The organism is Serratia sp. TSA_105.2 (assembly GCF_052692115.1).
The window spans coordinates 283,379-513,460 of the sequence record NZ_JBQZFT010000003.1 but is presented as its reverse complement, the minus strand read 5'-3'; the positions used below and the strand labels follow the sequence as shown (position 1 = coordinate 513,460).

The following is a 230,082-nucleotide window of genomic DNA, read 5'->3' as shown; positions in this document are numbered from 1 at the left end:
ACTATATTCCGGTCATCGACCGCATCGCCGCCGCCATGAACGGCGTCAGCGGCAAGATCCTGGTCACCGGCTACAGCGACAACGTGCCGATCCGCAGTGCCCGTTTCGCCTCCAACTGGGAGCTGTCGCTGGCGCGCGCCGAAGCGGTCAGCGCCCGTTTGCAAAAGCACCTCGCCAACCCGCAGCGGGTCAAGGCCGAGGGCCGTGGCGAAAGCAACCCCGTCGCGCCGAACGATAACAAAGTGAACCGCGCGTTGAACCGCCGGGTAGAAATTACGCTGTTGGTCGCCCCGGAAAATACCCAGGCGGAAATCAACGGCTTGCCGCAAGGAACCGGAAAGTAATGCTCAGTACGTTATTCTCCATCATCACCAGCCGCCTGCTGTGGGGCTTTGTCGGCATCACCGCGCTGGCGTTCATCATCTGGATGATCGGCCCGCTGGTGGCCATCGGCGACTATCGCCCGCTGGAGCCGGAACTCAACCGCCAGATCGCCATCGGCGTTATCTACCTGATCTGGTTCCTGTGCCGCCTGATCCCGCGCCTTTACAGCGCCTGGTTCAACAGCCGCCTGTTGAGCAACCTGCGCGCCGCCGAAGCGGTGCCGGCTGAAGACGGCAAGCCCGAAGTTAAACAAGACGAACAGCTGGCGCAGCGCTTCGACGAAGCGGCGCAGCTGCTGAAGAAGGCGCGCTTCGCACCGGGCCAGGAGGGCGGCAAGCACCGCTGGATGACCCGCTTCAGCCGCCAATACCTGTACCAATTGCCGTGGTATGTGATCATCGGCGCGCCCGGCGCCGGTAAAACGACTGCGCTGGTCAACTCCGGCCTGCACTTCCCGCTGGCGGATCGCTTCGGCAAAGCCGCGCTGCGCGGCGTGGGCGGCACCCGCAACTGCGACTGGTGGTTTACCAACGACGCCGTGCTGCTCGACACCGCCGGCCGCTACACCACCCAGGAAAGCCAGCGCGAAGAAGACGCCGGCGAGTGGCAAAGCTTCGTCGCGCTGCTGAAAAAATACCGCACCCGTCAGCCGATCAACGGCGTGATGGTGACCATCAGCGTGGCCGATCTGCTGAGCGACAGCGCCGAAGCGCGCGCCGCCCAGGCCAGCGCGCTGCGCAAACGCCTGATCGAACTGCACGAGCAGCTGGGCATTCACTTCCCGGTCTATGTGCTGGTGACCAAAACCGACCTGCTCAACGGCTTTATGGCCTACTTCGGCAACTTCGACAAAGCACAGCGCGACCAGATCTGGGGGTTCACCTTCCCTTACGAGCGCTCGCGGCAGCCGGACTTCAATCTGAACGCCGCCTTCGAACAGCAATACGCCCTGCTGCAACAGCGGCTGGACGCGGCGCTGCCGGATACGCTGCTGATGGAGCACGACGCGCGCCAGCGCGCCGAAAGTTACCTGTTCCCGCAGGAGTTCGCCGCCCTGCGCCCGCTGCTGAGCCAATACCTGGAACAGGTGTTCGCCACCTCCAGTTTTGAAACCCGCTTTACCCCGCGCGGCATCTATTTCACCAGCGGCACGCAGGAAGGCCTGCCGTTCGACCGGGTGATGGGCGAGCTGAACCGCTACCTGCAGCTGCCGACGGCAAACTCAGGGGTGCAAGCCAACGCGGCCTGGGACAGCGTGGGCCAGGAAGCGCCGATACCGGCGGCCAAAGGCCAAAGCTTCTTCCTGAAAGAGACGCTGGAATCGGTGGTCTTCCAGGAATCCGGGCTGGCGGGCAGCAACCGCTGGTGGGAATACCGCAATCGCGCCCTGCACTGGGCAGGTTACATCGCGCTGGCGGCGATCCTGGCGGTGCTGGCGATGCTCTGGTTCACCAGCTACGGCAACAACAAGGCCTATCTGGCGGAAGTGGCCGCCAAGGTGCCCGGCGTCGAGCGCCAGGGGCAAAACCTGACGCAGTTGGGCAACGGCGACATGTTCTCGCTGCTGCCGTTCCTCAATAGCCTGCTGCACCTGCCGGACAGCCAGAACTTTTCGCTGGACGATCCGCCGTTCACCTACCGCATGGGGCTGTTCCGCGGCGATCAGGTGGGTGATGCCGGCAATGCGCTGTACCAAAAAGCGCTGAAAGAGCTACTGCTGCCGCAGGTGGCGCAACAGATCGCCACCACGCTGCGCAACGACAACCACGGCGACGCGGACTTCAGCTACGAAGCGCTGAAGGCCTATCAGATGCTGTATCTGCCGAAGCAGTACGACGGCAAATTCCTGCGCGCCTGGGTGATGCTCAACCTGCAGCGCAACCTGCCGCAGGGCAGCACGCAGAAACAGCTGCAGCAGATCGAATGGCACCTGAGTCAGCTGCTGGATACGCAGATCCAGGCCTCGCCTTACGCCAAAGACGAACAGCTGATGGCGCAGGCGCAGGCCGCCATCAATCGGGCGCCGCTGTCGCAGCGCGTCTATGGCCGCCTCAAGCGCCTGCTGCTGAAACAGACCGACATCAAGCCGGTCAGCCTGGTCGATTTGGCCGGCCCGCAGACCGAGCTGGCGTTCAGCCGCAAAAGCGGCAAACCGGTGACCGACGGCGTGCCGGGTCTGTTCACCCCGCAGGGGTACTGGAAAGCGTTCAATGAAAACATCGACCCGGTGACCGACACCCTGCGCAAGGAAGACGTCTGGGTGTTGAACAGCCAGACGCCGGAGCAGAAAAGCGCCGATCTGACCAAGACCATCCGCCAGCTGTACATGCAGGATTTCATCAGCGCCTGGGATGCGCTGCTGGGGGATATCCAACTGGCCAACATCGGCAACCTGACCCAGCGCATCAGCAGCGCGCGGCTGCTCTCCGGCAACCCGTCACCGATGCGCAACCTGCTGGTCAACGTCAGCAAAAACGTCACCCTGCGCGACGAGAAAAGCGACGCCGACTCCCGTTCGCTGCTGGCCAAAACCGAAGACAGGCTGAATCAAAACGCCAACCGCACGCTGGAAGCGCTGTTCACCAACCGGCCGGCCAACGCCGACGGCGACGTGTCGGTCCAGCCGGAACAGCTGGTGATGGCGCACTTCGCGCCGCTGCTGGAGCTGGCGCAAAGCCAGGGCGAAGGCAATAAGGCGATCCCTTTCGACAGCGTGCTGAAGCAGGTCGATGAGCTGTACAGCTATCTGACGGCGGTACAGGGCGCGGCCAACAGCGGCATGTCGGCGCCGCCGAGCGATATCATCTCGCGTCTGCAGGCCGAATCCGGCCGCTTGCCGGTGCCGTTCAAACAGATGCTGCTGTCGCTGGCGATCGGCGCCAGCAGCGACACCCAGCGCAAAGAGATGGAGAACGTGAAAAAGCGCATCAGCTTCGAGGTCGGCAGCTTCTGCCGCCAGGCGATCGCCGGCCGTTATCCGCTGGTGGCCCGGGCGCGCCAGGACGTGACGCCGGACGATCTGGCGCGCATGTTCGCGCCGAACAGCGGGCTGATGGACAGCTTCTTCCGCGATAATCTGCAGGGCAAGGTCGACACCACCCGCGCCAACTGGCGCTTTACCCCCGGCGTGGACGGCAAGACGCTGCCCGGCGGCGAAGGCATCCTGCGTTCCTTCCAGCAGGCGCAGCGCATCCGCGACGCCTTCTTCGCCAACGGTACCGCGACGCCCTCCTACCGCGTGACCGTGCGGCCGGTGCGGATGGATAACGATATCCTCAACCTGACGCTGGATATCGACGGCCAGCTGTTCAAATACAGCCACGGCCCACAGGTGCCGCTGGTGGTCAGTTGGCCGGGCACCCGCAATACCAACCAGGTGCATTTGCAGCTGGCGCTGGCCAACGGCACCACCGCCAGCCTGGTGACCAGCGGGCCGTGGGCGCTGAACCGCCTGGTGGACATGGCGCAATCTTCGGGCACCGGCGGTCTCGGCCGCCAAGCGACGTTCAATCTCGACGGCCATCGCGTCACGCTGGAGTTCACGCCCAACAGCATCCGTAATCCGTTCCAACTGCCGGCCTTCTCGTGCCCGTAGCCCCGAAAGGACATGATCATGAGCACTGATTCAAGCGCCCCGACGAGCCTCGGCTGGTACGGCAAACTTCCTTCCGCCGGCGACTTCCTGCAGCGCCGCCTGCCCGATCCGGTGGTCAACAACTGGGCCCACTGGTTCCATAACGGGCTGGTGAATTTGCAGCGCGATGTGCAGGGGCCGAACGGCCACCCGTTCAGCAATGCACCGGTGTGGAACTTCGTGATCCCCGCCACGCTCGGCAGCCCGTACGTGCAGATGGGTTGCCTGTTGCCGGCGCGCGATCGCGTCGGGCGACGCTACCCGATCTGCGCGCTGCGCCTGTTCAGCCAACAGGATTGGCGGCCGCAACAGCTGAACATGGCGGCGAGCTGGTACCAGCAGCTCGGCCATACCCTGCTGAACGGCGTGCGCAACGGTTTCTCCGCCGAGCAGATCGACCGCACGTTGCAGGCTATTCCGGCGCTGCCCAGCCCGCCGGCGGAAGCGGATTCAGAGATATTGTCGATTATCGGTTTTCAGCATCCGGACGTGCCGGGCCTCGGCTGGCAACAGGCGGCCGACTGTTTCGACCCGGCGCAGTACACCAGCTTCTGGTGGACCAATCAGGCCGACGGACACCCGCTCTACACTCACGTGCACAGCGGCAACCTCACCGTGCAGCTGTTTTCACTGCTGTTCGAGCCCAACGGCTGGGCACGCCCCGGCCGCGGCGGCCAGTACCCGCAAATGTTTGATTAACATCGTTCGTTGAAGGAAATTCTATGGCTATCGACACCGATACCCTGCTGGCCCCGGTCGACGCGGACAATCCCTGCGGCGACAACCTGGAATACGACGCCGACTTTCTGGCCATGGCGCGCGCCGCCACCGGCAAGGCCGAACAACAGTTCGGCAGCACGATCATTCCGGAAGAAGCACCGGATTGGGTGCAGGTCGAACGCCTCGCGACCTCGCTGCTGGCGCGCACCAAAGACCTGCGCGTCATGCTGTATCTCACCCGCGCCTGGACCCAGCTGCGCGGGTTGCCGGGCTACGCCGACGGGCTGACGCTGATCCACCAGTCGATACTCCGTTACTGGGATGCTCTGCAACCGGCATTGGAGTTCGACGGCGAAGCCGACCCGCTGTTTCGCATCAACGCGCTGGCCGACCTTGGCGACAAAGCCGCGCTGGCCGCCAGCGTGCGCACCGCGCCGCTGCTGAAAAGCGCCGCCGGTGAAATCTCGCTGCGCGATGCCGGTGCCCTGCTCGACGGCAGCAAGCAGGAGTGCCCCAACTTTCCCGGCGGCCGCGCACGGCTGCAGGATGAGCTGGCGCAGCAGGGCCGCCCCGAAGGCGCACTGGTGACGCACATTGCCAACACCCTGGGCGCCATTCGCAGTGAAGTGACCCGCCATCTGGGGGAAAGCGCCCTGCCGGAAATGAGCGCGCTGACCAAGGTCTTTTCCCTGGTGGCGCTCGCCGGCCAGAGCGATGCCCCGGCCGCCGCCGAACCCGACGCCCCGCCGGACACCGCCGCCGTGCAACCACCCGCTGCCGTGCAGAGCGCCACCACCCCGCTCAACTGGCGCAGCGCGCAGATTCAGTCGCGCGACGACGCCCAATTGATGCTGGACAAGGTGAAAAACTATTTTCGTCTTCATGAGCCGAGCCACCCGGCGCCGCTGATGATCGATCGGGTCCAGCGGCTGATTACGCTGGACTTTATGCAAATCGTCCGCGATTTGGCGCCCGATGGGCTTAACCAACTGGAGACCATTCTCGGTCGCCCCGACCACGAGGAGAACAGCTAGCCGCCGACCTTTGTTCTCTTGACGCATCCGATACCGTCTGCCCCGGCGCAGACCCGAATCAGAACCTGACTCTCCCAGCCGGACGAGGCGCGTTCCCAATCGCCATTAGATGGAGTAAATCATGTCAAACTCGAAATCCCGCAGCGGGCAGAAATTCATCGCCCGCAACCGCGCGCCGCGCGTACAGATTGAATACGATGTCGAAATTTATGGCGCAGAGCGCAAAATCCAGCTGCCGTTCGTGATGGGCGTGATGGCGGATCTGGTGGGGAAAGCGGTCGATCCGCAAGCCAGCGTGGAAGAACGCAAGTTCATGGAGATCGACGTCGACAACTTCGACGAGCGCATGAAATCGCTGAAGCCGCGCGTCGCTTACCAGGTCGACAACACCCTGACCGGCGAAGGCAAGCTGAACATCGATCTGACCTTCGAAAGCATGGAAGACTTCTCCCCTGCCGCTATCGCCCGCAAGGTCGACTCGCTGGGCAATCTGCTGGACGCCCGCACCCAGCTTTCCAACCTGCTGTCTTATATGGACGGCAAGAACGGCGCCGAAGAGCTGATCTCCAAGATCCTGCAAAACCCGGCGCTGCTGCAATCCCTGACCGACGCGCCGAAGCCGGCGGTTAACGACGACAACAACGAGCGTGAGGATTAATCGATGAGCAACTCGCCTCAGCAACAAAATGCGTTGCAGACCACCGAGACTTTTTCCAGCGATGAATTCAGCGCGCTGCTGAACAAAGAGTTCCGGCCGAAGACCGATCAGGCCAAAGAAGCGGTCGAGAACGCGGTAAAAACCCTGGCGCAACAGGCGCTGGAAAACACCGTCACCGTCTCTTCCGACGCCTACCGCACCATCCAGGCGCTGATCGCGGAAATCGACGAAAAGCTGTCGCAGCAGATCAACCAGATCATTCACCACGACGACTTCCAGAAGCTGGAAGGCGCCTGGCACGGCCTGCATTATCTGGTCAACAACTCCGAAACCGACGAGATGCTGAAGATCCGCTTTATGAGCATTTCCAAGCAGGAGCTGGGCCGCACGCTGAAGCGCTATAAAGGCGTGGGCTGGGACCAGAGCCCGATCTTCAAGAAAGTCTATGAAGAAGAGTATGGCCAGTTCGGCGGCGAGCCGTTCGGCTGCCTGGTGGGCGACTACTACTTCGATCACAGCCCGCAGGACGTGGAGCTGCTGGGCGAAATGGCCAAGATCGGCGCCGCCTCACACTGCCCGTTCATCGCCGGCACCGCGCCGAGCGTGATGCAGATGGAGTCCTGGCAGGAGCTGTCCAACCCGCGCGATCTGACCAAGATTTTCCAGAACACCGAGTACGCCGCCTGGCGCAGCCTGCGCGAGTCGGAAGACGCGCGCTACCTGGGCCTGGTGATGCCGCGTTTCCTGGCGCGCCTGCCCTACGGCATCCGCACCAACCCGGTGGACGAGTTTGACTTCGAAGAAGAAACCGACGGCGCGACCCACGGCAATTACACCTGGACCAACGCCGCCTACGCCATGGCCGCCAACATCAACCGTTCGTTCAAAGAGTTCGGCTGGTGCACCGCCATTCGCGGGGTGGAATCCGGCGGCGCGGTGGAAAACCTGCCGTGCCACACCTTCCCGAGCGACGACGGCGGCGTAGACATGAAGTGCCCGACCGAGATCGCCATCAGCGATCGCCGCGAAGCCGAGCTGGCTAAAAACGGCTTTATGCCGCTGGTGCACCGCAAAAACTCCGACTTCGCCGCCTTTATCGGCGCGCAGTCGCTGCAGAAGCCGGCGGAATACTACGATGCCGATGCCTCCGCCAACGCCCAGCTTTCCGCGCGCCTGCCGTACCTGTTCGCCTGCTGCCGCTTCGCGCACTACCTGAAGTGCATCGTGCGCGACAAAATTGGCTCCTTCCGCGAGCGCGACGACATGGAACGCTGGCTGAACGACTGGATCATGAACTACGTGGACGGCGATCCGGCCAACTCCTCGCAGGAAACCAAGTCGCGCAAACCGCTGGCCGCGGCGGAAGTGCAGGTGGAAGAGATCGAAGACAACCCGGGCTATTACAGCGCCAAGTTCTTCCTGCGCCCGCACTACCAGCTGGAAGGCCTGACCGTCTCCCTGCGCCTGGTGTCGAAGCTGCCTTCGCTGAAGCAAAACGACGCGTCCTGATGGACTGAAGTCAGGCCGCGATAATGCGGCCTGGCTGATACATCAACCTCATCACAGGGAAAGAAAGATGAAGACAAAACGGTTTTATCTGGCATCGCTGTTGGCTGTCGTCTGCTCGCTCTCCGCCGCGCCGCCAGCTTTCGCAGAGCAGACATCGATAGCGCATTTGACGTCCGATGATGTCAATCTGCCAGGCAGCGACTTTTTCCGTTTCTATCGCAGTGCAGATAAACAGGAAAAAGAGAAAGCGCGGATTTATTTGCTGGGCGTGCTGGACGCGACGGAAGGAAAAAGCTGGTGCCAATACAGCCAGCTACAAACCGTCACTCTGCAGGAGTTTGTGTTCGAATTCTTTAATAAACTTCCCGCTGCGCGCCTGCACGAAAGGGCTGCCTCCCTGATTGAAGAGGCTCTGGCGACTCGCTTCCCCTGCAAAGGAGGCAAAGCATGAAACCTTTATATCGTCAGCTTATCGTAGGCAATCCAGATCACACGTGGAATCAAGATAACGCGAAATAATTAAGCATTGAGCCATTAGCACTTAATAGTGGCTCGGTAACCCGTACCGATAGTTTTCGGTATTTAATAAGGTGCATGGCACAAGGATATAAATTGGTAATGCATTACCACACTTGCAATTCCTGCTGCTATTACCTGAGTTTTTCAACGTAACGTTAATACTACTGTTAACCCTTAATAAAGAGTGAAGAAACTATGGCTATTGATATGTTCCTGAAAGTTGAAGGTGCCAGCGGCGAATCTAAAGATTCGAATCACAAAGGCTGGACCGACATTACTTCTTTCTCCTGGGGCGCTTCTCAACCGGGCAATATGGGCGTTGGCGGCGGCGGTGGCGCCGGTAAAGTGTGCTTCAACGATCTGCACGTTAACGCGCTGGTCGACAAGTCAACCCCGGCGCTGCTGAAGCACTGCTCCAGCGGTAAGCACCTGACCAAGGTTGAGTTGTCTGTCTGCAAGGCGGGCGGTACTCAGATTGAGTACGTTAAAATCACCCTGGACGACGTGCTGGTCACCGCCGTGCAGTACACCGGCGCAGGCGGCGAAGACACCGTGGGCGTCACTTACTCCTTCCAGGCGGCGAAAGTGAAACAGCAATACTGGGAGCAGAGCGACAAAGGCGGCAAAGGCGCCGAAAGCAGCGCAGGTTGGAACATCAAAGAAAACCGCGAAGCTTAATCTGCATGCCCCCCCGGTTACGGCCGGGGGTTCATAACATGGATACAATGGAGAGTCAGGATGAAAAAACCTCTATTTGGGCCCGCATGGATTCGTTTTTCTGAAGTCAATATCAATGTAAAAAAAGTGGGTGCATTGATTGGTGGAAAAGTAGAAAGCAATATTGAGAACGGTATTTTTGAAAATGCTTGTCCTATTCGAATGAGTTATGTACTCAACTATACAGGCATACCAATTCCCTCTAACTCCGGTTATGCGACTGTGTCTGGTAAAGATAAAAAATGGTATCTTTATCGTGTTAACGATATGATTCTCTTTTTAGAAAAGAACTTCGGCAAGCCTGATATCACGGTGAAATCCCCTACACCAGTTAAATTTTCAGGTAAAAAAGGGATAATGGTTATACAAGGAAATGGCTGGCGAAATGCCAGAGGACATGTCACATTATGGAACGGTGACATTTGCTCTGACTCTTGTCATTTCATGGGGGATCCTGAGAATGGATCTTTTGTTCCTGAAGTCGCATCACTTTGGATATTAAAATGAAGACTACCCACATAGCCCTTGCTCTTCTTCTCGTTTCCCCTATGCTGCTTGCGGAAGATATAAAAATAGAAAACTTACCTCAAAGCGAAATTTATGAAAATTGGCTGGTTAGCCGCTGTATTGGGAAGTCTACTGACTCAGAAAAAACCAAGCAAGATGCTTTCCGTTCCGCTTCCGCCTATTTAGAATTCAGTAAACTCCCCATGGATGCATTCGAACAAGGCGAAAAACTGGCTGAACAGTACGCAAATAAAAATAGTCAAGGCTCAGTTAAAGGAAGTTATCATACTTTAGATTGCCTTTCGCTTCAGAGTTCCAGTGAGGCTAAAGCCATCTTCAAACGTTACTCTAATTAATAATTAATATTGTAGGTTGCAATTTTATAAAATCATCAACTTAAGCAAATTAGAGTTTTATTAATTATTTTCACTGGGTATTAGCCATCAAGCATTGAGATACTCATGCGCTGGTTATCTATTACTCTGCACAAACCATACGGATTTTGGAGTGTTGAGATGAAAAGAATCCTTATCTCCTTTTTTTGTCTATATGCCACTTGCGCTATAGCGCAGAAAAATCAAGAAGAGTCGATTGAAAAGTGGCCGCCGCAAGCGGCATACAGAAGCTATTTGCAAAACTACAAGGATATTGCTCTAACCTACTGCATTTCCGTCGCTTATAAGACATCACCAGAAGCCAGCAAAGATGCAATTGCCTCATCGAATGGAATCGATGCTTGGTCATACTATGCAATTCGTGATGAAGAATCCCCTATAATTGCACTGACAAAGCAGTACTTGCAAAAGAATTACAATGCTAAGGACGGAAAAAGCCGCTTAGACTTAATGAAGTGCATGGATATGTACCATAGTGAAGATCTTGACAAACTCGCGAAAGACTATGTACAGAGCCCTAATGATAATTGGGTGAAAGACAATCCGGTTAGAGTGAATGAAAAACCGTCTCGGAAATAACCAGTGAAAAGAATCTTACTGGCTGTGGCCATAGCCGTAACGTTGAACGCTAATGCAGCAACAAAAATTGACTACTCCCCTGCCGAGTACCTCAAAAACTACGCGCTTAGCGTTTGTATCGCCGAGGGGTACTCAGCAAAAGAAGTCAAAAACGATGCCGCCGCCACCGCCAGGGGTTACATGGAGTTCGGCGATTATTCTCTGGAAACGCATACCGCTGTCAGGGCGCTGACAAAAGAATTTCTGGCAAAGCCCTATGACAGCATGTCTGGAGAGCCGATGACGATGGCAAAGTGCATCGATCTTGTACATAGCCAAGCGTTGCAAGTCATCATCAAGAAGTACCAAGGGAAAGACGACAACTGATATCAGAATTAGTTATGAGAGAGCCGTTACCCTTGAGATGTTCAACGGAATTTTATTTCACCCCCTATTCCATAATTCTTTCAATTAATAATAAAAACATTTCGTAAAATTAAGACTACAACAAGACTTAGTGAACGAGTTAAGAAACCACTTAACGGTTTGCCAAAATACCCGCCAATTTCGGCAAGCCATAGATCGAATCATTAATTATTGCACTACCTCCTAATCAGCAGGAATGCCCTATGCGATTTTCCATTGTAAAAAATAAAAGCGGCCAGGTTCCGCCGCAGAGCAGTTGCGATTTTCTGCCGCCGGGCGGCACCATCGGCCGCAGCGTGGACAACAACCTGGTGCTGCCGGACGAAGAGCGCGCCATTTCCCGCCTGCAGGCGATCGTGCATATTTCCGCTGACGGCGAATGCCGCATCACCAACCGCGGCAACGTTACCCGCGTGCTGCTGAACGACATTCCGCTGGAACGTGGCCGCCAGGTTGAACTGCAGGACGGCGACGTGCTCGGCATCGACGATTACCAGATTGAAGTCAGCGCGCTGCACCAGCACGCCGCGCCACAGGCTCAACCGGTGGCCAAGGCCGCCGCCGTTGCCGCTGCTGCGGCCCCAACAGCCGCCGCCAAAGAAAAATCCGCCGCGCCAATCCCCAACGAAATCTGGGACAGCCTGGTGGAAGAATTTACCCCGAATGCGCCGGCCGCCGTCACGCCGCCGCCGGTCGCCAATCCTGGCAACCACCCGCTGCTGGATACCCCCGCTCGCGAGCTGAACCCCGCCGATCCGCTGGCACAGCTGGCGGGCGATGTCGATCTGCGCCAGCTGCAGCAGCAGCAAACCGATCCGGCGGCGCTGTTCAACACCGACACCACCTTTGAGCGCGAACACATCCTGGCCGATACCACTCCCAGCGCGCTGCTGGCGGAACAGGCTGCGCCAGCGCGGCCGGCAACCCCGGCTCAGAATGCGCAGCAACCTGAGCAAGAGCTGGATCCGCTGGCGCTGTTCGGCGGTTCATCCGCTCCCGCGTCGCCCGAGACGCTAAACAGCAACGATCCGCTGGGGCTGCTGATGGGCGGCGCCGTGCCGCTGGCTCAGCCGGACGAGCCGGTACAGCCGCCCGCGCCGTCGTCTCCGCCGCCGATCGCCGCACAACCGCAAGCGCCACGCCCAGAGCCGACGCCGCCACCCGTGCAAACGCCTGAGCCACAGCCACAACCCGTGCCGCAGTTCAACCAGCAGGAACCGCCTGCGCAGCCGCCGCGCCCGCGCCAGGGCAACCGCCTGGGCATCGATCCGGTCGCCTACCAGTCCGCTCAGCGGCAGCACGCCGCCGCGCCGAATGGCGACACCTTAGAGGGGCCACTGCTGACGGCGCTGTTGCAAGGCATCGGTCTCGACGATCTGCAGCCGCAGCCGCACTTCGACGAACGGCAGATCCGCCAGGCCGGCCGCCTGCTGAGCCTGTTCTCGCAGGGCACCGTCGCCCTGCTTTCATCCCGCTCGATCCTCAAGCGCGGCGTGAAGGCCGAGATGACCATGATCCTCGACGAGGCCAACAACCCGTTCAAGCTGCTGCCTTCGGGCAAAACGGTGCTGATGCAGATGTTCGGCAGCCAGATGCCGGGCTTTATGCCACCGGAGCAGGCGGTGCGCGACGCGCTGATCGACCTGCAGGCGCACCAGCTGGGGATGATCGCCGGCATCCGCGCCATCATCGCCGCCATGCTGCAGTCGTTCAACCCGGAGCGCCTCGAAGAGGAAGCGCGCAAGGAAGGCGTGGCGCCGCGTCTGTCGCTGCCCGCCAACCGCAAGGCTGCGCTGTGGGACTACTTCGTGAAGAACTATCAGCAAACCTCCGGCGAGATCGAGGACGATTTCCACACCCTGTTCGGCGAAGCCTTCCTGCACGCCTATGACGTTGAAGTGAATCAATACAAAGACTCACAGACCAAACCGGACGCGTAATGAATATCACCATAGCCTCTACCTCCAACCAGGGCGGCCGCGCCTCCAACCAGGATCAGACCGGCGAGGTGCTCGGCAACCGCGCCGCCTGCTTCGTGGTGTGCGACGGCATCGCCGGCTTTCCGGGCGGCGATATCGCCGCCAAACTGGCGCGCGACACCATTTTGCAAAACTTCGACGGCGAAAAGCACCTGAACGCCCAGAGCATTCGTCAGCACATCACGCGCGCCAACGCCGCCATCCACCAGCAGCAGCGGCAGTCGGACGAATACAGCAAGATGGGCACCACGCTGGTCAGCCTGTTTATCGATCGCGATTACCAGTTGGCCTACTGGGCGCACGCCGGCGACAGCCGCCTGTACCTGTTCCGCCGCGGCTACCTACATGCCGTCACCACCGACCACAGCCTGATCCAGCAGATGCAGGACGCCGGCTATCAGACCAACGGCATCAACAGCAACCTGCTGTATTTCGCGCTGGGGCTGAACGAAGAGCGCGACGCCACCTACAGCGACGTGCTGCAGCTGGAAGACGGCGACGTTTTCCTGCTATGCACCGACGGCTTCTGGCACAGCTTCAGCCAGGCCGAGCTGGAACAGTCGCTGCACATGGTCAACTCCCCCAGCGAGTGGATCGCCCTGATGCAGCAGGCATGGAAGAAAAACAATAACAGCGATAACTACAGCGCTATCGCCGTCTGGATTGGCTCACCGCAGGAAACCACCCTGCTGCATTCGCTGGCGGATGCGGAACGGTTTCTGACTCGCGACTGAGTCGGCGCACATTCACAGCAAGGTTCACTATGAAATACTGGATGCCGGGGCTCGTCGCCCTGATGGCGGTACCGACCGCGCAGGCGATGAACTATCGCCTGGTTTACTCCCCCAGCCAGAAGCTGGAAGTGTTTATCGATGACGTCAAAAACAGCAATCCGGCAAGCTGGTGCAGCAAGAGCATCCCGCTGCGCATCGTCTCGGCGCAAAGCCAAGATCCGGCGGTGCTGAACGACTTTCTGCCGCGCGTCGGCAATCTGTTGGAAAAGCAGTGCCCGAAAGCCGGCCACCTGCCCTGGACGCTGACCGACAAGCGCGGTGAAAAGCTGGCCAGCGGCGAAGCCGCCAAAGCGCGCGGCTGGAAACCGGTGGTCAAACAGGAGGCCGTCGAGCAGCCGGAGACCCCGCCGCCGCCGGCGATCCCTGCGGCGGTAGCCGTGACCTCTCCGCAGGCGGACACCGCGCCGCCTCAGCGTTTCAGCCTGCCGCAGGGCTGCCACTTCCGCACCTTCTGGCATGACGACGCCAACGGCGGCGCGCTGTTCATTCCCGCCGGCGACGCGCTGCGCTGCGGCGAGGACGGCTGGCTGCAGGGCAGCGGCACGGTCACGCTGCAACAGGGCGGCCAAACCCTCTCGCCGACATTGTGGTTCCTGCAGGGCTATCCGCTGGCGCAGATTAACGGCGGCGATCGCGCGCTGACCGTCGTCAGCGCCAACGCCCAACGGCTGGTTCTGGGCGGTAACCCGCAGGCGCCGGGCAGCTTCCTGCTGCTGAGCTTCGAACCGAAGCTGCACGCCTGGGCGTTCAACGGCGAAGCGATCGTTGAAATACCGCGCGTCGATGCCGCCGACGAGAACAAGGTCAAACAGCGCCTGCAGCAGGCGCAAACCGCCTGGCAACCGCTGCTGAGCGCCCCCGCTCCGCTGACCTTCAAGCTGGTGGAAAAGCTGGCCGCAGACCGGGTCGATCCCGCCAGCGGCAGCTACCTGTCGGTTAACGGCGCCACTCACTGATCATAAGGAAAGCCTGTGAAATCATTAGCAAGCATGCTGCAAGGCCAGTCGATCGGCGCGGCCATCACCGCCGTCGAAAACGAGATCAAGGGAAAACCGGCGGATGCCGACCTGCGCGCCGCGCTGGTGCAACTGCTGTGCCTGAGCGGCAACTGGACGCGCGCCAACGCGCAGCTGAAATCCTGGCAGGCGCTGAAACCAATCGCCCAACCGACCACGCTGCTGCTGATGCAGTCGGTCAACGCCGAGCTGCAACGCCAGGCGGTGTTCGCCGGCACGGCCGCGCCGGCGCTGCTGCGGCAGGATCAGCCCTGGCTGAAACTGATGGTGCAGGCGCTGCATCAGGATGCGCAAGGCGCAGCCGAACAGGCCCAGGCGCTGCGTGACGAAGCGCTGGAGGCCGCCCCGGCCGGCGCCGGGCGGTTAACGCTGGCCGAAGGCGACCAAGAACGGCAACTGAGTTTCGACTGGCTGACCGACGGTGACGGCCGCCTCGGGCCGGTGTGCGAGCTGGCGCTGAACGGTGTTTACTACTGGCTGCCGTTTGCCGACATCGCCGCGATCCAGTTCCAGGCGCCGCAGAGCGCCATCGATCTGGTGTGGAGCCACGCGCTGGTGCGCCTCACCGACGGCCGCGAACAGGTGTGCCAACTGCCCGCCCGTTATCCGCTGGCCGAAGGCAGCGACGACGCGCTGCTGCTCGGCAAACGCACCGAATGGCAACCGCTGGGCGACGGCACCCACTATGCGGGGCTGGGCCTGAAAACCTGGCTCAGCGAAAGCGACGAATTCCCGCTGCACAGCCTGCGGCAGCTGAGCTTCGACGCGAGCGCCTGAACATGAACGATAAGCGCCCACCCCACTACGACGGCGGCGATCTGCGCCGCCAGGGCTATCGCTATCGTCAGGACAGCGAGCGCCTGACGTCGCGCGACAAAATGCAGCCGGTGCTGCTCGACATGCTGACCGACGACGAACCGCAGAAAAAGCAGGAAGCACAGGTGCGCAACCTGGTGTCACACAGCGAGCTGCGCCGCCGGGTGCTGCGCGATCTGCAGTGGCTGTTCAACTGCGTCAACAGCGAATCCAATCTGGATCTCGGCGATTTTCCGCAGGTGCGGCGCTCCACCCTGAATTACGGCATCGCCTCGCTGGCGGGCAAGCGCATGTCGGACATCGAATGGCTCGACATTCAGCGCGCGCTGACCGAATCCATTCTCCATTTCGAACCGCGCATTTTGCCCGAGGGGCTGCAGGTGCGCTGCATCTCGGACACCGGCTCGCTGGAGCTGCACAACGTGCTGTCGATCGAAATCAAGGGCCGCCTGTGGTGCGTGCCCTATCCGCTGGAGTTTCTGTTCCGTACCGACGTGGATCTGGAAAACGGCCACTTCGATCTGAAAGACATAGGGTAAGGCGATGGACAGTAAACTTTTAGATTATTACAACCGCGAACTGGCCTATCTGCGTGAGATGGGCGCCGAGTTCGCCGAACAGTACCCGAAGGTCGCGGGCCGTCTCGGCATGCGCGGCATCGACGTGGCGGATCCCTATATCGAGCGCCTGATGGAGGGCTTCGCCTTCCTCACCTCGCGCGTGCAACTGAAAATGGACGCCGAGTTCCCGCGCTTTTCTCAGCGCTTGCTGGAGATCATCTACCCCAACTACCTGTCGCCGACGCCGTCGATGGCGATCGCCGAGCTGCAGCCGGACAGCAGCAAAGGCGACATCAGCAACGGCTTCGTGGTGCCGCGCGGCACCATGATGGACAGCCAGACGCTGAAGAAAAGCGGCATCACCTGCAGCTACACCACCGCCCATGACGTCACGCTGCAGCCGGTGCGCATCGCCGGCGTCGAGCTGGGCGGCATTCCGGCCGATATTCCGCTGGCCTCGCTGGGGCTGCAGCACAGCGGCTGCGTCAGCGCACTGCGCATTCGCCTCGAGTGCTACGAAAGCGTGACGCTCAACAACCTGCAGCTGGACCAACTGATGTTTTATCTGGCCGGGCCGGACATGCAGGCGCAGCAGCTGCTGGAACTGCTGATGCAGCACAGCGTCGGGCTTGTCTGCCAAACGGTGGAGGCGCAGCCGCAGCGGCGCGCGCTGGCGCTGGACGGGCTGCGGCAGGAGGGCTTCGCCGCCGAACAGGCGCTGCTGCCCAACGACCTGCGCAACTTCGAAGGCTACCGGCTGCTGCAGGAGTACTTCGCCTTCCCGGCGCGCTTCCAGTTCTTCAGCGTCAACGGCCTGCGCCCGCTGCTGCAAAGCGTGCGCGAAGGGAAAAAGGCGCTGCGCCAGTTCGAGATCGTGGTGCTGCTGGATCGGCACGACGCCGCGCTGGAACGGGTGGTCGACGCCGCCCATTTGGCGCTGCACTGCACGCCGGTGATCAACCTGTTTCCGAAGGTCGCCGAACGCATCGCGATCAACGAAAAAAACCACGAATACCATCTGGTGGTCGACAATATCCGGCCGCTGGATTACGAAGTGTTCTCGGTGCAGCGGCTCGGCGGCAGCGCCAGCGAAAAACGCTACGAGCAAGAGTTTCGGCCGTTTTATAGCACCCTGAGCGCGGACGACGGCAACTATGGCGCCTACTTCTCGCTGCGGCGCGAACAGCGTACGCTGTCGGAGCACGCCCGCCGCTACGGCACCCGCACCGGCTATGCCGGTTCGGAAGTGTTCGTGTCGTTGGTGGACGAGCGGCAATCGCCGTGGCACAGCGATCTGAAATACCTCACCGCCGACGTATTGTGCACCAGCCGCGACCTGCCGTTGATGCTGTTGCAACAGGATCAGGGCAACTTCGTGATGCCCGACTCTATCCCGATCAAACAGGTCTCGCTGCGCAAAGGCCCCACTCCGCCGCGCCCGGCGCTGGCCGAAGGGATGATCACCTGGCGGCTGATCAGCCAGCTGCAGCTGAACTACCTCAGCATGATGGACGGCGATCCGGAACAGGGCGCCGCCAGCCTGCGCCAACTGATGGGGTTGTACGGCAACCTGAGCGAACCGGCGATCGCCAAACAAATTCAGGGCGTGCGCCACTGCAACCTGCGACCGGTCTATCGACGAGTGCCGGAGCCGGGCCCCATCGTGTTCGCGCGCGGCATCGCCATCGATCTGACGGTCGATGAGCAGGCGTTCTCCGGCAACAGCCCCTATCTGCTCGGCAGCGTGCTGGAGCGCCTGTTCTCGCGCCTGGTGGCGATGAACACCTTCACCGAGATGACGCTCTCCAGCCAGCAGCGCGGCGAAATCGCCCACTGGCAGGCGCGCATGGGCAAAAGGACGCTGATATGAGCGCGGAGATGATTGCCACCGAACTGGCGCCGCCGCAGATCAACGCGCTGTATCGCCTGCCGGACGACTTCTGGCCGCGGCTGCGCAGCGCGCCTTACAAGCACGATCTGTTTCAGCTGCTGCGCCGCATCGATGCCCAGGGCGGTCAACCCTACCTGCTGGGGCGCGCGCCGCTGCCGCGCCACGAAATGCTGCGCCTGGGCCAGGAGCCGTCGCTGTCGTTCGCGCCCTCCACGCTGGCGCAGGTGGCGCCCCGCGCCAACAGCCCGCTGCACGACGTCTCGATCTTCAGCTTCGGCCTGTTCGGCCCCAACGGGCCGCTGCCGCTGCACCTGACCGAATACGTACGCGAACGGGTGTACCACCATCAGGACACCACCCTGCTGGCGTTCACCAACCTGTTCCATCACCGGCTGACGCTGCTGTTTTACCGCGCCTGGGCCGACGCGCAGCCGACGGTATCGCTGGATCGCCCGGACAACCGGCGCTTCGACGAGTACCTGTCGAGCCTGATCGGCATCGGCCAGCCGGCGCAGCAGGAACGCGACAGCATCAACGCCCACGCCAAACATTTTATGGCCGGTCATCTGATTCGCCACAGCCGCGATCCGGAAGGCCTGAGCAAGATTTTGCAGCAGTATTTCAAGGTGCCGGTGCGCATCGTCGAGAACGTGCCGCACTGGCTGCGGGTGGAGCCGCGCGAGCAGGCGCGGCTCAAGGCCGGGCGCGGTGCGCCGCGGCTCGGCGAGTCGGCCTTTCTCGGCATCGCGGTGCGCGATATTCAGCACAAATTCCGTATCGAGCTGGGGCCAATGCCGCAGCGGGACTATGACCGCTTCCTTCCGGGCGCCGATCTGTGCCGGCAGCTGCGCGACTGGGTGCGCCAATACCTGGGCATCGAGTTCGTCTGGGAAGTCCGTCTGATCCTGGCGAAGGAACAGGCGCACGGCCTCCAGCTCGGCGGCGCGCAGCGATTGGGCCTGAGCAGCTGGCTGGCCGACGATCGGCGGCAACGCGATCTCGACGATCTGATCTTCAGCCCTGAACCGCTGGAAAATCCGTTCTGACCCTATTTCGGCCGGCGCCCTGCGGCGCCAGGCCACTCTAAGACCTGAGGAAAACCATGTCTGAAATCAGCCGCTCGGTATTATTTGGCAAACTGAATAGCCTGTTATTCACCTCTCTGGAAAGTGCGACGGCGTTTTGCAAGCTGCGCGGTAACCCCTACGTCGAACTGGCGCACTGGCTGCATCAGCTGATGCAATCGCCGGACGGCGATCTGCAGCAGATCGTCCGCCACTTCGCGCTGGACGAGGCGCAGCTGGCGCGCGACATCGTCGAGGCGCTCGATCGCCTGCCGCGCGGCGCCAGCGCCATCTCCGATCTGTCCGAGCACATCGACAGCGCGGTAGAACGTGCCTGGGTCTATGGCTCATTGAAATTCGGCGCGGCGCGCATTCGCGGCGGCCACCTGCTGCTCGGCATCCTGAAAACCTACAGCCTGCGCCATCTGCTGAAGGCCATTTCCCCGCAGTTCGAGCGCATCAACGCCGATCTGTTGATGGAACAGTTCGCCGCCATCACCGCTCACTCGGCGGAAAACGCCCAGGATGCGCCGGCGGAAAGCAGCGCCGAGAACGTATCCGGCGCGCCGCGCAGCGGTGAAAGCGTGCTGGCGCAGTATGCCCAGGACCTGACCGCCAAAGCGCGCAACGGCGAGATCGATCCGGTGGCCGGCCGCGACGAAGAGATCCGGCAAATCATCGATATCCTGATGCGCCGCCGCCAGAACAACCCGCTGCTGACCGGCGAGGCCGGCGTCGGGAAAACTGCGGTGGTGGAAGGCCTGGCGCTGCGCATCGTGGCCGGCGACGTGCCGCCGCAGCTGCGCGACGTGAAGCTGTGCCTGCTGGACATCGGCATGCTGCAGGCCGGCGCCGGCGTCAAAGGCGAGTTTGAAAAACGGCTGCAGGCGGTGATCGACGAAGTGCAGTCCAGCCCGACGCCGATCATCCTGTTTATCGACGAAATTCACACCCTGATCGGCGCCGGTGGCGCCCAGGGCACCGGCGACGCCGCCAACCTGCTGAAACCGGCGCTGGCGCGCGGCCAGCTGCGCACCCTCGGCGCCACCACCTGGTCGGAATACAAGAAATACATCGAGAAGGATCCGGCGCTCACCCGCCGTTTCCAGGTAGTCCAGGTACACGAGCCGAGCGAAGACAAAGCGCTGCTGATGCTGCGCAGCACCGTCAGCCCGCTGGAGCAACACCACCGCGTGCTGCTGCTGGATGAAGCGGTAGACGCCGCGGTGCGGCTGTCGCATCGCTATATTCCTGCCCGCCAGCTGCCGGACAAGGCGGTGGCGCTGCTGGATACCGCCTGCGCGCGCGTGGCGGTCAGCCAACACGCCGAGCCTGCCCAGGTCGAAGACTGCCGCCACCGCATCGATGCGCTGCAGATAGAGTGGGATATCGCCCGCCGCGAGGCCAAGGTGGGCATCGGCGATCCCCTGCGCCCGCAGGAGATTGAAGCCCAACTGGTCGCGCTGCGCCAGGAGTTGGAACAGTTGACCGACCGCTGGCAGCAGGAGCTGGCGCTGATCCAAGAGATCATCACACTGCGCGCCCAGCTGCACCGGCAGGAAGAAGTGTCTACTGAAGAAGAGACGCAGGCGCGCCCTGACGCCGACGCGCTGCGCGCCCAGCTGGGCGAACTGCAGCAGCAGTTGAGCGCGCTGCAGGGTGAAGCGCCGCTGATCTTCGCCGCCGTCGACGCCAACATCGTGGCGGCGGTAGTGGCCGACTGGACCGGCATCCCGCTGGGCCGCATGGTGAAAAACGAGATTGAGGCGGTGCTGCAACTCTCCGACACCCTGAACCAGCGCGTGATCGGCCAACGCCATGCGCTGGATCTGATCGCCCGCCGGGTGCGCACCTCACGGGCGCGGCTGGACGATCCGAACAAGCCGGTCGGGGTGTTCCTGCTGGCCGGGCCATCCGGCGTCGGCAAGACCGAAACCGCGCTGGCGCTGGCGGAAACCCTGTACGGCGGCGAGCAGAACGTCATCACCATCAACATGAGCGAATTCCAGGAGTCGCACACCGTTTCGACGCTGAAAGGCGCCCCCCCGGGCTATGTCGGCTACGGCGAAGGCGGCGTGCTGACCGAGGCGGTGCGCCGCCGACCTTACAGCGTGGTGCTGCTGGACGAAATCGAGAAGGCGCACCCGGACGTGCATGAAATCTTCTTCCAGGTGTTCGACAAGGGCTGGATGGAGGACGGCGAAGGCCGCCATATCGATTTCCGCAACACCATCATCATCTTGACCTCCAACGTCGGCACCGATCTGATCGCCGGGCTGTGCAGCGATCCGGAACTGCTGCCGGAGCCGGAGGCGCTGAGCGGCGCGCTGCGCCAGCCGCTGCTGTCGGTGTTCCCGGCAGCCTTGCTCGGCCGCCTGCTGGTGGTGCCGTATTACCCGCTGACCGACGCCACGCTGGGCAACATCGTGCGCCTGCAGCTGGGGCGCATCCAGCGTCGCCTGGCGGAGAATCACGACATCGTCTGCACCTTCGACGACGCGGTCATCGAGCAGATCGTCAGCCGCTGCACCGAGGTGGAGTCCGGCGGCCGCATGGTTGACGCCATCCTGACCAACACCCTGCTGCCGCAGATCAGCCACACCCTGCTGACCGGCAGCGCCAACGACCAGCGCTATCGCCAACTGCATATCGCGCTGCAGAACCACGAATTCATTTGTCAATTTCAGGCATAACGCCGCGGCCGCCGAAACGGCGGCCCTTTGAACACAGAGAGTCATCACTATGTCGGGAACCGGGATAACCAAACCGAATTCGAACAGCCTGCCGAGCGGCTATCGGTTTAACGAATTCGAGATCCAAGAAGCGATCGGCGAAGGCGGCTTCGGCATCGTCTACCGCGCCTACGATCACCAACTGGAACGCACCATCGCCATCAAAGAATACATGCCGACCTCGCTGGCGAAACGCAACGACGATCTCAGCATCGGGCTGCGCGGCGAGCGTTTCGGCAAAACCTTCCAGGCCGGGCTGAACAGCTTTATTCAAGAGGCGCGCCTGCTGGCCCGCTTCTCGCACCCCGGCCTGCTGCACGTGCTGCGCTTCTGGGAAGAGAACGGCACCGCCTACATGGGCACCCAGTTTTACAGCGGCACCACGCTGAAGAACCTGCAGGCGCAGCAGCCGGAGAAGATCGACGAGGCGTGGATCCGTCGGCTGCTGCCGCCGCTGTTCAGCGCCATCAACACCATCCATCAGGAAGGCTACCTGCACCGCGACATCTCGCTGGACAACATCCAAATCCAGGAGAGCCAGCTGCCGGTGCTGCTGGACTTCGGGTCGGCACGCAAAGAGATCGGTAACCTGTCGGACGAAACGGAGATCATGCTGAAGCCGGGCTTCGCGCCGATCGAGCAGTACACCGAAAACAGCGACGGCGAACAGGGCCCCTGGACCGATATCTACGCGCTGGGCGCCGTGCTGCACACGCTGATCGTCGGTTCGCCGCCGCCGGTCAGCGTGGTGCGCAGCATCGAAGACAGCTATCAGCCGCTGGCCGAGCGCCGCCCCGCCGGTTACTCCCCGGAGCTGCTGCGCACCGTCGACCGCGCGCTGGCGCTGAAGCCGGAAGACCGCCCGCAGACCATCGATGAAATGGCCGAACTGCTGCATCTGCCGATCGCCGATGAGAACGAAATCATCAGCACTCCGGCCGCCGCGCCGGAGAACCTGCTGGTCGCCGCCAATCCGGCTGCCGCAGCCGCAGCCGCCGGCGCCGTTACCGCGCGCAGCACCCAATTCTCGCGGCCGATGATGGCCGGCGCCGGCGTCGCGGCGCTGCTGGTGATCGGCGCCGTCGCCTGGCTGAGCGGCGGCAAGGACGATACCCAGGCCGTAGCGCAAAATACCGAGGCGTCACCGGCGCAGAAAACCCTGGCAGAGCAGCCGAGCGCGCCGCAAACCGCGCCATCTGCGCCGGTGGAACCAGAAAAGGCGGCGCCGCCACCGCAGCCGGTGGCGCTGGTGTACTTCAAACTGCAGCCGGGCGAACAGGTCAGCCTCGACGGCAAGCCGCAGCAGGTAACGCCGGGTGAAAACGGCTTCGCCAGCCTGAATCTGGCGCCGGGACGTTATCAGCTGGAGATCCGCCACAACGATCGGCTCCGCCGGCAGCAACTCAGCATCGACACCGCCGGCACCTGGCTGGTCAATCCGGCCACCGCCGGTTAATTCCGTTCTGAAGCCCCGCCGCGGCGGGGTTTCCCCTATTTCATGAGACTGACGCACCGCTGCCCACCCTCATTGGCCTCGCGGCAAGGCCGCTGCAACGCTGGGGTAAGCAGAACACGACGTCAATCACAGAGGACGTTCTCATGTTGGATCGCATTATTGCGCACACGCCGCTGGGCCAGGAGCAGCTGCTGTTCCGCTCACTGGACGGCATCGAAGCGCTTTCCACCCCTTTCGACTTCTCTATTGAATTACTGAGCACCGACGCGCGGCTCGATCGCAAAGCGTTGCTCGGCCAACCGCTGACGCTGGAGATCCCGACTCAGGGCTTTCTCAGCGCCCCGCGCTACCTGAACGGCAAGATCACCGCCATCGCCGTCAGCAGCGAAGAGATCGGCGGCACCCGTTACGCGGTGTATAACCTGCACGTGCAGCCGGATCTGTGGCCGATGACCAAGGACCGCAATTTCCGCATCTTTCAGGAACAGACGGTGCCGCAGATCGTCAAGACCCTGCTGGCGGAGCACAACGTGCAGTTGGAAGATCAGCTGACCGGCGACTATCGCCTGTGGGGCTACTGCGTGCAGTACAACGAAAGCAGCTTCAACTTCATCAGCCGCCTGATGGAGCTGGAGGGCATCTATTACTATTTCAAACACGAGATGGGCAAACACACGCTGGTGCTCGGGGATGCGCCCCACCACCACCAGCCCTATCCCGGCTATGAGATGATCCCCTATCACCTGACGCCGTCCGGCGGTAGCACCAGCGAGGAAGGCATCAGCCAGTGGACGTTGTCCGATCGCGTCACGCCGGGCATCTACAGCCTGGACGACTACGATTTCCGCAAGCCGAACGCCTGGCTGTTCCAGGCGCGGCAAAACCCGGTCTCGCCGACGCCGGGGCAGATTGACGTCTACGACTGGCCGGGCCGCTACACCGAGCATCAGCAGGGGGAGTTCTACGCCCGCGTGCGCCAGGAAGCCTGGCAGGCCGAGCATCAGCAGATCCGGGGCACCGCCACCGCGCTGGGCATCGCTCCCGGCAGCACTTTTACGCTGTATAACGCCCCGCACGCCGATGACAACCGCGAGTACCTGACGCTACAGGCCAACTACCATTTGAAAGAGAACCGCTATGCCAGCGGCGACGATCAAAGCAGCGAACACCGTATCGACTTCATCGTGCTGCCGGCGGACGTGCCCTGGCACCCGCCGCAGCAGGCCACCTGGCCGAAAACCCACGGGCCGCAGACCGCCCGGGTGGTCGGCCCGGCCGGCGAATCGATTTGGACCGACAAATACGGCCGCATCAAGGTGAAATTCCACTGGGACCGCTTCGGGCCGAAGGACGACGGCAGCTCCTGCTGGGTGCGCGTCTCCAGCGCCTGGGCCGGTCAGGGCTACGGCGGCGTGCAGATCCCGCGCGTCAACGACGAAGTGGTGGTGGACTTTATCAACGGCGATCCGGATCGGCCAATCGTTACCGGGCGCGTTTATAACGAAGCCAGCATGCCGCCGTGGGCGCTGCCGGCCGCCGCCACCCAGATGGGCTTTATGAGCCGCACCAAGGACGGCACCGCCGAAAACGCCAACGCCCTGCGCTTCGAAGACAAGGCCGGCGCCGAACAGGTGTGGATCCAGGCGGAACGCAACATGGACACCCAGGTCAAAAACGATGAGAGCCACACCATCGATAACGACCACACCCACCTGGTGGGCGGCAACCAGATCAAACGGGTGGTGCTCAATCAGGCCACCGGCGTCAAAGGCGATGCCTCCGCGCTGACCGGCAAAACCCGCAGCGACGCCGTGGTTAACGCCTTTACCCTCGGCTCCGGCGAATCGCTGCGGCTGGAATGCGGCGAAAGCGTGATCGAGCTGCTGGCGAACGGCCAAATCAACATCACCGGCACCAGCTTCAATATCACGGTGAAAGAGGACGGAGAGATCAATACCGGCGGCCAGTTGGATCTCAACCAGCCCGGCGGCGCCGCTCGCACCGCCGCACCGGGCGGCGGCCATCAGGCGGCGATCCAGAGCGCCGTCGATCAGCTGTTCCCTAAAGAGTAGCCAAGTGGTACGCCGGGAAAGCCGGTTAACGCAGCCTCTCGGGCGGCGGCAGCGGCAGCGGCGCCGGCTAAACCGGCTGCCGCTGTAACCCCTTTTGGCAACGAGGTGAATGAGCTGGCGGCAAAGTCACCGACGTTGAGTCAAAACAACGGGCTGAATCTGTACCGTTCATCGATTCAGCCTTCCCTCGCATTAACCCACCCTCACCACTTCTTCACCGTCTGGTAAATATCAAGGTCGAAATAGCCGTCGGCTTCGCAGTCGTTGAGATAGTGTTCGTAGCTCACCCCCTCAACAGGCTGGTAACCGCTGGCCGGCAGCAGCTTCTGGTAGAACTCGCCCCACACCCGCTCGAAGTCGCCATCGCTGATGCGCACGTGGTAGACCGCATACTGCCCGGCGGGCAGCGTCTGCACGGTAACGCCCTCGCTGCCCGCCGGCAGCGTAAAATCGTCCGCGACGCTCATCACCACGTCGGCACGCAGCTTTTCCGGCGCCACTTCCGCCGGATCGTCCCAATACAGCACCAGCCATTTGCCGAACGGCACGCCGTGGCGCTGCCGCCATGCCAGCAGTTGCTGCGAGCCCTGTGGGATCGTCTGCGGATACGGCCCCACGACTCTGACCCCCACCACCTTCTCCGCCGCTTTATCGATAATCCTCACGCTCATCGCCCTTATCCTCCCACGTTATTTCAGGCGCCAATTTCGGTGCGCACGTCCAGCAGCTCGGGGAAAAAGGTCAGGTCCAACGCCTTTTTCAGGAAGCTGACGCCGCTGGAACCGCCGGTGCCCGACTTAAAGCCGATGATCCGCTCCACCGTTTTCATATGGCGGAAGCGCCACAGATGGAAACTCTCCTCGATATCCACCAGCTTCTCCGCCATTTCATAGGCTTCCCAGTAAGTTTGCGGGTTGTCGTAGATCACTTTGAACGCCGGCAGCAGATCCGGGTTGCGCTGGTAGGGCTGCGTCCAGTCGCGCTCGAGGCATTCCTGCGGGATCGGCAGGCCGTGGCGCGCCAGGTACAGCAAGTATTCGTCGTACAGGCTCGGCGCTTCGAGGATCGCCTTCAGCGCGGCGTGTTTTTCCGCATCGCTGCTGAACACCGCCAGCATCGCCGCATTCTTGTTGCCGAGCAGGAACTCGATCGAGCGGTATTGGTGCGACTGGAAGCCCGACGAGCTGCCCAGCACGTCGCGAAACTCGACGTATTCCGACGGCGTCAGCGTTTCCAGTACCGCCCACTGTTCGAACAGCAGCCGCTGGATCTGTTTGACGCGCGCAAGGATTTTGAAGCAGTGGCTGAGTTTGTCCTGCTGCACCAGCCGCACCGCCGCCCGCAGCTCGTGCAGCATCAGCTTCATCCACAGTTCGGAGGTTTGGTGCTGTATCACGAACAGCATTTCGTCATGATGCGGCGGGTTGGAGAGCGGGTGCTGGCAGTCCAGCAGCGAGTCCAGGCACAGGTAGTCGCCGTAGCTCATGCGTTTGGAAAAATCGGTGACAATCGCGCTTTCTAATTCCCGTTTGTTCATCTGTGATCTCCGTTGCGCCCAGCGCCCCATCGGCCTGGAACGTGCCGCAAAGAGAAAACAATAGTACAGAACCCGCCGCCCCGAAGGGCGATAAACGAGAGGTGCTTCGCAGATCTCACTCATCTGCGCCGCCCCTCTCGCCCCGCTTTACCCTATCAACCCAAACAGATCGTTGAGCGACTCGCTCATGGTCGGATGGGTGAACAGCTGATCGCGCAGCCGGGTAAAGGGCAGCCCGGCGTCCATCGCCGTTTTGACGATGTTGATCATCTCGTGGGCATCGCGGCACAGCAGCGCCACGCCGAGGATCTGGCCGGTCTGCGCATCGACCACCGCCTTCAGCAGGCCGCGCGTGTCGCCCAGCACACGGGCGCGCGGGATCGCCGCCGCCGGCAGCGTGGCGACCTTAATGTCGCGCCCCTGCTGCCGGGCCTGATCTTCGCTGAGGCCGATGCGCGAGAAGCTGGGTGTGATGAACACCGAGTAAGGCACTGCGCCGCGATCGGCCGTGCTGCGTTTACCCGCGCCGAACAGGCTGTCGCGCACAATGCGGAAATCGTCCAGCGAGATATAGGTAAACTGCGGCCCGCCGTTGACGTCCCCCAGCGCCCAGATATGCGGCACGCTGCTGCGCAGCTGCGCGTCCACCCGCACGGCGCCGCGCTCATCCGTCTCAACCCCGGCGCGCGCCAGCTGCAAGCCGGCGGTGTTCGGCGCGCGCCCGGCCGCCACCAGCAGCGCATCGAACGACTGCACGCCGCCCTGATGCACCACCTCAACGCCCCCTTCCACATCGCGCACCTGCTTCACGCCGGCGTTAAACGTGAAGCTGACCCCGGCGTCGCTCAGGATTTGCTGTATCGCCTGCGCCATATCGCGGTCTTCCCGGCCGAGCAACGCGCCCGCCTCTTCGAATACCGTCACGGCGCTGCCGAACTGCGCGAACATCGAAGCGAACTCCAGCCCGATATAACCGCCGCCGATAATGCCCAACCGCGCGGGCCGCTGCGTCAACTGCAGCAGGCCGGTGCTGTCGTAACTCCGCTGCGAACGATCCAACCCGTCGATCGTCGGCCGGCGGCTGACGGCCCCGGTGTTGATGAAGATGCGCTCGCCGCTCAGCACCTGCGTTCCCGCGGCGCCCTGCACGCTGATGCGGTGCGGATCGATAAACTCCGCCTGTCCGTCGATCACCGTGACCTGTTCAAGCCCCGCCAGGTTTTGATAGTTTTTCTCCCGCAGCAGGCCGGTCACCTGCCGCTTGCGCGCCATCGCCTGGTTGAACGCCTGTTCGCCCGGCCCGTGAAGCTCGGCATCGTGCACCAGCGTTTTGGTCGGGATGCAGCCGATGTTGATGCAGGTGCCGCCATACATCTGCGCCGACGCCTCCACCATCGCCACGCGCCATCCCTGCCCGGCCAGAAAGGCTGCCAACGTTTTGCCGGCCTTGCCAAAACCGATGATAATCGCTTGATAATCGTACATTGTGTCGCCTCGTCTCGTGATGTTCATCGCCGGTCAATCAGCGTATTGCGGCCTCAACTAACCGCTCCAGCGGCCTCAGCGCCGCGATCTGTCGTTCGTCGGCCCCGGCGCTCCGCTTCAGACTTTCCGCCGGGTGGTAGCTGACCTGCGTTTTGCCCCGTTCGTCTTGCGCAATCAGCACCCTGAACGGCAGATCCAGCGCCAACGCCGGCCGCGCCAGCATCAGCGGCGTGCCCGCCAGCGGGTTGCCCAGCACCAGCACCGTGGTGGGCGGCATCGTCAGATTATGCTCACGCGCCGCTCTGGCGTGATCGAACTCGGCAAACAGCGTCACGCCCTTCTGCTCGGCCGTGCTGATAATGCGCTGACGCGTTTCCTGATAAGCGTAGGCGCTCTCTACCGTTCGGGTTTCTTGCCCCATCGTCCCCTCCGCCACTGCAGAACAGGCCAGCATCATCAGGCTGCCGGCCACGGCCCGGTTCATGACGCTCATGCGACCTTCCCCCGCCACTGTTTCTCGAGCACACTGCGCGCCGAATCCGCCATGATCATCACCGCGCCCGCCAGCATCAGCGTGTCCTTCAGCACCAGGCGCCCGGCGCCGGAGAGATAAGGGAAGCCGTGATGCGCATCGCCCAGCGCCGGCACCCAGGCCTCCGGGGTGGTGATCAAAAAGGTCAGCGTCACCAGCGGCGTGCAAAAGGAGAGCATGCCGCCCAACAGCCCCAGCCATTTGGAGAACGGGTTGGCCAGCACCAGCAGCGCGATCGCCACCTCCACCACGCCCAGGCCGTTGGAGAAGCCATAGGTATTGTTGGTCTGCTGCCAGGCGCGGGCGTCGAGGTTCAGTTCGCCTTCGTGCGTCAGGTGCGCCTGATAGTCCTGCGGCATGTCATAGAAAAACGACATCAGCGGGCTGTTGGCGACGAACGGCGTGATGCTGTCCGCTTCGTAAGGGATGAATTTGAGCAGGCCAATCCATAAGAAAACGATGGCGATGCTGAGGCGAATCAGCGTTAATCCCAGCTTGTCGCCCTTGCTCAGAAAGAATAGTATTTTCATTACCGGCTCCATGTCATTGATAACTCATGCATCGCAGCGGCGCCCTCCGCACCGCTGCACTATCGAACCGATCTTAGTGCTTCGTATTACGCCGGCCCATTGCCGAAACAATCAGCTTCTTAGCCAGGAGTCTCAAAATGGATCCGCTCAGCCAACTGTTGATGCTTAACGACATGCGCGGTTACGTGGCGCGCGATTGCCATTTCAGCGGCGAATGGCGCTCGCCGCATGCCGCCGGGGAGTGGAGCCAGATCCGCTGGCACATGGTGCTGGCGGGCAGCTGTCGGCTGGAGATCCCCGGCGGCTGCCCGGTACCGCTGGAGCAAGGCAGCCTGCTGTTCTTGCCGCACAACTCCGCCCACCGCCTGCTGCCGGAGGGGGCCGACAGCGCCACACACCTGCTGTGCGGCGTGCAAATCTTGCCGCACAGCGCATCGCCGCTGCTGGCGAGCCTGCCGGAATGTTTGCTGTTCAACAGCCGCCAACAGGGGCAGCTGGCGCTGCTGCAGGCGGCCGGCCAACTGCTGAGCGATGAGTTCAGCCAACAGGGCCAGGGGTACAACGCCATTGTCAGCCAGACCATGGCGCTGCTGTTCGCGCTGGCGATCCGCGCCTGGCTGGCCCAGCCGAATCAGAGCGGCAATCTGGTCGCCGCGTTGCTGCATCCGCAGTTGGGCAATGTGGTTGAACAGATGCTGCGCCGCCCGCAACACCCCTGGACGCTGGTGGAACTGAGCGAACGGGCCCATATGTCGCGCGCCAACTTCGCCCGCGTCTTTCGTCAAGTCACGCAGCAAACGCCGCTGCAGGCCCTCACCGCCATCCGCATGCAGCTGGCGGCCCGGCTGCTGGCGCGCCAGGCGTTGCCGCTGAGCCGTATCGCCGAACAGGCCGGCTACTCGTCGGAGGTGGCGCTGCATAAAGCCTTCACCCGCCACTTCGGCCTGACGCCGGGAAAATTCCGCCAGCAGGCCGCTGAGACACCGCCGGACATTTGCCCCATCTCGGCATAACCTCCCGCCCCGCCTTACTGTTTAGTAAACAACGCGGCCGTCGCCTGACGACTCTCACAAATGCGCAATCCCATGCGTGCGGCGCCCCGGTTGAGGCTTGCCTGCGGCCGGCTTCCCTTATAGATTGCAGGCTAACGGCAGGCAGCAAGGTATCGGCAAATGGCAAATATTCGTGATGTCGCGCGGTTGGCCGGCGTCTCCATCAGCAGCGTGTCGAACCTGCTGAACAACCGCAGCCACCAGATGAGCGCGCAGACCCGTGAACGCATCGAACAAGCGATGGCGACCCTGGGGTATCGGCCGGCCCGGGCGGCGGCGGTGCCCGCACCGCAGGCCAAGATCATCGGCCTGCTGCTGCCGTCGATCGTCAACCCGAGCTTTTCGGCGCTGGCGCATGCGATCGACGGTGCGGCGCGGGCTCACCGCTACCGCGTCTTGCTCGGCAACGCCTACCGCCAGGAACAGGAAGAGGCCGCGTTTATCGACGATATGTTCCTACATGGCGTGCGCGGCATCATCGTGGCGGCGAGCGACATTCGCCAGACTCATTTTGTCCGGGCCGCCGAGCGGGGCATGAAGATCGTCAGCTACGACAATCCGTTTCCCGAACGGGCAGCCATCGATACCCCGCTGTTCGACAGCGTATCGATGGACAATGTCGCCGCCGGGCGCCTGGCCGCGCAGCACCTGCTCGAACGCGGTTGCCGACACATCGTGTTCGCCACCGAAGCGACGCTCACCGTCGGGCGCAGCCACAAAATCGACGGTTTTCTGAGTGCGCTGGGGCACAGCCTTAGCGAACGCCAACGGGTGATCGAAGGCAAAGCCAACAGCGCCTACGGCGACACGGAAATGTTTGAATTGGGGCTGACGCTGGCGCCGCGCGTGCTCGCGCTGACGCCGCGCCCGGACGGTATCGTGGCGATTAACGATGCGCTGGGCATCGGGCTGATGGTGGGGGTGCGCGCCGCCGGCGTCCAGGTACCCGCAGACATCTCGGTGATCGGCATCGATAATATCGCGCTGGCCGGCCTGGCCGAACCGGGGCTGACGTCCGTCAGGCCGCCGCTGGCGGAGATGGCGCAGCTGATGGTCGAGCGCCTGATCGGCCGCATCAACAGTGATTCACAACCGCCCGGCGAGTTTCTCTTCCCGCCGACGGTCATCAGCCGGCGCTCGGTCAAAGCCGCCGGCTAACTGAAATAACAGCGTCTTCCCAGGCGATGCGCAGCGGCATCGTCCGGATCGGTGTCAGCCAAAAACAAAGGAAAAGGCCGTCGCGCTTAAGGGATGCCCGCGCCTCAATGAATCAGCGTCGTGCCGTTATTTAACGTTCAGCTCAGGGTTATGGGCCGGGCCTCTATTATTCCGATTAACCACATTGGAAATATCAAAATGAAAATAAGCAAGCCGCAGGATATTGAGCGCAGCGCTATCAGGAAATTGACGCTGCATATTGTCCCCCTCATGATTTTATTGTATTTCCTGGCCTTTCTCGATCGCAATAACATGGCCTACGCCGCCAAGGCGTTGGAGGATAACCTGGGCCTGACCGCCTCGGCCTTCGGCTTCGCCTCCGGGATTTTCTTTATCGGCTATTTTCTGTTTGAAATACCCAGCAATGCCGGCACCATTAAATTCGGCCCGCGCATCTGGTTCGCCAGAATATTAATTTCCTGGGGCATCTTCGCGACCCTGCTCGGTTTTGTACGCACGCCGCTGGAGCTGTATATCTGCCGTTTTATGCTGGGCGTGTGCGAAGCCGGATTCTTTCCCTCGGTGGTGTATTACTTCACGGTATTTTTCCCGGAAAAATACCGCACCAAAATTCTCGGCATGTTCATCATCGTCCAGCCGCTGTCCAACGCCGTCGGCTCGCCGATTTCCGGCTTTATTCTCAATATTCAGCATGACTGGTTCGGGTTCGCCCCCTGGCAGCTGCTGTTTATCCTCGAAGGGCTGCCGCCGATCGTCATCGGCCTGCTGATCCCGTTCCTGATCAAGAACTCGCCCAAGGACGTCGGCTATCTGAACGTGGAGGAAAAGGCCTGGCTGATGAGCAACGCCGGCCGCTCCAAATCCGGCTCTAAAATCACGCTGGGCGACTTCCTGAAAGGGATTAAAAACAAGAAATACCTGCTCTACGCGCTGCTCAACTTCGGCATGGTGTGCGGCATTTATGGCTTCGGCACCTGGCTGCCGTCGATCATTACCGCCCTTTCCGGCAGCGATATCTTCCGCGTTAGCCTGCTGGCGCTCATTCCCTACGGCCTGGCCGCGCTGCTGGTGTACCCGTGGAGCCTGTGGGCCAGCAAAACCAAAAAGCTTGGCGTGTTCGCCGGCCTCAGCATGGTGGTCGCCGCTATCGGCCTGATGGGGGCGGTGACATTTTTTAAATACGATCCGCTCGTCGCGCTGTCGTTCCTGTGCATCGCCGCCATCGGCATCTACACCGCCGTACCGCCGTTTTTATCCATGCCCGCCAACATTTCCACCGGCGCGGCCGCGGCCGCCGGGCTGGCGGTGGTCAGCTGCATCGGCAATATCGGCGGCTTCGTCGCGCCTTATGCGGTGGGCGTATTGAACGATCTGACCGGCAGCAGCGCACCAGGGCTGTTTTTCCTGGCCTCGTGCCTGCTGGCCACCGGGTTGATCTGCATTTTCTACTGCGCGAAACAGCGTGAAGGCGTCATCAATGCTTAACGAACAATAAGGAGTCAATCATGGGCGATCTTGCGGGCAAAAAGGTCTTTATCACCGGGGCGGAACAGGGCATCGGCCGCGCCACCGCAGAGCGGCTGATCAAGGCCGGTTGCGACATCTATTTTCACTATCACAGCGACGAAAGCGGCCCCAAAGCGCTGGTGGCGCTGGCCCATTCATTGGGGCAAAAGGCCGCTTACGGCTACGCCGATCTCATCGATACCGACGAAACGCTGCGCTGCGTCTCGGCCGGCGCCGAGTTTCTCGGCGGCATCGACATTCTGGTCAATAACGTCGGCGGCATCGTCGGGCGCAAATGGTTGGGCGAGATCGACCGCGCCTTTTGGCAAACCGTGATCGACGTGAACATGACCACCATGCTGAACGTGACCCAGAGCGCTCTGCCGTTCCTGAAGGCGGCAAACGGCGCCAGCATCGTCAACCTGGCCTCGCAGGCCGGCCGCGCCGGCGGGCACTCCGGCTCGCTGGTCTATTCCGCCACCAAGGGCGCGGTGCTCACCTGGACGCGCTCGCTGGCAGCGGAGCTGGGCGAATACGGCATCCGGGTGAATGCGGTGGCACCCGGCCTGATCCTCGGCACCCGCTTCCATAATCGCCACACCACCCAAGCATCGGCGGAGGAAACCGTTCGCGCTATTCCGCTGGGCCGCGCAGGCACGCCGGACGACGTGGCGCGCGCCATCGCCTTCCTGGCGGCGGAGTACGACGGCTTCATCTCCGGCGCCACCCTCGACATCAACGGCGGCATCTACCGCATGTAGTTCAACCGCGGGCGGCAAGGCTGCCGCCCCCTATTCAGGTATCGCCTTATGATTAAATCCGCCATCACCCACCCGCCGCTGCTCGCCGCGCTGGCGCAATGCGGGCATAAAACTCAGGTGCTGATCGCCGACGGCAACTACGCCTGCGTGACCCACGCGCCGAAAGACGCCACCGTGGTCTATCTGAACCTGGCGCCCGGCACGCTCGCCGCCCCGCCGATCCTGGAAAAGCTGCTGGCCTGCATCAACGTGGAAAGCGCCACGCTGATGGCCTGCCCGCCGGACTTCACCAACACCATCGAAGCCGAATACCGGCAACTGCTGCCGGCGCAGTGCCCGGTAGAACACCTGCCGCGTGAGGCGTTTTACGCCGCGGTCAAATCAGATCGGACGCTGCTGGTGATCGCCTCCGGCGAACAGCGCCGCTTCGCCAATCTGCTGCTGACGGTGGCGCCTGTGGTGTGACACGCGAGTTATTTTCCATCTGAAAACGCCCCCAACCGCACCACCGGGATGTCCGCCAGCCGGGTGGTGTAGGCCGGCGACAGCATTTCGCGCTTCATTTGCCACGGTTTGACGATCCCCTGCCCGGCGAACCACACGCGCCCGCGCCCCTCTTGATTCAGGCGGTCGAGGGTCGCCATCAGCTGCTCGCTGTTGCGGCGCGGCGGGCAGTCGTCGAACAGGTCGATCTGCGCCATGGCGGCGGCGCTGAAATCCCCCAGCACCACGCCGCCCTTCAGGTAACGCCGCCCCTCCTGCCAGATGCTCTCCAGCGCCCGCACCGCCATGGCGATGATGTCGCGGCTGTCGTTGCTCGGCGTTTGCAGCCGGGCGGTGCCCATATTGCTGTAATACCCTTCGCCCGCCGAATGCGGGCTGGTTTTGATAAACACCGACACGTTGCGGCAATAGCGCTTTTCCTGCCGCAGCTTTTCGGCGGCGCGTTCGGCGTAGCTGCAGATCGCCTCGCGCATGTGCGGGTAGTGCGTCAGCCGCTGGCCGAACGAGCGGGAGCAGATGATCTGCTCTTTGGCGGCCGCCTCATCTTCCCACTGCAGGCACGATTCGCCGCGCAGCTCGCGTATCGTGCGCTCCAGCACCACGCTGAAGGTTTTACGCGCCAGCCGGGTATCGCAGTCCGCCAGCTGCAGCGCGGTGTGAATGCCCATCGCCTGCAGCTGGCGAGTCAGGCGGCGCCCCACGCCCCACACCTCTTCCACCGGGATCAACGCCAGCAGCCTGCGCTGGCGCGCCGGATCGGATAAATCCACCACGCCGCCGGTGCCGCGCCATTTCTTGGCGGCGAAGTTGGCCAGTTTGGCCAGCGTTTTGCTCGGCGCAATGCCGACCCCGACCGTCAAATGCAGCTCGCGCCGGATGCGATCGCGCACCCGTTGGCCGAACGGCTCCAGCGCTTCGCAGTGCGCCACGCCGTCCAGACGCAGAAAGGCTTCGTCCAGCGAGTAGATCTCCACCGCCGGCGCCATCTCTTCCAGCGTGTCCATCACCCGGCGGGACATGTCGGCGTACAGCGCGTAGTTGGAGGAGAACACCGCAACGTTGCGGCGGCGCATCTCCTCTTTGATTTTGAAATAAGGCGCGCCCATCGGCACGCCCAGCGCCTTCGCCTCGGTGCTGCGGGCGATCACACAGCCGTCGTTGTTGGACAGCACGATCACCGGCCGCCCGCGCAGATCGGGCCGAAAGATGGTCTCGCAGGAGGCATAGAAGCTGTTGACGTCTACCAGGGCGAACATGGTTGCCGACCTTTCATCATCAGTGGGTTGTTATTCATAATGACACCAAATCACTGTTCATACATACAGTATTTGTATTTTTCTGGCGACGATCAAGTAGAAACCGCCACATCGCTGCTATCCGTTTGATGCGCTTTGGCTTTTAACTCAGCCTCCGTTTACCTGGAGCCGAGTTTTTCATTAACGGCGAACTTCACGCAGATCGAAACGAATCGGAATGGTCACGCTGAATTCCGCCTGCCCCGCTGCGATCTCGTTGCCGGGCGCGGGCAGTGGAGAAGCGCGCTGCGGTAACTGAAGCGCCTCCCGATCCAGCGAAGCAACCCCACTCGATCGCAATAGCTTCACGCCCAGCACGTTCCCCTGCCGATCCAACGTCACGGCAACCTGAACAACCCCCTGGCGCTGCTGGCGTACCGCCAGGGCCGGGTAGCGTTTGAAACGGCTCAAATGCGCCAACAGCAGGCCGCTCCAGACCGAGGCATCCTGGCTCGGCTGCGACGCCACGCTGGTTTGCGGCGCGGCAACACGCTTTCCGTCCAGAGACGGCGGCGCGCTGGTGCTTGATGCTCTTGAGCTTGCAGAGGCTATTTTTTCCTGTTCCTCCTGCCTTGGGCGCGGCGGTTCCGTTTTCGGTTTGATGGGGTCGTTCCGTTGCCCTTTAGCCTTGCTCTGCCGCTCCGTCGCACGCGGTGCATGAATCAGCGGAGGCATCGCCGCCTCCGGTTCCCGATTGGCCTGCCGTTGCGCCACCGCCTGCACCTGACGCACGCCGGTCGGCATCGGCTCCGCGTTGGGGGTCGATTCAGCCTGCTCGGCAAACATCATCAACACCATCGGTTGCGCCGCGGGCAGCAGCGGTGGCATCAGGTGATAACCGAGCCCAAGCCACAACGCACCATGCAGACCCAACGCCAACACATTGGCGGTAACCCAGCGCCATCGCCCGCCTGTCGGTGGTAAAGAGAAATCGCCAGATAATACGTTGTGATTGAACATAGGAAACGGTACTCAGGTTAAGCGTAAAACCGACCAACGTACGCAGCGGTCAACGGCAGTCGGGGTATGTCAGAAAGGTCGTTTAGGCACGCGGCACCGGGCAGGGAACGAGAAAGAACAGGTCAATCGAAAAGGAAACACCCTAATGGCAGAGTAAAAAACTTTAGGATACGGTAATGAAGTATTTTGACAGCATATTTACCCTAACCGGCAGCGCGCCGGGCAGTGCCGCAATGACGCGCTCGGGATCAGCCAGCGGGAACGCGCCGGAGAGCCGCAGGCCGGCGACCTCCGGCCGGCAGCGAATAATGCCCTGGCGATAACGCCCCAGCTCCATCAGGAAGTCGTCCAGCCGCATGTTGTCGGCCAGCAACATGCCTTGCCGCCAACCGGGCTCTTGCGTCACGCGATACGGTTCGCCAATGCCTTGCCGGCTTAATCTGCCGCCCTGACCGGCGTTGAGCACCGCGTTCCGATGCGCCGGTGAAAGGATCGTGACCCGACCAAGATAAACGGCGATCTCACTGTAGGTTTCCCACAGGCGAACGCTGAAGCGTGCAGCCTGCGCCATGATCTCACCCTGCGGTAGCCTCACCGTCAACGCGCCGCTTTCCGGCGGCAGATTCACCATCATTTCGCCTTCCAGCAATGCGGCCTGCTGACGGCTGACGTTGACCGCCGTTTGCGTGTTCAGCATCAACTGCGCGCCATCCGCCAACGCGACGGTTTGCTGCTCCCCCACCGCCGTGCGGTAATCCGCCAGCCAGGGGCGCCAGGGCAGCGCGCCAGAACCGATGCCAACCGTCCCCACCACGCCGATGGCCGCCAGGCTTCTCAGCAACCGGCGGCGCTGTGGGTTTGGCAACTGCGACAGACTACGCTGCGCCGCCGCCCCGTTAAGCAGAGAAAAACGGGATGAAAACGCGGCGATATGTCGCCAGGCGCGTTCATTTTCCGGTTTCGCCTGATACCAACGCCGCCAGCTTTCCCTATCCGCGTCGCTTGCCTCTTCCGACATCAGCTGCGTTAACCAGGCGGCGGCCTCACGCGCGCTCTGCCGATCGATATCCGATTCCATCATGGGTTCCGCACCTGCCGTTACGCCGCCAATGCAAAGAAACAGTGCAAATTGGCGCGCTGCAGATATTGTTTCACCGAGCTGCTCGACACCCGCAAACGTTCAGCGATGTCGCAATAACGCATGCCCTGCAGGTGCGCCAACAGGAAAGCCTCGCGGACGTGCGCCGGCAATCCGTCCAACGCCTGATCCAACTGTTCGAGCATTTCGAGGGTTTGTTGACGAACTTCCGGCGAGGGCACCTCGATCGCCGGCAGCTCGCTCAAGGCCTGCAGATAGCTCTCTTCGATTGTTTTACGCCGGTAATAATTCGCCACCAGCCGGCGCGCCACGGTCGCCAGGAAGGGGCGTGGTTGCCGAATGGCGAGCAACTGCGGGCTCAGTAAAATACTGATGAACGTATCCTGCGCCAGGTCTTCGGCGTGATGCGCGCACCCGACCTTCTGTCTCAGCCAATGGCATAGCCAACTGTGGTGCTCAAGGTAAAGCTGTTGAGCAAACCCGTTGGCTGCCGCGGCCTCTTTCCTTGCCATTCGGTGACACCAATTGATAATGAGATTGAAAATGATAATTATTATTATTTTAAAATTGTAACTTCTGTGTCAAGCGATTGCTGATGATTTATAAACGGCGAAAAAGTAGGGAAATACGGGAGAGAAAACGTGAAAAGGGGCCGAAATGGCCCCTGTCAGCAGGATATTCAGAAACGTTGACTGACGCTAAACTTGATGTTGCGCCCTACGCCGGACACCGATTCGCCCAGGTAAGGGTAATAATCGCGGTTGAACAGGTTGTCCACCGCGACGCGAGCTTCGAAGCCCTGCAAACCGCTGGGCTGCCACGAGGCGAACAGGCCGTGCAATGCATAACCCGACGTTTTCGGCAGCGCCCAGACAACGGCCATCGGATCGCCGTCGGCCGGTGAACGATCCTGTTTACGCACAAAATCGCCGGTCCAGCCGAAGGCCATGTCCCACTGCGGTACTTTCATGCCCAGCATCGCGTGTGCCGTAACGGGTGGAATTTCGGCAATCCAGGTTTCGTTGCCCCACGGATCGCGCGGTGAAGCGTCGCGTTTGCCGCGAATCGAGGAGAACGACAGGCTGCCGAACAGGCTTTCGCTGTCATAAAACGATTCGAGCTCCACGCCCTCAATGGTATAGCCCGGCAAGTTGCGATAGTTCGACAACGGTTGCCCACATTGGCCCCCGTGCCGTGCGGCGTCGCACACTACGCCGCGACGATAGAAAATCTCGTCCTTGCCGCGATTGCGGAACAGCGTAGTGCGGATCTGCAGACTGTCTCGCGCCATCAACACATCGTTGAAGTCCAGCACCGCGCCGAGACGAACGCCCGTCATGCGTTCCACCTGCAGGCCGCGGCTGGTGCCGGGCACGCTGGAAGCGGCGTATTGCACTTCGTACTGTTCGTCGATCACCGGGGCGCGCCAGGTGCGGCTAACGTCGGCAAACAGGGACAGATTCGACGTCGCTTTCCACATCACGCCCAAATGCGGCGACCAGCCGGTATAGGTCACGCTGCTGTAATCATGGCCCACGAGCGGATCGCTGTCGTTATAGCGCGGCGCCCGGTTCGGTTGCCCGGTATTGGTCACATGATCGTAACGCACGCCCGGCGTCACGGTCAGGCTGCCGAAACTGACCGCATCCTGCAGATAAACGCTGCGGGTTTCCTGTTCGCCCGCCGGCATGTAATACGGCTGGAAATAGCCGTAGTTGTAACTGGCGTTTTTCACCTGCGAGGGGTAATACATCAGGGTATCGCGCTGATGTTTATGCCAACGCGCGCCGAGCAACAGCTTGTGCTCCAGCGGCCCGCTGGCGAAACGGCTTTCATTGCTGACGTCAAACTGCCGATCGGTATAGTTCACCCAGCTTTCATTGCCCAGCGTACCGAGATAGCTGAACTTTGACGCGGAATCCGGCCGCTTGTCATGCTGCTCTGTCTTCGAATAGGCGTAAGACAGCGTCAGATTCAGCAACGGCTGCGCTTCCGGCGCCAGATTCCATTTCACCGAGTAATTGGTGTCCGTCTGGTCGCGATACACCAGAATGCGGCGCCACGCTTCTTCCCGGCCATATTTATCGATATCCGCCTGGCTGGGCGCGGCGATATCGTCCCGCTTGGCGGCGAAAGGCTGCCAGCCATCGGAATCGGAGCGCATCGCCGACAGCGTCAGCGTTTGCGCCTCGCTCAGATAAATATTGGTTTTTAACAGGTAGGAAGCCTGATCGTTGGCGGAATAGGCAAAGCGCGTGCCGCCCGGCCGCTTCAGGTTGCCGCCGTCACGCTTGCTCATGTAGATCAAACCGTCGGCGGATCCTTCCGGCGTACGGCCGTACAACGCACCGCTGTAAATGCTCTGGCGATCGTTGGTGTGGTAGCTGTACTTCAGCAAGCCGCCAAAATCTTCGCCCGGCAGCAGCATATCCCCAGCATCTTTGGTCTCCAGCGTAATGGTTCCGCCAAAGCCGCCATTGCCGTTCAACAGATTGTGCGGCCCCTTATCGACCTCAACCTTTTTCAGCAGTTCGGGTTCGATGAATACCGAACCCTGCCGATATTTCTCAAATCCCTTCGGCGCCCCGTCCAGCACCACCTTCACATCTTCCATGTCGCCCATGCCCCAAATATTCAGGCTTTGGCCGCCCGGGCGCGGCGATCCCGCCATCCCTACGCCGGGCAAGCGATCAAGCAAACTGGCGATATTGTCTGCCTGCACGCGTTCGATGTCTTCTTTATCCAGCACCGAACGGCCGGCGGCGACGCTGTCGGACAAACCGCCGACCACCGACAGTTCCGGTATCGTCAACGGCTGAACCGGCCCGGCGTCGACCAACCGATATCCCTGTGCAGTTTGCTGAGCGCGCAATCCGCTGCCCGCCAACAGCGTATTGAACGCGTCGGTGAGGCGATAATGTCCCTGCAGGCCCGCGGTGCTTTTTCCACGCGTCTGTTCGGGCGTGAAAATCACTATCACGCCGGCCTTAGCGGCCGCCGTCTGCAAGGCGGGCGCCAGATCACCGGCGGGAATAGCGAAGGAAAGGATAGCGGGCTGTTCGGCCGCCGAGGGTGGTGCCGACGCACCGGGCGCCGCCATCGCGGAGGTGAGCATGCCCGATAATGCGCATCCTATCCCGATAGCGACACGTTTCCCGGTCATGCGTTTGGCTGATGTGAACGTACGCCCTGCGCCGTTCTTGTTTTTTATGGCCATGAAGGATTCCCCTGAGTGTATTGAACTGAAAACTCAGTAGAGAGGTCACGCCAACGAAAAGATCGGGCAGAAAAAAATGAAAAAAAGGGCCGAAGTCACCGCGCCGCGTAGACGATAAAGGTCACCACGCCGAAGATCTCCAGTTGCGCTTCGTCGTCGAACACGATCGGCGCGTAGGCAGGATTCATCGGCAACAGCCGCACGTCGGGGTGGCGCTGCAGCTTTTTGACGGTGAATTCGCCGTCCACCGCGGCGATCACGATATTGCCGTGCTCCGGCGTCAGGGCGCTGTCGACGATCAGCAGATCGCCATCCTGGATATTGCCGTCGATCATCGACTCGCCGCTGGCGCGCACGAAGTAGGTGGCGTTGGGGTGCCGCACCAGCAGCTTGCCGATGTCCAGCCTGCTCTCGACATAGTCCTGCGCCGGGGAAGGAAAGCCGCAGGCCACGCGATCGGCAAACAGCGGTAACGTCAGGGGTTCACCTGGTGAAAAAGCATACAACCTTGAATTGCTCAGCATAATCATAACCAAACTGTATATTTATACAGTAAAGCATAAACAAAATGCGAACGCGTGCAACCCCCTATCCCCCTGCGGATCGCGCTTTCCCGCGTAATATAATAATTTTCTGAGTGATTTTTCCTGCAGCTTTTGGCATTCTTCGCGTGTGTTTACACACATGATACCCACCAAAACTGTGGATAATGCGGCACTCAGACCGTTGGCGTATCGATGGGCAGGATGAGTGAGGGATTGTCATTGCGAACGGCGCCGACGGCGGGCGATACCGGTTGCCAGACGAAATCCTCTGCCTGCAGGCTGTACACGTCAGCCTGCATTTGACCAGAGGGCGGGACTAAGCGGGTGTCGAGCCAGTCGCGCGCGGCCGTCGGTCTCTGCTGCGTACAGCGCCGCAAAGAACAGCGGCAGGCCTTGCCTCACGGGAGGAACGGCGGACGGCCTTACAAAATGACGCCAATAAAATTGCGACTGGCAATGGCATCAATGGGACGGCCAGAGACGAAAGTCAGTACGTTATGCCAGGAGCTTGGGATAACCCGACAAACGCTGTACCGCCACATTTCCCTGATGGTCCACTGCGAGCTGACGGTATAAAGCTGCTCAACCGAGGATAATTTTAGCGAACGGAAAAATCTGGAGTTCCGGCGTAGAACCCCGAATAAGGAATAATCCTTAATTCATTTCAGGATTATTAATTCCATCTAAAACCTCTCGGCAATATTCTTTTTTATAGGCTTCATCATTACTTAATGACTTAACCAAAAAATCAGCATTTTTCCAACCATTATCCCAATGCATATCGAATCCTGACTGTTCATACTTTAATGTTCTAGTTAATGAGTCTTTTATTTGTTTTTTATATTTATCAATTTTCTCATTGGTTGCCCCACAAACATCATGTGCAACACGAGCATTTGAGCCAGAAAAACCTATTGCTGAAATTGCCATCGCTTCGTTTGATTTGTCGAAATCATTCGCATATGCCACAGCATTAGATAAAGCGAATATGACAAGAGTAGGTATGGTTTTTTTGTATGAAATCATCTTTTACCTCTAACTCATTGATTGTTCATGGGGTCAGTTTAGATATCGAAAATTATTGTACATTAAGGCTGCTTTTTAATCAGTCTCAACTTCTTTATAGAAGGCCTGAATGCGACAAACTTGGGAAGTACTGTAGCCTGTCGCGTCTGCTGTTTCTCGGATGCTCAGTTTCTTAATCTGTCGGTAGTGCCTGATCCATCCTGCACGCTCCATCTCGCCGCTGGCGCGCACGAAGTAGGTGGCGTTGGGGGCCGCACCAGCAGCTTGCCGATATCCAGCCTGCTCTCGACATAGTCTTGCGCCGGGGAAGGAAAACCGCAGGCCACGCGATCGGCAAACAGCGGTAACGTCAGGGGTTCGCCTGGTGAAAAAGCATACAACCTTGAATTGCTCAGCATAATCATAACTAAACTGTATATTTATACAGTAAAGAATAAACAAAACGCGAATGCGTGCAACCCCCAATCCCCCTGCAGATCGCGCTTTCCCGCGTAATATAATAATTTTCTGAACGATTTTTTTTTACGCCTGCTAAGCGTTTCACCGCCCCTTGCACACACGTTATCCACCAAAACTGTGGATAACCTGGTGGGGTCGCCGGCAGGGTGTCATTCCCTACACGAGCGGGATCAGGATCCTGTATAATCCCCACACCTGCTAATAAGAATTCACTCCCGTCGGCGCCTCGTCACCGACGGTCACGAGAACGTTATGAACAAGCACCTGCTCCTCGCAGAAACCGACGATATCAAACAGGAATGCCTGTCGCGCCACGCGGTCTGGCAGCGCAACAATCTGGCTCAGGCGCAGCAGGATTGGCTGGCGGAAGAAGTGCCGGTCGCTCTGGTGTACAACGGCATTTCCCACGTGGTGATGATGGCGACGCCGAAAGATCTGGCGGCCTTCGCCATCGGTTTTTCACTGTCCGAAGGCATCATCGCCTCCCCCGACGATATCTACGACATCCGCCAGCAACCGGCCTGCAACGGCATTGAAGTGCATGTGGAACTCTCGAGCCGCCGCTTTATGCAGCTGAAAGAGAAGCGCCGCAGCCTGGCCGGCCGCACCGGCTGCGGCGTCTGCGGGGTGGAGCAGCTGCAGGAGGTCGCCCAACCCATCGCGCCGCTGCCCTTCACGCAACGCTTCGATTTGGCCCTGCTCGACCGGGCGTTGGCGCAGCTGCAGGAGGTGCAAACGGTGGGGAAATTGACCGGCTGCACCCACGCGGCGGCCTGGATCCAGCCGGACGGCGCGCTCAGCGGCGGGTGTGAAGACGTTGGGCGCCACGTGGCGCTCGACAAACTGCTGGGTTACCGCAGCCAACAGGCTTGGTCACAAGGGGCAGCGCTGGTGTCGAGCCGCGCCAGCTATGAAATGGTGCAAAAATCCGCCATGTGCGGCGTCGAAATCCTGTTCGCCGTTTCCGCCGCCACCCGCCTGGCGGTGGAAGTAGCCGAACGCAGCAACCTGACGCTGGTGGGCTTCAGCAAGCCGGGGCGCGCCACCGTCTATACGCACCCGCAGCGGCTCTGGCCATCGACGACGGCGGCCTAACGCCGCCGGATAAGAATCGACTATTCTCAATAGCAGGACACCAGGAAGCCCCCACGTCATGATCATTCGCCCGAATCAGAACTGGTTTTTTCGCCTGTTCGCCTGGCACGGTTCCGTGCTGTCAAAGATCACCTTTCGCCTGTCGCTGAACGTGCTGATGTCGATAGTGGCGGTGATCAGCTATCAATGGTACGAACAGCTCGGCGTGCATTTAACCATCGCGCCGTTCAGCCTGCTGGGTATCGCCATCGCCATTTTTCTCGGCTTTCGCAATAACGCCGGCTACAGCCGCTTTGTCGAAGCGCGCAACCTGTGGGGCTCGCTGCTGATTACCGAGCGCTCCCTGCTGCGCCAGATCAAAAGCCTGCTGCCGGACGAACCGGCGGTGCATCAGAAGGTCGCCAAGCTGCTGATCGCCTTCAGCTGGAGCCTGAAGCATCAGCTGCGCGCCACCGACCCGACCGCCGATCTGTACCACAACCTCACCAGTAAAGAGCTGGCGGAGGTGATCGCCAGCCCGATGCCGACCAACCGCATCCTGCTGATGTTGGGCCAGGAGATCGGCAAGCTGCGCCGCCAGGGGCAGCTGAGCGACATCACCTTCGAGCTGCTCGACAACAAGCTGAGCGAACTGTCCCATGCCCTCGGCGGCTGCGAACGGCTCGCCAGCACGCCGGTGCCGTTCGCCTATACCCTGATCCTGCAGCGCACCGTTTACCTGTTCTGCAGCCTGCTGCCTTTTGCCCTGGTGACCGACCTGCATTACATGACACCGTTTGTTTCGGTGTTCATTTCCTATACCTTCTTATCCTGGGACTCACTGGCCGAAGAGCTGGAAGATCCATTCGGCGTGTCGGCCAACCATCTGCCGTTAAACGCCATGTGCAACACCATCGAGCGCAACCTGCTGGAAATGAACGACTAAAGCCCGCTGCCGCCGCCGATGAAACCCGACGAGCACTTTAATTTGATCTGATCGATTTCACCCGAACACACTGGAGCCGAATGCAATGAATGCAAATAACCACCCGCCGCAAGCCGTATTCACGCCGGTGACACGCCATGCCATCTTCATCGTCGCCACCCTGTCGCCCGTTCCCGCCCATCTGGCGGCGGTGCGCGCCTGGTGCGGCGATATCGCCGCCGTGGTGCGATCGGTCGGCAAACGCGCGCCGGCGGGCAACCTCACCTGCGTCTGCGGCTTCGGCTCCGAAGCCTGGGATACGCTGTTTGGCGCGCCGCGCCCTCGCCAGCTGCATCCGTTCAGCCCAATCGGCAGCGGGGAACGCGTCGCCGTCGCCACGCCCGGCGATATCCTGCTGCATATCCGCGCTGATGAAATGGATCTGTGTTTTGAACTGGCCTCTCAGTTGACCGCCAAGCTCGGCGACGCCGTGACGGTGGTCGAAGAGGTGCACGGCTTCCGTTACTTCGATCAGCGCGCCATGATCGGCTTCGTCGACGGCACGGAGAACCCGGAGGGGCACGAAGCCTTCGACTATACGGTGATCGGCGACGAAGACACGGCGTTCAGCGGCGGCAGCTATGTGCTGGTGCAAAAATACCTGCACGATATGCAGGGCTGGAATTCGCTCAGCGTGGAAACGCAGGAGAAGATCATCGGCCGCCATAAGCAGTCCAACATCGAGCTGGATGAAGCGGTCAAACCGTCGTCATCGCACAGTTCGCTGACCACCATCACCGACGAGCAAGGCAACGAGGTGAAAATTCTGCGCGACAACATGCCGTTCGGCCGCCCCGGCCTGCGCGAATTCGGCACCTACTTTATCGGCTATGCGCGCTCCCCGCAGCCGATCGAGCAGATGCTGGAAAACATGTTCATCGGCCGCCCGGCCGGCAACTACGATCGGCTGCTCGATTTCAGCCACGCGGTGAGCGGCACCCTGTTCTTCGTGCCTTCCGCCCCGCTGCTGGAAGCGCTGGCCGACCGCAGCGGCGCTGAACTGCATTAACCCTCCCTTCTGCGGCAAAGCCTCCCCCCGCGACTTATACTGAATTAACGTTGCGTATTGAGGGGAGGCACCATGCTGCTCACATTCAAACGTTCGCAAAGGCTCTCCATCGGCACCGAAATAGAGCTGCAGCTGGTCGATGACGAGCACTACGATCTTACGGATCGGGCCGATCGGGTGGTCAGCGCAGTCGGCGACCGCCGGCGCGTCAAACATGAGCTCACCAAATCGATGGTGGAGCTGAACAGCTCGGTGCACCGCGATCTCGGTGAGCTGCACGCCGAACTGCGCGCCCTGACCCATACCGTCCGGCGCAGCGCGCAGCGCCTGGGCTGTGACGTCTGCGGTGGTGGCCGCCACCTGAGCAACGACTGGCGCAAGCAAGTCATCAGCGACAGCGCGCGCTACAGGCAGTTAGCCAGCCGCTTTGGCTATCTTTCCAAGCTGGCCTGCGTGTTCGGCCAACATATCCACCTCGGCGTCAACGACGGGGACGAGGCAATGTACCTGTGCCATGCGCTGACGCCCTATTTTCCGCAGCTGATCGCGCTCAGCGCTTCGTCGCCGCTGTATCAGGGCGTCGACACGCACTTTGCCAGCTCCCGTTTCAGCGCCCAGAATTCCTTCCCCAACTACGGGTGCCTGGAACACATCTACAGCTGGCGCGAATTCAACGCCTACTACGAACGGCTGAACGCCGCCGGCGTGATTGAAAGCGTCAAGGATATTTACTGGGATGCGCGGCCGAAACCGGAGCTGGGTACGGTGGAGATCCGCATCTGCGATACGCCGCTGCACCTCGCTCACGCCGTGCTGCTGGTCGGTTACTGCAGTCTGCTGGCTGATTTTCTGTTGCGGCGCCGGACGCCGATCGTGCCGGAATACGATGCCTTCACCCATTACAACAAGATCAACGCCTATCGCAGCGGTTTCGCCGCCGAATACGTCGATCCCGCGACGCTGCGCCGCAGCAGCCTGACCGCCCACATCCTGCACACGCTCGAAGCGCTGAGCGGTTGCGCCGAACGGCAGGAGGATCGGGCCGTGCTGCAGGCGGTCGAGCGCCATGTCCGCCAGGGCATCAGCGATTCGGAGCGTATTCGCCAGATGTTGCACAACGGCCTGCCGCAGGCTCAGGTGATCAAGCGCCTGTGCGACGAGCTGTTGCAACCGGCAAGTTAAGTTTCAGCTATCGATTCCATACGCTAAAGCCACTGTTCATTATGTGCTCTTTCGCTACAATCGTGAGCACAGACATTCACCGTATCGAGGACACCATGTACAACTTCTCCCGCTATCAGGCAAAAGAACTGGCGCTGGCTTACATGAGCGGCAAAAAACACGATCTGTCGCCGCAGGAATTTTTGCAGCAGCTGAAAAGCAGCGAACGTTCGTTTGAGCACCTGTTGAAACACGGCAGCGAAATGCCGCGTGACGTGCTGGTTAAAAGTTTCTGAACGGCCGGTTGCCGGCCATTTTCCCTCTACGCCGCCGGTGGCGAGCCTGACAGGCCCGCGCATTCCCGGCCATTAATCCCCCACTGCTCGCCCAGCCTCGTTTCGCCCCCACAGGCGAAAACCTGATAAATTCGCATCCACAGGCGAATTATTGACATATTCGTATCCAGGTGCGAATTTATAGTTATCCCTCTGCAAACAACGGAACACGCCATGCCGACGCCAATCAGCGTTATCAGCGGCGATCTGGTCGATTCTCGCCGGTCAGACACCGTCAACTACCTCAATGGGCTGCATAGCCTGCTCGATCGGCTGCGGCGCGACGGGCGGCTGCATCAGGTGGAAATCTTTCGCGGCGATGCCTTCCAGGCGCAGGCCGCTCCGGAGGACGGGCTGCTGCTGGCGGTGTACATTCGCCTTGCGCTGCGGGCGATGGGTGCCGCGCACTGGGATGCGCGCATCGCCATCGGGCTGGGCAGCCAACGGCCCGACGCCGCCGGTTACGGCAGTGCCTTTATCAACTCCGGCAGCGCGCTGGACGCCATGGCAAAAAATTGCCGGCTGGCTCTGAAAACCGACAACGATCGGACAAACGCCATTGTCAGCGATCTGCTACCGATGTTAGATCATGTGATTGGTCGCCTGTCACAGGCCGAAGCGCGCATCGTTCAGGCGAGAATGTTCGCCGACAGCGGCGCCGCCGTGGCGGACCAACTGCAGAAAGCCGCCTCCACGGTTTCCGCCGCGCTAAAACGCGCGGCCTACGAGGAAATCATGCGGTTTATTCACGCCATTAACAGGATCGTCTGACTATGGATCTGACCTATGCACCTTTGCTGGCCTGGCTGTTGCTCGTCCATCTGCTGGCGGATTTTCCGCTGCAGCCGCTGAGTTGGGTGGAAGATAAAATCCAGCATCGCGCACGTTCACGTTTTCTGGTGTTGCACGCGTTGCTGCACGGGGTGCTGGCCGCCTGGGTGGTGGCCGGTTTCGGCCTGCTGCACGGCGGGCTTTCTTCATTTCAGGTGCTGGCCAGCCTGCTGGTCATCGCCGTCAGCCACTACCTGATCGATTTGCTGAAAGTCACCGCGACGAACCGCCTGAGCCCGGCCCGCAGTTTCCTGCTCGATCAGGGATTGCATCTGGCAGTGATCGCCTTGCTGTGGCTGGGGCTGACGCCGAATGCCGGTGAACTGCTCGCCGCGCTGGGGCGGCAACTGGGGCGTTGGCAAACCGGCCTGGTGCTGGTGGCCTACAGCCTGATTTATCTGCCGATGAGCCTGCTGATCGGGCAACTGCTGGCGCACTGGACGCCGCAAATGCCGCCTTCGGCCAAGGCCGACAACGACTCGCTGCTGCGCGCGGGCAAACAGATTGGCTATCTGGAGAGAACGCTGATCCTGACCTTTGTGCTGCTGGGGCAAATCCCGGCGATCGGCTTTTTGCTGGCGGCCAAATCTATCTTCCGTTTCGGCGATCTGCGCCAGAGCGACGATAAGATGCGCACCGAGTATGTGTTGCTCGGCACGCTGTTTTCCTTCACGCTGACCATCATGCTCGGCCTGCTGGTCAACAAACTGCTGTAACGGTGCGGGGGCGAAGAATTTCGCCCCCGAAGTGAATGCCGAGGCGGTTAGAGCCACTCGCCGAAGCGGCGGATGTAGAAACGCTTCATCAACTGCGCGACCACGCAGTAGCTGACCAACGTAGCGGCCAACCACGGGAAGTATTCCCACGGCAGCGGCTGCAGGCCAACCAGGGCGCCGAGCGGCGAGAACGGAATGTAGATGCCGAGCGCCATCACCAACCCGGTGGTCAGCAATACCGGCAGCGCCGCGGTGCTCTGAATGAACGGGATCTTCTGGGTGCGCAGCATATGCACCACCAGCGTTTGCGACAGCAACCCCTCAATAAACCAGCCGGACTGGAACAGCGCCTGGTGTTCCACGCTGTTGGCGGCGAACACGTACCACATCAGCGCATACGTCGTGATATCGAAGATTGACGAGGTCGGCCCAATCCACAGCATAAAGCGCCCGATGTTTTTGGAGTCCCACTTGCGCGGCTTGCGCAGGAACTCTTTGTCCATCTTGTCCCACGGCAGCGACAGCTGGGAAATATCGTACATCAGGTTTTGAATCAACAGGTGGATCGCCAGCATCGGCAGGAACGGGATGAAGGCGCTGGCCACCAGCACCGAGAACACGTTGCCGAAGTTGGAGCTGGCGGTCATGTTCAGGTACTTGATGATATTGCCAAAGGTCTCACGCCCTTTGATCACCCCTTCTTCCAGCACCATCAGGTTCTTTTCCAACAGGATGATGTCCGCCGACTCCTTTGCGATGTCGGTGCCGGTGTCGACCGAAATGCCGACGTCGGCATCGCGCAGCGCCGGCGCATCGTTGATGCCGTCGCCGAGGAAGCCGACGGTATGGCCGTTGGCCTGCAGCATTTTCAGCACCCGCGATTTTTGCAGCGGCGTCAGTTTGGTGAAGACCGTGCGCTGTTCCACTTCGCGCGCCAACTCTTCATCATCCATCTGTTCAATCTGCAGCCCGGAGAGCGGTTCACCCGGCTCCAGCCCGACGTCGCGGCAAATCTTGCAGGTGATCACCGGGTTGTCGCCGGTCAGCACCTTCACCGTCACGCCGTTTTCCTGCAGCGCGGCGATCGCCTGCTGCGCGCTCTCCTTCGGCGGATCGAGGAAGGTCAGCAGCCCTTGCACCACCATGTCGCGCTCGTCGGCCACGCTCAGCGGGTCGGCCGGGCGTTGCGCGTCCAGCTCACGCGTCGCCAGCACCAGCACGCGGAAACCGTCTTCGTTATACTCGCGGGCCAGCGCCTGCAGCGCCGCACGGCGCGCGTCGTCCAGTTCCAGCGTCTTGTCGCCTTCACGCACGTGAGTGGCGATCTCCAGCATCTCCTCTACCGCGCCCTTACAGATCAACTGCTCCTTGCCATTTTCGTCCGCCACCACGATCGACAGACGGCGGCGCACGAAGTCGAACGGCAGCTCATCCACTTTGCTGAAACGGCCCAGGGCTTCGATCCCCGGTTTGCCGCGCCCGAAGCGGATCACCGCCTGGTCCATCAGGTTCTTCATGCCGCTCTGATGGAAGCTGTTCAGCCAGGCCAGGTGCAGCACCTCGTTATCCCTGGCGCCAGTGACGTCGATGTGGTGCTCGAGAATGATGCGATCCTGGGTCAGGGTGCCGGTCTTGTCGGTGCAGAGCACGTCCATGGCGCCGAAGTTCTGAATGGCGTTCAGGCGCTTCACCACCACCTTGCGGCGCGACATGGCGATCGCCCCTTTCGCCAGGTTGGAGCTGACGATCATCGGCAGCATTTCCGGCGTCAGGCCGACCGCCACCGCCAATGCGAACAGCGCCGCCTCGCTCCAGTCGCCTTTGGTGAAGCCGTTGATCAGCAACACCACCGGCACCATCACCAGCATGAAGCGAATCAGCAGCCAGCTGACGCTGTTCACCCCGCGATCGAACGCGGTTTGCGCCCGCGAACCGACGATCGACTTGGCCAGCGAGCCGAAGTAAGTGCGCCCGCCGGTCGCCACCACCACCGCCGTGGCGGTGCCGCTGGCGACGTTGGTGCCCATCAGGCAGATATTGGACAGCTCAAGCAGCGCGTTCTCGCTGGATACCTCTCCGTCGCTCGACTTCTGCGCCACGTTGCCCATCGCATCGTATTTCTCGATGGGGATCGCTTCGCCGGTCAAAATCGCCTGACTGATGAACAGATCGCGCGAGGCGATAAGACGCACGTCGGCCGGCACCATGTCACCGGCGGAGAGCTGAATGATGTCCCCCGGCACCAGTTCGCGGATCGGCACTTCCAGCGTCAGCGGATGCGCGCTGTAGCTGCTGCGGCGCAGCACCGTGGCGGTGGTGCGCACCATCGACTTCAACGCTTCCGCCGCTTTATTGGTGCGGTATTCCTGCCAAAAACGCAGCAGCCCGCTCAACGCAACCATAGTCAGAATGATAATAACGCCGGTGAGTTCAGTTTCTTCACCGCTCTGGCGCGGCAGCCAATAATCGGTAAAGAAACTGATCGCAGCCAGCACCATCAGCACGAAGATAAACGGGTTGTTGAAAGCCTTGATCAGCTGAATCAAGGCATGCGGCGCCTTGTCGTGGGCGACCTGGTTGGCGCCGAACTGCTCCAACCGTTCATCGGCGTCGTCCTGGGTCAAGCCGTTGCGGTTGCACTTCAGGTTCGCCAGCGTTTGGGCGATGCTGTTGGTCGCCTCTTGCGCAATGGCGTAGGTCACCGCGTCTTTATCACGGCGACGCGTTCTTTCATTAATCTGAGTCATAACGCTATTCTCTTATTTTCGTTCTGCGCACAGGGAGATCCCGCCCGATAAACAGGTGACTCTGCGCAGAGTGGAATTTTTTAATTAGCGTGACTGAATAGCGTGATTACCCTGTCAGCCACGCAGAAATCATTTCCCTTCCGGGGTCATCGTCCATAACGCCTCCTTAATGCTCCGCGTTATTCAGGCGTGCCTGAATAAACCTGAACATATAATCAAGTTAGTAAATATTTATATCATTACTCAGACCGGTAATTCGGACGCGACGCGCCAGCGAACGGCACTCACGCTTTTTTCCAGACTGATGCGGCAGACAATACCTTCAATTTCTTTTTGCGCAGCCGGCGTGGCGGTAATTTCAGCGCACACTTCCAATTGCCCCGGGCTGGAAATATCGGCGCTGCGCAAGGATTGCAACCGCAAGGCGACGCCGTTCAGCGCCTGCAGAATCAGGGTGCGCACCAGAATTTCATCCTGTTCGCCGCAGGTCACCTGAATGCGATAGCACAGTTCCAGATCGGTCGCCTGTTGGTGCGGCTGCAGGTTGATGCGCTGCGCGGCTTCGCGCAGCAGGATATTGGCGCACAGGATCACCAGCGTGGCGACCACCGCATCCCAATGCTGGCCCAGGCCGCACAGGACGCCGATCCCCGCCGAACACCACAGCGTGGCGGCGGTGTTGAGGCCGCGAATGTTCAGCCCTTCACGCATGATAACGCCGGCGCCGAGGAAGCCGATACCGGAGACGATCTGCGCAGCCACGCGGCCGGCGCTGGCCGGATCGTTGGACATGGAGCTGAGAATAAAGACTGCCGCGCCGGTCGCCACCAGCGCATTGGTGCGCAGGCCGGCCATACGTTGGCGCCACTGGCGCTCGGCGCCAATTACCGCGCCCAGGCACATTGCCAGCAATAAATTTAAAACGAAAGGAGTCATAGCCATGACTGTCCCCTTAATTAACCGCAGGAGATAAAATCATGTGCTGTTTAGCACACGCAAAATCGCGCCGAAAATAAATCAGCGAATCAGCGTGCTGTGCCTGGAGGGAAAAGGCTGTGGCTGCAGAATACCATAATAACGTCCAACTCAATTCACCTGAAACCATCAGGCCTCAGGAAACGTTTTTATTCGGGTATGCACAGCTCAGGAATAACTGGAGAGGGGTGCTGCCCGCCGATAACGGCAAGCAACAAATCAGAAGAGAATTGGTCAGCTTGCCTTATTTGTTTTATTACAACTACAACTGTCCAATTGGGTTTCTCCACCGAAATTTTGGTTGAGTATAGTGACGTCGGGTAATGAAGTAAAGGCTAATTTATTAAACGAAAAATAAACTGAAATACCGCAATGATATTCCGATGTCACAAATAGAAGACGGCAACATTGGGCGGCAGTGCGCTTATCGGTAAACTGCTTTCCTTCATCTTTCAAGGACGCCCCCGATGAAACACCGACTTTCCCCGCTCGCGCTCGCGCTGCTCGTCAGCTTTCCCGCCGATGCCCTGCTGCTGCAGCAAGGTGACGCGCAGTTCGAACTCGATCCCGCCACGCTGCGCATTGCCGCCGGCGCTGTGCCGGTCAATCTGGCGCAGCCCGCGCAACCGGTGACGGATCTCACCGCGTCGCCACAACGCGCCAGCTGGCGCTGGCCGCAGAGTGCAGTCAAGGTTAGCGCCAGGCTGGAGGACGGCGATCTGCGCCTGAGCTTCAGCAGCGAGCGACCACAGCTTCTGAACTGGTATCGCCTGCCGCCGCAGGCGGAAACGCTGTTGCTGCCGATCGGCGAAGGCAGCCGCATTCCGCTCGACAACGCGGTCTGGCGCCATTACCTGACGACGGAAATGACGCCGCTGGATACCAACTGGGATCTGAAGCTGCCGCTGTGGAGCCAGCAATACCAGGGCAAGGTCTACAGCTGGCTGATGTTGACGCCGTTCAGCAACCGGGTCACCTTCACCGCCGCGCAGGAAAAGCTGGAGATGCGCGCCGGGCATCAGTTCAACCGCTTCAATCAACAGCAGGCATTCGAGGTGCTGCTGCACGTCGGCGGCACGCCGCTGTCCGGCGCGCGCCGCTACCGCGACTATTTGCAACAAAACGGCCAGTTCAGCAGCCTGCGCGAGAAGATAAAGCAGGCGCCCGAAGGCGAAAAGCTGATCGGCGCCACCCATGTCTACCTGTGGGGCGATAAATTGCTGGCGGCGGAAGACGTCAAAGATTGGCCGGGGTTGCTGCACTACCTCGCCTCTCCCGCCGCCGAAAGGCTGCGGCAGAAGATGGATGCCGAGAGCAGAAAGCGCCTGCTGCAGCTGGCGGGCAAAACACCGGAGGGCTGGCAGCAACAGCCCCTGATCGACGGCATCAACCAGGCGTTGACGGCGCAAATCCCGCTGGGCGCCACGCCGGATGACGCCGATTTTCTGCAGGCGCAGCAGCGCCAGGCCGCTGCGGTTCAGGAGCGGGCGCAACAGGAACTGGGGCGCTGGTTAACCCCGGCGGACCGTTGGGGGCAAGGGCTGGCCAAACCGGTGATCGACGCGCTGCGCCAGGCCGGCTTGCCGCGCCTGTGGTTGGGCACCGATAACTGGACCGCCGCCTTCCTGCACCCGCAGGCGGTGGCCGCCGCCAAGGCGGCCGGCTATCTGATCGCCAGCTACGACTCCTACGATACCGCCATTCCACGCGGCGTGAACGACAGCTGGCTCACCGCGCAACTGCCGACGGCGCTGCGGGAAAGTTGCGCCATCGTGCTCGCCAACGGCAGCAAGAAACCCGGCTTCGGCAAGCAGGGTTACTACCTCAATCCGGGCTGCGTCCTGCCCTATTCTCAACAGCGCATGCGCGAGCTGGTGCAACTGGCCGGGTTGAACAGCCTGTTTCTCGACGTGGACGGCACCGGCATGGTCTCCGACGACTATCAGCCCGACCACCCGACCGGCGCGGCCCAGATGGTCGAAGCGCGCAACGCCCGGCTGGCCTGGTTCAGCACTACTCTTAAGCTGCCGCTCGGCTCGGAGGACGGCAATGCGGTGACCGCCCGCAGCCTGATGTTCGCCCACGGCATGGAAACCTGGGGATTCGGCTGGGGCGATAAACAGATGAATCAGGCTAAATCCTCGCCCTATTATCTCGGCGCCTGGTGGCCCAACGCCCAACCGGCGTTTTTCTTCCGCCCCGCCAAGGTGAAGCAGCCTTACCGCACCGTCGAATTCGATCCGCGTTACCGCCTGCCGCTGTACCAGGCCGTTTTCCACGATGCGATCGTCAGCAGCCACCACTGGAATTACGACAACCTGAAGTTCAGCGACGTTCAGACCACCCGCAGTCTGCTCAGCCAGCTGTACAACACTGCGCCGATGTTCCACCTGAGCCGCGCCACCCTGGCGGCCCGCCTGCCGGCAATCAAACGCGCCGACGCCGCCTTCCGGCCGCTGCATCAGGCCCTGTGGGACAAAGCGCTGACCGACTTCCGCTGGCTCGACCGGGACGGCTGGGTACAACAGACGACGTTCAGCGACGGGTCGACGCTGACCGCCAACTTCAGCGCGCAACCGTTCGCCGGCGTAGCGGCCCACAGCCTGCGCGCCAAACTGGCCGATGGCCGCACGTTCGACGTTGCGCCTTAGCAAGGTCGCCGGCGGTGGGCTACGCTAGGCTATATTTCCGACGACCCGCAAGGAGTGGCCGATGACGCCTCTGATCCACACTCTGCTCGACGAGATTTGGCAAAGCCTCGGGCAACGGCCCGCCCCCGCCGACCGGTTAACCGTAAGCGGCGTCGGCGCATTGCCTTCGGCTTTTCCCGTCACCGAATTGGCGACCGCCGCCTGGGGCGCCGCCGGTTTGGCCTGCGCCGAGTTGCTTCGCCGCGAAGCAACCGAGGCACCGCAGGTCTGGATCGATCAACGCCTGGCCTCGCTCTGGTTCGGCTGGACGCTGCGTCCGCTGGGTTGGACGCTGCCTGCGGCCTGGGACGCGCTGGCCGGCGACTACGAGACGGCGGATGGCTGGATACGCCTGCATACCAATGCGCCGCACCATCAGCGAGCGGTGGAACAGGTGATGGGCCCGGCATCGGATAAAGGCACGTTGGCGACACGCGTGCTGAGCTGGAAAAAAAGCGAGCTGGAGCAGGCAGTGATCGAGGCCGGCGGTTGCGCGGCCCAAATGCGCTCGGCGGCCGCGTGGCGGCAACATATTCAGGGCAAGAGCGTGGCGCTCGAACCCTTGATCCACACCTCGCTGCAGCCGGAAGCGCCGCCGCCGGGCTGGGCGCTGCCCGTCGCCCGGCCGCTGCGCGGCGTGCGGGTGCTGGATCTGACGCGCATTCTCGCCGGGCCGATCGCCACCCGTTTTCTCGCCGGTTTGGGCGCCGACGTGCTGCGCATCGATCCTTACGGTTGGGATGAGCCCGGCGTCGAGCACGAGGTGATGCTGGGCAAGCGCAGCGCGCGCCTCAACCTGACCAATGCGCACGATCGCCATACGTTTGAACATCTGCTGAGAAACACCGACGTGATCGTGCATGGCTACCGTGCCGGTGCGCTGGAGAAGTTGGGCTATGGCGCGGAGGAAAGGCGCGCGCTGGCGCCGGGCCTGATCGACGTCTGCCTGAATGCCTACGGCTGGAGCGGGCCGTGGCGCACCCGGCGCGGTTTCGACAGCCTGGTACAGATGAGCTGCGGGTTGGCGGAGGCGGGCATGGTTTGGCGCAGCGCCAGTTTGCCGGTGCCGCTGCCGGTACAGGCTCTGGATCACGCCACCGGCTATTTGATGGCGGCGGCGGTGCTGACCGGTATGGCGCAGCGCCTGAGCCGCGGCACCGGCTACCACGCAAGGCTGTCGCTGGCGCGCACGGCGCAACTGCTGCTGGCGCATCCCTATCCGGCGCATTATCGGCCACAAGCCCTGGCGCCGGCCGGCCCCGCCGACGAGAACCCGGAAACGGAACTGACTGACTGGGGGGCCGCGCAACGCCTGCGCGTCCCGTTAAGCCTGCAGGGCACGGCGCTGCAATGGGCGCTGCCGGCGACCGCGCTCGGCACCTCGCAACCGGAATGGCTGCGCCGTTAAATAGCCGCCAACTGTTGCTGCAGCCACTGCAGCAACCGCAAGACCGCCGGCGTCAACCCGGCGGTCTGCGGCCACACCAGATAAACGTCGTCATCGCTCAGGCGACAGGGCGCGGCCAGCGCCACCAGCCTCCCGGCGGCGATCGCATCCTGCACCAGCAGCTTTTTCGCCAGCGCGATGCCAAACCCCTGCTCGGCCGCGCGAATCAACAATCCGGCATCGTTGAACACCGCCTGTTGCCGCCCGCACAGCGAGCGCCCTTGCGCATTGAACCAGTCGCGCCAGGGGCTGACGTCGTGCTCCAGCAAGGGAACATCGCCACCGTTCTCGAATGCCGTTCCCCACTGCCGCGCCATATCCGGCGAGGCGACCGGCAGCACGTCACCCGACGCGATGCGCTGGGCCTGCAGCCCCGCCCACTGGCCGTTGCCGATGCGGATCGCCGCATCGAACCCGCGCTGCGACAGGTCCTGCAGCGCCAGCGACGCATCGATATCCAGCGCAATATCGGCGCAGGCTTCATGGAAGGCCGGCAAACGCGGCAGCAGCCAATAATGAGCAAAAGACGGCAGCACGCTGATACGCAGCGTCTGGCTTGCCGCAGCGCGCCGGGCGCGGGCAACGCCCTGCTGCAGCGCCTGCAGCGCCGGCTCTACCGCCGCCAGCATCTCTTTCCCGGCCGCATTCAGACGTACACCGCGCCCGCGCCGTTCAAACAGCGGGTAGCCGACCGCCTGCTCCAGCAGCTGAATTTGCTGGCTGACCGCGCCGTGCGTTAAATGCACCTGCTGCGCCGTGGCGCGCAAATTCTCCAACCTGGCGGCGATAACGAAGGTCGGCAAGACATGCAGGGGAAGGCGTTCACTTATCACTGGTTAACCATGCTATCCAAAACGGTTATTTTTCATCGATTTTGACCCGCAGGCAACTGTTCTATGTTTATGCCATCTATCCCTGATGCTTTCGGAGCCGCTATGCACCCACGTTTACAACAGGATCTTACACAGTTTCCGCAGATCCTCGACCATACCCGCCAGTTGGCGGAAGATTTTCTGGCGGGGCTGCGTGCGCGCTCGGTCTGCCCACCGCTCACGCAACAGCAGCTGCAACCCGGTGACGATCGGCTGGCGGAAAACGGTGAAGGCGCCCTGGCGGCGCTGGATGATTTTTGGCAACGTTATCAGGCGGGCATTTCCGCCAGCGCCGGCCCCCGTTATTTCGGCTTCGTCACCGGCGGCGGTACCCCGGCGGCGGTCGCGGCGGACTGGCTGGTTAGCGTGACAGACCAAAATAGCCAGCTCAGCCATGATACGATCGCTGCGGCGATCGAGCTGGCCGCCGTGACGCAGTTGAAATCCCTGCTGGGCCTGCCGGAAGCGTTCAGCGGCAGCCTGGTCAGCGGTGCCACCATGGCCAATTTCGCCGGACTGGCCATTGGCCGGCAGTGGCTGGGGCAACAGCACGGCGTGGATATCGCCCAACGGGGCCTGGCGGCGCTGGGCCCCATCCGGGTGCTGGCGGCCAACCCGCATTCCAGCAGCGTGAAGGCGCTCAGCATGCTCGGCATCGGCCGCGACGCGCTGACGACCGTCGCCAGCCTGCCGGACTCGGAAGCCATGGATATGGCAGCGCTGGAGCGACAGCTCGCCGCCGGTGAAGGCCGCCCCACGTTGGTGCTGGCCAGCGCCGGCACGGTCAACACCGTCGCCTTCGACGATCTGCCGCGTCTGCTGGCGCTGCGGGAGCGCTATCCGTTCTGGCTGCATGTCGATGCGGCTTTCGGCGGCGTGGCGGCCTGCTCGCCGCTGTACGCCCCAAGGCTCGCGGGCTGGCAGCATGCCGATTCCATCACCGTCGATGCGCACAAATGGCTGAACGTGCCTTATGACAGCGCGATCCAATTTACCCGCCACCTGAATCTGCAGATGCAGGTATTTCAGAACCATTCGGCCTACCTGGAAGCGCCGACGCCGCGGCCGGACAACTATCTGCACCTGACACCGGAAAATTCGCGCCGCTTTCGCGCCCTGCCGCTCTGGCTGACGTTGAAAGCCTATGGCCGCAGCGGCATACGGGATATCGTCGAGCGCAACGTCCGATTGGCTCAGGCGCTGGGTGCGGCGCTGGCAGCCGACGACGGTTTCCAGCTGCTGGCGCCGGTGAATTTGAACGTGGTGTGCTTCGCGCTCAGCCACCCGCAGGGCGACAGCGAAGCGGCGCGCGATCGCTTTCTCGAGCGCCTTAACCGGCACGGCGTGGTACGTTGCACCCCAACGACCTATAACCATCAGCCGGGGATCCGCGCCGCGCTGGTCAACTGGATGACGGAGGAACGGGACATCCGGCTGGCGCTGGACTCGCTGCGCCATTGCCTGCCAGAGACGGCCTAAGGAGCGCGGCGCTACCCGAGTTGGAAAGCCTGCAAACGCCGCTCTTGCCGCCCGTCATCGCTGATGTTATCCGGCGACAGCCAGGCGGCGAAGGCGGCGTGTCGCGCCGGCCATTCCGCGTCGACGATCGACAGCCAATCGGTGTCGCGCGTGCGTCCTTTGACGACAACCGCCTGGCGGAACGTGCCTTCATAGCGGAAACCCAAGCGCTCAGCGGCCTGGCGCGAAGGCAAATTGAGGCTATCGCACTTCCATTCGCAGCGCCGGTAGCCAAGATCGTCAAACAGATGCCGCAGCATCAGGAAAATCGCCTCGCTGCCCAGCGCGCTGCGCTTCATCAGCGGCGACCAGTTGATGGTGCCCAATTCGGCCACGCCGTTGCCAGGATCGATGCGCAAAAAGGCGCAGGTTCCTACCGCGCGCCCATTCGCCTGATCGAGCACCACCATCGTGTATCTGTCTGCGCTGGACGCCTGCGCCTGGAGATAACGCTGGAAATCTGCGCGCGACTGCGGCCGTTCCCAAAACAAATAGGTCCAGTCGCGATCGTCCTCGGCGGTTTGATAAGCCTGATAAAGCGCATCCCCCCAGCGCTCGAGGTTAAGTGGTTCGAGGCGGCAAAACCGCCCTTGCAACGATGTGTGCCCGGGCATGCCTGCCGGCTGCCAATGAGGGAGGGCTTCACCTATCGGCTGCCCATACTGATTCCGTCTCACCGCGGCATCCTGTTTTTTGAAAGGTGGAGAGGCAAGTTAAAACCAACGCGGGCCAGAGACAACTCCGACCTGCCATTCCTTCCCCGCGGATCGGGCAGCAGGATGATAGTTTAGAAAAATCACTCAATCACCGTTAAACATTCACGAAAACTATTTCATGTGAAATAAATATCCAGATAACTCATTGTAAAACGGTGATTTATAGCAACAATTAAGCTACACATTCCGGCCATAATGTTAACTTTTGTTTGTTGTTATGATAAAAAAAGAAATGCTTATCATTAGCCTGAGAAGGGGGAAACACCGCAACATAATGATTTTTATATGTAAAAAACAAAGACCTTTGGGGGAGACGTTTTTTGACCACTCAAAAACTGCACTGAAATACTTCAAAAAAACGACACATGAATTTTTTTTAAGACTTTTCCTAGCAAACTAAAATTTTGTTTCGTGACATGATGAACAGATTCGCGGCAAACAATGCAGACAGGCACGGGCGCCAAGCGCAAATCAGGCTCAACATGCCGAAGCTGGACGAGCAGCAGATCGTTCTGACTTAAGCCAAACTTATAGATTCATGCAATTAATAAGTTTAGTATGAAAATATCATTGAGTGACGCCGTGTTTATTGATAGAACACTCGCTACACTGAATTATTGCTCCATTTTGCCTTTCGGCTTTTTAGGCTTTTTCTCATATTACCGCAGTAAAACGGATTTAAGTGGGGGTGCGATATGCCAACGATTATCATGGATTCATGTAGCTATACCAGATTGGGTTTAACCGACTATCTGACTTCGCATGGCGTGAAGAAACGCCATATTAATGCCATCGAGGACATTGACAGCCTGCACGAAAAATGCAGTAAGTTGAATCCCAGCCTGGTGTTTATTAACGAGGACTGCTTCATCCACGAAGCGAACGCCACCGAGCGAATAAAACGGGTGATTTCACTGCACCCGGATACGTTATTCTTCATCTTCATGGCCATTACCAACGTACATTTCGACGATTATTTATATGTTCGCAAGAACGTCATCATATCGTCAAAATCCATCAAACCAGAGACTATGAATCAGCTACTTAGTCACTATCTCGAGAGAACGTCCCTCCGTACGGAGAAATCTTCTCTGGATCAAACGCCGGTAACGCTGAGCCAGACTGAATCGAACATGTTACGCATGTGGATGTCCGGTCAAGGCACCATCCAGATATCAGACCAGATGCAAATAAAAGCCAAAACGGTCTCTTCCCACAAAGGAAACATCAAGCGGAAAATAAAAACGCACAACAAGCAGATCATTTACCACGTTGTTCGTTTGACCGATACCTTGACCAGTGGAATATTTGTCAATAGCCGTTGAACCACAGAGAACGCCCCCACTCTGTTTTGCCGGCCGTTAAATACCCGGTGATAATGTCATCTGGATATCAGACGCTGGGACCCTTAAAAGAATACCTGCTGCGTTATCCCCCGCTAGCGCAGCGGGTATTTTTTTGCCGTCGATAAAAATAATCTTACCGCCATGAAATAATCTCAAAATGGACAATTTCATTAGCAAATTAATGAGATTAGCCGAAGTTACTGCCCATCGTGCTCGCGACAAAGCTCCACAAACGTGCCGTCACGGCTGTCGATTTCATTAAAAAACCATACGCCCGCCGGGTAGTCGTCAAGAGAAACCAGATACATGGTGCCTTCGTTGAACACCTCTACGGCCAGAATGACGCCTTCACGCCGCGGGCCGCCGTCTGTTTTTACCGTCACTCGATCGTTAACCTGCATACCGTTCCCCATTATTTGCGATTGCCGTCAGTGTATTACAAAAGCGAGGGCGATGGACACCGCTCTAGCCCCGCCGGCCTCTGCTATCAGCGTAGCAGCCGCCTGGATTTTCACTTTCTTAACGGTTTGGCCGCAGAATCTTAAGCCGGTCTCGCGTAGCCTGTCTTCAGGCGTTTCCCCCCCAGAGAAGCGCTCGCAAATGAAGAAGTAACAAGGAACTTTTGCCCGCAGACTTGCGGGCTTTTTTTTGCGCGCTGCCAAATTGCAGGCATAAAAAAACCCGCCGCGGCGGGTTTTTTTTAATCAGCGCTAGACGCCAATTAGATAGCGGTAACGTTAGCCGCAGATGGGCCTTTCGCACCGTTCTCGATAGAGAACTGTACGTTCTGGCCTTCAGCCAGGGTCTTGAAGCCTTGATCCTGGATAGCAGAGAAGTGTACGAATACGTCTTTGCTGCCGTCTGCTGGGGTGATGAAACCAAAACCTTTAGCTTCGTTGAACCACTTCACTTGACCTTTGATCATGTTAGACATGTCTAATTTCCTTCAATAATAAATGTAAGCCGCCATGGGCGAGGTAGCCGGTCATCAGTTACTTATGGAGGCACTGGAAAGGAAATTCGTCAGAGAAGGGCTATCCGGGATAACGCTTTAAATTTGAACTACTTTACTCAAAATGTCGTGCATAAATAGGTCTGTACCACAGGCCGACATCATTAACTCATGAGCGAGCGGCAATAGCAACCTTTTTCGCCGTGACGGGATGCTAATCTCGGCTAAACGCACAGGATTTGACCCTGTCTGCCGATCGAGACGCCGCCTGGCTCGCCCGTAACGCCCAAGGCAAATGATAGTAATTCTCGTTCTGCTGTTTTATAGTTGCCTGACGAAATCATTCAGGGAGATTCACCATGCCGAGATGGCTTACATTACCGACTGCCAGTGCCGCCGCCCTGCTGGCCTTTGCCGCTTACAGCGCTCCCCAGAGTGCACTGGAACTCAATTATCAAGCCCCCGAGCCCAGCGTGGCTCCCGCGCCCAAGCCGCCTGCCCCCTCAGGGCCGGCCCCCAAAGCGGAAAAACCGCCGATTGCCTGGACAGAGGCGAGGGATAAAAGCGGTTTTCGCGTCGATATCGAGTGCGATCATCCAGGCTGCAGCAAACCGCGCGCCAAACCTTATCCTGCGTATGAAGGCCCGGTGAAGAAAACCGATCGCCGCCGCCAGTCTGATCCTTATTCCACCAATCAGGATCCCGATTACAACATTCAGCTGGGCTATGAGTGGTAGTGGCGCTTTCGGAGTAATACCTATATCAGCCTCCTTTGCCGCTGCATAGAATATGCCTTAGTTCACCACTCCTCCTGGTGTTGAACACAACAAGCTGTGTTGCAAATTTTTATGCGCCTCCCTATAGGCGCTTTTTTTTGTCCCTCCCTCAACGCGTCTTCCGATTACAGATTGCTCTCATTGCCCCACAAAGTGATGAATGTCACAAATACGCCTCCTTGCCATTCTTATTCGGAGGTAACGTTCATGGCCACAGGATCCCTTGCCCTCCTGGCCGTCTTGGCCGGCATTGCGGGTTTCGCCCTCTACAAACATTTAAAATCTCAGAAAAAAAGCACACTCGTCCGCCCGTACGATCGGTAACCGACAACGCGCTTTCACCGCGAGGGCCCGGCACATCGCACGCCGCGCCTTTGCGGACTGTCATGCTTTCATCACAAAATTGTCACATTATGGCCATATGATAATTCGCGTTTATCCGCTCTGGCTTAACACCAAGGATTTCGCCCATGACCATAATTAAAGCTGCAAACCATCAGGAAGCAGAAAAACTCATCCGCGCCGGCACCGCCAAGAAAATCGAACTGGCCTACGATATCGGCAGCGACGACTTCTTCCAGCTTGCCAGCCTGTGGTGCGATAAAGGCGCCAAGATCTCCAAAGGAAAAGAACACTTCATCGTCTCGTTGAAAGGGTTCCGCATCCCGCCTAACGATTGATACCCTGCCGCCCATCGCGGCGGCTTCGCCCCTTCCTTGCAAAACCGCTCTATTCGACCACGCGCGCCTCATTCGATTTCGCTAAGCTAACAGCAGACTTTATTGCGGACGTTTTGCCTGATCGCCACGTCCGCCACGATGAGGAGAGTAACCATGTCAACAAATGCAGCGCTGCCCGGTACGATGAAAGCGATTGAAATCAGCCAGCCGGGTGCACCCGAGGTTCTGGTCGTTACCGAACGTCCGGTACCCGTGCCACAGGCAGGCGAACTGCTGGTGAAAATCGCCGCCGCCGGCGTTAACCGCCCCGACGTGCTGCAGCGCCAGGGAAACTATGCGCCGCCGCCCGGCGCCTCGGATATCCCCGGCCTGGAAATCGCCGGCGAAGTAGTGGCTATCGGTGAAGGGGTGACCCACTTCGCGCCCGGCGATCGAGTTTGTGCCCTCATCGCCGGCGGTGGTTATGCGCAATACTGCACTGTGCATGAAAGCAATGCGCTGCCGGTACCGGCGGGTCTGAGCCTGACCGAGGCCGCCGCGCTGCCGGAAACCTTCTTTACCGTCTGGGTCAACGTGTTCCAGCGCGGTCACCTCAAAGCCGGCGAGACCGTGTTGATCCACGGTGGCACCTCCGGTATCGGCACGGTCGCCACCATGCTGGCGAAGGCCTTCTGCGCCCAGGTGATCACCACCGTCGGATCCGAAGAGAAACGCCAGGCCAGCCTGGCGCTGGGCGCCGACGTGGCGATTAATTACCGCAGCGAAGACTTTGTCGCACGCACCAAAGACGCCACCAACGGCAAAGGTGCCGACGTGATCGTCGACCTGATCGCCGGCGATTATGTAGCCAAAAACTATCAGGCTGCGGCGATGGAAGGCCGCATCGTGCAAATCGGCACGCAAAACGGCGTGGTGAAAGAGCTCAATCTGATGCCGCTGCTGTTGAAACGCCTGACCCATACCGGTTCGACGCTACGTTCGCGCAGCGTGGCAGACAAAGCCCAGATTGCCGCCGAGCTGCGCGAGAAGGTTTGGCCGTTGCTGGAACGCGGCGTGCTGAAACCGCAAATTTTTAAAACCTTCCCGCTTGAGCAGGCCGCCGCCGCACATACGCTGATGGAGTCCAGCGAGCACATCGGCAAGATCATGCTGACGTTCTGAGGCCATTCCCCGCGGTCTGCGCTGCGGGGAAACCGATATCACGCTCAGGGGATGATGCCGCGACGGCGGAACTCATCAAACAGCGAGAAAAACATGGCTTCGGTTTCGACGAACTGATGGAAACCGAAGCGCCGCGCCTTGCTGCCGTCCGCGAACATGTCATAGTCCCAGGAAAAGACGAAATCGGCGAAACGCCAGCCGGTCACCGCGTGGTAATCCGGCTCGGCCAATTGGTGCCGTTGCACCAGCTCACGCCACAGCAGCGCTTTGTCCGCCATCATGCTCTCCAGCGGCATCGGCAGCGGCGGTGCACATTCCAACCCAAAGTAAGCGGCGATTTTCGGCCACATCTCGCTCCAGCGAAACAGATCGCCGTTATTGATATTAAACGCCTGATTGGCTGCCGCTGGTTCGGTCGCCGCCCACAGAGTCGCACGCGCCAACAGCCCGGCGTCGGTCATTTCCAGCAGGCTGTGATAAGCGCCCGGCTTGCCGGGGAAACGCAACGGCAGCCCCAGCGCTTTACTGATCGACGCATAAACCGCGATACTTAACGCCAGATTCATCGGATTGCCGAGGGAGAAGCCTCCCACCACGCTCGGGCGAATGGCGCTCCAACGCCAACGTTTACCGGCCTGCCGCTGCGCCAGATACTGCTGCTGCGCCACGTTAAACTCCGGTGGCATATGCCCGGCGTCGCTTTCGCGCGCCGGCGTTTTAAACGGCCCCAAATGCGCGCCATACACCTTATAGCCCTGCATCAAACTGATGTGCTCCAATGCCGGTGCGGTCGGCTCCAACCCCTCGACGACGTGCTGCAACATCTGTAGATTCGGCGCCACCAGCCCCGCCCAGTCCGGCGCATCCTGATAGGCGGCATAGAAAACGTGACTCATCGCGCTCAGCGGCCGCAGCGCGTCGCGCGTCGCCGCAGCATCCAGCAGATCAACCTGAAGGTGGCGCACTCCCGGCGCCGGTTGCCCACCCCGACGTGAGACGCCCACCACTTGCCAGCCATGGCCGGTCAGCTCCTCAATCAATCGGCGCCCAATCACGCCATTGGCACCGATCACTAATGCCTGTCGCTTTGTATTCATCTTGCCACTCCTCAGGTTGTCGATACCCGGAGTGTTATTGATTAGTGATACTTGCGGTAGAAGAGGCTTTCCACTAACACTTATAAGAAAAATCTATAGGCAAGATCGACATGGATAAGCTGAACGCAATGAAAACCTTTATGCGGGTGGCGGAACTGGGCAGCCTGTCGGCCGCCGCTCGCGATCTGCGTTTGACGCAGCCGGCGGTCAGTCAGCAAATCGCCGGCCTGGAGCAGCAACTGGGGGCCCAACTGCTGTTTCGCAGCACACGGGCGGTCACCCTGACCGATGCCGGCAGCGGTTATTATCAGCGCCTCAAACCGATTCTGGCGGCGGTCGACGAAGCGGAAGATGCACTGCACGGCCAGCACCACCAGTTGCAGGGCAATCTGCGCATTCACGCCCCGACCGGGTTCGGGCAGTTGCACGTCACACCGCTGGCCATCGCTTTCCAGCAACGTCATCCGAACCTCGTCATCGAGCTGCTGCTGGACGATCGGCGCGCCGACGTGATCGGCGAAGGCATCGACGTGGCGCTGCGCTTCGGTGAACTGAATGCGCCCGGCATGGTGGCGAAACGTTTGGGCGAGCTGCAACGCCTGCTGGTGGCGTCTCCGGCCTATCTGGCCAAGCATGGTGCGCCACGTTCACCTGTGGAGCTGGCTAAACATGCGCACATTCGTTACAGCGGTTTGAACGACGGCGATACGCTTACCCTGTTCGGCCCACACGGCCCTGAGGTGGTGGCGCTGCAGCCCACGTTCCGCGCCAACAATACGCTATCGCTGCTGGCCGCCATTGAGGCTGGGGCCGGTATCGGCGGCGCTCAACGGCCTTTAATCGCCGAGCAGCTGGCGACGGGGGCGCTGGTGCCCGTCTTGCCGGAATACCGCTACCCGCCCATGGCGCTGCACGCGGTCTATCCCGCGTTACGATTTATTCCGGAGAAAGTGCGCGCCTGGGTGGCGCATCTGCAGCAGGCGTTAACGGCGATCGAGGGAATTAGCGGAGTGAGTGCCCCCGGCCAGACGCCGGGAGCATGATCGTTATTTAAACAGTTTACCGACCATATCGCCCAGCTCGTTGCTGTCTTGCTGCACTTCACCGTTTGGCGAGGCGGCATCCGCGACCGTTGGCAAGAACTGTGCAATGGTGCTGGACGCCTGCGCAGGATCGATGCCCAGTTTTTCAGCCAGTTGATTGATCGCGTCGCTACCCAACGCCTGCTGCACATGATCGCCGGTAATCGGCTGATTTTCGCCATTGCCGAGCCAGGAACCGACGATATCGCCGAACTGCCCCTGACGGAATTTGTCCAAAATGGCCTGCAGGCCGCCTTGTTGCTCGACCCACTGCATAATCGCGATGTAGTCGATGCCTTTACCATTGGCGCCGCCGCCCAGAATGTTACCCAATACGCTATCGAACAGACCCATGATATTCCCCTTTCAACAGGTACGGCCTGCGCCGCACCGCCGGATTGATTTCACGAAAAAGGGCCGCCGCGGCGACCCTGTTGAGCAACGGCTGCTTAGCCTTTGATCTTCCTGTAGACAAAAAGCACCACCAGGGCACCGATTACCGCCACCACAAAGCTGCCCAGGTTAAAACCGTCAACGCGGCCCATACCGAAGAAGGTACTGATATAGCCGCCGACGACGGCGCCCACGATCCCCAATATAGCGGTCACAATAAAGCCGCCGCCGTCTTTGCCCGGCATAATCCACTTGGCCAGGATACCGGCGATTAAACCAAAAATGATCCAGGAAATGATGCCCATCTTTACTCTCCCTATTACCTTTTGCCTAACAGAAATCCTATTACCAGGCCCACGACGGCGCCGGCGCCTATCCCCGCCCAAGGGTGAGCCTTGAGGCAGGCACATGATTGCTCGAGCGCTGCTTTTACACCGCTGCTCACTTCGCAGGCGGTGGTTTTCACGTAGTCGCTCGGTTGCTCAACACCGTTTAGATCGTCATTTTCATATGACATGTCAAATCCTTACAGACCAACCCTCTGAGAATCTCGTCACATGTTTCGCGCCAGGCGTCGTCCGCTCCGCGATCTTGCTCTGGGCAATCTGCCCGCTGCCGCTCAATGCGGAGGCGTCCGGCGGCAAACGCACAACTTCACACTATGACTATAGTAAAAAATCAGCGGTTTACCCATTTCCGTCCGTCTGAATTTCACCGTGCAAAAAATGATCTGATTTCATCGCGCTGTCATCTCACAAGGCTAAACTTTAAACATATCCTCCTGGAGGAAACGCCGATGTTCAATGCACCTTTTGTCTTGATTCTCGCGCTACTGTACGCACTGGCCGCCGTTTGGGACGGTTCCGCTGCGTTACTGTTTCATTAAGGTTACATAGCAGTTGTCACTTTTGCGATGTGCTTAATTGTGTCTTTATTTTTCAATTTCGCCAGCCGGTTGAAATAGCGGAAAATATCCTTCCTTTTCTCGGTAAAAATCCTATCCCACTTCGTTTTTCGCCTGCGCTTAAATAAAGTATAAAAAAAGCATTAATGGAAAATCCTATTTAGCACAAAATGCTTTATCATTCGCCTTATAACAACTTGGGTTAAGGTCCCATTGGGAAAGAAAAGGAATCACAGGAAAAATGCTTTCTAACCAACGCTTTGAGCGCGAATTCTTGCGCCCTCGTTATTGGTTGCTGTGGATAGGGCTGGGAATACTCTATCTCTTGGTATTACTGCCCTACCCGCTCATTTATCGACTCGGACACGGCCTTGGCAGAATAGCCATGCGCCTGATGAAACGCCGAGTAAAAATAGCGCGCCGCAATTTAACACTCTGCTTCCCCGCAATGCCCACCGCCGAGCGCGAGGCGCTGATCGTCAAAAATTTTGAGTCCGTCGGCATGGGCCTGTTCGAAGTCGGCATGGCCTGGTTCTGGCCCGACTGGCGCATCGCCCGCTGGTTCGAGGTGAGCGGCATGGAAAACATGCGGCTGGCGCGCCAGGACGGCAAAGGCGTTCTGCTGATCGGTCTGCATTTCCTGACGCTGGAACTGGGCGCGCGCATTTTCGGCATGCAAAACCCCGGCATCGGCGTGCATCGCCCGCACAACAACAGGCTGATGGAGTGGGTACAGACCCGCGGCCGGCTGCGCTCGAATAAATTCATGCTCGATCGTAAAGATATCAAAGGCATGATCCGCAACCTGAAACAGGGCGAAATCCTGTGGTACGCGCCGGATCACGATTATGGGCCGCAAAGCAGCGTGTTCGCACCGTTCTTCGCGGTGGAAAACGCGGCCACGACCACCGGAACCTTTACCCTGGCGCGCCTGGGGCGGCCGTCGATCGTGCCTTTCGTGCCGCGCCGCCAGCCAAATGCGCAGGGCTATGAGCTGATCGTGCAGCCGCCGCTGACGGACTTCCCGCTGGATGATGAAACGCGCGCGGCGGCCAAGATGAACCGCGTGGTGGAAGAACAGGTGCTGCTGGCCCCCGACCAATACATGTGGCTGCACCGCCGCTTTAAAACCCGCCCACCCGGCGAACCTTCGCTGTATTGACCGCCTTCGCGCCTTTGCCCGTCACGCCCTGGCGTAGGCGCGCTCGCCTCGCACAAGCATTCTGCGCCAGGGGAACTACACTAATAAGTCACCGACGGCAATTATTGCCGCCAGCAACCATTTCTTCCTGCCCGAGGGCCGGTCGTTGCCTGTCGGGCCACAACCGAGGTCAATGTCATGCTGGTACAACCCTATCTGTTTTTCAGCGGTAACTGTGAGCAAGCGATTAACTTCTACGTACAGCAGTTGAATGCCAAAATTGAAATGGTCATGCGTTATAAAGACATGCCCGAAGAGGCCCGGCAAGGCGGGCCGCAGGACGCCAATCCGGAAGCGATCATGCATGCGCGCCTGCTGATCGGCGACGGCGTACTGATGGCCTCCGACGGCTGTCCGCAAGATGACAGCGGCGGCGCTTCTCACAAAGGTTTCTCGCTGTCGCTGAACCCCAGCGATGCGGAACAAGGACGCAGACTGTTCGACAATCTGGCACAGGGCGGCCAGGTGACGATGCCTTACCAAGCCACCTTCTGGGCCAAAGGCTTTGGCATGCTGACCGACAAATTCGGCGTCAACTGGATGATCAACGTGGAATAGCCCGCTATGGCGCCGCTAGCCATAGCGGTGCCAGTCATACGCCGCCTTGGCGAACAGCAGGAACAGCAGCGCCAACAGCGCCAATCCCAATCGCCAATAGGGCGATCGGCGCCGCCGCCAGGCGAAGTACATCATCATCGCCAGCGTTCCCAGCGTAAGGGGGTAATACACCGCCAGCGTCAGTAAAGCGATAATGATGTAATCCGACATGGCTCTTTCACTCCAACGTGTTCACACCGCCGCTGATGCGGGTTGCGATCGACCTTTCGCCCTATCGCCTCGTTAAAGGCTAGAGGTCTGGCGCATTTATGCATAAAATATAAGATTGCTCTTAACTCAAATTGAATAGTAATCAAACAACAAGGGTGACATGACTCAGCAGCAACCCATACAGGATGCCGTGCCGGCGCGCAGCGTTAAAAGCTCCCCATTATTATTTCAGGCCGGCGTGTTTGTCATCATCGTTGCCGCCACGCTGATCCTCTTTAACAGCTGGCAAATCTGGAACGCGCACCAGCGCGATCTGCGCAGCGCCGAACATGAATCCGCCAACCTCGCCCGCTCGCTGGCGCAGCATGCCGACGATACTTTCTTGCAGGTGGACGGCAACCTGCTCGATCTGACCGAACGTCTCCAAACCGACGGGTTGGGCCCATCGCAGCTGACGCGGCTGCAGCGCGTCATGCAGACGCAGGTCGGCAACCTGCCGCAGCTGCACGGGCTGTTTCTCTACGATGCGCGCGGCCGCTGGCTGGCGACCTCCTCGGGCAAATTCATCAAGAACGCCAACAACGCCGATCGCGATTACTTCAAATACCATCAAAACCGCGACGGCGGCGGCCTGTACATCGGCAAGGTGATCCGCAGCCGCACCACCGGCGATCTGATCATTCCCGTTTCGCGGCGTTTCAACAATCCGGACGGCAGCTTTGGCGGCGTGGTACTGGCGACGCTGTACGTCGATTATTTCCGCCAGTTTTACGACAGCTTCGCCCTCAACACCGACGCCTCACTGAATCTGCTGCTGGCGGACGGCACCATCCTTTATCGCCGCCCTTACTCGGCGGCGTCGATCGGTAAAAACATCGCCAAGGGCGTGCTGTTCAGCGAAATTTTGCCGCATTCGGAATTCGGTAACGCCACCATCACCTCGCTGTACGACAAAGTGGAGCGTATCTACGGCTATTCGCGGGTCAACCGCTTTCCGTTGGTGATCGCCGCCGGGTTGTCGAAACGCGACGCGCTGGCGGACTGGCGCACCGACGCCGGTCTGTTCGCCGCCGGCGGCCTCTCACTGCTGATGATCCTGTTGGCGATGGGCATGGTGCTGCTGCGGCAAATCAAGCACAGCATGCAAACCGAAGCCGAGCTGATGCGCACCCGCGATCAGTTGACCAGCATCAACCAGATGCTCGAAGAGCTGGCGCTGCTGGACGGCCTGACCGGGCTGGCCAACCGCCGCCAGTTTGATATCGCGCTGAAGAACGAGCTGGCGCGGGCTTCGCGCAACTACCGCAGCGTGGCGCTGCTGATGCTGGATATCGACTACTTCAAGCAGTACAACGACAGCTATGGCCACGTCGCCGGTGACCAGTGCCTGCAGCAGCTTGGCCAAACGCTCAAAGGGTTGGCGTGCCGAAGCAACGACGTTCTGGCGCGCTACGGCGGCGAAGAGATGGGGATTATCCTGCCGGATACCGACGTTCAGGGCGCGCTGATTTTCGCCGAACGCGTCATCCAGGCGGTGCGCGATCTGAAAATTACGCATCAGGGCAACCCGCACGGCATCGTCACTATCAGCATCGGCATCTGCGCCAAAGTGCCACATATGTATAACGATACGCCGATCAGCTTTATCAATGAGGCGGACAGTGCGTTGTATCAGGCCAAGAAAAAAGGCAAAAACTGCATTTACGGCGCTTAATCATTACTCGGGTCACCAAAATTTGGCGGCCCGATTTATTCAATCGAAAAAATGAAATAATTCCCCTCCGCAACATTATTTCCCCGGTTTACCCTGCACGTTGAATAGAATAACGCCAATAATAAGCAGAATATTTATTTTCATTACAATTCAATAAGATAAAAAACTCGCCATTCCGCAGACAATTCGTGCCATTTTTGATTATTCGTGCCTACACGCAGCCCCGTTTAGCCCTCGTTTACTTTTCATTGGTATTGCCGGTGATACCCTTATCGGGACTATTCTATATATCAGGAAGCCATCGCACGCTTCGGCGCACTGCGCCCTGCTGATACAGCCATAATAGAACCCACAAATTTCACGTTGCAATTGAGCGGCCTGTTGACGCCGCTCCAGCCAGCCACTGCGCAAGCCAGTGCAGCCAATCACGCAGCAACCTGAAAGGCGGGAATAAAGCGATATAGATTTGCGAGGAGATCTCATGCCTACTGGCAATATTATGCGTGAACAGGCCGTCCTGACGCTGCCGTTGCGACAATGGGCGGCAGCGGAAGCATCCAGCGCGGTCAGCGATCTGGAACAGGGGAAGGTGCTGTTTCTGCCCGAACTGGCCTTCACCCTGTCTGAACAGGAAATGCCGCTGCTGGATCCGACGTTGGTCGATCCGAAGCGCAAAAACATCAGCTATCAACCGCTGTCCGGCAAGCTGACCGGCGTCGCCGTCGCGGAACGTCGCCAGCAGGTTCAACAACTGCTGGAGCGCTATTACCAATCCTGCCGCCAGCTGATCGCCGGGCTGTTGCCTGAGTATCAGGAGGCGCTGCACCATCCGACCGGCAGCCTGCGCTTGCATCCGGTCTCCGCCTGGCGGGCGACCAGTTCCTGGCGCAAAGACGATAGCCGGCTGCACGTCGACGCTTTCCCGTCGCGCCCGAACTACGGCGAACGCATTCTGCGCATTTTCACCAACATCAATCCGCACGGTGAGCATCGCCAATGGCGGGTCGGCGAGCCGTTTCCTGAGCTGGCAACACGCTTTATGCCGCGTCTGGCCCGCTATTCTGCGTTAAGCAGCTGGCTGCAACACCAGGTGCGCATCACCAAAACCCGTCGCAGCCATTATGACCACCTGATGCTGCAGTTGCATGACGCCATGAAGGCCGACGGCGATTATCAGCAACAGGGGCCGCAGCTGGCGCTGGCGTTCCCGCCCGGCAGCAGCTGGATTTGCTTCTCGGACCAAACGCCACACGCCGCGATGGGCGGCCAGTTTATGCTGGAACAGACCTTCCTGCTGCCGGTGAATAAAATGCAGGATCCGCAGCGTTCACCGTTGAAAGTGTTGGAACAGCTGCGCGGCCAGCCGTTGATCTGACTGATTCGCCGCCGTCGGTGTTACCGGCGGCGGCAAACGCGCATCACGCCTCGAAGTCCCCCTGTTGGCGCGCCACCAGCGTCAGAATGCTGTACAGCGCCACCAGCTGCTGTTCCTGATTCAACACCTGCACATCCCACACCACCACGCCGTGCGGGCGATCTTCGGCGGTTTTCTGCGGCTTGCGGATTTTCTTTTTGCAGGTCAACCGCACCTGAATGGTGTCGCCGATTTTCACCGGTTCGATAAAGCGCAGATTCTCCATGCCGTAATTGGCGATCACCGGCCCCACGGCGGCGTCGACAAACAGCCCGGCCGCGGCGGACACCACAAAGTAACCGTGCGCCACCCGCTCGCCGAACAGCGAGTCGGCGGCGCCGATCTTGTCCATGTGCGCATAGAAATGGTCGCCGCTCAGGCAGGCGAAGTTGACGATATCCGCTTCGGTTACGGTGCGGCGCGCGGTCAACAGGCTGTCGCCCAGCTGCAGCTGCTCGAAGTATTTCCGGAACGGATGCACCGGATGCTCGGCGACCGGCGCGCCGCGCACCCATTCGCCGCCGATAGCCGCCAGCATCGCCGGGCTGCCCTGGATCGCCGTGCGCTGCATATAGTGCTTCACCGCGCGCAGCCCGCCCAGCTCTTCACCACCGCCGGCGCGCCCCGGGCCGCCGTGCACCAGCATCGGCAGCGGCGAACCGTGGCCGGTGGACTCCGCCGCCGCCTGCTCATCCAAAATCAACATGCGGCCGTGGGCGCAGGCCGCCGCGCGAATGAAGCGCTTGGCCAATGTCGGATCGGCGGTCACCAGCGATCCCGCCAGGCTGCCCTGCCCCAGCAACGCCAACGCGATCGCCTGCTCGGTATCCGCATACGGCATCAGCGTCGCCACCGGGCCGAAGGCCTCGGTGCCGTGCACCGCCTGATGGGTCAACGGATCGGCGCAATACAGCAGGGTCGGCGGATAAAACGCCCCGCCGCGCGCGGCGTCGCCCAGAACTTCCAGCTTATCCAGCGCCGCGCCACAGAGCGGTTCGCAGCCGTTGCGCAGCAGGAACTCCACCTTGCTTTGCACATCTTCACGCTGCTCGTGGCTGACCAATGCCCCCATGCGCACCTGCTCCAGCTGCGGGTCGCCCACCGTCACCCCCGCCAGACGCTGCAACAAGGCCTGACTCACCGCCGCCACCTGCGCCGCCGGCACGATGATGCGGCGGATCGCGGTGCATTTCTGCCCCGCCTTGGCGGTCATTTCACGGCACACTTCTTTGATGAACAGCGCAAACTCCGGCATCTCCGGCGTCACGTCTTCCGCCAGCACGCAGCAGTTGAGCGAATCCGCCTCCATGGTGAACGCGATTGATTTTTCCAGCAGGCGCGGATGCGCACGCAGCCGCTGCCCGGTCTGCGCCGAACCGGTGAAAGTCACCGCATCCTGATAATCCAGGTGCGCAAACATGTCGCCGACGCCGCCGCAAACCAGCTGCAGCGCCCCTTCCGGCACCAGCCCGCTGTCGACGATCAGCCTGACCATCGCCTGCGTCAGCTGCGCGGTAGCGGTGGCCGGCTTGATAATGGCCGGCATGCCCGCCAGCCAGGTCGGCGCCAGTTTTTCCAGCATGCCCCAGCACGGGAAGTTGAAGGCGTTGATGTGCAGCGCCACGCCGGGGCGCGAGGTCAGCACGTGGCGGGCGGCGAACTGCGCCTGTTTCGACAATGGGATCAGCTCGTCTTCCGGCCACAGGGTATCGTCCGGCAGATCGCGGCCGGCCATGCCGGCATAGGCGAACAGCGTGGCGATGCCGCCCTCGATATCGACCCAGCCGTCGCTGCGCGTCGCGCCGGTTTGATAGGAAATCTGATACAGCGCCTCTTTGTGCGCCAGCAGGTGTTTCGCCACCGCTTTCAGCATCTGGGCGCGCTGCTGGAATGTCATGTTCGCCAGCGCCGGGCCGCCGTGGCTGCGCGCATAGCTCAGGCTCGCCGCCAACGGCAGGCCGTCGGAGCAGACCTGGTACAGCGCTTCGCCGGTCACGGCGTGGCGGATCTCGCGCCCCTCTCCCTGCCCGTACACCCAGGTGCCAGAAAGATAACTGTGTAACTGCTGCATGTGCCCTCCGAAATTCATAAATTTTCACCCTATAGCTTAATTACGTATCACATAAATGCCAGCCCACAACAAACCAAATTTTAACAAAAAGAAAACAAATGGCGCTTCCAGGGCATTTAATCTGCCATAAACAAGGAATTAATCAGTTTATTTATCAAATAAAATCAATAAAATAACAAATAACCTTGTGAGTCGCCTCGCAAAACCACATGAATTACGTTTGATCTTTTTGTTATCAGTTTGTAGCCTTATGGTTAGTTAAAGTGATTCACATTTTTATATTTAATGTGAAAAATACGAATCACCAAGAGGCAAGCATGACAACTGACGCACAGTATCAGCAGCATTTCGACGACAAGATCGCGGCGGACATCGCCATTGAAGCCAAAGACTGGATGCCGGACGCCTACCGTCAGAACCTGATTCGGCAGATTGGCCAACACGCCCACTCGGAAGTCATCGGCATGCTGCCGGAAGCCAACTGGCTGACGCGCGCCCCCACGCTGCGCCGCAAGGCGGTGCTGCTGGCCAAGGTGCAGGACGAAGCCGGCCACGGTCTGTACCTCTACAGCGCCGCCGAAACCCTCGGCTGTTCGCGCCAGGACATCTACCAAAAGATGCTCGACGGCAAGATGAAGTACTCCTCTATCTTCAATTACCCCACGCTCAACTGGGCGGATATCGGCGTGATCGGCTGGCTGGTCGACGGCGCCGCCATCGTCAACCAGGTGGCGCTGTGCCGCGCGTCCTACGGCCCCTATGCGCGGGCGATGGTGAAAATCTGCAAAGAGGAAAGCTTCCACCAGCGCCAGGGCTACGAGGCGGTGATGGCGATGGCCAACGGCAGCGACACGCAGCGCGCCATGTTGCAGGACGCTATCGATCGCTTCTGGTGGCCGGTGCTGATGATGTTCGGCCCGAGCGACGCCGACTCCCCCCACAGCGCCCAGAGCATGGCGTGGAAAATCAAACGCCACAGCAACGATGAGCTGCGGCAGAAATTCGTCGACAACACCGTGCCGCAGCTTGAGGCGCTGGGCATGACGGCGCCGGACCCGAGCCTTACCTGGGACGAGGCCGCCGGCCACTATCGCTTCGGCGAGATCGACTGGAGCGAACTGCATGAGGTGATCAAAGGGCGCGGTCAATGCAACCACGAACGCCTGCAGGCCAAACGCCGCGCCTGGGAAGACGGCGCCTGGGTACGCGACGGCGCCATGGCCCACGCCGCGAAAAACGCCGCCTCCGCCGCATAGCCAACATAAGGAAACGAGATCATGAGCCACGTTGAATGGCCGCTGTATGAAGTGTTTATCCGCAGCAAACAAGGGCTGGCGCATCGCCACGTCGGCAGCCTGCACGCCGCCGACGACCAAATGGCGCTGGAAAATGCCCGCGACGCCTATACGCGCCGCAACGAAGGCTGCTCGATCTGGGTGGTGCAGTCGCGCCATCTGATCGCCTCGCAGCCGGAAGATCGCGGCGCGTTCTTCGATCCGTCCGAAGACAAGATCTATCGTCATCCGACGTTTTACACCATTCCCGACGGCATCAAGAACATGTAGAGGCGACCATGACGGTTAACGATCCGCGCATCAGCTATTTGCTCCGCCAGGGTGACACGCCTCTGATCCTCGCCCAGCGCCTGTGCGCCTGGTGCGGCCACGCGCCCGAGCTGGAAATCGATCTGGCGTTGGCCAACATCGGGCTCGATCTGCTCGGCCAGGCGCGCAACTTTCTGGGTTACGCCGCCGAACTGGCCGGCCCGCCCTGCAGCGAAGACAGCCTGGCCTTCGGCCGCGACGAGCGCCAGTTTCATAACCTGCTGTTGGCTGAGCAGCCGAACGGCGGTTTCAACGACACGCTGGTGCGTCAGTTCCTGCTCGATGCCTACCACGTACAGCTGCACCAGGCGCTGAGCCGCAGCCGCGATGCGCAGATCGCCGCCATCGCCGCCAAGTCATTGAAGGAGGCCGATTATCACCTGCGCTTCAGCCACGGCTGGATGATCCGCCTGGGCGACGGCAACGACGTCAGCCACCGCAAGATCCAGCAATCGCTGGATAACCTGTGGCGGTTCACCGCCGAGCTGTTCCACGCCGACGCGCTGGAGCTGGAGCTGGCAGAACAAGGCATCGCCGTCGATCCGCGCGAACTGCAGGCCCCCTGGCAAGCGCAGGTGGAAGAGACGCTGCGCCAGGCGACGCTGGCGCTGCCTGCCGAGCAGGCGTTCCGGCACGGCGGCAAGCAAGGCCGGCACAGCGAACACCTCGGCCCACTGCTGGCGGAAATGCAGTTCCTGCAGCGCGCCTATCCAAACGGTCAATGGTAGGAGGCCACGATGAACGTCACCCGTTTGCAACCCGCCGAAATCCCGCAGATTTGGCACTGCCTGCAGCAGATCAGCGATCCCGAACTGCCGGTGCTGTCGATCACCGATTTGGGCATGGTGCGCGACGTAGCGCGCGACGGCGCGGGCTGGCGCGTGACCTTCACCCCGACGTACTCCGGCTGCCCAGCCACCGAATTTCTGCTCAACGCCATCGAGCAGCGGCTGGCGGCCGCCGGCTTCAGCCCGGTGCAGGTGGACATTCGCCTCAGCCCGGCCTGGACCACCGACTGGATGAACGCCGACGCCCGCGAGCGGCTGCGGCAATACGGCGTAGCACCCCCGCAGGGCCACACCTGCGATCGGCCGCACGCCCACGGCCCGGTAGCCTGCCCGCGCTGCGGCAGCACCCACAGCGAGAAGATCAGCGAGTTCGGCTCCACCGCCTGTAAAGCGCTGTACCGCTGCTGCGACTGCCGGGAACCGTTCGATTATTTCAAATGCATATAGGAGCGCTGACACCATGACGGTCTTTCATCGCCTGAACGTCGCCGCCATCGAGCGCGAAACGTCGGACGCCGTAGCCATCACCCTGCGGGTGCCCGAAGAGCTGCAAAACCAATACCGCTATACCCCCGGCCAGCACCTGACGCTCAAGGCGTTGGTCAACGGCGAAGAGCTGCGGCGTTGCTACTCCATCTGCAGTTCGCCGCAGGAAGGCCTGCTGCAGATCGGCGTGAAGGCGATTGACCAGGGGCGCTTCTCCGGCTTCGTCAACCGCATGCTGAAGGTCGGCGACGCGCTGGAGGTGATGGTGCCTCAGGGGCGCTTCGGCTACCAGCCGCAGGCAGAGCGCCACGGCAACTACCTGGCGATCGCCGCCGGCTCCGGCATCACGCCGATGCTGTCGATCATCAAGGCGACGCTGCTGCTCGAACCGGGCAGCAGCTTCACCCTGATCTACGGCAACCGCAACAGCCGTTCGATGATGTTCAAAGAGGCGCTGTCGGATCTGAAAAACCGCTACCCGCAGCGTTTTCAGCAGCTGTATCTGTTCAGCCAGGAAAGTCTCGACAGCCCGCTGCTCAGCGGCCGCATCGACCGTGAACGTCTGACGGCGATCGGCGGCGCGCTGCTGGATTTCCGCGACTATGACCACGCCTTTATCTGCGGGCCGGAATCGATGATGGACGACGCGCAAACCGTGCTGGAACAGGCCGGCGTCCCGGCCAACCACATCCACAGCGAACGCTTCAACACCAGCGGCCTGGTCGCCCGCCCGCGAAGCAGCGGCGATCGCAACGCCACCCGGGTGGCGATCCTGCTCGACGGCCGCCGGTTGGATATCGAGGTCGGCGAACAGGACGACAGCATTCTCGACGCCGCGCTGCGCCAGGGCGCCGACCTGCCCTACGCCTGCAAAGGCGGCGTATGCGCCACCTGCAAATGCCGTCTGAAGGCCGGCCAGGTGGAGATGGGCGTCAACTACAGCCTGGAGCCGGATCAGTTGGCGGCAGGCTACGTATTGAGCTGCCAGTCGTGGCCGAAAGGCGACGGTGTGGTATTGGACTTCGACGTCTAGGAGCCGTGATGGACACCCCCTTTATTTTGCATCAGCAGCAGCACCGCGTGGTCACGCTGACGCTGCATCGCCCGGAGGCGCGCAACGCCCTGAGCACGCCGTGCCTGGAACAGCTGGTTGCTCGCCTGGAGCAGGCCGACGCCGACAGCGGCGTGGGCGCCGTGGTGATCGCCGGTGCGGCGCGCTTCTTCGCCGCCGGTGCCGATCTGCGCGAACTGCAACAGCAGGATCTGCCGGCCGCGCTGGCGGATCGCCGTCCGCTGCTGTGGCAGCGTCTGGCGCAGTTCAGCAAGCCGCTGCTGGCGGCGGTGAACGGTTATGCCCTGGGCGCCGGCTGTGAGCTGGCGCTGGCCTGCGACATCGTCATCGGTGGCGAAAGCGCCCGCTTCGGCCTGCCGGAGATCACCCTCGGCCTGATGCCGGGCGCCGGAGGCACCCAGCGCCTGATCCGCTGCGTCGGCAAATCGCGCGCCAGCCAGATGGTGCTGACCGGTGAGCCCATCGATGCCCGCACCGCGCTGCAAGCCGGCCTGATCAGCGAAGTGTGCGTCGATGCCCTGACGCTGGAACGCACGCAGCAGATGGCCGATCGCATCAGCCGTCAGGCGCCGCTGGCACTGCGCGCCGCCAAACAGGCGCTGAAAGAGGCCGAGGAAACCGGCCTTAGCCAGGGGCTGGCGATGGAGCGTCAGCAGTTCGTCACCCTGGCCGCCACCGACGATCGCCGCGAAGGCATCGCCGCCTTTTTCGAAAAACGTACGCCAAACTATCAGGGGCGCTGATTTATGGATAACGCATTGATTCTCAGCCATCTCGACGCCGGGGTGTTGACGCTGACCCTCAACCGGCCGGATCGGCTCAACAGCTTTAATGATGAGATGCATCGCCAGCTGAGCGAAGCGCTGACGCAAGCCGAACGCGACGACAGCGTACGCTGCCTGCTGATCGCCGGTGCCGGGCGCGGTTTCTGCGCCGGGCAGGATCTCAACGATCGCAACGTCAGCGCCGATCAGCAGGCGCCGGATCTCGGCCTGTCGGTCGAACGTTTTTACAACCCCCTGATCCGTCGCCTGACCGCCCTGCCGAAGCCGGTGGTATGCGCAGTCAACGGCGTGGCGGCCGGCGCCGGCGCCGCGCTGGCCCTGGCGTGCGATATCGTCATCGCCGCCGACAATGCCAGCTTCATTCAGTCATTCTGCCGTCTGGGATTAGTCCCTGATTCCGGCGGCAGCTGGTTCCTGCCGCGGCTGGCCGGCCACGCTCGCGCGATGGGCATGGCCTTACTGGGTGACAAAATCAGCGCCCAACAGGCGCTGGCGTGGGGCATGATCTGGCAGGTGGTGCCGGCGGATGAATTGGCCGATCGCACGCAAACGCTGGCGCGCCATCTGGCCACCCAGCCGACCTACGGCCTGGGGCTGATCAAAAAAGCCCTCTACAGCTCGGCCACCAACAGCCTCAATCAGCAGCTCGATCTGGAGCGCGATCTGCAACGATTGGGCGGCCGCAGCGACGACTATCGCGAAGGCGTCAGCGCGTTCTTTGCCAAACGCACGCCAAACTTCAGCGGGAAATAGCCATGAACGCGCCCCTTCTTAACGGCCAGGTGGCGGTGATCGGCGCCGGCACCATGGGCATCGGCATCGCCCAGCTGGCCGCCGCCGCCGGCCACCCGGTGCGGCTGTTCGACATCGCGCCCGCCGCCGCCCAGCGCGCGATCGACGATCTCGCTCGCCGCCTGCGCCAGCGGGTAGACGGCGGCAAGGCCGACGCCGCGACCACCGAAGCCCTGCTGGCGCGCCTCGAGCGCGCCGACTCGCTCGATCAACTGGCCGACTGCACGCTGGTGATTGAAGCGGTGGCGGAAAATCTGGCGATCAAACAGGGCCTGTTCCGCGATCTGGAGGCGATCTGCTCGCCCACGGCGCTGTTCGCCAGCAATACCTCCTCGCTGTCAATCACCGCCATCGCCGGGGCACTGCAACACCCGGCACGCATGGCCGGGCTGCACTTCTTCAACCCGGCGCCGCTGATGAAGCTGGTGGAGATCGTCAGCGGTCTGGAGACCGGCGCCGAGACCCTCGCCGCGCTGCAGGCCCTGGCGCAGCGCTGGGGTAAGCAAAGCGTCGTGTGCCGCTCGACGCCGGGATTTATCGTCAACCGCGTGGCGCGGCCGTTCTATGCCGAAACCCTGCGCGCGCTGGAGGAACGGGTGGCCGACGCCGCCACGCTGGACGCGGTATTGCGCGACGCCGGCGGTTTCGCCATGGGCCCGCTGCAGTTGACCGATCTGATCGGCCAGGACGTCAATTACGCCGTGACCGACTCGGTGTATCAGGCCTTCTATCAGGATCCGCGCTTCACTCCCTCACTGGTGCAGCAGGAGCTGGTGGCCGCCGGGCGCCTCGGCCGCAAGTCCGGCCGCGGTTTCTACCGCTACGACGCACCGCAATCCGCCGACGCGATCGCCTTTGCGCCACCGGCGCAGGCCGCAGTGCCGCAACGCGTTACGCTGCACGGCGACTGGTCTTCGCTGGCCGATTTGGCGCAGTTGTTAAGCGAAAATGCGGGGGCGATCAAACAACCCGGCCAGACCAGCCCACACGTCACGATCGACGACGTTACACTGATGTTAACCAATGGTAAAACCGCCGGCCAACTGGCCGACGAACGGGGAACGCCCGTGGTGCTGTTCGATCTCTGTGCCGACTATGCGCACGCCTCCGCCATCGCCATCAGCTGCGCGGCGCAAAACGATGCGCAACACAATGCCAACGCGATTCGCCTGCTGCAGTCCCTCGGTAAGCAGGTCATTCCGTTGCCGGATTACCCTGGCCTGCTGACGATGCGCACCCTGGCCATGCTGGCCAACGAAGCGCTCGACGTGGTGAACAAAGGCGTCGCCAGCGCCGAAGATACCGATCTGGCGATGCTGCGCGGCGTCAACTATCCGCGCGGGCCGCTAGCCTGGGGCGCCGCGCTCGGCTGGCGCCACATTCTGACGACGCTGGAAAACCTGCAACGCTATTACGGCGAAGCGCGCTATCGCCCGATGCCGCTGCTGCGCCGCTACGCTTCCCCCGCCTCTTTCCCAGGAGCCGAACGATGAACGCCAATACGCCGCGCGCGCTGGCTCAGCGCTGCGCCGAACAGATGTTTCAGCAAGATACCTGCGCTCAGGCGATGGGAATGCACATCGACGCCGTCGACGCCGGATACGCACAGGTCAGCATGACCGTCGGCCCGCAGATGCTCAACGGCCACCAGACCTGCCACGGCGGCCAGTTGTTCAGCCTGGCGGACACCGCCTTCGCCTACGCCTGCAACAGCCAGGGGCTGGCGGCGGTGGCCTCCGGCTGCAGCATCGACTTCGTCCGCCCGGCGCTGGCCGGCGACCGCCTCACCGCCAGCGCGGAGATGCGCCATCAGGGCAAAGCCACCGGGCTGTATGACGTCGAGATCGTTAACCAACTGGGCAAAACCGTCGCCTGGTTCCGCGGCCGCGCGCACCGCCTCGGCCACAGCATTTTAGGAGATCAGGCATGAATCAGGCCTTTATCTGCGACGGCGTGCGCACCCCGATCGGCCGCTATGGCGGCGCGCTGGCTCAGGTGCGCGCCGACGACCTCGCCGCCCTGCCGCTGCGCGTGCTGTTGGAACGCCATCCGCAGGTGGATTGGGCGCAGTTGGACGACGTGATCCTCGGCTGCGCCAACCAGGCCGGGGAAGACAACCGCAACCTGGCGCGTATGGCGCTGCTGCTGGCCGGCGTGCCGGTCGGCGTTTCCGGCACCACGGTGAACCGCCTGTGCGGTTCAGGCCTGGATGCGCTGGCGATGGCGGCGCGCAGCATCAAAGCCGGTGACGCCGGGCTGCTGCTGGCGGGCGGCGCGGAATCGATGACCCGCGCGCCGCTGGTGATGGGCAAGGCCGACAGCGCCTTCAGCCGCCAGGCGCAGCTGTACGACACCACCCTCGGCTGGCGCTTCGTCAATCCGCGGATGCAGGCCGAGTTCGGCACCGATTCGATGCCGGAGACCGCCGAAAACGTCGCGGCGCAGTTCAACATCAGCCGCGCCGATCAGGATGCCTTTGCGCTGCGCAGCCAGCAGCGCGCCGCCCGGGCGCAGGCGCTGGGCCACCTGGCGCAGGAGATAGCGCCCGTCAGCCTCACCGGTAAAAAAGGCGCGGGGACGCTGTTTAGCCAGGATGAACACCCGCGTGCCGACACCACCTTCGAGCAGCTGCAGGCGCTGAAAACCCCGTTCCGTCAGCCCGGCAGCGTCACCGCCGGCAACGCCTCGGGCCTGAACGACGGTGCGGCGGCCCTGATCGTCGCCTCCGAAGCGATGGCAGCGCGCCAGGGGCTGACGCCGCGCGCGCGCATCGTTGCCACCGCCACCTGCGGCGTGGAGCCGCGGCTGATGGGCATCGGCCCGCTGCCGGCCACCCGCAAGGTGCTGGAAATCGCCGGGCTGAGCCTGACGCAAATGGACGTTATCGAACTGAACGAAGCGTTCGCCGCCCAGGCGTTGGCGGTGATGCGCCAGCTTGGCCTGCCGGACGATGCCCCGCAGGTCAACCCCAACGGCGGCGCGATCGCTCTGGGGCATCCGCTGGGCATGAGCGGCGCGCGCCTGGCGCTGGCCGCCCTGTTTGAACTGGAACGGCGAGCCGGCCGCTACGCGCTTTGCACCATGTGCATCGGCGTCGGCCAAGGCATCGCCATGATCATTGAGCGTGTCTGACCCCTGAGGCTAACCATGACAATAAATCCACAGCCCCTCGAAACGATCGAGTTCGCCTCGCGCGATGAGATTGAAGCGTTGCAGCTGACGCGTCTGAAGTGGACGCTGCACCACGCCTACGACAATGTGCCGATGTACAAACGCAAGTTCGACCAGGCCGGCGTGCATCCCGACGATCTCAAACAGCTGAGCGATCTGGCGCGCTTCCCTTACACCACCAAGCAGGATCTGCGCGACAACTACCCGTTCGACACCTTCGCGGTGCCGATGGAACAGGTGGTGCGCATCCACGCCTCCTCGGGCACCACCGGCCGCCCGACGGTGGTGGGTTACACCCAGCGCGACATCGATAACTGGGCCGATATCGTCGCCCGCTGTCTGCGCGCCGGCGGCGCCACCGCCAAAGACAAGGTGCACGTCGCCTACGGTTACGGCCTGTTCACCGGCGGCCTGGGCGCGCACTACGGCGCGGAGCGGCTCGGCGCGACGGTGATCCCGATGTCCGGCGGCCAGACGGAACGCCAGGCGCAGCTGATCCTCGATTTCAAACCCGACATCATCATGGTGACGCCGTCCTATTGCCTGACGCTGATCGACGAGCTGGAACGCAAGATGGGCGGCGACGCACGCGGCTGTTCGCTGCGGCTCGGCGTGTTCGGCGCCGAACCCTGGACCGAAGCCCTGCGCCACGAAATCGAAACCCGCATGGGCATCAAGGCGCTGGATATTTACGGCCTGTCGGAAGTGATGGGGCCGGGCGTGGCGATGGAGTGTCTGGAGAGCGGCGGCGGCCCGACCATTTGGGAAGACCACTTCCTGCCGGAGATCATCTGCCCGGAAACCGGCATCGCCCTGCCGGACGGCGAGCACGGCGAACTGGTGTTCACCACCCTGACCAAAGAGGCGCTGCCGGTGATCCGCTACCGCACCCGCGATCTCACCCGGCTGCTGCCGGGCGACGCGCGCCAGATGCGCCGCATGGGCAAGATCACCGGCCGCTCCGACGACATGCTGATCATCCGCGGCGTCAACGTCTTCCCGTCGCAGGTGGAAGAGCAGATCATGCAGTTCGAGCAGCTGTCGCCGCACTACCAGCTGCAGGTCAGCCGCAGCGGGCACCTGGACACGCTGGCGGTGCGCGTCGAGCTCAAGGAGTCGGCGCTCAGCCTCAGCCACCAGCAGCGTTGCGACATCTGCCACCAGCTGCGCCACCACATCAAATCGATCGTGGGCGTCAGCACCGACGTCAGCATCGCCAACTGCGGCGATATTCCGCGCTCGGAAGGCAAAGCGCAGCGCGTGGTCGATCTGCGGCCACGCTGAGGCGCACGGCGTCACGGATGACGCCGCCCTAAATTAGGCGTAATGTTATGGCTCATCGAAGGCTAACCCATGGAAAAATATGGAACATAAACTGGATGAGTTCATTCGCCATGCCGTCGACGCGCAGCCGATCAGCGGCACCTCGCTGATCATTTCGCTGTACGGCGACGCACTCAGCCACCGCGGCGGCGAAGTGTGGCTCGGCAGCCTGAGCGCGCTGCTGGAGGCCTTCGGCTTCGGCGATCGCTTCGTGCGCACCTCGGTGTTCCGCCTGCAAAAAGAGGGGTGGCTGGCGGTGGAGAAAATAGGCCGCCGCAGCTTCTACCGCGTGACCGAGCAGGGAATGCGCCAGTTCCGCCACGCCGAATCGAAAATATATCTGCGCGAGCAGCCCGCCTGGGACGGCAAGTGGGAGCTGTTGCTACTGGAAAGCGCGGAAAAAAACGCGCGCGCGCGGCTGAAAAAAGAGCTGGGCTGGCTCGGATTCGGGCAAATCGCCAGCAACCTGATGGCCGCCCCCACCCATGCGCAAACCGACGTGACGGCGCTGCTCGGCGAGCTGAACGCCAGCGAGCAGGTGATTTACTTCCGCGCCGATTATCCCTACAACCGCTCCGAGCAAACCCTGCAGAAATTGGTGGCCGACTGCTGGTCGCTGAGCGAGGTAGCGGCCGGCTATCACGAGTTTATCGTCTCCTTCCGGCCGCTGATGGCGCTGCTGCGCGAAGTCGACCCGGCGGCGCTGACGCCGCTGCGCTGTTTCCAGATTAAGCTATTATTGATTCACTTCTTCCGTCGCGTAGTGTTGAAAGATCCGCTGCTGCCGGACGCGCTGCTGCCCACGCAGTGGGAGGGCCAGATCGCCCGCAACCTGTGCATCAATCTTTATCAGCAGGTCGATCGCGCCGCGACGGAATACGTCAGCGCGCTGGCGGAGACCACCATCGGCGCCCTGCCCGCGCCGGCCGCCGGCTACTATCGGCGCTTCGGCGGCCTGCCGCGCGACCCTACATTTTAAGGAACTCACGCTATGCCTGTGTATCAGATTGACGGCCTGACGCCGGTCGTTGACCCCAGCAGTTACGTGCACCCGACGGCGGTGCTGATCGGCGACGTGATCGTCGGCAAGCACGTGTACATCGGCCCAAATGCCAGCCTGCGCGGCGATTTTGGCCGCCTGGTGATCTGCGACGGCGCCAACATTCAGGACAACTGCGTGATGCACGGCTTCCCGCAGCAGGACACGGTGGTGGAAGAAGACGGCCATATCGGGCATGGCGCCATCCTGCACGGCTGCCGTATTCGCCGCAATGCGATGGTGGGCATGAATGCGGTGGTGATGGACGGCGCGGAGATCGGCGAGAACACCATCGTTGGCGCGATGGCGTTCGTCAAAGCCGCGGCGGTGATCGAGGCCAACAAGCTGGTGGTCGGCAGCCCGGCGCGCGTGCTGCGCGATCTGACCGAACAGGAGCTGGCCTGGAAGATCGCCGGCACCCGCGAGTATCAGGATCTGGTACAGCGCTGCAAATCCTCGCTGCACGAAGTGGCGCCGCTGACCGAAATCGAACCGGGCCGCCAGCGCCTGAGCTTCGGCGACCACCTGATCCCGAAAAGCCAGCTGTAATCTCAGGAAATGACGCGGGCCTTCCGACCGCTAACTTGATTCAGATAGCCTGAAACAGGCTATCTGATCTGCTCAACTTTCAAGACCCCCGATTCACGGTATAACCGGAATGACGAGCTAAAGTTCCGTCCACCTGATTGACCTTCCCCTTTAAAGAAAGTCTCAGTCAGGAACCCGTAGGTATGTCCTTCCTTGAACGGATAACCGAAATCAGGCACGCACAAGTCTTGTGATAAAAGGAGAGGTTGGCTTTCATTTACATCAAAATATTTTCTAAACGCTTCATTCTCTTTATCCGCTTCTACGATCTGGATCCCATTTAGATACTCATGACTTTTCGCGGGCACCTGCAGGCATACCTTATCATCGACCACACTCACCTTTGCGGCCTGAATATCGAGAATCCTTGACTCACACGCTGACAACATCAGAATTGAACAAAGCGTCGCCAGGTATTTCCTCTTTTCCATTATCATTTCACTCCTTGCAGAAAGCGGAACAGCGTTTTGCGATACCTTGTCGCTAACGTATTTTGATCTGAAACACCTTGATAAGTGACCACCGGCCAAGCCTTACGCCGCTGGATATTCCATTCACGGTAGCCATAGGCCTGCAAAACATAGTAGTCAGCAATAATCTGAGCCTGCTGCTCAAGCCCATAGTCCAATAACGCTCTGTCATCCAATCGATAGGTATAATCAGCTGCCCAACTGAACATTCCCCGAGCTCTTACCCACATACCTTTCTGATGCTGCCATACGTGCATCATTTCATGAATAAATAGATGCCTGATATCAACGGTTGATTCAGCGCCAAAATCCGGGGAATACAGCTCTTTTCTGAAAAACAATTCGCCATTAGGCGTCATAGCCGTTCCACGCCTTTGTAAGCCAAAAGGAAGATAGCTAGCGCAATGTATCCACACACGTGGATAAGCTATCTCCCCACCAAAAACCGTTCTTGCTAAAGCAATCTCTTTCAACGTTAGCTGTCTGAGCGATCCTTCTTCCTTCTGCATGCGCTATCCTTTATCCCTGTACGCTAAAACCACAAACCTCATGTTAAAAAACCGCCTTTTCAGACTAACAGTACATTACCCCTCCGTTTTGAGCACGCCATAACCGTATCAGCCTATCGATTACTCCACCTCAGGCGCTTTGAACGGCGACGGCGCAGCCGCACGGCGGCTCTGGAAGTGATAAGCAACCACCAGCAGTAAAGTGAACGGAATACCGAACCACAGCGTCATGCGGAAGAATTCGGTAAACGCCGTCGAGATCATCAGCGCCGCCATCAGCCCGGCGCCCAGCAAGGTGGTACAGGGGAACCCCCACATACGGAACTTCAGGTGGGTCTGCCGATGCCGGCGGCGGAAGAACAGATGGGTGACGAAAATCATCAGCCAGGTAAAGCAGGCGCCATACACCGAAATAGACATCATGGCGGCGAACGACGTTTCCGGCGCCACCAGGCTCAGCACGATAGACACCACGATGCCGATGCACGACATCGCCAGCGCATTGACCGGAATGCCGCGCCGGCTGACGCGCCCCAATGCCGCCGGCGCCTGCCCGGCACGCGACAGCGAGAACATCATGCGGGTAGTGATATACAGCTGGCTGTTCATCGCCGACAGCGCCGCCACCAGCACGATAAAGTTGAAAATACCGGCAGCGGCGGGCAGATGGATCACGTTCATCGCCATCAGGAACGGGCTTTCGCCGGTGCCTGACTGGCGCCAGGGCACAATGGCCAACATCAGGGCAATCGACAGCATGTAGAAGATGAACAGCCGCACGATGGTGCCCTTGAACGCCGCCTTTACCGCTATCACCGGGTTTTTCGCCTCGCCGGCGGCCACCGCGATCATTTCAATGCTCAGGTAGCTGAAGATAGACACGATCACCGCGAACCACATGCCCTTGACGCCAAACGGCATGAAGCCGCCGGCGGTCAGGTTGCGCAGGCCGTAGGCCGGGTTGCCCGAGAACGCCAGAATGCCGATGCCGATCAGAATGAACGCCACGATCGCCGTCACTTTGACGGTGGACAGCGCGTATTCCACCTGGCCGAACGACTTCACGCCGATCACGTTGACGACGATCACCGCCGCCGAGAACAGCAGCACCCACGGCCAGGTCGGCGTCGCCGGGAACCAAAACTGCATGTACATGCCGATGGCGGTAACTTCGGTGCCCACCGCCAGCACCACGCAGGACCAGTAGGAGTAACGCACCAGAAAACCGAACAGCGGGCCGAGATAGAATTCGGCGTAGTCGCCGAACGAGCCGGGCGTCGGGTGTTCAGAGGTCATTTCCGCCAGACTGCCCATCAACAACAGCGCAATAACGCCGCCGATCAGATAGCTCAGCAATACCGACGGCCCCGCCATCTGAATGGCGTAGGCGCTGCCGAGAAACAGCCCGGTGCCGATGGCACCGCCGATCGCCAGCATCGACATCTGCCCGGCGGTAAGATGCTTGTTCAACCCGCCCTGGCGGCGGGCGATATGCTCAAAATCATTCATCTGTGGCATGGCTGTGTTCCCGAGCGAAGTTAGGCAGTACGGGTGACGTCGAGAATGGCGGCGGTCACGTAGTCGATATTACCGGGGTTGAGCCCCGGCAGGCACATGCGGCCGGGCGAGACCAGATAGATGGCGTAGCGCTCTCGCAGGGTCTGCAGCTGCGCTTCGTTCAGGCCGGTATAGCTGAACATGCCGCGCTGATCACGTATGCGCCGGTGATCCAGCGAAGAGCCGCCCTGCGCCAGGCCGGCGGCCAGCTGCTCACGCATCTGCTTGATGCGCACGCGCATTTCCGCCAGCTCACCGCGCCAAAGCTCACCGAGTTCGGCATCGCCGAGCAGGGTTTCCACGATCTGGCTACCGTGCGTCGGCGGGCAGGAGTAGCTGCGGCGGATCAGCGTTTTTAACGCGCCTTTGACGTTGGCGGCGTTTTGCGCATCGGCGCAGCGCACCGACAGCGCGCCCAGCCGCTGGCCGTACAGCGCCACGTTTTTGGAAAACGAGTTGCAGACCAAAAACGGCAGATCGGTTTTCAGCGCTTCGCGCAACGCAAAGCAATCCTCCTCCAGCCCGTCGCCGAAGCCCTGATAGGCGATATCGAACAGCGGCAGCAGCTTACGCCGCTGCAGCACGGCGAGCGTGGCGCGCCACTGCTCCGCCGTCAGATCGGTGCCGGTCGGGTTATGGCAGCAAGGATGCAACAGGACGACGCTGCCGGGCGGCAGGCTGTCCAGCGCGTCGAGCATGGCGGCGAAACGCAGGCCTCCCGCCGCTTCGTCAAAGTAGGGATAGGTATTCACCCGCAGCCCGGCGCCTTCAAATATCGCCCAGTGATTGGCCCAGGTGGGATCGGACACCCAAATGTCACCGCGCGCCAGAAAGTGGCGCAAAAAATCCGCCGCCAGCTTTAGCGCACCGGAGCCGCCGACGGTCTGCACCGTGGCGATCTCGGCCGCCTGTTGCTCGCCGAACAGCAGCGCCTGCACCTGGCGAGCGAACTGCGGCGAACCTTCGATCGGCGGATAGCCGTGCGGGCGTCGCAACGCCAGCAACCGCTGCTCGGCGGCCTCCACCGCCTGCATCAGCGGAATATTCCCCTGCCGGTCGTAATAGAGTCCAATGCCTAAATTCACTTTTTTCGGATTGGGGTCCTGCAAATAGGCTTCCATCAGCGACATAATAGGATCGGCTGCAGAAGGTGCAATCTGTTTAAACATGACGCATCCTTAACTCGTTATTGAATTAATATGAAGACAGACTTAATAAAAATTAAATCAGGCGATGGCGCTGACGGTGATTTCTATTTTCATTCCCGGCACCACCAGTTTTTCGACAATAACCGTGGAACGATTGGGATAAGGATAATTAAAGTATTTCCGGTAAATATCATCGAGCAATTTAACGTCGTTGACGTCGGTGAGATAAACGATCACCTGCAGTACCTTATCGCTGTGGCTGCCCGCCGCCTTCAACGTCTGCGCCAGGTTATCGAAGGTTAACGCAATCTGTTGCTCCGGCGCGCCGGTCTCGATGCTGCCGTCCGCCCGCACCGGGCCATGGGCGGTAAACAACATGCCGCCGCCCCGGGTGGCCCAGGAAAAAGGCTGGCCGATGTCCGGCAGCCCGGTCTCTACGATCTCGCGCATATCAGTGGTTCCCGTGGTGGTCAAGTTGGCGAAGCAGCGCGCCGTCGGCGGCGAACAACGCATCCAGAATGGTGAAATGATTGGCGCCAGGCACCGCGACCAGTTCGGCCGGCAACCCGCGTTGGCGCAGCGCCGCGTGATAGTGTTGCGACTGACCGATCAACTCCGGCAGCTCAGCTGCGCCGTAATACAGCGTGAGCGGCTTACTGCGCGCCGGCGGGTGGCGCGCCGGGCTTAGCGTTTCAATCTGCCGCTCGGTCAGCTGCAGCGCCCGATTGACATAGCTCTCTTGCAGCGGCGCCAGTTCGAACAGGCCGCTGATGGGAAAGACCGCCTCCACCAACGCATGCTGCTGCCAAAACGCCGCCAGATGCCCGCCGGCGGAATGGCCGCACAGATGCACCGGATGGGCATAGTGCGGCGGCAGACGGCGCTGAATAGCATCAAGCGCCGCCCCCACCTGGCGACAAATAGCGTCAAGATTAACCGCCGGCGCCAGCGCATATTCCACCAGCACCACGTCAAAACCCAACGCCAACGGCCCGGCGGCGATAAAGGCGAAATCCGCCTTATCGCAGAATTGCCAATAGCCGCCGTGAATAAAAATTAACGTCCCCTGGTGCTGCTTTGCAGAATAGAGCCAATCCATCGTCTCGCGTTCGCTTTCGCCATACGCAATATTCTTTTCATGTTTCGTCTGATGATAAATAGCCGCACTGCGGGTCTGAAATGAAGCCAAAATAGCGTCTTCATTATCCTCCGCAGCGCCGTTGTCATAGCTCCCCGCAAGTAGTTTCATATATTAAACTTCGTTTATTATTTAAAATATGAATTAACTATTAGCACCGGCAACATTATTGTCAAGACGGGTCTATCAGCAATGCGCGCCCGGTAAAATAAAACAACACCGGCGGCGAAAAAGTTTAACCCATGAAACTTTTTGCGCTTATTTTCCCCGCCCGTCCGGCTGAATTTGCGGCAATGCGCTGAGTCGCTCAAACGCATAATCCCAAAAGGCGCGCACCTTCAGCGGCATGCGCTGCGCCTGCTGCGCCACCAGTTGCACCGGCATCGGCAACGGTTCATGATCCGCCAGCAGCCGCACCAGCGTACCGGCGGCCACATCATCCGCCACCTGATACGAGAGCAGCCGGGCGATGCCGTTGCCGGCACGCACCGCCAGCAGCTGCGCTTCCACATCGTTGAGCAACAGCCGGGGGGCCAAGCGCACCCGCTCGCCGTTTTCCTGCGGGCCGAAGCGCCATTCGCGCAGCGACGGCCGTTGGGTGCCGACGATGGTGGCATGCTCCGCCAGCTGCGCCGGTGAGCGCGGCTCGCCGCAGCGCGCCAGGTAAGCCGGGCTGGCGACCGTCACCCGGCTTACCTGCCCCAGCCGCCGTGCCACGCGCGAAGAGTCCTGCAGATGACCAATGCGCACCGCGATATCCAGCCCTTCGTCGATCAGATCGAGATTGCGATCGTTCAACACCATTTCGATCTGCATCTGCGGGTAGTCATCGAGAAACGCCATCACCACCGGCGCCACGTAGCGGCGGCCGAACTGCACCGGCGAAGTAACGCGCAGCAAGCCGCTCAGCTGCGCTTCGGCGGTATCCTGCACCACCGCCTGATAATCCTGCAGCAGCTGTTGCGCGCGCTCCAGCAGGCGCACGCCCGCCTCGGTAGGCGCCAGCCGCCGGGTGGTGCGTTCCACCAGCCGGGTGCCGAACCGCTGTTCCAGCGCGGCGATCGCCCGGGTGATCGCCGGCGCCGAGCGCCGCAGTTTGCGCCCGGCGGCCGCCAGGCTGCCCTGCTGCACCACCGCCACGAAGATGGCCAACTCGTCTAACCGATCCATAGACTCTTCCGATAAGTGAAATTATCAATTTCCACATTGCCGGATTCCGCTCATTCACCGCAAGAGTATGCTGAAAAAAAACACTGAGGAGAAACGCCATGTCCACCATCACCCTCTACGGCACCCCGCTTTCCGGCCACGTTCACCGCGTGGCGTTGCTGCTGCGCATGCTGGCGCTGCCCTATGAATGGGTAGAAGCCTCGGCGGACGTGCGGCAGAGCGCGGCCTTTCGCCGGCTCAACCCGTTCGGCCAGATCCCGGTCTTGCAGGACGGCGATCTGACGCTGGCCGACAGCAACGCCATTCTGGTCTATCTGGCGAAACGTTATGCGCCGGACAGCCACTGGCTGCCGGAACAGCCGGCGGCGGCGGCGCGGGTGCAGGCCTGGCTTTCCAAAGCCGCCGGCGAAGTCCGCTACGGCCCGGCCTCCTGCCGATTGATCGCCCAGTTCGCGGTGCCGGAGGATTACCAGGCGGCGCGAGCAATCAGCGATCGTTTTCTGCCGCAGATGGAACAGCACCTGAGCGAGCGCGGCTATCTGACCGGCGAACAGGCGACCATCGCCGATCTGGCCTGCTACAGCTATGTGGCGGTCGCGGCCGAAGGCGGCATTTCTCTGGCGCCTTACCCCGCCATACGGCGCTGGGTGGCGAGCATCGCGGCGCTTCCCGGCTTCTTCGCCATGCCGGCCCTGCCGGCACCGGCGGCGAGCTGACGCCATGATCCCGCAGCGGTTCCACCCCGATGAGCTGCGCGCGCAGACGCTGGCCGGTTTCGATCGCGTGGGCGGCGGCATCTACCCCGCGATGCCGGACCAGCACCGCGCGTTTTTCGCCGCACTGCCCTACCTGTTCGTCGCCACGCTGGACGACCAGGGCTGGCCCATCGCCACCCTGTTCAGCGGCCCGCCCGGATTTTTACGCTCGCCGGACGACACGCACCTGCGCATCAGCGCGCCGCGCCGCAGCGACGATCCCGCCCAGGCGCTGTTGCTGCCCGGCAAACCGGTCGGTGCGCTGGGGCTCGACTTCAGCAACCGGCGGCGCAACCGCGCCAACGGCACCGTCGGCCGCACCGATAAAAACCGGGTGGAGATCGTCGTTCACCAAAGCTTCGGCAACTGCCCGCAGTACATTCAACGCCGCGAACTCTACCCGGTGGAGAGCCTGCCACAGCCGGTTGAGCATTTAGCGTCGCTCGATGCGGCGGCGCAGGCGCTGATCCGCACCGCGGACACCAGCTTCGTCGCCAGCGGCGCGCACCTGGAACTGGCGCAGGGCGGCGTCGATATTTCCCATCGCGGCGGGCGCCCCGGCTTTATCCATCTGGAAGGTGACACGCTGTGGATGCCGGACTTTCGCGGCAACCGCTATATGAATACGTTGGGCAACCTGCTGGCCGAACCGCGAGCGGCGCTGCTGTTCATCGATTTCGATCGCGGCGACGTGCTGCATCTGCAAGGAAAAACGCAGATCCTCTGGCAGGCGGAAGGAAATCCCGGCGTTGAAGGGGCGGAACGCTATTGGCGGTTTGACGTTCACCGCGCCTGGCGCTTTGCGGCGGCGCTGCCGTGGCGGGGACGCGATCTGGAGTATTCGCCGGCGACGCTGGCGACCGGGGTGTGGCACCGCTGAAATGAAAAGCCCCGCTGCGGCGGGGCTGAATCAGGTAATTACAGGCTGTGTTCGGCCGCCGCTGCGGCCTGATAAAGCTGACGAAAATAACTCAACCGCGCAAAGAACAGGCGGCTTTGCTGCTCCGACATATTGCCGGCCACCTGCCCGGCGTCAATCTGCCGCCCTTGCCATTCCATCAGGGCAATGCTCGACGCCAAAAAATCCATTTCACTGCCGTAGGCCGCGAGATGTCTGTCCACTGATTTCATCATTCGCACACTCCTTTTAATCACATCGAAAAGGGTCATATGCCTGCTCTTTCAGTATCGACCCAACGGCGGATATTTTTTGTACAGAAGGTGCGCATGAAGAAAACGCTCATCTTGTCGCCATACTGGCAAACGGCGACGGCAAAGTTTGCTAGGGTAAAGGGTAGCCGTATGGGATAGACCATTCTGTTGAACTCAGCAAAGGAAGAGACCAATGAGCACCAGCATCAGCGCTACCCTCAAGGATCCCACGCTGTTCCGCGAGGCCAATTACATCGACGGGCAATGGTTGCCGGCCAAAGCAGGCCACGCGATCGCCATCCATAATCCCGCCAACGGCGAGCTGGTTGGCCATGTGCCGGCCTTCGGCGCCGAGGAAACCGCACGCGCCATCGCCGCCGCCAAGAAGGCGCTGCCCGCCTGGCGTGCGCTGACCGCCAAAGAGCGCGCCGGCAAACTGCGGCGGCTGTTTGAGCTGATGATGGAAAATCAGGAGGATCTGGCGCGCATCATGACGGCGGAACAGGGTAAACCGCTGGCTGAAAGCCGCGGTGAAATCGCCTATGCCGCCTCCTTTATCGAATGGTTCGCCGAGGAAGGCAAGCGGGTGTATGGCGACACCATTCCGCAGCCCCAGACGGGCCGCCGCATCATCGTGCAGAAAGAGCCGATCGGCGTGTTCGCCGCCATCACCCCGTGGAACTTTCCGGCGGCGATGATCACCCGCAAAGCCGGCCCCGGCTGGGCGGCGGGCTGTACCGGGGTGATCCGCCCCGCCAGCCAGACCCCGTTCTCGGCGCTGGCGATCGCCGTGCTGGCGGAGCGCGCCGGGCTGCCCGCCGGGGTGTGCAACGTGATCACCGGCCCCAGCAAAGGCATCGGCGGCGAACTCACTGCCAACCCGGACGTGCGTAAACTCTCCTTCACCGGCAGCACCGAAGTCGGCGCGCAGCTGCTGGCCCAGTGTGCGCCCACCATCAAGAAAACCAGTATGGAGCTGGGCGGCAACGCGCCGTTTATCGTGTTCGACGACGCCAATCTGGACGCCGCCGTGGCCGGCGCGGTCGCTTCGAAATACCGCAACGCCGGCCAGACCTGCGTCTGCACCAACCGTTTTCTGGTGCAGGACGGCGTGTACGACGCCTTCGCCGCCAAACTGAAAGCCGCCGTCGCCAAGCTGAAAGTCGGCAACGGCCTGGATGACGGCGTCACCATCGGCCCGTTGATTAACCCGGACGCGATGGAGAAAGTGCGCGAGCATATCGCCGACGCCGTCGAGCACGGCGCCTCGGTGCTGCTGGGCGGCAAGCCTGACGCGCTGGGCGGCAATTTCTTCACCCCGACCATCCTGACCGACGTGCCGCGCACGGCGAAAATCTTCCGCGAGGAGACGTTCGGTCCGGTGGCGCCCCTGATCCGCTTCAACCAGGAAGCGGAAGCCATCGAACTGGCCAACGACACGCCGTTTGGCCTGGCCGCTTACTTCTACAGCCGCGACATCGGCCGGGTGATGCGCGTGGCCGAAGCGCTGGAGTACGGCATCGTCGGCATCAACGAAGGGCTGATTTCCACCGAGGTGGCGCCGTTCGGCGGCATGAAGCACTCCGGTTTGGGCCGCGAAGGCTCAAAATACGGCATCGAGGACTATCTCGAGATCAAATACCTGTGCCTTGGTGGTTTGGGCGCTTGATACGATCGGCCTCCGCGTCTGCGGGGGCCCTGTCTGGCGGATCCGGAAAGCCTTTGCTACCTTTAGGCCTCTCGTTCGAACGGTTAATTAAAAGGAATTTCCAGTATGCAACCTCTCGTGGTACAGCTACCCGGCTTTTACGTCGCCGGCCAAACGGTCAGAACCACCAATCAGGACGAAACTCGGCCCGAGACGGCTAAAATCCCCGCGCTGTGGTCAGACTTTTTCACCACCTCGCCCATCACGCCGGTCTATGGGGTCTACTCTAACTACGCCTCCGACGCCGGCGGGCCGTTTGACGTTACCGCCGGCAGCGCGGCAGAGAACGGTCTACACATCCAACCCGGCCGCTATCTGGTGTTCCAGGCCCGTGGCGCCATGCCGGCGGCGGTCATCGCAGGCTGGCAAGCCATCTGGGCCTACTTTGAGCAACACCCGGAAATCGAACGCCGCTTCCTGACCGACTTCGAAGCCTATACCGGCCCCGAGGCGGTCGATATCCATATCGGCTGCCGCTAACGTAACAGTGAGATCGACGATGATCACTTTCTCCCCCGCCATTCCGATCCTGCGCATTTTTGCGGTCGACAAGGCCAAAGAGTTTTATCTGGACTTTCTCGGTTTCACGCTGGAGTGGGAGCACCGTTTCAGCGAAGATCTGCCGCTGTACATGCAGGTGAGCCGCGCCGGATTGACGCTGCACCTGAGCGAACACTATGGCGACAGCACGCCCGGCGCCGCTATTTTCATCCCGGTGCACGATATCGACGCGCTGCACCGGGAGCTCACGGCCAAAAACTACCGCTATGCCCGGCCGGGGTTGGAGGTTGTCGACTGGGGCAAAGAGCTGAACCTGACCGATCCGTTCGGCAACCGCCTGCGGTTTTGCGAGCAGAGTGGATCGGAATGAATGTGATAACGTTCATGAGTCCATTTTACCGTTCCACCGGATGAAAATACTATTTTCAATCTCGTAAAATTGAAAAACGCTCATTACATTCATTTAGTCAAAAATATTCACCGCTGTGCTTAAAAAAAGTTAATTTCGGCAGGAAATGGGCTTTGCTATAAATTCCCCACCCGATGTAAGCACCTCGTTATAACAACATCGTGATCTCCCTTAAACATTGCCGGAGTGCACTTATGAAAAGTCACATTTTAATATCCACAATAGTCCTTCTGACGTCCGTTTCCGCATTTTCCAAAGATCAAAATACGGCTTCTGCTAAAGTAGAGCAGTTGGTGGAAAGTACGTCAGCCTGGGATGGCACACCCTACAAAAGTTATCCATCCGGCCAACCTGATCTAAGAGTCATCAGAATGACGATTCCTGCCAACACGGCACTTCCCTGGCATACACACCCCTATCCAAACGCAGGTTATGTTTTAAAAGGCCAGCTTACTATCGAAGACAGAGACTCTGGTAAAAAACAAACGTTTAAAACCGGTGAGGCCTTTCCTGAAACGGTCGGAGGCGTACATCGTGGTATCAGTGGGAATACCGAGACAGTGCTGATATTGACTTATTCTGCAGTCAAGGGTGTTCCGACATTTACATCAGAGCCAGGCGAAGTGGATGAGTATTGATAACTGAAACTGAGCCGCATGCTTTTTCAATTTAGATATCCAATGCCACTTTGCATTAAATACCCTGTTAGTTAAAATCCCTTGCATGGACAGCCCAGCTTTAGAAGGGCTGTCCCGCCAAACGCCCTCCTAACTCACCGATATAATGGCATTAAGAATAAGGTCTAGCAGAACACACCTGATACAAAGTCAGAGACCAGCATTGATGCGTCATCACTCTTTCTCCATACAAAAAATAAATCATTCCTTTCAAGCTCAGGAATCTCCATGGCCTGTATTTTACTCTGAGTTGGAAAGCACTTTTCTAAAATACTTTCCGGTACCAAGGAAAACCCCAAACCGGCACTTACGCAGGCGGTGATAACATCATACGACTCCATCTCCAATATCATATTAGGTCTGATTTTTTTACTCGAAAGTAGGTATTCAATCAGGTGTCGATAGCTACAGCTTTTTCTAAATGTATAAAGATCCAGTGTTTCCAAAAAGCCAAGATCGATGGTTGCCGGCAAGGACGGGGGCACAATCAACATTAATCGCTCTCTAAACGCCAACGTGCTGGAAAGCAACGGATGCTCTATGGGACCATCGGTAATGATGAGATCGAGTGCCCCTTCGAGTAACTCTCGCTCCAGATTGAGAGAGTTATCAGACCTGATATGCAATTCTATATTGGGGTATTTCATTCGATGATTGACGATGTATGAAGGCATGTGAGAGGACAGCACCCCCTCCAGAGCACCGACAAGAAAAACACCGTTCGCTGCAGTATTTCTATTGAATAAATGTTCAATATTGACAGCACGCAACAATAAGTCTTTAGCACTGCGGTAAAGTATGCGCCCCTGTGGCGTTATCAATAAGCGGTTCTTTTCTCGATTGAATAGCTTCGCCCCCAACTGCTCTTCAAGCTGTTTCAACCGAATAGTGATATTGGATGGAACACAATTCAGCTTCTTGGCCGCAGCGGCAATGGTTCCATTTTCGACAATTGCACAGAATAAGCTTAACTGATGTAGCTTCATTTTATCGCTTGATTCCTTTCTTCTTACTATAAAACAGACTAATAATCTGCAGTTAAAATAAAACTCTCAGAAAACCTGCCGCCTCTAATCGATAAAAACCCCAGACAACGCTATTGTTGCAAGGCAGCAAGGCGTTCGCGAGTCGCCATATCATTTGGAAAATAGACGACCAGGCGCAATAAAGGATTTTGGTTAAGCGTAAAGGTCTCGTAAGAAGTTTCAAGCCGTGTGCCATCCGGATAAAACAAAGGCCGATACCCGTTGGTTTTTTCCAGGACGCGATGCTGATTCCAGAGCAGGCGAAACAGATCGCTTCGTTCATAAAGCTCCGCATGCAGTTCAAAAAGATACGTGTCCTGTGGGAAAAGAGCTATCGCAAAACGCAACATAGCCGCCGTATCTTCAGCCTTCTCACGCCAGGTGGCGTAGCGGTTCTTTGCCTCATCATCCAGAAAAACCACTCGCGCCAGATTCAATTCATGTACACTTTCATCTGTGCCGGTAATCAGCTTTCTGGCTAAAAAGTTCGGACTTATGATGTCAAGCCGTACATCCAGAAAATAAGCAGGCGTCAACACAAAGGACTCAATATAAAACTGCAGCGTTGCTGCGTCAGAATATATTTCCGTAGAGGAAAGAGGCCGCTCTCGGTTAAACAACAAGTACAAATATTGCCGTTCCGACGCGTCTAACCTGAGTACATCCGCCAGAACGGACAGCGTCTGCAACGAAGGGTTGCTCACTCGCCCCTGCTCCAACTTGGTATAATATTCTACGCTCAACCCCGCCTGCTCGGCCAACTCCTCTCTACGTAATCCTTTGACTCGTCTATTCTTTCCATCATCCAAAATGCCAAAATCAGTGGGTTTCAAGCGACATCTTCGGCTGTAAAAAAAACTGCGAATCTGCTCGATCAACATATTCATACAACATCCTGTTTCGTTGGGTCCGACGTTATCACGGGGCGTGAAATAACGTTATTCATTATTAATTAATAACACCTCATGACCTCTCCCGCCATTTTTATTTTCTGTCATATCGCCGAAGCAGAACGCCCGCCCTCGCTTGGAAACAATTATAACAAACTGGTACTGTCAGAGACTGTTTGGACAACGAGTAAAACGGTAAAGTTATGTCACCCACTGTTTTAACAAGAACACATTTATACACCTGCGGAGATGATCATGTATCAATTTAATCATTACACGGCCAAAGAGTTGGCGCTAGCCTATTTAGCGGGAATTAATCATAAACTGACCCCGGATGAGTTTATATTGGAAGTGAAACGGCAAGAGCAATGCTTCAGCAAAATATTAAACAAACAATATCAATCAGATGTTGTTATAACCAGCTGATAAACATAGCCATACCATTCATCTCTTCATACTTGTAACAAGGTGGCTCTGCCAGAGACTGGTTGGGCGCAATTTTGCGTTGCTATTATCCCTATGGCCCTCATGTTTGAAGGAAATCTGTATGTCTACGTTAAATAAACGAATCCTTTTCATTACCTATAACATCGGTGTGGAAAAAGATGAACTGCTTATCCCATTACGTCGACTTGCCGCTAAAGGTGCAGAGGTTGTGCACGCGTCGGCGGAAAGCTTACGCGTGCAGACTTTTGTCAACGATACCGATAAAGACGAAATTGTTAATGCCGATCGACTGCTCAGCGATGAAATTAAAACCGCTGATTTCGATGCATTAGTCATCCCGGGCGGGACGGTCAACGCCGATAATATTCGTATCGACACGCACGCCATCAGGTTGGTCAACGAATTCATCACCGCCGGCAAACCCGTAGCGGCGGTTTGCCATGCCCCCTGGCTACTGGTCGAAGCCGACCGCCTGGCGGGCAAAAAACTGACTTCCTACCATACGATGAAAAAAGACCTGACCAATGCAGGCGCCCGCTGGAGCGACGCTCCCGTGGTCCGTTCGGACGAAAATGGCTGGGTATTGATCACTTCAAGAAACCCAGGGGACCTGGAACCTTTCTCCCTGGCAATCGCAAAAGAATTAGGCTTATAAGGAACACAATGATGAATGAAGCATTCAAAGCGCAACATGCCGGTTCCGAACCCGGTTTTCTTACCAGAAACAACGTGGGTGAATTTAAAACCCAGGACTGGGATGACAATGCTCGTCTGCAGGTCACTGATTATGTTGTTGAACGCATCACCTTTGATAGCCAAGGGGTGGAAATTGTCGGCAATCTCTTTTCACCGGCAAAATCAGCTTACCGCACCCCCGCAATCGCCGTGATGGGGCCGATCAGTTACGTGAAGGAACAGGCACCGTTGCAATACGCCAGCCGCTTGGTCAAACACGGTTTTACCGTACTGACCTTTGATCCTCGCGGTTTTGGCGAATCGTCAGGCGAACCGCGCGGCTATGACTGGGGCGCCAACAAAACCGAAGATTTGAACGCAGCGGTCGCTTATCTTTCGCAGTTGGACAGTGTGGATGAAGAAAGCATTTACGCGCTAGGGCTGTGCCAAGGCGTTAACTGGACCATTGATGCGGTCAATTCCAATCCGTTAATCCGCGCCACTGCCCTGATCGCAGGGCAGTATTTGGTGCCGGCAACCTGGATGCTTTACCTTCAGTCGCAAGAGGCGATCGACAATCGCGTTGGCATGGCGCTTAAAGCCCGTGAACGCTTTGAGCAAGCCGGTGAAATAGAATACATCCCGGTGGTCAGCACTGAAGATAAATCGGCTTATCTGACTGCGGAAGCCATATACAATTTCTACGCTCCCTGGGCGCAGCATGACGTCTTGGCCAACCACCGTGGCCGCTGGGAGAATAAAATGACTCGCATGAGCGAAGCGGGGATCTGGGCACGAGACAGCAGTAAAGCGATCGCCGAGCTGCAAAAACCCGTGCTAATGATCCACAGTGAACGCGCCGCGAGCGGAGAACAAATCCCGCGACAGCTGTTTGACAGCATTGGCAGCAGCAATAAACAGCTAGTCTGGTTTGGCGGCAGAAACCAACTCCAGTTCTATCAGGATCCGCTCACCGTTGATGCAGCAGTACCGCACGTCGCCAATTTCTTTAACAAGTTTTAATTCCACATCAGGCGTTCGCCGTTATCGAGCGGACGCCCCCACGAGCAGGATTTCACCATGTCCCACCCACGCAAAACAAACCAGGAAACGCTGGCGCCGCTGGCCACCCTTTATCAGGAAACCAAAAGATTACAGCGTAAACGCGGCAACTGGTCATACGTATTCGAAGACGCTGTCGGGCTCTACGACACCGTTAGCAATCTGTGTCCCACCAAGATACTGGAGTTAGGCACGGCCATCGGCTTTACCTCATGCGTTATGGCGCTCGCAGCTCCTCAGGCAGCGATCGACACTATAGATAAAGATGACGTGAACGTTGAACTTGCCCGACACAATACCGCCTGGCTTAGCCTTTCATCGCGGATAACTGTGCACCACGGCGATTTCAACACCGTCATCGATACGTTAGACACAGAATACGATTTTGCCTTCTTCGACGGTTTTGCACCGGAAATCACACTGCTCAAGAAGATACATCATCGTCTCGCATCACAGGGCGTTCTGGCCTGTTCCAATTTATCTCTCTGCAACGATGCCAGAGTCATGGCGTTTTTGACTTCTGCCGAAATCTGGCGCGAACTGCCGCCTATCGAGCAAGCCAACACGCGCATCTTCAGAAAACGCTCCGGATGAAGATCACACGCGGAAATTGCCTGTAGCAGAATTCGCCCGGACAAAATCATCCGCCTTGTCTAGCTAAACGCCGCGGCTTTCTATTCGCATCATTCCCTATTTCCCCCACTGACACTCTTGCCAGAGCGGCATCGTTGAATTCACTGACAAGGATGATTTCATGCAAAAAGTTATTATTCATAAAATGCTGGAGTGGCTCGAAGCCAGCCTGCAGAGTGACCTGACGCTGAATGCTGTTTCTCAGCGCAGTGGTTATTCCAAATGGCACCTGCAGCGAGAGTTCAAGAAAGTCACCGGCAAAGATTTAGGGCATTACATTCGCGTTCGCCGACTGTCAAAAGCCGCACTGGCGCTGCGCTTAACCCGTAACTCTATCTATAATATCGCCAAGCGATACGGATTCGACAGTCAGCAAGCTTTCACTCGTGCTTTCACGCGGCAGTTCGGCCTCTCCCCCAGCCGTTACCGCCAGCACGAAAAATGGGACATGAGCACGCTGCATCCCCCATTGCAAATCGACAGCGGCATAGTGCCGCAAACTGAATTTATGTACCTTACCCACCGGCGTCTAAGCGACCTGGCCAGGCGTTATTCCTCGATTTCATGGCGCGTTCATCCTCCGGCACTCGACGCACCTCATATACGGATGATGTTGTCATGCTTCTGCAGCGAAAAATCCGCTGTAACACCGGGAAGATATGCCGTGTTCCGTTACGCCGGGCCCCACAATAAGCTACTCGATTTCGTCCTCTCGCTGTATGACTCAATTCTGCCCCTCAACAGGTTAAGTCGCAGGGAAGGTTCAGATCTCAAACTGGTTTATGCTGAACAGGCGACAACGAGCGATCCCGGCACTTTTCGCTGCGATTATCTGATCCCGATCATCAGGCTGGGGTAAATCATCGCCGCAACATCGATTGAGTCTCGCCATCGGGCCATTGCAGGTACTCCACCTCGCTGACCGGCTCCAGCCAGGTCACCGGGCTGCCTTTCACCGCTTCGGCAATGGCGATATGGGTCATGGCGGTATCCGGCGTCGCACCGTGCCAGTGTTTGACGCCTGCCGGGATCCAGACGATATCGCCGGGGTGCATTTCCTGCGTGGTCTCGCCCCACATCTGGATCCACCCGCGCCCCTGGGTGACGATCAGCGTCTGGCCGAGCGGATGGGTATGCCAGGCCTTGCGGGCGCCGGGTTCAAAGGTGACGGTCGCGCCGCCCACCCTGGCCGGCGCGTCACCGGCAAACGGCGCGTCGATGCGTACCTGCCCGGTAAAATAATTCGCCGAACCGCGCTGCGAAGGCAGTGAACCGCTGCGTTGTATTTTCATCTGTCGTGTCCTCCACGTCGGCTCTCACCGCCGGCGCTGATCGTTATGAGTCAGTGATGCCAAGATAGCGCCATGCTTTTCCGGCGACTAGCGGGTAAAATGCGCAAGGAGCTATGAGTTCAATTCATAAATCTACGCGCGACAGTGCGCTCACCCTCCTCTTCGGTACCGGTATGTTGAAAGAAAACTTTAACGATCTGATCGCTTTCCTGATGGTGGCCAGGGAGCGCAGCTTCACCAAAGCGGCGGCGCAGCTTGGGGTTTCCCAATCGGCGCTCAGCCACGCTATTCGCGGGCTGGAAGAGCGCCTGGCGCTGCGCCTGCTCACGCGCACCACCCGCAGCGTCGCCCCCACCGAGGCCGGTGAACGGCTGCTCAACAACATCGGTCCACGCTTGGCGGAGATAGAAAACGAGCTGAACGCGCTGGGTGAAATGCGCGATCGGCCCGCCGGCAACATCCGCATCACCGCCGGCGAACACGCGGTGGATGCGGTGCTGTGGCCGGTGCTGCGCACTTTTCTCGTCGATTACCCGGATATCAACGTGGAAATCACCGTCGATAACAGCCTGACCGACATCGTCGCCGGGCGTTTCGACGCCGGCATCCGGCTGGGAGAACAGGTGGCGAAGGACATGGTCGCGGTGCGCATCGGGCCGGACATGCGCATGGTGCCCGTCGCCTCCCCTGACTATTTCGCCCGTTACGGCCTCCCTGCCACGCCGCAAGCGCTGCAAAACCATCGCTGCATCAATATGCGGCTCCCCACCCTCGGCGGGCTGTACGCCTGGGAATTTGCCCGCGATGGCCGGGAGATTAAGGTGCGGGTGGAGGGGCAACTGACCTTCAACAGCCTGCGCCAGCGAATCGACGCTGCGCAGCTCGGCCTCGGCATCGCCTTTGTGCCGGAAGATACCGTCGCCGAGCCGCTGGCCGACGGCCGGTTGCAGATGGCGCTGGACGACTGGTGCCCGCCGTTTCCCGGCTATTATCTCTATTATCCTAGCCGCAGGCAGCACACCACCGCCTTTGCGCTGCTGATTGAAGCGCTGCGGCGCGGGGCTTAACGCCCGACGTTTTTCTGCAGATGTGCCGGGTAGCGATCGCCGATCACGTCGATCGCGCAGAGCGCGCGCTCAATCTCGCCCAGTTCGCCCGCCGCCAACGCGACCGACGCCGCCGCGAGGTTTTCTTCCAGCCGATGGCGCTTGGTGGTTCCCGGGATCGGCACGATCCACGGCTGCTGCGCCAGCAACCAGGCCAGAGCGATCTGCGCCGGCGTCACGCCCTTGCGCTGCGCTATCTGCCCCAGCACATCCACCAGCGCCTGGTTGGCCCGGCGCGCTTCGGCGCTGAAGCGCGGCACCAGGTTGCGAAAATCGCCGCTGTCGAAGGTGGTGTTCTCGGTAATGGCGCCGGTGAGAAAGCCCTTACCGAGCGGGCTGAACGGCACCAGACCGATGCCCAGTTCCGCCAGCGTCGGCAAGATTTCACGCTCCGGCTCGCGCCACCACAGCGAATATTCGCTTTGCAGCGCCGTGACCGGCTGCACCGCGTGAGCTCGCCGAATGGTTTGCGCACCGGCTTCCGACAGGCCGAAGTACTTCACTTTCCCTTCGCGAATCAGTTGCTGCACCGTACCGGCCACCTCCTCGATAGGCACCTCGGGATCGACACGGTGCTGATACAGCAAATCGATCGTCTCTATCCGCAGGCGCTTCAGCGAACCTTCCACCGCCCGGCGAATATGCTCCGGGCGGCTGTTCAACACCTGTTGCCCCGCCGGTTGCGGCAGATCGAAACCGAATTTGGTGGCGATGACGACCCGATCGCGCACCGGCGCCAGCGCTTCGCCCAACAATTCCTCGTTTGTGAACGGACCATAAATCTCGGCGGTATCGAAGAGCGCCACCCCCTCGTCAACCGCGGCGTGGATCAGTTCGATCGCCTGCCGTTTGTCGGTGGCCGGGCCGTAGCCAAAACTCAGCCCCATGCAGCCCAACCCCAACGCCGAAACTTCCAGCCCTTCGCGCCCCAACTTGCGTGTTTGCATCTTCACTCTCCCGCTGATTGATACCGGCCCCGCCTGACGCGGAGCCGCTCCGGTGTGATGACTGTAAAACGCAACCACCGCCATGACTATGGGGCGAAATACGCTTGGGCTTATGAGCCAGGCTCATGAATCCGTTAACCGTCGCTGGGACCGGAGTTTTTGCGGGAACGTTCCTTCCCGAGATACTCTATACTGATGTCAGGATGCCTTACCCTTTTCGTTTAGCGTCATGTAGATGGAGCGACAGATGGCTAACTCTGAATCGACCTGCGATTCCCTTTCAATACCAGTGGCAGATTTATTCCATGACCAATAAGAAAAGCGCCGTGCTTACCTCGGCTGCAATGCTATTGCTACAGCCCATGTTCGCCAGCCAGGCGCTGGCCGCAGAAAATAATGAAGAAAAAAGCGACACCCTGGTGGTGATGGCGCAACCCACCGGATTGACCGAGCTGGGGTCGCCGGTCTCCGTCAGCGTGATCGACGGCGAAACCCTGCGCAACGCCGCGCCGCAGATTAACCTGTCGGAAAACCTCGGCAGCGTGCCGGGCCTGCAGCTCCAAAATCGGCAAAACTATGCGCAGGATCTGCAGCTGTCGATACGCGGGTTCGGCAGCCGTTCGATGTTCGGCGTGCGCGGGGTGCGCATGTACGTCGACGGCATTCCCGCCACCATGCCCGACGGGCAGGGGCAAACCTCCAATATCGACATCAATTCCGTCGAACGCATCGAGGTGCTGCGCGGCCCCTATTCCGCGCTGTACGGCAACGCCTCGGGCGGGGTAATCAATGTTGATACGATAACCGGCACCCAGCCGCCGACGCTGGAAGCCGGCAGCTATTTCGGCAGCGACAACACCTGGCGCTACGGGGTGAAAGCGACCGGCGCCACCGGCGACGGCACCCAGGCCGGCGACGTCAACTACGCCATCTCCGGCACCCGCTTTACCACCCAGGGCTACCGCGATCACAGCGCCGCGCGGAAAAACCTCGGCAACGGCAAGCTCGGCGTGCGGCTGGACGACGTCAGCACCCTGACGCTGATGTTCAACAGCGTCTCGATTGACGCCGGCGATCCGGGCGGCCTGACCGAGGCGGAATGGAAGGCCAACCCGCGCCAGGCGCCGCGCGCGGATCAATACAACACCCGCAAATCGCTCGACCAGACCCAGGCCGGCCTGCGCTATCAACGCCAGATGAGCGAACGCGACGAACTGACCCTGACCGCCTACCACGGCGAGCGCCACACCACGCAGTACCAATCAATCCCGATGGGGCCACAACTCAACCCCACCCACGCCGGCGGGGTGATCGTGCTGGAAAGAAAATATCAGGGCATTGACACTCGCTGGAAGCATGAGGATACTCTCGCATCGTTACCGGTAACACTGATCGGCGGTCTGGATTATGAAACCATGACCGAACGCCGCCAGGGGTTCGAAAACTTTATTCTGCGAGACGGCACAGTGGATTATGGCGAGAAAGGCGACCAGCGGCGCAACGAGAAGAACCGCATCTGGAACCTGGATCCTTACCTGCAAACCTCCTGGCAACTGACGCCGCACTGGACGCTGGACGCCGGCCTGCGCTACAGCACGGTCAGCTTCGACTCGACCGACTATTACATCACGCCGCGCAACGGCGACGACAGCGGCAGCAAACGCTACCATCAGTGGCTGCCGATGGGCTCGCTCAACTATAAGATCAACCCGGCGTGGAACGTCTATCTCTCCGCCGGCCGCGGCTTTGAAACCCCCACCATCAACGAGCTCTCCTACCGTCCCGACGGCCAGTCAGGCCTCAACATCGGCCTGCAGCCTTCCACCAGCGATACCGTCGAACTGGGCAGCAAGCTGCGCCTCGGCAACGGGTTGGTGAGCGCCGCCCTGTTCCAGACCGATACCGACAACGAGTTGGTGGTGGCGGAAAGCAGCGGCGGACGCACCAGCTACGCCAATGCCGGCAAAACCCGGCGTCGCGGCCTGGAGCTGGCGCTGGATCAGGAGTTTGCGCTGGACTGGCGCCTGCATATGGCCTGGACGCTGCTGGACGCCACCTACCGCAGCGATATGTGCGGCAAAGCCGTTTGTACCCCGGCCCAGACCATTCCCGCCGGCAATCGCCTGCCGGGCATCGCGCGCAACATGGGCTACGCCTCGCTGGCGTTTGCGCCGCCGGAAGGCTGGCACGCCGGCGCGGAGCTGCGCTACATGAGCGACATTCAGGCCAACGACGCCAACAGCGCGCAGGCCCCCTCTTACACCGTGGCCGGCGTAAACGCCGGCTATCGCTTTACCTGGAACCGCTGGGCGCTGGACGTGTTCAGCCGGGTAGATAACGTGTTCGATCGCCGTTACGTCGGTTCGGTGATCGTCAACGAAGGCAACGGCCGCTATTTCGAGCCGGCGCCGGGGCGCAACTGGGGTGGCGGCGCCACCTTGTCTTACCGCTTTGAATAAGGCAAAGCACCTTAAGGTTAAAAGACGGGATGGGTTTTACGTCACCCTAGCGGCTCCCGCTGAAATAGTAGGGAGAAACCGCGTGTTTTTTCCGATTTGGCTTAATCTCTAAATCGGGGACTTTCATTTTTGGTAAGGGTATTGCTATGCAAAATAAAGCGTCACTATCGCCGCTTATCGTCATAACGGCGCTGTTTGCCGCCCTGAGCGGGCTTTATCTGCTCGGCGGCGGCATTTGGCTGGCCAAGTTGGGCGGTTCGCTGTATTACATCATCGCCGGGCTGGTGCTGCTGGCGACCTCTTGGCTGCTGTTCCGCCGCCGCGCCACCGCGCTGCTGCTGTACGCCGTGTTCCTGTTGGGCACCACCGTTTGGGCCCTGTGGGAAGTCGGCCCGGACTTCTGGGCGTTGACGCCGCGCCTGGACGTCACCTTCTTCTTCGGCCTGTGGCTGGTGCTGCCGTTTATCTACCGTAAGCTGGTCGCCAACGGCAAGTTCGCCTATGGTGCGCTGAGCGCGGCGCTGGTCATCACCGTCATCGCGCTGGCCTATGCCGTATTCAACGATCCGCAAGAGATCAACGGCACCCTCGACGCCGCGCAGGTACAGCCGAAAGACGCCACCGGCGCCGACTGGCCGGCCTATGGCCGCACCCAGGAAGGCACCCGTTACTCGCCGCTGAGCCAGATCAACGACAAAAACGTTGGCCAGCTGCAAGAGGTTTGGCGTTTCCAGACCGGCGATCTGAAGACCGCCAACGATCCGGGTGAGATCACCAACGAAGTCACGCCGATCAAGATCCGCGATACCCTTTACATGTGTACGCCGCACCAGAAGCTGTTTGCGCTGGATGCCGCCACCGGTAAAGAAAAATGGAAGTTTGATCCGCAGCTAAAGTACAACCCGACCTTCCAGCACATCACCTGCCGCGGCGTGTCTTACCACGAAACCGCTGCCGCCGTAGAAGCTGCCGGCAACGCCGCGCCGGCGATGTGCGCACGCCGCATCATTCTGCCGGTCAACGACGGCCGCCTGTTCGCGCTGGACGCCGAAACCGGTAAACCATGCCCGGACTTCGCCAACAACGGCGAGCTGAACCTGCAGAGCAACATGCCGTATGCGACGCCGGGCCACTATGAGCCGACTTCACCGCCGGTGATCACCGATAACGTGATCGTCGTCGCCGGTGCCGTGACCGACAACTACTCCAACCGTGAGCCTTCCGGCGTGATCCGCGGCTTCGACGTCAACAGCGGCAAGCTGCTGTGGGCCTTCGATCCGGGTGCGAAAGATCCGAACGCCATCCCGGCGGACGAGCATCACTTCGTGCCGAACTCGCCGAACTCCTGGGCGCCGGCCGCCTATGACGCCAAGCTGGATATCGTCTATCTGCCGATGGGCGTCGCCACGCCGGACATCTGGGGCGGCAACCGCACCCCGGAAATGGAGCGCTACGCCAGCGGCCTGCTGGCGCTGAACGCCTCCACCGGCAAACTGGTCTGGTTCTATCAGACAGTCCACCACGACCTGTGGGATATGGACGTGCCTGCTCAGCCGACCCTGGCGGACATTACCGACAAGAGCGGTAAAAAAGTGCCGGTCATTTACGTGCCGACCAAAACCGGCAACATCTTCGTGTTGAACCGCACCAACGGCGAACTGGTGGTGCCGGCGCCGGAGAAACCGGTACCGCAGGGCCCGGCCAAAGGCGATCGCCTGTCGCCGACCCAGCCGTTCTCCGAGCTGACCTTCCGTCCTGAGAAGAAACTGACCGGTGCGGACATGTGGGGGGCGACCATCTATGACCAGCTGGTCTGCCGCGTGATGTTCCACAGCCTGCGCTACGAAGGCACCTTCACCCCGCCATCCGAGCAGGGCACGCTGGTGTTCCCGGGTAACCTGGGCATGTTCGAATGGGGCGGCCTGGCCGTCGATACCGATCGCGAAATCGCCATCGCCAACCCGATCGCGCTGCCGTTCGTGTCCAAACTGATCCCGCGCGGCCCTGGCAACCCGATTGAGCCGCCGGAAGGCGACAAAGGCGGCAGCGGCACCGAATCCGGTGTACAGCCGCAATATGGCGTACCATTCGGCGTTACTCTGAACCCATTCTTGTCACCGTTTGGCCTGCCGTGCAAACAGCCGGCCTGGGGTTACATTTCCGCCGTGGATCTGAAAACCAACGACATCGTGTGGAAAAAACGCATCGGCACCGTGCGCGACAGCTCACCGCTGCCGCTGCCGTTCAAAATGGGCATGCCGATGCTGGGCGGCCCGGTAACTACCGCCGGTAACGTGTTCTTCATCGGCGCCACCGCTGACAACTACCTGCGCGCCTTCAGCGTGACCAACGGTGAAAAACTGTGGGAAGCGCGCTTGCCGGCCGGCGGCCAGGCGACGCCGATGACCTATGAGGTCAACGGTAAGCAGTACGTGCTGATCTACGCCGGCGGCCACGGTTCCTTCGGCACCAAGCTGGGCGACTACGTGGTCGCTTACGCGCTGCCCGATCAGAAGTAACCACCGCCGTTAGTACCCCGCAAAGCACGCCGCAAGGCGTGCTTTTTCTTTTTACGCCCCGCCTGATGCGACGCCCGCAATACCCTTAATTTTTTCATTTTCATTATTGATAATAATTATCATTCGCAATATTATGAGTGCGTGGCCCCGGCAGTGGCCCGCAATCCTTCTCCACCTTAATGGGCAATACGGCAGTCGGCCGCCTGCGGGCGGCCCTATTCGGAGGCGCATGGTCGACCACACGCAAAGACACCAAAAGAAGATCCTGCAAGCGGCGGTGAAGACGCGGCGCGCCGGCCTGCCGTTCGAGCCGGCTCCCCCCGTCAATTCGCCCTTTGTCGGGCTTCCCCTTCAAACAGAGGCCGTGCTGGTGCACCTGATCGGCCAAGATGACTCACAGGAGCCGCCGGAATGAATGTGCAGCCTTTTACCGCCATGCTGATGTTCGCCTACGTGCTGCTGATGGTGCCGCTGCTCTATGTCATCGACAGCCGGCTGAGCTCCAGCAGGTTGGTGCGCAAAGCCACGCAAAACGTCATCATCATCGCGTTGACGCTGTTGTTTTTCAGCGCGATGACCCTGCTGTATTGACGCCGCAGCGGCTCAGGCGCCTGAGCCGCGCCCTCACGGCCGCTCTACGGTTTTCAACCCGCCCATTCGCAGCCAGTGGTAGAGATCCACGTTGCGTTTGAAACCCAGTTTTCTCATCGCCGCCTGTTTGTGATTGCTGACGGTTTTCACGCTCAGGTGCAGGTTGCGCGCGATGGTGGTCTGCGGCAATTCACAGGCCAGATAGCGCATCACGTCCTGCTCACGACGGGTAATGCGCTGCCGTTCACACCAATGACACCGGCGCGCTTCACCGCCGTACGCTCGCGCCGCCATCCCCGCCAGTGCGAGGTCCAGCTGTCCGACTACGCTGCCAGGTGAGTCATTGCGGAAGATCACCCCCGCTTCGCTGATGCATCGCGGCTTATCGCGCCAGCGAGTATCGCCCGGCTCACGCAGCGCAAAGTTGATCGGTCGGCTGCCGCTCACTGAACACAGGCAGAAACGCGCCTGCCAGTCTCGCTCCACGGACTGGAACACCATATCCGCCCGGTGCGCCTGTGCGGCGTCCAGCAGTTGAACCCGCATACCTCGGCGCGAAAAATACGCCAGCAGCAGCCGCTGCAATCCTTCGATAAAGAAACGGTCATTATCGATAAACGCCAGAGTGATGGTGCTTTCCATCGGCACACTCCCTTTGAAATAATCCTTCCCGGCCGCCGCCGAGCGTGAGTCATCCCCCCGATGGAGGGCGACTCAACGGCATAACGCGGTATCGCGACGGCGCGCGGCGCGGGTAATGCGGCTACGGCAGCGCCAGAATGGCGACCGATTGGCCCGAATAATCACCCGCTTTGACCGTTCCGGTCACGCCGAGCGTTGAAGTGACCGGCAACGTGATGCCGCTCGTGTCGGCAGTGAACGGATACCCCTGATTGCCCAACACGCCATTGATGCGCAGCGTGCTGTAGACGCCCGAGTTGTTGCCCAGATCCAAACGGCCGTTGCTACCGGTGCGGATATACATGACGATATTCATCTTCTGCGAACACACCACCCGCAGACTGCCGCGCGCGGTATTGCCCGCCAGTTCAGTATCCTGCAGCACCCCATGGTTCAAATCGAGCTGCTGCTCATCAATGCCGCACACCCCGACCGGCGGCGGCGCGATGCCGCAGACGCTGCTGGGCATCAGGCGCGCATTGCTTCCCGTTACCGCGGAACCGGAGCGCGTGTTGTAAAACAACCCGACGCACTCCTGAGTGATCGACTCCCCCACGTGCGAAGTGCTCCCCTGTATCGGCAACGGATAGATGCTTTGATAAAAACGGCTGAGCTCGCCCATCGTCGCCAATTGAGTAATTTGCGGATAACGCGTCGAGCCGACAACGTAGGCAGACGGTGACACCGAAGATGTGCCCCCGGTGTTGGTGCTGGTATGCCGGTGGTTAATGCCGATGGCGCAATTTGCCTGCTGATAGCAGGGATTGGGCGACAGGTCGTCCATATCCCAGCTTTCAAGCACGAACTTATAGCTAGCGTTGGAGGGAGAGCCGGTGCTTTGGGTGACGTACGAATAGATTTGTGCCGAGCACAGCCCCGGCACCAGGCCAAGCAGTAGAGACATCCATCTGAAGTGAGCACGCTGCATCGCGTCAGGTCCTTATTCTGTTTTGCCAAATACCGGGCCGGCCCGGCGTTTATTGATAGTCCAGGTTGAAAGTCGCAATGGCGTTGAACGCGCCCCGACCAATGGTCTTCTTCGCCAGCGCCTCCGGTTCGCCCCGCACATAAGCCTGCACGGCGATTACCGTACTGCCGTTCTGCAACGGGTACTTGCCGCTGGCGCTGTTGAGCGGCAATGGCTGCCCTTGCGCGGTTTCCATACCGATGGCGATCCCGCTGGCCTCGCTGCTCGCCGCCAGCGCCAACAGCCCCGGCAACTGCGGGTTTTCCTCGCCCTTGAAGGTGATCGACACCGTTTTTCCCAGGCTCAGATCGCATTCGGACAGCCGCAGCGCGAACGGTTGGCTCAACGTGCGCTGGTTCAAGTACAGGTATTTGTCGACCACGGTGCCGAAATCCAGTTGGATATCTTCGTCGCCCGGCTGAATGACACAGGGCTCCGCCACCAGCGCGCCGTGCATATACAGATTGTCCGCCGCACGCGCCATGCCGCTCGCGCCCAGTGAAAACAGCAACAGCCCCGCCGTCACCCAGCGGCGTCTTGGCGTCATTTTCATACGTGTTCCCTCCTTCACTGGTAGTCAGCCTGCAAAGTCGCAGTGGCGTCGAACGCCCCTTCCGTCAAGGTTTCCCCCGCCTTGCTGACCGGCACTGCTTCCAGCACCGGCGGCTTGAGCGGATCGATGGGCAGCGAACTGCCCACTTTGAATGGCGCGGCATTTTGGTAAATGCGAATGCCCAGATAACGGTGGTTGGTTTGCACCGCCGCCTCATCGAAAGACGTCGCCGTGCCGTTCAGGCTCAACATCATGTCCCACTTGCCGATCCCCGGCTCGCAGGTAATGCGATAGCCGATGGTTTGCCGGTAATTCACGCCGTCGACCTTATTGATACCGACGCGATCGCCGAAATCCACATCGATCACGCCATCATCGTTGATGGTGCAGGGCGGCGGCTCAATCAGCGTGCCGCGGAACTGCATATCGACCGTTTTTTCCGCCCATGCGAAAGGGCACACCACGCCGGCGCACAGCAGCACGCTCGCCGTTAAACGCTGTTTCATGCTCTCGCTCCTGCGTTACTGATAGTCCACTTTCATCGTCGCGCCGGCGGTGAATTCGCCCGCCGTCAGTTTGGCAACGGCCGATTTCACCGGCACCGCCTCAAGCGTCGGCGTGACGGGATAGGTAAAATTCAACCACTGATTGATCGGCCAGCGGCGGCCGCCGTTCAGCAGCGCGATGCCCAGTCCGTCCTGGCTGGTGCGCAACAATTGACCGTCGAAACCGGCTGCCGCCCCCTGAACCTGCAATTTGAGAGCATTGCTGCTCTGCCCGTTGCACGTCAGCGTATAGTTCACCGGCCGCCGATAGTTGTTGCCGTCGATCCGGGTGGTCATCACTTCATCGCCGAAATTCACCTCGATAGGCTGCCCACCGTTGATGATGCAGGGGGGCGAAAGCACGGTGACCCGGACGTTTACCAGGGTGTTCGCCTTAGCCGACAGTTGAACCAGCGCCAACAGCCCCGCCAGCCAGATCGCCGTTCGGCTTCGTTTCATCATCTGCGCCATCTCGCCGCCTCAGTCATAACTCAGCCTAAAATCCACCGCCGCCCGATAAGCGCCGGCCATCAACGGTGCCGCGGTTCGCTCCGGCGCGACGGTGTAGCTCAAGGTATTCTGCCCCGGCGTCAGCATCAGCGGCTCACCGCGGCTGCCCAGACGAACGTCGCGGCCGCGGCCGTCCAGCAGGCGCAGCCCCAGACCAGAAACGCCCTGCGCTTTCACCAACTGTGGATTGTCCATATCCGCCGGCGCGCCGAAGCTGACCGTCACCGCCGGTTGGTTCGGCGCCCAGGTCAGCGCGCCGGTGCGCGCATCGCGCTGGCTGGTCGAGGCGCGCAGACAATCCTGCAAGCGCAGCTCGAACGCCACCGGCAGCCCGCGATCGCCGGCCTGCCGCAAGCGTGCGGTGCCGGTTTCCCCCAGCCAAATATCCTGCCGCGCGCTAGTCATCTCCAACCGACAGGCACTCTCCGTCAGCGCGCCGCGCACCTGCAACACGCCGTTGGCGCCTTCCACCTGCCAGTTGTCGGCCGCGACGGCTTTCGGCAATAGCAGCGGCAACATCAGCGCCAGGCCGCCCATCGCGGCGTAAGAGCGCCATTCGCAGCGCTGCGGCAGGCTGTCCTTTTTCAGTTTTCGTTTCATCCTTTGCACCTGAGTCACTCTCCCGTCGATAACGGCCTGAACAGAGGGTTATGAAGCCGGTTTCTTTTCCGGCACCACTTTGCAACTGCCGCCGCTGCAGCTGAAACTGAGCTGCGGCCGGCCGCCGTAGTCGTTGATATAGGTCAGCACCGGGCTGCCGCCCAGGGCCGCCGCGCTCACGGTCAGCCGCGCATTGCTCTTGGGCGCGATCATGAAGGGCTCGAAACCCTGCGCGCCTTCGCCGTGCTTTTTGCTCCCGGCATCGACAATGGTGATGTAATAAGGGGTCGGGTTATTGACCTGATAGCCGTCTCCCTGGCGCGTCAGCGTCAGCTGCTCCTGCCACGGCGTCGCCATGTCGGTACGGCTCGGCACGATCGCCGCCGGGCGGTAAAACAGCTTGATGCGCGTTTGCAGCGCGATCTGCAGCGTGTTCGGTTTGTCGCTCTTAGGCGGGATCTCGCGCAAATTGAAGTAGTACAGGCTCTCGCGATCCTGTGGCAGCTGTTTAGCCGCCGGCAGCGCCTGAATCTTTATCTGGCTAGGTTTGCCCGGCTCGATGCGCTGCACCGGCGGCAGCACTACCAGCGGGCTCTGAATCTTGTTGCCCTGCTCGTCCTCCAGCCACCCCTGCGCCAGATACGGCAGCTGTTTGTTCTGGTTGCTGAGGTTCAGGCTGACCGAGCTCTGGCCGCCGTCAAAGATCACCCGGGTGCGATCGAGCGCGATCGCCGCCGATGCCTGCTGCGACATCGCTGTGCTCAACAGGGCGATCGCCGCCGCGGTCTTCAGGGAAATGTTCTGCATGTTGTCGATTACTCCAGATTCAGAATGATGAATTTATTCAGCCGGGGCGAGCGGCCGGCAAGGCAGCAACAATGTGCGCATCAGCATGTCGGTCGGCAACGAAGACGGCAGCTGTATTTGGCACTGTGCGGCACCATTCCAGTGGACCGTCATGGTTTCACCGGCGTTGATGCCGCTCAGGTAGACGCTGCCGCCATCGTTGACGATGCCGGTTTCCTGTTTGCGGGCGTTCAGCACCGTAGCGCCGAACGGCGGCGTACTGCCGTCTGCCAGTTTGACGATCGCCATTGCCTTCTCACCGGCGATCACATCGAACTTGCGGTAGCCAATCGCCCCTTCGGTCAGGGTGGCCTGCACCACCGATCGGGTGGCCTCGGCGTTGTCTCCCAGCTTGTTCAGATCGATGCTGGCCTTGTTGCGGTAATAGCTATTGACGTCCGCCACCACCGCCTTGCCGAAGCGGTTGGTGCTCACAGTGCTGCCGTAGCCGCGCACCGGTACCCCGGCTACGCCGTTGGTGTCCAGCAACAAGCGCGTACCGCCCATAACGGTAGAGCGATGCAGCGCGCCGCCTTCCTGCGTGACGGTCATCCCTCCCTGCGCGGACAGGCCAACGGCGCTGTAGCGGCCGGCCTGATAGCTGGCGTTGGCGCTCAGACGCGCCACGTCGCCCTCGTGGTTGTAGTAGCCGTTCAAATTGGCGCCGCTACGCGCGCTGCCGGCGCTCACCTGATAGTTGTTGTGTTCGTCGACGCGGTTGTAGTACCCCACGCGATGAGTGTTGTCGTTGCGATTCACCGTGGTGTTGTAGCTGAGAGTGGCGCCATTGCCCCACGGCATTGACAGCGACAGATACATGCCGTCGTCGTTGGTCTCGTTGTAACGGTTGCGATAAGCCGACAACGACAGGCTTAGGTTTTTGAAGTCGCCGATGTCGAAATAGCGCGACGCCGTCAGGCTGTAGCGGTCATTGGCCGGGCGATCCCAATAAGTCTGATGGTTGTAGTTGAGGTAGGTGCTCAACCCCCAGTCGCGGAACTGCTTGTTAAAGGTGATGGTGTACATCTCCTTGTTGTTGCCGACCCGATTACCGTAATAACGCGCGTCGAGGTATTCGCTCATGCTCATGTAGTCTTCTTCCGAGAAACGGTAGCCGGCGAAGGTGACCTGGCTGTCCAACTCATCGAAGGTTTTCGAATAGCTCACCCGGTAAGAACCGCCGCTCAGCGTTTTTTCCTGCTGCGGCAGGCGCGCCCGCGATTGAGTGGCGTCGAACGACAGCGCGCCGAACATCATCAGATCGCGCCCCACGCCCAGCGAAAGGGCGTTATAATCGCCGCCCGCCAACGCGCCGCCATACAACGACCAGCCGTTGCTGATGCCCCATGAGAATTCGCCGGTGCCAAACAGCGGCCCGCGAGAGTGGTGTTGCCAGTCGGACGGCTTGCCCGCCGCCAGTTTGAAACGCCACGAGCCCGGGCGGGTCAGATACGGAATGCTGGCGGTGTTCATCTTGAACGCCTGTATGCTGCCGTCTTGTTCTTCCACCCGCACATCCAACTCGCCGGAGATGGCGTCATTGATGTCCTGAATACGGAACGGCCCCGCCGCCACCTGGGTTTCATAGATCACCCGCCCCTGCTGACTGATGGTCACCTTGGCGTTGGTTTTGGCCACGCCGACCACCTCTGGCGCATAGCCGCGCAGGTTGGGCGGCAGCATATTGTCGTCGGAGACCAGACTCGCGCCTGAAAAACGGAAGCTCTCGAAAATGCCCGAATCCAAATAATCTTCACCCAGCGTCAGACGCGAACGCAGCGCGGGGATGGCGCGGTAGGCGTAATAGCGGCTCCAGTCCAACTTCTTATCGGTAGGCTGCCCAACACCGGTTTGATGGTTGAGCTGCCCCTGCCAGTCGGCGCGCAGACGCCAGGCGCCGAGGTTGGCGCCGGCGGTACCGTTGCCGCTGACGCTATACTCGCGAGTGCCCTCCTTTTGCTGATGCCGGCTTTGAGCATTGAGGTTGTAGTCGAACAACAATCCCGGAATGCCCTCATCCCAGCGCGACGGCGGATCCCAGTCTTCCGAGCTGTACTCCATATAAGCCTGCGGCACGCTCAGATAGATCGCAGCCGTCGCAAGATCGCCGCGCGACTCCATGCCCTTAAGGCTGGATTCGTCCAGACACTCACCCTGATGCCACCAGCTGAGCGATCGCATCATCTCTTGCTTCAGCCCCAATTGTTCGACCAACGCTTTGGTGATGCAGGCCCGGCTGCCGTCCGGATCGTTGTCCGGCGGATAAAACGATATTTTTTGCTCAGGCAGTTCGTTTTTATTGATATGAACCACCATGCTGTAACTCCCCGGCATAATGTAGCCGCTGCGGGAAAATTGGCTTAGGTCGATATTTTTCCGATCGTTAACATCCAGAATGTCAGTATTAAATTGAATACCGTCTTCAGCGTAAACACGCGTTGATGAACTTCCCAGCGCCAGCGTGATACATAACCCCAGAACCTGAAATCGAAATAGCTTCCCAGCAGGTGATAACATCATATCCCTAACCTTTATCGTATATTTCCGTCGTTGCGGCCCACCGTAAGCCGTAATAAAAACTTCAGTAATAATCCAGCTTGAAGCGCACCGCAGAAAAATAGCTCCCGGCATGTAGCGGTTGATTATTGGCAACCAGCTTGATGGAATAGTTGAGCGACATGCTTCCTGGTGAAATATCGCCACGCGGCAAAGGCACACCGGGCGCCACGATATTCCCTTGGCCATCGGATATTTGCAGCGCCACACCCTTCGCGTCTCCGCGCACGCCAAATAACTCGCCATCGGCATCGCCGTCAAAAACAACCTGGAATTGCTTCCAGTCTGGCAAATTGGGCTTTGGCCGTTCAAACGTGCAGTTGATTAATTCGATGGTGAATGGGCGCGTATTGCCCTGCCCATCGCGCGCGATATTTCCCAGCGGCAACACATCCATATCGATAGTCTGATCGCGACTGCCGGCGGCAATGGCGCAAGCGGTATCGATAATGGCTCCTTGCATATTCACTCGCCCCCATCCCTGAACCTTGGGAGCAGCCTGAGTGGCCGGAATAACTAGCATGGTCATCAATATGCAAGGAGACACTAAATGGTAAATAAACCGGTTCATTAAATACCCCTGACAAATACCTTTCATCCTGGGAAAATGCATGCGGGATATCCCGCATGCATAAAGACGTCACGCCAATGGCGATGAGACTTATTGGTAAGCCAGTTTGAAATCGGCTACGGCGGTAAAATCACCTGGAACCACGGTGGCGGAAGCGCCGTCACCCTGCAGGTAAGCCGCGAAGCGCAGCGTGTTGTTGCCGTCGTTCAACGTCTGAGGAGCCGTTGCGGTGCCCAGTTTGATCGGATTGCTCGCCATGTCGGTAATGGCGATGCTGGCGCCGCTGGCAGTACCGATGATGCCCAGCAGATCTGGGTTCGCGGCGGAAGCCTTGCCGTCAAAAGTGGTGGTGACGGTTTTCAGCGTGGAGGTGTCGCACTGTTCCAGTTTAATATCGAACTGACGCGGCGCTGATTTGCCGCCATTTTTCAGCGCGACATTGGAAATCTGCCCCATTTCCACAGTTTGATCGACCGACTCAGGCGCAATAGAGCAAGGAGCATCAATAATAGAACCGGTAAAAGTCACTTTGCCATGACCCTGATCGGCAGCATTCGCCAGAGAAGACACGCCAAACGCCAGAACAGTTGCCAGCATGATTTTGTTCAGTTTCATAATTCACTTATTCCTTTAATATTGTGTAAAAAGCGCAGGATTGCTCCCGTTCCTTTAACAGCCATTTATACATTCCAGAATGAATAACGGTATTACTCATCGCCAAAAAGAAAGACGTCGCAATTGTGAAATCGCGACTATCAATTCATTACCACCCAATCAGGGTTATAAACGAATAGCTAAGCAGGCAAAAAAAACACGCTTAAATAAAGATCGTCTAAAAACTTACCCTTCAGAGATATTTAAAATAAGTTCCGTCTTACCCGCTCATTTTGGCCTGGTTATTCTTACAAAAACACTCACACCTTGGAAAGTCATTTTAATCAAAACCAATAAATACAAAATATAAGCCCAAAAACCACGAGACGAATATATTTTTGCGAGACAACAGATCGTAAAATCAATAACACCAGTCAATTGTATCGAAAAACATATTTTCCACGACATTAATGATCGCCATTTTGCCATTTGCGTTATAATGCGTCGGAAAAGAGAAGGAAGACTTAACGATCCGAACAGGTGAAACCAGGCTCGGAAGTACACCATGGAGAAAAACAATGAAATACAGCCAATACACACAGCCGGCCGGGACCCCGGTAACAGAATTCTCCATCCAGTCCCTTGCGCGCCACCGGGTAATAGCGGCGGAAATATCAGGTTCAGACGGCCGCCTGGGAATAGCTCAGGAGCGTCTTGTCGGCAACCAGCGCTATTCTCTAACCCATCTTTTACCGCTATATCAAAACTCACCTGAAGTTTAAGGGAGGCTTACATGGCAAAACGGACTTCAAAACAACAAGAATTGCAAAACCTGCAGCAACATTTACTCACGACGCTACACAACCTGTGCCCTTCAGCCATGGAAACGCCGCCGCCCCCCCCCGGCGAATGGCCCACCACGCGCCAATTGGCCGAGTCCAACGACTTGACGATTTATCAGGCGCGCAATTTGCTGCTGAGCCTGGCGAGCAAGGGAAAAGTGCTGGTCACCCAAGGCCCTGTCAATAACTCTCTGCGCTGGTATCCTTCGACTCACCACTCCTGACGACGCCATTTTCTTGCCGGCGGCCGTTCAATCGGCGCCGGTAGTTCCCCGATAATACACGGTTAACCTTTCCTCTCTCGCCTCACCCGCGGATATTTCCATAGCCAGCGCCCGCTGACCATGCGCCAGTAGAACAAAGCGCCGCGCACCGCCCAATCGAGGAACATCCCCAGCCAGACGCCCACCACGCCCATGCCCAGTTCAATGCCCAGCACGTAGCCGGCCACCACGCGGCAGCCCCACATGCCCAGCATTGTCACCCACATGGCGAAGCGGGCGTCGCGCGCGCCTTTCAGCCCGGCGGGCAACACCCAGGAAGCGGCCCAGATCGGCATAAAGGCGGCGTTGAGCCAGATGAGGGTTTTCACTACCGTTTTTACGTCATCCTGCGAGGTATAGAACGCGGCGAAGACGCCGGCCAGCGGCGCCGTGCCCCAGGCGATGGCGGTCAACCCGAGGGTCGACAGCCAGAAAATATGGCGCAGTTGCCGCTCCGCCTGGCCGATCTCGCCTTTGCCGAGCCGCCGCCCCACGATGATGGTCGAGGCCGAGCCCAGCGCGTTGCCCGGCAAGTTGATCAGCGAAGCGATAGAAAAAGCGATGAAGTTGCCGGCGATCACGTTGGTGCCCATGCCGGCGACGAACACTTGCGTCAACAGCTTGCCGCCGTTGAACAGCACCGATTCGACGCTGGCGGGAATGCCGATCCCCAGCACCTCCCACAGGATGCTCATCTTCAGCGGCGTGAAATAGCTTTTCAGCGTGATGTGCAGCGCCGGGTTAAAACCGATCGACAGCACATAGAGAATGGCGATGGCGCCGATATAGCGGGAAATCGTCAGCCCCAGCCCGGCGCCGACGAAGCCCAGCCCGTGCCAGCCCAGCATGCCGTAAATCAGGATGCTGCTGATGATGATATTGAGGATATTCATGCCGCCGTTGATCAGCAGCGGGATCTTGGTGTTGCCGGCGCCGCGCAGGGCGCCGCTGCCGATCAGCGCAATCGCCGCCGCCGGGTAGCTCCACACCGTGGTCTGCAGGTAAGAGAGCGCCAGCGCTTTCACTTCCGGCGAGGCCTCGCCGGCGATCACATCGATGATCGGCTCGCCCGCCAGATGAATGCCCGCCGCCAACAGCACCGCCACGCCGGTCATCAAGATCAGCGACTGGCGCGCCGCCGCCCTCGCACGCCGGCGATCGCGCTTGCCGAGGCTGAAGGCCACCACCACGGTGGTGCCGAGATCCACCGCGGCGAAAAAGGCGATGATCACCATGTTGAAGCTGTCCGCCAGCCCCACCCCGGCCATCGCCTCTTTACCGAGCCAGCTCACCAGAAAGGTGCTCAGCACCCCCATCAACAGAACGCAGGCGTTCTCCAGAAAAATGGGCACCGCCAGCGGCGTGATTTCGCGCCAGAACAGCACGCGGTAGCTTTTCCGTTTGGCGTACCAGGGCGTATTTTCCACGCGCTGACGCAGGGCGGCATACAGGTTCAAGGTGGGCTCGATGGATAAAAGTGAAACATCATTTCAAATGATGAGCGATAAATCGTTATCCTGCAAAGAATTTTTGGGCGCCCGCGACTGAGCGCCCGAAAGGCACACCGTCGCGCTACTCCATGTAGTCTTCCTGATCGGCCTGCGCCGCCGCGATAAAGCGTGCGGTGCTGCGGCTGAGCGTGGTGCATTTGTCCGTCAGCAGCTGATTGTCCTGCTGCAGAGTCAGGTAGCGCGCCTGGGTGAGCGCCGGCAGCTGCCGATACCCTGCCACCTGCGTATCCCAGCCGCGATGCTGCGCCGCCCGCATCGCGGTGCGTTGCAATTTGACATCGTCCGGCACATCGCTGCGCCCGCAGTCCACGCGCAGGAAGTGCCCGCCGGCCAGCATCAAAGCGATGTGATCCAACTGCGCCTGCAGCGGCGGCGCCGGTTGATGCGCCGTTTGCTGACAGCCCGCCAGCAGCAACGCCACCGCGCCGCAAAGAGAAGTGCGAAACAGAGTAGACATGGGAGCTCCCGGAAAACCTGTGGGTGATGCAATGATCTTAGGTGAGCGGATGCCGGGCGGCAAGGCGGGCGGCACGCTTAGCGCCGACCGCTGCTGACCTTGGTGGCGCGGGCGGGGTTGCCGGCGACGAACTCCAGCGTGGGGGAATAGTAAAACGGCAGCCAGGCGTTATAGCCGCTCTCCCACTCCCATTTGACCGGGCAGGGCCACAGCATGTCTTCATGCAGGATGTAATAGATCCACCGCCCGGGCGGGCGGCGCGGTTTGCGCATTTTCATAGCGAGTACGGCGGCCTGATGGCGTGCGATAAGGTCAACTGCTGCATTTTACCGCGATTTGGGCCGCGGGGACAGCCTGGGTTGCCGAGCGAGCGTTAGCCGCCGCTCGCGGCCCCCAGCGCCACCACCCTATCCGCCGAGTCGATTGTCGATTTTCTGTGGGCGACAATCACGCGCGTGATATTCAGCGAAGATATCGCCCGGTTGATCGCCAATTCATTCTCAACGTCCAGATGGCTGGTCGCTTCATCCATAAACAGCACGCTTGGTCGCCGGTAGAGGGCGCGTGCAATAAACAAACGTTGCTTTTGCCCGCCGGAGATGCCGTTCCCCAACTCTCCGATCAGGGTTTCGTAACCCATCGGCATCTGCATGATTTCCTCGTGAATGTTGCTGTGCATCGCACAGGCCACAATCCATTCTCTATTGGCGTTGACCTCGAAGCCGCTGATGTTTTCCGCGATCGAGCCGGAGAATAACCGGTCGTCCTGCAACACGCAGGCGATCGCATTGCGGTAGTTATTCACGCCGATTTTATGGATATCCATCATGTCGGCCAGGATCTCTCCCGAGGTCGGGTTGAGCAAGCCGCACATAACCTTCAGCAAGGTGGTTTTCCCCACGCCTGATGCCCCGACGATGGCGACGCTCTCGCCGGCGGCGATGCGGATATCCAGGTCTTTAAAGATCGGCCGGGACAGCGCGTCATATTGATAGGTGAGGTTTTTAACCTCAACGGCAACCCCCTTGCCCGGTTCGAAGACCTGCCGCGGCGCGGACTCCGCCTCCGCATCGGTAAAGACGATGTCGGATATCCTCTCATTGTGCAGCGACAGCATGCGCAGGCCGATCGCCAGATCGATCAGGCTGGAAGCCCGCTGCGAGAACTGGCCGCGATAGGCGTTGAACGCCATGAACATACCGAGCGTCATCGTATTATCGATGACCATCATGGCGCCGAGCCAAAGTATCGCCACCTGATCGAGCGTGGTGATAAAGGTATTGATCCCGCCGAACATCATATTGAAACGGGTGATTTTGATATTGGTATTGGCGGCATCGACATTCAAATTGAGCCAATAGCTGGAGCGCGTCTCCTTGATGCCCAGCGCTTTGACCGTGGAAATACCGTACAGCGTCTCCATGAAGTGCGAGTTCGCCTTGGCCGCCTTGACGATTTGTTCCTCCGAGAATTGGCGGTAGGTACGGTAGGTCATCATCCTGATGAGGATGTAGACCAGGGTGAAGCCTGACACCACCCAGACCAGCCAGCCGCCATAGACCATCATCATCACGAACAAGCCGACCGTCATGATGCCGTCGATGATCCCGCCGACGATATTATTGGTAAAGGTGGTTCTGATCGCATCCAATGAGGAAAACCGCGATTGGATATCCCCCAGGTGCCGTTTCTCGAAAAAGTCCAGCGGCAGCTTCAGCAGATGTTCGAACAGCGTCGTCTTCCACTGGATATCGGTCAGTGTCCCCAGCACGATGGAAATCCAGGCCCTGGCGATGCTGACCACGGCGCGGAACAGGGTGAAGAAGATCAGCCCCAAACAGATGACCGTCAGCAAGCTGTAGTCATGCGCCTGAATGACATGGTCGGTCACGAGCTGGGTCCCCACGGGCAGCAGCAGGTTGACCGACTCAATGACGAGTGATAAGGCAAAAATCTTGAGCAGCGTTCCCGGCAGCCCCTCGATGTTTTTCATCAAATCCAGCAGGCGTAAACGGGTTTTTAAGGTCTCTTGCTGAAAAGCCTTGTCGGGCCACAGCTCCAGCGCAATGCCGGTAAAATGGTTCGACATCTCTTGCAGGCCAATCACTCGGCGTCCGAAGGCAGGGTCGTGAATCACAAAGCCCGCGCGCTGAACCTTAACCAGCACCACGAAATGGTTCATGTTCCAATGCAATACGCAGGGCGTTTTCAGCTGATTGATTTCATCGATGTCCAGCGACAAGGCCCGCGTCTTCAGCTGAATTTGCGCCGCGATTTGTGACAGGGTGCCCAGGGTCGCGCCCTGGGTGGAAATGCCGAACCGTTGCCGCAGGCTCAGCATATCCACATTAAATCCGTAATAAGAAGAGATCATCGCGAGGCAGGCCAGGCCGCACTCCGATGACTCCGACTGCAAGATGCTTGGCACCCGTTTACGCAGAGAGAACGTTAACTTTTCGTTGATCCGTTCAAAAAGATTATGATCCTTCATCGACTCTCCCCACCACGCTGTTTTTTATGTCATACAAAGGCGCGACCGCCCATTGATAAAGCGGTTTCTTATCCAGGAACACAATCACCCTGGCCTGCAGCCCACTGCTGATCTCCAGATATTTCCCTTTGTCGCTGAATTGCGTGTCGCTGATGGACGCCAACACTTTGTAGTAGGCGTTTCGCTCCCTTTTATTGCCGCTGCTGTATTCCGCCATCTCCTGCGGAGAAGCCGGAACCGAAGAGATGGATTCAATGCGCCCCGGAAACTGGCCGAACTTGTCCGAGGGAAAAGCCTCGTAGCGAATGTTGATGCCATCGCCGATTTTCACGTAGGGCAAACTGTTATTCGGCAGCCACAACACCAGATAATATTTGATGTTTTCAATCGGCTTGATCTGCGCCAGGCTGCTGCCGCTCTCGACCACCTGCCCGGCGGTCACGCTCAGCGACTCGATTTTCCCCTTCAGCGGCGCCTTGATAATTACCTGGTCGCCGGCGTTGGATTCCGCCAATTGGCGTTGCAGCTCGCTGCGTTGCGATTCGCTTTGCGATATTTGATTGTCGTAATCGGCGGCGCGAATCAGCAGATCGCTGCGCAGCTGCGACAGCTGGATATTCTGCTGAATCTTTTGGCTGTTGAGCGCCTGATAGGAACTCTGCTGTTGCTGAAAGAGCGAACGCTGATAATTCAGCTGATCCTTGGTAATCAGCCCTTTCGTCAGGTAATGCTCGTAGTTTTTCAAACTCTCCCTCATTTTTTCCATGCCATCTCTGGCGCTGAGGTTAAGTTTTTCCGTTTCTTTATACGCTATCTCATAGCTGTCGATCTGTTTTCTCAGGTTCTCCAGCATCGCGTCTTTGTTTTTTTTCAGCTTGCTGATGATCGAATCCAGATTGCCGATCTGCTTGTTGATTTCACCCGCGGCAATATGGCTGACGTTACCCGAGGCCGTGCTTCTGGAAACATCGATGATATAGAGCGGCTCGTCTTTTTCCACCACATCACCGGCCTGGTGGAAAGACCGATTCACATAGCCATATTGGGAAGAAAAAACGTTCGTCGAATGCGGAATGCTGATCACCTCCCCCTCGACATCCACCCTGCGCGTATATTCACAAAAATAGAGCGCGCTCGCCAAAATAAGAATAAAAACGAGGCACGTCACGGCAATCACAGAGCTGGACGCGCCGGAAATCAGCAGCGCTCTGCCGGTCCATCTTTGACGTTGATAATTGACCGCCTCCTGGCGGAAAATATTTCTGCTCTTATTATCACTCATAGGAAGACCTGCGCATGCCTGACCGGGAGACAGCCGCAGCGCGAGCGCTGCGGCCTTGGACAGCAATATTGATTTAGCTGATGGTGCCGTTAATCAGCCCATCGAGGCCTTTTTTGGAGTATTCCAGGGTGGTATCCCAGCCAACAACGGCCGCGGCCACGCCGCTGGCCACGCCACCCAGAATACCTGCAGCGACCATGCCAACGCCCTGGCCAATGGAGCCGACGCCCAGCAGACCACCGCCGTCGCCGCCGTGCTTACCGCCGATGACGGCGCCCGCCATGCTGCCGACCGCGGCGCCCAAAGCAACGGACGAAACGGCTTCCGCGGCATTCGTGACGGCGCTGCCAATCAGGCCGGCCAGCCCATTGCTCATATCCCAGGAATAGGCGCCTGACACTTCATTCATTTCGATAACAGACAGTTCTTTCATTGGTTAATCTCCATATTTAAACGGACAAACACAGCCATACATGCGTGTTGTCATTGCATTGGCATCGGCCTGCAGCGCCGGATGCCACCAATAATGCCGCGGGAAAAGACGGCATTATATTTTTTATACGGCTCCCTTAATTCTGCGTAATGGTGAATGTCATGACGGCATCGGCCTGCCCGGGGCTGATGTCCCCCGTCTGCTTATAACGCGCCATTAAGGGAATTCTGATCTCTTTTTCGGCAGCGGTGTGATAGTTAATCGGCCGGGAAAACGTGAGCGGATTACGGTTCTCGTCCAGGACTTCCACGGCAACGCCCTTTGCCGCATCAGAATCTTCGGCAATAGCGATCATGCCTACGCCCGGCGAATTTCCGGCCGCTTCAAACGTCACCTGTACCGGAATATTGTCTTCCTGGCATTGCAGGACCACGAAGAAGTTACGTTCGGAAGACACCGCGCTGCTGCCGACCCCATTAAATTCGCTGCGTTTTGGGCTGCCTAAGTCCACCGTTTGATTTTTATAATTCAAATCCACCAGGCAGCTTTTCTGAATGACCTTCATGCCGGAAATGCTCAAGTCCAATACCGAGGTCGAGTCCAGATAATATCTGGCGATAATCTTCCCCCCCATATCACCGCCGGTTTTAATCGGGCCGGTTTTGATAAACGTCAGCCTGACATCATTGCGGTTGATCCACGGCGTCAGCAGGTTGGGCGAAATCGCCGTATTGAAAGGCACGTTCTTATTGCTCTGCCACAGGTCCGAAATCGTCACGCCTACGCCGTCGATGCCCGTTTCAAACACGCCGGGCAGCGCACTCGGCGTCAGCGGCGACATGGAGCGATAGGCCACCGAGCCCGAGCAAAGAAAAGAAAACGTCGTGCCGCTGATGCTGTTTTCCGTACGAACAGCCAACTGTTCGCCGATTTCTATACGCGGATCCACGGCCAGCGTCAGCAACCCCATGCGAGCGGTTTTCGCGTTGGTGGTACAGGTGCCGGCATACGCCACCGTCGTTAGCGTCGCCAGCCATAGCAGAGCGCCGTAACCGAATATCCTGATAAAAACGTTCATTTTCACTCTCACTTAACAAGTCATGATGGATACGGAGCGAGATCTATTGGCAAACGCCATTGAAGGTTTGGATCCCTGCAGCGGGTTTCTCCGCCGGCAGTTGATAGCTGATGCGGCACTGATGCTCGGCATTTCGCCCCCACTGCACGATGAGCCGACCTTGTTCCGCCATGCCGGACAGATAAACCAACCCATCCCCGCCAATCAGGAACGGCTGCGCCGAATGATCCGCATCGCGGACGCTGGCCCCCAGAGGGAGAGGCACCCCATGTGGATCCGTGACTCTCATCAGGATCCTTTTGCCGACGTGCGCCTTGAAATTCGCCCGGCTTACCGCGCCGCGGGTAGGCGTGACCGACTGGTTGGTCAGCGCGAGATCGACATCATCCGGCAAACTCTCCACATCAAGACGAATCGAGTTGTTGCGATAAGGGGTGGCGTAAGGAACGATGGCATAGCCGCGCCAGTCGGTTTTCACCCCGACCTGGTTACCGACCGCCACATCGCTGGCGCCGGCCGCCGTCACCAGGGCGGCCGTCTCGCCAAAGGGCTGGCCGAAGGTGACGCCGTCTTCGTGGGCAATCACGCCCCCTTTCACGCCATAGTTGACGCGCTGTTGGCTGCGATCGTAAGCGTATCCCGCGACGAGTTCGCCGTAGGTGGCGCGCCAATCAAGGTTGGCATTGCCGCTGTTGCCCTGGCCCTGGTTGCCATACCCTTCCTGTACGCTCCAGTTGAGGTTGTTACCGGCCAGCGCCGTGCCGTTGAGCCCCGCCGTATGGCTGGTATTGCCTTTTTGGCTGGTATTGAGGCTATAGGTGGCGTAGGTGTTGCTCAGCCATTTCTCCAACGGCACGCTGATATTGAAGGCAAACAGTTGGTCGCGATCGTAAATACGCCGTTGTCCCCGGTCTGAGTCACCGTAAATCGCCTGTGAATTACGGTTGTAGCTGTAGTTAAAACCGTAACTGATGCCATTCCAGCTATTGTTGTAACCCGCGCTCAGCGATTGCATGTTGCGCTCGGAATTCCAGTAATCTTCGCTGACCGCGCTGAGGGAAAGCGACCCCGCCCCCTCCCATAAATTCTGGTTGAGCGTAATCTCGGCGCGGTTTTTACGGCGGTCTGTCAGGGCATAGCGGTTGCCGCTACGGTAGGTGTCCAGCACTTCCTGCAGCCCATAATAGCCGCTGGTCGAATAGCGGTAGCCGGCAATGGCGAAGTTCGTGCCGGTCGCTACGATGTTTTTGCTGTAGCGCACGCGCCACGACTGGCCGTCGCTTTTCGGCTGATGTTCCTGTTTCGCCCAGGCCTGAGTCGCGTCCACCGACAGGGCGCCGAACTCGCCCAGGTTTTTACCCACCCCCAAGGCCAAGGATTGATACGGGCCGGCGAATTGCCCGCCACCATAGAGAGTAAAGCCGGCCGGCAAGCCGTAAATCAGGCTGCCCTGCGAGAAAACCTTTTTCTCCACGCTGTGATCGTAGGTGCGATATTGGCCGGACGTCAGCGCGTATTTCAGGCGTCCTTCGCGTTGCAATACCGGCAAGCTGGCAAAAGGCACGGTCATATGCTGTTCGCTGCCGTCCGCCTCTTTGATGGTCACGTCCAAATCGCCGCTGCCGCCGGTCGGATACATGTCAGAAATCTCGAACGCGCCCGGCGCGACATAACTCTGGTAGATGACATAACCGTTTTGGCGAATGACCACCTGCGCGTTGCTGCGCGCAATGCCGCGCACCACCGGCGCATAGCCGCGCAGGCTTTCCGGCAACATGTCGTCATCGGAGGCCAGCTGCGCGCCGCGAAACGACACGCTGTCAAACACATCGGACGGCGTGCTGCTTTCACCGAGCGTGAGCAAGCTCTTCAGGCTGATGATATTGCGCTGGGCGTAGGTATAGACGGTGTCCCAGCGATCTTCCGACTGCCGCCCGCCCCCGCCGCTGTTGTAGCTCCAGGTGGTGTAATTCCGCACCCGCCAGGCCCCCAGATTGAACCCCGGCCGCAGGTTGAGGTAGTAGCTGCTCGCGCTCTGGGTAAAACGATCGCGCCCCTTGCTGTTGCTGCCGGTGAAACCGTAGTTAAGCAGCATCGCCGGCATCCCTTCGTCCCACAGTTCGGGCGGTACATAGCCACGCACCCGATTTTCCAACGCCGCCTGGGGAATGCTCAGCACCAGCCGCTGGCGGTTAAATTGAAATTGCGCCGAGGCCTGCGGGATGGCGGCCAAATTCGCGCACTCTTCCGCGCGGTTCAATGCGGGAAACCGCTCGATCTTCACGCCGAGCCGTTGTAAATCCTCCCCCGTCAGGCAAGGCTGCAGGCCGGCTTTATCGTCGCCGCCGGGCTTGATGACAAACCGAACATCACGCGTCTCCATCAGCATGTCATTCACCCAAATATCCACCCGATACTTGCCGGGCACCTGGTTGCCGTTTTCAAACACCGACAGGTCAACAGGCTGTTGGCCCGAACGCCCCGTTTCCAGCAACGCCGGATTGAAATAGTCACGGGAAAAGGCGGGGTTGGCCATGTTGCCGCATACCGCCGTGGTTGCCGTGAATAAGACGATGCGCTTCAGCCAAGCATCCCGCTTCGCTGCTCTACGCTGACGAGTTATCATTCATTAGCTCCATTATTGAATTCGTTATTCCCTTCTGCCGCCCATCCCCTGGCGGTTAAATACCTGACTGATGCTCCTTGCCGGTGCCGCCGTAGTCGTTAATTAATTTCCAACTGACCGACGACGCGCCAGAAACCGGCAATGAAAACATTTCACTGCTCATCGGCGCGATATAAGTCACCTCTTTCATTTCGCGCCCGCCGATGCGAACATAATGAAAATTCATATAATACGGCGTGGGATTAGTGAGTTTTAATTCCTTGCCGACGCGCTGCCACGTCAACCGTTGAGTCACATCCTCGGGAACCTGTTTGAGCAACGCCGCAGGGCGATAAATCAGTTTGAGGCGCGTTTTTACCGCGATTTGCAACGTGTTCGACTTACCCGTGTGTTCTGTCGAAGGAATGGACTTTATATTCATCCAATACAAGCTCTCTTTATCCTTCGGCAAGTCATCGCCGACGCGGACGATACGCAGCATATTCTCCTGATGCCCATCCAGACGAAATAAAGGCGGCGTAATGATAAAGGCTATCTTATCCACGCCGCTCTGTTGATTATCCAGCCAGGACTGGATTAAATAAGGTTCGTTGTCCGGGTTGTCGACGCTGATTGAGGCTTCTTTTTTTTCACCGTTAAAAATTACTCGCGTTCCACCGACAACCACACCGGCCTGCGCCGTAGAAAAAAATAATAATAAAATGAATCCCATTAGGGCACTGCAGCGATTAAACCGCATAATATTATCTCCGAGGCAATACGGCCCGCTGGAAACCAGCGGGCAAGAAAATATTATCAGTTGTAATTCAGCGTGAAGGTCGCGACGCTATTGGCTTTACCGGCAGTCACATCAGCAAGCGTGGAAATATAACGCGCGGTAAAATCAAGATTGTTTTTCACGCCGCTGCCGGAAGCCAGCGGATAGGCCGTTGAGGCCGTGTAAAGCGGAAGAACATTATTAGAAATATCAGACAGCTGGATGCCAACGCCCGTGGCGACATCCGTTTCCTGGGTCAGCTGCAATACGTTGTTGTCACCATTATCGGCCGCGCCGTCGAACTTAACGGTGGCGCTTTTTACCGTATCCGGACAATCCGTCACTTCCAGCGTAAATTTAGTCGCCGAGGAAGTGGATCCCTTGCCCCCCGCAAATGCCGTTCGGGCCACATCGCCCAGAACAACATTTAATGGATTACTCAAGTCATTTGTGACCTTGCACGCGGCATCAACAATATTCCCGGTAAAATTAACCTGCCCGTCTGCCGCCAGGGCAGGCAAAGCACTCGAAAAACTCGCCGCAACCAATGCCAACATAATCACTTTTTTTTCCATCATGGGTACTTCTCCTTTTGATTGGACAAACTTGAAAATATCCCTATCACGGCTAATCCGTGATAAGGCGAATAGGAGCTCCGCCCCTTTCACAGTTAATTATGCTTGGCTTTCCCTCTTTAGCAATACATAAAATCAATGTAAAGATGAGAAAAGATAATCACCCCGAATCGAATTGGCATCATTCTTATTTTTATTTTAAAAAAACCAAAAAAACGGCGTTTCTTGATTCATTCCTCTGGCCGAAAAGGAAAGGTTTATCAGCGTACTTCATACACCATCCACAAGATAACCCACTCATTTCCTCTTCAATGAATGTGCGTAAGCATGAGTTGTCACAAAAATGAAAGACGCTGCGCGGGAGCCAATGACTGGAGAGTTTTTTGATTCTTGCTAAGGGGCTGCGGCGCGTCGACGGCGAAACCGGATAGGGCAATAACGATTAAGCGTTCAGAAGAGGTGAAATATGAAGGGAAGTTTTCTCTTAAATAAGAAAACGCCGACAATAAATCAGCGTAATCATGCTGCAGAAAGGGCGCCGCCGATCATCAACGGTTCCCTTCTGACGCAGGTTAATTCAGCGATGTAGCCGCGTTCTCTTGACGTTCAATTCACAGTAAACGCTTTTCCGTCTTATTTTCAGCGGGACTAATCGTCATGGCGATAATCCTCCCCCAGCCCTCGACCCGGTAAGGTTTCACACGCCAGGCCATCGCCCGCCGGTGCGGCGATCGGGTAGCGGTCGTCAGGGGTGATAAAGACCGGCGAGGTCGCGATATACCCGTCGCCAAACTCGGCTTCGATAAAGGTGGCCTCCCAACCCTGTGCAGGGGCGTTCAGCCGAAATTCACCGCGGTTCGCCTCCAGCGGCGCCGAGGTATAACGCACGCCGCACGAGTAGCGAAAATCTCGGGCCGTGCGGTTATGCGCAGTCCAGCGCAACACCCTGATCGGCGGCTCGGAAAAGCGGAGCGTGCGCAGCGCCGTCTCTGAGGCGTTGCTCTGCACCTCGATCGTCGGTAGCGCAATATCACGCTGACGACGGTTGACCAAGGCCAGAACGGCGCGTTCGGAGACCGTGCGCTCGTCGCCGGCGATGGCTCGCATCGAGACCTCCCCCGGCAGCTTATTCAAATAAAACCGCGTGCTGTCGGGCGGATAGCGTTCGTCGCCGCCGGCGACGATGAAATACTTCGGCGCCGGAGGCCGCCCGCGCTCGGCCAGAGGGGGATATTCGATGGGATCTTCAATCTGCATCAGCTTGTCAAACGCCGGGGTCTCTATGCGCCGATCGATGCCCAGTTGGTAATAAGGATGAAACGCCAAAGGCCAACGCCCGCCATACGTGCGATAGGTATGCTTCATCACCTGCCGCGCCGCGATCCCCTCAGGGAAAATGGCGGCCACGGCATCGATGCGCTCATCTGAAAGCGCCGTCAGCAAGGCCGTGGTTCCCCCCTCCGACACGCCCGCGACGATAAATTTGTCTATCCCCCACTGGCGCAATTCGCGCTGCGCCAGCGTCATGGTTTGCGACAGCGCCGCCGTCATCGGGATATGCAGCGGCATCATCAAATATTCATCGGCATCATCCAGGAACAATCGCCATCCTCTCGCCCGGCTTTCCGCCCCTGAACGGCGCCGACCCTCATTTTGGTATTCCAGGTACGGGTAAGGCAGCCGATTGACCACCACCACCACCGTTTTGCTCTGCGCCGCCAACGCCTCGGCGGAAAACGCCGGTTTTTGATTGCCCGACGTTCCCGGGCCGGCGGCGCTGCACGCGCAGTCTTCGCTCATCACCAGCAACGCTTTACCGGTGAATGCCCCGTTGGGAATATAAATGTCCACATCGTGCCACCACTGCGTCGGCCGGATCGCGTCTTGCGGCGACCAGGATTGCGACATCAGCCGATAATGACGAATTTCCGTGTGTTGGCCGCTCTCCACGCTTTTTAATGAAAATGACAGGGGCAGCGTGGCCAGTTGCTGGTTATAGCAAGGGATCACCGTCTGTAATGCTGAGTGCTCATCGGCGAAGCAGGTGTCTTCCTCCTTGGCCGCGGCATACCGGCAGACGGCCAAAGCCAGCCAAATCAAGGTAATATAAGCGGAGATCTTTAACATTTTTCCCCCATGATAGTTGGCGTTGCCCCGCCCTCTCAGGCCGGCGCGGCGGCAAACGGGCATCAACAGCCTCACGAGGCGTGATGAAATAATATCGGGTAGCCGAAGCTGTCTTTTTCGAACATCACATCTTTCTCGTTTTCGCCCACCAGCACGCTATAAATGCGGTTCTCCTGATAACGACTCATGGCAACGTAGAGCACGACCTCGCGATGATCCGTCAGGGTGAACTGCCTGCGCTTGGCATTAATTTCCAACGTAAACGCCACCACGGGATTGTTGTTTAAAAACACCGCGGTCTGTCTCATGGACACGATTCTGGCCTGCGCTTTCTCCGCGACCTGAAAGGGGGTGGCGCCACTGGGGAAGCGGATATCCATCTTCTTTTGGATATAGATGACGTTAAACACCGCCAATGCCACCGCCACAAAAAGATTGATAACCATAATCAGCATGATTTTATTTGCCATTCATCCTCCCGCCCCGTTTCCTGCACCGCGCTCGCGGTTGATTTAAAAGTGCCCTTGCGGGCACTTTTCATTAGAGGCTCAAGAGGATTTGCGGCCAAACAACTGCGAGAACGCGCTAATCCCGGCATCGATGACGGCGCCAATGCCTTCACCGAGTTTTGCGCCGGCGTTTGACGCATCCGCATGGATACCGAAAAGACCGGTGCCGGCATCCACGATGGCGCCAATGCCCGTACCCAGGATTTTGCCGGCATCGGAAGCGATGCCCGCGCCGGATACCGCCATAACTTCTGCTTCAGTCAGTTCTTTCATATTCGCTCCTTTGCATTAATCTAAAGTGTTCCGTTTTGAGAAAATGAAACCCTCACTGTTCGTTCACCTCCTTTTGTCTGCCAATAAACCTCGCCCGGTGAAAACGTCAGAACAGACCGAATTCACGACAGAGATAGTCTGCGACGCCATTGCGGCTATTGGGCAACGCCACCGGATTCAACGGCAGAGCGCGTTTCAGTTCGCTCATGGCATTGCCCATGACCACGCCCGTTCCGGCCCAGCGCAGCATGTCCAGATCGTTCATCGCATCGCCGAAAGAGAGGCAATCGCGCATCGCTATTTGTTTGGAATTCAAATAGTCGGCCACGCTTCTGGCCTTGGAAATATGCTTATCCATGATGTCTATCGTTTCCGTGGAGGACTTACAGATGGACAGCGTTTTGCCGAAGGCCTGGTTGACCTGGCCAAAGAGCGTCTCGATGGGTGCCGCGTCGCCATGCACCAGTACCTTCAATATCCGCTGCCGCTTCATGGCCTCAGGCTGGACATAGCGGCAGGCCACGCCCGACGTTTTGACGTAGTCAGAAAAATGCGGGTTCTCTTCGGCCATCATCCAGCCCTCTCGGGTGAACAGGGTCACGTGGAACGGGCTGGCGAATAAAAAATCGATCAGCCCGGTTTGCAGCTCTGCGGGCAAAAAATAGCTTCTATCCGCCACCGCCTGCCCTTCGATGTTGACCATCGCGCCGTTGCAAGAAACGATCACCGGCGAGAACCCCAGCCCGTCCACGATCCCGCGTGCATCCGCGTCGCAGCGCCCCGTTGCAATGACGATTTCCAACCCCCGACGCTGTAAAATGTTGAGCGTTTCCACCGTCACATCGGATAAATTCCCGGACGGATCGAGCAAGGTGCCGTCAAGATCGCTCACGATCGCCCGGTACTTTATTTTGCCGTCGACTGCCAGCCACATATCATGCCTCCTCAGCCTGGATAATCCCGTCCTCAGCGCAGATGTCGCTGTCGGGCGGGAGATTGGCGATCGCAAGCGCAATAATCAGAAAACGTCGGCCCAATTCGACGATGTTTTCCCGAGCGATCTCGTGGGAATCATAAAACAGTGAAATGGCGAGCCGTTCCGCCTCGGGGAACAGGCACAGCACCGTTTGGTGATTGCTGCCGCTGACGATATCCATCACGCGGCACTGAAACGGCAGCCGCGGATCCATCGCCGGTTTCGGCATGTTTTCGAACACGAACAGGCTGCCGAACGGCGAGGTAGGCACCCAATTCTCGTCGTATCGATTCAGTTCGGAAAAGGCGTATTTCTGCCGGAAGGTTTGTGAACCCGCGATGTCATCCAGCAGCTCATAAAGGGGGCGTCGGCGAATCGCCCGCAGCCGCAGCACCGGGCTTGCGACACACAGGCCAAACAGCGTCTGCACCTGCTCAATGTCGGCCGGACGCTCGCTCATGGTCGTGCCGATGGCGATATCATCGCAAGCCAGCGCCTCGGCCAGCGCCAGCATCCAGGCCAGCTGCGTCAGTTGATTGACCGTGATCCCCTGCCGCCGACAAAACGCGGTGAGGCGCGCCATCTGCGCGCTGGAGAATTCGTCGCCATGCTGACGCATCCGGCGCCCCTGCGGTACGAGCTGCGGTGCGGCAGTCAGCGGCAAGCGTTGATTGACCGGCGCATCTCGCAAATAGTCTGCCCAGAAGGCCCGCGCCTCGGGATCATTGCCGTGCGTGCGCACATGGGCGGCAAAAGGTTCGAATCGGTTAATCTCCAGCGCCGGCACCCTGCCCGCCAACAGGGCGAGGTAATCGTTGAACCACTGGCCGAACAAGACTCCCAGCGACCATCCATCAAACAGAATGTGGTTAAAGGTCTGCACCAGATAGTGCTCGTCCGCATGCAACCTGATGAGGCGCCAGCGAATCAACGGCGGCGCATCCAGCTCAAACGAGGTCTCCCTCTCCCGGGCCAGCAGCGCCTCCATCCGTTCCTCCAGAGAGGCTGGCGCGGCATCCGACCAATCGTCCATCGCGATCGGCGCCTGCAGCGTCTCGCAGATAAAGACGTTGGGCCGGCCGCGGCGGGTTTGATCGTCAAATCCGGCGCGCAGCATTTCAAACCGCTGCAGCGCCAGCGCCCACGCCTGATTCAACACGGCCGGCTGCAACGGTCCCGCGATCTCATAAACCGCCTGGTCGATCTGATACTCGCGGTTGAGTCGGTTGAAATACATCAACTCTCGCTGGGTTACCGTGGCTTCGTAAACGGCGGCGAGGCGATGCTTTTGCTGCCAGCGATCCAATTCGGCGAGGCTGACGTCGGCATGGGGGAAGTCGCCCGGGCTGGCGAGACAAACGCCGTTGCCGGCTTCGTGGCAGCAGTGCTCGACCAGCGCCGACAGGCTGTCGACATAGTGCGACCCGATCCGCGACAGCGTTTCATGCGGCAGCAGACCTGACATGACGATGTTTAGCCGATCGTCGTAAACATAAAGCACCAGATCCAATACGTTGCCGCTGACCGGCATCGCGCCATTTTCCAAATCCGCCGTTTGGTCGATCAAGGCCCATAACGCGTCGTCGGCCTGCTCGTTGAACGCGCCGAGATAATTGAACGAAATGGCCGGCAGGCGGTGGCGCCGCAGGCAAGCCGGCACCTCATCGCCCGGCGCTGAAGCATATTTCAGCGCCGAATAACCGATACCGTGGTCAGGCATCTTTCTCAGCCTGTCCTTGATGGCGCGCAGCGTGGTTTTTTGGCACTCGTGCGCGGTGATGCGCAAGGGCATCAAGGCGGTGAACCAGCCGACGGTGCCCTCAAGCCGGATCTTATCGTCATTAATATCGCGGCCATGGTGTTCCAGCGTGAGGTAACTGTCCGCCCTGCCGTGCCATGCCTGCAGCACCGGCGCCAGGGCCGCTAGCAGCACTTCGCGCACCGAGGTGTTGTAGGCCTGGTGGCAACCGTCCATCAGCAGCGCGGTCAATGCCACATCGCACTCGAAGCGGCAAAATTCAGGGGCCTGCGCCACGCCGCTGAGCGTGGCGTAATCGGGCTGCCCGGCGATCATCGCCAACCAGTAAGCGCATTGGTCTTGCCGGGTTGCCGCGTATTGCCTTAACCGTTCTCCCCATTGGCGGTAGCTGGTGCCTTTTGCCGGCAGCGATTCCCCCTGATGCAACCGCTGCAGGTCGCTGACGATAATGCGCCAGGAAACCACATCGACGATCAGATGATGAAACGCGCAGAACATCAGCGCGTAGCCGGGGGCGCGGCTGTCAAAGATGTAAACGAAGCGGCATATCGGCCCTGCCGCCGGATCAAACCCCGATTGCCATTGGCGCAGCAGCTCGGCGCGGCTTTGGCGACAAAGCGCCAGGTCATAGTAGCCCCATGAAGGGCCGCCGTCGGCCGCTGACAGGTAGCGCTGCGACACGATGACGCCGGCGTCGTCGACGCTAAAACGCGCGCGCAGCATGTCATGCTGATCCGCCAGCGCAGCCACCAGATCGGCGACCTGTTCGGCGGACATCGGCGGTACCCGCACCAAAAAAGTCTGGTTGAAGAAGGCGCTGCAATTCGGCGCCAGCTCACGGTACCAGCGCTGAATCGGCAGCAGCTCGAATTCGCCCTGTAGTTCGCCCTGTTCGTTGAGCGCGGTAACCGCGTATTGCTGCCGCAGAATCCGCTGGGCCAGAGCCCGCGCATTTCTGGTTTCGAACACCGCACGCGAGTTGCTGTGGTAACCCGACTTGCTCAATTCACTGGTAAACACAATGCTTTGGATCGAATCGCCGCCCAATCGGAAAAAGTCGTCGTCGATGCCCACGGTCTCCACGCCAAGAATGTTCGACCACAGGGAACAAATCAGCGCCTCCAGCGGGTTCTCCGGCGCGGCATAACGCCCGCTTTGCGCGAATTGCGGCGCGGGCAAGGCCGAGCGATCCAACTTGCCGTTAACCGTCAGCGGTATCTCGTCAATCTCGACATAGCTGGACGGCACCATATAATCCGGCAAACTGCGCTCAAGCCGGGAGCGCAACTCGGCAGGATCCCAGGCCACGCCCCGCGCCATCAGCAAATAGGCGGCAAGGCGCTTGCTCTCCCGATGGACGACATCCACCACTACGCCTTTCTCGACGCCCTCCAGGGCATTGATCGCATTTTCTATTTCGCTGAGTTCAATCCTGAATCCGCGAATTTTCACCTGGCAATCATTTCTGCCGAGATATTCCAGATTGCCGTCGCGCAGCCAACGCACCCGATCGCCGGTTTTGTATAAGCGCCGGCCGTGCAACTCGATGAAACTCGCCTGGGTTTGCTGCGGCTGGTTGAGATAACCGCGCGCCAGCGCCGAACCGCCGATATACAACTCGCCGGCCAAGCCCGGCGGCAGCGGTTGCCGCCAGCGATCCAGCACGTAGAGCTCACGCCCCGGTATCGCCCTGCCGATGGGAATGCTGCTGCGCGCTTCGTCCTGAGCGATAGCGTACATCGTGGTAAACGTGGTGCATTCGGTGGGGCCATAGCCATTGATGACCCACTGCGGACGGTGGGGTTGCCGCACCAGGCGCTGCATCAGCGTGGCGGTCAGCGCCTCCCCGCCCACCAGCAGATAGCGCAGCCCGGCAAACAGATCGGGGTTGCTGAGGTAGAGATGATCGAACAAGCTGCGCGTGGCCCAAAGAATCGACACCTGCTGCCGACGCAGCAGCGCTTCCAACTGCGGCACATCGCCGGCGATATCTTCCGTGTCGCGGATGACCACCAGTTTGGCGCCGTTGAGCAAGGCGCCCCACACTTCGAACGTCGCCGCGTCGAACGCCGGGCTGGACAGGAACAACAAGACATCTTCGGGCGTAATCGCGATGCCGGACGCGGTCGCCAACCCGCACATCGCCTGTTGCTCGAGCATCACGCCTTTCGGCACTCCCGTCGACCCCGAGGTATAAATGATCGCGCCAAGCCGTTCGGCGGCGGTGACCACCGGCAGATTATGCCGTTCATGCGGCAGGCGGCTCAGATCGCCCAGTGTCAGCACGGCCTGGGGATGCGGCATCATCGCCGCCAACGCTTCCGCCGCCGTCTGCATAGAGGGCCCGGCAATCACCAAGGCAGCCCGCGTTTCCGCAAGAATATGTTGAATACGCGCCTGGGGATAATGGCAGGAGATCGGCACATAGGCCGCGCCGGTTTTCAGCACCGCCAGCAGTGCCACGACCATTTCCAGGCTTTTTTCGCTGTACAGCGCGATCGGCGTGTCGGCCTGAGGCTCGCCCCCGGTCAGCGACGCATAGCGAAGCACGATCTCGCGCGCCAGGCTGTTCGCCATGCCGTTCAACTCACGGTAGCTGACGCGCAGCCCCTCATACTCCAGCGCGATGTTTTCCGGATAGCGTTGCGCGGTCGCTTCAAAACGGGCGCTGAGGGTCTCCCTGGCAGCGGGAGACTTTCATTATCCGGCGGCGACCTGTCGGCGGCGGGATAGAAGGCCATGTGGCTTAACGGGGCGTCAGGCGCGCTCATCGCCTGTTGCATCAGGCGAGTAAAATGCGCCGCGCAGTCGCGCATGTCTTCCTCGTCAAACATGCCCTGGCGAAAGCGCAACCGGAACTGCAACGCATCAATATCGGCCCGGTCTTCGTATTCCAGCGAGAGCGCCGCGCTGGCCATATCGTGATTGGCTTCGAATAGCGGCCAGGTGGCGCAATCGGCCAGCGGCAATGCCGCATCGCGCAAGTTGGTTTGGGCAAAGGAGATCGGCAACGCGCGGATCCCCAACGCCCGCACCACCTCTTGCGTGGGCAGTTGGTTAAAACGTTGGCGCGACTGCGGCGGCGCGGCGGTAATAAATGCCAGCGCCCGTCGATAAACGTCGGAAAAACTCGCGCCGTCACGCAAAGAGAGGGGCAACACGCTGGTGTTCACATGGCCGCCGAGCGCAAATTTTTGCCCCTTCTTTATCGACACCGGATAGCTGATGTAGACCGTTTCCTGATTGCCACTGCGCGCCATCAAGATGCCCCACAGCACCAGCAACGCCAGGAAATCATTCACTCGCCGAATCCCCGAGGCCTGTTTCAGCGCTTTCCATTGCGCTTTGGGAAAGTGGAAGCGCAGCTCACCCGCTTCGTCTTCACGGCCGGCGCCGCTTCGCTCAAACGGCACCTCGAGCGCGCCCAAACTTTCCGCTTCGGCGCGCCAATGCGCCAGCGCCCCCTCGGCGGCCAGTTGTTTCACCTCCTGCTGCAGTTGCCGGTTAACGGCGGCGATCTCGGCGGCCTCGACGCGCGTCGCCAGCCGCTGTTGGCGATAGTACTGGCTCACCAGGGAGAAAAACTCGTCGGAAGAGGCGCCGTCAATCACCAGATGGTGGCCGACTAACGCCAAGGTATAGCGCCGCTCTCCCTCGGCGAATAGCGCCCAGCGATAAAGCGGCCCGCGGTAAATATCGAAGGGCCGGCGAATCACTTGCGTCAGCAGCGTGCGGTCCGTGTAATGCTGCAACGGATGGATTGCGTCATTGCGGCGCCAATACAGCTCGCCATCCTGTTCATGAATATGGCTGTTCAGCAGAACATGATCTTGCACCAGCGCATTCAGCGCGGCTTGCAACCGGATGGGATCCAGCGCGCCCTCAATTTGCTGCAGCACCAATACGTTGTAATTGCAGCCTTCAGGATGGCGATCATATTCATCGATAAAAACTTTTGAGTAGGGTGATACAGGAATTTCTTCCATGACAAACACTCCATTTAGAATACACAAGCCCTGCTTAACGGCGATCCATGCGGCATACCCAAACCTCTTTCGGCATCAGATCGCTTATCTTTTGTGAGTAATAGCCGATAAGCATGTTGATGCGTTTTTCTGAAATGACCTCCGCCGCCTGAGCGCAAACCGACTTATAAAAAGCGAGGGGGATCATCACCTTGCAACGGCTATGCAGATGCCGACACACGCCGATGACCCAGGAAAAACACTCCCTGGAAGGGTTGGAAATATCCAAGAGTTCGGCACATTCATGGGAACAGCCAATCACGGCGTAGTGGCTGCCTTTGTTGATATAATGAATTTTATGGTACAGGGGGTGTTTTTCAATATACTCAAAGGCGCGGCGATCTTTTTCCCGCCCTAAATTATTGATGAAGCTTGCCTGCTGTGCGAGCCCACTTTCAGCAAAACGAAATGCCATAAACTTGTCAGGCTTTAAGGTTAATTCGACATAAGGATAGATTTGCGTATTGGTTGTTAAATACTTTCTAAATATTTTTTCGTAGACCCGGATCTTCCTGTCATCGGAAAAGCAAATATCCGCCGCCACATCCGAACGTCTGGCCTGCAGGAAAAAGTCTTTCAATACGGTGGCGGACTTTACCTGACGATGGATACCAAGATCGCCAAGCATATTGACATTGACATTAACCCCGTTGATCTTAAAGGGATAAAAGCTGGAAACGAACATCCCGAGATAACGCTCGCGATCCTTGTAGAATATGCCCGTCTTCTCCCTTGGCGCACCACAATGCGGATCGAGCAGATGCTTCCAGTGCAGGAAACGCTCCCCGCCCAGATCTCTGCCATAAAGGTCCTGCAATAATTTGAAATGATTTTTGGAAACCGTTTCCCTTACAAAATCAGCCATGTTTTATCTCCCTATAAAACCTATTCCATGCCAGGCGGCAACCATGAACGATCGCCGCCTGCGCCGGTAAAAATACCGCATCAGATCGTCACTTTCCCCCTCTCCATTAACAAGAGTCGCTGTGCATTTTTAACCAGCGCAAGAATTCAATATTGTTATCGATATTCAGTTTTCTCATCGCAGAGCGTTTATGAATGCTGACCGTTTTCGGGCTGATGCCGAGCAACATCGCAGTTTGATTTTGCGAGTATCCCAGATGAATCAGACGGCACACCTTCCCTTCGCTAAAGGTCAACTGGGTGCGGCAACGCGGGCAATAGCTTGAAACCAAACTGTTTTTCTTGCGATAGCAAAACATGACCTTATCCACGATCGCCGCCACGCCGTCTTTGCGCGTAATGCTTCCGGCCTCTAGATTGCAATGGATTTTTGGAAAAATCGTTTTATGCTCCAGTATTGAAAAATAGAGCGGAATAGAAGAAAAATTGCCCTGCAAAAGCTGGGTATGGCAAAAATTGATGGACACCCGCTTATCCGGCGCCCGGAATATAATGTTGGCCCGTTCCTCTCCCGTGATCTTGGCCTTGACACCATTCTGGAGAAAACCCTCTTGCAAGGCGAGCCCCAACCCAAGCTTGAAAAATTGATTTTGATCGACGATAGCAATATTGACGCGCTCCATTAACAAACCTCCCTTTTGACTACGCTTGCCCACTCTCCTTACTGCAATATGATTGCTGTGATTATTTTTTAGTTTTGAGATGCTTTTTAATAAAAAAGCGTTATATGCGATACGGAAACGTCTTCGCCTCGCAAAAAGTGTATTTTATATATAATGATATAAACTCATCAGCCCTGGAGAGCGCACAAAAGCAAGACGCGGGGAAGTACCGCGTTTTACAAGGTAATGGGTTACCTTAAGTTATATTTATAGTGCATCATTGCCATCCGTGATACGGTGCCAAGAATTTTCTCTGATAAGTTAATTTTACTCCAAGAGCGCAATATATCCAGATAAATATCGAAAAAAAACATAATATAGAACATAACACGGCTCTGTATTGATTATTAAGAGCATCCGATTATGTATTAGGACTTTACTTAGAAGAAAGGCGGGATAATGCTTTATCTCGAGATATGCCGTCATCCCGGCAGGCCATATTAAAAAACCGTCTATAACCATATTAATCCTATTGTAAAAAAAATGCATAAAAAAAAGCTACACTTTATGACGATAAGTGATTCCAAAAAAATGCGTTGATGGATTGAAAAAAGGCGAACGCATCGCCCGCGGATATAAGAGAATCCAGGCAGGAACAGAGGTTATTAAAGGGTGTGACGAAAAACAAAAAGAACTCAATCGACGTTGCCGATGCGGATCATGGTTTATATCTTTTTTAACCTCACCAGTTTTTTAGCCTCCAGACAGGCGATCAGCCCGAGGTGATCTTTTTTTAACTGCTTATGACTTCCGATGGGGAGAATCAGTTTCACCGTTTGCAACTTACCGTGATTATTATAGATATCAAAGACAATCACCGGCGGGCCATACCCCTGGATCAGGCAGTCTAAAAACCGCAGAGCGGCGCAACCCAAGCGGCTTCTGGCCTCGGTGACAATTTTTTCCGCCAGATCTTCATAGCGGAAAGGCCTTTCCGGTGTCGTCAAAACCTTCATAAATTCCCCTTCGGATATAGGTCATTCAGATTGAAAATAAAAACCGGCATCCCTCATTCAGCACGAACGGGGAAGACGAAAATCAGGCTTCGGCAATATATACTCTAACGATACGAAATTAAAATAACAAACAACAGAATAGTATAAAAAACAGTAATACTTCTGTTGAAAAAAAGACCTGATTTGCAATAATGAAATTGCCTGAAGTAAAGGGCTAACTGAAAAAGGAGTTTCAATCATGAAAGAACTATCCGCAATTGAAATTGAACAAGTGAACGGTGCTGGTTTTTTTGGTGACGTAGGGACACTGATTGGCAGTGCAGTGGGAACCGGTATTGATACCATTTCCGCGATTGCCGGTGTTAACCCGGATGCCAAAACCGTTGTCGGCACCATCGGTAAAGGTATTGGTCTGGCCGTCGATGCGCTGATCTCCAGCGGATTGCAGATCATTTCAAAACTGTAATAACGCATTTTCATCCCTTCCTATTTTTTAATTCGTTTCACTTTAAGCACCTTAGCGGGTGCTTTTTTTTACCTCAAAGAATCAAAAAATATAAAAGGTCAGAAAAACCATCATCCAAAAAAACAGGCTGGGGATCACCACAATAAAAAAGCCCATGCGTTTATTGGCATTTTTTAACATCCATTCGTTGATCATCTCACCTCTCCTTGTGAATACCAGGGGGCATTTCGGCCCCCAGGTAAATTACCCACCGAGTCGCTGATTACAGTTTCGGCACTTTGGAAAAGAAGTCCGCCATTTCGTGCGGGAACCCTTTCGCAATCGCCGGGCGAAGATCGTCCATAGAAACATTAAAATCTTTAGGCTGTTCGCCCGTTTGCATTTTTTGGTGTGCGTTCACATTCGACTGCAGCCCATTAAAAATGCCCTTCATATTGCCGAACATATCATCGCAAGATTTTGTCACGTTACTCATGACCGACTTGGCCGCATCCGGCCCCGACATTTGAATATTGCTGACGCCTTGCATAAACGGCTGGCTCAGCGACGATTGGGAGTTGGTGCCCAAATTGCCGCCGGCCTTCATGGTTTCTAAAATTTTGGCTGGATCTAACATGTTTATCACCTCTTTATGGTTGTGTTTACATCGCTTTCGGGCACGAGAATCCTCGCAACGCCCGTGACCAAAGTGGGAAATCTTTCATCGTCGAGCGCAGCTCCAGTTTGAGCACGCCCACCACCGAAGACATTGACATCGTCAGCTCTCGCCTGTCGCTGGAAAGCGGCACGGGATTGCTGGCGTCGAACATCCGGAATAAGGCCCAGGGCCCGTCGAAACTGGCGACCTGGATCTGACCGGTGCCGGTGCGGAAGGTCAGCCGAACATAGCTGCCGCCTTTCGGGCCGGGCCAGTCGATACGCGTGGGTTGGCTAAAACCATGGCTGTAGTTAATCACCTGCCCATCGATGTCCAGGGTCGCTTCCGTGATGGTCGGCGTCAGGGACAGCGGCCTGATGAACATGGAAAACGAAAGTTTGTCGCCGGCGGTGAAGAAGGTGTCGCGAATCAAACGGGCATTTTCAAATGCGCCGAGCGTGCTCGCATTGACGATCCCCTCAGACCCCGGTTTGGCATTCCATTTCTGCGCGTTGACATCCACGTAAGCGGCCAGGTTTTCATCGAAGAACTGCTGCATGGCGCCGTTCTGCCCAAACATGCGCGAGAAGTCCTCGATGCCGACCTCCGCTCTGGCGTTGCGCGAGAACGGATAGCGCCCGCTGATGCTGCCCTTGCACAGCCCGGAAGCCAGCGATGAAGCGCCTTTGCTCAGGTTCTTCTGGCTCTGCTGGATCGTTTGGCTGTCTCCAACCTGCAACAGATCCATCATGACGCTGCGCACCGGTTCCGGCTGACGCGCCGCATCCAGCTGCAGCCGCTTCAGCGTGCCGCCGGCGGGCACCACCTGGCCACCGCGCAATGAGGTGGACAGCGTGGTCAGCTGGCTATACAGCGCTTCGAAACTGCGGCTAAGCGGATCATTGCTGGCGTTGGTGGTCTGCAACAGCTGATACCCCAGGCGGCGAAGCAGCTCAAAACGGTCTTCCACCGCGCGTTCCGGCGTGAGACGAAAACGCGCGCGCTCACCGGAAATCTCGCCGAGGATGTCACGCCGTTGCTGTTCAATACGATTGCGCTGGCGATCGAACCAGCTTGCCGCATCGCCCTGGTTGGTGCCGGTCATGCTGGTTTCACGCGCGGCGAAACGCACCAGGTTGGCCAACGGGGATGAAGGATCGGACAGCTGGCGCGCCAATATCGCCGCATCCTCCAGCCCGTTGACCGGCCGGGCGCGCACGTCGCGCATGAAAGCATCCCATTTATCGGCATACTCGATGAGGTAAAGCTTCCTCGCCTCGTCGGCCAGCTTCTGCGCCGAGGCCAGCGAGTTCACCGCGTTTTTCCCTTCAGCGCTGTCGCGCAGCACCCAGGACTCTTCTTCGATCATGTCTTTGGCGGCGTCATCGAGCTGTGCCAGGAAGACATCACGGTAGCTGGCGCGGGTATAGAACCCCGGCACGGCGGTATCGGTGACCGTCGCCTGGCTCTTGCGGCGCAGCATCAATGACACGTTCGGCCCCGCGGCGTCGGCCAATGAAATGTCATTGATCGCCGCCGGTAGCGGTTTCTCTTCGATACGGCGCACCACCCTGACCTGCATCGGAATATTCATCGCTTTCACCCGCGCCAGGCGCAGCAGGTCACCGTTCATTTTCATGACCGGCGCATTCGGCAAAGAGAACATTTCCCGCAGGTGGTAAGCGAAAATGCCTTTGTTCATGTCGGTGTAGCCCTGCGGCATGAAGCTATCCCAACGCGTCATGAACCAATCGACCAGCGCCTCGGCGGAACGGTGCGAGGGTTCGCCCATCATCAGATACACTTTCAGCGTGCCGTAGACGTCCTTATTGGACGCCGAAACGTCATTCTTGAGTTCGTCCGCGATATAGTTTTCCACCGCCGGCCAGAAGATCTGCAGCAAATGACGTTGATAGGTCTTTTGCGCCGCGCTGTTGATCAGCTTGTGCTCGAAATAGGGATTCGGCACCGGCGAAACCTCGCCGCCCAGCTGCGCGTTCATGTATCCCAGCTGTTCGTACGCGGAAATGACGTCGTCGCTGACGCGGTTCGTGACCGGTATTTCGCGCACGATGCGCTTCGTTTCGTCAAAGCGCGCCGCAATGTAAGAAATGTAATCGCTCTCCCACAGGTAACGCATTGCCAGCAGGTTAAAAGAGACCGCCAGCAGCACCAGCACCAGCACATAGCGGCCCAGGGAACTCATGCGGCTGCCGAGCGGCCTGGCGTGAGAGGACTGCTGCAGCACCCCGCGCTCCTGCCTGGCGTAATTCAGCTCTGGGTGGTAAATGCGCCCGGTGGGACGGGCTTCATAGATATCCGCCGCTTCGGCGTTATAAATCGCGCCCTGCGGGGGCAAGGCGATGGTGCTGCCCAGCCATACCTGTTGCAAATGGCAGGCGTAGCCCACCGGCGTTTGCGGGAAAATTTGCTCCAGCAGCGAATACAGCGGGTTGCCCAGCGATCCCAACGACTCGGTGAAGAAGAGCAGCTGTTGGCGGTTCTGGCCGTCCGGCGCATCGTGCAGCAGTTCGAGCACGTGATGGCTGACGCGCGCCACCATCTCCCGATAGAGATCTTCATACTGCTCGAACGGGGTTTCGCCCTGTTCGGCCCGGTTCAGGCTGAACCCCATCCCTTTTTGCAACAGATCGTCGCCCAGCATCGACAGGAAGGTCTCGCCGCCGACCAGTTGATCGAGGTGGCTGATGGTAAGATAGACCGGCAGCTCGCAGCGGAACCATGAGGCCATTTCCAGCAGGCGCACGCGCAGCGCATCGGCGACGGATTTTCTTTCCGTCAGCGAGGCATGCAGCAGCCAGCGTGCATCCAGGCACAGCATGATGCCGTCGATGCCCGGATGGCGGCGGTGGCGCCGGATCAGTTTGAACAGGGTATCGCGCGCCCTGGCGCCGTCTTCGCCAAGGCCGTTCAGCTGCAGCCATTCACCGGAGGTGTCCACATACACCGAGTTCTCCGCCAGCCACCAGTTGCAATCCTGGGTCGGCCCGACGTCCACGGTCTGCTGCAGGCCATAGTGTTCAGCCAGCAAGAAACGTTCGCCGCTTTCGCCGATCAGCGAGGTTTTGCCGCTGCCCGGCGGCCCAATGACGAGGAACCAGGGCTTTTCGCTGATATAACGGCGCGTCAGGCGGTATTTGAAACGCTGCCAGGGGGTACGCTGCTTCGACGTGCCGACGTATTGCAAGGTGCGCAAGGCGTCGTAAAAACGCGAGGTCACGCGATCTCGCTGCGCGGTTTTTCTTTTAGCCGGGGCCGGCGCCCGCGCGTGGCGGAACACCCAGGATAAAAACGTCGCCACGAACGGCCACAGCGCCCAGCACAGGATCAGGGCGATGATGATGCCTCTGACCCAGACCGACAGCAGCGGCCGGTAGGTGCCGATGGCGATCAGCGGCCCAATCCACCACACCACCGCACACAGCAGCAAGGCAATCACCAATATGAATGATCTACGTATCATATAATTTCCTTATTATCTCTACGCCGACGGATGTCTTAGTTATCCTCGGGGACCTCGGCGGCTACCCCTGCCTGATTCAACGTGGCAGACGGTGAAGCCATCTCCCTCTCGCCGATTTTCCAAAGGATGTCCACCCGGCGGTTGCGGCGGCGCCCTTCTTCCGTCGCGTTGTCGTCCAGCGGCTCCTGATCGCCCTTGCCGACCGACGTCACGGTGCGGTTGTATTTACTGTTGGCCAATGATTCCCGCAGCTTGTCGGCCACCGTCTGCGCGCGGGCTTCCGACAGTTTCAGGTTGGAGTTGTTGGAGGTGTTGCGATACGGTTTGTTGTCGGTATGCCCGATCACCTCCAGATCGCCTGGCCACGGCGCCAGCGCTTCCCCCAGACGCTCAATGTTGCGTTTCTTTTTAAACTCTTCCGACAGCTTCGACTGCCCGGTGGCAAAGGCGCCGTCGGAGGTGAAGATCAACAGCCAGCCGCGCGGATCGGCGCGCACCTCCAGCCACCCTTCGCTGAGGATTTGCGGCAGCGGCTGCGGCAGCGTCTCCATAATGTTGATTTTGCGCGGCTGCGGCGGCGTCCAGGCCAGAATGGCGTTGCGCAGCGCGCGGGACTGGTCATGCAGATACCAGGCGGCCGAGGCATACGCCAGCAGCGCTATCGCCAGGCCGTAGCACAGCAGTTTGAGCGGCGTGATACGGGTGGCCTTGCGCACCACTTTGCTCGGCTCGGCATCGGCCAGCGTCTGCGTCGGATTCTGGCTGTACAGATAACCGTCAAGGCGATTGCGCACGTCGGCCAACAGCACCGCGCCACGCTCCATCACGTGGAACTGCCCCTCAAACCCCAGCGACAGGATCAGATCGTAAAACGCCAGGATCTCCTTGTTGCGCGGCGAGGCGGCCAGATACTCTTGCAGGTGCTCGAAGCATTTTTCCCCACCCCAGGCATCGCGATAAAACTCCACCAGCAGGCTGAGGTTCAGTTCCCCGGACTCCAGCGTGCTCATGCAGCACTCGTCCACGTAGGAACACAGCAGATAGGCCAGCTTGTCCACATCGCCCGGCGCAACGTGATCCGCCAGCAACGTCTGCTGGAATTGTTGGATCTCCCGCACGATCTGCGCACGCACCGCCGCCGGGTTCAGCTGCTTCTGATCGCGCACCCGCTCCACCTGCAGCAATACCGGAATGGCAGCGGCGATCAGCGGGTTGTCCCAGTGGCCCATCATCACCCCGGGCTTGCTCAGCGCGGCGCGGCCAAACAGCCCGCTCGAGGTCGGCGCCGCATCGGCCTGGCGATCGCCAGGCGCGGGTTCGACGCGTTCCGGGACGGCGGTTTCCGCTTCATAAGGTTTGGGTTCGGGGGGCGCCGCCACGCCGGCGCTTCCCGGCCGCAGCTTGGCCGCCAGCGCCCGCGCGCCGAAGGACAGCGCGGCGATTTCCGCCGTGGTTTTGCCCACCGAGCCGGACGTGGGGAGACGCGGGTTCGCGTTGTTGCGCGTTACCGCCATCGCCTCGCGGATTTTTCTCTCGAATTCGTTCATCCCACCCTCCCTTGCCTTAATCCCCAGACGTCAAAACGCAGGTCCGGGAAATCACCCACGATGCTGAGCGCCATCGCCGAGCCGCCCATCATTTCCTTGTAAATCGGGTCGGCATGATCCACCTCGAAGTAGATGCTGTTCGGGTAATACGGTATGTGCCGCGGCGGCGAAGCCATCGGCAACAAGCGAGCGCCCGGTAATTGGAGATCGATCAGCTGAATGATTTTCTCGACCGGCCCCAGTTTGACCTGCGCGGGGAAGTACGAACGCAGATGCTCGATGGACAAACCGCAGCTGACGGCAAACACCAGTTTTTCCAGCCGCAGCTGCGAGTCGTTCGGGCACAGGTAGATGCTGTCGCCGCGATCGATAAACGGCAGCGCCACCGCCGGCGCTTCGATCACCAGCGACAGCGCGCGGCGAATCGAGGCGAACAGCTGGAAATAGCAGTTGTGCGGTTCATCGTGCAGATACACCAAATCGGCCCGATCCCAGAGCCGCTCGCCGCCGGGAATGATGCTGAGCCGCCCCAGCAGGCTCAACAACGTGTCGAACAGGGTTTCTGGATGCACCTGCGGGCTGGCCAACAGTTGGCTGATGCGCAAATTGAACTCGCTCAGGGTTTGCAGCAGCAGCAATTCCAGCAGCTCGGACAGCCCGCCGATCGTCATATGCACATCCGGACGGAACACCGACTCCAGACGCTGGCTGATCAGCCCAAGCAATTCGGTGGTGAACGCGGGCAGCCAGCCGATGGCGCGGAAATCCAGCATCGGCGGCAGTGCGCGCTCATCCAGCAGCACCCGACGATCGCTGGTGAGCTCGCGCACGAAACCGACCGGCAGCACGCTTTCCGCGCTGCTGACCGCATCCTCCAGGCTTAGCCGCGTCACCAGACTCCCCAGCTGCATCGTGCACACGCGCGGTGTTCCCTCCAGGCTGACGCCGTGGTTGCGATCCGGCACGTCCGCATCCATGGTGCGAAAACGGCTGCTTTTCCGCTCATCCTGGATAAGATCGATCTGGGCATTGCCGGCAATGTCCATCAGCACGGACAGGCACACCACTTTCCCCTGGCAGCCCTCTCCCAGCACCAGCGGCGGCGGCAGCGGAATATCCTCAGGCATACTGAACGCCGTGCCGTCGGGGAAAACGCCCTTGGCTTTCTTCAGCGCAAACTTGCCCTGCTCCAATAGCCCGTTGTCGATTTCCAGCGTCAGGAACCCCCAGGTAAAGGTTTCGACGCTGCACAAGCGCGCTTCAATCAAGTGCTCGAAAAAACGTTCCTGCTGCTGGAAATGCTGCGGTTCCATCAACATGCCTTCTACCCAGGCGACGCGTTGTTTAGGTAACATGTCATTCATCCATTTTGTCGTTAGTCACTATGCTGAGTGACGTCATCCCCACCATCACCTTCATTTGCGAATCAGCCTGCGCGGGCGATTTTTGCTCGGCGAGCGGCAATACCCCGCTGATTTGCTGAAATTCCGCCCCCACGACGACCCATCGCTCTTGCCCCGCCGGCACCTCGAAGCGATAACGCAGCGTCTCCCTCGGTTGCAAAATGCTCTGGTGCCGGCTCAGCGCTCCTTCCGACGGCGCCGTCTCGCGGCAAGGGGCGCCATCGCCAATCCCCTCGGGCATCCACCCCGAGCGATTGGTTTCGATGACGCACACCTTGACCGGCTGCGCCTCCCCGGCCGCATTCGGGTTCACGTTGTCGTTGGCGGTCACTTCGACGTCGATAAACCGCAATCGACGCCCCGCATCGGCTGCCTCGTCGTGAGAAAACCAGCTGCACCCGCTCAGCATCCCCACCGCCAACAGTCCCCCTGCTGCGATCCCCCGGAGCCTTTTCACCATGCTGAACTCCTATGCATTAACGAAACATTTGGTCTGGCTCGGCGCGACCTGAGTGGCGACCATGTTGTTGTTGTTCGTCGTGCTGGAATCACCTAACCGCGTGACCGGCATGCCGCCGGTGAAATACTTCCCCGACCCCTGCATCGGCTGCATCTGCGCCGAATGCGTCCCCGAGGCGGCGCCGATCACCCCGCCCGAATCGACGGTGGCCACGCGAATGCTGCCGATGTTCTGTTCATTGCCGCCGCAAAGGAAATAGTTAGGCACGTTCGGTATGCCGGTATTGTTGGGCGCGGTATTCGGGCCCGGCGCCGGGATCATCGGGTCACAGCCGGCGAAGCTGATCCCGGCCGTGTTGTTGTTGGCTGCGGTCATGATGGCTTACCCCATATGTATCTGGCCGCCGTCGATCTTCAGCACCGCCGAAGACTTCAGGGAACCAATTTCACTGTTGATGACGAGGGATTGCCGGGCATCCTGAATGATGTGCTTCGCCAGCACCTCGTCGGTTTCCTCCACCCGCCGGCTTGCGTGCTTGCTGCGCACAAACAGGCGTTGAGAGATTTGGTGCAGCGTTTCGGCGACCCAGCGGCTGCTGCGCGTCAGCAGCGTGAAGTGCGGGCTGCGCAACGTCAGCCGCTTGCCGCCCTGCAGTTCGATCTCCGGCGCCACGATGCGCAGATTGGCGCAGCGGCTATCCAGCGTCATGACGGCGTTCGCCTGCTGGCGCGACAGGATCTCGGTAATGACCAATTTGTCGCCGTCGACGATGACGCAAACGCGATCGCCCGCCAGCGGCTGAACCAGGCAGCTGGTGGCGACCGCCAGGCAATGGGCGCGCATGCCGTCGACATACAGGCCACCATTGGCGTCCGCCGCCAGCGTCACCACCTTGCGCCCCCCTTGTTCAGCAAGCGGAGCGCTGCGCACCAACTGCAAAGGCGTTACCTTGGCGTTGGCATAGACCTTCTGATGCTCTCTTCTGGACTTATACATATCTGCTTACTCCTGTTGGCCGTTGATACGACGGTTGCCGCGGTCCCGGTTGTTGATGCGCATACCAGGCGTCGATCGCACTCAAGAACGGATCGGCGGTAAGCGGCACATTTTCGGCGCGATGACGCTTCGCCCCATGCAGGCGGGCGCTCTGTTGCTGGGCGGCGGTCAACGGCTGTTCCATCAGGTTCGCCTCCCGCATCTCGGCCAGCTCCATGTTGGCCAGCGCCAGATCGCACGCCCTGAACTCCGCCTGCGTCAGCATGGCGCGCCCCCAGTGGGCGCCGTTCATCGCGCATTCGCTGAACCGGGCCTTCTGCGCCTGCGCCAGGGTCAGCGTCGCGCGCTCGAAATCGCAGCGCAGCGCCTGCGCTTCGGCAAAGATCGCCGACGTCAGATCGCTGTCGGCGAACGAGCACCCTTCCAGCTCGCTGCGGTGAAAGCTGGCGCCCTGCAGCCGCAGCTGGGCCAGGTTGCAGCCCGACAGGCGGCAGGTGAACCAGATGCGCGCCTGCCCCTCGATCGTCTGCCAGCTGCATTTCTCCAGCCGGCAACTCCCCATGATGTGGCGTTCGAGGGTCGATGCCTGCCACAGGCACTGCGTGAGTTGGCAGGCATACCAATTGGCGTCCTGAATGATGTCCTGTTGGAACATCAGGTTGGTCAGGATGCTGGACTGCACGGCCAGGTGCCCCAGGCTGCTGCGCTCGACTTCCGCCCCGTTGACCTCGCACTGGATCAAACTGCAGTCGTCCAGCAGACAGTCGCCGATGTAGCACCCCCGCAGCGTGGTGTCGTTGCACGCCAGATTGCACAGCAGCCCCCGTTGCAGCGTCAGGTTGTCAAACCGGCATTCGTTGAACGACAGGCGCAGCAAGCTGCCGCCGACCACGTTGACCTGGTTCAGGGTGCAGCCCTCAAAGCGCACCGCCCTCAAATCGCATCCTTCAAACGTGACGCGCTCGAAATGGCAGTCGATGAAAAAACAGTCGCTCAGCGTCAGCCCTTTCAGCTCGCGATCGTGGAAGCGCCGCTTTTTGAAGGTTCGCGGCAGGGGCGGCGTCTGCGACACCGCCTGAGCGACCTCCAGCTCAATCACCTCGGTGTCAGGCAGGGGCTGCTGAATCACGCGGCTTTCAGTTTTCATGCGCATAGTCCCCCTGAATAATTCTGCGCGGCACCCAGCACGCCCGCTCCAGCAAACACCCGCTGAAACGGGTGCCGGCGTCCTGCCAGGTCATCGCCAGATTCGCCGCCGCCAGGTTGCACTGCTCAAATCCCGCATCGCGCAAATCGGCGTTATAAAACATCGCTTGCTGGGCGCTGCTGTTTTGCCAGCGGGCGTGCGCCAGCACGCTGTCTTTAAACCGCACGCCGGCCAGGTCGCAGCCAACGATTGCACAAGCCGTCAGGTCGGCCTCGTCGAAATTGCATTCGGTGAAAACGCTGTACTGCAGCTGACACCTCTCCATACGCGCCGCTTTCAGCCCCACTTTGGTGAAGCAGCAGTCGCTGAACACGCCGTGGGAGAAATTCACCTGCATCCCCGCCGTCATGCTCTCGATTCGGCAACGTTCGAAACGCACGCCGCGCCAATTGCCGCCGAGGAACGAGTTCTTGGTTAACGCCATATCCAGCGCCACCGCCCCCTCGGCCAGGCAGCGGTTGAAGACGCAGGCGTCCAGCTCCCCTTGCAGGAATTGCGCGCGGATCAGCGTCGAGCCGTTAAACATGCCGTTGCCAATCGCCCCGCGCTCAAAGCGGCTCGCGGTGAAATCTCCCCGCTCGAAGACGCAGTAATCGAGCTTCACGCCCTCGGCCCGCATGCCTTGCCCCTGCGGCTCTTCCAGCGTCACTTTTTCGAGCACCGCCTCTTGCCATGCGCTTTCCGCCATCAGCGGCTTTTGCAGGGTGCACGACACCATGCGGATCCGGCGCAGCGCCGCCTGCGTCAGGTTGACCGCATCAAAAACGCAGTTTTCGAAGGTGCAGTTCTCCAGAACGGCCTGTGAAAAATCGCAGCGCTCAAAACGGCATTGCAGAAAATGCTTGTCCGACAGCGCAGGGGCGCGCAACCCGGTGAAGGTTTTCCCTTCCACGGTCGCGCTAGCGGGGAAAAACGCGTCGTTGCCGTCTTCGGCGGGCAGCTCCGGCAAATCGGGCAACGTCACGGGGGCAGGCTCCGCCGCCGTCTGTTGCTGGTGCAAGGCAATCGCCTCGCGAATGCGTTGATAGAAAATGGCGGAGTCGCCCAAAGACGTGGGCGACGGATCGTAACGCAGATCGCTGGGGTGATCCGACGCCGCCTGGATGACGTTCAGCCCCATCTCTGCCGGCATCAGATCCGGATCGAACAGGAACTCGAAAGGCGAAGCGTCATCGTCGCTGCGTTTATGGTGCACCTGCCGGAAATAATCGAACGGACGCGGCGCGTCGCAACGATCCAACGCCAGCATCAGGGACTCGATGGACTCGTCCAGAAGATGCGTCAGCGGCGCATTGCCGGTGAAAATAATCAGCGCCATGTCGCTGTCGGGCAGGAACCACAGCGTTTTTCGCTGCAGTTCGATTTCCTCGAGGCCTTCGCTATCGTGGCGGCGTATGAATGCCCGCCCGCGCACCGCCGGCAGCTCGCCGCGAATCGCCTGGCTCTGTGCGCCGACGCCCTGCAGTTCGAAGGGCACCCTATCCGGCCACGCCGCTTCCGGCAGCCACTGCGCCGGCGGCGCCATCTGGTAATAGCGCCGATCGATATCGGCCGGCAGCCCGGGAAACGCCTTCTCCAGGTAGGCTTTGCTCGCGATCTGGCCCGCCACCTTATCGATATGCGCCTTGCGCAGCGAAAACTCGTGTGGCACCGGCGCCGGCGCCGCCAACGGGGAACGCTCCTGTGCGGAACCCTCGGCGGACAAGGTCATCAGCAGCGGCCGCAGCCCATCATTGCAACCGCGCCCCACCGGGTTCTCCTTGCTGTCTTTACCGCCCCAGGCCGAGGTGTGGTCCAGCGGCACGCTGAGGAACGGTTCCGCCCCCATCGCGCCGCGTCGTCCCTCGCCCTCCACCCGCCAACGGCGCTTAAGCCCGCCGATGTCGGCGCTGACGTCCAGCGTTTTTACCGGCTGCCCGACGCCGGCATGGCCGGCGATCAGGTATTCGGCGAACGGCTTCGGCTCAGCAACGTCCAACACCGGCAAACTGAGCGGCGCACGCTTCCACGCCTCCCAGATTTCGGCTTCGTTCACGAAGTGTTCCGGTCGGGACAGGTAGCATCCGGCCACGACGCTGATGCCGAGCCGGCTGTCTGCGCCGATCTGGTAACCCCCTTTAATCACTACCAATTGCTGTGGCCGTATGATTCTCATTGCCGCGCCTCGTTAGTTTTTGCTTTGCATCCCGACTTTTTTCAAATCGACGCCGGTCTCGGACAGTGACGCGCCGGTGTAGCTGATGGACACCCCCGTCGTGCTGGTGCTGCTGCCGGTATTGCTGACGCTGCTGCCGGTATTGCTGACGCTGCTGCCGGTGCTGCTGACGCTGCTGCCGGTGGTGCCGACGCTGCTGCCGGTGGTGCTCACGCTGCTGCCGGTGGTGCTGATGCTGCAGCCGGTGGTACTGGTCGAGGAACCGGTGGTGCTGATACTGCAGCCGGTGGTGCTGGTCGATGAGCCGGTGGTGCTCACGCTCACGCCGGTAAAGCTGGTGCTGCTGCCGGTCTGGCTGGTACTGACCGTGGTGTAGCTGTTACTTTCGCCGGTCATGCTGTTGCTGATGCTGGTAAAGGAGTTGCTTTCGCCGGTCATCGAGTTGGAGACGCCGGTGCAGCTGGTGCTCTGCCCGGTAAATGACGTGCTCAACCCGGTGAACGACGTGCTGACGCCGGTAAACGAGGTGCTGACGCCGGTGAACGAGGTACTGACGCCGGTGAACGAGGTGCTGACGCCGGTGGCGGTGAGGCTGACGCCGGTCATCGAGGCGCTGACGCCCTTTATCGACGCGTCAAACCCGGTGATGCTGAAGACGTAATCCTTGTAAGAAACGTGGTTGGTGAACCAGTCAGTAAAGGTGCGGCGGATGATGTCGAACTTGTCCATCCCCACCTCGGTGGCCTGGTTGCGCTCGACCGTGGTTTGCAGATCGCGTTCGGCGTGCAGCATGACGCGTTCGTTGTTGCGGTTGTCGTCGAAGGTCAGCTGGCTGGCATGCTGCGGTTTGCCGAAGCGCAGCGAACGCGACACCATCCCCGAGTAGTTGATGTATTCAGGCAGTTGATAAGGCGGTGGGTTATCGCCGTTATAAACGATACCTGTCACCATCGGGCGATCGAGATCGCCGTCGACATAGGTCACCAACACTTCCTGGCCGACCCGCGGCATGGCGATGACGCCCCAGCCTTTCCCCGCCCAGGCCTGCACCACGCGGATCCAGCACGAGCTGTCTTCCTCGGTGGTTTTGTAGCGATCCCAGTGGAAGTGCACGCGAATGCGCGCAAACTTGTCGGTATGCACTTCGGAATTGGGCGCGCCGACCACGGTGGCGCTCTGGATGCCCGGCATCTGCGGCTTGGGCGTCTCGCGCAGCGGGCGGAACGCCACGTCGTCGTTCAAGGCGTTGAAACGGCAGGTCACGTTGCGGCCGTCGCTGCTGCTGTCGGGGCCATCTTGCACGAACACATAGTCGCAGCGGGTCAGTTTGAAGCGGCGGTTGCGGTTGGCGTCCGGGTGCAAAATCAAGGAGAAGTCCTTGCCGGCCATCAACCCGACGGCGTTGCTCTCGCCAAACAGCAGGTGGCCGTCGCTTTGCATTTCTTCCAGGCGCAAACGCGCCAGATTCTCGCCGCGTTCGGTATCCACATAGCCCGCAGCGTAGTCGTACCACTCCAGCGGCGTGTTCTGCAGGCCGAGGCGGCTCTCTTCCACCTTGGTTTGCAGGTTCTTGCGCGGGTTCTGGAAGTCGAAGTCGCGCAGCACGATTTCATTCGGACGCACTTTGCGGGAACGCTGGATGCGCTGGATCCCTTCGCGGATGGCGCGGTTTTCTTCGCTGTCCGGCATGAACGGCAACACGGCGTAACCGAAATCCAGATCGTCGAAATCCTGCCGGTCGGTGATCACCAGCGTGTGCTTATCCTCGGCGTGATCGAAGTAATACCAGATGCCTTCGTCTTCCAGCAGGCGGCTGATAAACGCAAAATCCGTTTCGGAAAATTGCACGCAATACTCACGCGTCGGATAGGTGCCTTGAATATCCAGACGGTAGTCGGCAAAGCCATAGCGAGAGAAGATTTGCTCGATGATGTCGAGCACGTTCAGATCCTGGAAAATACGGCTGTTGCGGTTCTGCATCAAAAACCACAGCCAGGTGCTCAGCTCCAGTTTGTACACGAACTTATCCTGATGCTGCCCCGCATCGGACGCGCCGATCACGTAGGCGTAGAAAGGCCGCGAGCCGAAATCCGGCCTTTCTATCTGGATGCGGATCCCTTCACCCAGCAAGGATTCATAATCCACGTCCGCCTGTTCGCATTCGAATTCGAGCGAATATTGCGAGTTGCTCGACAACCCTTCTTGGGTGGTGAAGCTGAGTGGAAACGCATTTAATTCGGCTAACACCGGGTTATCAATTTCGATTAAAGGCATAACAACCTCTCTGATCCGATATCGAACCCCGCCCCGCGTTTGCGGGCCGGCGGCAAATTAAAAATCAGTCGAAATAAACACTTAAGCTATCGTTCTCGACCATGAGTTGGATATTCTGCAGTTCCTGTCCCGTCCGTTTGCGCTGCAGCACTTCATTGCTGATCGGCGGCAAGATCGCCTGCTGCAGCAGCGACTCGACCGCTCTTCCGCGCGATGGATGGGCGCTGATGCGTTTGGCGATCCAGCCTGGGATGTCGCCCTCCAGCACCAGCGACACGCCCACTTCTTTGTGCAAACGCTGCTGTAAACGTGAAATCTGTTTGGTGGCGATATGGGTTATCGCTTCGGTGGAAAGCGGCACGTAAGGAATGACGTTCATGCGCGCCAACAGCGCCGCCGGGAAAAAGCGCGCCAAGACGTCGTGCAGCATCGGGCGCAGCGCCTCGGTTTTCAGCTCCGGCGTTTCCGCCAGCGTCGCTTCTATTTCGCCGGCGCCGATGTTGCTGGTCATCAAAATAAAGCACTGGCGGAAGCTGATCATGCGGCCCTCGCCGTCCTCCATCACGCCCTTGTCGAAGACTTGATAGAACGCTTCATGGATATCGGGATGCGCCTTGTCGAATTCGTCGAGCAGCACGATGGAATAGGGTTTGCGGCGCACCGCCTCCGTCAATTTGCCGCCCTTGCCATAGCCGACATAGCCCGGCGGCGCTCCCTTCAGCGTGGAGACGGTGTGCGACTCTTGAAACTCGCTCATATTGAAGACGATCAGGTTATGCGCGCCGCCGTACATCGCCTCCGCCAGGGCGAACGCGGTCTCCGTTTTGCCGACGCCGCTCGGGCCGGACAGCATGAAAACGCCCAACGGCCGATCGTGCGCCTGGATGCCGGCGCGGGAGATCCTCACCGCCTGCGCGATTTCGTCGATCGCCGTCTGCTGGCCGAAAATCTGGCGACTCAGCAGTTGGTTGAGGTTGAGCGCATTGTCCAGATCGCTTTGCAGCATGCGGCCGGTGGGGATGCCGGTCCAATCCGACAGCACCTCCGCCACGACGCGATCGTCCACCCACGGATACACCAGCGGTAGACCGCCGCCCTGCAGCTCGCCCAACTCGGTGGCCAGCTGCGGCAAACGATCCGGCGACTGCTGCTCTGCATCGAGCAAGGTGGTGACCGCCTGCTGCTCCTGCGCCTGCCGCTGACGCAGCGCATCCAGCTCTCCTTCCATCTCGCTGAGCGTCTGCTGCAATTCGCTGATGCGGGTGAGCGCCAGATCGTCGAATTTGCTTTCTTCTTGCAGACCGTGCATTTCGGTACGCTTCACCGCCAGCCCGGCCTCGAGCGACTCGATTTTTTCAGGCTGCGCATGTTGGCTCAGCGCCACCCGCGCGCAGGCGGTGTCCAGCAGGCTGATGGCCTTGTCCGGCAGCTGCCGCGACGGCAGATGACGCAGCGACAAATGCACCGCCGCCTGCAGCGCCGACTCGCGGATCTTGACGCTGTGGTGCTGCGCAAAATGCGGGGCGATGGCGCGCATCATGTTCACCGCATTCTCTTCGTCCGGCTCTGAAACCAGCACGTACTGGAAACGGCGCGTCAGCGCGGCATCCGGCTCGATGAACTGTTTGTATTCCGACCAGGTGGTCGCCGCCACCATGCGCAGCGCGCCCCTGGCCAGCATCGGTTTCAACAGGTTGACGGCGTCGCCGGTGCCGGCCTGCCCGCCGGCGCCCACCAGCGTATGCGCCTCGTCGCAGAACAAAATCACCGGCACGGCCGAATGCGCGATGGCGTCGATCAGCGCTTTCAGGCGCGATTCGAATTCGCCCCGCATGCTCGCCCCGGCCTGCATGCGCCCCAGATCCAAAGACAGCAGCCGGGCGCCCTGCAGCAGCGGCGGCACCTGCCCTTGGGCGATCTTGCAGGCCAGCGCTTCCGCCACGGCCGTTTTGCCGACCCCGGCTTCGCCCACCAAAATCGGGTTGTTCTGCCGGCGGCGCAGCAAAATGTCGATCACCTGGCGCAGCTCCGCTTCGCGGCCAATCACCGGGTCGATTTCACCGTCGCGCGCCTGACGAGTCAGGTCTGCACACCATTTATCGAGTATCTCGACCGTCTCGGGCGCATCCGGCGCCTCGCCGAGCGCGCCGTAGCTTTCTTCTTCCTCCTCCTCGTGTTCGACAGACTCCGCCAGAATCGCCGGGTAGTCGTCGAACAGCTGCGGGATCGGCAGTTTTTTAAACTCTTCGCTCAGCCGGTACAGGCTGCGCTGCAGCGTGGGATCCTGCAGAATGCCGACCAGGATATGGATGGTGCGCACGCCGCCGGACGGCGTTTCGGCGAGCTGGCTCATCAGCAGCCCTCTTTCCACCACCGTTTCCAGCTGCGTCGACAGATCCACCACCGCATTCGTCCGGTTTGGCAAGGTATGGAGAATGCGATCCAACGCATCGCTTACGCGCTGAATATTGATCGCATAGTGCGCCAGGATCAGCGGCAAGTCGCCGCGTTCTTTGTCCACCAGGACTTTCAGCCAGTGTTCAAGCTCCACGTATTCGTGCCTGAAGGTCCGGCACAGCTTGGTGGCTTCAACGAAGGACTGATAAGCAAAGTGGCCCAATCGCGAAAAAAGACGTTCTCGTTGATACACCTTAAATTTCCTTATATTAAGTTGTTGATTGATAAACCAGCTGCCTAAACGTCCCTGTCTTAGGTTTCAGCCAGCTGTCTTTACTCAGCGACTTGCCGCCCAGCTGCGCCGCCATGCCCGGCTCCGTGGCGATCAGCAGGCTGACGTCCAACATCAGCTGATGGCTCGTGAAGTCATGGCAGATGCTCACCAGTGCCTGCAGCCGCCGGCTGCCGCGCTGATACTGCTGATAATGCGGGGCCCCCAGCGGCCCGATTTGAATATGCGCGCCGTACTGGGCATCGAAAAAGCGGCTACCGATGCGCGTGCTCCCCAGCTTGCCCAGCTTTTGGCTGCCGTTTTTTTTGCCGTCGTCGATCCATTTGGCGTAGCGCGGCGTAATTTCGATGGGAACGGCGAAGTAGGCCGCCAGCATCTTGTTAAGCTGGCGCAGCGAGCGGCGGCCCGGCAGATAAATGCCGGGGTAGGCTTCGCGCAGGCGCTGGATATGCGGGTTCACGGCCAGCGTGGTGTCGACGCCCACCGTCTGCCGCAGATGATGCAAAAACGGGTTTTTGTCATCGTCATGGTCATGCCCGATCATCGCCTTCAGCTGCGCCCAGGCCCGGTAATGCAGTACGGCGAAGCGCTGGCTAACGATGCCGACGAACTGCTGGAACGCCTGATTACGCCTGGCGATGACTTCGGTGCGCGCGTGCTCGGTCACATGGATCGGCAGCGGGCCGTAAGGGGCGAACATGCCGAAATGCCGCGCCTGAATCAGCACCTGCGTAGGGCGTTGTACGATGGAGGCGATTTCACGCGAGGCGAAGCCCATATCCGCCGGCTGGGTGATGCAGAGCCTTTCGCGGCTGCGATCGTTGGAGACGCCGAGCCGCGGCGCATCCGGCTGCGCACGCTCGATGCGCCGCAACAGCTCGAAGAAATCCTGCCGATTGGACAGCCCGCGGATTTCGGCCTGGCCCACGCTTTCGCCTTGGGCCCCCGGCGCCGGCGCCTGTTCCAACGACAGCGCGGTTTCGCGCATCAGCGACATATCAGCCATAGTAGAGCGCCCCCCAGTCGGCGTGGGTTTCCCCATCCAGCAACAGCTTCATGCTCAACGTTTGGTTCAGATCGCCGTATTGGCTCAGCGCGTGGTGCAATATTTTGCCGAACAGATAGGCGCCGTGATCGGCATGATGGTTGGCGCTTAGGTTGACGGCGATCTCGGCCCCGCGGATCCAGGCCAGCGGCCCCGGCCCCTGATTGCGTTCGAAGTGGTGCTCCACCCAGGCGTTTTTAATGCTGGCGATGCGTTTGCGCTGGCTGGAGTCATCCTGATGGCAGAACAACGACAGCCAGTCGCGCAACAGCGCCGAGCAATCCTGCACGTCAGGGCGCGCATGGCGCAAAGGATTGGAGGCCAGCATCTGGATCGCTTGCCACGCCTGGCTGATGTTAGGCACCGCGACAGGGTTGCTCGGATAGCGGACGATCTCCACCTGGTGGATCGGCATCGCCGTTTCCAGCTGAAAATGCGGTTGCTGCAGGTGCGCAGGCACCAGATGCCGTTCGCAGACCAGCGCCTCAACGCTGAGCGACGTGATGTCATCGATGTCGATGCCGCTTTTGCCCGGCGAAATGGCGATAAAGGTATCTTCGTTGGGCAGGTGCGGGTTGTTGTATTTGGATGGCGACGGTTCCCGGCGGCGGTGCAGCGTATAGCCGGCCGGCTCCCGCTCGCAGTCGTAGTGCACGTCGGCCTGCAGCGAAGAGAAAATCACCGGGTTGCCGTCGGGCAGCATGCCCTTCACCTGTTTGACGCTATGAATCTCATACAGCGAGGTGTTCAAACGATCGACCACCAGCTGATGCTCCGTGCGCTCTCCCGTCAGCAGCACCGGCGAGCAATGGCGGCGATACAGGTTGATGACCGGGGTCGCGAAAAGATGAAAATCCCTGGCGTTGACGCGACCGATCAGCGTTAGCGGGCGTTGCTCAAGCGCGAACAAAATCTCGAACTCATGGACGCGTTCACATTGGCGCAGAAAATCCCGCACGCCATGCAGCTCCAGGCTGAAGAAGCGGCTCGGCGCCGCAAAGTACTCGCGCATCAGGCGGTTGCCGGGCAATTCCCCCACCGCGGTGGGCAACAGCGCCTCTTCGTCGCCGACGCCGCCCAGACGCAGGCTTTCCGGTTGCAAGACTTTGATGACCGGCCGATCGTCGCTTTTCGCCCATAACACGATGCGCAAGGTGCGATTAAGCAGCGCGGCCATCAGCTGGTTGGCCCGCACCGTATCTTCCGCCAACGTCAGGTGCAACGGCTCGAGATCCAGTTCCGAGACGGGCAACACGCCGTGCGTGGTCAGGCCGATTCTGACGTAGGCCGAACAGTCTTGCATATGCCTGGCGGCGCCGTCGGGCAAATGGTGAGGCGGCAAGATTTCGCATTCCGCCAGTGCAATCTCAACGGGCTGCACTTTAATATGCCGCGCCGTGGTGAACGTGGCGGGTTTGTTGTTCAGCGAGATATCGTTGAGGGTCATGCGGCTCCCGCGCGGCAGGTCGACCTGGCTGTGCCACTGAGGGAAAGAGAGATCGGGCTTAATCGCGACGGTGGCGATCGCGGGAACCGGCGTGTACCACAAGGGCGCCAGGCGCGAAAGCATTTGCAAGGCGAATTCTGGCTGCTCGTTGTTCAGCTTTTCCTGGATGCGGGTGCAAAGAAAAGCAGAGCCCTCCAACAGGCGCTCGACGAAAGGATCCAGCACGCCGTCGATATGCATGCCTAAATGCTGAGCGACCTGGGGATGCGAAGAGGCGAACTGACGGCCGGCCTCGCGAAAATAACGCAGCTCATCATTATATAATTGGAGAAAGCGCTCACTGAACATAGTCACCTCTATTAATCAAATACGTGTACGGCGCCACAGGAATAATCAAGAGCTATGCGCAAATTCACCAGCATTTCGTCACCCGGTAATGAGCAGGTGCCATAGATATCGAATAAGATCGCCAATACATACGATTGACGCTCATTCACTACCGGCACCACGCGAATCGTTTTCGGATCCAGCCGTGGCTCAAAAGACGTAATGATTCTTTGTATATGTCTCGCCAGCGTTAGCGGATCGGTATTAATCGGTATTCGTTGGCTCAGCGACGGCAGGCCATAATTCAATACCGAGCTTTCGCTGTGCGCATAATCGTGAAGTTTTAAATCTGCGCTGCGCGATGCGTCATTCAATAAGAATTCGATATCGCGCACCAGGACGCGCCGCCAATTATCGGCGCTGCCGCTTTGACTTCTCACGCTGAGCTTATCGAATAGCATGGGTAATGACGCTTTCATTTAACACCTCGCGGTAATGAGTGTGTCTGCCCGCAAGATCTGCGGGCAGACGGCCTGCAATAAGTGTTACGACATCAATGATCAGATGCGGGCGTTAAGCTTGAGGTCATACCCCGTCTTAATCACCGCACCCATGGAGCCATCGTTGTTTTGCTCTTTGTACTCAACTTCGATACGTGCGAAATTCAGCTTGATAACATCGGTTGGCAGCACGGTATCGATTTCAGTACCGATGGTGGAGTTCAGCGGCATATTACCCACGGTTTTGAATGAGGAAACCAGGCAGTTACTGAAGGTCACGGCAATAAAATCTTGCTGACCCTGGCCTGATTTACGGCAAACAAGTTTTGCCTGAGGAATATGCTCGCCGGTGGCGCACATCAGAAACAGCTTCGGCGAAGCCTTATTGCTTACCATACGGAATTCAAAGTCTTTCATTTCGACTTTGCCGGAACCACCGCCGCTGCCGAATCCCCAGCGCCCGGCATTTTCCTCCGCCCATTGCCAGGCTTGCAGCTGAATCCATCCCGGATAAGTTTGGTCAGGGGATTCACCGTCAACACCTTCAATCTTCAAAAAATAGTCTACTAAAGCTTTAGTGCTCATTTTTGTCTCCTTGACTGATAGGTCCTACTACGTTAATTGAAATGTCTACTCAGATAAGTCGTTATATTGCCTACGCAATCATTGAAATAGCGACAATGGGAACCCATTAGCCATTAATAAATAGCCATGACGCAGAGAATAACGCCGCTAAATTTCAATGAAATATCAGTTCTCACCCACGCCATTTAATAATTAACGTCGGCAATATCCAAACCAATGACCAGCCGTGACTTATCTGCTCCCATCTTTTTTGGCTGACGGAAGTTTTGATACCAATCGCAAGGACACGGTCATGCCTTCCAACTGGTAATGCGGGCGCAAATAGAAATGTGCGCGGTAATAACCCGGATCGTCTTCAACATCCTCAACGCGAACTTCGGCGGCGGCCAATGGACGACGCGCTTTCGTCGCTTCCGTCGACACGGAAGGATCGCCATCCACGTAATTCATCAGCCAGTCATTCAGCCACAGCTGCATATCGTCTCTGGAACGAAAAGAACCGATTTTGTCGCGTACGATGCATTTCAAATAGTGTGCAAAGCGGCACGTGGCAAAAATGTACGGCAGCCGGGAAGAAAGCTTGGCGTTGGCCGTCGCATCCGGATCTTCATATTTCGCCGGGGCATGCATGGTGCAAGAACCGATAAAGGCGGCAAAATCAGAATGTTTGCGATACACCAAAGGCAAGAACCCGGCGTCTGACAGCTCTTGCTCGCGCCGATCGGAAATGGCGACCTCCGTCGGGCACGTCAGCTCATAACCGCCCTCATCGGAAGGGAACGCGTAGGCGGGCAATTCCTCCACCGAGCCGCCGGATTCGATGCCGCGGATTTTCGAACACCAGCCGTACTCATGGAAGGCGCGGTTAATGTTGACGCCCATCGCATACGCCGAGTTGGCCCAGGAGAAATCATCATCCATATCCGGCCTGACGGCCTCCTCGAAGGCGAACTCTTCGATCGGGTTGGTCTTCGCACCGTAAGGCAAACGCGACAGGAAACGCGGCATGGTCAGCACCAGATAACGCGAATCGTTGCTTTCGCGCAGGCGGCGCCAGGAAGCGTATTCCGGCGTAGTGAAAATCTTGCCGATATCCCGCGGGTTGCCCAATTCGTTCCACTTGCTCATCTGCAGCAGCGACGGCGAAGCGGCGGAAATAAACGGACAGTGCGAGGCGGCGGAAATTTTCGCCAGCTCAGTCAGCAGCGTCACGCTCATCGGGCTGTGATCGAACTCAAAATCGCCGATGATGCAGCCGAACGGCTCGCCACCAAACTGACCATACTCTTGTTCATAAATTTGTTTGAACACCGGGCTTTGATCCCAGGCCGATCCTCGGTAGCGCCGCAGATTGCGCGTCAGCTCATCCTGGCTGATGTTCAATACCCGAATCTTCAGCGTTTCGCTGACGTTGGTGTTATCGACCAGATAACTCAGACCTTGCCAGGCGGACTCCAGCTTCTGGAACTCCTTATGGTGCAAGATATTGTTCATCTGCTGCGAAAGCTGCTCGTCGATCTGGGCGATCAGCGATTCAATGGTCAATACGACATCCTGGCTGACCTTGACCTTGCCCTGGTTGGCATATTCGGACAGCGTGCCGATGGCCCGACGAACCGCTTCTGAGGCCTCGTTCGTTCTGGGCCGGAACGAACGCTTGAGCAGACCGTCAAGCTCGTTTTCCGTTTCCTGTGTTTCAACTTCAGCGACCGCCGTTGCCTGCTGCTTAGCTGAATAGCGTCGTTGCCTCGCTCTCATTCCTCATCTCCTTTATTCCCGGAATCCTGCACATCCTGTTCCGCATCCGCGACCGTTTTACGTGCATCCGTCACCAAACGATGCAGAAAATCGGGCTTCTCCAGCAGATTCTTCACCACCTCTTCCGCGCTGGATTTGCCATCCATATACGTGATCAGTTCCGTGAGATGTTCGCGGGCCTCAAGCAGGCGTTGCATCTGCGGAACCCGTTTGGCGATGGCGCCGGGCGAAAAATCCTCCATCGATTCAAACTCTAATTCCACGTCCAGCAGCGCATCGTCCTCACTCAAGGTATTCTCCACGTAAAATTGAAGACGAGGTTTAATGGCCCGCATGCGATCGTTGAAATTGTCCTGATCGAACGTCAGGAATTTCCGCTCTTCGATCGGCAGCAAAGGTTTTTTCCGATGCCCAGAGAGATCGGACATGACCCCCGTGACAAAAGGTAACTCTACTTTCTTTTGAGAACCGTAGAGCTCTACGTCATATTCAATTTGCACGCGGGGCGCGTTATTTTTACCGATAAATTTCTGAGAGCTTGAGTCCTTAGCCATTGGAAAACTCCTTTGTGAGAAAAATTACTTCCCGGACAATTGATTTAACGAGGCCAGAGATTCCGGCAAAAGCTCCTCAACAATCGTCGCGAAGTCCATACCGATCATTTTTTGTGAACGTCGAATAAGAATGGGGGCCGGATGGCTGGGCTCATAGTTTTGGAAATAGTCCAAAACCTGGTCCAACAGCAAGATGACATCCTGCCGGGAACGGATATATTTGCCAGGCAGGGTGGCCGGCGCCTCCGCCGCTTCCGCGTCGGCCGGCGCAGCGCCGATCTCCTCCGGCAATTCCTGCTGTTCGAGAGAGAGCAGTTGGCGGCTGAAGAGCGCTAAATAGTCGCGTACCTGGCGGCAGTCCAGCCGGTAATCTTCAGCCTGCAGGTTGGCGTAGTTTTCCACGCGCTCAAGGGCATCGATTCCCTGCGACAGCTGTTCTTTTAATGACGGCATATTTCTGCCGGCAAAATAGCTGTCAGCCTGCCCCAACACTTTCACCACTTCCGAAAAATGCAGGCTTTTGCCTTCCTGCTCGTCCATTCGCATATTGAGCAGTTCATCGGTGGTTAATGGCGTATCGGGGAAGATCTTGCTGTTTTTGATTTCGTGCAGGCAGGACGAGGTGGCGAGCCAGCCTAACGCGGCCGCATGGAAGCTGTCCGTCGCCGGCTCCATATCGGCCTGAGGGAAAATGGTGCTCCCCTCTTCGGCATATTTGCCGTCGATAGTCGTGATGCCTTGATAGACAGCCGAAAAACCATCGATATGAAGGTTAGCGCGCATAAACCACAGCACGACATGTAAATCGAAGCACTGTTCAAGTAAGGCGGCGGATTGCTCGCGAATAGCATGCCAATTGATGTCGCGTGCATTATCCACGGCATTCAGCGGATCGGTTTGGCTGTCAAATTCCGATAACGTGAATTCAATTTCACTGTATCGAGGGTCAAATTCGACGCCGTTAACTGCTGTTGAGATGACTTCATTCATGGCCTGATATCCTTTTCATCAGCACTACAAACATAAAGCCTATAAAAATGGGCTTTTACATTCGCCAGTCTTTCCCAGAGTCCTTTTAGCGTAATTAGTCGTCACCAAGCCCGCAAATTGTTTAGATGTATTAATATTAACAACAACAATAGATTAAACCTATCAATAAAAACTCAGTGATCGGTTTAAACTATTTTACATTTGCATATTTATTTTTTCATTTTAAAATCAATAAGTTACAAACAATAATTATGCAAGCTAATAATAGGAAAAAAATCAAAAAATGCCCTAAAAACAACGTTTCTCCGTTGGTAGGATAATTCCAATAAAACCTCAGAATACAAATAATTTAACAATCCAATGGTAACTATGGTAAATAGTGAAATTTTTTCATACAAGCATGACAGTCATTCGTTTCTTGCGATCGGGTAGCACGCAATGATCATGAGAACACGATGACAGTGTGACTTTCATTTCCAGCACTCAGTACTTACAAATGCGAAACCTGGTGTGAAAATAAACAATTTGGCGAGAGTTTTGATTATTAATTTTAAAGCTTAGGTTCTGAGTTAACATTCCGCCGTGGCGCACCTAACACGGTATTGGCGCGCAAACAGCTGGGTTGATAAAGCACATTTTTTATAGTTAACCCAGGGTAATGATCAGATTAACTTAAGATTCATCCCCCATTCACCGACGTATTCTTTTACGCCAGGCCAGCACTGAGTCAGCATCTAAAAAATCGCCGGGTTCGATAAAGTGGTATGAATAATATCATTTCACCTGCCGGCAAAATAACCACTTCAATCTTGTGACAGCGATAGCCCCGTTATGGCAGCGATCCACTCCATGCTCAAGGGATGTTTTCCTAACTGATAAGACCACTAATTTGATACTAGCAAAGCCAAAACCAATATCAAGGGAAATTATTATTTTTTTAATAAAAAATTAACAAATTAATATACAAATATCAAACAATTCAGTAACTTGAAAAATCAGTAATTCTATTATTTTTGGTCTGATAAAAATAGTTCACCCAAGTTTACAGCCGATCATAATGCCACTCATAAAATCAGTCGGAATCTCTTCACCGTTGAATTCACATCAAAAAAAAAGGGAAAAACCGGAAATAAAAGCAGCATGCGACATTCCTTCCCACAGGATCAACTTTCGCAAAACAAAATAAGCAAGATAATTCCCAATAAGATGGCGAAAAAGAACCGCTAATTAGTTAGCGGTGCAAAATAAAAACAACATTAACCCTATAGAGTTACACCACACGTGCGTCGTCGATTTTTATTAAGGAAAAAAACCTTATTGATCTTTATGTTGCCGCCATCCTCACACAGTGCCGCAACCGCGCCTCTGGGGGTAAAAACAGACATAAAGAGAATGTGCAGCGGCATAACCTGGTAACGCGTGAAAACGGCCCAGAGACTTTTTTTACCCTACGTTCAGCCGGTGTGAGAATGTTATTGCGGGTGAAAAAGCGGAACGTAACCTCCCCAGCCTCCTTGAACGTGCGCACCCTGAGAGAGCCGCCGCCTTTCAACTATCCCTCCACCTCACGCGAAAAGTCGGCGCGAAGCCCACCGTTTTACTGATCCAGGACATCTTTCGCATTCACCTGACTGGTACATTGATTGAAAATCATTCCTATTCAGGAGAAAAGGCCATGGTTAAATCACTGAATGCGGCATTCACTCGTCTTTTTGATCGCCCGGACGCCGGCAAGTTGGCGCTCAGATTGACCTTCGGCGGGCTGATGCTGTTTCACGGCGTAGCGAAAATTCAGCATGGCGTCGGCTGGATCGCCGGCGCGCTGCAGGAACAGGGGCTGCCCGCCTTCATCGCCTATGGCGTGTTCGTGGGCGAGATCCTGGCGCCGATACTGATCATTTTGGGGCTGTTCACCCGCCCGGCCGCGCTGGTTTACGCCTTTACGCTGGTGGTGGCGTTTTTGATGGTGGGCACTGGCAAGGTATTCACCGTTACCGACGTCGGCGCCTGGGGCATTGAAAACGAACTGGTGTTCTTTATGGGCGGGCTTGCCATCCTGCTGCTGGGCAGCGGCAAATACGCGATCGCGCGCAATGAAGCCTATCGATAAGCGGTACCATGATTAAGGAGGTTCCTGATGTGAACCTCCTTTTTGCACGCTTAAGGTTTGGTGAGCAGCGTGTTCGCCATGAAAGACAATAAGGCGGTCGATTCGGGGAAGGCCGCGCGGTTCTCGGTGACCGCACGATCAAACCGCCAGTTCATGATGTAAACCACGGGCGCAGTCGGATACCGATTAATGAAATCCCAATACAGTTGAATTTGCGCATGAAGTTGCTGGTCGTTCATTCCTAACGACGCCGTAGAAGGCGGTACCAACACCCACTTTTGCCCGGCTGCGCTTATCGGCGCCAGGCGATTGTAGGTACTCCACATATCCGCCACCGACCAGTTGTAGTTATCCACCCCAACCCAATCGGGCGTGCTTTTGACGTTGGCCGGGCACGCGGTCGCGGGTGCGCCCTGCTGTATTTCACGGATCCATTCAGCGTTGTTGGCATGCCGGTAGGACAAGATGGTATAGACGGGGATCGCAACCCCATACTGCTGCATAGCCTGCCGCAGGGTGCAAACATAGCTGGAGTATTGGTAAGCGTCATATTTCCCCGCGGTCTGTAAGGCAGGAACGTCGAACGGCTCATCGATAAAATAAATGGCGCCGGGCTTATATTTAGCTTCGGCGATCTTCTTAACCACCGTCCAGATGGTGTTCCAGGAACCTGCGGCCTGGCAACTGCTGTTCGAGACCGCCCCAGGGCAGATATCGATAAACGGCGATCCCGATACCGCCCCCGAGCCAGCCTGAATGTTCACGGCGCAGGTGCCACCGGCGCAAACGGGCAGATTAAGGCTTGCCATCGTGTGCACCACATTCAGATTGGTCATACTGAAGCCGGTGTCGGTAATCGCCTTAAGCGCTTCTGTGGCGCTGAAAGACGGCGTGGCGGTTTCATAAAAGTCCAGCCAGTCATAGCCGTAATACTTGATATTGGCATTGGGGCCCGCCGCCAGCGCGTTAGCGCCGAACAGGCACCAGCACAGCAGTGCAAAACGTTTCAACATACTCTTCTCCTTCAAACCCTCGTCGATGTTAGCCAAAGGTGGGCGGCAAACGACGCCGCCGACCGGAAACACCATCGTGGCACCGGCTATCGGCGGTGGCCCGTCGTTTGCGTTGTGCAGCGGCAGAACGAACACGGTTCAGGTTTGAGGAATACGTCGCGTCGGTTTGCTTGCCGAGCGGCGAGGAGATGCGGGTAAAAAAAGAACCTGGAAGAGCCAGGCAAAGCCCGGCGGGAATCAAGCTTTATAGTCTGAACCGCCGGCTATCGGCCATTAACTCTCGGCCAGGCGGTACACCGGGACCTTACGCGTGGTGCCGGTCAGGGTGTCGAAGATCTCCGTTTCCGCCGTCACGATCGCCATGCCGGTTTTTCTTAGCCTGCGCACCTCGGCGGCAATACGCTGGATGCCGAACCAGAACAATCCGTCCAGCGCCGTTACCGGCAGCCCTTGCTCGAGCGCCAACCTGAGCCGCTCACGCGGCGCCTTGAGCGCCTTGGCGATTTCCCGGTATGGCAGCGCGTCCACGCCCGATGCCGCCCGGCGGTGAATGCGGGTCGACAGGCTGTACTGAAAGGCCTCCGGCACGCCGTTCAAATCGCTTTTCAGGCTGTAGACGCAGCCGAAACGCTTGCCGTTGAACACCACATTCTTCTGGCTGAGCGGCAGCTCCTCCCGTATTCCGGCGATCAGCTGCGGCGCCCGCACCAGCAATAACCGGAAAGGCAGTTCGAAACTGGTCACATAATCCACGTTGAGCAGCGCAATGCGCAGACGCTCCTCCGCTCCGGCCTGCGTCTCGCGGCACTCGTTCAGCACCTCGCTCCACTGGTGCGCGAGTCTGGGGGCCTCATCCAGCGGCGCGAAATGGTATTTCTCGATGTGATAGTCGATTTTCTCGTTCATGCCCGTTAGCCCCCGCGTCAGTCATCATTGCCATCAGCAAATTACCTTACCCGCGGGCAACAGTACACTATCACCGCGTTCACTGTGCAGAGGACAGCCGGGGCGAATCATCAAGCATGAGGGAAAAAAGCCCAATATCGTGCTGGGTGAAAGCAATGTGCATCATGACGGCACGCCATGCGTCGATGGGACCACCAGCCCCGATTCCAGCTTGATGATGCGATCCGCCAGGTAGAAATAGCGATCGTCGTGAGTAATCGCGATGACCGTTTTGCCTTCGGCCTTCAGCATCGGCAAGAGTTCAAGATAAAACACCGCCTTAAACTCCGGATCCTGATCGGCGGCCCACTCATCAAACAGATAAACCGGGCGCTCTTCCAACCACGCCTGCAGTAAAGCCAGCCGTTTTCTCTGCCCTTGAGAGAGCGCGATTGTTGAAAAACGGCCGTGGGCAAAACTGACTTTATGGCTTAACTTCAGCAGGCGCAGCAGATGTTCGACCTGCTTTGGCGTACGCTCAGTGACGAACGCCACATCGTCAAAAAGAAAGAAGTCGTTGAACACCACCGAAAAATGCCGACGGTATATTTCCAGAAGATCGTCGCTGACCGGCTCGCCATTAAGCAAAATCGCGCCGTTATCGGGAGGATAAATTCCCACCAGCAGATTCGCCAACGTCGTCTTGCCGCTGCCATTGCCACCGACGATAAAAATGAGCTCACCGGGCGCAATGTGCATATTCAGCGGGCCAAGGGTGAAATGCTCCCCTTCTTCGTTCTGATATTGGTAACGGACATTATCCAACGCCAACGAAGCAAAAGGAGGGGCCGTAAAATGGCGCTGTGGAACTTCGGGCCTGAGTTGCGCGCGCAGCGACTGTACCCGCTGCATGGCCACCCGCGCACCGGCCAGGGTGGGCAGCGCGGATAACAGCCCTTCGACCGGCACAATCATATACAGAAACACCATGATATAGCCGGTAAGCGCCCGCTCGTCCAAAGCCAGCCCGTCGCGCAAGCTGAACAACACCAGGCCGATGAAAGCGAAAAACAGCGCGCTTCCCCAACTGCTCGCCAAACCGTACAACACATAACCGCGGGTTCTCTCCCGGCGAACCGCGTCAATATTTTGCGCCAGTTCACCGCTGACGAATTGACGGCGGCGCACCGCGTTAAGCCGAAACTCCCTCGCACCGTCAAACAATTTTTTGCATTGCTGAATCAGCGTATCTTCCCGCTGACGCGATCGGCGCAACAAACGCATCGCGGGGCCGTGCGCGGCGCGGTAGCCCAGGCTGCCGCAGACAATCACCGCCAATGCCAGCGCCAATACGCTCAATGACAGGCTGCCAAGGTAAATCAGGCAGCCAACGATAACGGCGCCAAAAATCAGCAGATTGGGCAGGTTGACGAAAAACACCACCAGCGTATCGAGATCCTGTGTCAGCACGGACAGCGTTCTTGCCATCCCCGCTTTCTCCAACAGCAGCCAGCGCGTTTCGCTGACGTCTTGCACCAGTTCGCTGCGCAAGCGCGCCTTCACCTTTTGTCCCAGCGCCATAAACGTGGTTTGAGAAACCACGCGCGCCGCCAGCATCAACAGCGTCAGTAACGCAAAATCGCCTCCCGGACTCAGCCATGAAGCCTCATTGGATTGCGTCAGACCGTGATTGATCATCGCCAGCAAAGAGGCATTGCACAGCCCGCTGACGACACCGGCGACCACGGCGAGCAGTAGCCAACCGCGCACCATACGAAACAACATCATTAATACCGACATGCAAATTCCTTGCTCATACTCACACTTTTTATGGTTTTGACCGGGATGTCTTATTACGAATTAACGGCCATACCAGCAGGGGGACGCCGATCAGCGACGCCACCAACCCGACCGGCAGCTGGCGCGGGTAGAGCGCATTGCGCCCCAGCCAGTCGGCAACGGTCATGATGGCGGATGACAACAGCACGGCGGTATAGAGCTGCATCAGCGGCCCTTTCGCGCCCATCTTGCGCGCCAGATGCGGCCCCAGCAGGCCGATGAAAGACACCGGGCCGACCAGCAACGTCGCAAGCCCGGTCATGACTGCCGCCATCGCCAACACGCTGAAACGTGCGCGCGGCAGTGGCACCCCGAGCGCGCCGGCGACGTTACCCATCGGCAACAGCACCAACCAGCGGCGGAACAGCGGCATCAGCGCCAGGAGAAGCAGCGTGATGACAAACACACCTTGGGCCAACGACGCGCCGACGTAATAGGTACTGCCCGTCATCAGCGGCAACAACACCGCACTTGCGGCAAGATTGTTGAGCATAACGATGCTGACCGCGGCCTGGCATAGTGCATTCAGCGCCAAACCATTGAGCAATACCCGCTGCGGATTAAAGTCGCTTCGACGGCTGTTCCACAACGTCAGCAACAGGCTTATCAGCGCGCCCCCCAGGCTACTCGCCAACAGCCAGCCACTGCCGCCAGCGGGAAGCAAAAACACGAAGGCCGTAACCCCCATGGCCGCGCCACCGCCGATACCCAGCACTTCCGGGCTGGCGAGCGGGTTCCCGCTCACCCGCTGCATCAACACGCCGGCCCCCGCCAGCAGCGCACCGGCGCTCACCGCCGCCAGCAGTCGTGGCAATCGCAATGGCAGCAGGTTCGCCAGCTCCCCTCTTTCCGCCCAGTGCCAATGCTGCAATCCATGGCCGAAACATAAAGAGACCACGATCCCCGCAGCCAGAATGCCCGCCGACAACCAGATGAACCGTCGTTGATGCGAGGTCTGCGACACCGGCAACGGCGGCGCAAGATCGATGCTTTGCTGCCGTGCAAAACGCGCCAACAGCATCAGCAACGGGCCGCCGGTAAGGGCGGTCAGCATGCCGACGGGCAGCAGCTGACCGCTCTCCAACGACACGCGAGAGACGCAAAGATCGGTCAGCCACAGCAGGCCCGCTCCGATGAGCGCCGTATGCAGCACCATTTGCCGGGATGTTCGCGCGCCGCCAAAGCGCGCCAGATGGGGCGCTGCGAGCCCCAAAAAACCGATGACGCCGACGGCGTTAATGATGAGGGCGCTCATGGTCAGCGCCAGCAGCACCGCGGCGGCGCGGATGCGCACCGGCGATGCACCAAGGCTGCTGACCACGGTTTCCGGCAGTTGCAGCAGTTCAAGCGGGCGCAGCAAGAACAACAGGCCCATTACGCAGACCGCGAGCCACGGCAACATCCGCAGCAGAATTTGCCCGTTTTCCACCGCCAGCGAACCGCCTCCCCACATCAGCACCTGAAGTAAAAAGCGATCGTTGATAATGGCGATCAGCAAAGTCAGTGCCCCACACCACAAATTGATCATGATGCCCGCCTGCACCATCGCCAGCGGCGACATGCGCTGACGCCAGCTGAGCGCCAGCACGCACGCGAGCGCCGCAATCTCACCGGCAATCACCACGGCGGTGCGCGCGCCGACCAGCAGCGACGGCAGCCACAACGATGCCAGCCCCATCGCCAACGTCGCTCCGGCGGTCATGCCGAGCGTCATCGGCTCCGCCAAGGGATTGCGCAGCGCACGCTGCATTAACCAGCCGCACAGCCCCAGCGTAGCGCCCCCCACCATCGCCATACCCTGACGCGGCAACCACATGCTATGCAGGATAATGGCCGCCGGATCGAGATTATGCTCGGAGAACAACGCGACAATGCCGCCCTGCCGATGAATATCGGTCAGCGCCAACGGCAACGACGTCAGCCACAACGCGGCGATGACCCCCCAGGAAAGACGGCGGGAAAAAGATTCATGCATCACGCCACCTCATCATCATCCCGGTAAAAATATCGGCAAAGCGCCCAGCGGTTATCAGGGCGCCGGCATCGCTGATGTTTTCTTCTATCAGGTTCAGGTTGTGCGCTGCGGTCAGCGGCAGACGTTGCCACAGCGAGCTTTGGCGCCATTGAGACACCGACTCCCGCTGATCGTCAGGCGTCAACAGCATCAGCCGCGCATTCAGATCGGCAATGCGGGTCAGCTCCACCAGCACGCTGCCTTCCGCTCCCGCGCCGCCATGCCATCCGTTGCGCAGCCCGCAGGCGGCCAATACGTCGCCGGGAAGACTGCCTGCGGTGTAGACCCGCAGGTGCAGCGCATCTACCGGGGCGGCGAGCAGCGCCGGACGTTCAACCTGCCGCGCCAGCAGCGAGGCGCGGCTCAGCTTGCCGTTCAGGCTGGCCAATATCTGCGCGGCCTGAGGCTGTCGCTGAAGCCGTTCGCCCAATTGCCGGGCGGCGCTGATGAGTTCCGCCAGCCCATGAGTCGGCAGCGCGATCGTCGGCGCGATGCGTTCAAGCGCCGGCTTCAGCAACGCATGCTGCGGCGTGATGACAATCGCGTCCGGCCGCAGTGCGTACAGCGTTTCCAGATTGGGCTGGAACAGCAGGCCAAGATCCAACGCCGACGCAGGCAGCGCAGGCGTCGGGATCAGCTTGCGATACCAATCCGGCGCCGAGACGCCCGCCGGAGTCACCCCCAGCGCCAACAGAATTTCCGTCAGTCCCCAATCCAACACGGCCAGCTTTTGCGGCGGCCGGCCGGCGTCGGCCCGCGCGTAAAGCGGGGCCAACAGGAGAGCGGTCAACAACCTGCGTCGCGACAGCATCGGTCACCACTTATAGCTGAGGGTCGCGATGTACTGGCGTTTCAGCGCATACTCGCAGCCATTGTTGGAGCAGGAAGCCAGGTAGGTTTTGTTGCCGAGATTGGCGGCATTCAGCGCCAGCTGCCATTGGCGCCACTGATAGCCGACGCGTGCATCGTAGACCGTGGCCGCCGGCACCTTCAGGCCGTTGTCCGTGGTGGCGTAGCTGGTGCCGACATAGCGCACGCCGCCGCCCAGCGTCACACCGTCAAGCGCGCCGTCAAAGGCATACTGGCTCCAGAGCTTGGCGGTATTGCGCGCAATGCCCACCGGACGCTTGCCCTGCGTATCGTCGTTGGCACTCAGCACTTTCGGATCGGTCAGGTTGTACGATGCCAGCACCGACCACGCCGGCGTGATATTGATGCGGCCATCAAGCTCAACTCCGCGCGAGCGCACTTCGCCGGTCTGCACGCTGAAGTTCGGGTGATCGGGATCGGCGGTCGCCACGTTGGTTTCCCGCAGGTCGTACAACGCCAGGGTAAACAAGGCATCCAGCCCGACCGGATCGTATTTCAACCCCACTTCCGTCTGCTTGCCTTCGGTCGGTTTAAAGGCGTGGCCGTAAAAGTCATTGCTGCTGCTCGGCACAAACGAAGTGGAATAGCTGATGTAAGGCGCCAATCCGTTATCGAAGTGGTACAGCAGTCCGGCGCGCCCGGTCGTTGCATAGTCATTGCGCTCGGTACGAGCGTCGTTCAGCAGATCGATACTTTTGGTTTTCGCCGCGTCGTAACGGCCGGCCAGGTTCAGGATCCAGCTCCCCAGTTCGAGTTGGTCCTGGAGATAGAGCCCGGTTTGATCGAGCGTATTGTGCGTACTGCTATCGAGCGGCGGTATGGCCACCGGCACGCTATAGTCCGGGTTGAGGAAGTTAATCGGGCTGGCGTCGCCGTAGCCCGACTGGCTGCGCACCGAGGTATGCATCCGGTCGATCCCGGTCAGCAGCGTATGTTTCACCCGACCGGTATCAAAGTGGAATTCAGCCTGGTTATCCACCGCGAAGTTGGTCATGCTCTCCTTCAGGTTCATCGAATAGCGATCGATGAGCGGCGCATCCGCATGCACACCCCATGGATAGACCATCAGATAGTCGCCGGTGCTGCTGAGGTAACGCAGATTCTGGCGGAAAGTCACCGTATCGTTGAAATCGTGCCGGAACTGGTAACCGATGCTGCCCTGCTGGCGTTCGTACTTGTCGAAGCCCGGTTGGCCGCCGTAAAAACGGGTCGAGATGTGGCCGTACGGGTTGGGCGTCAAGGTGCCGGAAAGCGGCATCTGGTTGTAGAATCCGCTGTCCGGATCTTTGCGCAGCTGCGAAATAATCGTCAGGCTGGTGTGCGCATCCGGCTGCCACGTCAGCGACGGCGCGATGTCATAATGCTGATAGCGGGTATGATCGACCTGGGTTTCGGTATCAAAAAAGGTCCCCGCCACACGCCCCAACAGCGTGCCGTTATCGTTCAGCGGCCCGGTAGCGTCTACGCCGGCGCCAAACTGGTTTTCGTTGCCCGCGCTGACATACACCTCACCGGACGGGGTCGCCTGCGGCGTTTTGCTGACCAGGTTGACGATCCCGCCGGGATTCGCCTGGCCATACAGTACCGAGGAAGGGCCTTTGACCACTTCGATGCGCGACAGCAGGAACGGATCCCACGCCGGACGGCTCCACCACGCTTCGCGCGGCAGCCGCAGGCCATCAAGGTATTCGTCGGCTTCAAAACCGCGCACGATGATGGTGTCGAAACGGGTATCCGGTCCGGCGCTCTCCGAGTTGACGCCGGAAACATAGCGCAGCGCCTGCGGGACGTTTTTCGCCGCTTGCGCGTCAATCTCTGCTTGCGTCACCACAGAGATGCTCTGTGAAGTGCGGCTAATCGGCTGGTTTGACTTCGTCGCGGAGGCGGCGCCGTGCGCCACCAGCGTGCTCTCGTCATCCTGATCCTGAGACGCCGCCGCGCTCACCACCAGCGTCTCTTCTTTTGTGGTATTCTGCCCGCCATCCGCGGTAAAGGCTTGCCCGCTATAGCCTGCGATTATCGTATATACCAGCACTTTCAACGGTTTTTCCCTGAAAAATTTGCCCATCTGTCTCTTCGCCTTTCCGACTGTTAGTAGAATTTGATGGAAATGATAATTATTCAACTTTAAAAGAGAAGCCCGTTCATGGCAGAATGGCGCTACCGACAGTCAGGATGTCGCCAGACGGACAAACGTTGTCCGTTATCGCAGCAATAGGCACAAATGGTGAGAACCGGACAGAGGCAGGTAAACATGACATCCCATCACGGTATTGAAGGCCTGCGTCAACTGAGCTACAGCCCCGGCAGCCAAGAGCCCGTCCATCAGCATGAGCAGGGGCAGCTGATTTTGCCGCTGCGCGGCGTGGCGAAAATCGCCACCGCGCAGCATATCTGGCTGCTCTCGCCGGGCCGCGCCATTTGGCTCCCCAGCGGCACACCGCACGGTTTGGAAGCCATCAATGACGTCGTGACGCACAACATCTATTTTACGCCGCCCTTTTCTCGTCGCTATGGCGCACGCCCCCAGGGGTTGAGCGCCACTCCCCTGCTACATCCCCTGATTGCCGCCGGGCTTGAAAACGCCATTTCCGCCGAACGGCTTACGCTCATTCAAAATCTGCTGAGCGATGAGTTTCAACGCATGCAGACAGGCCAACTGTGTCACGTGACCCTGCCGAGCGACCGGCGCCTGCGCCAGGTATGCGATGCTTTGTGCCGCGAATTGGGCCATGGCGAAACGCTCGCCTGGTGGGGGAAAAAGGTCGGCGCCAGCGAACGCACCCTGGCGAGGCTGTTTCGCGAAGAGACCGCGCTGAGCTTTTCCGAATGGCGCCAGCAAATTCGCCTGCTGGAGGCGGTATGCAATCTGGCGCGCGGCGTAGCCGTGGGTCAACTGGCCCACGAACTGGGTTACGCCAGCCCTAGCGCGTTCATCGCCATGTTTCGCAAAAAACTGGGCGTATCGCCGCAACGCTATATTCACAGCGCACTGGAAGCGTGAAAGTCGGGCAAGCTTCAGATGACGGAATGCCAATATGGCGCGCGAATACACGCTGAAAATCAACAGCAGGCAGTGGATTGTCGTTCAGTGATTTGGCGCCAGGCCAGCGCTATCTGTGATGGGGATCGTTGAAAGATTTATTCGTAAGTGATTGAATAGTGGCGGAGAGAGGGGGATTTGAACCCCCGGTAGAGTTGCCCCTACTCCAGTTTTCGAGACTGGTCCGTTCAGCCGCTCCGGCATCTCTCCTAACAACGCTTGCTATCATGCCCGCTTTTACGGCATTTTTACAGCATTAGCATACCGCTGAACGTTCAAGTGATGAGTTTACGAGCAACCTGATGATTAAATGGCCGTGGAAAGCGACTCAACCCTCTCAACCCCAGGCAGACACTCAGGCCCAGTGGCAGGACGCGTTGGCGATCCCGCTGCTCTCGCCGCTGAATGAGCAGGAACAGCAGCGGCTGGTGGCCGTTGCCGGGCAGATCTTGCAGCAAAAGCGCATCGTGCCGCTGCAGGGGCTGCAGCTCACCTCGCAAATGCAGGCGCGCATCGCCCTGCTGTTCGCCCTGCCGGTGCTGGAGCTCGGCGCAGAGTGCCTCGACGGCTTCAACGAAATTCTGCTCTACCCCACCCCGTTCGTGGTGGAAGACGAATGGCAGGACGAAATTGGCCTGGTGCACTCGGGGCCGGTGGTGCAGTCCGGCCAAAGCTGGGAACAGGGGCCGATCGTGCTCAACTGGCAAGACGTGCAGGACTCTTTCGATCTTTCTGGTTTCAATCTGGTGATCCACGAAGCAGTGCACAAACTGGATATGCGCAACGGCGGCGTCGCTACCGGCGTGCCGCCGATCCCGCTGCGCGAAGTGGCTGCCTGGGAGCACGATCTGCACGCCGCGATGGAAAGCCTGCAGGATGAAATCGACATGGTCGGTGAAGAGGCCGCCAGCATGGATGCCTACGCCGCCACCGATGCGGCCGAGTGCTTCGCCGTGCTGTCGGAGTATTTCTTCAGCGCCCCTGAACTGCTGGCCGAACGCTTCCCGGCGCTGTACCAGCACTTTTGCCGCTTCTACCGCCAGGATCCGCTGGCGCGCCTGCTGCGCGCCCAGGCGGAAAACGACGCGCAATGGGCTGATTGATGGACACATTGCTCAGATACCGAGCAGTCGCACCACTCAAGGCAATTTAGCGTTGACACACCCGGGGCCGCTGGATATGATGCGCCCCGTTCACACGATTCCTCTGTAGTTCAGTCGGTAGAACGGCGGACTGTTAATCCGTATGTCACTGGTTCGAGTCCAGTCAGAGGAGCCATATTTAGAGAAGCCCGCTTAAGGAAACTTAAGCGGGCTTTTTGCTTTAACGCTGAATGCGTCGACAAGCAGCGCTACTCTTTGGCTATCGGCACAGCATTCTCATCTATTTTTACCTTGCCCTGAATATCCGCAATACTCTTCTCCAGATCCGCCACCTGCGCCTTGTTGTGCAGTAAGGTATAGGTCAGATCAAACTGCGCACTGGCGCCAGGCTGCAACTGCTTAACGCGTTTTTGTTCGCGCTCGATGGTGACCGGGTAGGCATAGCTGGTGCCCGGCTCAATCCCCGTCACATACCCCTGTTTTAACGTATCGGTATTCTTCCACAGCGTCAGGACGGGTAATTGGCGGGTATCGAACTGAATAGCCACCCCTTTGTCGCCCGCGTTATTGACCAGCGCCGCCAGCGTTTGATGATTCGGGTCCGATAATGGCTTAATGTTAAAGACCATTTCATCAAACCCTTTGGTGGGGCCGGCATAGGTTCCCCAGGTCTTCAGCCCGGCTTTAGCATAGTCGTTAAACGGGCTGATGCTGGCCATCGGCGCCAGGAAGCGGGCGCCATTTTCCAGAATCGGCGCACCGAAATTACTGTGATAAATAATCTGGTAGTCATGGGGGTAATCCGCCCGGTTGGTTAACACATCATGCAGGCTGAAACTGTTGCTGCCGGGCACATAGCGCAATTCGGTCAGGGTTTGCAGATCGGCTTTTTTGAATGTGCTCTCTTTGATCAGGCCGCGAATACGAATTTCATACGGCGCCGTATCCGCTACCTCAACCTCAACCCGCGAGGCCGGCGTATTGCCCGCTTTACCGTGCAACGTGTAAATTTGCCCTCCTTCGATCACCGGATGACCGGTCCACTCATAGCCACAACGCACCATCATCTCATTGAAACCTTCCAGCCAACCGAGCCCATTGCGGCTTTCCAGGTTGATAAAGGCGGGGTTGACCACCTCTTTGACCGGGGAATCCCATCCCATTTTCGCGCCAAATCCTTCTGCCCTCAGGAGGTTCATGCCGCGCGTGGGGCTGAGGGTGATGGTCAGGCCATCCTGGCTGCGGATAATCACCACTTTGCTGCCTTCCTGCTTGCCGCCGTGCAGCACTTTCTGCTCAATGCTGAACGTTTTATCCTTAATCTTCAGCGCCTCACTCAAAATCTTCCAGTTTCCTTTCTCCACGCCATCTTCAGCGCTGGTCAGCACCCAACTCTGTGCCACCGCCTGCCCTGAAATCAGAGCCGAAAACACCGCTATAACCCACGTTTTCTTCATTTCCCTTCCCCTTTAGCTGAATCGATTTTTTATTCACGAGAAAAATCTACTGTTAAGCAGGTTAAAGAAATGTGATGTACTTCACCGGGTGAATATTTGAATAAATAGTGCGATAAAAATACGAATATCATCGCAATTTTAATGAAATGCATTGAGTTTTTGCACGTTAAATGAGCGATTCATCAACATAAGTCGTATCGTTTCAGCTTTGAGCAAGGGGATGGTTTATCGCGAAGGTACGACGGGTGACCTGCTTAACGCTATCTGGCCCAAACGGAAGCGCCCATAAAGCCTGCCCGTCTTGAGCCTCTTTGCTTTCACGGCCGCCTGCTTGTGTCAAAGGAGCCCTGGTGCACAAAGCCCGCTCCGGAGATCCTGAGCGGGCTTTGTGCCTTTCTGCCGTTAGCGCTTACAGCACAAACTCGTAGTGAGAGCCGTCCGGCAGTTCGATGTCCAGCCGCAGTTTGCCGCCCGCTGCCTCAACGTAGCGTTTTAGCGAAGACAGTTTCAGATCGCGGCCCGGTTTTTCCATCACGGCCACGGTCGGCTGCCGGATCCCCAGCGCCTGCGCCATTTCAACCTGCGTTTTCTGTACTTTTTCGCGCAGCTCGGCAAGGTGAATGTTCAGCATGATGTCCGCCGCCAGCGCCTTCGCGTTGGCCACGACCTCGGGCTTTTCATCCGCAATAAGCTGTTCCAGCGTTCTGCCCATCGCGTCACTCCTTCTCGTTTAATGTGTTCAGCCAACAGGTGAATTCCCGATCGGCAATCTGAAGCATTCGATCGTAAAAGCGTTTTTCATTGCCGGCTTTATTGCCCGCGCAAAGCACAATGCCAATACGGTACGGATCGAAAGCGAAGAATGCCCGCAACGGTTCGCCACGGCTCTGAATGCGCAACTCTTTCATATTGCTGTAACGTGAGCCTTTCACCGTATCGGCATAGGGTCTGGGCAGCCCGGGTCCCTTTTCCCGTAGGACCATCAATGCGGCAAGCACGCCGGCCCGATCGGCATCGTTGAGTGAGCTAAACCAGTCATCAAACACATCCGTTGTTTTAATTTCCCACACGGGACCTCCCTGCAATATAGATCAACAACTATATAGATGTAAAGCTATAGCAGAGAGGCGCTGGGATAGCATGCAGAGGCATGCGTGGATACTACAAGGCTGAACGTACATCCACGTATTTTGCAAACGCAGTGCGAGGCATTCACCTTTTTACGAGCGGTATCGAACAATCGTTCAGAGGCACGGGGCGCTTCCCCGCCGCCCCTTTATGAACCCTGTCACAAAATGCGCATGCCGTTTTCGGCGTTCTACGCCGCGGGCGGTGAGCAATAAATTTGTTAACGCCACGTTACATCTGGTTAGGCAGTATTGTTAACGCCGATTGATGCGCCAAACGCATCGCGCCATGCGTTTATTGCGCTTATTTAGTTTATTTTCCTGAGCGAATCTTCAGCAACAGGCGTGGCGTCAGGCGCCAATAGCAAACTGGAGATAAAGATGCATTCCTCTACCTCACCCATGACCACCCGGACCCGAGCCGGCGCGATCCTGCGCGTCACCTCCGGCAACTTTCTGGAACAGTTCGACTTCTTTCTGTTCGGCTTTTACGCCACCTACATCGCACACACCTTTTTCCCGGCCAGCAGCGAATTTGCCTCGCTGATGATGACCTTCGCGGTATTCGGCGCAGGTTTTCTGATGCGCCCCATTGGCGCCATCGTGCTGGGCGCCTACATCGATAAAGTCGGCCGCCGCAAAGGGCTGATCGTCACCCTGTCGATCATGGCTACGGGCACCTTCCTGATCGTGCTTATCCCTTCTTACCAAAGCATCGGGCTTTGGGCACCGCTGCTGGTGCTGTGCGGGCGCCTGCTGCAAGGCTTCTCGGCGGGCGCGGAGCTGGGCGGCGTGTCCGTCTATCTGGCCGAAATCGCCACGCCGGGCCGTAAGGGCTTCTACACCAGCTGGCAGTCCGGCAGCCAGCAGGTGGCGATCATGGTGGCGGCGGCAATGGGCTTCGCGCTCAACGCGGCGCTGGAGGAAAGCGCTATTCGCGAGTGGGGATGGCGCCTGCCTTTCCTGTTCGGCTGCCTGATCGTTCCCTTCATCTTCCTCCTGCGCCGCAAGCTGGAAGAAACACAGGAATTTACCGCCCGCCGCCACCACCTGGCGATGCGCGACGTGTTTAAAACCCTGCTGAAAAACTGGCCGGTGGTGATCGCCGGCATGCTGATGGTCGCCATGACCACCACCGCGTTTTACCTGATCACCGTGTATGCGCCAACCTTCGGCAAAAAGGTGCTGCTGCTCAGCGCCTCCGACAGCTTGCTGGTCACTTTACTGGTCGCGATTTCCAACTTCATCTGGCTGCCCATCGGCGGTGCGCTGTCGGATCGCTTCGGCCGCAAACCGGTGCTGGTCGCCATGACGCTGCTGACGCTGGCCACCGCCTACCCGGCGCTCAGCCTGCTCGCCGCCGCCCCCAGCTTCAGCATGATGCTGGCCGTGCTGCTGTGGCTGTCCTTCATTTATGGCCTCTACAACGGCGCGATGATCCCGGCCTTAACCGAGATCATGCCAACGGAAGTGCGGGTGGCCGGGTTCTCGCTGGCCTACAGCCTGGCGACGGCGGTATTCGGCGGCTTTACGCCGGTGATCTCCACCGCGTTGATCGAATACACCGGCGATAAGGCTTCACCGGGCTACTGGATGAGCTTCGCCGCGCTGTGCGCCTTGCTGGCGACGCTGTATCTGTATCGCCGCATCGCCATGCCGCTGCAAACCGCACGCTAACGCGCCATCGCCATAAGGAATCATGTCATGCAGAAACTCACTCGTTCGATCATCACCCTGCTCGTGTGCGCCTCCTTCAGTACGGCGGCGCTGGCCAAAGACCTGACCGTGATGATCTCCGGCGGCTTCAAAGCCGCGCTGGAGAAACTGGCCCCGGAATATGAAGCTCAAAGCGGCGACAAAATCATTCTGGTGTCCGGCCCTTCCATGGGGAAAACGCCGCAGGCGATCCCTGCGCGGCTGGCGCGCGGAGAGAAAGCCGATGTGGTGATCATGGTGGGCGACGCGTTGACCCAACTGGACAAAAGCGGCTGGCTCCAGCCGGGTTCGCGCGTGGAGCTGGCCGATTCGCCGATTGGCATAGTGGTGAAACAGGGCGCGCCCAAACCGGCGATAAAAACGGATGCCGACCTGCGCAATGCCTTGCTGCAAGCCGACTCTTTCGCCTATTCCGACAGCGCCAGCGGCCGCTACGTCAGCGGCCAACTGTTCAAAAAGCTGGGCATCGAGCAACAGGTGAAAGGAAAAGCGCACGTGGTTGAGCGCATTCCGGTGGCTTCTGAAGTGGCGCAAGGGAAATACGCGCTGGGCTTCCAGCAGGTCAGCGAATTGCTGCCCGTGGCGGGCGTCACCTTTATCGGCGAACTGCCGGAAAACGTGCAGTACATCACCCGCTTCGCCGGCGCGGTAACTGCCAAGGCGGAGCACCGTCGCGAAGGCAAAGCGCTGCTGGACTTCCTCGTCTCCTCTCAGGCACAGCCGACCATTCGCGCGACCGGCATGCGAACCGTGCCGGCGCAGCAGCCGGTCAGGCTGAGTGATACTGTTCAGTAATCAGCTTTTCCAGCTCGGCGGCGACGAAAGACTGCATGCGGCCGCCGCGTCTGATGAGGCCCACGCTGCGTTTCACCACCGGATCGACCAGTGGCACCGACGTCAACACCGAATGTTCTGAAGCGGGCATCGACATGGCGGGCACGGCGGCAATGCCGATGCCCGCCTCAACCATGCCCAGCATGGTCGTCACATGGCGAGTTTCGCACACGCTGGGGCGCTCCGGCATGAGGTGTTCCAGGCGCTGATCGAGCAGATTGCGATTGCCGGAGGTTTTATCCAGCGACACGTAGTCCTGCTGATAAAACTCCCGCCAGGTGAGGCTCTTTTTAGCGGCGAGCGGATGGTCGCGCCGGCAGGCGGCCACGTAAACGTCCCCCACCAACGGCATAAATTCAAGATTAGGCTGCAGGCGCCCGGCAAAGCAGATGCCGAAATCGGCCTGGCCGCCGGTGACCGCCTCGATGACATTGCCTGCGCTGCCGTCGATCAGCTTAACGCGCACGCGCGGATAGCGAAGCCGGAAGCGGCGTATCACGTCGGGCATGAAATAGTAGGCCGCCGACGGCACCGTGGCGACGGTGACCAGCCCGGTACGCTCCTGGCTGACCTTATCGATATCGGCCAACACCGCTTCGACATTCATCAGCAGCTGATCCGAACGCTCGGCAAAAGCCTGCCCGTACAGCGTCAAAGTCACGCGCCGGGTGGTGCGATCGAACAGTTTGCTGCCCAGCGCGTTTTCCAGCTTCTCAATCCTGCGGCTCAGCGCCGACTGCGACAGGCAGATGGACTCTGCGGCCAGCCGAAAATTGCCGTACTCCACCAGCGCGCGGAAGGCATAAAGATCGTTGAGATCAAAATTCACGGGCATAGCGGCCTACTCTCCTTGCCGAACGCAAAACAACGATGATAACCGCTTATATCGCCACGGCAACCGCCTGGTGGTTGAACCACCCAACCCCCTATCGGCCCAGCAGCACCGTTGCCCAAACAACGATAGTCAGCACCACCGCCACCAGCTGCGCTGCGCCACCCAAATCTTTGGCGCGTTTGGATAACGGATGTAATTCCAGCGAAATACGATCGACCACGGTTTCAATCGCCGTATTAAGCAACTCAACCACCAATAGCAGGAAACTGCAGATGATTAATAACAGCCGCTCCATTTTTGTAATATCTAAACCAAATGTAACAACCAGTAAAATGGCGTTAATAACCAATAATTGGCGGAACGCATCTTCGGTAAGCACGGCGTCAATAAACCCGGCCCATGAATTCCTTATGCTGTAGGTTAATCGGTTTATTCCTTTTTTCTTTTCCACAGGCATACCATCTGCTCTCATCAACACTGCGACAATCACTCGCGAATAAATAACGCGGCGTGAATTTATCTCGAGTTTATTAATTAAAGACCTTAACCGTTCTCTTCCAGGAGGCAATGCATTCCCTCACGCGCCGTCACCCTGCCCCTGAAACGGCACCGCCCGAAAATGCCCTGGCGCGGTTATTATTCTGAGAACGTGAAAAGGCGATGCGTTATCAGCCGGTTAAAGCGTTTTCTCGTACAAACGGTAGCGCTTATAGGGCACTGCGCCGATGCGTTCTAAAATCGTCCGCATGCCGGTATTGGTTTCCAGGATCCAAGACATTTCCAATGCGTCGATATTGCGCTTGGCGAAAGGCTCGCGCAGCGCCTCAATCAGCAACAGCGCAATAATCGGCCCGATGCGGCTGAATTGATATTCCTGGCGCACGCCCATCAACGGCACGCGCGCGGTGCGCACGCCGCTGACTTTCAGCCGCCACAAGAGTTTCGCCCAGCCGAACGGCAATAACCGCCCCTGCAGATCGGCAATCGCTTCGTTAATGTTCGGCAAGCCGACGATAAAGGCGCAGGGAGCGCCATCCACCTCGGCGATATGGATCATATCGTCGGGCACCAGGAACTTCAGCTGATCCCCCATGGTGGCGAACTCGTGCTCGGTGAACGGGACAAACCCCCAGTTATGTTGCCACCCGGAGTTGAACACCTCGCGCAGCACCTGCATCTCCTCGCGAAAGCGCTTGCGGTTGAGGCGGCGAACGGTCACCTTTTTGCGCACCTGGTCCATCATCCGGGTTAACGACGGCGAAAAGTGCAGGTCGGTTCTTTTCATCCAATAGGCAAGCAAATCAATACCTTCCGTGTAACCTTGCTGCGCAATCTGGGTCGCATAGTAAGGCTTGGCGTGCGTCATCAGCGCCGAGGGCGGGGTGTCGAACCCCTCGACCAGCAGGCCGCTTTCCTGATTGATATTGAGGCTGAACGGCCCGGTGATTTTGCGCGCGCCTTTCGACCTCAACCACTCCTCCGCAACCGTGAACAACGCGCTGAAAACGGCGGGATCGTCAACGGCGTCAATCATGCCGAAGTGGCCGGTATCCTCGCCATGCAGCTCCCGGTGCAGAGAATCGATTTGCGCCGTGATGCGCCCAACGACTTTGCCCTGTTTTTTGGCCACCCATGCCTGCCATTCAATGTGGTCGGTGCCGGGATTCTTCTTTGACAGGTGCTCTTCGCGCTCTATATGCAGCGGCTCAATCCAGTTCGGATCATCGCGAAACAGTTGCGAGGGGAAAGCAATAAATTCTTTAAGTTCGCGTTTACTCAGAACTTTCTCAATACGGATCATAAATAGCCTTACGTTTTAATAAAATAATTAAATAAGCGCGCGACAACGCCTTTAGCATTTTTTATGCTGTTCTCATTTATTGGATTGTGTATTGCCTCCGGTTCAATGATAAGAAAAACCGAATATTACCCCCTGTGAATCAGCGCATTATTGCGCCCGACATTCACCCTGTGATGTCCGTAATTGATAAAAAAAGGAAACAGAAAGCGGCGCAGCCAGGCTACGCTAATGGTGCTCTTTTATTATTTCGTGCTGTTATGGCAAAAGAAACTCGCCGTTTTTAGTGTACCGACTTTAATCAGGAGGTGTGCCGCCATCTTTACCACTTAATGCTCTTTTTAAGATTAGCCTTAAATGAATCGTTCACTTTTGGATTTCTTGCGGCATACTGTTTAGGAAGTGTTTAAGTTCCAAGATAGCCATGCATGAGGTCATAACCTATGAGCCGACAGTTATTTCCTGCCCGACAGATGCAGACTAAAGAACGGCGCAGCCCGGATATTACAATAGTCTCTCGTATATCGCCAGGGTGCCGCTCAAGGCTGATAACACGGGCTACTCACGCTCTGACCGGTTAATAACCGGCGTGCCCTCAAGCACGGCAATATACGCTGTTCGCGGAATGAAGATGGTTGAATAACAAACTTATTCAAAACCTATTCATAGTAAAACATCAATTATCTCGCCAAGAGTGATTTTCTCTTTTGGTGATTTTTAATCTATGGCTAAGTTTGTCTATGTCTGAAACAAGTTCCGTTCATTCTCTTCCCATGCGCTATGCGGACTTCCCCACCTTAGTGGACGCGTTGGATTACGCGGCGCTGGGCAATACGGGAATGAATTTTTACGACCGTCGCAATCAACTCGTGACCGTTCTCGAATATCGCACGCTACAGCAAAAAGCGATCTCGGGCGCGCGGCGTTTATTGTCCCTGAAACTCAAGAAAGGCGATCGCGTGGCGCTTATCGCCGAAACCAGCGCAGGATTCGTCGAAGCCTTTTTCGCTTGCCAATACGCCGGCCTGGTGGCGGTGCCGTTGGCGATCCCGATGGGCGTGGGCCAACGCGACTCCTACACCGCCAAACTGAAAGGGCTGATCGCCAGCTGCAACCCCGCGGCGATCGTCAGCAGCGAAGAGTGGGCGCCGCTGATCGCGTCGGCCACGGAAAACACCTCGGCGCCGCACATCCTCAGCGACGAGGATTTTAACGCCTTGCCGGAGCCGGAGATCGCGTTGCCCGCGCCCTCGCCCGACGACATCGCCTATCTCCAATACACCTCCGGCAGCACCCGCTTTCCGCGCGGCGTGATCATCACCCAGCGGGCGGCGATGGCGAACCTGAACGCGATCAGCCGCGACGGGATCAAGCTGCGCGCGGGCGACCGCTGCGTTTCGTGGCTGCCCTTCTATCACGATATGGGCCTGGTCGGTTTCCTGCTCACGCCGGTGGCAACCCAGCTGTCCGTCGATTATTTGCGCACGCAAGATTTCGCCATGCGCCCGATGCAATGGCTGAAACTGATCGCCAAAAATCGCGGCACGGTGTCCGTCGCCCCGCCGTTCGGCTACGATCTGTGCCTGCGCCGCAGCAACGCCAAAGAGCTGGCCGATCTGGATCTTTCCAGCTGGCGGGTTGCAGGCGTAGGCGCCGAGCCGATCCCGGCCGAGCTGCTCGGCCAGTTCGGCGAACACTTCAGCAGCATCAACTTCGACAGCAAAGCCTTCATGCCGTGCTATGGCCTGGCCGAGAACACCCTGGCGGTAAGCTTTTCCGACCCTTGCTCCGGCCCGCAAACCAATGCGGTCGATCGCGATATTTTGGAGTACGAGGGTAAAGCGGTCGCGCCCGGCAAGAAGACCCGTGCCATCTCGACCTTCGTCAACTGCGGCCGAGCGCTGCCCGGCCACCGCATCGAGATCCGCAGCGAAACCGGGCAACCGTTGCCGGAACGCCAGGTCGGCCATATCACGATCTCCGGCCCCAGCCTGATGAACGGTTATTTCTGTGACGACGAGTCCCAGCAGCAAATTCAGGTGACCGGCTGGATGGACACCGGCGATCTGGGCTACCTGCTGGACGGCTATCTGTACGTCACCGGCCGCAAGAAGGATTTGATCATCATTCGCGGCCGCAATATCTGGCCGCAGGACATTGAGTACGTCGCGGAATCCGAACCGGAAATCCGTTCCGGCGATGCGATTGCCTTCGTAGCCGAAGAGCACGACGAAGCGGCCAGGATCATTTTGCAAATCCAGTGCCGAGTCAGCTCGGAAGAACGCCGGGAACAAATCGTGCATTCGCTGAGCGCCCGCATTCAAAGTGAGTTCGGCATTGCGGTGGACATCGAGCTGCTGCCGCCGCACAGCATTCCCCGCACGTCGTCGGGCAAACCCGCGCGCGCGGAGGCCAAAAAACGCTGGCTGAGCGCTTCGCTCTACCCGCAAATGCCGCAGCTGGCCGGTTTCGCGCAATGAGCGGCACCGTGGCGGTGACGGGCGCGACCGGCTTTATCGGCCGGCATATCGTCCAGGAACTGCTGGCGCAAGGGTTCAACGTGCGCGCCCTGACGCGGCAAGCCGGAAAAGCCGCCATCGACAACCTGCAGTGGATCCCCGGCGCGTTGGAAGATCGGCCCTCGCTCACCGAGCTGGTGCGCGACGCGGAGTGCGTCGTGCATTGTGCGGGCCAGGTGCGCGGGCATGCGGAAGCGGTGTTCACCCGCTGCAACGTCACCGGCAGCCTGAACCTGATGCAGGCGGCCAGGCAGAACGGCCGCTGCCATCGCTTTTTGTTCATGTCGTCGCTGGCGGCCCGCCATCCGGCGCTGTCCTGGTATGCCCATTCAAAACAGGCCGCCGAGCAGCAACTCATCGCCGCCACGGGCGATATCGCGCTGGGGATTTTCCGCCCGACGGCGGTTTACGGGCCCGGCGATAAAGAGCTGAAACCGCTGTTCAACGGCCTGCTGCGCGGCGTACTGCCCCGGCTGGGTGCGCCCGATGCCAGGCTCTCTTTTCTGCACGTGAGCGATTTGGCCAAGGCGGTCAGCCAATGGGTACAGGCCGAACCCGCACAGCCAAATATTTACGAACTGTGCGACGGCGTGGCCGAGGGCTATAACTGGCTGCGCCTGCGGGACATCGGCGCCGCCGTGCGTCACGGGCCGGTACGCCTGGTGGGCATTCCGCTGCCGCTGCTGAAAGCCCTGGCGGATATCAGCGTGGTGTGGAACCACCTGGTGAAACAAGAGCCGATGCTGACGCGCAGCAAAATACGCGAATTAACCCATCACGACTGGTCCGCCAGTAATCACGCGCTGTCGCAACAGATTAATTGGTTTCCACAGGTAAGTTTGGAGCGCGCGCTGCGCGAAGGGCTGTTTTAATTATTCCCAATAGAGGTGTGTCAACGTTCTTATGCTAAATCGCGATGCTGTAATGGATTATATCCTGACGTGTTTGCAAGGTATCGTCGAAGGCGGAGTGGAAATAAAACCTGATAGCGATCTCGTCAATGATCTTGGCCTGGAATCCATCAGAGTCCTGGATCTGCTGATGATGCTGGAAGATGAATTGGATATCTCCATTCCTATCAATATATTGCTTGATGTCAGAACGCCTGAGCAACTGCTTGACGCGCTGCGCCCTTACCTGGAGAAAAACCATGGGACTGTATGATAAGTTTGCGCGGCTTGCCAATGACCGTGAACAATTTCAAACGTCCGGTCTGAATCCGTTCGGCACCTGCATCGACGAAGTCTATTCCGCCACCCAGGGCCGCATCGGCGATCAAAAGATTGTCCTCGCCGGCACCAATAATTACCTTGGCCTGACGTTCGATGCGCAGGCAATCGCCGCAGGCCAGGCGGCCCTGGCCGCGCTCGGCACCGGCACCACCGGCTCGCGCATGGCGAACGGCAGCTACGGATCGCACCTGACGCTGGAACGGGAGCTGGCGGAATTCTTCGATCGCCCGAGCGCCATCGTGTTCTCCACCGGCTACACCGCCAACCTGGGCGTCATCAGCACGCTGGCGGGGCCAGGTTCCGTGGTGTTGATCGACGCGGACAGCCACGCGAGCATTTACGACGCCTGCGCCCTTGGCGGCGCGGAGATTATTCGCTTCCGCCACAATGACGCCGCCGATCTGGAGCGCCGCATGGTGCGCCTGGGCGAACGGGCCCGCGAGGCGATCATTATCGTGGAAGGCATCTACAGCATGCTGGGCGACGTCGCCCCGCTGGTGGAAATCGTCGACATCAAGCGGCGGCTCGGCGGGTATCTGCTGGTCGACGAAGCGCACTCCTTCGGCGTGATGGGCGAGCACGGCCGCGGCCTGGCCGAAGCGCTGGGCGTCGAGCAAGACGTGGATATCATCCTGGGCACCTTCAGCAAAAGCCTGGCTTCGATCGGCGGTTTCGCCGTCGGCGGCAAGGGGATGGACGTGCTGCGCTACAGCAGCCGGCCGTATATCTTTACCGCATCGCCGTCGCCGTCCAGCATCGCGTCGGTGCGCACGGCGCTGCAGAAAATCGCCCGCCATCCCGAACTGCGGGAAAAGCTGTGGAGCAACGCGCACCGCCTGTACCACGGCCTCGCCGAGCTGGGGTATACCCTGGGGCCGCGCATCAGCCCGGTGGTGCCGGTGATGATCGGCTCAAAGGAAGAAGGGTTGCGTTTCTGGCGCGAGCTGATCGCCCACGGCGTATATGTAAACCTGGTGCTGCCACCGGCCGCGCCGGCGGGCGTCACCCTGCTGCGCTGCAGCGTCAATGCCGCGCACAGCGATGAAGAAATAGACACCATCGTGCGCGCCTTTGCGGCGCTGAAAAAATAAAGCCTTTCCCTCTCGGCCGCGGCAGCGGTGCCGAACATGGCATCGCCGCCCTGCCGAACGAATGCGCACCTCAGTGCGCAGCCGTTGATACCCCATCAGCCGAATAGCGATAACCCTGCGCCGCCATAAATTCCGCGATGGCTTTTTCCGCCGCCGAAAGCACCTCCCCGATCGGCCGATCGGCATCGAGATCCACGATGTCGGCGCCTTCGAACGTCAATAACGGCGTGACGGCGATTTTCTTCTCCAGCGCCGCTTTGCGGTGATCGGGTTTGCGCGCGCAGGCTACGTCCAGACTGACATTCAGCTTGAGCACCAGATCCGGTTTTTGCCCCGCCATCCATTGAAACGCCGCCCGCTCGCGCGCCGCCAGCCAACGGACGAAACGGCTCCCTTCAACGTCGACGGGAAAAACCGTGCCGTCGTAAGCGCCGGGGATTTGCGCCTGCGGAAAACGGTCGGTCAACACGATGAACCCTTGCCGACGATACGCCAGCATGCGGCGAAAACGCAGCAGCCGCCGCCCCACAAAAGCGATGATCACCGCCGACGGCAGCAGGCCAATCCGGGATTTTTTCGTTTTGACTTTTTTGGTATTGCTCTCGATAGCCTTGCCCACCGAGCGCCCGAGCAGCGGCAATTTCGCCGCCGCGCGGCCGACGTTGCCCGCCTGTTTGCCCAGATGCACCTGCACCGCCGGGCCATAATGTTTCATATACGCGATCAGATGTTCACAAACGGTGGACTTACCCGATCCGTCGCTGCCGATAACCGCAATCAGCGGCGGAAATTTTGCACTCATAATAAGACTCTCTTTCAATACACCAGAAACGGCGTGCCATATTTGAAGCGAACTACCGCTTATCATTGCCGTGGCGGCCGCGTGAAAAAAATTTGCCGTAACGCGACGCCAAAAAAGCACAAAATATTAAGCGAAAATTGAAAACCTCTGCTCTTTTTTCGCCATGAGCCTGGCCGGAAATTAACATAAAAAGCGAAACAGGCTCACGCACCAACAATTAGCACAAAATAACAAGAACGAACGCCATAAATATCAATTCAAATAGCGAACAGGAATAGCAATCTCATTATTTTATCGCAGCAAAGCACAATAAATATCTTGAACCCAAGGCGTATTGGAATACAATAGTTTTTTTCGCATTGGATCAATTATTGTGAGTCAGCAGATAAGACCTTCATCTGATCGCTCGCCCGTGCGCGTAATAGCGATAACCGGCTGTGACGGCTCGGGAAAATCCACGTTAGCCGCCAGCCTGGTCAACGCCTTATCGCCACAAGAACCTGCCGAACTGCTTTATCTCGGCCAGTCCTCCGGGCGTATCGGCGAATGGATCAGTTCGCTGCCGATTATTGGCGCGCCTTTCGGGCGTTATTTGCTGAAGAAGTCGCAGCGCGTGCATGAGCGCCCTTCCACGCCGCCGGATAATGCCACGGCGCTGGTGATTTTTTTACTCTCCTATTGGCGCGTTTATAAATTCCGTCGCATGCTGAAGAAAAGCCGCAGCGGCGCATTACTGATCACCGATCGTTATCCGCAGGCCGAAGTGGCGGGGTTTCGTTTTGATGGCCCGCAGCTGGCGAAAACCGCCGGCGGCAATCGCTGGATCCGCTGGCTGAGAAAGCGCGAACAAAACCTGTACCAATGGATGGCGTCTTATCAGCCCTTATTATTAATTCGGCTGGATATTGACGAACAAACGGCCTATTCACGCAAACCCGATCACTCGCTGGCGGCGTTGCGTGAAAAGATCGCCGTCATCCCGCACCTGACGTTTAACGGCGCTAACATATTGGATTTAGACGGCCGCGAGCCGGCCAACCGTATTTTCGATGAATCGCTGCGCGCCGTTAAAATATCGCTGAGGGCCGCCAATGCCTAGCCGACAAATAACCTTTTCGTACCGAAACAGATGAAAAAAAATAAACTCACCGCCGAACAGGATACCTCTTCCAGCTGCATTAGCGGGCTGATTGCCGTGGTGGGCAGCGACGGCACCGGCAAGTCCACGCTGACCGCCGATCTGGTGAAAAACCTGCAGCAGCATCGCCCCACGCAGCGGCGCTATTTGGGGCTGATCTCCGGCGAAGACGGCGACAAAATCAAGAAATTGCCGTTCATCGGCGTATGGCTGGAACGGCGCCTGGCGGCCAAATCCGATAAAACCCAGCGCATGAGCAACAGGCCGCCGGCGCTGTGGGCGGCGCTGATCATGTACGGTTTCTCGCTATGGCGCGCCTCCAACCTGCGCAAGGTGCGGCGACTGGCGCAGAGCGGCGTGCTGGTGATCAGCGATCGCTACCCGCAGGCGGAAATTTCTGGTTTTTACTACGACGGGCCCGGTATCGGCGTGGAGCGCGCAAAAGGCTGGCTATTGAGCCGCCTGGCGGCGCGCGAACGCCGTTTATATCAACGCATGGCCGTCTATCGGCCGGCGCTGATCATTCGCCTCGATATCGACGTCGATACGGCGTTTTCCCGTAAGCCCGATCACAGCTATGAAGAGCTGAAAGACAAGATTTCCGCCATGGTGCGCCTGCAGTACAACGGCGCGCGCATCATCGAGCTGGACGCCAGAGCCCCTTACGACGAGGTGCTGAGCAACGCGCTCAACGCCATTTCGGCCGTGGTGCCCCCCGTGAAGCGCCCACAGAGCGACATCGGGCAACCCGGCGAAAACGCCGGCGAAGAAACTCAGGTTTATTAAACGCATACAGGGCAAGCGCATGACAGCGGAACACAAGATGCAGCAAAACAACGATAACGGCTGGTTTGGGTTATGAAACGGTGGTTTTCCGATGGCGCATTTCGCTCCATTTTACGTAATGCCGCCTACTTAGGCTCCGGCAGCGTGGCCAGCGCGCTGCTCGGCCTGCTGGCGCTCTCCTGCGCCGGTAAAGGCATGTCGCCTGAAATGTTCGGCGTGCTGGTGGTGATCCAGGCCTATACCAAAGCGGTCAGCGATTTCATCAAATTCCAGACCTGGCAGTTTGTGGTGCAATTCGGCACCCCAGCGCTGGAGCATCAAAACACCGGGCGCTTCCGCGACGTCGTCGCCTTCTCCTTCGGGCTGGATATCGCCAGCGGCGTCATCGCCGTGCTGGGCGGCATGATCATGCTGCCGTTCTTGTCTCACGCCCTGGGGCTGGACAGCGAAAGCTTCTGGCTCGCCATGCTGTACTGCACCCTGATCCCGTCGATGACCTCGTCCACGCCGACCGGCGTGCTGCGCGCCTTCAACCGCTTCGATCTCATCGCCATCCAGCAGGCGATCAAGCCGTTCCTGCAGGCGGTGGGCAGCGTCATCTCCTATTATTTCGATCTGGGATTCCCCGGCTTTATCGTCACCTGGTACGCCTCTAACCTGATCGGCGGCACGCTGTTCTGGTGGTTCACCGCGCGCGAGCTGCGCCGCCGCGATATCCACGGCGCGCTGAGGCCGCGCCTGTTCAACGTCGCGCGCCGCATCGAGGGCGCCTGGAACTTCGTCTGGACCACCAACATCGCCCACACCATCTGGGCCGCGCGCAACTCCTGCACCACCGTGCTGGTGGGCGTGGTGCTCGGGCCGGCCGCCGCCGGGCTGTTCAAGATCGCCATGACCTTCTTCGATGCGACGGGCACCCCGGCCAAGCTGCTGGAGAAAAGCTTCTATCCCGAGATCATGCGCCTGGACCCGCGCACCAAGACCCCGTGGCTGCTGGGCCTGCGCTCCTCGCTGCTGGCCGGCGGCATCGGCCTGGCCGTCGCGGTGTTGATGCTGCTGGTGGGCAAGCCGCTCATTTCCGCGGTGTTCGGGCAGCAATACCTGGAAGCCTATGACCTGATTCAAATCATGCTGGGCGCGATCATCGTTTCCATGATGGGCTTCCCGCAGGAATCCTTACTGTTTATGGCAGGCAAGCAGCGCGCTTTCCTGATCGCGCAGGCGACGGCCTCGGCGGCCTACATTGCGCTGCTGGTGTCGATGGCATATGCCTTCGGCGTGCAGGGCGCCGCCTTCGCTTATTTACTGGGGCAATGTTTAGACGTTCTGTTATCCCTGATACCGACGATCGGCGCCTACCGCAATCGCTTTATGTTGGGGCTGAATGTGCCCAAAGAGAGTAATCAATGACCGCTCACGATAACTGGAAGAAGTTCTCCACCGAAACCACCCAGGCGCTGTTTGTCGCGGTGGAAGAAGACGACCTGGTTGAGGCGAATATCAGCCTGCCGCAGCAGATTGATTTGCAGTGTTCCCCCGAGAGCATTCGGGACAACTACGCGCTGTGCCTGCAGTTTTGGGAAGACGGCTTTTCCCGCCGCGAGCTGCTGCAATTGGTGAACGGTTTCCTGCAAGACCCGCAGTTGGCGGCGGCTACCCGCATGCGCTACAAATATATCCGCGCCCGCTACAAGCACCTGCGCTTCGCCCAGCAGCTGTACGGCGCGCCCCACCGCGCCAACCGCCTGTTCCACACCACCACCGTGGTGCTCGGCCATTTTCAGGATGCGTTTCGCAACGGCAACCAGAAGAACCTGACGCTGTACGGCAACCTGCTGCGGCTGCTGCTCAGCAAGCCGGTGTGGTCGTACGTGCGCTATGCGCTGCGCCACACCCGCCTGGAAAGCGCACAGGGCTTTATCACCTACCGCCAGGAACAGATGCGCCAGCTGCAGACGCTGATCGCCGGCCCGGCGCTGACCGGGCACCAGTTCCACGACGTGCGCAAAATCGTCAGCCGCCAGGTGTCGTTTTACGACACGCTGAGATCGATCGATCCCGACAACCGCGAGGCCCGACAGATCTCGCGCTTCCTGGCGGCGATTAACGGCCTGATGGGCGACCGGCATGACGTGATGGTGGCGGACAAGCTGGCCGGCGGCGATATCTATGATCGGCCGGCGATCCTGGATATCGACATCCGCCAGCGCCTGGAACTGCTGCTGGCGCGCTTTCCGCTGTCGTTTTCCCAGCCGGCCATCGCGGCGGGCAGATAAGCGCGTTGCGCGGAGCCATGATGACGTTACGCCGCTTGCTGATCCTCGCGCTGCTGCTGTCGCCGCTGGCGGCATCCGCGCATAACTTCGTGCATGGCCGGCCGGTGGCGCCGATCGCCATCGCCGATCGCGGCGAGCTGCTGCTGCGCAACGGCGATTTCAGCTACCGGCCGTGGAACAGCGCAAAGCTGGCTGGCAAGGTGCGGGTGATCCAGTACATCGCCGGACGCACCTCCGCTAAAAAGAAGAACTCGCTGCTGATCAACGCCGTCAAGGACGCGAACCTGCCGGGCGATCGCTTCCAGCCGACCACCATCGTCAACACCGACGACGCGATACCGGGCTCCGGCTTCTTCGTGCGCGGCAAGATCGAGAAAAACAAGCGGCATTACCCCTGGGCGCAGTTCATCGTCGACAGCGACGGGCTGGGGCGCATGGCCTGGCGGCTGCCGGAGGAGAGCTCCACCATCGTGGTGCTGGACCAGGCCGGGCGCGTGCAGTGGGCGAAGGATGGCGCACTCACCCCACAGGAAGTTGACCAAGTGATCGCCCTGCTGCGCACCCTGATCGACCGGGAGACGCCATGAAGCGCACACCGCCGGGAGCCGATGACGCATGTCTTTAATTGAACGCTATATCACGGTTGAGATCCGCCGCCTGGTGATGATGATCGCCGGGTTTCTGATCTTCATGTTCGCCAGCTACTCGGCCCAGCGCTACCTGACCGACGCCGCCAACGGCACGCTGGCGCTGCGGGTAGTGGCCGAGGTGGTTTTCTATAAATCGCTGATCGCGCTGGAGATGATATTGCCCGTCGCGCTGTATGTCTCGGTGGCGGTGGCGCTCAGCCAGCTGTACAGCGATGCGGAGATCACCGCCATGCTGGCCGCCGGCGCCAGCCCGCTGCGGCTGTATAAGGCGGTGCTGATACTGGCCGTGCCGCTGGCGATAGCGGTTACGCTGCTGTCGCTGTATGGCAGGCCCTGGGCGTACGCCAATATCTATCAGCTGCAGCAAGAGTCGCAGTCGGTGCTGGACGTGAGCCACCTGCAGGCCGACAAATTCAACGTCAGCGGCAACGGCCGCATGATCCTCGCCAATCACGTCGACAAAACGGCCAACCACCTGACGGACGCCCTGATTTATGTGCGCGGCGGCCATCATACCAACCTGTACCGCGCGCAGTCGGTGGAGGTGCTCGACGCCTCTCCCGCCAGCCCCGCCGTGCGGCTGAAAACCGGCACCGCCTATGTGCTGGATCGCCAGGGCACCGACGACAACGGGCAGAATTACGACAACTTCGACATCGCGCTCAAACCGTTCGTGCCCAGCGCCGAGAGCCGGCACAAGTCGGCCTCGCCGGCAGAGCTGGCGCGCTCCGCCGCTCCGGGTGACGCCGCCGAACTGCAATGGCGCGAAAGTCGCGGGCTGACCACCGTGCTGATGGTGCTGCTGGCGATCCCCTTTAGCCGCATCAAACCGCGACAGGGCCGCTACGCCGCGCTGCTGCCCCTGACGGTGCTGTTTACCGTGATTTTCTATGGCGGCAACATTTGCCGCACGCTGGTCGCCAACGGCTCGGTGCCGACGATCCCCGGCGTTTGGCTGGTGCCGCTGGCGATGGCTGTCGGCATCGCCCTGCTGCTGGCGCGGGACTTATCCCTGCTGCGGACACCCTCCCGATGACTATTTTTAGCCGTTACCTGATCCGCAACGTGTTCATCGGCTTCGCCGCCGCAGCCGGGCTGCTCATCCCGCTGTTCACCACCTTTACGCTGATCAACGAGCTGGAGGACGTGACCCCGGGCGGCTACCGCTGGCAGCAGGCGCTGCTGGTGACCGTGCTGACCCTGCCGCGCAGCCTGGTCGATCTGGGGCCGTTTATCGCGCTGCTCGGCGGTATCGTCGGGCTGGGGCAGTTGTCCAAAACCCTGGAGCTGACCGCGATCCGCTCGGCCGGGATGTCGATATTCCGCATTGCGCTGGTGATGCTCGCCGCCGGGCTGCTGATGAACCTCTCACTCGGCGCCCTCGATGAATGGGCCGCCTCGCCGCTGCAGCAACGCGCGCTGCAGATGAAGAACAACGCCCTGGCGCAGTCGAACGATAACGACGTCACCGTGAACCCGCTGTGGGCGCGGCGCGGCAACGAGTTTGTGACGGTCAAAACCGTCGATGAGAACGACCAGCCCCACGGCATTGAGATCTTCCGCTATCAGGCCAACCGCGCGCTGGAATCTTACCTTTACGCCGACAGCGCCAGCACCGCCGCCGACGGCAGCTGGCTGCTGCACAACGTGATGCAGAAACGCTGGCAAGGCGGAAAGGAGACGATTGAGCGGCAAAGCAGCCTGCCGTGGCGCTCGCTGTTCGCCGTGCCGAGCCTGAAAGAGCTGACCCTGCCGGCGGGCAGCTTCTCGCTGCAACAGCTGGATCGCTATATCGATTACCTGCAAGGCTCGGGGCAGCCCAGCACCGAATACCGCCTGGCGCTGTGGAAAAAACTCGGCCAGCCCTTGCTGGTGCTGGCGATGATTTTGCTGGCCATCCCGTTTACCTTCACCGCCCCGCGCGCGCCCGGCATGGGCAGCCGATTAGCGCTCGGCGTCATCGTCGGGCTGCTGACCTACATCGCTTACCAGATCGTCCTCAACCTGGGATTGCTGTTCGCCCTCAACGCGCCCTTCACCGCCCTCGCCCCGCCGCTGCTGATTTTGGCGCTGGCGTTGGCGCTGGTTTATCGGTTTGATCGGCGGGGTTAAAAACCCGCAGGAGCCTTTGGAAAACAAGAACTTTCCGGTTAACCTTTGGCCCACTTTACAAATTGGCCTGAGCCGTTATCATCCCTTATCTGGTGTCCTATGCGCCGTTAGCTACCGCTGACTGCCGTTCGATAACATGCCCCCTCAGGGCTCCATCGAGTGCAAGGAGTGCGAGCGCCCGCCTGAACAGGCCAAGACGCAGCAAGCAAAGGAAGAGACACGCTATGTTTTCCCGTTTGAAACTGCTGTATATCGCCGATGATATTATTTCGCCTGATGAATTCCCCCGTATAGTCAGCCCTTCCAGCGCCTGTCACGGCCTTTCATACATGCCGGACAATGACATTCTGTCGCTTTTTTCTGGTTTTCGCGGTGGCGAACGGATCCGCCGTGAAGTCGGCGTTACGCAAAACGGAATAAGCTCTAACCTGCGCGCAAGAGTGCAGAGCGACCTGATGAGCGGCGTTGTCGTAGCGGTCGAAACCCGGCCCGGCGTGTTGGCGACGATGGGGCCATTTTACGCCGACATCGACGGCTACCTGATACCACAGGGGAGACAAGAGCCCAACTACCCGGTGGACAGGATAGTGAAGCGGTACGAAGAGGCCGTGAAGTCTTATGGCGGCCGCCGGGCGCGCCCGTCCGTCTTCCCCGCACAAGTCACGCGGGCCAAACCGGCCCTTGGCCCGGATATCCCGGCGCAAGGTGGAAGAGCCTCACAGTCGGTCGTGTCTGGCCCCTTGACCAAGGCGCAACGCTGGCAGGAGCGAAAATACCTCATTGGCCGCGGGCAACGGAGTATCTACCCGGACGCCCGAATCGCCTCGGAACGCCTGGCGGCAAACAATGTCGCCGTCGAGAAGGCAAAACTGGCGGAGAATATCTACAAGACCACGAATCCGCTAAAGGAGACTCCCGGCGTTCCCGAAGGTTGGAAAGATATCAGTAACGATAATGCCGCCCTGAGTAAAATTGGGCTAAACAGAAATATGCTCTTCGACAGGGATGAATCTCCGGATTTTTTGGCAAGGGTATATCAACCTGATAGCACTGTTTTTGGTAAAGAGATGAACCCAACGGTCGTGTTCAGAGGATCAAGAGCGCCAGAGTTCCCGGAGGGAATCGGCAGCGCCGCCAAAAAGGCCCTTAGGGGCGATTTGTCAGGAATTAAAAATGTGAATGACTGGATAAATAATGGCGCTCAGGGGATGGGGACGAGCTCAGACTATTATAAACAGGCGGTTAAAATAGGATTACAAGTAAAGAACTCCTCCGGTGTCGATATTTCTGGTCATTCATTGGGCGGGGGAATGGCCTCAGCTGCATCAATGACCAGTGGAAAACCCGCCTGGACGTTTAATGCAGCCGGGCTCCATCATGGAACTGTAGGGAAATACGGAGCTGAAATGATTGGTTCAGCCAAGAACATACAGGCCTATCGAGTTGAGGGAGAACTATTAACTACGTTACAGGAGGTTAATAACGAAAGTGACTATGAGCTTATAAAAAATGCCCTGCCCGATGCTTTGCAAAAACCCTGGGGCACAGCATTGCCTTTCACCTTGAAAGAGTGGTCATCACTGGCGCTGCCTGATGCCGCCGGCATACCACACACGCTTGCCGGTGGGACAGGAACCTTGCTCGATAAACACGGTATAGACCAGACAATAAAGTTGATTGAAGATCAGAAAGACGAGGATGTCGCCACCATCAGGGGGAGAATATGAGCAAGTGGATAATGGCAATGGCGTTACTGTTTACTGTTCTCATGATGCAAGGATGCAAAAAAAACATGGAATATGAACCACAGGATTTTTTTGAAGGCCGTCAATTGGAAGTCGCACAGCTGATTTATGATGGCGATGAAGTGAAACTGAATGAGAAGCTTCCCTCTATAAGCAAGGAAGAACTGAATCGACCAGTGAAAGCAGACATGACCCTGCTGTTTTGGTCGGTGTTGAACTCAATCTATGATAAAAACACGCCGGAAAGGCTGAAAATAATAACCGACCTGGTTAAAGCTGGCGCAGACCCGTTGCAGCCCAGACCAGAGGGAGGAAGCAGTCCGGCGGAATTCGTCATGAAAGCCGACAAGGGGATTTGGGTCAAAGCCATGCTCGACGGCGGTTTACCGCCAAACGCAAAAGATAAGGTATTCAATGAGCCCATTGTATTCCAAACAATCAAAGCCAAGAACACTGAAACGTTAAAGGTGATGCTGGATTATGGCGCGGATATAAATATCAGAGACTCCTTGCAACAAACCTTATTAATGGATGCTTTTTTTAGCTCAGCCTTTGAGCACATGACCCTACTGCTCAATCGAGGGGCAAATCCTAACCCGGTAAATATAAACAATCTTTCGCTGTTAACAGCAGTGAATCGGCAAATAAAAGACAGCCAAGATGGCTCAGAATACAATGAACAGTGTAGGAAAATACTCGAGCTCATGCTTTTGAGAGGAGCAAAGGAAACGCAGTAATTTCATCAACGCAGATCTGACAGCTGCCGGTTATTTATATTGAAGCTGTCAGGTTACATCTGGTTTTCGATAAACATGCTATAGACCACGCAATCAAACGGATTGAAGAGACGAGGATGTCACCATTCTCAGGAGGAGAATATGAGCAAATTGATAATGGCAATAGCGCTACTGTTTACTGTTCTCATGGTGCAAGGATGCAACAAAAGCATGGAATATGAGCCACAGGATTTTTTTGAAGGCCGGCAGCTGGACATCGCACAGCTGATTTATGATGGCGATGAAGTGAAACTGAAAGAGAAGCTTCCCTCTATAAGCAAGGAAGAACTGAATCGACCGGTGAAAGCAGACATGACCCTGCTGTTTTGGTCGGTGCTAAACGCAATCTATGATAAAAATACGCCGGAAAGGCTGAAAATAATAACAGACTTGGTTAAAGCTGGCGCAGACCCGTTGCAGCCCAGACCGGAAGGGGGAAGCAGCCCGGCGGAATTTGTCATGAAAGCCGACAAGGGAATTTGGATCAAGGCCATGCTCGACGGTGGTTTATCGCCAAACGCAAAAGATAAAGTATTCAATCAACCCATTATATTCGAAGCGTTAGATGCGAAAAACCCTGAAACGTTAAAGGTGATGCTGGATTATGGTGCAGATATAAATACACGGGATTCATTGGGGAATACCATATTAATAAGCTCCCTGGATTCTCGTTCATTTAATCATACTATACTTCTGCTGGAAAGAGGCGCAGATAATAAAATCAAGGGTAAGTTTGGTTGGACTATGGGCAATCAACTCCAACGCTTTATAGATAGAGGTGTAGGCGATGCCGAGGATAAAGAGAAAATTAACAAGATAAAAGAGTTATTAATTAAGAACGGTGGTGACTGGCCTCCACTACCTGTAGAGAATTGAGACTCCCTTAAGGTCAGCGTCGAAGACATGAAATATGCCGCTCAGAGGCAGAATGGCAACCGCCATCCGCCCCTGCTCGCTCCGTGGAATTAACGCAATTCCTTCGCTATCGCGCTAAACATCAGCGATGCCTCCAGCGGTTGTGCGCTGAAGGAAGGCTCCGCCTGCGGCCAGGTGGACCACTGGACGATCACCAGATTCTCCGCCTGATTGACCATAATCATCTGGCCGAAGATCCCCAGCGCCCACAGAGAATGTTTCAGGGAAGCCTGCGGGGCAGGTTCTACGTTGGTCGCATTCATCGGCACTTCGTTGTTCCACCATTGGTAGCCGTAGATGCCGTTAGGGTGCGCCGCCGATACCGAGCCCGCCGCCCGCGTCCAGTTGGACGACTGGGCTACCCAATCTTCCGGCAAGATCTGTTTGCCGTTCGGCAACCTCCCGTTATGCAGAATGAATTCGCCGAAGCGCCCCCAGTCTTCCAGCGTGGCGTTGAACCCGTGCGCGCCCACGTCGTGCTGGCCTTTGGCGTAGGCATGCCACACGCCGTCGCTCGCCATGCCGTAGGGCTGCCAGATGCTTTGCTGCAGATAGGCCGCCAGCGGCATGCCGGTGGCGCGCTCCAGCACGTCGCCCAGCAGCCACGCGCCGCCGGAGGAGTAAGACCAGTTCTGCCCGGCCGGGTGTGCGCGGCGTAAGCCGGCCACCAGCTTGCGCACGCAGGCGTAGGTACCGGGCTTGGCTTCACACTCGGTCAGCTGCGCGAAGTCCGATTTCGGGTTGGTGTAATCCTCATTCCACGCCACGCCGGAGGTGTGGGTGATCAGCTGCCTGAGGGTCACGCCGTCCCACGCAGTGCCTTTCAGATCGGGTTCGTATTGCGTGATGAGATCGTCGAGCGAGCGGATCTTGCCCTGTTTAATCGCCACGCCCACCAGCGTGGCGACCACGGATTTGCCCACGGAGCGCGATGTCCACAGGGTAGCGTCGGTATTACCCTCCCCCAGGTATTTCCAGGCGATTTTGCCGTCTTTCAATACCAGCATGCCGCTGACGTTCTGGCGCTGCAGGTAATCCTGCAGGCTGTAGGTTTTGCCATTCACCCGATAGCTGGCATCGGTTAGCTGTTTAGCGGCAGCCACCAGCGGTGTGGCATTGCCGTGATGAAACACATCCCCCGCATAGTTGCGGTAGTCGTTACGAAAACCGATCACCCGGTCGCTCTGGCTCCAGGTGAGCATCTTGTGCGTGTCCGGCAATTGCGTATCGAAAGGCGCAGGACAGGCGCTGAGTTCGGTGCCCGCACAGGCGGCCAGCGCGGAGGGCGCCAACAGGCCGCTGCAGAGACTGATGACAACGCCCGCCAGCAGGCTGCGGTTAAACACTTTGCTTTTCATATTTTTTCTCGCTTAGCTCAGGAAGGCGTTCAGCTTAAAAAAACGCGGCCTATAATAAAAAACGCCTGATGGGGGAAAATCCCCCGCAAAATCGATGGGAGGGCCGCGTGCCGAGCCTGATTTATTCCTTTGCCCAACTGGAAGCCTTCACCGCCGTGGCCGAGCACGGCAGCCTGGCGAAAGCCGCGCTCAAGCTGGGCAAAGACCGCACGACGCTGCGCGATTTGATTGATTTTCTCGAGGATGGCTTGGGCTATGCGCTGTTCCTGCGCGAGGGGCGCAGCCTGCACCTTACGCCAGAAGGCGAGCAGCTGCAGCGCCAGGCGCACCTGCTGATGCGCCAGGTGAAAGCGTTTGAGGCGTTTGCCAAAGACGTGCCGAAGAGCGCGGCGCAGGAAATTTCGCTGGTCTACGATCCCTTCACGCCCCGCGCGCTGCTGCAGGCACTGATTGCCACCATGGCCCAACGTAACACGCGCCTGAGCCTGATTAATGCTTCACGCGACGAAGCGGAAAGCCTGCTGGCAAGCGGCCAGGCCGATCTGGGCATCTGCCAGGCGCGCCATCGCAGTGTGGGCGACGCCATGGAGTGGCGCGCCCTAGGGGCGATAGAGATGGATTTTTACGCCTCCGAAGCGCTTTTCCCCGGCGCGGGACAGCCGCTTTCACTGCTGGAGCTCTCGCTCACGCCGCAGGTGATCATGCACCCGGACTCTGACGAACCCGTGGCGCGCCGCCTGCAAATTTCGGGGCACACCATTTTCACCAACGAACTGGAGATGCTGCGCGCCCTGCTCGAACAGGGCTGCGGCTGGGGATTCTTGCCAACGCATATGCATGCCGAACAGTGGAAAAACGTCAACACGCTGCGCACCGAAGTGGGCAGCCAGGGTATCAGCCAAACCATGGTGACCATCTGGAAGCCGGGCAATGACCGACGGGCGCTGATTGATGAGACGTTGGGGTTGTTACCGGGGTTGTGGAGGGATGAAGATGGGTTGGCTTTGCTAGAAGATTTGGCTAGGTAAGCGGCGTGTTTAAATTAGGATGAAAAATCGCTGCTAGTGTTAACGGGACGATTACCGGTAGTCGTTCGTAGAGCTCATCGTCTGCGTTGTTTTTTCGATCGTTCTTAAGCGGGGCTCGCTGTTTTCACCCAATAAGCCCCTCACACCGTCGCTCCAGCGCTGCTGGCGCTGGTTTGTTGTCTTGAGAGACTGTATTTGAGGGGCGGCTTCGGGCGAGGGGCGGACTTTGAAATGTTTAGCGTCTTGCTAAATTCTATGACGTTAAGGATTTGCGCCCCTAGTTAAGTCGGAGTTTATGGGCTGATTATTCCTTTACATAGAGATCTAGTAAATAATCGCCTCTTCCGCTTTTGTATGAATGACCGGATTTTGAAAAACCGTACTTTTCTAACAAATGATGCATACGAGTATTATTTTTACGAACAGTAGCGAAGCACCCCTTGCCTGGTAAATTATCAGATATGTAATAACACATTGATTTAATTAAGTTATCCCCCAGATGCAATCCTCGCATTTTTTCATTTACATAAACCCACCCTAACTCACATTCATACTTTTCTGGCTCGCAACCCTCTGCCTTTTCAAAAGAGTCTAATTTATACTTTGCTCTTGGATACTTGATTGCCCCAATACCAACACATTGTTCCCCGACATAGATAAAGAACAGATGTTCAGCATCAAGTATCCTTCCTCTTAGCCCTTTAGGATCGACTTCTGATCCCTCGATAACTAAATCTTCGAATATTTCCAACTCGCTTGCATCACAGTTTCTAGGGCTCTTAGCTATTATTATTGATTCCATCTTCCAAATCCCATTTAAATATAATTAATTAACCTAACTATGAATATTACACTTTTTTATGTCTATTTTAAACATTTAAAATTAACAGTAATCAAGATATTTTATTTTTATAGCGTTTAAAGAGTTAGTCGTATAACATGACTAATTGGGATTTATTATAGAATTTATAATTCCTGCATTTTTCCTCAGGGCCGTCGACAATGTGTGCCAATGTCTGTTACCGATAATCAGTACTCATCCCGATACTCTGTTCTGTAAAGATTCTAAGATAATAAGAAAGGTATTCAGGTTACTGAAATAAATATACCTTTCTTTAAACTGACGGAATTTAAACGGGGATACCATAGTGATGGCAGATGTAGTTAGTAAGTAGAACGGGTGCTGCTGCCCCAGCAATTTTTATTGCACCTGTAAATGCTTTACCTGTCATTTTACCGATCCATGCACCAAAGCCTTTCTCAACATCTTCTTTGGAAGTCAGTTGAGGCATCTGTTCAACAATCTGCTTAAGCTCTTTAATATCAACATCCTCAATATCATGCTTTTTAAGCTGGAATTCAAGAGCACTGAAGTCACTAATAATATTTTCCTGCTGGATATTGCTAACAGCACCGCCAACAACACTCTTATCATTGTTTACATCACCGATTACGGTCATGCCATTACCATGGTTATTTATCGTATTATTATAAGTCACGCTCTGAGCCTCTTTCTTTTCTTCAAGTGAAAACAGTAAACCATCGCCAAAGATGCCTTTATTTTCGAGAAGCAATGCCCAATCTAATATTTTAGATCTGGTATTTGATATTATTTTAGTAATTTGAGTAGGATTAATCTCCCAACATAGCCGAAAATTGGTACCAGAGGCCTTATGTAAGAAATCAACGATAAATGCAGGTAAATCTGTGTAAAGAGTAGATTTACTTTTAGAGTATTCAACCAACATCGATACGGGGTTGTTGATATTAACTGTGGTTAGCGAATCATATATTTCCTGGTTCTGATTATTAATGTTACCTAAGTGATAAGGTATCCACCCTACGTAAGGATTAAAAGCTCTGATAGGGGTTTCCGTAAGAATTCTATAGTCGGGTAGCAAATCGTAGCTAGGATAGCCATTTAGCTCGTATTGTAGCCATTCTGAAATATCTTTTAAACCAAGTTTGACTGATATCATTTTTGCTCTTGATAGTAAATCCTCAATACTAGTAGAGTTTGAGCCAGCCATGTCTTGAAGTTTTAATACTGGGGAATCTTTCATAGGGTACGCTCATTGTGTAGTTAGGAATACATGTTATCCAACAATTGGGCCGACAGTAAATAGATATGATTTTTTCGCAATCATTATATGTTAATAACATGTCTACATTATGTCTATTGATTGTTTTTAACGATTGCGAGAGGGATACTAGTTACGTCCGCTTCTGGTACAAAGTAGCCCTCCAAGCCTAATCTATCCCGCAGAGCAAACCTTACCAAATTCCCTGTCAAAAAAAAATACAACCACAAGAAACGATTAAATAAGAAATTAATAAACAAATGTATCATTACCTATCTTCACACTTGTTATTCCCCCCAACTCCCCCCTAGCACCGCCCCCGCCCTTTCCCTACAATAAGGGATCTGTTGAGGCATAACGCAAGGAAAGACGGTGTCGAAAGCCAATCCCAATGCCACTATCGTGGATATCGCCCGCCGCGCCAGGGTGACCAATATCACCGTTTCCCGCGCCTTCAATAAGCCCGAGCTGGTCAAGCCGGAAACCCGCGAGCGCATTCACGCCATCGCCAAAGAGCTGAACTATGTGCCCAACGCCTTCGCGCAGGGGCTGAAAAGCAGCAGCAGCCAGATTATCGGCATCGTCACCAGCAGCATGTACAACCCGTTCTATTCCGGCCTGATCAAGACCGTGTCGCGCATTGCGCGCCAGCAGGGCTACCAGATCATGCTGTTCGACACCGACGGCAGCGAAGAGGCGGAAATGCGCGCCATTCAGGCGCTGTTCGGCTACAAGGCGCGCGGCATCCTGCTGTCGGCGGTGCGCGACGACAAGCGCTACCGCCCCGCCTATCTCGAGCTGGCCGAGGTGTATGGCGTGCCGCTGATCCTGATCGACCGCGATCTTTACGATCAGCAGCTGAGCGGCGTGTTCCTCGATAACCGCGAGATCGGCGTGCTGGCCGGGCGTTATCTGGCGGAGCAGCCGGAGCAGAAGCTGCTGATTATCGGCGGCCCGGCGGATTCGGAGATCACCTTAACGCGCACCGCCGGCATCGTCGCGGCGCTGCAGGGCAGCGGCCGTGAGATTCATATCATCAACGGCGACTACGATTTCACCTCGCAAGAGAGCGAGGTGCGCGCCTATCTGGCGCAGCCGGAGAACCGCCCGGATTACATCATCGGCCTGAACGGCATCATCACGCTGGGCGCCATCGCCATCTGCCACGAGATGGAGCTTTATGAGCAGGTGAAGTTCTTCTCGATAGACGAACCGCCGCGCGCCGGCGCTTACGGCCTGCACATTCCGGGGGTGTATCACGATACGCAGAAACTGGGGGAGATCGCCGCGGAGCTGCTGTTCAGCGCCATTCACAGCCCGCGCGGCGAGCTGCCGGTGCGCAGAGAGTTCTTCACCGGCTCGCTGTTGAATCGCTGACGGGCGCTATTGCCCGTAGTAGGCGTGTTTGCCGTGCTTGCGCAGGAAATGTTTATCCAATAGCTCCGGCTGCATCGGGGCGATGGCCGGCGCCAGCTGGCGTGTCGCCATCGCCATGATCGCCACCTCTTCCAGCACCACCGCGTTGTGCACCGCATCCGCCGCGTCCTTGCCCCAGGCGAACGGGCCATGGGAATAAACCAATACTCCCGGCACCTGCTGCGGATCGCGCCCCGCCTGATTGAAGGTCTCGATGATAACCTTACCGGTTTCCCCCTCGTAGTCGCCGGCGATCTCCGACTCACTCATCGGCCGGGTACAGGGAATGTCGCCGTAAAAGTAGTCGGCGTGGGTGGTGCCCAGCGCCGGGATCGGCTGCCCGGCCTGCGCCCAGATGGTGGCGTTGCGGCTGTGGGTGTGCACCACGCCGCCGATGTCGGCGAAGGCGCGGTACAGCGCCAGGTGGGTGGCGGTGTCGGATGAGGGTTTACGGTGCCCTTCGCGCACCTTGCCCTCCAGATCCACCACCACCAGATCCTCCAGCGTCATCGCCTCGTAGGCGATACCCGAAGGCTTGATCACCACCAGCCCGCTCTGGCGGTCGATCGCCGAGACGTTGCCCCAGGTAAAGGTCACCAGCCCGTATGCCGGCAGGCTGAGGTTGGCGGCCAGCACCTGCCTTTTGAGTTCGTTCAGCATGCGATGCCTCCCTCGATCATCTGTTGTTCGATCCAGGCCTTGGCCTGGGCGATGCGTTGCTTATCCCGCCCATCTTCGCGCGCCCACATCTCCAGCAGGTAGGGGCCGCGATAGCCGAGCGCGTTGAGCACGGAAAAGGCGCGGGCGAAATCCACGCAGCCCTCGCCGAACGGCACGTCGCGGAACTGCCCGGCGCTGCCCGGCCCCACCGCGACGGTGTCTTTGAGGTGCACGGCGGTGATGCTGCCGATGCCCAGCGCCAGCTCGGCGGCGACGTCGTTGCCCCAGGCGCTGAGGTTGCCGAGATCGGGATACACCGTGAACCACGGGCTGTTGACGTGGCGCGCGATGTCGCCCCATTTGCTGATGCTGTTAATGAACGGCGTGTCCATCACCTCCACCGACAGCATCACCTGCGCCCTGGCGGCCTGCGTCGCCGCCCACTGCATGCCCTCGATAAAGCGTTCGCGGCTGTGGCGATCGGCCGGTTCGTAATAGACGTCGTAGCCCGCCAGCTGGATGTTGCGGATGCCGAGATCCGTCGCCAGTTCCAGCGCCTTGCTCATCAGCACCCGCGCCCGTTCGCGGGTGGCGGCGTCATGGCTGCCGAACGGATCGCGCCGGTGCGCCGACAGGCACAGGCTCGGCACCGTCATCCCGCTGTCGAGCCGCGCCTGGATAAACGCCAGCCGCTGGCGGCGATCCCAGTCCAGCCGCTGCTGGCGCGCCGGCTGCTCGTCGATAGACATCTCCACAAATTCAAAGCCCAGCTCGGCGGCGGTGGCCAGCCGCTGCGGCCAGCTCAGATCGGCGGGCAGCGCCTTTTCATACAGCCCCAGACAGGCGGCGTTAGTCGTTTGCATCAGTCACCTCACTCAAAGCCTGGGCGACCGCCAGATAGCGCGCCTGCTGGGCGCGCAGGCGCCGGTGGGCGGCGGTCGCGGGATAATAACGGCGCAGTTTGGGCGGCGCGGCGGCGATCGCTTCGGCGAACCCGGCGTACTCCCCGGCGCCGACGGCGGCGCACAGGGCGGCGGCGCGGCAGCCGCTTTGGCGCGTTTCCACCACCTCGAGCGGCAGGTTGCCGGCGTCGGCGTACATCTGCATCCAGACCTCGGACTGCGTCGGCCCGCCGGTCATGCGCACCTGCTCGATGCGCGGGTTCAGCTGCACCATGCGCTCCTGATGGATCAGGTGCGAGAACACGATGCCCTGGTAGATCGCCTGCACCACGTCCGCCATCTCGTGGTGGGCGCTCAGGCCGATCAGCCCGCCCGGCGTGTTGCCGCCGAGGTTGGAACCATACAGATAAGGCAGGAACAGCAGCCCGCTGGGCTGCTCGCGGCGCTCGGCCACCCAGGCATTGAACTGGGCGTAGCGCTGCCGGTCGTCGGCGCAGAACTGCCGCAGGAACCAGGCCAGGTTGCCGGCCGAGGTCGGGCTGCCTTCGTGCACGAAATAGCGGCCGTCGATGCAGTAGCGCCCCCAGGCGTAGGGGGAATCGGCAGGAATGATGCGCTCGGTCACGCAGGTGGCGATCGACCAGGTGCCCGCCACCGCGCTGAGCGTGCGATCGTCGGCCACGCCGGAGCTGAGCGCTGCGCCCACCACGTCGAACAGGCCGCCGTACACCGCGGTGCCTGCGCGCAGGCCGCATTGCGCCGCCGCCGTGGCCGTCACCCGCCCGGCCAGCTGCGCCGAGCCGATCACCGGCGCGGTTTTCTCCTGCGCCTCTTCGATGCCGAAGGCCGCCATCAGCGCCGGATCGTAAGCGCCGCTGTGCTGGTTAAACAGGTTGCTGCCGGAGATGTTGGTCACCTCGGCCGCCGCCTCGCCGGTGAGGCGAAAGCGCAGGTAGTCGTGCGCCATCAGGATGCGATCGACGGCGGCGTACTGCGCCGGTTGCTGCTGCTTCAGCCAGCGCAGCAGCAGCGCCGGGTGGCTGGGCCACAGCGGCTGCAGGCTGCGCGGGTAGGTCTGCGCGTCCACCCCGGCGCGGCGCAGCTCAGCCGCCGTGGCCGCCGCGCGGTTGTCCGAAGAGAGGATGCCGTTGCCGACCGGTTTGCCGTGGCGATCGATGGCGTACAGCCCTTTGCCGTGCGCCGAGAAGCTGACCCCGCGCACCTGCCCGGCCTCCAGCCCCGCCGCGTGCAGCGTCTGGCGGATCGCCGCGCAAACGTCATCCCACAGCGCGTCCATATTGCGTTCGCTGAAGCCCGGCTGGGCGGCAATCGCCGCGCCGTCGCGCTCGGCGATTGCCAGCTCTTCGCCGCTTGCCCGGTACAGCCCGGCCTTGATCACCGTGCCGCCGACGTCTATGCCAAGAAAGACTGCCATCGCGCCCCCTATTTGCGCCGCACGGAGCTGAGGTAGATGGCGGCCAGGATGATGCCGCCCTTCACCACGTTCTGGATATATGGCGACACGTTCATCAGATTGAGGCCGTTGTTGAGCACCCCGAGCATCATCGCCCCCACCAGCGTGCCGACGATGGCGCCGCGCCCGCCGGAGATAGCCGCCCCGCCCAGCACCACCGCGGCGATGGCGTCCAGCTCGAAGCCTTCGCCGGCGTTGGGCTGCCCGCTCATCAGGCGCGAGGTCAGCACCAGCCCGGCCAGCGCGGCGGTCAGGCCGCTAATCACGTACACCAGCATCTTGTAGCGCGGCACGCGGATGCCGCTCAGGCGCGCCGCCTCTTCGTTGCCGCCCATCGCATAGACGTAACGGCCGAACGGCAGCTGATTGAGCATCAGCCAGGCCAGCACATACACGCCGAGCATGATCAGGATCGGCACCTGGATGCCCAGCACCGTGCCGCGGCCGAAGAACGAGAAGACGTCGGGCAGGCCGGAGATTGGGTAGCCGCCGGTATAGAGCAGCGCCAGGCCGCGGGCGATGCCCATCGACGCCAGGGTGACGATGATCGGCGGCATGCGCAGATAGGCGATGCAGGCGCCGTTGGCCAGGCCGAACAGCGCGCCGACCGCCAGCGCCGCTACCATCGCCAGCGGAATGGGCACCGCCGCCAGCATCAGCCCGGCGGCGACCGAACCGGCCAGCGCCATCACCGGCCCCACCGAGAGATCGATGCCGCCGGTCAGGATGGCGCAGGTCATGCCCACCGCGATGATGGCGTTGATCGACACCTGGCGCGCCACGTTGGTCAGGTTGTTGACGCTGAGGAAGCTGTCGTTCAGCAGGCTCATCAATACGAACAGGACAGCGAAGCCGATAAACGGCAAGACCGCCGGATGATGCAGCAGTTTTTCCCAGCGCTTGCCGAGGCTGGGGCCGGCGGCGCGGCGCGCCACGGCGGGTTGTTCAATTCCGATCATAAGGCACTCCCGGTCGCGTGAAGCATAATGTGGTTGGATTCGATGTCGTCGCCGGTCAGCTCGGCGACGATGTGGCCGCCGCGAAACACCAGCACGCGGTCGCACACGCCGATGATCTCCGGCAGTTCGGAGGAAATCATGATGATGGAGATGCCCTGCTGGGTCAGTTGCTGCATCAGCTGGTAGATCTCGGCCTTGGCGCCCACGTCGATGCCGCGCGTCGGTTCGTCGAAGATCAGGATGTTGCAGTCGTTGTTGAGCCAGCGGGCGATCACCACCTTCTGCTGGTTGCCGCCGCTCAGGGTGCTGACAGCGGTCTCGGCGTCCGGGGTTTTCACGCCCACGGCGCGGATCAGCCGTTGCACCACGTCGCGATCCTGGCGGGCGCTGACGAAGATCTTGCCGCGCCGGTGGTGCCGGTTGAGGGTGATGTTCTGCGCCACCGAGAACGGCAGCACCAGGCCCTCGGTTTTGCGGCTCTCCGGCAGCAGGCCGATGCCCTGCGCCAGCGCCTGCGCCGGGGAGCGCAGCGCCGCCGGTTGGCCGCCGAGGCTGACGCGTTTGCGGTGGCAGCGGCTGGCGCCGATCAGCGCCGAGACGGTCTCGGTGCGCCCGGAGCCCACCAGCCCGGCGAAGCCGAGGATCTCGCCCTTGTGCAGGTGGAAGCGGTCGGTCGCGCCGTGCTTCTCGCGCTGGATCTCCGCTTCCAGCAGCACCGTGGCGGTATCGACCGGGTGCTGTTTCACCGGGAAGGCGTTCTCGATTTTGCGCCCAACCATCAGCCGCACCAGCTCTTCCACGTTGGTGTCGCCGGTAGCCAGCGTTTCGATGTAGGCGCCGTCGCGCAGCACGGTGATGCGATCGCAGATAGTGAAGATCTCGTCCAGGTGGTGCGAGATAAACACCATGCCGACGCCCAGCAACCGCAGATCGTTCATCACGCTGAACAGGTGCTCGGCCTCGCCCGGCGTCAGCGTGGCGGTCGGCTCATCCAGCACCAGCACCCGCGCCTCCAGCGACAGCGCCTTGGCGATCTCAACGAACTGCTGCTGCGCCACGCTCAGCTGCTCCACCGGGCAATCGAGATCGATAGCCACCGTCAGCCGCTTGAAAATGGCCTCGGCCTTGCGCCGCATCGCCCGCCGATCCAGCAGGCCCCAGCGGTTCCTGATCTCCCGGTTGAGGAAGATGTTGTCGATGGCGCTCATGTAGGGAATCAACGAGAATTCCTGAAAAATAATGCCGACCCCGGCCTCGATCGCCTGGCGATAGTTGTTAAAGCGGCGCTGCTCGCCGTCGATAAAAATATCGCCCTCGTCCGGCTGATAGATGCCGCACATGATTTTTACCAGCGTCGATTTGCCGGCGCCGTTTTCGCCCAGCAGGGCGTGCACTTCGCCGCGTTGAATGGCCAGATCGATGCCGTCCAGCGCCTTCACGCCGGGAAAGCTCTTTTTTATTCGCTTCAGTTCCAGTAAAGGTGTCACCGCATTGCCCTCCGCGCCGAACGCCCCGCCGCAGCGGGGCGAACCTGGCCGCTGTTACCAGCTAAAGCCGGCCGCATTGCTGCGGTCGATCAGCTTCACTTTGACCGGCACGGTTTTCGGCACCGTGGCGCCCCAGTAGCGGGCCAGCGCAATGCCGAGCGCGATGCGCAGCTGGTCGCGCGGGAACTGCGCCGAGGTGGCGATGAACGGCGAGTTCGGCTTGAGGATCTCTTTGATGGCTTCCGGCTGGCCGTCGACGCTCACCAGCTTGACCTTGGCGCCGTTGCTTTCGATCGCCGCCAGGGCGCCGAGCGCGCCGACGTCGTTGACGCTGAAGATGCCCGCCAGATCCGGCGCCGACTGCAGCATGTTTTCGGTCACGGTCAGCGCGGTGTCGCGCTCCTGCTTGCCGTTTTGCTTGGTGACGATCTTGATGTCGGGGTATTTCTTCATCGCCGCTTCAAAGCCGCGCACGCGCTCCAGGATCGGCACCACCGGGATGCCGTCGAGGATCGCCACCTTGCCTTTGCCGCCCAGCGCTTTCGCCAGGTACTCGCCCGCCTGGAAGCCGGCGTCGTAGTTTTCCGAGCCGACGAACGAATCCAGCGGCCCTTCCGCCTGGGCGTCGATCGCCACCACTACCGCGCCGGCCTTATGGGCGGAGATCACCGCCGACTGCACCCCCACCGAATCGGTCGGGTTGATCAGCAGGATATCCACCTTCTTCTGCAGCATGTCTTCCACGTCGCCGATCTGTTTGGCGACGTCATGGCGCGCATCGGCCACGTACACCTTGGCGCCGATATCCGCCGCCGCCTGATCCAGCGCCTGCTTCATGGTGACGAAGTAGTCGTTGTTCATTTCCTGGAACGACATACCGATAGTGATTTGCTTGGCCAGCGCCCCATGGCTGGCCGCCAACATTCCACCGGCGACGATAAAAGGCAGGGTCTTTTTGAATAATGAAAACATAGCCAATTCTCCTGTAGGGAAGCTTCTTGTTGTGGTTATCAGAGCAACAGCATGTCTTTACGTTTGGCCGACCGGCCGGCCCCCCATTGCGAGCGGGCCGGCGATCGTGACTGCAACAGCGGTACAGCGGGAGGGTCAGGGAACCAGGATCACCTTGATGGAGTCGGTCGAGTCCGCCAGGGCGAAGGCTTCGTCCCAGTCGTTCAATGAATAGCTGTGGGTAACCACGCCATTGGAGGTCACCAGCCCGCGCTCGAACAGATCGATGGCGATTTCGTAGCTGTAGGGCGCCAGGTGCGCGCCGCGAATGTCCAGCTCTTTGCGATCGCCGATGATGGACCAGTCGACGGTGGTTTCCTTGCCGAACACGCTGAACTCCACGAAGCGGCCCAGCTTGCGGATCATCTGTAGCCCCTGGGTGACGCCGATCGGCGCGCCGGTGGCCTCGATGTAAACGTCGCAGCCGTAGCCGCCGGTCAGCGATTTGACGATCTGATCGGCGTCTTCCTTCAGCGGGTTGATCACCACGTCGGCGCCAAATTCCTTCGCCAGTGCCAGCCGCTCGTCGATGGCGTCGATCACGATCAGTTTCTTCGGCGTCTTCAGGCGCGCCACCTGCACCATGCACAGCCCCAGCGGCCCGGCGCCGGCCAGCACCACCACGTCGTCCAACTGGATGTCGCCGCGCGCCACGGTGTGGATGGCGCAGGCCATCGGTTCAATCAATACCGCGTCTTCATGGCTCAGGCTTTCCGGGATCTTGTGCACGATGGCGTTCTCGGAAAAGCGCATGTACTCCGCCATGCCGCCCTCCGCCACGTCTTTTTGAAAGCCGTAAATGTTATGCGTCTCACACATCCAGTAGCTGCCGGATTTGCAGTAGCGGCACTCCCAGCACGGCACGATCTGCTCGGCGATCACCCGCTCGCCGAGCCGGTATTTGCCTTCCGCGCCCTCGCCCAGCGCGGCGATGCGGCCGTAGAACTCGTGGCCCGGCACCACCGGCGGTTTAACCCACGGGTTCTCCCCCCAAAACATCTGTGCGCCATTCTTGCACTTGCAGTCGCCGGCGCAGATGCCGCAGCCTTCCACCTTGATCACCAGCTCGCGCGCCTTCGGCAGCGGCGTGGGCACCTGTTCGAAACGATAGTCCTGCGGGCCGTGGCAAACGACCGCACGCATTTTTTCCGGCAACTGGCTCATCTCTTCCTCCAATACACTCGTTAAACGCTTGAATTTTCTTAATGTTGACGTTGTCATTTTTATCCAACAAAAAACAACAAACGTTATAAAGTGATAAATTTCAATTGATTAATCATCAAACACCCAGGAAAACTCAAAATGACAACGTGAACATAGAGCGACATATAACCAAAGCTGCAAAAATAATTATTTGAGCGAAATCACATATCGTTAACATTGCGGCTAAAAATGCTACAAATGCGGATCGCGATCCCATTTACGGGATCGGCGATCCGGGGGGATCCGCTAAATCAGCAGGCGCACGCGATCGTAGATCTGGCGATCTTCCGGCCGCGACGATCGCGTCTGCTGGCGCAGGGTGCGCACCAGCGTGTCGATAAACGCATGGGCGGCGGCGCTCAGAATGCTGTTGCGCCGGGTGACGATATTCAGCTGCGCCGGCTGGCAGCTCTCCCGCAGCGCCAGCGGCTGCACGCGGGAGGCGAACTGCGGCAGCGCGACGATCGGCCGCGGGCACCAGGTGCACATCTCGGCGGACTCCACCAGCGCCTGCAGCATGCCGAACGAATGCGCCTGGATAATGCGCTGGCGCGGCAGGCGCGCGCCGTGGCGGTGAAACACCTCGTCGAGCAGCGCATCGAAACTTTCCGGGGTATAGCTCATCACCCAATCCTGCTCCAGCAGCTGATGCAGCGAGGTACTGTGCGCCAGCGGGTGGCCGCGCCGCACCATGTACGCCGTTTCATACTCCAGCAGCGGCTCGCAGTGGAACTCCTGCGGCGCCGACGACGCCGGCAGCGGCGTAATGGCAAAGTCCATCGTGCCCTCGCGCAGCTGCGACTGGGCGTTGGCCATCAGGCTTTCCGACAGTTCCAGCCGCACCGCCGGCACCTTGCTGCGAAACGCCATCACCGCCGGCGGCAGCACCGTCAGCATCAACCAGGGGGTGATCGCCGCCTTGACCAGATCCGCCGCCCGCCCGCGCAGCGCCGCCATTTCTCCCTGAGCCTGCTCCAGCTGATTCAACACCAGCCGGGCGTGCGCCAGCAGGGTTTTGCCGTAGGGGGTAAAGCCCAGCCCGGTCGGGGTGCGGATCAGCAGCGGCAGCGCCTGTTCCTGCTCCAGTTCGCGCAGCGCGCGTGTCACCGCCGCCTGCGACAGCCCCAGATGCCGCGCCGCTGCGCGAATGCTGCCGCTGTCGGCGCTGGCCACCAGCGCCTGCAGTTGGTGCAGTTTCATGTTCACCTCCTGACAATCATTGGTTGTCAGCATAACCGAACGGCGGCTACCCGGCAAAAACGGAGTTTGCTAGTCTCGATGCCTGTCCCTCTGCCCCGTTCCGTGCCCGTTGGTCGGGACTCTTTTGCCGGAGACCGTGATGAACCCTTCACTCGTACTGCCTGAGATCGCCGCCGTTCATGATGAGATGGTCGCGCTTCGCCGCCACATTCACGCCCACCCGGAGCTGGGCTTCCAGGAGTTCGCGACGTCGGATCTGGTGGCGCAGCGGTTGGAGGAATGGGGTTACCGCGTCACGCGCGGCGTAGGACAAACCGGCGTTGTCGCCACACTGCAGCGCGGGCCGGGAAAATCGCTCGGCATCCGCGCCGACATGGACGCCCTGCCGATTGCCGAAACGACCGGTTTACCGCACGCCAGCACCCATGCCGGGGTGATGCACGCCTGCGGCCACGACGGGCACACCGCCATGCTGCTGGCGGCGGCGCGCTATCTGGCGCAGCAGCCGAACTTTAGCGGCACGCTGCACCTGATCTTTCAGCCGGCGGAAGAAGGCGGCGGCGGCGCCAGAGTGATGATTGAAGACGGCCTGTTTGAGCGCTTCCCTTGCGACGCGGTGTTCGCCATGCACAACGTGCCCGGCTTCCCCACCGGCCACCTGGGCTTCGCCAGCGGCCCCTTCATGTGCTCGGCCGATACGGTACACATCACCCTGCACGGCCACGGCGGCCACGGCGCGGTGCCGCAGAGCACCGTCGATCCGGTGGTGGCCTGCGCGGCCATCGTCATGAGCCTGCAAACCATCGTGGCGCGCAATATCGATCCGCAGGAAACGGCGATCGTCACCGTGGGGGCGATGCAGGCCGGCCAGGCCGCCAACGTGATCCCGGCGACCGCCACCCTGACGCTCAGCGTGCGCGCGCTGACGGCGGCGGTGCGTGAGCGGCTGGAGCAGCGCATCACCGAGCTGGTCACGGCGCAGGCCGCCAGCTTCGGCGCCCGCGCGGAGATCGACTATCAGCACGGCTACCCGGTGCTGGTGAACCACCCGGCAGAAACCGAGCTGGCGCGCGCGGTGGCGCTGGAATGGGCCGGAGAGAGCCGGGTTATCCCCACGCTGCGGCCGTTCACCGCCAGCGAAGATTTCGCCTTTATGCTGGAGAAGTGCCCGGGCAGCTACATCTCGATCGGCAACGGCCCCGCCACGCCGGGCAATTCTCTGCACAACCCCGGTTATGACTTCAACGACGACAGTCTGTCGCTGGGCGCCACCTACTGGGTCAAATTGGTCGAGCGCTTTTTAGCTCGCCCTGCGGTTTCATCGCCAACGCTGAGGAAATGACATGAAAACCATCAAAGGGCTGTTGTTGTTGCTGCCGCTGGCCGCGAGCTTTCCCGCGCTGAGCGGTGAATTCAGCGGCAAAGTGATCAAGCTGGGCATCGATCCCACCTTTCCACCGCTGGAATATAAAACCCCGCAGGGCAAGCTGACCGGCTTCGGCGTCGATATCGCCCAGGCGTTGTGCGACCAGATGCAGGCCAAATGCGTGTGGGTAGAAAGCAGCTGGGACGGCATGATCCCCGGCCTGCAGGCGAAGAAATTCGACGCCATCGCCTCGTCGATGACCATCACGCCGCAGCGCCGGCAGCAGATCGCCTTCTCCAGCAAGGTCTCGAACGCCCCGGCGCGGCTGGTGGCGCATAAGGGCAGCAACCTGCAGCCTACCGTCGCCTCGCTGAAGGGCAAATCGGTCGGCGTGCAGCAAGGCTCCAGCCAGGAGGCCTACGCCAACGCGCTGTGGCGCCCGGCCGGCGTCAACGTGGTGGCCTACCAAAGCCAACAGGAAGTGAACGAAGATTTGGCCAACGGCCGGCTGGATGCGTCGCTGCTGGCCAGCGTCAGCGCCAGCGAGTTCTTCAAAACGCCCGGCGGCAAAGATTTCGCCTTTATCGGCGCCGAACTGGACGACAGCAAATACTTCGGCGTCGGCGACGGCATCGGGGTGCGCAAAGACGATACCGCGCTGCTTAACGCCTTCAACGACGCGCTGCAGGCGATCCGCGCCAACGGCACTTACAAGAAAATCAACGACAGGTATTTCGACTTCGACATGTACGGCGCGGAGCAGTAACAAGCGTTCCCCGGCGGTCACCTGCAGATCCTGCAGGATGGGGAGGCGCCTTCGGCCGCCGGGGAACGCCCCAACGGAAACGGCAGTGTCGGCAAGAACGGAAAATCAGGCGGGATAAGGATGCGGGCCAGGCAGGACGCCCGGCCCGCTAAAGCGGGTTACTTCACTTCGCCCATCGCTTTCAGCTTTTTGGACAGCTCGCGGCGCTCTTTGGACAGATCGGCATTTTTGATGATGTAGTCATCAACGCGATCTTCGTAGTCGCTGCGCATGTTGGCGATGATGCCCTGAATGTCTTCAATGCTCATGCCGGGCTTGATGTACTCACTCAGGTTGTCGAGCAGCAGCACGCGCTTCTGGTTATCACGAATTTTCTTTTCGTTGTCGACGATCTCGCGTTGCAGTTTGTTTTTGCGGCGGAACATACGCACAAACTCCAGCACGTCCTGGAAACTCGGCTTATTTGCATTATCCATCTTTATACCCTTGCTTTAGTAATACACAGATTCATTTGCTTACGGCCACATGGCACCAAGATACAGGTTTGTGGCGGTCCGGCACAACAGTGATTGCCTTATCTTACCCACTTTGCTCCGGCGGCCAAAACCCAAAGCGCCGCCTTCATGATCTGACCCCTTATTCGCGCCCGGCGGCGGTGCAGACCTGCAGCAGATCCCCCAGCTCTTCCAACTGCTGCGCCAGCTCCATGCTGAGCCAGACATAGCCGTAAATCGGCGCTTCGCCGTGCTGGCCGAGGCTGACCTCCTGCATCAGCGTTTTCAGCTCGCCGGCGATCTCCGCCAGCTGCCCCGCCGCCGCCTGCCGCTGCGCCTGCGGCCCTTCACGCATCAGCACCGCCAGCGATTCCAGCGAGCTCAGCGTCAGCAACTGGGTGCTGCGCAGCGTGCGGGCGTTCAACATGATGAAGTGCGTTTCGCGCGAGGCCCAATAGGCGTCGGCCATCAGCTCCAGCGTGCACACCAGATTGCGGCTGAGGGTTTGCACCGCCTCGAACACCGCTTTGGGGATGCGGGTTTCCTTGCTGGCGGGCACGATCAGGCTGCGCAGCTTCACCACCTGATTCAACAGATCCTTGAGCTGCGGCTCCAGCCGCGGCCGCTCAATGACGTTCGGCGAAAAATACGCGCCGTAGAGGCGGGCGGCGGTTTGCAGGCAGTCCGCCATCTGCATGCGCCACAGAATATAGGCGCGCTGTGGGTAGATGCTGGTGAACAGCAGCGCCAGCAGCGAGCCGAAGATCACGTCGCCGCTGCGCCACAGCGCGGTATGCATGTCGCCGGCGCCCGCGCCGCACACCACCGCCAGCGTGATCCCCACCAGCAGCGCCATATACGGCCGTTTGCCGAGCGTCAGGTAACCGCAGACGAACATCACCACGCCGCACCAAACCAGCATCAGCGGCAGCGAATAGAGTTCCAGATACAGGGCGATCAGGCCGGACGCGGCGCCGAATACCGTGCCGGCAATGCGTTGCAGCGCCCGCTGCAGCACGTTGCCCCAAAACGAGATCGGCCCCATCACCACCACCAGGGTGATCAGCGGCCAGGTGCCTTCTGGCACCGCCAGCAAGCGGATCAGCAGAAATGTCAGAATAAACGCCAGCCCGATGCGCACGCCGTGAACGATGCGATAGTGGCGGTAGGTCAGCAATTCAAGGGAAGAGATTTTTCGATCGAGGCGCACGATGCCTCCGATAAAGACCAGCCAGGCCGCTATTTTAGCGGAGGAAGCCCGGCAAGGAAAAGGCGAATGAGGCGTCCCCCATTCGCGGTCAGGCTCAGGCGGCGTACTTGTCGACCAGCGCGCGCAGAACGGCGGCGGTTTCGACATCCATCACGCCGTCATACTTCTGCTGGCGGAAGTGCAGTTGGAACGCGTGCACCAGCTGGCGATAGCCTTCTGCGGTGTTCGCCGCCGAGGTGTCGTAGCCGTATTGGGCGAACAGTTTCAGCAGCTCGGCCTGCGCCGGCAGCCCCTGGCTGCAGTATTCCTGCTGGCGCTGCTGCTTGGTGGCTTCGTCATACCAGGCACCGACGCCGGCCTGATACAGCTGCTGCCACGGGAACTGCGGGCCCGGATCGCTCTTGCGGCCCGGCGCGATGTCGGAGTGCGCCACCACGTTCTCCGGAGAGATGTCCGGATAACGCTGCAGGATATTCTGCGCCAACTGGATGACCGCCTCGATCTGCTGCGGGTTAAACGGCGGGAAGGTGATGTTTCCACCGTCGCCACTCGCCAGGTTGACGATCTCGATGCCGATCGAGGTGTCGTTGATATTGCTGCGGGTGCCCCACTGGCTGCTGCCGGCATGCCAGGCACGCTCGTTCTCGTCCACCAGGTTGAAAATGCGCACGCCGCTGAAGCCGGCGGCCTGATAGGTGGCCTCGGTCGGATCCGGCACCAGATAGTGCGCGCTGACCGATTTTCCGGTCAACGACGTCACCGAGTCGGCGAAGTTTTGCGCCGTGTAGTGCAGCACCAGAAAGCGCACGCGGTGGCCGAAGCTGGCGACCGATCGGTAGCTATTGTAATCAATCTTGTACATCGTAAAGTCCCTCTCTCGTTTGATTTCACTGAGCGGCCTCTCATCATGACAGGCCGCTCCGCACAGGTGAACCTTTGGCTCACCCTTTTTGTTTTAGCTAATTGCTAAATTATGCGCAAGCGTTTTTTAGCAAAACCGTTATTTACCTTTTTGCTAAAGAGTGCGATCATCGAACAATGGAAACTAAAGAAATCAGGCGCAACAATCTGCGCGAATTGATGGCCCGCTACGCCCGGCAAGGCGTCAACCAGAATGAGTTCGCCACGCTGGTTGAGTCTTCCGCGCCGACGCTGAGCCAAATCATCGGGGAGAAATCCTCTCGCAATCTTGGCGACAATCTGGCCAGGCGGATCGAGGCCAGGCTGAATTTGCCCAAGGGCTGGTTCGACGTGTTTCATGAAAAACAGCTGGTGCGCCCGTTTGACAACGTGGCGGCGGAGTCGGACTTCCAGCCCGCCCGTTTGAAACCGGTGGTATGGGAAGATACCGAACAAGACAAGGAAGAGTTTGTGGAGATCCCGCTGCTGGATATTGATTTTTCCGCCGGCGACGGCTGCTACGAAATCGTCGATCGCGAGGAGTTTTCGCTGATCTTCCGCCGTTACTATCTGCACAAGATGGGGGTGGCGGTCAACGCCGCGCGCATTATCCGCATCTCCGGCTCCAGCATGGAGCCCCGTCTGCAGGACGGCGACGTGGTCGGCATCAACACCGACGACACGCGCATTCGCGAAGGCAAGACTTATGCCATCCGCCACGGCAATTTGCTGCGGGTGAAGGTGCTGATCGAGCAGCCGGACGGCGGCGTCGTCATCCGCTCCCTCAACCGGGAAGAGTACCAGGACGAGCACCTCAGCTATCAGCAGCGCAAGGAGCAACTGGTGGTGCTCGGCCGCGTCTTCTGGTCCTCTTCGTCCTGGTAACGGACAATAATCTCGGGCGCCCGCTGCGCCCGGCGGTTATTTGAAGTCCACCACCATCTGCTGCTGGATAGACAGCCCGCGGGTCGACTGGACGCAGCCGGCGATGTAGTCGGTGAAGCGCGGCGGCTTAGGCATGCCCAGCTTGAGGATCTTCTCGTTGCTGAAACGCACATTGAGCATGGCGAACGATCCGTACAGGCGCATCGCTTTCAGCATCAGCCGTTCGTTGCACGGGCCGAAAATGTCTTTCAGCTGGCGGCGCATTTTCACCAGCGCGTCATACGTCACCTGCGCATACTCATCGCCCACCGGCGCCTTTTCCAGCGCTGCCGCCATGGCGTTATCGATTTCGGCAAAGCTGACGCTGCTCTCCACGCCGGCGGAGATGTGATACACGTCGTTCTCCAGCGTTTCGCTGTTCATCAGCATCACCAACGCATCCGCGCAGTAGTCCGCCGGGATCACGTCGATATTGTCCTCCAACGAGCACATGAATTTGCGCAGCATCAGCGCCATGCCAAACACCCAGAAAATGCTGCTGGAAGGCTGGCAGCCCAGGCGGGTGTGCCCCACCACGATCGACGGACGAGCGATGGTCAGCGGCAGTTGCGGGCAGCGTTGGCGCATCAGCTGTTCGATGGTGGATTTGGAACGCGTATATTCCACCAGGTGCTCGGCGTCTTCCTCAAACTCGCCGCTCTCCGCCACCAGCGAACCCGGCTCCGGTGAACAGGACATGGCGGTACCGACGTGCAGGAAGCGTTTTAGCCCCGGTACCTGCGCCATTCTTTCGGCAAAGGCCAAGGTGCCTTCTACGTTTACCTTCCAAATGAGCGGGTTATTACCAAATGAAGCAACGGCCGCACAGTTAATAACGTGCGTGACATTGTTAATACGTGCGTCAGTTAAAAAGTCGGCCGGCTCGGAAAGGTCGCCCAACAATATATTTTCTATCGTAATTTTAGACAGCAGATTCGCGTCGATATTAAACTTTTCCATATTCGCGCGAATACGGGTCAGCCCTTGCTGCGCATCGTCGGCACGCACCAGTAAAAGATAATTAATAGACTGATTTTCAATCAATAATTTTTCGAGAACCGCACCACCAAGAAAGCCGGTAGCGCCGGTCAACAGTAGCGTTTTCATAATTGTCACCCACATTGGTATTGAATGTGGAAGATTGTATCTGCGGATATTTAAACAAATATTAAATAGAATTACGGCGCCCTCACTCAGTTTTCTTAATATTATCTTAAGGAATCTTTTGAAACATCCATCGTGGCTTTAGTAACAAAAGAACCGCATAGATTCCATGATTAATCTCCGCCGTTTAAATACCATTGATGTAGCGCCTGATTTAATTTAACGGTCAATGTTATTTCTCTTCTCGTCCGTGGAGGACTTATGACCTATAACCAAAAAATCTGGTTGGGGGTTTTACTGCTGTGCACCCTGTTTTGGGGGGCGGTGATAAGCGGCGCCTGTTCGCTGTATAACCGGGCGGATCGTCTCAATGCGCACCAGGCGCAGAGCGAGTTCGCCGCGCGCCACAGTCAGGCCCCCTGCTCGCAGCAAAGCGCTCAGGCGTCCATCGCCCCCCGGAATGGGTAGGGACAAGACCCGCTAACGATCCTATTATACCCTAAGGTTAACAGGGAGATAACGATGGCTCGAAAGCTGGATAGCTTACCGCAGGCACAACGCGAGAAAATAGAAACCGATTTGCTGGCCATCAGCGTGATCTACAACGAGCGCTACGGCATCGCCTCAACCCAGGCGGAAACAGAACAACAGATCCCCGACCACCTGCTCCCCTACTTTCACCAGCGGCTGGATTACTATCGCCGTGCGTAATTGCGCGCATTTCGCTAACCGCCGCTTGGCATCGCTCCCCACGCCGTTACAATAGGGGCATATTGTATCCGCCACTGAAGAGACGCGATTTTGAGCAGCAAGGCAACGGCCACATTTTACATCCACGATTACGAGACCTTCGGCAAGAGCCCATCGCTGGACCGCCCGGCGCAGTTCGCCGGCGTGCGCACCGATATGGATTTCAACATTATCGAAGAGCCGCTGGTCATCTACTGCGCCCCGGCCGACGACTACCTGCCGGAACCCGAGGCGGTGATGATCACCGGCATCACGCCGCAGGTGGCGCGCGCCAAAGGCGTTAACGAGGCCGAGTTCACCCGCCAAATCCATCAGGCCTTCAGCGTGGCCGGCACCTGCATTCTCGGTTACAACAACATCCGCTTCGATGACGAAGTGAGCCGCAATATCTTCTATCGCAACTTCTACGATCCCTATGCCTATAGCTGGCAAAACGGCAACTCGCGTTGGGATCTACTGGATGTGATGCGCGCCTGCTACGCCCTGCGCCCGGACGGCATCGTCTGGCCGGAAAACGAAGACGGTTTCCCCAGCTTCCGCCTCGAACACCTCACGCGCGCCAACGGCGTCGAACACACGCAGGCTCACGACGCGATGTCGGACGTTTACGCCACCATCGCCATGGCCAAGCTGGTCAAGCAGGCGCAGCCGCGGCTGTTCGATTTCCTGCTGCAGCACCGCAACAAACACAAGCTGAACGCCCTGATCGACGTCGCCGACATGACGCCGCTGGTGCACGTCTCCGGCATGTTCGGCGCGGCGCGCGGCAACACCAGTTGGGTGTCGCCGTTGGCCTGGCACCCGGACAACAAAAATGCGGTGATCATGTGCGATCTCGCCGGCGATATGACGCCGTTGCTGACGCTGAGCGCCGAGCAGCTGCGTGAACGGCTGTACACCCGCCGCGACGATCTGGCGCCGGATCAGGCGCCGGTGCCGATCAAGCTGGTGCATATCAACAAATGCCCGGTGCTGGCGCCGGCCAAAACCCTGCTGCCGGAGAACGCCGAGCGGCTGGGCATCGATCGCCAGGCCTGCCTGCAGAACCTGCAACTGCTGAAACAGCACCCGGAAGTGCGCGAGAAAGTGGTGGCGTTGTTCGCCGAAGCCGAGCCGTTCAAAGGCTCCGACGACGTCGACGCCCGGCTGTACGACGGCTTCTTCAGCGATGCCGACAAGGCGGCGATGAGGATTATCCAGCAGACCAAGCCGCAGAACCTGCCGGCGCTGGATCTGGCCTTCAGCGACGACCGCATGAAAGAGCTGCTATTCCGTTTCCGCGCGCGCAACTACCCGAATACGCTGGACGACGCCGAGCAGCGCCGCTGGCTGCAACACCGCCAGGAAGCGCTGAGCGCGGAGCGCGTGCAGAGTTACCT

General features: G+C 59.1%; 217 protein-coding genes, 2 tRNA genes and 3 pseudogenes (2 of these 222 only partly in view). 107 read left to right on the top strand and 115 right to left on the bottom strand.

Features of this window, described 5'->3' with window-relative positions:
- The 22 genes from ACUTSC_RS13530 to ACUTSC_RS13425 all read left to right on the top strand — a co-directional run.
- Positions 1-344: the 3' portion of a DotU family type VI secretion system protein gene (locus ACUTSC_RS13530; protein WP_197767960.1), read on the top strand. It extends 877 nt beyond the left edge of the window; 344 of the gene's 1,221 nt are visible here — the last part of the coding sequence; its start codon lies beyond the left edge, outside the window; it ends in the stop codon at positions 342-344.
- Positions 344-3,979, top strand: a complete 3,636-nt coding sequence (tssM, locus tag ACUTSC_RS13525; protein ID WP_197767961.1) for a type VI secretion system membrane subunit TssM — start codon at positions 344-346, stop codon at positions 3,977-3,979. Before ACUTSC_RS13530 ends, tssM (ACUTSC_RS13525) begins: the two co-directional genes overlap by 1 nt.
- Positions 3,980-3,997: 18 nt before the next feature.
- A complete protein-coding gene (tagF, locus tag ACUTSC_RS13520; RefSeq protein ID WP_197767962.1) occupies positions 3,998-4,717 on the top strand; it encodes a type VI secretion system-associated protein TagF in 720 nt (239 codons plus the stop codon).
- A 23-nt stretch (positions 4,718-4,740) separates the two neighbouring features.
- Entirely contained in the window at positions 4,741-5,772 is a 1,032-nt protein-coding gene (tssA, locus tag ACUTSC_RS13515) for a type VI secretion system protein TssA (protein WP_197767963.1), read from the top strand.
- Positions 5,773-5,893: 121 nt separating this feature from the next.
- Positions 5,894-6,430: a type VI secretion system contractile sheath small subunit gene (gene tssB, locus ACUTSC_RS13510; protein ID WP_047730442.1), complete on the top strand. Its 537-nt coding sequence runs from the start codon at positions 5,894-5,896 to the stop codon at positions 6,428-6,430.
- A 3-nt stretch (positions 6,431-6,433) separates the two neighbouring features.
- A complete protein-coding gene (tssC, locus tag ACUTSC_RS13505; RefSeq protein ID WP_019452990.1) occupies positions 6,434-7,939 on the top strand; it encodes a type VI secretion system contractile sheath large subunit in 1,506 nt (501 codons plus the stop codon).
- 67 nt (positions 7,940-8,006) lie between these two features.
- Positions 8,007-8,390 carry a Rap1a/Tai family immunity protein gene (locus tag ACUTSC_RS13500; RefSeq protein ID WP_197767964.1) on the top strand — a complete coding sequence of 128 codons (384 nt, stop codon included), beginning with the start codon at positions 8,007-8,009 and terminating at the stop codon, positions 8,388-8,390.
- A gap of 263 nt (positions 8,391-8,653) precedes the next feature.
- On the top strand, positions 8,654-9,136 hold the full coding sequence (locus tag ACUTSC_RS13495; RefSeq protein WP_197772850.1) for a type VI secretion system tube protein Hcp: 483 nt from the start codon (positions 8,654-8,656) through the stop codon (positions 9,134-9,136).
- A gap of 60 nt (positions 9,137-9,196) precedes the next feature.
- Positions 9,197-9,682: a type VI secretion system amidase effector protein Tae4 gene (locus ACUTSC_RS13490; protein WP_072265414.1), complete on the top strand. Its 486-nt coding sequence runs from the start codon at positions 9,197-9,199 to the stop codon at positions 9,680-9,682.
- A complete protein-coding gene (locus ACUTSC_RS13485; protein WP_060420730.1) occupies positions 9,679-10,038 on the top strand; it encodes a T6SS amidase immunity protein Tai4 family protein in 360 nt (119 codons plus the stop codon). Before ACUTSC_RS13490 ends, ACUTSC_RS13485 begins: the two co-directional genes overlap by 4 nt.
- Positions 10,039-10,197: 159 nt before the next feature.
- Positions 10,198-10,656 (top strand): T6SS amidase immunity protein Tai4 family protein, encoded by a 459-nt coding sequence (locus tag ACUTSC_RS13480; RefSeq protein ID WP_060420901.1) that lies wholly within the window; start codon positions 10,198-10,200, stop codon positions 10,654-10,656.
- Positions 10,657-10,674: 18 nt separating this feature from the next.
- Positions 10,675-11,022: a T6SS amidase immunity protein Tai4 family protein gene (locus ACUTSC_RS13475; protein WP_194243059.1), complete on the top strand. Its 348-nt coding sequence runs from the start codon at positions 10,675-10,677 to the stop codon at positions 11,020-11,022.
- 242 nt (positions 11,023-11,264) lie between these two features.
- Positions 11,265-13,001 (top strand): type VI secretion system-associated FHA domain protein TagH, encoded by a 1,737-nt coding sequence (gene tagH / locus ACUTSC_RS13470; protein ID WP_197767967.1) that lies wholly within the window; start codon positions 11,265-11,267, stop codon positions 12,999-13,001.
- Entirely contained in the window at positions 13,001-13,774 is a 774-nt protein-coding gene (locus ACUTSC_RS13465; RefSeq protein WP_148874242.1) for a PP2C family protein-serine/threonine phosphatase, read from the top strand. Before tagH ends, ACUTSC_RS13465 begins: the two co-directional genes overlap by 1 nt.
- A 29-nt stretch (positions 13,775-13,803) precedes the next feature.
- A complete protein-coding gene (locus ACUTSC_RS13460; protein WP_197767968.1) occupies positions 13,804-14,790 on the top strand; it encodes a type VI secretion system-associated protein in 987 nt (328 codons plus the stop codon).
- 15 nt (positions 14,791-14,805) lie between these two features.
- Positions 14,806-15,627 (top strand): type VI secretion system accessory protein TagJ, encoded by an 822-nt coding sequence (locus ACUTSC_RS13455; protein WP_072271002.1) that lies wholly within the window; start codon positions 14,806-14,808, stop codon positions 15,625-15,627.
- Between the two features lie 2 nt (positions 15,628-15,629).
- Positions 15,630-16,205, top strand: coding sequence for a type VI secretion system baseplate subunit TssE (locus ACUTSC_RS13450; RefSeq protein WP_038876749.1), 576 nt, complete (start codon positions 15,630-15,632; stop codon positions 16,203-16,205).
- A 4-nt stretch (positions 16,206-16,209) separates the two neighbouring features.
- Entirely contained in the window at positions 16,210-18,096 is a 1,887-nt protein-coding gene (gene tssF / locus ACUTSC_RS13445) for a type VI secretion system baseplate subunit TssF (RefSeq protein WP_038876747.1), read from the top strand.
- Positions 18,093-19,163 carry a type VI secretion system baseplate subunit TssG gene (tssG, locus tag ACUTSC_RS13440; protein WP_048234377.1) on the top strand — a complete coding sequence of 357 codons (1,071 nt, stop codon included), beginning with the start codon at positions 18,093-18,095 and terminating at the stop codon, positions 19,161-19,163. Before tssF (ACUTSC_RS13445) ends, tssG (ACUTSC_RS13440) begins: the two co-directional genes overlap by 4 nt.
- A gap of 56 nt (positions 19,164-19,219) precedes the next feature.
- Entirely contained in the window at positions 19,220-21,874 is a 2,655-nt protein-coding gene (tssH, locus tag ACUTSC_RS13435) for a type VI secretion system ATPase TssH (protein ID WP_197767969.1), read from the top strand.
- A gap of 49 nt (positions 21,875-21,923) precedes the next feature.
- Positions 21,924-23,369 carry a protein kinase domain-containing protein gene (locus ACUTSC_RS13430; RefSeq protein ID WP_197767970.1) on the top strand — a complete coding sequence of 482 codons (1,446 nt, stop codon included), beginning with the start codon at positions 21,924-21,926 and terminating at the stop codon, positions 23,367-23,369.
- A gap of 143 nt (positions 23,370-23,512) precedes the next feature.
- Entirely contained in the window at positions 23,513-25,441 is a 1,929-nt protein-coding gene (locus tag ACUTSC_RS13425; RefSeq protein WP_197772845.1) for a type VI secretion system tip protein TssI/VgrG, read from the top strand.
- 203 nt (positions 25,442-25,644) lie between these two features.
- On the opposite strand, the gene sbmC is transcribed toward ACUTSC_RS13425, so the two are convergent.
- The 5 genes from sbmC to rclC form a co-directional block, all read right to left on the bottom strand.
- Positions 25,645-26,112: a DNA gyrase inhibitor SbmC gene (gene sbmC, locus ACUTSC_RS13420; RefSeq protein ID WP_197767972.1), complete on the bottom strand. Its 468-nt coding sequence runs from the start codon at positions 26,110-26,112 to the stop codon at positions 25,645-25,647.
- A 23-nt stretch (positions 26,113-26,135) separates the two neighbouring features.
- Positions 26,136-26,978, bottom strand: coding sequence for a tryptophan 2,3-dioxygenase (kynA, locus tag ACUTSC_RS13415; RefSeq protein ID WP_049201271.1), 843 nt, complete (start codon positions 26,976-26,978; stop codon positions 26,136-26,138).
- A gap of 147 nt (positions 26,979-27,125) precedes the next feature.
- Positions 27,126-28,463, bottom strand: coding sequence for a reactive chlorine resistance oxidoreductase RclA (gene rclA / locus ACUTSC_RS13410; protein WP_443002620.1), 1,338 nt, complete (start codon positions 28,461-28,463; stop codon positions 27,126-27,128).
- 37 nt (positions 28,464-28,500) lie between these two features.
- A complete protein-coding gene (locus tag ACUTSC_RS13405; RefSeq protein WP_445653405.1) occupies positions 28,501-28,917 on the bottom strand; it encodes a DUF302 domain-containing protein in 417 nt (138 codons plus the stop codon).
- A gap of 35 nt (positions 28,918-28,952) precedes the next feature.
- The gene (gene rclC / locus ACUTSC_RS13400) at positions 28,953-29,525 is read right to left on the bottom strand and encodes a reactive chlorine resistance membrane protein RclC (protein ID WP_197767975.1); all 573 of its coding nucleotides are present in this window, start codon (positions 29,523-29,525) and stop codon (positions 28,953-28,955) included.
- Positions 29,526-29,662: 137 nt separating this feature from the next.
- Between rclC and ACUTSC_RS13395 the strand changes: the two genes are divergently transcribed.
- The 5 genes from ACUTSC_RS13395 to ACUTSC_RS13375 all read left to right on the top strand — a co-directional run bounded on the left by ACUTSC_RS13395 (position 29,663) and on the right by ACUTSC_RS13375 (position 34,488).
- A complete protein-coding gene (locus tag ACUTSC_RS13395; RefSeq protein ID WP_197772842.1) occupies positions 29,663-30,538 on the top strand; it encodes a cupin domain-containing protein in 876 nt (291 codons plus the stop codon).
- 159 nt (positions 30,539-30,697) lie between these two features.
- Complete coding sequence (locus ACUTSC_RS13390) at positions 30,698-31,735, top strand: LacI family DNA-binding transcriptional regulator (RefSeq protein WP_443002621.1); 1,038 nt, start codon at positions 30,698-30,700, stop codon at positions 31,733-31,735.
- A gap of 270 nt (positions 31,736-32,005) precedes the next feature.
- Entirely contained in the window at positions 32,006-33,241 is a 1,236-nt protein-coding gene (locus ACUTSC_RS13385) for an MFS transporter (RefSeq protein WP_170310536.1), read from the top strand.
- A 20-nt stretch (positions 33,242-33,261) separates the two neighbouring features.
- Positions 33,262-34,023, top strand: coding sequence for an SDR family NAD(P)-dependent oxidoreductase (locus ACUTSC_RS13380; RefSeq protein ID WP_049201283.1), 762 nt, complete (start codon positions 33,262-33,264; stop codon positions 34,021-34,023).
- A 48-nt stretch (positions 34,024-34,071) separates the two neighbouring features.
- Positions 34,072-34,488 (top strand): RbsD/FucU domain-containing protein, encoded by a 417-nt coding sequence (locus ACUTSC_RS13375; protein ID WP_063990307.1) that lies wholly within the window; start codon positions 34,072-34,074, stop codon positions 34,486-34,488.
- Between the two features lie 8 nt (positions 34,489-34,496).
- Here the strand turns inward: ACUTSC_RS13375 and umuC are convergent, their stop codons facing one another.
- The 10 genes and pseudogenes from umuC to ACUTSC_RS13325 form a co-directional block, all read right to left on the bottom strand.
- A complete protein-coding gene (umuC, locus tag ACUTSC_RS13370; protein WP_445653379.1) occupies positions 34,497-35,783 on the bottom strand; it encodes a translesion error-prone DNA polymerase V subunit UmuC in 1,287 nt (428 codons plus the stop codon).
- 180 nt (positions 35,784-35,963) lie between these two features.
- Complete coding sequence (locus ACUTSC_RS13365) at positions 35,964-36,782, bottom strand: TonB family protein (RefSeq protein WP_445653378.1); 819 nt, start codon at positions 36,780-36,782, stop codon at positions 35,964-35,966.
- A gap of 163 nt (positions 36,783-36,945) precedes the next feature.
- The gene (locus ACUTSC_RS13360) at positions 36,946-37,863 is read right to left on the bottom strand and encodes a FecR domain-containing protein (RefSeq protein WP_197767981.1); all 918 of its coding nucleotides are present in this window, start codon (positions 37,861-37,863) and stop codon (positions 36,946-36,948) included.
- A 17-nt stretch (positions 37,864-37,880) separates the two neighbouring features.
- Positions 37,881-38,393, bottom strand: a complete 513-nt coding sequence (locus tag ACUTSC_RS13355) for a sigma-70 family RNA polymerase sigma factor (RefSeq protein WP_084827621.1) — start codon at positions 38,391-38,393, stop codon at positions 37,881-37,883.
- Positions 38,394-38,560: 167 nt separating this feature from the next.
- The gene (locus ACUTSC_RS13350; protein WP_445653377.1) at positions 38,561-40,996 is read right to left on the bottom strand and encodes a TonB-dependent hemoglobin/transferrin/lactoferrin family receptor; all 2,436 of its coding nucleotides are present in this window, start codon (positions 40,994-40,996) and stop codon (positions 38,561-38,563) included.
- 197 nt (positions 40,997-41,193) lie between these two features.
- Positions 41,194-41,628, bottom strand: a complete 435-nt coding sequence (gene umuD / locus ACUTSC_RS13345) for a translesion error-prone DNA polymerase V autoproteolytic subunit (protein WP_033635060.1) — start codon at positions 41,626-41,628, stop codon at positions 41,194-41,196.
- Between the two features lie 188 nt (positions 41,629-41,816).
- Positions 41,817-41,996 (bottom strand): annotated as a pseudogene (locus ACUTSC_RS13340) (SOS response-associated peptidase family protein); the annotation flags it as partial.
- Between the two features lie 301 nt (positions 41,997-42,297).
- Positions 42,298-42,669, bottom strand: a complete 372-nt coding sequence (locus ACUTSC_RS13335) for a hypothetical protein (protein WP_445653376.1) — start codon at positions 42,667-42,669, stop codon at positions 42,298-42,300.
- 75 nt (positions 42,670-42,744) lie between these two features.
- Positions 42,745-42,858, bottom strand: a pseudogene (locus ACUTSC_RS13330) (resolvase); the annotation flags it as partial.
- Positions 42,859-42,882: 24 nt separating this feature from the next.
- Positions 42,883-43,073: pseudogene (locus ACUTSC_RS13325) on the bottom strand (DNA polymerase V); the annotation flags it as partial.
- 307 nt (positions 43,074-43,380) lie between these two features.
- Between ACUTSC_RS13325 and fdhD the strand changes: the two are divergent.
- From fdhD to ACUTSC_RS13290, 7 genes are all read left to right on the top strand, one after another.
- Positions 43,381-44,223, top strand: a complete 843-nt coding sequence (gene fdhD, locus ACUTSC_RS13320) for a formate dehydrogenase accessory sulfurtransferase FdhD (protein WP_445653375.1) — start codon at positions 43,381-43,383, stop codon at positions 44,221-44,223.
- A gap of 58 nt (positions 44,224-44,281) precedes the next feature.
- A complete protein-coding gene (locus ACUTSC_RS13315; RefSeq protein WP_445653374.1) occupies positions 44,282-45,148 on the top strand; it encodes a bestrophin family protein in 867 nt (288 codons plus the stop codon).
- An 85-nt stretch (positions 45,149-45,233) separates the two neighbouring features.
- Complete coding sequence (locus ACUTSC_RS13310) at positions 45,234-46,196, top strand: Dyp-type peroxidase (RefSeq protein ID WP_197767984.1); 963 nt, start codon at positions 45,234-45,236, stop codon at positions 46,194-46,196.
- Between the two features lie 72 nt (positions 46,197-46,268).
- Positions 46,269-47,378, top strand: coding sequence for a YbdK family carboxylate-amine ligase (locus ACUTSC_RS13305; RefSeq protein ID WP_445653373.1), 1,110 nt, complete (start codon positions 46,269-46,271; stop codon positions 47,376-47,378).
- 95 nt (positions 47,379-47,473) lie between these two features.
- On the top strand, positions 47,474-47,653 hold the full coding sequence (locus ACUTSC_RS13300; RefSeq protein ID WP_004935085.1) for a hypothetical protein: 180 nt from the start codon (positions 47,474-47,476) through the stop codon (positions 47,651-47,653).
- Positions 47,654-47,866: 213 nt separating this feature from the next.
- Positions 47,867-48,463: a hypothetical protein gene (locus ACUTSC_RS13295; RefSeq protein ID WP_060439686.1), complete on the top strand. Its 597-nt coding sequence runs from the start codon at positions 47,867-47,869 to the stop codon at positions 48,461-48,463.
- Positions 48,464-48,465: 2 nt separating this feature from the next.
- Positions 48,466-49,239 carry a DUF3307 domain-containing protein gene (locus tag ACUTSC_RS13290; RefSeq protein ID WP_197767986.1) on the top strand — a complete coding sequence of 258 codons (774 nt, stop codon included), beginning with the start codon at positions 48,466-48,468 and terminating at the stop codon, positions 49,237-49,239.
- A 47-nt stretch (positions 49,240-49,286) separates the two neighbouring features.
- On the opposite strand, the gene mgtA is transcribed toward ACUTSC_RS13290, so the two are convergent.
- Entirely contained in the window at positions 49,287-51,986 is a 2,700-nt protein-coding gene (gene mgtA, locus ACUTSC_RS13285; RefSeq protein WP_443002627.1) for a magnesium-translocating P-type ATPase, read from the bottom strand.
- A 243-nt stretch (positions 51,987-52,229) separates the two neighbouring features.
- Complete coding sequence (locus ACUTSC_RS13280; RefSeq protein ID WP_445653372.1) at positions 52,230-52,928, bottom strand: MgtC family protein; 699 nt, start codon at positions 52,926-52,928, stop codon at positions 52,230-52,232.
- A 113-nt stretch (positions 52,929-53,041) separates the two neighbouring features.
- On the opposite strand from ACUTSC_RS13280, the gene ACUTSC_RS13275 reads away from it, so the two are divergent.
- From ACUTSC_RS13275 to ACUTSC_RS13265, 3 genes are all read left to right on the top strand, one after another.
- Entirely contained in the window at positions 53,042-53,266 is a 225-nt protein-coding gene (locus ACUTSC_RS13275; protein ID WP_130017239.1) for a hypothetical protein, read from the top strand.
- 162 nt (positions 53,267-53,428) lie between these two features.
- A complete protein-coding gene (locus ACUTSC_RS13270) occupies positions 53,429-55,612 on the top strand; it encodes a glycoside hydrolase (protein WP_197772834.1) in 2,184 nt (727 codons plus the stop codon).
- Between the two features lie 61 nt (positions 55,613-55,673).
- On the top strand, positions 55,674-57,059 hold the full coding sequence (locus ACUTSC_RS13265) for a CoA transferase (RefSeq protein ID WP_445653371.1): 1,386 nt from the start codon (positions 55,674-55,676) through the stop codon (positions 57,057-57,059).
- Here ACUTSC_RS13265 and ACUTSC_RS13260 read toward each other — a convergent pair.
- The gene (locus tag ACUTSC_RS13260) at positions 57,056-57,931 is read right to left on the bottom strand and encodes a LysR substrate-binding domain-containing protein (RefSeq protein ID WP_197772832.1); all 876 of its coding nucleotides are present in this window, start codon (positions 57,929-57,931) and stop codon (positions 57,056-57,058) included. The two genes, ACUTSC_RS13265 and ACUTSC_RS13260, sit on opposite strands and share 4 nt — an antisense overlap.
- Positions 57,932-58,033: 102 nt before the next feature.
- On the opposite strand from ACUTSC_RS13260, the gene ACUTSC_RS13255 reads away from it, so the two are divergent.
- Positions 58,034-59,449 carry a pyridoxal phosphate-dependent decarboxylase family protein gene (locus ACUTSC_RS13255; RefSeq protein ID WP_445653370.1) on the top strand — a complete coding sequence of 472 codons (1,416 nt, stop codon included), beginning with the start codon at positions 58,034-58,036 and terminating at the stop codon, positions 59,447-59,449.
- Positions 59,450-59,460: 11 nt separating this feature from the next.
- On the opposite strand, the gene ACUTSC_RS13250 is transcribed toward ACUTSC_RS13255, so the two are convergent.
- A complete protein-coding gene (locus tag ACUTSC_RS13250) occupies positions 59,461-60,102 on the bottom strand; it encodes a GNAT family N-acetyltransferase (RefSeq protein ID WP_197767992.1) in 642 nt (213 codons plus the stop codon).
- Positions 60,103-60,899: 797 nt separating this feature from the next.
- Here ACUTSC_RS13250 and rcsA point away from each other — a divergent pair.
- Positions 60,900-61,529: a transcriptional regulator RcsA gene (gene rcsA, locus ACUTSC_RS13245; protein ID WP_004935115.1), complete on the top strand. Its 630-nt coding sequence runs from the start codon at positions 60,900-60,902 to the stop codon at positions 61,527-61,529.
- 218 nt (positions 61,530-61,747) lie between these two features.
- On the opposite strand, the gene dsrB is transcribed toward rcsA, so the two are convergent.
- Both dsrB and cspE read right to left on the bottom strand, forming a co-directional pair.
- Positions 61,748-61,951 carry a protein DsrB gene (gene dsrB / locus ACUTSC_RS13240; protein ID WP_060420622.1) on the bottom strand — a complete coding sequence of 68 codons (204 nt, stop codon included), beginning with the start codon at positions 61,949-61,951 and terminating at the stop codon, positions 61,748-61,750.
- A gap of 320 nt (positions 61,952-62,271) precedes the next feature.
- Positions 62,272-62,484 carry a transcription antiterminator/RNA stability regulator CspE gene (gene cspE / locus ACUTSC_RS13235; protein ID WP_004935122.1) on the bottom strand — a complete coding sequence of 71 codons (213 nt, stop codon included), beginning with the start codon at positions 62,482-62,484 and terminating at the stop codon, positions 62,272-62,274.
- 377 nt (positions 62,485-62,861) lie between these two features.
- On the opposite strand from cspE, the gene ACUTSC_RS13230 reads away from it, so the two are divergent.
- The 3 genes from ACUTSC_RS13230 (at position 62,862) to ACUTSC_RS13220 (ending at position 65,119) form a co-directional block, all read left to right on the top strand.
- Positions 62,862-63,239 (top strand): hypothetical protein, encoded by a 378-nt coding sequence (locus ACUTSC_RS13230; RefSeq protein ID WP_197767993.1) that lies wholly within the window; start codon positions 62,862-62,864, stop codon positions 63,237-63,239.
- 509 nt (positions 63,240-63,748) lie between these two features.
- Positions 63,749-63,958, top strand: a complete 210-nt coding sequence (locus tag ACUTSC_RS13225) for a hypothetical protein (protein WP_004935132.1) — start codon at positions 63,749-63,751, stop codon at positions 63,956-63,958.
- 153 nt (positions 63,959-64,111) lie between these two features.
- Complete coding sequence (locus tag ACUTSC_RS13220; RefSeq protein WP_107226426.1) at positions 64,112-65,119, top strand: NAD(P)H-quinone oxidoreductase; 1,008 nt, start codon at positions 64,112-64,114, stop codon at positions 65,117-65,119.
- Between the two features lie 44 nt (positions 65,120-65,163).
- Here the strand turns inward: ACUTSC_RS13220 and ACUTSC_RS13215 are convergent, their stop codons facing one another.
- Positions 65,164-66,216, bottom strand: coding sequence for an SDR family oxidoreductase (locus ACUTSC_RS13215; RefSeq protein ID WP_445653369.1), 1,053 nt, complete (start codon positions 66,214-66,216; stop codon positions 65,164-65,166).
- A 110-nt stretch (positions 66,217-66,326) separates the two neighbouring features.
- On the opposite strand from ACUTSC_RS13215, the gene ACUTSC_RS13210 reads away from it, so the two are divergent.
- Entirely contained in the window at positions 66,327-67,259 is a 933-nt protein-coding gene (locus ACUTSC_RS13210) for a LysR substrate-binding domain-containing protein (RefSeq protein WP_197767996.1), read from the top strand.
- A 3-nt stretch (positions 67,260-67,262) separates the two neighbouring features.
- Here ACUTSC_RS13210 and ACUTSC_RS13205 read toward each other — a convergent pair whose 3' ends face one another.
- The 3 genes from ACUTSC_RS13205 to ACUTSC_RS13195 form a co-directional block, all read right to left on the bottom strand.
- A complete protein-coding gene (locus ACUTSC_RS13205) occupies positions 67,263-67,652 on the bottom strand; it encodes a YidB family protein (RefSeq protein WP_063990385.1) in 390 nt (129 codons plus the stop codon).
- A gap of 95 nt (positions 67,653-67,747) precedes the next feature.
- Positions 67,748-67,996 (bottom strand): GlsB/YeaQ/YmgE family stress response membrane protein, encoded by a 249-nt coding sequence (locus ACUTSC_RS13200; RefSeq protein WP_063990386.1) that lies wholly within the window; start codon positions 67,994-67,996, stop codon positions 67,748-67,750.
- A 14-nt stretch (positions 67,997-68,010) separates the two neighbouring features.
- Entirely contained in the window at positions 68,011-68,208 is a 198-nt protein-coding gene (locus tag ACUTSC_RS13195) for a glycine zipper domain-containing protein (protein WP_445653368.1), read from the bottom strand.
- 628 nt (positions 68,209-68,836) lie between these two features.
- On the opposite strand from ACUTSC_RS13195, the gene ACUTSC_RS13190 reads away from it, so the two are divergent.
- Together ACUTSC_RS13190 and yjdN are read left to right on the top strand one after the other, a co-directional pair.
- On the top strand, positions 68,837-69,757 hold the full coding sequence (locus ACUTSC_RS13190) for a Kdo(2)-lipid IV(A) acyltransferase (RefSeq protein ID WP_445653367.1): 921 nt from the start codon (positions 68,837-68,839) through the stop codon (positions 69,755-69,757).
- A gap of 177 nt (positions 69,758-69,934) precedes the next feature.
- Positions 69,935-70,354, top strand: coding sequence for a VOC family metalloprotein YjdN (yjdN, locus tag ACUTSC_RS13185; RefSeq protein ID WP_063990389.1), 420 nt, complete (start codon positions 69,935-69,937; stop codon positions 70,352-70,354).
- A gap of 15 nt (positions 70,355-70,369) precedes the next feature.
- Here yjdN and ACUTSC_RS13180 read toward each other — a convergent pair whose 3' ends face one another.
- Entirely contained in the window at positions 70,370-70,564 is a 195-nt protein-coding gene (locus ACUTSC_RS13180) for a hypothetical protein (RefSeq protein ID WP_197767999.1), read from the bottom strand.
- Between the two features lie 160 nt (positions 70,565-70,724).
- Here ACUTSC_RS13180 and ACUTSC_RS13175 point away from each other — a divergent pair, with 160 nt between their 5' ends.
- Positions 70,725-72,278 (top strand): sensor domain-containing diguanylate cyclase, encoded by a 1,554-nt coding sequence (locus tag ACUTSC_RS13175; protein WP_445653366.1) that lies wholly within the window; start codon positions 70,725-70,727, stop codon positions 72,276-72,278.
- Between the two features lie 481 nt (positions 72,279-72,759).
- Positions 72,760-73,653 carry a Kdo hydroxylase family protein gene (locus tag ACUTSC_RS13170; protein WP_443002635.1) on the top strand — a complete coding sequence of 298 codons (894 nt, stop codon included), beginning with the start codon at positions 72,760-72,762 and terminating at the stop codon, positions 73,651-73,653.
- 43 nt (positions 73,654-73,696) lie between these two features.
- Here the strand turns inward: ACUTSC_RS13170 and paaZ are convergent, their stop codons facing one another.
- Entirely contained in the window at positions 73,697-75,763 is a 2,067-nt protein-coding gene (paaZ, locus tag ACUTSC_RS13165) for a phenylacetic acid degradation bifunctional protein PaaZ (protein WP_443002636.1), read from the bottom strand.
- 317 nt (positions 75,764-76,080) lie between these two features.
- Between paaZ and paaA the strand changes: the two genes are divergently transcribed.
- From paaA to paaY, 13 genes are all read left to right on the top strand, one after another.
- Positions 76,081-77,019 carry a 1,2-phenylacetyl-CoA epoxidase subunit PaaA gene (gene paaA, locus ACUTSC_RS13160; RefSeq protein WP_033647856.1) on the top strand — a complete coding sequence of 313 codons (939 nt, stop codon included), beginning with the start codon at positions 76,081-76,083 and terminating at the stop codon, positions 77,017-77,019.
- A 21-nt stretch (positions 77,020-77,040) separates the two neighbouring features.
- Entirely contained in the window at positions 77,041-77,328 is a 288-nt protein-coding gene (gene paaB, locus ACUTSC_RS13155) for a 1,2-phenylacetyl-CoA epoxidase subunit PaaB (RefSeq protein WP_004935173.1), read from the top strand.
- Between the two features lie 8 nt (positions 77,329-77,336).
- Positions 77,337-78,095: a 1,2-phenylacetyl-CoA epoxidase subunit PaaC gene (gene paaC / locus ACUTSC_RS13150; RefSeq protein WP_033635097.1), complete on the top strand. Its 759-nt coding sequence runs from the start codon at positions 77,337-77,339 to the stop codon at positions 78,093-78,095.
- 9 nt (positions 78,096-78,104) lie between these two features.
- Positions 78,105-78,602, top strand: a complete 498-nt coding sequence (paaD, locus tag ACUTSC_RS13145) for a 1,2-phenylacetyl-CoA epoxidase subunit PaaD (RefSeq protein ID WP_033653577.1) — start codon at positions 78,105-78,107, stop codon at positions 78,600-78,602.
- 13 nt (positions 78,603-78,615) lie between these two features.
- Entirely contained in the window at positions 78,616-79,674 is a 1,059-nt protein-coding gene (paaE, locus tag ACUTSC_RS13140; RefSeq protein WP_443002639.1) for a 1,2-phenylacetyl-CoA epoxidase subunit PaaE, read from the top strand.
- Positions 79,675-79,682: 8 nt separating this feature from the next.
- Entirely contained in the window at positions 79,683-80,456 is a 774-nt protein-coding gene (gene paaF / locus ACUTSC_RS13135) for a 2,3-dehydroadipyl-CoA hydratase PaaF (protein ID WP_443002640.1), read from the top strand.
- Positions 80,457-80,459: 3 nt separating this feature from the next.
- Entirely contained in the window at positions 80,460-81,251 is a 792-nt protein-coding gene (gene paaG, locus ACUTSC_RS13130) for a 2-(1,2-epoxy-1,2-dihydrophenyl)acetyl-CoA isomerase PaaG (RefSeq protein ID WP_445653365.1), read from the top strand.
- A 2-nt stretch (positions 81,252-81,253) separates the two neighbouring features.
- Complete coding sequence (locus ACUTSC_RS13125) at positions 81,254-82,783, top strand: 3-hydroxyacyl-CoA dehydrogenase (protein ID WP_445653364.1); 1,530 nt, start codon at positions 81,254-81,256, stop codon at positions 82,781-82,783.
- Positions 82,780-83,220, top strand: coding sequence for a hydroxyphenylacetyl-CoA thioesterase PaaI (paaI, locus tag ACUTSC_RS13120; RefSeq protein WP_060419004.1), 441 nt, complete (start codon positions 82,780-82,782; stop codon positions 83,218-83,220). Before ACUTSC_RS13125 ends, paaI begins: the two co-directional genes overlap by 4 nt.
- Positions 83,217-84,422, top strand: a complete 1,206-nt coding sequence (pcaF, locus tag ACUTSC_RS13115; protein ID WP_445653363.1) for a 3-oxoadipyl-CoA thiolase — start codon at positions 83,217-83,219, stop codon at positions 84,420-84,422. Before paaI ends, pcaF begins: the two co-directional genes overlap by 4 nt.
- A 15-nt stretch (positions 84,423-84,437) precedes the next feature.
- Complete coding sequence (paaK, locus tag ACUTSC_RS13110) at positions 84,438-85,745, top strand: phenylacetate--CoA ligase PaaK (protein ID WP_049201370.1); 1,308 nt, start codon at positions 84,438-84,440, stop codon at positions 85,743-85,745.
- A gap of 79 nt (positions 85,746-85,824) precedes the next feature.
- Positions 85,825-86,763: a phenylacetic acid degradation operon negative regulatory protein PaaX gene (gene paaX, locus ACUTSC_RS13105; protein ID WP_197768009.1), complete on the top strand. Its 939-nt coding sequence runs from the start codon at positions 85,825-85,827 to the stop codon at positions 86,761-86,763.
- A gap of 12 nt (positions 86,764-86,775) precedes the next feature.
- Entirely contained in the window at positions 86,776-87,372 is a 597-nt protein-coding gene (gene paaY, locus ACUTSC_RS13100) for a phenylacetic acid degradation protein PaaY (RefSeq protein WP_021505794.1), read from the top strand.
- Between the two features lie 59 nt (positions 87,373-87,431).
- Here the strand turns inward: paaY and ACUTSC_RS13095 are convergent, their stop codons facing one another.
- The 7 genes from ACUTSC_RS13095 to ACUTSC_RS13065 all read right to left on the bottom strand — a co-directional run bounded on the left by ACUTSC_RS13095 (position 87,432) and on the right by ACUTSC_RS13065 (position 93,403).
- Positions 87,432-87,842: a putative T6SS immunity periplasmic lipoprotein gene (locus tag ACUTSC_RS13095; RefSeq protein WP_146158851.1), complete on the bottom strand. Its 411-nt coding sequence runs from the start codon at positions 87,840-87,842 to the stop codon at positions 87,432-87,434.
- A gap of 2 nt (positions 87,843-87,844) precedes the next feature.
- The gene (locus ACUTSC_RS13090) at positions 87,845-88,390 is read right to left on the bottom strand and encodes a hypothetical protein (RefSeq protein ID WP_063990403.1); all 546 of its coding nucleotides are present in this window, start codon (positions 88,388-88,390) and stop codon (positions 87,845-87,847) included.
- Between the two features lie 120 nt (positions 88,391-88,510).
- Positions 88,511-89,908, bottom strand: coding sequence for an amino acid permease (locus ACUTSC_RS13085; RefSeq protein ID WP_445653362.1), 1,398 nt, complete (start codon positions 89,906-89,908; stop codon positions 88,511-88,513).
- 20 nt (positions 89,909-89,928) lie between these two features.
- Entirely contained in the window at positions 89,929-91,116 is a 1,188-nt protein-coding gene (locus ACUTSC_RS13080) for an aromatic amino acid transaminase (protein WP_197768011.1), read from the bottom strand.
- 57 nt (positions 91,117-91,173) lie between these two features.
- Positions 91,174-91,545 carry a RidA family protein gene (locus ACUTSC_RS13075; RefSeq protein ID WP_060420560.1) on the bottom strand — a complete coding sequence of 124 codons (372 nt, stop codon included), beginning with the start codon at positions 91,543-91,545 and terminating at the stop codon, positions 91,174-91,176.
- A 1-nt stretch (position 91,546) separates the two neighbouring features.
- Complete coding sequence (locus ACUTSC_RS13070; protein ID WP_445653361.1) at positions 91,547-92,344, bottom strand: alpha/beta hydrolase; 798 nt, start codon at positions 92,342-92,344, stop codon at positions 91,547-91,549.
- A 147-nt stretch (positions 92,345-92,491) separates the two neighbouring features.
- Positions 92,492-93,403, bottom strand: coding sequence for a LysR substrate-binding domain-containing protein (locus ACUTSC_RS13065; RefSeq protein WP_197768013.1), 912 nt, complete (start codon positions 93,401-93,403; stop codon positions 92,492-92,494).
- Positions 93,404-93,501: 98 nt separating this feature from the next.
- Here ACUTSC_RS13065 and ACUTSC_RS13060 point away from each other — a divergent pair, with 98 nt between their 5' ends.
- Positions 93,502-94,119, top strand: coding sequence for a glutathione S-transferase N-terminal domain-containing protein (locus ACUTSC_RS13060; RefSeq protein ID WP_197768014.1), 618 nt, complete (start codon positions 93,502-93,504; stop codon positions 94,117-94,119).
- A gap of 4 nt (positions 94,120-94,123) precedes the next feature.
- Positions 94,124-95,038, top strand: a complete 915-nt coding sequence (locus tag ACUTSC_RS13055) for a pyridoxamine 5'-phosphate oxidase family protein (protein ID WP_197768015.1) — start codon at positions 94,124-94,126, stop codon at positions 95,036-95,038.
- 38 nt (positions 95,039-95,076) lie between these two features.
- Here the strand turns inward: ACUTSC_RS13055 and ACUTSC_RS13050 are convergent, their stop codons facing one another.
- Positions 95,077-95,292, bottom strand: coding sequence for a glycogen synthesis protein (locus ACUTSC_RS13050; protein WP_049201387.1), 216 nt, complete (start codon positions 95,290-95,292; stop codon positions 95,077-95,079).
- Positions 95,293-95,503: 211 nt separating this feature from the next.
- On the opposite strand from ACUTSC_RS13050, the gene gabD reads away from it, so the two are divergent.
- From gabD to ACUTSC_RS13030, 4 genes are all read left to right on the top strand, one after another.
- On the top strand, positions 95,504-96,979 hold the full coding sequence (gabD, locus tag ACUTSC_RS13045; protein WP_445653360.1) for an NADP-dependent succinate-semialdehyde dehydrogenase: 1,476 nt from the start codon (positions 95,504-95,506) through the stop codon (positions 96,977-96,979).
- A 105-nt stretch (positions 96,980-97,084) separates the two neighbouring features.
- A complete protein-coding gene (locus tag ACUTSC_RS13040; protein WP_445653359.1) occupies positions 97,085-97,498 on the top strand; it encodes a GyrI-like domain-containing protein in 414 nt (137 codons plus the stop codon).
- A 22-nt stretch (positions 97,499-97,520) separates the two neighbouring features.
- Entirely contained in the window at positions 97,521-97,889 is a 369-nt protein-coding gene (locus ACUTSC_RS13035; protein ID WP_165877169.1) for a glyoxalase superfamily protein, read from the top strand.
- Between the two features lie 233 nt (positions 97,890-98,122).
- Entirely contained in the window at positions 98,123-98,566 is a 444-nt protein-coding gene (locus ACUTSC_RS13030; RefSeq protein ID WP_072269740.1) for a cupin domain-containing protein, read from the top strand.
- Between the two features lie 164 nt (positions 98,567-98,730).
- Here the strand turns inward: ACUTSC_RS13030 and ACUTSC_RS13025 are convergent, their stop codons facing one another.
- Together ACUTSC_RS13025 and ACUTSC_RS13020 are read right to left on the bottom strand one after the other, a co-directional pair.
- Positions 98,731-99,591, bottom strand: coding sequence for a LysR family transcriptional regulator (locus ACUTSC_RS13025; RefSeq protein WP_060430518.1), 861 nt, complete (start codon positions 99,589-99,591; stop codon positions 98,731-98,733).
- Between the two features lie 110 nt (positions 99,592-99,701).
- Positions 99,702-100,517 (bottom strand): helix-turn-helix domain-containing protein, encoded by an 816-nt coding sequence (locus ACUTSC_RS13020; RefSeq protein WP_060430520.1) that lies wholly within the window; start codon positions 100,515-100,517, stop codon positions 99,702-99,704.
- A gap of 258 nt (positions 100,518-100,775) precedes the next feature.
- Here ACUTSC_RS13020 and ACUTSC_RS13015 point away from each other — a divergent pair, with 258 nt between their 5' ends.
- From ACUTSC_RS13015 to ACUTSC_RS12995, 5 genes are all read left to right on the top strand, one after another.
- On the top strand, positions 100,776-100,946 hold the full coding sequence (locus ACUTSC_RS13015) for a hypothetical protein (RefSeq protein WP_172837482.1): 171 nt from the start codon (positions 100,776-100,778) through the stop codon (positions 100,944-100,946).
- 121 nt (positions 100,947-101,067) lie between these two features.
- Positions 101,068-101,622 (top strand): DJ-1/PfpI/YhbO family deglycase/protease, encoded by a 555-nt coding sequence (locus ACUTSC_RS13010; protein WP_060430522.1) that lies wholly within the window; start codon positions 101,068-101,070, stop codon positions 101,620-101,622.
- 11 nt (positions 101,623-101,633) lie between these two features.
- A complete protein-coding gene (locus ACUTSC_RS13005) occupies positions 101,634-102,665 on the top strand; it encodes an alpha/beta hydrolase (protein WP_445653358.1) in 1,032 nt (343 codons plus the stop codon).
- A gap of 57 nt (positions 102,666-102,722) precedes the next feature.
- Positions 102,723-103,298, top strand: coding sequence for an O-methyltransferase (locus tag ACUTSC_RS13000; protein WP_060430527.1), 576 nt, complete (start codon positions 102,723-102,725; stop codon positions 103,296-103,298).
- Between the two features lie 160 nt (positions 103,299-103,458).
- Positions 103,459-104,196 (top strand): helix-turn-helix domain-containing protein, encoded by a 738-nt coding sequence (locus tag ACUTSC_RS12995; RefSeq protein ID WP_060430529.1) that lies wholly within the window; start codon positions 103,459-103,461, stop codon positions 104,194-104,196.
- Between the two features lies 1 nt (position 104,197).
- On the opposite strand, the gene ACUTSC_RS12990 is transcribed toward ACUTSC_RS12995, so the two are convergent.
- Entirely contained in the window at positions 104,198-104,629 is a 432-nt protein-coding gene (locus ACUTSC_RS12990; protein ID WP_445653357.1) for a (R)-mandelonitrile lyase, read from the bottom strand.
- 173 nt (positions 104,630-104,802) lie between these two features.
- Here ACUTSC_RS12990 and ACUTSC_RS12985 point away from each other — a divergent pair, with 173 nt between their 5' ends.
- On the top strand, positions 104,803-105,696 hold the full coding sequence (locus ACUTSC_RS12985) for a LysR family transcriptional regulator (RefSeq protein ID WP_445653356.1): 894 nt from the start codon (positions 104,803-104,805) through the stop codon (positions 105,694-105,696).
- On the opposite strand, the gene ACUTSC_RS12980 is transcribed toward ACUTSC_RS12985, so the two are convergent.
- Positions 105,693-106,682 carry an aldo/keto reductase gene (locus ACUTSC_RS12980; protein ID WP_445653355.1) on the bottom strand — a complete coding sequence of 330 codons (990 nt, stop codon included), beginning with the start codon at positions 106,680-106,682 and terminating at the stop codon, positions 105,693-105,695. The two genes, ACUTSC_RS12985 and ACUTSC_RS12980, sit on opposite strands and share 4 nt — an antisense overlap.
- A 362-nt stretch (positions 106,683-107,044) precedes the next feature.
- Between ACUTSC_RS12980 and pqqU the strand changes: the two genes are divergently transcribed.
- From pqqU to ACUTSC_RS12960, 4 genes are all read left to right on the top strand, one after another.
- Positions 107,045-109,141, top strand: coding sequence for a TonB-dependent receptor PqqU (pqqU, locus tag ACUTSC_RS12975; protein WP_443002656.1), 2,097 nt, complete (start codon positions 107,045-107,047; stop codon positions 109,139-109,141).
- 146 nt (positions 109,142-109,287) lie between these two features.
- Positions 109,288-111,660, top strand: a complete 2,373-nt coding sequence (locus tag ACUTSC_RS12970) for a membrane-bound PQQ-dependent dehydrogenase, glucose/quinate/shikimate family (protein ID WP_197768022.1) — start codon at positions 109,288-109,290, stop codon at positions 111,658-111,660.
- A gap of 229 nt (positions 111,661-111,889) precedes the next feature.
- Entirely contained in the window at positions 111,890-112,075 is a 186-nt protein-coding gene (locus ACUTSC_RS12965; RefSeq protein WP_197768023.1) for a hypothetical protein, read from the top strand.
- Positions 112,072-112,251 (top strand): hypothetical protein, encoded by a 180-nt coding sequence (locus ACUTSC_RS12960; protein WP_445653354.1) that lies wholly within the window; start codon positions 112,072-112,074, stop codon positions 112,249-112,251. The genes ACUTSC_RS12965 and ACUTSC_RS12960 overlap by 4 nt, the downstream gene beginning before the upstream one ends.
- Before the next feature lie 33 nt (positions 112,252-112,284).
- Here the strand turns inward: ACUTSC_RS12960 and ACUTSC_RS12955 are convergent, their stop codons facing one another.
- From ACUTSC_RS12955 to ACUTSC_RS12910, 10 genes are all read right to left on the bottom strand, one after another.
- The gene (locus ACUTSC_RS12955; protein ID WP_063990425.1) at positions 112,285-112,893 is read right to left on the bottom strand and encodes a helix-turn-helix transcriptional regulator; all 609 of its coding nucleotides are present in this window, start codon (positions 112,891-112,893) and stop codon (positions 112,285-112,287) included.
- A gap of 121 nt (positions 112,894-113,014) precedes the next feature.
- Entirely contained in the window at positions 113,015-113,836 is an 822-nt protein-coding gene (locus tag ACUTSC_RS12950; protein WP_233221865.1) for an MrpH family fimbial adhesin, read from the bottom strand.
- A 73-nt stretch (positions 113,837-113,909) separates the two neighbouring features.
- Positions 113,910-114,452, bottom strand: coding sequence for a fimbrial protein (locus tag ACUTSC_RS12945; protein ID WP_443002521.1), 543 nt, complete (start codon positions 114,450-114,452; stop codon positions 113,910-113,912).
- A 14-nt stretch (positions 114,453-114,466) separates the two neighbouring features.
- Positions 114,467-114,958 (bottom strand): fimbrial protein, encoded by a 492-nt coding sequence (locus tag ACUTSC_RS12940; RefSeq protein ID WP_197768024.1) that lies wholly within the window; start codon positions 114,956-114,958, stop codon positions 114,467-114,469.
- A 15-nt stretch (positions 114,959-114,973) separates the two neighbouring features.
- Positions 114,974-115,456, bottom strand: coding sequence for a fimbrial protein (locus tag ACUTSC_RS12935; protein ID WP_443002522.1), 483 nt, complete (start codon positions 115,454-115,456; stop codon positions 114,974-114,976).
- A 21-nt stretch (positions 115,457-115,477) separates the two neighbouring features.
- On the bottom strand, positions 115,478-116,116 hold the full coding sequence (locus ACUTSC_RS12930) for a type 1 fimbrial protein (protein WP_197768026.1): 639 nt from the start codon (positions 116,114-116,116) through the stop codon (positions 115,478-115,480).
- Positions 116,117-116,155: 39 nt separating this feature from the next.
- A complete protein-coding gene (locus ACUTSC_RS12925; protein WP_197768027.1) occupies positions 116,156-116,914 on the bottom strand; it encodes a fimbria/pilus periplasmic chaperone in 759 nt (252 codons plus the stop codon).
- A 33-nt stretch (positions 116,915-116,947) separates the two neighbouring features.
- Positions 116,948-119,473 carry an outer membrane usher protein gene (locus ACUTSC_RS12920; protein ID WP_063990429.1) on the bottom strand — a complete coding sequence of 842 codons (2,526 nt, stop codon included), beginning with the start codon at positions 119,471-119,473 and terminating at the stop codon, positions 116,948-116,950.
- Positions 119,474-119,534: 61 nt separating this feature from the next.
- Complete coding sequence (locus ACUTSC_RS12915) at positions 119,535-120,080, bottom strand: fimbrial protein (protein WP_107226592.1); 546 nt, start codon at positions 120,078-120,080, stop codon at positions 119,535-119,537.
- Between the two features lie 90 nt (positions 120,081-120,170).
- Complete coding sequence (locus ACUTSC_RS12910) at positions 120,171-120,695, bottom strand: fimbrial protein (RefSeq protein ID WP_033635129.1); 525 nt, start codon at positions 120,693-120,695, stop codon at positions 120,171-120,173.
- A gap of 557 nt (positions 120,696-121,252) precedes the next feature.
- Between ACUTSC_RS12910 and ACUTSC_RS12905 the strand changes: the two genes are divergently transcribed.
- Both ACUTSC_RS12905 and ACUTSC_RS12900 read left to right on the top strand, forming a co-directional pair.
- Entirely contained in the window at positions 121,253-121,456 is a 204-nt protein-coding gene (locus ACUTSC_RS12905; protein WP_130017216.1) for a hypothetical protein, read from the top strand.
- A gap of 11 nt (positions 121,457-121,467) precedes the next feature.
- Positions 121,468-121,740 carry a FaeA/PapI family transcriptional regulator gene (locus ACUTSC_RS12900; protein WP_063990430.1) on the top strand — a complete coding sequence of 91 codons (273 nt, stop codon included), beginning with the start codon at positions 121,468-121,470 and terminating at the stop codon, positions 121,738-121,740.
- Between the two features lie 62 nt (positions 121,741-121,802).
- Here the strand turns inward: ACUTSC_RS12900 and ACUTSC_RS12895 are convergent, their stop codons facing one another.
- The 19 genes from ACUTSC_RS12895 to ACUTSC_RS12805 form a co-directional block, all read right to left on the bottom strand.
- A complete protein-coding gene (locus ACUTSC_RS12895) occupies positions 121,803-123,236 on the bottom strand; it encodes an EmmdR/YeeO family multidrug/toxin efflux MATE transporter (RefSeq protein ID WP_197768029.1) in 1,434 nt (477 codons plus the stop codon).
- Between the two features lie 115 nt (positions 123,237-123,351).
- Complete coding sequence (gene gspS, locus ACUTSC_RS12890; protein ID WP_197768030.1) at positions 123,352-123,747, bottom strand: type II secretion system pilot lipoprotein GspS; 396 nt, start codon at positions 123,745-123,747, stop codon at positions 123,352-123,354.
- A gap of 77 nt (positions 123,748-123,824) precedes the next feature.
- Complete coding sequence (locus ACUTSC_RS12885; RefSeq protein ID WP_016927170.1) at positions 123,825-124,025, bottom strand: hypothetical protein; 201 nt, start codon at positions 124,023-124,025, stop codon at positions 123,825-123,827.
- 95 nt (positions 124,026-124,120) lie between these two features.
- The gene (locus tag ACUTSC_RS12880; protein ID WP_197768031.1) at positions 124,121-126,238 is read right to left on the bottom strand and encodes an ABC transporter transmembrane domain-containing protein; all 2,118 of its coding nucleotides are present in this window, start codon (positions 126,236-126,238) and stop codon (positions 124,121-124,123) included.
- On the bottom strand, positions 126,225-127,520 hold the full coding sequence (locus ACUTSC_RS12875; RefSeq protein ID WP_060439614.1) for an HlyD family secretion protein: 1,296 nt from the start codon (positions 127,518-127,520) through the stop codon (positions 126,225-126,227). Before ACUTSC_RS12875 ends, ACUTSC_RS12880 begins: the two co-directional genes overlap by 14 nt.
- A gap of 73 nt (positions 127,521-127,593) precedes the next feature.
- Positions 127,594-127,953, bottom strand: a complete 360-nt coding sequence (locus ACUTSC_RS12870) for a hypothetical protein (RefSeq protein ID WP_060420470.1) — start codon at positions 127,951-127,953, stop codon at positions 127,594-127,596.
- A 136-nt stretch (positions 127,954-128,089) separates the two neighbouring features.
- Positions 128,090-129,031, bottom strand: a complete 942-nt coding sequence (locus tag ACUTSC_RS12865) for a fimbrial protein (protein WP_445653353.1) — start codon at positions 129,029-129,031, stop codon at positions 128,090-128,092.
- A gap of 43 nt (positions 129,032-129,074) precedes the next feature.
- Entirely contained in the window at positions 129,075-131,657 is a 2,583-nt protein-coding gene (locus ACUTSC_RS12860; RefSeq protein ID WP_197768033.1) for a fimbria/pilus outer membrane usher protein, read from the bottom strand.
- A 55-nt stretch (positions 131,658-131,712) separates the two neighbouring features.
- Complete coding sequence (locus ACUTSC_RS12855; protein WP_060420464.1) at positions 131,713-132,396, bottom strand: fimbrial biogenesis chaperone; 684 nt, start codon at positions 132,394-132,396, stop codon at positions 131,713-131,715.
- 56 nt (positions 132,397-132,452) lie between these two features.
- Positions 132,453-132,992 (bottom strand): fimbrial protein, encoded by a 540-nt coding sequence (locus ACUTSC_RS12850; RefSeq protein ID WP_038872246.1) that lies wholly within the window; start codon positions 132,990-132,992, stop codon positions 132,453-132,455.
- 645 nt (positions 132,993-133,637) lie between these two features.
- The gene (locus ACUTSC_RS12845) at positions 133,638-135,116 is read right to left on the bottom strand and encodes a PhoPQ-activated protein PqaA family protein (protein ID WP_197772810.1); all 1,479 of its coding nucleotides are present in this window, start codon (positions 135,114-135,116) and stop codon (positions 133,638-133,640) included.
- Between the two features lie 71 nt (positions 135,117-135,187).
- The gene (locus ACUTSC_RS12840) at positions 135,188-135,586 is read right to left on the bottom strand and encodes a hypothetical protein (protein ID WP_197772809.1); all 399 of its coding nucleotides are present in this window, start codon (positions 135,584-135,586) and stop codon (positions 135,188-135,190) included.
- A 78-nt stretch (positions 135,587-135,664) separates the two neighbouring features.
- Positions 135,665-135,898, bottom strand: coding sequence for a hypothetical protein (locus ACUTSC_RS12835; RefSeq protein WP_038872255.1), 234 nt, complete (start codon positions 135,896-135,898; stop codon positions 135,665-135,667).
- Positions 135,899-136,004: 106 nt separating this feature from the next.
- On the bottom strand, positions 136,005-136,832 hold the full coding sequence (locus ACUTSC_RS12830; protein ID WP_197772808.1) for a Cof-type HAD-IIB family hydrolase: 828 nt from the start codon (positions 136,830-136,832) through the stop codon (positions 136,005-136,007).
- 1 nt (position 136,833) lies between these two features.
- Positions 136,834-141,240, bottom strand: coding sequence for an amino acid adenylation domain-containing protein (locus ACUTSC_RS12825; RefSeq protein ID WP_445653404.1), 4,407 nt, complete (start codon positions 141,238-141,240; stop codon positions 136,834-136,836).
- A complete protein-coding gene (locus ACUTSC_RS12820; protein ID WP_445653352.1) occupies positions 141,216-142,619 on the bottom strand; it encodes a condensation domain-containing protein in 1,404 nt (467 codons plus the stop codon). The genes ACUTSC_RS12825 and ACUTSC_RS12820 overlap by 25 nt, the downstream gene beginning before the upstream one ends.
- Before the next feature lie 34 nt (positions 142,620-142,653).
- Complete coding sequence (locus tag ACUTSC_RS12815) at positions 142,654-143,523, bottom strand: hypothetical protein (RefSeq protein WP_445653351.1); 870 nt, start codon at positions 143,521-143,523, stop codon at positions 142,654-142,656.
- A 106-nt stretch (positions 143,524-143,629) separates the two neighbouring features.
- A complete protein-coding gene (locus ACUTSC_RS12810) occupies positions 143,630-144,205 on the bottom strand; it encodes a helix-turn-helix transcriptional regulator (RefSeq protein WP_070914592.1) in 576 nt (191 codons plus the stop codon).
- Between the two features lie 704 nt (positions 144,206-144,909).
- On the bottom strand, positions 144,910-145,200 hold the full coding sequence (locus tag ACUTSC_RS12805) for a hypothetical protein (protein ID WP_038872271.1): 291 nt from the start codon (positions 145,198-145,200) through the stop codon (positions 144,910-144,912).
- Between the two features lie 238 nt (positions 145,201-145,438).
- Here ACUTSC_RS12805 and ACUTSC_RS12800 point away from each other — a divergent pair, with 238 nt between their 5' ends.
- Positions 145,439-145,666 (top strand): hypothetical protein, encoded by a 228-nt coding sequence (locus ACUTSC_RS12800; protein WP_019453435.1) that lies wholly within the window; start codon positions 145,439-145,441, stop codon positions 145,664-145,666.
- Between the two features lie 262 nt (positions 145,667-145,928).
- Here ACUTSC_RS12800 and ACUTSC_RS12795 read toward each other — a convergent pair whose 3' ends face one another.
- The 18 genes from ACUTSC_RS12795 to ACUTSC_RS12710 all read right to left on the bottom strand — a co-directional run bounded on the left by ACUTSC_RS12795 (position 145,929) and on the right by ACUTSC_RS12710 (position 169,724).
- Entirely contained in the window at positions 145,929-146,282 is a 354-nt protein-coding gene (locus ACUTSC_RS12795) for a DUF6277 family protein (RefSeq protein ID WP_004935323.1), read from the bottom strand.
- A gap of 25 nt (positions 146,283-146,307) precedes the next feature.
- On the bottom strand, positions 146,308-149,787 hold the full coding sequence (tssM, locus tag ACUTSC_RS12790; protein WP_060439600.1) for a type VI secretion system membrane subunit TssM: 3,480 nt from the start codon (positions 149,785-149,787) through the stop codon (positions 146,308-146,310).
- 35 nt (positions 149,788-149,822) lie between these two features.
- Complete coding sequence (gene icmH / locus ACUTSC_RS12785; protein ID WP_197772805.1) at positions 149,823-151,334, bottom strand: type IVB secretion system protein IcmH/DotU; 1,512 nt, start codon at positions 151,332-151,334, stop codon at positions 149,823-149,825.
- Entirely contained in the window at positions 151,331-152,689 is a 1,359-nt protein-coding gene (tssK, locus tag ACUTSC_RS12780) for a type VI secretion system baseplate subunit TssK (protein ID WP_445653350.1), read from the bottom strand. The genes icmH and tssK overlap by 4 nt, the downstream gene beginning before the upstream one ends.
- Position 152,690: 1 nt before the next feature.
- The gene (locus ACUTSC_RS12775; RefSeq protein WP_142110156.1) at positions 152,691-153,197 is read right to left on the bottom strand and encodes a type VI secretion lipoprotein TssJ; all 507 of its coding nucleotides are present in this window, start codon (positions 153,195-153,197) and stop codon (positions 152,691-152,693) included.
- A 9-nt stretch (positions 153,198-153,206) separates the two neighbouring features.
- Positions 153,207-153,572 (bottom strand): PAAR-like domain-containing protein, encoded by a 366-nt coding sequence (locus tag ACUTSC_RS12770; RefSeq protein WP_038872288.1) that lies wholly within the window; start codon positions 153,570-153,572, stop codon positions 153,207-153,209.
- Positions 153,573-153,578: 6 nt separating this feature from the next.
- Positions 153,579-154,193 (bottom strand): DUF3540 domain-containing protein, encoded by a 615-nt coding sequence (locus tag ACUTSC_RS12765; RefSeq protein WP_197768037.1) that lies wholly within the window; start codon positions 154,191-154,193, stop codon positions 153,579-153,581.
- On the bottom strand, positions 154,186-155,340 hold the full coding sequence (locus ACUTSC_RS12760) for a pentapeptide repeat-containing protein (protein WP_443002525.1): 1,155 nt from the start codon (positions 155,338-155,340) through the stop codon (positions 154,186-154,188). The genes ACUTSC_RS12765 and ACUTSC_RS12760 overlap by 8 nt, the downstream gene beginning before the upstream one ends.
- A complete protein-coding gene (locus ACUTSC_RS12755) occupies positions 155,330-157,555 on the bottom strand; it encodes a DUF2169 domain-containing protein (RefSeq protein ID WP_197772804.1) in 2,226 nt (741 codons plus the stop codon). Before ACUTSC_RS12755 ends, ACUTSC_RS12760 begins: the two co-directional genes overlap by 11 nt.
- 12 nt (positions 157,556-157,567) lie before the next feature.
- The gene (gene vgrG, locus ACUTSC_RS12750) at positions 157,568-159,829 is read right to left on the bottom strand and encodes a type VI secretion system tip protein VgrG (RefSeq protein WP_087763132.1); all 2,262 of its coding nucleotides are present in this window, start codon (positions 159,827-159,829) and stop codon (positions 157,568-157,570) included.
- A 64-nt stretch (positions 159,830-159,893) separates the two neighbouring features.
- Positions 159,894-162,479, bottom strand: coding sequence for a type VI secretion system ATPase TssH (gene tssH / locus ACUTSC_RS12745; RefSeq protein WP_060420440.1), 2,586 nt, complete (start codon positions 162,477-162,479; stop codon positions 159,894-159,896).
- A 16-nt stretch (positions 162,480-162,495) separates the two neighbouring features.
- Positions 162,496-163,524, bottom strand: a complete 1,029-nt coding sequence (gene tssG / locus ACUTSC_RS12740; RefSeq protein WP_084827572.1) for a type VI secretion system baseplate subunit TssG — start codon at positions 163,522-163,524, stop codon at positions 162,496-162,498.
- Positions 163,517-165,358: a type VI secretion system baseplate subunit TssF gene (tssF, locus tag ACUTSC_RS12735; protein WP_197768041.1), complete on the bottom strand. Its 1,842-nt coding sequence runs from the start codon at positions 165,356-165,358 to the stop codon at positions 163,517-163,519. The genes tssG (ACUTSC_RS12740) and tssF (ACUTSC_RS12735) overlap by 8 nt, the downstream gene beginning before the upstream one ends.
- Positions 165,359-165,369: 11 nt before the next feature.
- Complete coding sequence (locus ACUTSC_RS12730; RefSeq protein WP_038872306.1) at positions 165,370-165,816, bottom strand: type VI secretion system baseplate subunit TssE; 447 nt, start codon at positions 165,814-165,816, stop codon at positions 165,370-165,372.
- 81 nt (positions 165,817-165,897) lie between these two features.
- Positions 165,898-166,422 (bottom strand): Hcp family type VI secretion system effector, encoded by a 525-nt coding sequence (locus ACUTSC_RS12725; RefSeq protein ID WP_004935369.1) that lies wholly within the window; start codon positions 166,420-166,422, stop codon positions 165,898-165,900.
- A gap of 231 nt (positions 166,423-166,653) precedes the next feature.
- A complete protein-coding gene (tssC, locus tag ACUTSC_RS12720) occupies positions 166,654-168,180 on the bottom strand; it encodes a type VI secretion system contractile sheath large subunit (RefSeq protein WP_019456177.1) in 1,527 nt (508 codons plus the stop codon).
- Positions 168,177-168,734, bottom strand: coding sequence for a type VI secretion system contractile sheath small subunit (gene tssB, locus ACUTSC_RS12715; RefSeq protein WP_038872309.1), 558 nt, complete (start codon positions 168,732-168,734; stop codon positions 168,177-168,179). The genes tssC (ACUTSC_RS12720) and tssB (ACUTSC_RS12715) overlap by 4 nt, the downstream gene beginning before the upstream one ends.
- A 24-nt stretch (positions 168,735-168,758) precedes the next feature.
- Complete coding sequence (locus ACUTSC_RS12710; RefSeq protein WP_060420436.1) at positions 168,759-169,724, bottom strand: type VI secretion system protein TssA; 966 nt, start codon at positions 169,722-169,724, stop codon at positions 168,759-168,761.
- A 1,675-nt stretch (positions 169,725-171,399) separates the two neighbouring features.
- On the opposite strand from ACUTSC_RS12710, the gene ACUTSC_RS12705 reads away from it, so the two are divergent.
- Positions 171,400-171,834 (top strand): DoxX family membrane protein, encoded by a 435-nt coding sequence (locus ACUTSC_RS12705; RefSeq protein ID WP_197768042.1) that lies wholly within the window; start codon positions 171,400-171,402, stop codon positions 171,832-171,834.
- Positions 171,835-171,884: 50 nt separating this feature from the next.
- Here the strand turns inward: ACUTSC_RS12705 and ACUTSC_RS12700 are convergent, their stop codons facing one another.
- From ACUTSC_RS12700 to ACUTSC_RS12675, 6 genes are all read right to left on the bottom strand, one after another.
- On the bottom strand, positions 171,885-172,847 hold the full coding sequence (locus ACUTSC_RS12700) for a hypothetical protein (protein ID WP_197652513.1): 963 nt from the start codon (positions 172,845-172,847) through the stop codon (positions 171,885-171,887).
- Positions 172,848-173,120: 273 nt separating this feature from the next.
- On the bottom strand, positions 173,121-173,753 hold the full coding sequence (locus tag ACUTSC_RS12695) for a helix-turn-helix domain-containing protein (protein ID WP_197768043.1): 633 nt from the start codon (positions 173,751-173,753) through the stop codon (positions 173,121-173,123).
- A 162-nt stretch (positions 173,754-173,915) separates the two neighbouring features.
- Positions 173,916-175,532 (bottom strand): cyclic peptide export ABC transporter, encoded by a 1,617-nt coding sequence (locus tag ACUTSC_RS12690; RefSeq protein ID WP_087763133.1) that lies wholly within the window; start codon positions 175,530-175,532, stop codon positions 173,916-173,918.
- A 28-nt stretch (positions 175,533-175,560) separates the two neighbouring features.
- On the bottom strand, positions 175,561-177,546 hold the full coding sequence (gene fhuB, locus ACUTSC_RS12685) for a Fe(3+)-hydroxamate ABC transporter permease FhuB (RefSeq protein ID WP_197768044.1): 1,986 nt from the start codon (positions 177,544-177,546) through the stop codon (positions 175,561-175,563).
- Positions 177,539-178,378, bottom strand: coding sequence for an iron-siderophore ABC transporter substrate-binding protein (locus ACUTSC_RS12680; protein ID WP_401427704.1), 840 nt, complete (start codon positions 178,376-178,378; stop codon positions 177,539-177,541). The genes fhuB and ACUTSC_RS12680 overlap by 8 nt, the downstream gene beginning before the upstream one ends.
- A 21-nt stretch (positions 178,379-178,399) precedes the next feature.
- Positions 178,400-180,490: a TonB-dependent siderophore receptor gene (locus tag ACUTSC_RS12675; protein WP_259677977.1), complete on the bottom strand. Its 2,091-nt coding sequence runs from the start codon at positions 180,488-180,490 to the stop codon at positions 178,400-178,402.
- Positions 180,491-180,709: 219 nt separating this feature from the next.
- On the opposite strand from ACUTSC_RS12675, the gene ACUTSC_RS12670 reads away from it, so the two are divergent.
- Positions 180,710-181,459: an AraC family transcriptional regulator gene (locus tag ACUTSC_RS12670; RefSeq protein WP_070914586.1), complete on the top strand. Its 750-nt coding sequence runs from the start codon at positions 180,710-180,712 to the stop codon at positions 181,457-181,459.
- Positions 181,460-181,618: 159 nt separating this feature from the next.
- On the opposite strand, the gene ACUTSC_RS12665 is transcribed toward ACUTSC_RS12670, so the two are convergent.
- Positions 181,619-181,708, bottom strand: a tRNA-Ser gene (locus ACUTSC_RS12665).
- A gap of 92 nt (positions 181,709-181,800) precedes the next feature.
- On the opposite strand from ACUTSC_RS12665, the gene mtfA reads away from it, so the two are divergent.
- Both mtfA and ACUTSC_RS12655 read left to right on the top strand, forming a co-directional pair.
- Positions 181,801-182,601: a DgsA anti-repressor MtfA gene (mtfA, locus tag ACUTSC_RS12660; protein WP_063990435.1), complete on the top strand. Its 801-nt coding sequence runs from the start codon at positions 181,801-181,803 to the stop codon at positions 182,599-182,601.
- Between the two features lie 99 nt (positions 182,602-182,700).
- Positions 182,701-182,776 (top strand) — tRNA-Asn (locus tag ACUTSC_RS12655).
- 73 nt (positions 182,777-182,849) lie between these two features.
- Here ACUTSC_RS12655 and ACUTSC_RS12650 read toward each other — a convergent pair.
- The 3 genes from ACUTSC_RS12650 to ACUTSC_RS12640 all read right to left on the bottom strand — a co-directional run bounded on the left by ACUTSC_RS12650 (position 182,850) and on the right by ACUTSC_RS12640 (position 185,128).
- Entirely contained in the window at positions 182,850-184,058 is a 1,209-nt protein-coding gene (locus tag ACUTSC_RS12650) for a DUF4432 family protein (RefSeq protein ID WP_197768080.1), read from the bottom strand.
- 409 nt (positions 184,059-184,467) lie between these two features.
- Entirely contained in the window at positions 184,468-184,770 is a 303-nt protein-coding gene (locus ACUTSC_RS12645) for an XRE family transcriptional regulator (protein WP_197773894.1), read from the bottom strand.
- A 4-nt stretch (positions 184,771-184,774) separates the two neighbouring features.
- Positions 184,775-185,128 carry a type II toxin-antitoxin system RelE/ParE family toxin gene (locus ACUTSC_RS12640; RefSeq protein ID WP_100396990.1) on the bottom strand — a complete coding sequence of 118 codons (354 nt, stop codon included), beginning with the start codon at positions 185,126-185,128 and terminating at the stop codon, positions 184,775-184,777.
- A gap of 438 nt (positions 185,129-185,566) precedes the next feature.
- On the opposite strand from ACUTSC_RS12640, the gene ACUTSC_RS12635 reads away from it, so the two are divergent.
- Both ACUTSC_RS12635 and ACUTSC_RS12630 read left to right on the top strand, forming a co-directional pair.
- Positions 185,567-186,862, top strand: coding sequence for a tricarballylate/proton symporter TcuC (locus ACUTSC_RS12635; RefSeq protein ID WP_197768082.1), 1,296 nt, complete (start codon positions 185,567-185,569; stop codon positions 186,860-186,862).
- Positions 186,863-186,889: 27 nt separating this feature from the next.
- Positions 186,890-187,696, top strand: a complete 807-nt coding sequence (locus ACUTSC_RS12630; RefSeq protein WP_197768083.1) for a substrate-binding domain-containing protein — start codon at positions 186,890-186,892, stop codon at positions 187,694-187,696.
- Here ACUTSC_RS12630 and ACUTSC_RS12625 read toward each other — a convergent pair.
- The 3 genes from ACUTSC_RS12625 to ACUTSC_RS12615 all read right to left on the bottom strand — a co-directional run bounded on the left by ACUTSC_RS12625 (position 187,671) and on the right by ACUTSC_RS12615 (position 190,371).
- Positions 187,671-188,570 carry a LysR substrate-binding domain-containing protein gene (locus ACUTSC_RS12625; RefSeq protein WP_197768084.1) on the bottom strand — a complete coding sequence of 300 codons (900 nt, stop codon included), beginning with the start codon at positions 188,568-188,570 and terminating at the stop codon, positions 187,671-187,673. The two genes, ACUTSC_RS12630 and ACUTSC_RS12625, sit on opposite strands and share 26 nt — an antisense overlap.
- A gap of 91 nt (positions 188,571-188,661) precedes the next feature.
- Positions 188,662-189,027 (bottom strand): diacylglycerol kinase, encoded by a 366-nt coding sequence (locus tag ACUTSC_RS12620; protein ID WP_197768085.1) that lies wholly within the window; start codon positions 189,025-189,027, stop codon positions 188,662-188,664.
- A gap of 219 nt (positions 189,028-189,246) precedes the next feature.
- Positions 189,247-190,371, bottom strand: coding sequence for an N-acetyltransferase (locus tag ACUTSC_RS12615; RefSeq protein WP_197768086.1), 1,125 nt, complete (start codon positions 190,369-190,371; stop codon positions 189,247-189,249).
- Between the two features lie 737 nt (positions 190,372-191,108).
- Between ACUTSC_RS12615 and ACUTSC_RS12610 the strand changes: the two genes are divergently transcribed.
- Genes ACUTSC_RS12610 through spt form a run of 4 tightly spaced genes read left to right on the top strand, consistent with a single transcriptional unit; the run spans position 191,109 to position 195,210 of the window.
- Positions 191,109-192,848: a fatty acyl-AMP ligase gene (locus ACUTSC_RS12610; protein ID WP_197768087.1), complete on the top strand. Its 1,740-nt coding sequence runs from the start codon at positions 191,109-191,111 to the stop codon at positions 192,846-192,848.
- Complete coding sequence (locus ACUTSC_RS12605; protein WP_197768088.1) at positions 192,845-193,759, top strand: NAD-dependent epimerase/dehydratase family protein; 915 nt, start codon at positions 192,845-192,847, stop codon at positions 193,757-193,759. Before ACUTSC_RS12610 ends, ACUTSC_RS12605 begins: the two co-directional genes overlap by 4 nt.
- Before the next feature lie 31 nt (positions 193,760-193,790).
- On the top strand, positions 193,791-194,051 hold the full coding sequence (locus tag ACUTSC_RS12600; RefSeq protein WP_015378483.1) for an acyl carrier protein: 261 nt from the start codon (positions 193,791-193,793) through the stop codon (positions 194,049-194,051).
- Complete coding sequence (gene spt / locus ACUTSC_RS12595; RefSeq protein ID WP_087763182.1) at positions 194,038-195,210, top strand: serine palmitoyltransferase; 1,173 nt, start codon at positions 194,038-194,040, stop codon at positions 195,208-195,210. Before ACUTSC_RS12600 ends, spt begins: the two co-directional genes overlap by 14 nt.
- Before the next feature lie 70 nt (positions 195,211-195,280).
- On the opposite strand, the gene ACUTSC_RS12590 is transcribed toward spt, so the two are convergent.
- Positions 195,281-196,012 carry an ATP-binding protein gene (locus tag ACUTSC_RS12590; RefSeq protein ID WP_049213238.1) on the bottom strand — a complete coding sequence of 244 codons (732 nt, stop codon included), beginning with the start codon at positions 196,010-196,012 and terminating at the stop codon, positions 195,281-195,283.
- A gap of 373 nt (positions 196,013-196,385) precedes the next feature.
- Here ACUTSC_RS12590 and ACUTSC_RS12585 point away from each other — a divergent pair, with 373 nt between their 5' ends.
- The 10 genes from ACUTSC_RS12585 (at position 196,386) to ACUTSC_RS12540 (ending at position 206,371) form a co-directional block, all read left to right on the top strand.
- On the top strand, positions 196,386-197,111 hold the full coding sequence (locus tag ACUTSC_RS12585) for a hypothetical protein (protein ID WP_126191971.1): 726 nt from the start codon (positions 196,386-196,388) through the stop codon (positions 197,109-197,111).
- A 30-nt stretch (positions 197,112-197,141) separates the two neighbouring features.
- Positions 197,142-197,936 carry a hypothetical protein gene (locus ACUTSC_RS12580; protein WP_197768089.1) on the top strand — a complete coding sequence of 265 codons (795 nt, stop codon included), beginning with the start codon at positions 197,142-197,144 and terminating at the stop codon, positions 197,934-197,936.
- 72 nt (positions 197,937-198,008) lie between these two features.
- Positions 198,009-199,346 (top strand): lipopolysaccharide biosynthesis protein, encoded by a 1,338-nt coding sequence (locus ACUTSC_RS12575; RefSeq protein WP_004935553.1) that lies wholly within the window; start codon positions 198,009-198,011, stop codon positions 199,344-199,346.
- Entirely contained in the window at positions 199,343-200,212 is an 870-nt protein-coding gene (locus tag ACUTSC_RS12570) for a hypothetical protein (RefSeq protein WP_197773900.1), read from the top strand. Before ACUTSC_RS12575 ends, ACUTSC_RS12570 begins: the two co-directional genes overlap by 4 nt.
- Positions 200,213-200,232: 20 nt before the next feature.
- Positions 200,233-200,799 carry a YtfJ family protein gene (locus ACUTSC_RS12565; protein WP_197773921.1) on the top strand — a complete coding sequence of 189 codons (567 nt, stop codon included), beginning with the start codon at positions 200,233-200,235 and terminating at the stop codon, positions 200,797-200,799.
- Between the two features lie 28 nt (positions 200,800-200,827).
- Positions 200,828-201,898: an LPS export ABC transporter permease LptF gene (gene lptF / locus ACUTSC_RS12560; protein ID WP_445653349.1), complete on the top strand. Its 1,071-nt coding sequence runs from the start codon at positions 200,828-200,830 to the stop codon at positions 201,896-201,898.
- A complete protein-coding gene (lptG, locus tag ACUTSC_RS12555) occupies positions 201,895-202,974 on the top strand; it encodes an LPS export ABC transporter permease LptG (RefSeq protein ID WP_197773902.1) in 1,080 nt (359 codons plus the stop codon). The genes lptF and lptG overlap by 4 nt, the downstream gene beginning before the upstream one ends.
- Before the next feature lie 224 nt (positions 202,975-203,198).
- Positions 203,199-204,701, top strand: a complete 1,503-nt coding sequence (locus ACUTSC_RS12550) for a phospholipase (RefSeq protein WP_197768093.1) — start codon at positions 203,199-203,201, stop codon at positions 204,699-204,701.
- On the top strand, positions 204,698-205,456 hold the full coding sequence (locus tag ACUTSC_RS12545) for an ankyrin repeat domain-containing protein (RefSeq protein ID WP_197768094.1): 759 nt from the start codon (positions 204,698-204,700) through the stop codon (positions 205,454-205,456). Before ACUTSC_RS12550 ends, ACUTSC_RS12545 begins: the two co-directional genes overlap by 4 nt.
- Before the next feature lie 141 nt (positions 205,457-205,597).
- Entirely contained in the window at positions 205,598-206,371 is a 774-nt protein-coding gene (locus ACUTSC_RS12540) for an ankyrin repeat domain-containing protein (RefSeq protein WP_197768095.1), read from the top strand.
- Between the two features lie 89 nt (positions 206,372-206,460).
- Here ACUTSC_RS12540 and ACUTSC_RS12535 read toward each other — a convergent pair whose 3' ends face one another.
- Positions 206,461-207,768 carry a serine hydrolase gene (locus tag ACUTSC_RS12535; RefSeq protein ID WP_197768096.1) on the bottom strand — a complete coding sequence of 436 codons (1,308 nt, stop codon included), beginning with the start codon at positions 207,766-207,768 and terminating at the stop codon, positions 206,461-206,463.
- Positions 207,769-207,875: 107 nt separating this feature from the next.
- Between ACUTSC_RS12535 and ACUTSC_RS12530 the strand changes: the two genes are divergently transcribed.
- Positions 207,876-208,796 carry a LysR family transcriptional regulator gene (locus tag ACUTSC_RS12530; protein WP_197768097.1) on the top strand — a complete coding sequence of 307 codons (921 nt, stop codon included), beginning with the start codon at positions 207,876-207,878 and terminating at the stop codon, positions 208,794-208,796.
- A gap of 304 nt (positions 208,797-209,100) precedes the next feature.
- On the opposite strand, the gene ACUTSC_RS12525 is transcribed toward ACUTSC_RS12530, so the two are convergent.
- Both ACUTSC_RS12525 and ACUTSC_RS12520 read right to left on the bottom strand, forming a co-directional pair.
- Complete coding sequence (locus ACUTSC_RS12525) at positions 209,101-209,598, bottom strand: GNAT family N-acetyltransferase (protein WP_197768098.1); 498 nt, start codon at positions 209,596-209,598, stop codon at positions 209,101-209,103.
- A 328-nt stretch (positions 209,599-209,926) separates the two neighbouring features.
- Positions 209,927-210,859 (bottom strand): AbiTii domain-containing protein, encoded by a 933-nt coding sequence (locus tag ACUTSC_RS12520; RefSeq protein ID WP_197768099.1) that lies wholly within the window; start codon positions 210,857-210,859, stop codon positions 209,927-209,929.
- Positions 210,860-211,249: 390 nt separating this feature from the next.
- Between ACUTSC_RS12520 and ACUTSC_RS12515 the strand changes: the two genes are divergently transcribed.
- Positions 211,250-212,254, top strand: a complete 1,005-nt coding sequence (locus ACUTSC_RS12515) for a substrate-binding domain-containing protein (RefSeq protein ID WP_197768100.1) — start codon at positions 211,250-211,252, stop codon at positions 212,252-212,254.
- Between the two features lie 6 nt (positions 212,255-212,260).
- On the opposite strand, the gene araD is transcribed toward ACUTSC_RS12515, so the two are convergent.
- From araD to ACUTSC_RS12475, 8 genes are all read right to left on the bottom strand, one after another.
- Positions 212,261-212,953 (bottom strand): L-ribulose-5-phosphate 4-epimerase, encoded by a 693-nt coding sequence (araD, locus tag ACUTSC_RS12510; protein WP_443006814.1) that lies wholly within the window; start codon positions 212,951-212,953, stop codon positions 212,261-212,263.
- Entirely contained in the window at positions 212,947-213,816 is an 870-nt protein-coding gene (locus tag ACUTSC_RS12505; protein ID WP_197768101.1) for an L-ribulose-5-phosphate 3-epimerase, read from the bottom strand. The genes araD and ACUTSC_RS12505 overlap by 7 nt, the downstream gene beginning before the upstream one ends.
- Positions 213,803-215,290: an FGGY-family carbohydrate kinase gene (locus ACUTSC_RS12500; RefSeq protein WP_445653348.1), complete on the bottom strand. Its 1,488-nt coding sequence runs from the start codon at positions 215,288-215,290 to the stop codon at positions 213,803-213,805. The genes ACUTSC_RS12505 and ACUTSC_RS12500 overlap by 14 nt, the downstream gene beginning before the upstream one ends.
- 8 nt (positions 215,291-215,298) lie before the next feature.
- Positions 215,299-216,288 (bottom strand): ABC transporter permease, encoded by a 990-nt coding sequence (locus ACUTSC_RS12495; RefSeq protein ID WP_038877882.1) that lies wholly within the window; start codon positions 216,286-216,288, stop codon positions 215,299-215,301.
- Positions 216,285-217,775: a sugar ABC transporter ATP-binding protein gene (locus ACUTSC_RS12490; protein WP_049200535.1), complete on the bottom strand. Its 1,491-nt coding sequence runs from the start codon at positions 217,773-217,775 to the stop codon at positions 216,285-216,287. The genes ACUTSC_RS12495 and ACUTSC_RS12490 overlap by 4 nt, the downstream gene beginning before the upstream one ends.
- A gap of 54 nt (positions 217,776-217,829) precedes the next feature.
- Complete coding sequence (locus tag ACUTSC_RS12485) at positions 217,830-218,747, bottom strand: ABC transporter substrate-binding protein (RefSeq protein ID WP_015378502.1); 918 nt, start codon at positions 218,745-218,747, stop codon at positions 217,830-217,832.
- A 135-nt stretch (positions 218,748-218,882) separates the two neighbouring features.
- Positions 218,883-219,950 (bottom strand): zinc-binding dehydrogenase, encoded by a 1,068-nt coding sequence (locus ACUTSC_RS12480; protein WP_033643780.1) that lies wholly within the window; start codon positions 219,948-219,950, stop codon positions 218,883-218,885.
- A 285-nt stretch (positions 219,951-220,235) separates the two neighbouring features.
- On the bottom strand, positions 220,236-221,189 hold the full coding sequence (locus ACUTSC_RS12475; protein ID WP_087763345.1) for a LysR family transcriptional regulator: 954 nt from the start codon (positions 221,187-221,189) through the stop codon (positions 220,236-220,238).
- 139 nt (positions 221,190-221,328) lie between these two features.
- Here ACUTSC_RS12475 and ACUTSC_RS12470 point away from each other — a divergent pair, with 139 nt between their 5' ends.
- Entirely contained in the window at positions 221,329-222,531 is a 1,203-nt protein-coding gene (locus ACUTSC_RS12470; protein ID WP_197768103.1) for an amidohydrolase, read from the top strand.
- A 1-nt stretch (position 222,532) separates the two neighbouring features.
- Positions 222,533-223,321: a lysine/arginine/ornithine ABC transporter substrate-binding protein gene (locus ACUTSC_RS12465; RefSeq protein ID WP_197768104.1), complete on the top strand. Its 789-nt coding sequence runs from the start codon at positions 222,533-222,535 to the stop codon at positions 223,319-223,321.
- A gap of 158 nt (positions 223,322-223,479) precedes the next feature.
- Here ACUTSC_RS12465 and tmaR read toward each other — a convergent pair whose 3' ends face one another.
- From tmaR to ACUTSC_RS12450, 3 genes are all read right to left on the bottom strand, one after another.
- The gene (gene tmaR / locus ACUTSC_RS12460) at positions 223,480-223,797 is read right to left on the bottom strand and encodes a PTS system regulator TmaR (protein WP_004935612.1); all 318 of its coding nucleotides are present in this window, start codon (positions 223,795-223,797) and stop codon (positions 223,480-223,482) included.
- 160 nt (positions 223,798-223,957) lie between these two features.
- On the bottom strand, positions 223,958-225,025 hold the full coding sequence (locus ACUTSC_RS12455) for an FUSC family protein (protein ID WP_070914537.1): 1,068 nt from the start codon (positions 225,023-225,025) through the stop codon (positions 223,958-223,960).
- Between the two features lie 94 nt (positions 225,026-225,119).
- Positions 225,120-225,887 carry an N-acetylmuramoyl-L-alanine amidase gene (locus tag ACUTSC_RS12450; protein WP_197768105.1) on the bottom strand — a complete coding sequence of 256 codons (768 nt, stop codon included), beginning with the start codon at positions 225,885-225,887 and terminating at the stop codon, positions 225,120-225,122.
- A gap of 176 nt (positions 225,888-226,063) precedes the next feature.
- Between ACUTSC_RS12450 and ACUTSC_RS12445 the strand changes: the two genes are divergently transcribed.
- Positions 226,064-226,810, top strand: a complete 747-nt coding sequence (locus tag ACUTSC_RS12445; RefSeq protein WP_004935623.1) for a S24 family peptidase — start codon at positions 226,064-226,066, stop codon at positions 226,808-226,810.
- A 36-nt stretch (positions 226,811-226,846) separates the two neighbouring features.
- Here ACUTSC_RS12445 and ACUTSC_RS12440 read toward each other — a convergent pair whose 3' ends face one another.
- Positions 226,847-227,956, bottom strand: coding sequence for an SDR family oxidoreductase (locus tag ACUTSC_RS12440; RefSeq protein ID WP_197768106.1), 1,110 nt, complete (start codon positions 227,954-227,956; stop codon positions 226,847-226,849).
- Between the two features lie 258 nt (positions 227,957-228,214).
- Here ACUTSC_RS12440 and ACUTSC_RS12435 point away from each other — a divergent pair, with 258 nt between their 5' ends.
- From ACUTSC_RS12435 to sbcB, 3 genes are all read left to right on the top strand, one after another.
- Positions 228,215-228,421 carry a hypothetical protein gene (locus ACUTSC_RS12435; RefSeq protein WP_197768107.1) on the top strand — a complete coding sequence of 69 codons (207 nt, stop codon included), beginning with the start codon at positions 228,215-228,217 and terminating at the stop codon, positions 228,419-228,421.
- Positions 228,422-228,475: 54 nt separating this feature from the next.
- The gene (locus ACUTSC_RS12430; RefSeq protein WP_049200522.1) at positions 228,476-228,664 is read left to right on the top strand and encodes a DNA polymerase III subunit theta; all 189 of its coding nucleotides are present in this window, start codon (positions 228,476-228,478) and stop codon (positions 228,662-228,664) included.
- 90 nt (positions 228,665-228,754) lie between these two features.
- Positions 228,755-230,082 carry the 5' portion of an exodeoxyribonuclease I gene (gene sbcB, locus ACUTSC_RS12425; RefSeq protein WP_197768108.1) on the top strand. The gene runs 100 nt beyond the window's last position, so the window shows 1,328 of its 1,428 coding nt (coding positions 1-1,328); its start codon is at positions 228,755-228,757; its stop codon lies off the right edge, out of view.

Coding starts and splice junctions, on each gene's coding strand:
- ACUTSC_RS12485 (WP_015378502.1), bottom strand. CDS start 218,747: ATGTTTTCATTATTCAAAAAGACCCTGCCTTTTATCGTCGCCGGTGGA.
- ACUTSC_RS13255 (WP_445653370.1), top strand. CDS start 58,034: ATGCACCCACGTTTACAACAGGATCTTACACAGTTTCCGCAGATCCTC.
- ACUTSC_RS13055 (WP_197768015.1), top strand. CDS start 94,124: ATGATCCCGCAGCGGTTCCACCCCGATGAGCTGCGCGCGCAGACGCTG.
- ACUTSC_RS12670 (WP_070914586.1), top strand. CDS start 180,710: ATGACATCCCATCACGGTATTGAAGGCCTGCGTCAACTGAGCTACAGC.
- ACUTSC_RS12835 (WP_038872255.1), bottom strand. CDS start 135,898: ATGAAAGAACTGACTGAAGCAGAAGTTATGGCGGTATCCGGCGCGGGC.
- ACUTSC_RS12950 (WP_233221865.1), bottom strand. CDS start 113,836: ATGTCTCTACTGCTTGGCCTGGTGCCGGGGCTGTGCTCGGCACAAATC.
- ACUTSC_RS12765 (WP_197768037.1), bottom strand. CDS start 154,193: ATGTATAAGTCCAGAAGAGAGCATCAGAAGGTCTATGCCAACGCCAAG.
- paaZ (WP_443002636.1), bottom strand. CDS start 75,763: ATGCAGCAGTTACACAGTTATCTTTCTGGCACCTGGGTGTACGGGCAG.
- ACUTSC_RS12990 (WP_445653357.1), bottom strand. CDS start 104,629: ATGAAAATACAACGCAGCGGTTCACTGCCTTCGCAGCGCGGTTCGGCG.
- ACUTSC_RS12550 (WP_197768093.1), top strand. CDS start 203,199: ATGTTTTCCCGTTTGAAACTGCTGTATATCGCCGATGATATTATTTCG.
- ACUTSC_RS13220 (WP_107226426.1), top strand. CDS start 64,112: ATGTCAACAAATGCAGCGCTGCCCGGTACGATGAAAGCGATTGAAATC.
- ACUTSC_RS13225 (WP_004935132.1), top strand. CDS start 63,749: ATGACCATAATTAAAGCTGCAAACCATCAGGAAGCAGAAAAACTCATC.
- fdhD (WP_445653375.1), top strand. CDS start 43,381: ATGAACAAGCACCTGCTCCTCGCAGAAACCGACGATATCAAACAGGAA.
- tssK (WP_445653350.1), bottom strand. CDS start 152,689: ATGTTACCTAAACAACGCGTCGCCTGGGTAGAAGGCATGTTGATGGAA.
- ACUTSC_RS12520 (WP_197768099.1), bottom strand. CDS start 210,859: ATGAAAGATTCCCCAGTATTAAAACTTCAAGACATGGCTGGCTCAAAC.
- ACUTSC_RS12700 (WP_197652513.1), bottom strand. CDS start 172,847: ATGTTGAAACGTTTTGCACTGCTGTGCTGGTGCCTGTTCGGCGCTAAC.
- paaG (WP_445653365.1), top strand. CDS start 80,460: ATGGATAACGCATTGATTCTCAGCCATCTCGACGCCGGGGTGTTGACG.
- ACUTSC_RS12575 (WP_004935553.1), top strand. CDS start 198,009: ATGAAACGGTGGTTTTCCGATGGCGCATTTCGCTCCATTTTACGTAAT.
- rcsA (WP_004935115.1), top strand. CDS start 60,900: ATGCCAACGATTATCATGGATTCATGTAGCTATACCAGATTGGGTTTA.
- ACUTSC_RS13360 (WP_197767981.1), bottom strand. CDS start 37,863: ATGATGGAATCGGATATCGATCGGCAGAGCGCGCGTGAGGCCGCCGCC.
- ACUTSC_RS12755 (WP_197772804.1), bottom strand. CDS start 157,555: ATGAGAATCATACGGCCACAGCAATTGGTAGTGATTAAAGGGGGTTAC.
- umuC (WP_445653379.1), bottom strand. CDS start 35,783: ATGTTCGCCCTGGTAGACGTCAACAGCTTCTATGCCTCCTGCGAGACC.
- ACUTSC_RS13465 (WP_148874242.1), top strand. CDS start 13,001: ATGAATATCACCATAGCCTCTACCTCCAACCAGGGCGGCCGCGCCTCC.
- lptG (WP_197773902.1), top strand. CDS start 201,895: ATGACTATTTTTAGCCGTTACCTGATCCGCAACGTGTTCATCGGCTTC.
- ACUTSC_RS12610 (WP_197768087.1), top strand. CDS start 191,109: ATGTCTGAAACAAGTTCCGTTCATTCTCTTCCCATGCGCTATGCGGAC.
- ACUTSC_RS12855 (WP_060420464.1), bottom strand. CDS start 132,396: ATGCGGTTTAATCGCTGCAGTGCCCTAATGGGATTCATTTTATTATTA.
- ACUTSC_RS12845 (WP_197772810.1), bottom strand. CDS start 135,116: ATGTTAAAGATCTCCGCTTATATTACCTTGATTTGGCTGGCTTTGGCC.
- dsrB (WP_060420622.1), bottom strand. CDS start 61,951: ATGCAGGTTAACGATCGAGTGACGGTAAAAACAGACGGCGGCCCGCGG.
- lptF (WP_445653349.1), top strand. CDS start 200,828: ATGTCTTTAATTGAACGCTATATCACGGTTGAGATCCGCCGCCTGGTG.
- ACUTSC_RS12440 (WP_197768106.1), bottom strand. CDS start 227,956: ATGAAAACGCTACTGTTGACCGGCGCTACCGGCTTTCTTGGTGGTGCG.
- ACUTSC_RS12775 (WP_142110156.1), bottom strand. CDS start 153,197: ATGGTGAAAAGGCTCCGGGGGATCGCAGCAGGGGGACTGTTGGCGGTG.
- tssG (WP_048234377.1), top strand. CDS start 18,093: ATGAGCGCGGAGATGATTGCCACCGAACTGGCGCCGCCGCAGATCAAC.
- ACUTSC_RS13095 (WP_146158851.1), bottom strand. CDS start 87,842: ATGGAAAAGAGGAAATACCTGGCGACGCTTTGTTCAATTCTGATGTTG.
- ACUTSC_RS12695 (WP_197768043.1), bottom strand. CDS start 173,753: ATGAACGAGAAAATCGACTATCACATCGAGAAATACCATTTCGCGCCG.
- ACUTSC_RS12600 (WP_015378483.1), top strand. CDS start 193,791: ATGCTAAATCGCGATGCTGTAATGGATTATATCCTGACGTGTTTGCAA.
- ACUTSC_RS12865 (WP_445653353.1), bottom strand. CDS start 129,031: ATGAACGTTTTTATCAGGATATTCGGTTACGGCGCTCTGCTATGGCTG.
- araD (WP_443006814.1), bottom strand. CDS start 212,953: ATGCTGAACGAACTCAAAAGGCAGGTGCTGGCCGCCAACCTCAGCCTG.
- ACUTSC_RS13280 (WP_445653372.1), bottom strand. CDS start 52,928: ATGGCTATGACTCCTTTCGTTTTAAATTTATTGCTGGCAATGTGCCTG.
- ACUTSC_RS13080 (WP_197768011.1), bottom strand. CDS start 91,116: ATGTTTAAACAGATTGCACCTTCTGCAGCCGATCCTATTATGTCGCTG.
- ACUTSC_RS13075 (WP_060420560.1), bottom strand. CDS start 91,545: ATGCGCGAGATCGTAGAGACCGGGCTGCCGGACATCGGCCAGCCTTTT.
- ACUTSC_RS12980 (WP_445653355.1), bottom strand. CDS start 106,682: ATGCAAACACGCAAGTTGGGGCGCGAAGGGCTGGAAGTTTCGGCGTTG.
- umuD (WP_033635060.1), bottom strand. CDS start 41,628: ATGATTATGCTGAGCAATTCAAGGTTGTATGCTTTTTCACCAGGTGAA.
- ACUTSC_RS12900 (WP_063990430.1), top strand. CDS start 121,468: ATGGCAAAACGGACTTCAAAACAACAAGAATTGCAAAACCTGCAGCAA.
- ACUTSC_RS13250 (WP_197767992.1), bottom strand. CDS start 60,102: ATGCCCGGGCACACATCGTTGCAAGGGCGGTTTTGCCGCCTCGAACCA.
- ACUTSC_RS12465 (WP_197768104.1), top strand. CDS start 222,533: ATGAAAACCATCAAAGGGCTGTTGTTGTTGCTGCCGCTGGCCGCGAGC.
- ACUTSC_RS13315 (WP_445653374.1), top strand. CDS start 44,282: ATGATCATTCGCCCGAATCAGAACTGGTTTTTTCGCCTGTTCGCCTGG.
- ACUTSC_RS13425 (WP_197772845.1), top strand. CDS start 23,513: ATGTTGGATCGCATTATTGCGCACACGCCGCTGGGCCAGGAGCAGCTG.
- paaB (WP_004935173.1), top strand. CDS start 77,041: ATGAGCCACGTTGAATGGCCGCTGTATGAAGTGTTTATCCGCAGCAAA.
- ACUTSC_RS13290 (WP_197767986.1), top strand. CDS start 48,466: ATGGATCTGACCTATGCACCTTTGCTGGCCTGGCTGTTGCTCGTCCAT.
- ACUTSC_RS13485 (WP_060420730.1), top strand. CDS start 9,679: ATGAAGACTACCCACATAGCCCTTGCTCTTCTTCTCGTTTCCCCTATG.
- gabD (WP_445653360.1), top strand. CDS start 95,504: ATGAGCACCAGCATCAGCGCTACCCTCAAGGATCCCACGCTGTTCCGC.
- ACUTSC_RS12945 (WP_443002521.1), bottom strand. CDS start 114,452: ATGAAAATGACGCCAAGACGCCGCTGGGTGACGGCGGGGCTGTTGCTG.
- ACUTSC_RS12535 (WP_197768096.1), bottom strand. CDS start 207,768: ATGAAAAGCAAAGTGTTTAACCGCAGCCTGCTGGCGGGCGTTGTCATC.
- ACUTSC_RS13020 (WP_060430520.1), bottom strand. CDS start 100,517: ATGAATATGTTGATCGAGCAGATTCGCAGTTTTTTTTACAGCCGAAGA.
- ACUTSC_RS13500 (WP_197767964.1), top strand. CDS start 8,007: ATGAAGACAAAACGGTTTTATCTGGCATCGCTGTTGGCTGTCGTCTGC.
- ACUTSC_RS12620 (WP_197768085.1), bottom strand. CDS start 189,027: ATGCCTGTGGAAAAGAAAAAAGGAATAAACCGATTAACCTACAGCATA.
- ACUTSC_RS12815 (WP_445653351.1), bottom strand. CDS start 143,523: ATGGCTGATTTTGTAAGGGAAACGGTTTCCAAAAATCATTTCAAATTA.
- ACUTSC_RS12885 (WP_016927170.1), bottom strand. CDS start 124,025: ATGAAAATGCGCAAACCGCGCCGCCCGCCCGGGCGGTGGATCTATTAC.
- ACUTSC_RS13090 (WP_063990403.1), bottom strand. CDS start 88,390: ATGCAGAAGGAAGAAGGATCGCTCAGACAGCTAACGTTGAAAGAGATT.
- ACUTSC_RS12840 (WP_197772809.1), bottom strand. CDS start 135,586: ATGGCAAATAAAATCATGCTGATTATGGTTATCAATCTTTTTGTGGCG.
- ACUTSC_RS12445 (WP_004935623.1), top strand. CDS start 226,064: ATGGAAACTAAAGAAATCAGGCGCAACAATCTGCGCGAATTGATGGCC.
- ACUTSC_RS12725 (WP_004935369.1), bottom strand. CDS start 166,422: ATGAGCACTAAAGCTTTAGTAGACTATTTTTTGAAGATTGAAGGTGTT.
- icmH (WP_197772805.1), bottom strand. CDS start 151,334: ATGAACGAATTCGAGAGAAAAATCCGCGAGGCGATGGCGGTAACGCGC.
- ACUTSC_RS12805 (WP_038872271.1), bottom strand. CDS start 145,200: ATGAAGGTTTTGACGACACCGGAAAGGCCTTTCCGCTATGAAGATCTG.
- ACUTSC_RS12570 (WP_197773900.1), top strand. CDS start 199,343: ATGACCGCTCACGATAACTGGAAGAAGTTCTCCACCGAAACCACCCAG.
- tagH (WP_197767967.1), top strand. CDS start 11,265: ATGCGATTTTCCATTGTAAAAAATAAAAGCGGCCAGGTTCCGCCGCAG.
- tssB (WP_038872309.1), bottom strand. CDS start 168,734: ATGGCTAAGGACTCAAGCTCTCAGAAATTTATCGGTAAAAATAACGCG.
- yjdN (WP_063990389.1), top strand. CDS start 69,935: ATGCTGGTACAACCCTATCTGTTTTTCAGCGGTAACTGTGAGCAAGCG.
- ACUTSC_RS12940 (WP_197768024.1), bottom strand. CDS start 114,958: ATGAAACAGCGTTTAACGGCGAGCGTGCTGCTGTGCGCCGGCGTGGTG.
- ACUTSC_RS12615 (WP_197768086.1), bottom strand. CDS start 190,371: ATGATCCGTATTGAGAAAGTTCTGAGTAAACGCGAACTTAAAGAATTT.
- tssG (WP_084827572.1), bottom strand. CDS start 163,524: ATGGCTGATATGTCGCTGATGCGCGAAACCGCGCTGTCGTTGGAACAG.
- ACUTSC_RS13450 (WP_038876749.1), top strand. CDS start 15,630: ATGAACGATAAGCGCCCACCCCACTACGACGGCGGCGATCTGCGCCGC.
- ACUTSC_RS12820 (WP_445653352.1), bottom strand. CDS start 142,619: ATGGAAGAAATTCCTGTATCACCCTACTCAAAAGTTTTTATCGATGAA.
- ACUTSC_RS12995 (WP_060430529.1), top strand. CDS start 103,459: ATGCAAAAAGTTATTATTCATAAAATGCTGGAGTGGCTCGAAGCCAGC.
- vgrG (WP_087763132.1), bottom strand. CDS start 159,829: ATGCCTTTAATCGAAATTGATAACCCGGTGTTAGCCGAATTAAATGCG.
- ACUTSC_RS13480 (WP_060420901.1), top strand. CDS start 10,198: ATGAAAAGAATCCTTATCTCCTTTTTTTGTCTATATGCCACTTGCGCT.
- ACUTSC_RS12435 (WP_197768107.1), top strand. CDS start 228,215: ATGACCTATAACCAAAAAATCTGGTTGGGGGTTTTACTGCTGTGCACC.
- ACUTSC_RS13000 (WP_060430527.1), top strand. CDS start 102,723: ATGTCCCACCCACGCAAAACAAACCAGGAAACGCTGGCGCCGCTGGCC.
- ACUTSC_RS12450 (WP_197768105.1), bottom strand. CDS start 225,887: ATGTACAAGATTGATTACAATAGCTACCGATCGGTCGCCAGCTTCGGC.
- paaI (WP_060419004.1), top strand. CDS start 82,780: ATGAACGCCAATACGCCGCGCGCGCTGGCTCAGCGCTGCGCCGAACAG.
- gspS (WP_197768030.1), bottom strand. CDS start 123,747: ATGTCTACTCTGTTTCGCACTTCTCTTTGCGGCGCGGTGGCGTTGCTG.
- ACUTSC_RS12565 (WP_197773921.1), top strand. CDS start 200,233: ATGACGTTACGCCGCTTGCTGATCCTCGCGCTGCTGCTGTCGCCGCTG.
- ACUTSC_RS12935 (WP_443002522.1), bottom strand. CDS start 115,456: ATGAAACGAAGCCGAACGGCGATCTGGCTGGCGGGGCTGTTGGCGCTG.
- ACUTSC_RS12710 (WP_060420436.1), bottom strand. CDS start 169,724: ATGAATGAAGTCATCTCAACAGCAGTTAACGGCGTCGAATTTGACCCT.
- ACUTSC_RS12545 (WP_197768094.1), top strand. CDS start 204,698: ATGAGCAAGTGGATAATGGCAATGGCGTTACTGTTTACTGTTCTCATG.
- ACUTSC_RS12630 (WP_197768083.1), top strand. CDS start 186,890: ATGCAGAAACTCACTCGTTCGATCATCACCCTGCTCGTGTGCGCCTCC.
- rclA (WP_443002620.1), bottom strand. CDS start 28,463: ATGTACGATTATCAAGCGATTATCATCGGTTTTGGCAAGGCCGGCAAA.
- ACUTSC_RS13385 (WP_170310536.1), top strand. CDS start 32,006: ATGATTTTATTGTATTTCCTGGCCTTTCTCGATCGCAATAACATGGCC.
- paaF (WP_443002640.1), top strand. CDS start 79,683: ATGGACACCCCCTTTATTTTGCATCAGCAGCAGCACCGCGTGGTCACG.
- ACUTSC_RS13355 (WP_084827621.1), bottom strand. CDS start 38,393: ATGGCAAGGAAAGAGGCCGCGGCAGCCAACGGGTTTGCTCAACAGCTT.
- ACUTSC_RS12480 (WP_033643780.1), bottom strand. CDS start 219,950: ATGAGCCAGTTGCCGGAAAAAATGCGTGCGGTCGTTTGCCACGGCCCG.
- ACUTSC_RS12875 (WP_060439614.1), bottom strand. CDS start 127,520: ATGAGTGATAATAAGAGCAGAAATATTTTCCGCCAGGAGGCGGTCAAT.
- ACUTSC_RS12770 (WP_038872288.1), bottom strand. CDS start 153,572: ATGACCGCAGCCAACAACAACACGGCCGGGATCAGCTTCGCCGGCTGT.
- tmaR (WP_004935612.1), bottom strand. CDS start 223,797: ATGGATAATGCAAATAAGCCGAGTTTCCAGGACGTGCTGGAGTTTGTG.
- ACUTSC_RS12860 (WP_197768033.1), bottom strand. CDS start 131,657: ATGATAACTCGTCAGCGTAGAGCAGCGAAGCGGGATGCTTGGCTGAAG.
- ACUTSC_RS13175 (WP_445653366.1), top strand. CDS start 70,725: ATGACTCAGCAGCAACCCATACAGGATGCCGTGCCGGCGCGCAGCGTT.
- ACUTSC_RS13085 (WP_445653362.1), bottom strand. CDS start 89,908: ATGCCACAGATGAATGATTTTGAGCATATCGCCCGCCGCCAGGGCGGG.
- ACUTSC_RS13295 (WP_060439686.1), top strand. CDS start 47,867: ATGCCGACGCCAATCAGCGTTATCAGCGGCGATCTGGTCGATTCTCGC.
- ACUTSC_RS13170 (WP_443002635.1), top strand. CDS start 72,760: ATGCCTACTGGCAATATTATGCGTGAACAGGCCGTCCTGACGCTGCCG.
- ACUTSC_RS13265 (WP_445653371.1), top strand. CDS start 55,674: ATGACGCCTCTGATCCACACTCTGCTCGACGAGATTTGGCAAAGCCTC.
- ACUTSC_RS12500 (WP_445653348.1), bottom strand. CDS start 215,290: ATGGCAGTCTTTCTTGGCATAGACGTCGGCGGCACGGTGATCAAGGCC.
- ACUTSC_RS13305 (WP_445653373.1), top strand. CDS start 46,269: ATGCTGCTCACATTCAAACGTTCGCAAAGGCTCTCCATCGGCACCGAA.
- ACUTSC_RS12470 (WP_197768103.1), top strand. CDS start 221,329: ATGAACCCTTCACTCGTACTGCCTGAGATCGCCGCCGTTCATGATGAG.
- tssF (WP_197768041.1), bottom strand. CDS start 165,358: ATGTTCAGTGAGCGCTTTCTCCAATTATATAATGATGAGCTGCGTTAT.
- ACUTSC_RS12970 (WP_197768022.1), top strand. CDS start 109,288: ATGCAAAATAAAGCGTCACTATCGCCGCTTATCGTCATAACGGCGCTG.
- ACUTSC_RS12525 (WP_197768098.1), bottom strand. CDS start 209,598: ATGGAATCAATAATAATAGCTAAGAGCCCTAGAAACTGTGATGCAAGC.
- ACUTSC_RS12795 (WP_004935323.1), bottom strand. CDS start 146,282: ATGTTAGATCCAGCCAAAATTTTAGAAACCATGAAGGCCGGCGGCAAT.
- ACUTSC_RS13065 (WP_197768013.1), bottom strand. CDS start 93,403: ATGGATCGGTTAGACGAGTTGGCCATCTTCGTGGCGGTGGTGCAGCAG.
- ACUTSC_RS12915 (WP_107226592.1), bottom strand. CDS start 120,080: ATGAACCGGTTTATTTACCATTTAGTGTCTCCTTGCATATTGATGACC.
- tssF (WP_038876747.1), top strand. CDS start 16,210: ATGGACAGTAAACTTTTAGATTATTACAACCGCGAACTGGCCTATCTG.
- tssC (WP_019456177.1), bottom strand. CDS start 168,180: ATGAGAGCGAGGCAACGACGCTATTCAGCTAAGCAGCAGGCAACGGCG.
- paaC (WP_033635097.1), top strand. CDS start 77,337: ATGACGGTTAACGATCCGCGCATCAGCTATTTGCTCCGCCAGGGTGAC.
- ACUTSC_RS13060 (WP_197768014.1), top strand. CDS start 93,502: ATGTCCACCATCACCCTCTACGGCACCCCGCTTTCCGGCCACGTTCAC.
- cspE (WP_004935122.1), bottom strand. CDS start 62,484: ATGTCTAACATGATCAAAGGTCAAGTGAAGTGGTTCAACGAAGCTAAA.
- ACUTSC_RS13070 (WP_445653361.1), bottom strand. CDS start 92,344: ATGAAACTACTTGCGGGGAGCTATGACAACGGCGCTGCGGAGGATAAT.
- ACUTSC_RS12925 (WP_197768027.1), bottom strand. CDS start 116,914: ATGCAGAACATTTCCCTGAAGACCGCGGCGGCGATCGCCCTGTTGAGC.
- ACUTSC_RS13040 (WP_445653359.1), top strand. CDS start 97,085: ATGCAACCTCTCGTGGTACAGCTACCCGGCTTTTACGTCGCCGGCCAA.
- ACUTSC_RS13405 (WP_445653405.1), bottom strand. CDS start 28,917: ATGCTGGCCTGTTCTGCAGTGGCGGAGGGGACGATGGGGCAAGAAACC.
- ACUTSC_RS12645 (WP_197773894.1), bottom strand. CDS start 184,770: ATGGGCAGAACGCTGGAACAGCTTATTGCGGATGAAAAGCCCGAGGTC.
- ACUTSC_RS12905 (WP_130017216.1), top strand. CDS start 121,253: ATGAAATACAGCCAATACACACAGCCGGCCGGGACCCCGGTAACAGAA.
- paaD (WP_033653577.1), top strand. CDS start 78,105: ATGAACGTCACCCGTTTGCAACCCGCCGAAATCCCGCAGATTTGGCAC.
- ACUTSC_RS12540 (WP_197768095.1), top strand. CDS start 205,598: ATGAGCAAATTGATAATGGCAATAGCGCTACTGTTTACTGTTCTCATG.
- ACUTSC_RS13300 (WP_004935085.1), top strand. CDS start 47,474: ATGTACAACTTCTCCCGCTATCAGGCAAAAGAACTGGCGCTGGCTTAC.
- tssA (WP_197767963.1), top strand. CDS start 4,741: ATGGCTATCGACACCGATACCCTGCTGGCCCCGGTCGACGCGGACAAT.
- ACUTSC_RS13005 (WP_445653358.1), top strand. CDS start 101,634: ATGAATGAAGCATTCAAAGCGCAACATGCCGGTTCCGAACCCGGTTTT.
- rclC (WP_197767975.1), bottom strand. CDS start 29,525: ATGAAAATACTATTCTTTCTGAGCAAGGGCGACAAGCTGGGATTAACG.
- ACUTSC_RS12730 (WP_038872306.1), bottom strand. CDS start 165,816: ATGAAAGCGTCATTACCCATGCTATTCGATAAGCTCAGCGTGAGAAGT.
- paaK (WP_049201370.1), top strand. CDS start 84,438: ATGACAATAAATCCACAGCCCCTCGAAACGATCGAGTTCGCCTCGCGC.
- ACUTSC_RS13390 (WP_443002621.1), top strand. CDS start 30,698: ATGGCAAATATTCGTGATGTCGCGCGGTTGGCCGGCGTCTCCATCAGC.
- mtfA (WP_063990435.1), top strand. CDS start 181,801: ATGATTAAATGGCCGTGGAAAGCGACTCAACCCTCTCAACCCCAGGCA.
- ACUTSC_RS13050 (WP_049201387.1), bottom strand. CDS start 95,292: ATGATGAAATCAGTGGACAGACATCTCGCGGCCTACGGCAGTGAAATG.
- tssM (WP_060439600.1), bottom strand. CDS start 149,787: ATGATACGTAGATCATTCATATTGGTGATTGCCTTGCTGCTGTGTGCG.
- ACUTSC_RS13490 (WP_072265414.1), top strand. CDS start 9,197: ATGAAAAAACCTCTATTTGGGCCCGCATGGATTCGTTTTTCTGAAGTC.
- tssB (WP_047730442.1), top strand. CDS start 5,894: ATGTCAAACTCGAAATCCCGCAGCGGGCAGAAATTCATCGCCCGCAAC.
- tagF (WP_197767962.1), top strand. CDS start 3,998: ATGAGCACTGATTCAAGCGCCCCGACGAGCCTCGGCTGGTACGGCAAA.
- ACUTSC_RS12650 (WP_197768080.1), bottom strand. CDS start 184,058: ATGAAGAAAACGTGGGTTATAGCGGTGTTTTCGGCTCTGATTTCAGGG.
- ACUTSC_RS12800 (WP_019453435.1), top strand. CDS start 145,439: ATGAAAGAACTATCCGCAATTGAAATTGAACAAGTGAACGGTGCTGGT.
- paaA (WP_033647856.1), top strand. CDS start 76,081: ATGACAACTGACGCACAGTATCAGCAGCATTTCGACGACAAGATCGCG.
- ACUTSC_RS12830 (WP_197772808.1), bottom strand. CDS start 136,832: ATGTGGCTGGCAGTCGACGGCAAAATAAAGTACCGGGCGATCGTGAGC.
- ACUTSC_RS13010 (WP_060430522.1), top strand. CDS start 101,068: ATGTCTACGTTAAATAAACGAATCCTTTTCATTACCTATAACATCGGT.
- ACUTSC_RS13350 (WP_445653377.1), bottom strand. CDS start 40,996: ATGCTCACCTCCGCGATGGCGGCGCCCGGTGCGTCGGCACCACCCTCG.
- spt (WP_087763182.1), top strand. CDS start 194,038: ATGGGACTGTATGATAAGTTTGCGCGGCTTGCCAATGACCGTGAACAA.
- tssC (WP_019452990.1), top strand. CDS start 6,434: ATGAGCAACTCGCCTCAGCAACAAAATGCGTTGCAGACCACCGAGACT.
- ACUTSC_RS12705 (WP_197768042.1), top strand. CDS start 171,400: ATGGTTAAATCACTGAATGCGGCATTCACTCGTCTTTTTGATCGCCCG.
- ACUTSC_RS13460 (WP_197767968.1), top strand. CDS start 13,804: ATGAAATACTGGATGCCGGGGCTCGTCGCCCTGATGGCGGTACCGACC.
- ACUTSC_RS12430 (WP_049200522.1), top strand. CDS start 228,476: ATGGCTCGAAAGCTGGATAGCTTACCGCAGGCACAACGCGAGAAAATA.
- ACUTSC_RS13180 (WP_197767999.1), bottom strand. CDS start 70,564: ATGTCGGATTACATCATTATCGCTTTACTGACGCTGGCGGTGTATTAC.
- ACUTSC_RS13200 (WP_063990386.1), bottom strand. CDS start 67,996: ATGGGCATCATTTCCTGGATCATTTTTGGTTTAATCGCCGGTATCCTG.
- fhuB (WP_197768044.1), bottom strand. CDS start 177,546: ATGCATGAATCTTTTTCCCGCCGTCTTTCCTGGGGGGTCATCGCCGCG.
- kynA (WP_049201271.1), bottom strand. CDS start 26,978: ATGAACAAACGGGAATTAGAAAGCGCGATTGTCACCGATTTTTCCAAA.
- ACUTSC_RS12960 (WP_445653354.1), top strand. CDS start 112,072: ATGAATGTGCAGCCTTTTACCGCCATGCTGATGTTCGCCTACGTGCTG.
- ACUTSC_RS13195 (WP_445653368.1), bottom strand. CDS start 68,208: ATGTCATATGAAAATGACGATCTAAACGGTGTTGAGCAACCGAGCGAC.
- ACUTSC_RS12475 (WP_087763345.1), bottom strand. CDS start 221,189: ATGAAACTGCACCAACTGCAGGCGCTGGTGGCCAGCGCCGACAGCGGC.
- ACUTSC_RS12635 (WP_197768082.1), top strand. CDS start 185,567: ATGCATTCCTCTACCTCACCCATGACCACCCGGACCCGAGCCGGCGCG.
- ACUTSC_RS12910 (WP_033635129.1), bottom strand. CDS start 120,695: ATGAAACTGAACAAAATCATGCTGGCAACTGTTCTGGCGTTTGGCGTG.
- ACUTSC_RS12955 (WP_063990425.1), bottom strand. CDS start 112,893: ATGGAAAGCACCATCACTCTGGCGTTTATCGATAATGACCGTTTCTTT.
- ACUTSC_RS13495 (WP_197772850.1), top strand. CDS start 8,654: ATGGCTATTGATATGTTCCTGAAAGTTGAAGGTGCCAGCGGCGAATCT.
- ACUTSC_RS13375 (WP_063990307.1), top strand. CDS start 34,072: ATGATTAAATCCGCCATCACCCACCCGCCGCTGCTCGCCGCGCTGGCG.
- ACUTSC_RS13215 (WP_445653369.1), bottom strand. CDS start 66,216: ATGAATACAAAGCGACAGGCATTAGTGATCGGTGCCAATGGCGTGATT.
- ACUTSC_RS12590 (WP_049213238.1), bottom strand. CDS start 196,012: ATGAGTGCAAAATTTCCGCCGCTGATTGCGGTTATCGGCAGCGACGGA.
- ACUTSC_RS13210 (WP_197767996.1), top strand. CDS start 66,327: ATGGATAAGCTGAACGCAATGAAAACCTTTATGCGGGTGGCGGAACTG.
- tssM (WP_197767961.1), top strand. CDS start 344: ATGCTCAGTACGTTATTCTCCATCATCACCAGCCGCCTGCTGTGGGGC.
- paaE (WP_443002639.1), top strand. CDS start 78,616: ATGACGGTCTTTCATCGCCTGAACGTCGCCGCCATCGAGCGCGAAACG.
- ACUTSC_RS12760 (WP_443002525.1), bottom strand. CDS start 155,340: ATGAAAACTGAAAGCCGCGTGATTCAGCAGCCCCTGCCTGACACCGAG.
- ACUTSC_RS12965 (WP_197768023.1), top strand. CDS start 111,890: ATGGTCGACCACACGCAAAGACACCAAAAGAAGATCCTGCAAGCGGCG.
- paaX (WP_197768009.1), top strand. CDS start 85,825: ATGGAACATAAACTGGATGAGTTCATTCGCCATGCCGTCGACGCGCAG.
- ACUTSC_RS13270 (WP_197772834.1), top strand. CDS start 53,429: ATGAAACACCGACTTTCCCCGCTCGCGCTCGCGCTGCTCGTCAGCTTT.
- ACUTSC_RS13230 (WP_197767993.1), top strand. CDS start 62,862: ATGCCGAGATGGCTTACATTACCGACTGCCAGTGCCGCCGCCCTGCTG.
- ACUTSC_RS13395 (WP_197772842.1), top strand. CDS start 29,663: ATGGATCCGCTCAGCCAACTGTTGATGCTTAACGACATGCGCGGTTAC.
- ACUTSC_RS13190 (WP_445653367.1), top strand. CDS start 68,837: ATGCTTTCTAACCAACGCTTTGAGCGCGAATTCTTGCGCCCTCGTTAT.
- ACUTSC_RS13025 (WP_060430518.1), bottom strand. CDS start 99,591: ATGAAGCTACATCAGTTAAGCTTATTCTGTGCAATTGTCGAAAATGGA.
- ACUTSC_RS13430 (WP_197767970.1), top strand. CDS start 21,924: ATGTCGGGAACCGGGATAACCAAACCGAATTCGAACAGCCTGCCGAGC.
- ACUTSC_RS13015 (WP_172837482.1), top strand. CDS start 100,776: ATGTATCAATTTAATCATTACACGGCCAAAGAGTTGGCGCTAGCCTAT.
- ACUTSC_RS12880 (WP_197768031.1), bottom strand. CDS start 126,238: ATGAAGGATCATAATCTTTTTGAACGGATCAACGAAAAGTTAACGTTC.
- ACUTSC_RS13310 (WP_197767984.1), top strand. CDS start 45,234: ATGAATGCAAATAACCACCCGCCGCAAGCCGTATTCACGCCGGTGACA.
- ACUTSC_RS13205 (WP_063990385.1), bottom strand. CDS start 67,652: ATGGGTCTGTTCGATAGCGTATTGGGTAACATTCTGGGCGGCGGCGCC.
- ACUTSC_RS12870 (WP_060420470.1), bottom strand. CDS start 127,953: ATGAAAGAACTGTCTGTTATCGAAATGAATGAAGTGTCAGGCGCCTAT.
- ACUTSC_RS12690 (WP_087763133.1), bottom strand. CDS start 175,532: ATGTCGGTATTAATGATGTTGTTTCGTATGGTGCGCGGTTGGCTACTG.
- sbmC (WP_197767972.1), bottom strand. CDS start 26,112: ATGAGCGTGAGGATTATCGATAAAGCGGCGGAGAAGGTGGTGGGGGTC.
- pqqU (WP_443002656.1), top strand. CDS start 107,045: ATGTTCGCCAGCCAGGCGCTGGCCGCAGAAAATAATGAAGAAAAAAGC.
- paaY (WP_021505794.1), top strand. CDS start 86,776: ATGCCTGTGTATCAGATTGACGGCCTGACGCCGGTCGTTGACCCCAGC.
- ACUTSC_RS13380 (WP_049201283.1), top strand. CDS start 33,262: ATGGGCGATCTTGCGGGCAAAAAGGTCTTTATCACCGGGGCGGAACAG.
- ACUTSC_RS12580 (WP_197768089.1), top strand. CDS start 197,142: ATGAAAAAAAATAAACTCACCGCCGAACAGGATACCTCTTCCAGCTGC.
- ACUTSC_RS12495 (WP_038877882.1), bottom strand. CDS start 216,288: ATGATCGGAATTGAACAACCCGCCGTGGCGCGCCGCGCCGCCGGCCCC.
- ACUTSC_RS12625 (WP_197768084.1), bottom strand. CDS start 188,570: ATGCCCGTGAATTTTGATCTCAACGATCTTTATGCCTTCCGCGCGCTG.
- ACUTSC_RS12850 (WP_038872246.1), bottom strand. CDS start 132,992: ATGATGGAAAAAAAAGTGATTATGTTGGCATTGGTTGCGGCGAGTTTT.
- ACUTSC_RS13335 (WP_445653376.1), bottom strand. CDS start 42,669: ATGATTTCATACAAAAAAACCATACCTACTCTTGTCATATTCGCTTTA.
- pcaF (WP_445653363.1), top strand. CDS start 83,217: ATGAATCAGGCCTTTATCTGCGACGGCGTGCGCACCCCGATCGGCCGC.
- ACUTSC_RS12505 (WP_197768101.1), bottom strand. CDS start 213,816: ATGCAAACGACTAACGCCGCCTGTCTGGGGCTGTATGAAAAGGCGCTG.
- ACUTSC_RS12985 (WP_445653356.1), top strand. CDS start 104,803: ATGTTGAAAGAAAACTTTAACGATCTGATCGCTTTCCTGATGGTGGCC.
- ACUTSC_RS12920 (WP_063990429.1), bottom strand. CDS start 119,473: ATGATGTTATCACCTGCTGGGAAGCTATTTCGATTTCAGGTTCTGGGG.
- ACUTSC_RS12810 (WP_070914592.1), bottom strand. CDS start 144,205: ATGGAGCGCGTCAATATTGCTATCGTCGATCAAAATCAATTTTTCAAG.
- tssH (WP_197767969.1), top strand. CDS start 19,220: ATGTCTGAAATCAGCCGCTCGGTATTATTTGGCAAACTGAATAGCCTG.
- ACUTSC_RS13125 (WP_445653364.1), top strand. CDS start 81,254: ATGAACGCGCCCCTTCTTAACGGCCAGGTGGCGGTGATCGGCGCCGGC.
- ACUTSC_RS13365 (WP_445653378.1), bottom strand. CDS start 36,782: ATGTTCAATCACAACGTATTATCTGGCGATTTCTCTTTACCACCGACA.
- mgtA (WP_443002627.1), bottom strand. CDS start 51,986: ATGACTCAGATTAATGAAAGAACGCGTCGCCGTGATAAAGACGCGGTG.
- ACUTSC_RS13030 (WP_072269740.1), top strand. CDS start 98,123: ATGAAAAGTCACATTTTAATATCCACAATAGTCCTTCTGACGTCCGTT.
- ACUTSC_RS12605 (WP_197768088.1), top strand. CDS start 192,845: ATGAGCGGCACCGTGGCGGTGACGGGCGCGACCGGCTTTATCGGCCGG.